183 protein-coding genes, 1 tRNA gene and 1 pseudogene (2 of these 185 cut by a window edge) are annotated in these 230,686 nt (G+C 46.9%); 100 read left to right on the forward strand and 85 right to left on the reverse strand.

What is annotated here, in order from left to right:
• The 6 genes from BC343_RS00315 to BC343_RS00340 form a co-directional block, all read left to right on the forward strand.
• Positions 1 to 2 carry a 2-nt sliver of an ATP-binding protein gene (locus BC343_RS00315; RefSeq protein ID WP_078345724.1) on the forward strand. It extends 1,789 nt beyond the left edge of the window, so only 2 of the gene's 1,791 nt are visible here; its start codon lies beyond the left edge, outside the window; its stop codon straddles the left edge of the window (only 2 of its three bases are visible, at positions 1 to 2).
• A gap of 57 nt (positions 3 to 59) precedes the next feature.
• On the forward strand, positions 60 to 491 hold the full coding sequence (locus BC343_RS00320) for an SRPBCC family protein (protein ID WP_078345725.1): 432 nt from the start codon (positions 60 to 62) through the stop codon (positions 489 to 491).
• 131 nt (positions 492 to 622) lie between these two features.
• Complete coding sequence (locus BC343_RS00325) at positions 623 to 964, forward strand: M48 family metalloprotease (RefSeq protein ID WP_078345726.1); 342 nt, start codon at positions 623 to 625, stop codon at positions 962 to 964.
• A gap of 267 nt (positions 965 to 1,231) precedes the next feature.
• Positions 1,232 to 7,954 carry a type I polyketide synthase gene (locus BC343_RS00330; RefSeq protein WP_078345727.1) on the forward strand — a complete coding sequence of 2,241 codons (6,723 nt, stop codon included), beginning with the start codon at positions 1,232 to 1,234 and terminating at the stop codon, positions 7,952 to 7,954.
• A gap of 30 nt (positions 7,955 to 7,984) precedes the next feature.
• Positions 7,985 to 12,031: a non-ribosomal peptide synthetase gene (locus BC343_RS00335; RefSeq protein ID WP_078345728.1), complete on the forward strand. Its 4,047-nt coding sequence runs from the start codon at positions 7,985 to 7,987 to the stop codon at positions 12,029 to 12,031.
• Between the two features lie 9 nt (positions 12,032 to 12,040).
• Positions 12,041 to 12,781 carry a 4'-phosphopantetheinyl transferase family protein gene (locus BC343_RS00340; protein ID WP_078345729.1) on the forward strand — a complete coding sequence of 247 codons (741 nt, stop codon included), beginning with the start codon at positions 12,041 to 12,043 and terminating at the stop codon, positions 12,779 to 12,781.
• Between the two features lies 1 nt (position 12,782).
• Here BC343_RS00340 and BC343_RS00345 read toward each other — a convergent pair whose 3' ends face one another.
• The 3 genes from BC343_RS00345 to BC343_RS00355 all read right to left on the reverse strand — a co-directional run bounded on the left by BC343_RS00345 (position 12,783) and on the right by BC343_RS00355 (position 16,260).
• On the reverse strand, positions 12,783 to 14,099 hold the full coding sequence (locus tag BC343_RS00345; RefSeq protein WP_162276796.1) for a zinc dependent phospholipase C family protein: 1,317 nt from the start codon (positions 14,097 to 14,099) through the stop codon (positions 12,783 to 12,785).
• A 217-nt stretch (positions 14,100 to 14,316) separates the two neighbouring features.
• Positions 14,317 to 15,702 carry an alpha-L-fucosidase gene (locus BC343_RS00350; protein ID WP_078345731.1) on the reverse strand — a complete coding sequence of 462 codons (1,386 nt, stop codon included), beginning with the start codon at positions 15,700 to 15,702 and terminating at the stop codon, positions 14,317 to 14,319.
• Positions 15,703 to 15,750: 48 nt separating this feature from the next.
• The gene (locus BC343_RS00355) at positions 15,751 to 16,260 is read right to left on the reverse strand and encodes a GNAT family N-acetyltransferase (protein WP_078345732.1); all 510 of its coding nucleotides are present in this window, start codon (positions 16,258 to 16,260) and stop codon (positions 15,751 to 15,753) included.
• A gap of 86 nt (positions 16,261 to 16,346) precedes the next feature.
• Here BC343_RS00355 and BC343_RS00360 point away from each other — a divergent pair, with 86 nt between their 5' ends.
• The 3 genes from BC343_RS00360 to BC343_RS00370 are packed head-to-tail and all read left to right on the forward strand — an operon-like array spanning position 16,347 to position 17,886.
• Entirely contained in the window at positions 16,347 to 16,766 is a 420-nt protein-coding gene (locus tag BC343_RS00360) for a MerC domain-containing protein (protein WP_078345733.1), read from the forward strand.
• Between the two features lies 1 nt (position 16,767).
• Entirely contained in the window at positions 16,768 to 17,205 is a 438-nt protein-coding gene (locus BC343_RS00365) for a Fur family transcriptional regulator (protein WP_202909704.1), read from the forward strand.
• 48 nt (positions 17,206 to 17,253) lie between these two features.
• Positions 17,254 to 17,886, forward strand: a complete 633-nt coding sequence (locus BC343_RS00370; protein ID WP_143822017.1) for an HAD family hydrolase — start codon at positions 17,254 to 17,256, stop codon at positions 17,884 to 17,886.
• Between the two features lie 205 nt (positions 17,887 to 18,091).
• Here the strand turns inward: BC343_RS00370 and BC343_RS00375 are convergent, their stop codons facing one another.
• On the reverse strand, positions 18,092 to 18,604 hold the full coding sequence (locus BC343_RS00375; protein WP_078345736.1) for a DinB family protein: 513 nt from the start codon (positions 18,602 to 18,604) through the stop codon (positions 18,092 to 18,094).
• Between the two features lie 4 nt (positions 18,605 to 18,608).
• Positions 18,609 to 19,625, reverse strand: coding sequence for a glycosyl hydrolase (locus BC343_RS00380; protein WP_078345737.1), 1,017 nt, complete (start codon positions 19,623 to 19,625; stop codon positions 18,609 to 18,611).
• A 105-nt stretch (positions 19,626 to 19,730) separates the two neighbouring features.
• Between BC343_RS00380 and BC343_RS00385 the strand changes: the two genes are divergently transcribed.
• Entirely contained in the window at positions 19,731 to 21,290 is a 1,560-nt protein-coding gene (locus BC343_RS00385; RefSeq protein ID WP_078345738.1) for a L,D-transpeptidase scaffold domain-containing protein, read from the forward strand.
• 166 nt (positions 21,291 to 21,456) lie between these two features.
• Here BC343_RS00385 and BC343_RS00390 read toward each other — a convergent pair whose 3' ends face one another.
• Together BC343_RS00390 and BC343_RS00395 are read right to left on the reverse strand one after the other, a co-directional pair.
• Positions 21,457 to 22,278: a murein L,D-transpeptidase catalytic domain family protein gene (locus tag BC343_RS00390; RefSeq protein WP_078345739.1), complete on the reverse strand. Its 822-nt coding sequence runs from the start codon at positions 22,276 to 22,278 to the stop codon at positions 21,457 to 21,459.
• Positions 22,279 to 22,543: 265 nt separating this feature from the next.
• Positions 22,544 to 23,122, reverse strand: a complete 579-nt coding sequence (locus tag BC343_RS00395; RefSeq protein ID WP_078345740.1) for a nitroreductase family protein — start codon at positions 23,120 to 23,122, stop codon at positions 22,544 to 22,546.
• A gap of 218 nt (positions 23,123 to 23,340) precedes the next feature.
• Between BC343_RS00395 and BC343_RS00400 the strand changes: the two genes are divergently transcribed.
• From BC343_RS00400 to BC343_RS00415, 4 genes are read left to right on the forward strand one after another with little or no spacing between them, the layout of a single operon-like run.
• A complete protein-coding gene (locus tag BC343_RS00400; protein WP_078345741.1) occupies positions 23,341 to 25,389 on the forward strand; it encodes a BatA domain-containing protein in 2,049 nt (682 codons plus the stop codon).
• Between the two features lie 28 nt (positions 25,390 to 25,417).
• The gene (locus BC343_RS00405; RefSeq protein WP_078345742.1) at positions 25,418 to 26,680 is read left to right on the forward strand and encodes a dihydroorotase; all 1,263 of its coding nucleotides are present in this window, start codon (positions 25,418 to 25,420) and stop codon (positions 26,678 to 26,680) included.
• A 1-nt stretch (position 26,681) separates the two neighbouring features.
• On the forward strand, positions 26,682 to 27,356 hold the full coding sequence (locus BC343_RS00410; protein ID WP_078345743.1) for a hypothetical protein: 675 nt from the start codon (positions 26,682 to 26,684) through the stop codon (positions 27,354 to 27,356).
• A 24-nt stretch (positions 27,357 to 27,380) separates the two neighbouring features.
• Positions 27,381 to 27,983, forward strand: coding sequence for a DUF4199 domain-containing protein (locus BC343_RS00415; RefSeq protein WP_078345744.1), 603 nt, complete (start codon positions 27,381 to 27,383; stop codon positions 27,981 to 27,983).
• 91 nt (positions 27,984 to 28,074) lie between these two features.
• Here BC343_RS00415 and BC343_RS00420 read toward each other — a convergent pair whose 3' ends face one another.
• From BC343_RS00420 to BC343_RS00450, 8 genes are all read right to left on the reverse strand, one after another.
• The gene (locus tag BC343_RS00420) at positions 28,075 to 28,413 is read right to left on the reverse strand and encodes a hypothetical protein (RefSeq protein ID WP_078345745.1); all 339 of its coding nucleotides are present in this window, start codon (positions 28,411 to 28,413) and stop codon (positions 28,075 to 28,077) included.
• A 196-nt stretch (positions 28,414 to 28,609) separates the two neighbouring features.
• Positions 28,610 to 30,817 (reverse strand): M56 family metallopeptidase, encoded by a 2,208-nt coding sequence (locus BC343_RS00425; RefSeq protein ID WP_078345746.1) that lies wholly within the window; start codon positions 30,815 to 30,817, stop codon positions 28,610 to 28,612.
• Positions 30,818 to 30,829: 12 nt separating this feature from the next.
• The gene (locus BC343_RS00430; protein WP_078345747.1) at positions 30,830 to 31,186 is read right to left on the reverse strand and encodes a BlaI/MecI/CopY family transcriptional regulator; all 357 of its coding nucleotides are present in this window, start codon (positions 31,184 to 31,186) and stop codon (positions 30,830 to 30,832) included.
• Positions 31,187 to 31,493: 307 nt separating this feature from the next.
• On the reverse strand, positions 31,494 to 32,321 hold the full coding sequence (locus BC343_RS00435) for a hypothetical protein (RefSeq protein ID WP_078345748.1): 828 nt from the start codon (positions 32,319 to 32,321) through the stop codon (positions 31,494 to 31,496).
• Between the two features lie 3 nt (positions 32,322 to 32,324).
• Positions 32,325 to 32,504: a hypothetical protein gene (locus tag BC343_RS30670; protein ID WP_143822019.1), complete on the reverse strand. Its 180-nt coding sequence runs from the start codon at positions 32,502 to 32,504 to the stop codon at positions 32,325 to 32,327.
• A 20-nt stretch (positions 32,505 to 32,524) separates the two neighbouring features.
• The gene (accC, locus tag BC343_RS00440; RefSeq protein ID WP_078345749.1) at positions 32,525 to 34,030 is read right to left on the reverse strand and encodes an acetyl-CoA carboxylase biotin carboxylase subunit; all 1,506 of its coding nucleotides are present in this window, start codon (positions 34,028 to 34,030) and stop codon (positions 32,525 to 32,527) included.
• Between the two features lie 267 nt (positions 34,031 to 34,297).
• On the reverse strand, positions 34,298 to 34,777 hold the full coding sequence (locus BC343_RS00445; protein ID WP_078345750.1) for an NADH-quinone oxidoreductase subunit B: 480 nt from the start codon (positions 34,775 to 34,777) through the stop codon (positions 34,298 to 34,300).
• Positions 34,767 to 35,375 carry an NADH-quinone oxidoreductase subunit A gene (locus tag BC343_RS00450; RefSeq protein WP_078345751.1) on the reverse strand — a complete coding sequence of 203 codons (609 nt, stop codon included), beginning with the start codon at positions 35,373 to 35,375 and terminating at the stop codon, positions 34,767 to 34,769. Before BC343_RS00450 ends, BC343_RS00445 begins: the two co-directional genes overlap by 11 nt.
• On the opposite strand from BC343_RS00450, the gene BC343_RS00455 reads away from it, so the two are divergent.
• Positions 35,374 to 36,588: a BaiN/RdsA family NAD(P)/FAD-dependent oxidoreductase gene (locus tag BC343_RS00455; protein WP_078345752.1), complete on the forward strand. Its 1,215-nt coding sequence runs from the start codon at positions 35,374 to 35,376 to the stop codon at positions 36,586 to 36,588. The two genes, BC343_RS00450 and BC343_RS00455, sit on opposite strands and share 2 nt — an antisense overlap.
• A 185-nt stretch (positions 36,589 to 36,773) precedes the next feature.
• Here BC343_RS00455 and BC343_RS00460 read toward each other — a convergent pair whose 3' ends face one another.
• From BC343_RS00460 to BC343_RS31505, 6 genes are all read right to left on the reverse strand, one after another.
• Positions 36,774 to 37,205 (reverse strand): DUF1801 domain-containing protein, encoded by a 432-nt coding sequence (locus BC343_RS00460; RefSeq protein ID WP_078345753.1) that lies wholly within the window; start codon positions 37,203 to 37,205, stop codon positions 36,774 to 36,776.
• A gap of 104 nt (positions 37,206 to 37,309) precedes the next feature.
• On the reverse strand, positions 37,310 to 37,927 hold the full coding sequence (gene prfH / locus BC343_RS00465; RefSeq protein WP_078345754.1) for a peptide chain release factor H: 618 nt from the start codon (positions 37,925 to 37,927) through the stop codon (positions 37,310 to 37,312).
• A gap of 3 nt (positions 37,928 to 37,930) precedes the next feature.
• Positions 37,931 to 39,334 carry an RtcB family protein gene (locus tag BC343_RS00470; RefSeq protein WP_078345755.1) on the reverse strand — a complete coding sequence of 468 codons (1,404 nt, stop codon included), beginning with the start codon at positions 39,332 to 39,334 and terminating at the stop codon, positions 37,931 to 37,933.
• Positions 39,335 to 39,340: 6 nt separating this feature from the next.
• Entirely contained in the window at positions 39,341 to 40,072 is a 732-nt protein-coding gene (locus tag BC343_RS00475; RefSeq protein ID WP_078345756.1) for a hypothetical protein, read from the reverse strand.
• Positions 40,073 to 40,396: 324 nt separating this feature from the next.
• Entirely contained in the window at positions 40,397 to 41,155 is a 759-nt protein-coding gene (locus BC343_RS00480) for a DUF6348 family protein (RefSeq protein WP_078345757.1), read from the reverse strand.
• Between the two features lie 13 nt (positions 41,156 to 41,168).
• A complete protein-coding gene (locus BC343_RS31505; RefSeq protein WP_078345758.1) occupies positions 41,169 to 42,761 on the reverse strand; it encodes an RNA 2'-phosphotransferase in 1,593 nt (530 codons plus the stop codon).
• Between the two features lie 163 nt (positions 42,762 to 42,924).
• On the opposite strand from BC343_RS31505, the gene BC343_RS00490 reads away from it, so the two are divergent.
• From BC343_RS00490 to BC343_RS00510, 6 genes are all read left to right on the forward strand, one after another.
• Entirely contained in the window at positions 42,925 to 44,340 is a 1,416-nt protein-coding gene (locus BC343_RS00490; RefSeq protein WP_078345759.1) for a 3' terminal RNA ribose 2'-O-methyltransferase Hen1, read from the forward strand.
• A gap of 2 nt (positions 44,341 to 44,342) precedes the next feature.
• Positions 44,343 to 44,741, forward strand: coding sequence for an AAA family ATPase (locus tag BC343_RS31285; RefSeq protein ID WP_202909705.1), 399 nt, complete (start codon positions 44,343 to 44,345; stop codon positions 44,739 to 44,741).
• Positions 44,738 to 46,903 carry a polynucleotide kinase-phosphatase gene (locus BC343_RS00495; RefSeq protein WP_202909706.1) on the forward strand — a complete coding sequence of 722 codons (2,166 nt, stop codon included), beginning with the start codon at positions 44,738 to 44,740 and terminating at the stop codon, positions 46,901 to 46,903. Before BC343_RS31285 ends, BC343_RS00495 begins: the two co-directional genes overlap by 4 nt.
• Positions 46,904 to 47,222: 319 nt before the next feature.
• Positions 47,223 to 47,606: a BlaI/MecI/CopY family transcriptional regulator gene (locus tag BC343_RS00500; RefSeq protein WP_317043631.1), complete on the forward strand. Its 384-nt coding sequence runs from the start codon at positions 47,223 to 47,225 to the stop codon at positions 47,604 to 47,606.
• Between the two features lie 24 nt (positions 47,607 to 47,630).
• Positions 47,631 to 49,523: a M56 family metallopeptidase gene (locus tag BC343_RS00505; protein ID WP_078345761.1), complete on the forward strand. Its 1,893-nt coding sequence runs from the start codon at positions 47,631 to 47,633 to the stop codon at positions 49,521 to 49,523.
• A 46-nt stretch (positions 49,524 to 49,569) separates the two neighbouring features.
• Positions 49,570 to 52,008, forward strand: a complete 2,439-nt coding sequence (locus BC343_RS00510; protein WP_078345762.1) for a TonB-dependent receptor — start codon at positions 49,570 to 49,572, stop codon at positions 52,006 to 52,008.
• A gap of 55 nt (positions 52,009 to 52,063) precedes the next feature.
• Here BC343_RS00510 and BC343_RS00515 read toward each other — a convergent pair whose 3' ends face one another.
• A complete protein-coding gene (locus BC343_RS00515) occupies positions 52,064 to 53,476 on the reverse strand; it encodes an aminotransferase-like domain-containing protein (protein ID WP_078345763.1) in 1,413 nt (470 codons plus the stop codon).
• Positions 53,477 to 53,571: 95 nt separating this feature from the next.
• Here BC343_RS00515 and BC343_RS00520 point away from each other — a divergent pair, with 95 nt between their 5' ends.
• The 4 genes from BC343_RS00520 to BC343_RS00535 all read left to right on the forward strand — a co-directional run bounded on the left by BC343_RS00520 (position 53,572) and on the right by BC343_RS00535 (position 61,485).
• Positions 53,572 to 54,468 (forward strand): DMT family transporter, encoded by an 897-nt coding sequence (locus BC343_RS00520; protein ID WP_078345764.1) that lies wholly within the window; start codon positions 53,572 to 53,574, stop codon positions 54,466 to 54,468.
• A 195-nt stretch (positions 54,469 to 54,663) separates the two neighbouring features.
• The gene (locus BC343_RS00525) at positions 54,664 to 58,008 is read left to right on the forward strand and encodes a transglutaminase family protein (protein WP_078345765.1); all 3,345 of its coding nucleotides are present in this window, start codon (positions 54,664 to 54,666) and stop codon (positions 58,006 to 58,008) included.
• A 23-nt stretch (positions 58,009 to 58,031) separates the two neighbouring features.
• Positions 58,032 to 60,569: a circularly permuted type 2 ATP-grasp protein gene (locus BC343_RS00530; protein WP_078345766.1), complete on the forward strand. Its 2,538-nt coding sequence runs from the start codon at positions 58,032 to 58,034 to the stop codon at positions 60,567 to 60,569.
• 43 nt (positions 60,570 to 60,612) lie between these two features.
• Positions 60,613 to 61,485 (forward strand): transglutaminase family protein, encoded by an 873-nt coding sequence (locus tag BC343_RS00535; RefSeq protein WP_078345767.1) that lies wholly within the window; start codon positions 60,613 to 60,615, stop codon positions 61,483 to 61,485.
• A 96-nt stretch (positions 61,486 to 61,581) separates the two neighbouring features.
• Here the strand turns inward: BC343_RS00535 and BC343_RS00540 are convergent, their stop codons facing one another.
• Positions 61,582 to 62,685, reverse strand: coding sequence for a zinc-binding metallopeptidase family protein (locus BC343_RS00540; protein ID WP_078345768.1), 1,104 nt, complete (start codon positions 62,683 to 62,685; stop codon positions 61,582 to 61,584).
• 303 nt (positions 62,686 to 62,988) lie between these two features.
• On the opposite strand from BC343_RS00540, the gene BC343_RS00545 reads away from it, so the two are divergent.
• Both BC343_RS00545 and BC343_RS00550 read left to right on the forward strand, forming a co-directional pair.
• The gene (locus BC343_RS00545; protein WP_078345769.1) at positions 62,989 to 63,330 is read left to right on the forward strand and encodes a HopJ type III effector protein; all 342 of its coding nucleotides are present in this window, start codon (positions 62,989 to 62,991) and stop codon (positions 63,328 to 63,330) included.
• 8 nt (positions 63,331 to 63,338) lie between these two features.
• Positions 63,339 to 64,142, forward strand: a complete 804-nt coding sequence (locus tag BC343_RS00550) for an SDR family oxidoreductase (RefSeq protein WP_078345770.1) — start codon at positions 63,339 to 63,341, stop codon at positions 64,140 to 64,142.
• A gap of 204 nt (positions 64,143 to 64,346) precedes the next feature.
• On the opposite strand, the gene BC343_RS00555 is transcribed toward BC343_RS00550, so the two are convergent.
• Together BC343_RS00555 and BC343_RS00560 are read right to left on the reverse strand one after the other, a co-directional pair.
• Positions 64,347 to 65,564, reverse strand: a complete 1,218-nt coding sequence (locus tag BC343_RS00555) for an alkaline phosphatase family protein (protein ID WP_078345771.1) — start codon at positions 65,562 to 65,564, stop codon at positions 64,347 to 64,349.
• Positions 65,565 to 65,663: 99 nt separating this feature from the next.
• Positions 65,664 to 67,151 (reverse strand): PAS domain-containing sensor histidine kinase, encoded by a 1,488-nt coding sequence (locus tag BC343_RS00560; protein WP_078345772.1) that lies wholly within the window; start codon positions 67,149 to 67,151, stop codon positions 65,664 to 65,666.
• A 181-nt stretch (positions 67,152 to 67,332) separates the two neighbouring features.
• On the opposite strand from BC343_RS00560, the gene BC343_RS00565 reads away from it, so the two are divergent.
• The 5 genes from BC343_RS00565 (at position 67,333) to BC343_RS00585 (ending at position 75,521) form a co-directional block, all read left to right on the forward strand.
• A complete protein-coding gene (locus tag BC343_RS00565) occupies positions 67,333 to 70,185 on the forward strand; it encodes a TonB-dependent receptor domain-containing protein (protein ID WP_078346462.1) in 2,853 nt (950 codons plus the stop codon).
• Positions 70,186 to 70,187: 2 nt separating this feature from the next.
• Entirely contained in the window at positions 70,188 to 70,970 is a 783-nt protein-coding gene (locus BC343_RS00570; protein WP_078345773.1) for a DUF4249 family protein, read from the forward strand.
• 167 nt (positions 70,971 to 71,137) lie between these two features.
• Entirely contained in the window at positions 71,138 to 71,764 is a 627-nt protein-coding gene (locus BC343_RS00575; protein ID WP_078345774.1) for a hypothetical protein, read from the forward strand.
• Positions 71,765 to 71,996: 232 nt separating this feature from the next.
• Positions 71,997 to 74,387, forward strand: a complete 2,391-nt coding sequence (locus BC343_RS00580) for a TonB-dependent receptor (RefSeq protein WP_078345775.1) — start codon at positions 71,997 to 71,999, stop codon at positions 74,385 to 74,387.
• Positions 74,388 to 74,396: 9 nt separating this feature from the next.
• Positions 74,397 to 75,521: a PepSY-associated TM helix domain-containing protein gene (locus BC343_RS00585; protein ID WP_078345776.1), complete on the forward strand. Its 1,125-nt coding sequence runs from the start codon at positions 74,397 to 74,399 to the stop codon at positions 75,519 to 75,521.
• Between the two features lie 54 nt (positions 75,522 to 75,575).
• On the opposite strand, the gene BC343_RS00590 is transcribed toward BC343_RS00585, so the two are convergent.
• The 4 genes and pseudogenes from BC343_RS00590 to BC343_RS00605 all read right to left on the reverse strand — a co-directional run bounded on the left by BC343_RS00590 (position 75,576) and on the right by BC343_RS00605 (position 80,118).
• Complete coding sequence (locus tag BC343_RS00590; protein ID WP_078345777.1) at positions 75,576 to 76,301, reverse strand: hypothetical protein; 726 nt, start codon at positions 76,299 to 76,301, stop codon at positions 75,576 to 75,578.
• A gap of 276 nt (positions 76,302 to 76,577) precedes the next feature.
• Positions 76,578 to 77,489: a helix-turn-helix domain-containing protein gene (locus BC343_RS00595; protein ID WP_078345778.1), complete on the reverse strand. Its 912-nt coding sequence runs from the start codon at positions 77,487 to 77,489 to the stop codon at positions 76,578 to 76,580.
• 159 nt (positions 77,490 to 77,648) lie between these two features.
• Positions 77,649 to 78,461 (reverse strand): SDR family oxidoreductase, encoded by an 813-nt coding sequence (locus BC343_RS00600; RefSeq protein WP_078345779.1) that lies wholly within the window; start codon positions 78,459 to 78,461, stop codon positions 77,649 to 77,651.
• Between the two features lie 114 nt (positions 78,462 to 78,575).
• A pseudogene (locus BC343_RS00605) lies at positions 78,576 to 80,118 on the reverse strand (SulP family inorganic anion transporter).
• A gap of 278 nt (positions 80,119 to 80,396) precedes the next feature.
• Here BC343_RS00605 and BC343_RS00610 point away from each other — a divergent pair.
• The 3 genes from BC343_RS00610 (at position 80,397) to BC343_RS00620 (ending at position 86,553) form a co-directional block, all read left to right on the forward strand.
• Positions 80,397 to 81,242: an SDR family NAD(P)-dependent oxidoreductase gene (locus BC343_RS00610; protein WP_078345780.1), complete on the forward strand. Its 846-nt coding sequence runs from the start codon at positions 80,397 to 80,399 to the stop codon at positions 81,240 to 81,242.
• Positions 81,243 to 81,313: 71 nt separating this feature from the next.
• Positions 81,314 to 82,231, forward strand: coding sequence for a helix-turn-helix domain-containing protein (locus BC343_RS00615; protein ID WP_078345781.1), 918 nt, complete (start codon positions 81,314 to 81,316; stop codon positions 82,229 to 82,231).
• Between the two features lie 89 nt (positions 82,232 to 82,320).
• Positions 82,321 to 86,553 (forward strand): hybrid sensor histidine kinase/response regulator, encoded by a 4,233-nt coding sequence (locus BC343_RS00620; RefSeq protein ID WP_078345782.1) that lies wholly within the window; start codon positions 82,321 to 82,323, stop codon positions 86,551 to 86,553.
• 68 nt (positions 86,554 to 86,621) lie between these two features.
• On the opposite strand, the gene BC343_RS00625 is transcribed toward BC343_RS00620, so the two are convergent.
• From BC343_RS00625 to BC343_RS00645, 5 genes are all read right to left on the reverse strand, one after another.
• Positions 86,622 to 87,413: an SDR family oxidoreductase gene (locus BC343_RS00625; protein ID WP_078345783.1), complete on the reverse strand. Its 792-nt coding sequence runs from the start codon at positions 87,411 to 87,413 to the stop codon at positions 86,622 to 86,624.
• Between the two features lie 89 nt (positions 87,414 to 87,502).
• Complete coding sequence (locus BC343_RS00630; protein WP_078345784.1) at positions 87,503 to 88,078, reverse strand: TetR/AcrR family transcriptional regulator; 576 nt, start codon at positions 88,076 to 88,078, stop codon at positions 87,503 to 87,505.
• 141 nt (positions 88,079 to 88,219) lie between these two features.
• Complete coding sequence (locus tag BC343_RS00635; protein ID WP_078345785.1) at positions 88,220 to 96,964, reverse strand: putative Ig domain-containing protein; 8,745 nt, start codon at positions 96,962 to 96,964, stop codon at positions 88,220 to 88,222.
• A gap of 488 nt (positions 96,965 to 97,452) precedes the next feature.
• Positions 97,453 to 97,794 carry a TfoX/Sxy family protein gene (locus BC343_RS00640; protein WP_078345786.1) on the reverse strand — a complete coding sequence of 114 codons (342 nt, stop codon included), beginning with the start codon at positions 97,792 to 97,794 and terminating at the stop codon, positions 97,453 to 97,455.
• Positions 97,795 to 97,930: 136 nt separating this feature from the next.
• Entirely contained in the window at positions 97,931 to 100,993 is a 3,063-nt protein-coding gene (locus tag BC343_RS00645) for a GH92 family glycosyl hydrolase (RefSeq protein WP_078345787.1), read from the reverse strand.
• Positions 100,994 to 101,153: 160 nt separating this feature from the next.
• Here BC343_RS00645 and BC343_RS00650 point away from each other — a divergent pair, with 160 nt between their 5' ends.
• The gene (locus tag BC343_RS00650; protein WP_078345788.1) at positions 101,154 to 101,747 is read left to right on the forward strand and encodes a TetR/AcrR family transcriptional regulator; all 594 of its coding nucleotides are present in this window, start codon (positions 101,154 to 101,156) and stop codon (positions 101,745 to 101,747) included.
• An 86-nt stretch (positions 101,748 to 101,833) separates the two neighbouring features.
• Positions 101,834 to 102,274: a nuclear transport factor 2 family protein gene (locus BC343_RS00655; protein WP_078345789.1), complete on the forward strand. Its 441-nt coding sequence runs from the start codon at positions 101,834 to 101,836 to the stop codon at positions 102,272 to 102,274.
• A gap of 188 nt (positions 102,275 to 102,462) precedes the next feature.
• Here BC343_RS00655 and BC343_RS00660 read toward each other — a convergent pair whose 3' ends face one another.
• The 3 genes from BC343_RS00660 to BC343_RS00670 form a co-directional block, all read right to left on the reverse strand.
• Positions 102,463 to 103,242 (reverse strand): amidohydrolase, encoded by a 780-nt coding sequence (locus tag BC343_RS00660; RefSeq protein ID WP_078345790.1) that lies wholly within the window; start codon positions 103,240 to 103,242, stop codon positions 102,463 to 102,465.
• 56 nt (positions 103,243 to 103,298) lie between these two features.
• Positions 103,299 to 104,444 carry a methionine aminotransferase gene (locus tag BC343_RS00665; protein ID WP_078345791.1) on the reverse strand — a complete coding sequence of 382 codons (1,146 nt, stop codon included), beginning with the start codon at positions 104,442 to 104,444 and terminating at the stop codon, positions 103,299 to 103,301.
• 71 nt (positions 104,445 to 104,515) lie between these two features.
• A complete protein-coding gene (locus BC343_RS00670; protein WP_078345792.1) occupies positions 104,516 to 104,860 on the reverse strand; it encodes a hypothetical protein in 345 nt (114 codons plus the stop codon).
• A gap of 127 nt (positions 104,861 to 104,987) precedes the next feature.
• Here BC343_RS00670 and BC343_RS00675 point away from each other — a divergent pair, with 127 nt between their 5' ends.
• The 5 genes from BC343_RS00675 (at position 104,988) to BC343_RS00695 (ending at position 108,895) form a co-directional block, all read left to right on the forward strand.
• Positions 104,988 to 105,956, forward strand: coding sequence for an ABC transporter substrate-binding protein (locus BC343_RS00675; protein WP_078345793.1), 969 nt, complete (start codon positions 104,988 to 104,990; stop codon positions 105,954 to 105,956).
• A complete protein-coding gene (locus BC343_RS00680) occupies positions 105,956 to 106,822 on the forward strand; it encodes an ABC transporter permease (RefSeq protein ID WP_078345794.1) in 867 nt (288 codons plus the stop codon). The genes BC343_RS00675 and BC343_RS00680 overlap by 1 nt, the downstream gene beginning before the upstream one ends.
• Positions 106,819 to 107,568, forward strand: a complete 750-nt coding sequence (locus BC343_RS00685) for an ABC transporter ATP-binding protein (RefSeq protein WP_078345795.1) — start codon at positions 106,819 to 106,821, stop codon at positions 107,566 to 107,568. The genes BC343_RS00680 and BC343_RS00685 overlap by 4 nt, the downstream gene beginning before the upstream one ends.
• A 36-nt stretch (positions 107,569 to 107,604) precedes the next feature.
• Entirely contained in the window at positions 107,605 to 107,850 is a 246-nt protein-coding gene (locus BC343_RS00690; RefSeq protein ID WP_078345796.1) for a hypothetical protein, read from the forward strand.
• A gap of 523 nt (positions 107,851 to 108,373) precedes the next feature.
• Positions 108,374 to 108,895 (forward strand): hypothetical protein, encoded by a 522-nt coding sequence (locus tag BC343_RS00695; RefSeq protein WP_078345797.1) that lies wholly within the window; start codon positions 108,374 to 108,376, stop codon positions 108,893 to 108,895.
• Between the two features lie 53 nt (positions 108,896 to 108,948).
• On the opposite strand, the gene BC343_RS00700 is transcribed toward BC343_RS00695, so the two are convergent.
• Positions 108,949 to 110,247, reverse strand: a complete 1,299-nt coding sequence (locus BC343_RS00700) for a PQQ-dependent sugar dehydrogenase (RefSeq protein ID WP_238381683.1) — start codon at positions 110,245 to 110,247, stop codon at positions 108,949 to 108,951.
• Positions 110,248 to 110,538: 291 nt separating this feature from the next.
• On the opposite strand from BC343_RS00700, the gene BC343_RS30910 reads away from it, so the two are divergent.
• The 3 genes from BC343_RS30910 (at position 110,539) to BC343_RS00720 (ending at position 113,022) form a co-directional block, all read left to right on the forward strand.
• Positions 110,539 to 111,447: a hypothetical protein gene (locus tag BC343_RS30910; RefSeq protein ID WP_156088730.1), complete on the forward strand. Its 909-nt coding sequence runs from the start codon at positions 110,539 to 110,541 to the stop codon at positions 111,445 to 111,447.
• A 116-nt stretch (positions 111,448 to 111,563) separates the two neighbouring features.
• Entirely contained in the window at positions 111,564 to 112,151 is a 588-nt protein-coding gene (locus BC343_RS00715) for a Crp/Fnr family transcriptional regulator (protein ID WP_078345800.1), read from the forward strand.
• Between the two features lie 100 nt (positions 112,152 to 112,251).
• Positions 112,252 to 113,022 (forward strand): SDR family NAD(P)-dependent oxidoreductase, encoded by a 771-nt coding sequence (locus BC343_RS00720; protein WP_078345801.1) that lies wholly within the window; start codon positions 112,252 to 112,254, stop codon positions 113,020 to 113,022.
• 92 nt (positions 113,023 to 113,114) lie between these two features.
• Here BC343_RS00720 and BC343_RS00725 read toward each other — a convergent pair whose 3' ends face one another.
• From BC343_RS00725 to BC343_RS00755, 7 genes are all read right to left on the reverse strand, one after another.
• Positions 113,115 to 114,065, reverse strand: a complete 951-nt coding sequence (locus BC343_RS00725) for an aldo/keto reductase (protein ID WP_078345802.1) — start codon at positions 114,063 to 114,065, stop codon at positions 113,115 to 113,117.
• Position 114,066: 1 nt separating this feature from the next.
• Complete coding sequence (locus BC343_RS00730; RefSeq protein WP_078345803.1) at positions 114,067 to 114,297, reverse strand: hypothetical protein; 231 nt, start codon at positions 114,295 to 114,297, stop codon at positions 114,067 to 114,069.
• A gap of 113 nt (positions 114,298 to 114,410) precedes the next feature.
• A complete protein-coding gene (locus BC343_RS00735; RefSeq protein ID WP_078345804.1) occupies positions 114,411 to 114,626 on the reverse strand; it encodes a hypothetical protein in 216 nt (71 codons plus the stop codon).
• Between the two features lie 235 nt (positions 114,627 to 114,861).
• Entirely contained in the window at positions 114,862 to 115,284 is a 423-nt protein-coding gene (locus BC343_RS00740) for a c-type cytochrome (RefSeq protein WP_078345805.1), read from the reverse strand.
• On the reverse strand, positions 115,281 to 115,928 hold the full coding sequence (locus BC343_RS00745) for an SCO family protein (protein ID WP_078345806.1): 648 nt from the start codon (positions 115,926 to 115,928) through the stop codon (positions 115,281 to 115,283). The genes BC343_RS00740 and BC343_RS00745 overlap by 4 nt, the downstream gene beginning before the upstream one ends.
• Positions 115,925 to 116,335: a hypothetical protein gene (locus tag BC343_RS00750; protein ID WP_078345807.1), complete on the reverse strand. Its 411-nt coding sequence runs from the start codon at positions 116,333 to 116,335 to the stop codon at positions 115,925 to 115,927. Before BC343_RS00750 ends, BC343_RS00745 begins: the two co-directional genes overlap by 4 nt.
• A complete protein-coding gene (locus BC343_RS00755) occupies positions 116,332 to 116,802 on the reverse strand; it encodes a DinB family protein (RefSeq protein WP_078345808.1) in 471 nt (156 codons plus the stop codon). Before BC343_RS00755 ends, BC343_RS00750 begins: the two co-directional genes overlap by 4 nt.
• Positions 116,803 to 117,339: 537 nt before the next feature.
• Here BC343_RS00755 and BC343_RS00760 point away from each other — a divergent pair.
• Positions 117,340 to 118,692 (forward strand): GH1 family beta-glucosidase, encoded by a 1,353-nt coding sequence (locus BC343_RS00760; RefSeq protein WP_078345809.1) that lies wholly within the window; start codon positions 117,340 to 117,342, stop codon positions 118,690 to 118,692.
• On the opposite strand, the gene BC343_RS00765 is transcribed toward BC343_RS00760, so the two are convergent.
• Together BC343_RS00765 and BC343_RS00770 are read right to left on the reverse strand one after the other, a co-directional pair.
• A complete protein-coding gene (locus tag BC343_RS00765) occupies positions 118,660 to 120,804 on the reverse strand; it encodes an ATP-binding protein (RefSeq protein ID WP_078345810.1) in 2,145 nt (714 codons plus the stop codon). The genes BC343_RS00760 and BC343_RS00765 overlap by 33 nt on opposite strands.
• 80 nt (positions 120,805 to 120,884) lie before the next feature.
• Positions 120,885 to 122,066, reverse strand: coding sequence for an acyl-CoA dehydrogenase family protein (locus BC343_RS00770; RefSeq protein WP_078345811.1), 1,182 nt, complete (start codon positions 122,064 to 122,066; stop codon positions 120,885 to 120,887).
• A 712-nt stretch (positions 122,067 to 122,778) separates the two neighbouring features.
• Here BC343_RS00770 and folB point away from each other — a divergent pair.
• Positions 122,779 to 123,141, forward strand: a complete 363-nt coding sequence (folB, locus tag BC343_RS00775) for a dihydroneopterin aldolase (protein WP_078345812.1) — start codon at positions 122,779 to 122,781, stop codon at positions 123,139 to 123,141.
• 3 nt (positions 123,142 to 123,144) lie between these two features.
• Entirely contained in the window at positions 123,145 to 124,542 is a 1,398-nt protein-coding gene (locus tag BC343_RS00780) for an FAD-binding oxidoreductase (RefSeq protein ID WP_078345813.1), read from the forward strand.
• Between the two features lie 231 nt (positions 124,543 to 124,773).
• Here BC343_RS00780 and BC343_RS00785 read toward each other — a convergent pair whose 3' ends face one another.
• A complete protein-coding gene (locus BC343_RS00785) occupies positions 124,774 to 125,220 on the reverse strand; it encodes an acyl-CoA thioesterase (protein WP_078345814.1) in 447 nt (148 codons plus the stop codon).
• A 134-nt stretch (positions 125,221 to 125,354) separates the two neighbouring features.
• On the opposite strand from BC343_RS00785, the gene BC343_RS00790 reads away from it, so the two are divergent.
• A complete protein-coding gene (locus tag BC343_RS00790) occupies positions 125,355 to 125,792 on the forward strand; it encodes an Hsp20/alpha crystallin family protein (RefSeq protein WP_078346463.1) in 438 nt (145 codons plus the stop codon).
• Between the two features lie 171 nt (positions 125,793 to 125,963).
• Here the strand turns inward: BC343_RS00790 and BC343_RS00795 are convergent, their stop codons facing one another.
• A complete protein-coding gene (locus BC343_RS00795; RefSeq protein ID WP_078345815.1) occupies positions 125,964 to 126,455 on the reverse strand; it encodes a YajQ family cyclic di-GMP-binding protein in 492 nt (163 codons plus the stop codon).
• Between the two features lie 142 nt (positions 126,456 to 126,597).
• Here BC343_RS00795 and ppk1 point away from each other — a divergent pair, with 142 nt between their 5' ends.
• The 9 genes from ppk1 to BC343_RS00840 all read left to right on the forward strand — a co-directional run bounded on the left by ppk1 (position 126,598) and on the right by BC343_RS00840 (position 135,476).
• Positions 126,598 to 128,646: a polyphosphate kinase 1 gene (gene ppk1 / locus BC343_RS00800; RefSeq protein ID WP_078345816.1), complete on the forward strand. Its 2,049-nt coding sequence runs from the start codon at positions 126,598 to 126,600 to the stop codon at positions 128,644 to 128,646.
• Entirely contained in the window at positions 128,643 to 129,530 is an 888-nt protein-coding gene (locus tag BC343_RS00805; protein ID WP_078345817.1) for a Ppx/GppA phosphatase family protein, read from the forward strand. Before ppk1 ends, BC343_RS00805 begins: the two co-directional genes overlap by 4 nt.
• Positions 129,531 to 129,685: 155 nt before the next feature.
• Positions 129,686 to 130,252, forward strand: coding sequence for a UbiX family flavin prenyltransferase (locus BC343_RS00810; protein ID WP_078345818.1), 567 nt, complete (start codon positions 129,686 to 129,688; stop codon positions 130,250 to 130,252).
• Between the two features lie 52 nt (positions 130,253 to 130,304).
• Positions 130,305 to 130,790 carry a DUF6265 family protein gene (locus tag BC343_RS00815; protein WP_078345819.1) on the forward strand — a complete coding sequence of 162 codons (486 nt, stop codon included), beginning with the start codon at positions 130,305 to 130,307 and terminating at the stop codon, positions 130,788 to 130,790.
• Positions 130,791 to 130,820: 30 nt separating this feature from the next.
• Complete coding sequence (locus BC343_RS00820; protein WP_078345820.1) at positions 130,821 to 131,588, forward strand: SGNH/GDSL hydrolase family protein; 768 nt, start codon at positions 130,821 to 130,823, stop codon at positions 131,586 to 131,588.
• 127 nt (positions 131,589 to 131,715) lie between these two features.
• Positions 131,716 to 133,035 (forward strand): tRNA (N(6)-L-threonylcarbamoyladenosine(37)-C(2))-methylthiotransferase MtaB, encoded by a 1,320-nt coding sequence (mtaB, locus tag BC343_RS00825; protein ID WP_078345821.1) that lies wholly within the window; start codon positions 131,716 to 131,718, stop codon positions 133,033 to 133,035.
• Positions 133,036 to 133,065: 30 nt separating this feature from the next.
• Complete coding sequence (locus tag BC343_RS00830) at positions 133,066 to 134,238, forward strand: prolipoprotein diacylglyceryl transferase (protein WP_078345822.1); 1,173 nt, start codon at positions 133,066 to 133,068, stop codon at positions 134,236 to 134,238.
• Positions 134,231 to 134,722, forward strand: a complete 492-nt coding sequence (locus tag BC343_RS00835) for a GtrA family protein (protein WP_078345823.1) — start codon at positions 134,231 to 134,233, stop codon at positions 134,720 to 134,722. The genes BC343_RS00830 and BC343_RS00835 overlap by 8 nt, the downstream gene beginning before the upstream one ends.
• Complete coding sequence (locus BC343_RS00840) at positions 134,688 to 135,476, forward strand: inositol monophosphatase family protein (RefSeq protein WP_078345824.1); 789 nt, start codon at positions 134,688 to 134,690, stop codon at positions 135,474 to 135,476. The genes BC343_RS00835 and BC343_RS00840 overlap by 35 nt, the downstream gene beginning before the upstream one ends.
• Positions 135,477 to 135,738: 262 nt before the next feature.
• Here BC343_RS00840 and BC343_RS00845 read toward each other — a convergent pair whose 3' ends face one another.
• Both BC343_RS00845 and purB read right to left on the reverse strand, forming a co-directional pair.
• Positions 135,739 to 136,290 carry a NifU family protein gene (locus BC343_RS00845; RefSeq protein ID WP_078345825.1) on the reverse strand — a complete coding sequence of 184 codons (552 nt, stop codon included), beginning with the start codon at positions 136,288 to 136,290 and terminating at the stop codon, positions 135,739 to 135,741.
• A 121-nt stretch (positions 136,291 to 136,411) separates the two neighbouring features.
• Positions 136,412 to 137,755 (reverse strand): adenylosuccinate lyase, encoded by a 1,344-nt coding sequence (purB, locus tag BC343_RS00850; RefSeq protein WP_078345826.1) that lies wholly within the window; start codon positions 137,753 to 137,755, stop codon positions 136,412 to 136,414.
• A gap of 133 nt (positions 137,756 to 137,888) precedes the next feature.
• Between purB and BC343_RS00855 the strand changes: the two genes are divergently transcribed.
• The 5 genes from BC343_RS00855 (at position 137,889) to BC343_RS00875 (ending at position 145,461) form a co-directional block, all read left to right on the forward strand.
• Positions 137,889 to 138,503, forward strand: a complete 615-nt coding sequence (locus BC343_RS00855) for a TetR/AcrR family transcriptional regulator (RefSeq protein ID WP_078345827.1) — start codon at positions 137,889 to 137,891, stop codon at positions 138,501 to 138,503.
• Between the two features lie 97 nt (positions 138,504 to 138,600).
• Positions 138,601 to 140,016, forward strand: coding sequence for a TolC family protein (locus BC343_RS00860; RefSeq protein ID WP_078345828.1), 1,416 nt, complete (start codon positions 138,601 to 138,603; stop codon positions 140,014 to 140,016).
• 37 nt (positions 140,017 to 140,053) lie between these two features.
• A complete protein-coding gene (locus tag BC343_RS00865) occupies positions 140,054 to 141,160 on the forward strand; it encodes an efflux RND transporter periplasmic adaptor subunit (RefSeq protein ID WP_078345829.1) in 1,107 nt (368 codons plus the stop codon).
• Positions 141,161 to 141,185: 25 nt separating this feature from the next.
• A complete protein-coding gene (locus BC343_RS00870; RefSeq protein WP_078345830.1) occupies positions 141,186 to 144,617 on the forward strand; it encodes an efflux RND transporter permease subunit in 3,432 nt (1,143 codons plus the stop codon).
• A gap of 232 nt (positions 144,618 to 144,849) precedes the next feature.
• Entirely contained in the window at positions 144,850 to 145,461 is a 612-nt protein-coding gene (locus BC343_RS00875) for a TetR/AcrR family transcriptional regulator (protein ID WP_078345831.1), read from the forward strand.
• A gap of 105 nt (positions 145,462 to 145,566) precedes the next feature.
• Here BC343_RS00875 and BC343_RS00880 read toward each other — a convergent pair whose 3' ends face one another.
• From BC343_RS00880 to BC343_RS00900, 5 genes are all read right to left on the reverse strand, one after another.
• Entirely contained in the window at positions 145,567 to 145,974 is a 408-nt protein-coding gene (locus tag BC343_RS00880) for an OsmC family protein (RefSeq protein ID WP_078345832.1), read from the reverse strand.
• 11 nt (positions 145,975 to 145,985) lie between these two features.
• A complete protein-coding gene (locus BC343_RS00885; protein WP_078345833.1) occupies positions 145,986 to 146,447 on the reverse strand; it encodes a hypothetical protein in 462 nt (153 codons plus the stop codon).
• Between the two features lie 39 nt (positions 146,448 to 146,486).
• Positions 146,487 to 147,533 (reverse strand): PorP/SprF family type IX secretion system membrane protein, encoded by a 1,047-nt coding sequence (locus BC343_RS00890; protein WP_078345834.1) that lies wholly within the window; start codon positions 147,531 to 147,533, stop codon positions 146,487 to 146,489.
• A gap of 2 nt (positions 147,534 to 147,535) precedes the next feature.
• Positions 147,536 to 152,707, reverse strand: coding sequence for a PKD domain-containing protein (locus BC343_RS00895; RefSeq protein WP_162276797.1), 5,172 nt, complete (start codon positions 152,705 to 152,707; stop codon positions 147,536 to 147,538).
• 236 nt (positions 152,708 to 152,943) lie between these two features.
• A complete protein-coding gene (locus BC343_RS00900) occupies positions 152,944 to 154,182 on the reverse strand; it encodes a nucleoside recognition domain-containing protein (protein ID WP_078345836.1) in 1,239 nt (412 codons plus the stop codon).
• 93 nt (positions 154,183 to 154,275) lie between these two features.
• Between BC343_RS00900 and BC343_RS00905 the strand changes: the two genes are divergently transcribed.
• Both BC343_RS00905 and BC343_RS00910 read left to right on the forward strand, forming a co-directional pair.
• Positions 154,276 to 154,710 carry a DinB family protein gene (locus BC343_RS00905; protein ID WP_078345837.1) on the forward strand — a complete coding sequence of 145 codons (435 nt, stop codon included), beginning with the start codon at positions 154,276 to 154,278 and terminating at the stop codon, positions 154,708 to 154,710.
• Position 154,711: 1 nt separating this feature from the next.
• A complete protein-coding gene (locus tag BC343_RS00910; protein ID WP_078345838.1) occupies positions 154,712 to 155,131 on the forward strand; it encodes a DUF3052 family protein in 420 nt (139 codons plus the stop codon).
• Positions 155,132 to 155,159: 28 nt separating this feature from the next.
• Here BC343_RS00910 and BC343_RS00915 read toward each other — a convergent pair whose 3' ends face one another.
• A complete protein-coding gene (locus tag BC343_RS00915) occupies positions 155,160 to 155,867 on the reverse strand; it encodes a 3'-5' exonuclease (protein ID WP_078345839.1) in 708 nt (235 codons plus the stop codon).
• A 277-nt stretch (positions 155,868 to 156,144) separates the two neighbouring features.
• Positions 156,145 to 158,538 (reverse strand): penicillin-binding protein 1C, encoded by a 2,394-nt coding sequence (pbpC, locus tag BC343_RS00920; RefSeq protein ID WP_078345840.1) that lies wholly within the window; start codon positions 158,536 to 158,538, stop codon positions 156,145 to 156,147.
• A gap of 78 nt (positions 158,539 to 158,616) precedes the next feature.
• On the opposite strand from pbpC, the gene BC343_RS00925 reads away from it, so the two are divergent.
• Positions 158,617 to 159,330 carry a tRNA1(Val) (adenine(37)-N6)-methyltransferase gene (locus BC343_RS00925; protein ID WP_162276798.1) on the forward strand — a complete coding sequence of 238 codons (714 nt, stop codon included), beginning with the start codon at positions 158,617 to 158,619 and terminating at the stop codon, positions 159,328 to 159,330.
• 28 nt (positions 159,331 to 159,358) lie between these two features.
• Positions 159,359 to 159,850, forward strand: a complete 492-nt coding sequence (locus tag BC343_RS00930; RefSeq protein WP_078345842.1) for a metallophosphoesterase family protein — start codon at positions 159,359 to 159,361, stop codon at positions 159,848 to 159,850.
• 103 nt (positions 159,851 to 159,953) lie between these two features.
• Here BC343_RS00930 and rnhA read toward each other — a convergent pair whose 3' ends face one another.
• Together rnhA and BC343_RS00940 are read right to left on the reverse strand one after the other, a co-directional pair.
• Positions 159,954 to 160,415: a ribonuclease HI gene (gene rnhA / locus BC343_RS00935; RefSeq protein WP_078345843.1), complete on the reverse strand. Its 462-nt coding sequence runs from the start codon at positions 160,413 to 160,415 to the stop codon at positions 159,954 to 159,956.
• 110 nt (positions 160,416 to 160,525) lie between these two features.
• Positions 160,526 to 162,613 carry a heavy metal translocating P-type ATPase gene (locus BC343_RS00940; protein WP_238381684.1) on the reverse strand — a complete coding sequence of 696 codons (2,088 nt, stop codon included), beginning with the start codon at positions 162,611 to 162,613 and terminating at the stop codon, positions 160,526 to 160,528.
• Positions 162,614 to 162,729: 116 nt separating this feature from the next.
• Here BC343_RS00940 and BC343_RS00945 point away from each other — a divergent pair.
• Positions 162,730 to 162,803: transfer RNA gene (locus tag BC343_RS00945), tRNA-His, on the forward strand.
• Between the two features lie 47 nt (positions 162,804 to 162,850).
• Here BC343_RS00945 and BC343_RS00950 read toward each other — a convergent pair.
• Positions 162,851 to 164,008 carry a M28 family metallopeptidase gene (locus BC343_RS00950; protein ID WP_078345845.1) on the reverse strand — a complete coding sequence of 386 codons (1,158 nt, stop codon included), beginning with the start codon at positions 164,006 to 164,008 and terminating at the stop codon, positions 162,851 to 162,853.
• 273 nt (positions 164,009 to 164,281) lie between these two features.
• Between BC343_RS00950 and BC343_RS00955 the strand changes: the two genes are divergently transcribed.
• Entirely contained in the window at positions 164,282 to 165,193 is a 912-nt protein-coding gene (locus BC343_RS00955) for a ChbG/HpnK family deacetylase (protein WP_078345846.1), read from the forward strand.
• A 39-nt stretch (positions 165,194 to 165,232) separates the two neighbouring features.
• On the opposite strand, the gene BC343_RS00960 is transcribed toward BC343_RS00955, so the two are convergent.
• The 3 genes from BC343_RS00960 to BC343_RS00970 all read right to left on the reverse strand — a co-directional run bounded on the left by BC343_RS00960 (position 165,233) and on the right by BC343_RS00970 (position 170,065).
• Positions 165,233 to 165,571: a hypothetical protein gene (locus tag BC343_RS00960; protein WP_143822021.1), complete on the reverse strand. Its 339-nt coding sequence runs from the start codon at positions 165,569 to 165,571 to the stop codon at positions 165,233 to 165,235.
• Positions 165,572 to 165,669: 98 nt separating this feature from the next.
• Entirely contained in the window at positions 165,670 to 166,971 is a 1,302-nt protein-coding gene (locus BC343_RS00965; RefSeq protein ID WP_078346464.1) for an amidohydrolase family protein, read from the reverse strand.
• 19 nt (positions 166,972 to 166,990) lie between these two features.
• Positions 166,991 to 170,065: an amidohydrolase family protein gene (locus BC343_RS00970; RefSeq protein ID WP_078345848.1), complete on the reverse strand. Its 3,075-nt coding sequence runs from the start codon at positions 170,063 to 170,065 to the stop codon at positions 166,991 to 166,993.
• 305 nt (positions 170,066 to 170,370) lie between these two features.
• Here BC343_RS00970 and BC343_RS00975 point away from each other — a divergent pair, with 305 nt between their 5' ends.
• Both BC343_RS00975 and BC343_RS00980 read left to right on the forward strand, forming a co-directional pair.
• Positions 170,371 to 171,018, forward strand: a complete 648-nt coding sequence (locus BC343_RS00975; RefSeq protein ID WP_078345849.1) for an NAD(P)-dependent oxidoreductase — start codon at positions 170,371 to 170,373, stop codon at positions 171,016 to 171,018.
• A gap of 372 nt (positions 171,019 to 171,390) precedes the next feature.
• Complete coding sequence (locus tag BC343_RS00980) at positions 171,391 to 175,737, forward strand: T9SS type B sorting domain-containing protein (protein WP_078345850.1); 4,347 nt, start codon at positions 171,391 to 171,393, stop codon at positions 175,735 to 175,737.
• A gap of 73 nt (positions 175,738 to 175,810) precedes the next feature.
• Here the strand turns inward: BC343_RS00980 and BC343_RS00985 are convergent, their stop codons facing one another.
• From BC343_RS00985 to BC343_RS01000, 4 genes are all read right to left on the reverse strand, one after another.
• A complete protein-coding gene (locus BC343_RS00985) occupies positions 175,811 to 175,999 on the reverse strand; it encodes a hypothetical protein (RefSeq protein WP_078345851.1) in 189 nt (62 codons plus the stop codon).
• Positions 176,000 to 176,105: 106 nt separating this feature from the next.
• A complete protein-coding gene (locus BC343_RS00990) occupies positions 176,106 to 176,585 on the reverse strand; it encodes a GyrI-like domain-containing protein (RefSeq protein ID WP_078345852.1) in 480 nt (159 codons plus the stop codon).
• The gene (locus BC343_RS00995) at positions 176,585 to 178,408 is read right to left on the reverse strand and encodes a M61 family metallopeptidase (RefSeq protein ID WP_078345853.1); all 1,824 of its coding nucleotides are present in this window, start codon (positions 178,406 to 178,408) and stop codon (positions 176,585 to 176,587) included. Before BC343_RS00995 ends, BC343_RS00990 begins: the two co-directional genes overlap by 1 nt.
• 120 nt (positions 178,409 to 178,528) lie before the next feature.
• The gene (locus BC343_RS01000) at positions 178,529 to 180,043 is read right to left on the reverse strand and encodes a choice-of-anchor I family protein (RefSeq protein ID WP_078345854.1); all 1,515 of its coding nucleotides are present in this window, start codon (positions 180,041 to 180,043) and stop codon (positions 178,529 to 178,531) included.
• 193 nt (positions 180,044 to 180,236) lie between these two features.
• Between BC343_RS01000 and BC343_RS01005 the strand changes: the two genes are divergently transcribed.
• The 5 genes from BC343_RS01005 (at position 180,237) to BC343_RS01025 (ending at position 185,090) form a co-directional block, all read left to right on the forward strand.
• Positions 180,237 to 180,743 (forward strand): DinB family protein, encoded by a 507-nt coding sequence (locus BC343_RS01005; protein WP_078345855.1) that lies wholly within the window; start codon positions 180,237 to 180,239, stop codon positions 180,741 to 180,743.
• Positions 180,744 to 181,073: 330 nt separating this feature from the next.
• The gene (locus BC343_RS01010) at positions 181,074 to 183,335 is read left to right on the forward strand and encodes a xanthine dehydrogenase family protein molybdopterin-binding subunit (RefSeq protein ID WP_078345856.1); all 2,262 of its coding nucleotides are present in this window, start codon (positions 181,074 to 181,076) and stop codon (positions 183,333 to 183,335) included.
• A 29-nt stretch (positions 183,336 to 183,364) separates the two neighbouring features.
• The gene (locus tag BC343_RS01015) at positions 183,365 to 183,838 is read left to right on the forward strand and encodes a (2Fe-2S)-binding protein (RefSeq protein WP_078345857.1); all 474 of its coding nucleotides are present in this window, start codon (positions 183,365 to 183,367) and stop codon (positions 183,836 to 183,838) included.
• Positions 183,835 to 184,434 carry a cytochrome c family protein gene (locus BC343_RS01020; protein ID WP_078345858.1) on the forward strand — a complete coding sequence of 200 codons (600 nt, stop codon included), beginning with the start codon at positions 183,835 to 183,837 and terminating at the stop codon, positions 184,432 to 184,434. Before BC343_RS01015 ends, BC343_RS01020 begins: the two co-directional genes overlap by 4 nt.
• Positions 184,435 to 184,469: 35 nt before the next feature.
• Positions 184,470 to 185,090 (forward strand): hypothetical protein, encoded by a 621-nt coding sequence (locus BC343_RS01025; protein WP_143822022.1) that lies wholly within the window; start codon positions 184,470 to 184,472, stop codon positions 185,088 to 185,090.
• An 82-nt stretch (positions 185,091 to 185,172) separates the two neighbouring features.
• Here the strand turns inward: BC343_RS01025 and BC343_RS01030 are convergent, their stop codons facing one another.
• From BC343_RS01030 to BC343_RS01045, 4 genes are all read right to left on the reverse strand, one after another.
• Complete coding sequence (locus BC343_RS01030; protein ID WP_078345860.1) at positions 185,173 to 187,095, reverse strand: beta-N-acetylhexosaminidase family protein; 1,923 nt, start codon at positions 187,093 to 187,095, stop codon at positions 185,173 to 185,175.
• A 476-nt stretch (positions 187,096 to 187,571) separates the two neighbouring features.
• On the reverse strand, positions 187,572 to 188,417 hold the full coding sequence (locus BC343_RS01035; RefSeq protein ID WP_078345861.1) for an SDR family NAD(P)-dependent oxidoreductase: 846 nt from the start codon (positions 188,415 to 188,417) through the stop codon (positions 187,572 to 187,574).
• Between the two features lie 87 nt (positions 188,418 to 188,504).
• Positions 188,505 to 189,449: a helix-turn-helix domain-containing protein gene (locus tag BC343_RS01040; protein WP_078345862.1), complete on the reverse strand. Its 945-nt coding sequence runs from the start codon at positions 189,447 to 189,449 to the stop codon at positions 188,505 to 188,507.
• A 55-nt stretch (positions 189,450 to 189,504) separates the two neighbouring features.
• The gene (locus BC343_RS01045) at positions 189,505 to 189,867 is read right to left on the reverse strand and encodes a MerR family transcriptional regulator (RefSeq protein ID WP_078345863.1); all 363 of its coding nucleotides are present in this window, start codon (positions 189,865 to 189,867) and stop codon (positions 189,505 to 189,507) included.
• A gap of 89 nt (positions 189,868 to 189,956) precedes the next feature.
• On the opposite strand from BC343_RS01045, the gene BC343_RS01050 reads away from it, so the two are divergent.
• Complete coding sequence (locus tag BC343_RS01050; protein WP_078345864.1) at positions 189,957 to 190,841, forward strand: alpha/beta fold hydrolase; 885 nt, start codon at positions 189,957 to 189,959, stop codon at positions 190,839 to 190,841.
• A gap of 1 nt (position 190,842) precedes the next feature.
• On the opposite strand, the gene BC343_RS01055 is transcribed toward BC343_RS01050, so the two are convergent.
• Positions 190,843 to 191,826: an amidohydrolase family protein gene (locus BC343_RS01055; RefSeq protein ID WP_078345865.1), complete on the reverse strand. Its 984-nt coding sequence runs from the start codon at positions 191,824 to 191,826 to the stop codon at positions 190,843 to 190,845.
• Between the two features lie 377 nt (positions 191,827 to 192,203).
• On the opposite strand from BC343_RS01055, the gene BC343_RS01060 reads away from it, so the two are divergent.
• Entirely contained in the window at positions 192,204 to 193,406 is a 1,203-nt protein-coding gene (locus tag BC343_RS01060) for a PQQ-dependent sugar dehydrogenase (protein WP_078346465.1), read from the forward strand.
• Between the two features lie 57 nt (positions 193,407 to 193,463).
• On the opposite strand, the gene BC343_RS01065 is transcribed toward BC343_RS01060, so the two are convergent.
• From BC343_RS01065 to BC343_RS01080, 4 genes are all read right to left on the reverse strand, one after another.
• A complete protein-coding gene (locus BC343_RS01065) occupies positions 193,464 to 194,045 on the reverse strand; it encodes a Crp/Fnr family transcriptional regulator (protein WP_078345866.1) in 582 nt (193 codons plus the stop codon).
• Positions 194,046 to 194,048: 3 nt separating this feature from the next.
• Entirely contained in the window at positions 194,049 to 195,074 is a 1,026-nt protein-coding gene (locus tag BC343_RS01070; RefSeq protein WP_078345867.1) for an SDR family oxidoreductase, read from the reverse strand.
• A gap of 267 nt (positions 195,075 to 195,341) precedes the next feature.
• Positions 195,342 to 195,728: a hypothetical protein gene (locus tag BC343_RS01075; RefSeq protein ID WP_078345868.1), complete on the reverse strand. Its 387-nt coding sequence runs from the start codon at positions 195,726 to 195,728 to the stop codon at positions 195,342 to 195,344.
• Between the two features lie 40 nt (positions 195,729 to 195,768).
• Positions 195,769 to 197,661 (reverse strand): AAA domain-containing protein, encoded by a 1,893-nt coding sequence (locus BC343_RS01080; protein WP_078345869.1) that lies wholly within the window; start codon positions 197,659 to 197,661, stop codon positions 195,769 to 195,771.
• A gap of 136 nt (positions 197,662 to 197,797) precedes the next feature.
• Between BC343_RS01080 and BC343_RS01085 the strand changes: the two genes are divergently transcribed.
• The 3 genes from BC343_RS01085 (at position 197,798) to BC343_RS01095 (ending at position 201,416) form a co-directional block, all read left to right on the forward strand.
• Positions 197,798 to 199,624, forward strand: a complete 1,827-nt coding sequence (locus BC343_RS01085) for a tetratricopeptide repeat-containing sensor histidine kinase (RefSeq protein ID WP_078345870.1) — start codon at positions 197,798 to 197,800, stop codon at positions 199,622 to 199,624.
• Positions 199,625 to 199,884: 260 nt separating this feature from the next.
• Positions 199,885 to 200,235 carry a hypothetical protein gene (locus tag BC343_RS01090; protein ID WP_143822023.1) on the forward strand — a complete coding sequence of 117 codons (351 nt, stop codon included), beginning with the start codon at positions 199,885 to 199,887 and terminating at the stop codon, positions 200,233 to 200,235.
• Entirely contained in the window at positions 200,232 to 201,416 is a 1,185-nt protein-coding gene (locus BC343_RS01095; protein ID WP_078345872.1) for a hypothetical protein, read from the forward strand. Before BC343_RS01090 ends, BC343_RS01095 begins: the two co-directional genes overlap by 4 nt.
• 43 nt (positions 201,417 to 201,459) lie before the next feature.
• Here the strand turns inward: BC343_RS01095 and BC343_RS01100 are convergent, their stop codons facing one another.
• Positions 201,460 to 202,086 carry a hypothetical protein gene (locus BC343_RS01100; RefSeq protein ID WP_078345873.1) on the reverse strand — a complete coding sequence of 209 codons (627 nt, stop codon included), beginning with the start codon at positions 202,084 to 202,086 and terminating at the stop codon, positions 201,460 to 201,462.
• A gap of 60 nt (positions 202,087 to 202,146) precedes the next feature.
• On the opposite strand from BC343_RS01100, the gene BC343_RS01105 reads away from it, so the two are divergent.
• Together BC343_RS01105 and BC343_RS01110 are read left to right on the forward strand one after the other, a co-directional pair.
• A complete protein-coding gene (locus BC343_RS01105) occupies positions 202,147 to 204,159 on the forward strand; it encodes an AAA family ATPase (RefSeq protein WP_078345874.1) in 2,013 nt (670 codons plus the stop codon).
• Between the two features lie 500 nt (positions 204,160 to 204,659).
• A complete protein-coding gene (locus BC343_RS01110; RefSeq protein ID WP_078345875.1) occupies positions 204,660 to 206,153 on the forward strand; it encodes a nicotinate-nucleotide adenylyltransferase in 1,494 nt (497 codons plus the stop codon).
• A gap of 2 nt (positions 206,154 to 206,155) precedes the next feature.
• On the opposite strand, the gene BC343_RS01115 is transcribed toward BC343_RS01110, so the two are convergent.
• The 3 genes from BC343_RS01115 to BC343_RS01125 are packed head-to-tail and all read right to left on the reverse strand — an operon-like array spanning position 206,156 to position 208,738.
• On the reverse strand, positions 206,156 to 206,770 hold the full coding sequence (locus BC343_RS01115; protein ID WP_078345876.1) for a response regulator: 615 nt from the start codon (positions 206,768 to 206,770) through the stop codon (positions 206,156 to 206,158).
• Positions 206,767 to 208,446 carry a tetratricopeptide repeat-containing sensor histidine kinase gene (locus tag BC343_RS01120; RefSeq protein ID WP_078345877.1) on the reverse strand — a complete coding sequence of 560 codons (1,680 nt, stop codon included), beginning with the start codon at positions 208,444 to 208,446 and terminating at the stop codon, positions 206,767 to 206,769. Before BC343_RS01120 ends, BC343_RS01115 begins: the two co-directional genes overlap by 4 nt.
• Positions 208,397 to 208,738 carry a hypothetical protein gene (locus BC343_RS01125; protein ID WP_078345878.1) on the reverse strand — a complete coding sequence of 114 codons (342 nt, stop codon included), beginning with the start codon at positions 208,736 to 208,738 and terminating at the stop codon, positions 208,397 to 208,399. The genes BC343_RS01120 and BC343_RS01125 overlap by 50 nt, the downstream gene beginning before the upstream one ends.
• Positions 208,739 to 208,871: 133 nt before the next feature.
• Between BC343_RS01125 and BC343_RS01130 the strand changes: the two genes are divergently transcribed.
• The 5 genes from BC343_RS01130 to BC343_RS01150 all read left to right on the forward strand — a co-directional run bounded on the left by BC343_RS01130 (position 208,872) and on the right by BC343_RS01150 (position 212,303).
• Positions 208,872 to 209,912 (forward strand): OmpA family protein, encoded by a 1,041-nt coding sequence (locus BC343_RS01130; RefSeq protein ID WP_078345879.1) that lies wholly within the window; start codon positions 208,872 to 208,874, stop codon positions 209,910 to 209,912.
• Between the two features lie 40 nt (positions 209,913 to 209,952).
• Entirely contained in the window at positions 209,953 to 210,432 is a 480-nt protein-coding gene (locus BC343_RS01135) for a hypothetical protein (protein ID WP_078345880.1), read from the forward strand.
• A 98-nt stretch (positions 210,433 to 210,530) separates the two neighbouring features.
• Positions 210,531 to 211,499, forward strand: coding sequence for an RICIN domain-containing protein (locus BC343_RS01140; protein ID WP_078345881.1), 969 nt, complete (start codon positions 210,531 to 210,533; stop codon positions 211,497 to 211,499).
• Positions 211,500 to 211,513: 14 nt separating this feature from the next.
• Positions 211,514 to 211,918, forward strand: a complete 405-nt coding sequence (locus BC343_RS01145) for a hypothetical protein (RefSeq protein ID WP_143822024.1) — start codon at positions 211,514 to 211,516, stop codon at positions 211,916 to 211,918.
• A gap of 58 nt (positions 211,919 to 211,976) precedes the next feature.
• Complete coding sequence (locus BC343_RS01150) at positions 211,977 to 212,303, forward strand: hypothetical protein (RefSeq protein ID WP_143822025.1); 327 nt, start codon at positions 211,977 to 211,979, stop codon at positions 212,301 to 212,303.
• 176 nt (positions 212,304 to 212,479) lie between these two features.
• Here BC343_RS01150 and BC343_RS01155 read toward each other — a convergent pair whose 3' ends face one another.
• Positions 212,480 to 214,372: a glycoside hydrolase family 127 protein gene (locus BC343_RS01155; protein ID WP_078345884.1), complete on the reverse strand. Its 1,893-nt coding sequence runs from the start codon at positions 214,370 to 214,372 to the stop codon at positions 212,480 to 212,482.
• Positions 214,373 to 214,545: 173 nt separating this feature from the next.
• Between BC343_RS01155 and BC343_RS01160 the strand changes: the two genes are divergently transcribed.
• The 5 genes from BC343_RS01160 (at position 214,546) to BC343_RS01180 (ending at position 220,332) form a co-directional block, all read left to right on the forward strand.
• On the forward strand, positions 214,546 to 215,001 hold the full coding sequence (locus tag BC343_RS01160; RefSeq protein ID WP_143822026.1) for a hypothetical protein: 456 nt from the start codon (positions 214,546 to 214,548) through the stop codon (positions 214,999 to 215,001).
• Positions 215,002 to 215,043: 42 nt separating this feature from the next.
• Positions 215,044 to 215,529 (forward strand): hypothetical protein, encoded by a 486-nt coding sequence (locus tag BC343_RS01165; RefSeq protein ID WP_078345886.1) that lies wholly within the window; start codon positions 215,044 to 215,046, stop codon positions 215,527 to 215,529.
• A 67-nt stretch (positions 215,530 to 215,596) separates the two neighbouring features.
• Positions 215,597 to 216,025: a DUF1801 domain-containing protein gene (locus BC343_RS01170; protein WP_078345887.1), complete on the forward strand. Its 429-nt coding sequence runs from the start codon at positions 215,597 to 215,599 to the stop codon at positions 216,023 to 216,025.
• Between the two features lie 173 nt (positions 216,026 to 216,198).
• Positions 216,199 to 219,057, forward strand: coding sequence for a M16 family metallopeptidase (locus tag BC343_RS01175; protein ID WP_078345888.1), 2,859 nt, complete (start codon positions 216,199 to 216,201; stop codon positions 219,055 to 219,057).
• Positions 219,058 to 219,339: 282 nt separating this feature from the next.
• On the forward strand, positions 219,340 to 220,332 hold the full coding sequence (locus tag BC343_RS01180) for an SH3 domain-containing protein (RefSeq protein ID WP_078345889.1): 993 nt from the start codon (positions 219,340 to 219,342) through the stop codon (positions 220,330 to 220,332).
• A gap of 60 nt (positions 220,333 to 220,392) precedes the next feature.
• Here BC343_RS01180 and BC343_RS01185 read toward each other — a convergent pair whose 3' ends face one another.
• Together BC343_RS01185 and BC343_RS01190 are read right to left on the reverse strand one after the other, a co-directional pair.
• Positions 220,393 to 221,268 (reverse strand): DUF808 domain-containing protein, encoded by an 876-nt coding sequence (locus tag BC343_RS01185; protein WP_078345890.1) that lies wholly within the window; start codon positions 221,266 to 221,268, stop codon positions 220,393 to 220,395.
• 53 nt (positions 221,269 to 221,321) lie between these two features.
• The gene (locus BC343_RS01190) at positions 221,322 to 221,594 is read right to left on the reverse strand and encodes a UBP-type zinc finger domain-containing protein (RefSeq protein ID WP_078345891.1); all 273 of its coding nucleotides are present in this window, start codon (positions 221,592 to 221,594) and stop codon (positions 221,322 to 221,324) included.
• 349 nt (positions 221,595 to 221,943) lie between these two features.
• On the opposite strand from BC343_RS01190, the gene BC343_RS01195 reads away from it, so the two are divergent.
• The 5 genes from BC343_RS01195 (at position 221,944) to BC343_RS01215 (ending at position 227,425) form a co-directional block, all read left to right on the forward strand.
• Positions 221,944 to 223,200: a putative DNA modification/repair radical SAM protein gene (locus BC343_RS01195; protein ID WP_078345892.1), complete on the forward strand. Its 1,257-nt coding sequence runs from the start codon at positions 221,944 to 221,946 to the stop codon at positions 223,198 to 223,200.
• A 3-nt stretch (positions 223,201 to 223,203) separates the two neighbouring features.
• On the forward strand, positions 223,204 to 223,968 hold the full coding sequence (locus BC343_RS01200; RefSeq protein ID WP_078345893.1) for a TIGR03915 family putative DNA repair protein: 765 nt from the start codon (positions 223,204 to 223,206) through the stop codon (positions 223,966 to 223,968).
• Between the two features lie 887 nt (positions 223,969 to 224,855).
• Positions 224,856 to 225,299 (forward strand): DUF7674 family protein, encoded by a 444-nt coding sequence (locus tag BC343_RS01205; RefSeq protein WP_143822027.1) that lies wholly within the window; start codon positions 224,856 to 224,858, stop codon positions 225,297 to 225,299.
• A 160-nt stretch (positions 225,300 to 225,459) separates the two neighbouring features.
• On the forward strand, positions 225,460 to 226,809 hold the full coding sequence (locus tag BC343_RS01210; protein WP_078345895.1) for a PhoH family protein: 1,350 nt from the start codon (positions 225,460 to 225,462) through the stop codon (positions 226,807 to 226,809).
• Positions 226,810 to 226,816: 7 nt separating this feature from the next.
• The gene (locus BC343_RS01215) at positions 226,817 to 227,425 is read left to right on the forward strand and encodes an alpha-ketoglutarate-dependent dioxygenase AlkB family protein (RefSeq protein ID WP_078345896.1); all 609 of its coding nucleotides are present in this window, start codon (positions 226,817 to 226,819) and stop codon (positions 227,423 to 227,425) included.
• Here the strand turns inward: BC343_RS01215 and BC343_RS01220 are convergent.
• A complete protein-coding gene (locus BC343_RS01220) occupies positions 227,422 to 228,264 on the reverse strand; it encodes an MOSC domain-containing protein (RefSeq protein WP_078345897.1) in 843 nt (280 codons plus the stop codon). The two genes, BC343_RS01215 and BC343_RS01220, sit on opposite strands and share 4 nt — an antisense overlap.
• A 205-nt stretch (positions 228,265 to 228,469) precedes the next feature.
• Between BC343_RS01220 and BC343_RS01225 the strand changes: the two genes are divergently transcribed.
• Both BC343_RS01225 and BC343_RS01230 read left to right on the forward strand, forming a co-directional pair.
• Positions 228,470 to 230,179 carry a GMC oxidoreductase gene (locus tag BC343_RS01225; RefSeq protein ID WP_078346466.1) on the forward strand — a complete coding sequence of 570 codons (1,710 nt, stop codon included), beginning with the start codon at positions 228,470 to 228,472 and terminating at the stop codon, positions 230,177 to 230,179.
• 141 nt (positions 230,180 to 230,320) lie between these two features.
• On the forward strand, positions 230,321 to 230,686 hold the 5' portion of the coding sequence (locus BC343_RS01230) for a hypothetical protein (RefSeq protein WP_078345898.1). The gene runs 285 nt beyond the window's last position; 366 of the gene's 651 nt are visible here — the first part of the coding sequence; the start codon lies at positions 230,321 to 230,323; its stop codon lies off the right edge, out of view.

Raw genomic sequence — 230,686 nt, forward strand, 5'->3', positions numbered from 1 at the left:
AAGTTTTTGCCGGGTAAGCACTATATTGCACCCAAAACAAAAACCAATAACAAAACACCATGGCCGATTCATTAAAACCCATAACCATTGAGGCAGTTATTAACGCACCCGTAGAAATAGTTTGGGACCTTTGGGTACAGCCCGAGCATATTGTAAAATGGAACGCCGCCAGCGACGATTGGCATACCACCAAAGCCACCAACGACCCAAAAACAGGCGGTAAATTCAGTTCTACCATGGCCGCAAAAGATGGCAGCATGAGTTTCGATTTCGAGGGCGTTTACAGCCTGGTAAAAGAGTATAAACACATAGCTTATGCAATGCCCGATGGCCGCAAGGTAGAAGTAACTTTTACCAGCGGCGAAGAAGACGATGAAACAACCAAAGTGGTAGAAACTTTCGACCCGGAGGGCACTCATCCACCTGAATTTCAAAAACAAGGCTGGCAGGCTATTTTGAATAACTTTAAGAAGTACGTGGAGGAGAATTAGAAATAACTCTGCAAGCTTAGCGTTGCGGTAGATGACTAACAGGCACGGGGTTCCAATCCATTTGCGAAAACCTATCTGTTAAACATTTACCGCCATTCGTTTGTAATTACTATTGCTAATTTTTACATGCCATGAAGAAGCTTCTCCTACTATTCACCCTCTCTGCCGGCTTCGCTTTCAAAGCATCGGCGCAAACCTACAATGCCGACGATTTTAAAGCTAAGCTGGGTAAAAGCGAAACACTTTGCGATACGGTGTCTTCCATCAAAATCTTTAGTGATACCCTTACGCTAATTAACATGGGGCGCGATTACCCCAACCAAAAATATACCATCGCGGTAAAAGGAAACAAAATAGTTCTTGACTGGGCAAACCTAAAGGGCAAACGCCTTTGTGCTACCGGCGTTTTTGTAATGCACAAGAACCGCCCCGAAGTTATTGTAGGCGAGCCAAACCAAATTACCTTCCCCTGATCACATTTTCTTAAAACTATTTGCTCTATAAACCTCAACTGTTGGTTGAATAGCTAAATGTTGTAAATCAAATAGGTGTGGCGACACCTTTTGGTTGAATTATTGCTTCAATGAATCGTACGAGGGTTTTTTGTGAAAATTAAATGAAAAAATTGGGTTGTAGATTTACATGTGTACAGGAAAAATTTTTAACTTGAACCCGAATTAGAAACTGATTCATAACCAAAATTTCAGGCTTCGTAGAAGTTTAGCCGCCTTATTTACTTGATGAATATACTTACGGATAATATTTATACCGGCGAATTTGAGGGTGAAGTGTTTATGCACCGCTTGTTTGAAGAGCAGGTGGAAAAAACGCCCGACGTTATTGCTGTTCAATTAGGTAACCGAACGATCAGTTATGCTGAATTAAATAGAAAAGCAGATTCATTGGCTGCGGCAATTATCAATAATTCGCCTGCATCGTTGGTGATAGGGGTTAGCACCTTGCGGTCGATAGAAACCATCGCAAGCCTTATAGCCGTATTAAAAGCCGGAAAAGCCTATTTACCTATAGATCCTTCTTACCCTGCCGACCGCCTTGAGCAAATCATTGAGGATGCAGGGTTGAACACCATTCTGGCCGTTGAAGAGCAAAAACCTTTATTCAGGCACTTGCCTGTAAACGTTATAGCTTCGGATAAAGAATATCAGGCTTCAGTCTTATCAAAAGAAAGCCTTCGTACCCGCATTGCATATATCATATACACATCAGGTTCTACCGGTAAACCAAAAGGTGTTTGCGTTGGGCATATTGGGGTAGTAAACCTTATCAATTACCATAAACGTATTTCGCCCTACTTGGGGGTAGCTTCTAAAACCTTGCAGTTTGCACCGCTGGTGTTTGATGCATCGGTTGTAGAAGTGTTTTGCACGCTTTGCATTGGTGGTACTCTGGTTTTAATTGACGAGGCCATACGTATAGATCCCGTAAAGCTGCTGCACTATGTGGATGATATGAAGGTGAATCGTATTAATGTGCCGTTTGTGGCGCTGCAATACTTCACCGAAATAGCCGATGCCGAGCAACTTTACCCCCAATCGTTACAGGAAGTAATAACTGCCGGCGAGCAATTGAAGATAACGCCGCAGATCACGCGTTTCTTTCAGGCCATGCCCGATTGTGTGTTCTACAACATGTATGGCCCTACCGAAACCAGCGTGGCAAGTACAGCATTAAAACTGGAAGGACCGCCCGAAAGCTGGCCCTTGCTGCCCACCATTGGTAAGGCTATTGATAATACAACAAACTACATATTGGACGAGCAGCTAAACCTGCTGCCCGACGGCGAAGTAGGCGAGCTTTGCATAAGCGGTATAAACGTTACCTACGGTTACCTTAACCGCCCCGAGCTTACAGCAGAGAAATTTGTAGACTGGCAGCACGATGGCAAAACTATCCGCATTTACCGCAGTGGCGACCTTTGCCGCTTTTTGCCCGACGGAAATACCGAATATCTTGGCCGTAAAGATACCCAGGTAAAGATCAGGGGTAACCGTGTTGAGATAGGCGAGATAGAGGTTTTAATAAACCAACTGGACGGTATACAGCAGGCCGTGGTAATTGCCCGCGAAGACACGCCGGGCGATAAACGACTAGTAGCTTATTTGGTGGCTTCAAACACAAAGGTGAGTACTATCCAGGTGCGCGATAGCATTGAAGAGAAGCTGCCTGATTATATGATGCCATCAGCCTTTGTGTGGATGGCCGAATTGCCGAAGACAACCAGCGGAAAGGTAGACCGTAACAATCTGCCTAAGCCCGACCTGAAGCGCCCCGAACTGGCAACGCTTTATAAGCCCGCATCAACCACTACGCAGAAGCATGTGGTTGGCATTTGGATGGATCTGCTGCAACTGGAGAAGATCGGTATCAACGATAATTTCTTCGAACTGGGCGGTAACTCGCTGCTGGCTTTAAAAACGGTTGCGGCTTTAAAGAAGATCCATAACCTCGATCTGCCCATTACCAAGCTATACCAGTTTCCCACAGTGGCGGGTGTAGCAGCATTTTTGGATGGCTCTAACAGTAAGGCCTTAGAAAGTGTATTGCCAAAACTTCGAGTAAAAAGCGGTAATGGCGATATTGCAGTAATTGGTATGGTGGGCCGTTTTCCCGGTGCCAATAATGTAGACGAACTTTGGAAGATACTGGTAGAAGGGCGCGAAACCACACGCTTTTTTACCGACGAAGAAATAGACCCATCTATACCGCCTGCGGTGCGTTATGAGCCAAATTATGTGAAGGCACGCGGCATAGTTGATGGTTCAGACGAGTTCGACCCCATGTTCTTCGGGCTAAGCCCGCGCGTGGCAGAACTGATGGACCCGCAGCAGCGCATATTTTTAGAACTTGCGTGGGAGGCCTTAGAAAGCGCCGGGCACCTGCCATCGCACTACCACGGCAGCGTGGGCGTGTTTGCAGGTTGCGGCAACAATACCTACTACATTAACAACGTAATACCCAACAGGCACCTTATTGATAAAATAGGCAGCTTTTTAACCACCACGCTTAACGAGAAGGATTATGTTGCTACCCGTGTAGCTTACGAGCTTGACCTAAAAGGCCCCGCTGTAAGCGTACATTCGGCATGTTCAACCTCATTACTTGCCATTGCGCAGGCGGTGGATAGCATCCGCAACGGGCAGTGTAATGTGGCATTGGCGGGCGGTGTATCTATCAGTTCGCCTATCAACAGCGGGCACCTGTACCAGGAGGGTACCATGCTAAGTGCCGATGGGCATTGCCGCTCGTTTGATGCGCAGGCCGATGGTACCGTATTCAGTGATGGGGCAGGGGTAGTGCTACTGAAAAGTTTAGAGGAAGCCGAAGCCGACGGCGATACCATTTATGGTGTGATAAAAGGCGTAGGCGTAAATAACGATGGTAACGAGAAAGGCAGCTTTACCGCGCCAAACTCAACCGGGCAGGCGGGTGCTATTGCCATGGCCATACAAAATGCAGGTGTTTCTCCATCAGACATTACCTACGTAGAGGCCCACGGCACCGCCACCGTATTAGGCGACCCGATAGAAATTGAGGGCTTAACCATGGCCTTTGGTCCGCAGGATAAGAAACAATACTGCGCCATTGGTTCGGTAAAAAGTAATATGGGCCATTTGGTTGCCGCGGCGGGTGTGGCAGGCTTTATAAAAGCTACATTGGCGCTTTACAACAAGCAGATACCGGCATCGCTACATCATACCAAAGCTAACCCTAATATCGATTTTGAGAACAGTCCGTTTTACGTAAATACCAAATTATCCGACTGGCACAGCGATAAAAAGCGCCTTGCAGGTGTAAGCTCTTTTGGCGTAGGCGGTACCAACGTGCACGTGGTATTGGAAGAATATCCGCGGGTAGAGAAAATAAGCGATGCAGGTAAGCCATTGCAATTGATACAATGGTCGGCCAAAACCGAAGAAAGCGCCATACTTTATAAAGAAAAACTAGCCGGTTGGATAAAGGATAACGCCAACGCTTCGCTGGCAGATATTGCCTACACCCTACAAACAACCCGTACCGATTTTGCCTGGCGCAATATCTTGGTTGCTGCAGACAAAGAAGAATTGCTGGAAAAGCTTGCAGCAGACGTACCAACGACCAATACCAAAAAACTGAGTTCGAAAGCCACCGAAGTAGCCTTTATGTTTCCCGGCCAGGGTTCGCAATTTGTGAACATGGGCCGTAATATTTACGAGCAGGAGCCGGTTTTTAAAGAAGCGGTAGACGAATGCGTTGCCCTGTTGAAAGGCACTGCACAGGAAGATATCCTTACGGTAATGTATGCCGATAGCGATGAGGCTGCCGCAGCCGAAACGTTGAAAAATACACTCTACACACAACCGGCTTTATTCATCACCAGTTATGCCATGGCCAAACTTTGGATGAGCTGGGGCATTACGCCAAACATACTTACCGGTCACAGTATAGGCGAGTTTGTTGCCGCGCATTTAGCGGGCATATTCACGTTGGCCGATGCCGTGAAACTGATAGCCACTCGCGCCAAACTGGTTAGCGAGGCAGAGGGCGGTGATATGCTATCGGTACGTATGCCGGAGGCGGAAGTGAAGGAATTATTGCCCGATACACTTTCCATATCTGTACTCAATACTAAAACCGCTACCGTAGTAGCTGGCCCCACAGAGGAGGTTGCCAAATTCTCAGCCTCGCTGGCAGAGAAAAATATTGCCGTGCGCGTGCTGCAAACCAGCCATGCCTTCCATTCGGCCATGATGGATGATGTGGTGGCGCCATTTGAGGAAGTGGTAAAAACCGTAAAGCTTAACGTACCAACAAAACCCATTATATCAACCATTACCGGTAAATGGCTAAGTGAGGCCGAAGCTTTAGACCCGCACTATTGGGCCGCCCACGTACGCCGCACCGTGCGTTTTGCCGATGTAGCTAACCTTTTGGCAGAGGATGATACCCGCGTAATGCTGGAAGTAGGCCCGGGCAACGTATTATCAACCCTGGTACGCCAGCAAGCAGCGCCAAAACAAATCATTGCTATTGCGGGTATCGATAGTGCCGAAGATAACCAGCCTTTGCGCTCGGCCCTACAATCGCTGGGGCAATTGTGGCTCAATGGTATAGACCCCGATTGGAGCGTATTTTACATGGGCCAAAGCCGTCAACGGTTAAACCTGCTTACTTATGCCTTCAACCGCAAACGTTTATGGGCGCCGCCTGTTGTAGCCCTAAGCCCGCTAACACCACCATTTGAAGCACCAACTGAAACATTAATAGAAAACAGCACCGAAACACCCCTTAATATGCCAGTTAGAAAAGACCTTTTAATTGCGAAACTGAAGGATATATTTGAAGATACATCCGGTATAGAAGTAGACAGCAGCGATGCCAGCTTTATCGAGATAGGTTTCGATTCGCTTTTGCTTACGCAGATAGCTACCAGTTTAAAGAAGGAGTTTAACGTACCTATCACATTCCGCAAGTTATTTGAAGAGTTTAACTCGCTCGAGCTATTGGCTGCGCACCTCGACGGTGTTTTGCCTGCCGATAAATACCAGCCTGCGCCAAGCGCGGCGGCCGCCCCTGCAGCAAGGCCGGCCGCACAGCCGGTTTACCAGCAGCCTACCTACCAGCAACCGGTGTTGTTTCAACCTATGGTACCTGCCGAGGGTAGCACACAGGCGCTGAATATGATAGCGCAGCAATTGCAATTGTTGGCCAGCCAGGTAGCTACTATGCAAGGTGGCGCGCCGGGGTATTCGCCAATGCCGGTGCCGCAGCATCAGCCACAACATTCGCCGCAGGTTGCTGCTTATGCCAACCCCGCGCATCCACCCGTTGCCCCGCCGGCAATGGAACTGGAGCCGCAGCCCGAGATCACCGCAGAAGAAATGGCCGAACTGAAAAAGCCTTTCGGTGCAACCGCGCGTATAGAGCGGCAGGTGCAGGGCTTAACCCCTAAACAACAAGCGCTTATACAAAAACTTACTAAGGATTATAATGAGAAAACCAAAACCAGCAAGGCTCAAACCCAGGAGCATCGCCCATACATGGCCGACCCAAGGGTAGTGAGCGGTTTCCGCCCGCTGACCAAGGAGATGGTTTATCCTATCATCATCAACAAATCAAAAGGCAGCCGCCTGTGGGATGTAGATGGCAATGAATATATCGATGCGCTAAACGGTTTTGGCTCAAACATGCTGGGGTATCAGCCCGATGTGCTTACCAAAGCCATTCATGAGCAGGTAGATAAAGGCTACGAAATTGGCCCCCAGCACGAGCTTGCCGGCGATGTTTGTAAACTGATGTGCGAGTTTACCCAATTTGACCGTGCCGGCTTGTGTAATACAGGTTCCGAAGCGGTGTTGGGTGCTATGCGTATAGCCCGTACCGTAAGCGGCCGTTCGCTTATTGTGGCTTTTGCGGGTTCGTACCACGGTATTATGGACGAGGTTATTGTGCGCAGTACCAAAAAGCTGAAAACAGTGCCTGCTGCATCGGGTATCTTATCAGAGAACGTACAACAGATGCTGATACTGGATTACGGTACCGACGAATCATTAAAAATAATAAGAGAACGTGCCGACGAAATAGCAGCTGTATTGGTTGAGCCTGTACAAAGCCGCCGCCCAGAGTTTAAGCCGGTGGAGTTTTTGAAGGAACTCCGCGTAGTAACGGCCGAGAAAGAAATTGCGCTGGTATTTGATGAAGTGATCAGCGGCTTCAGGATGCACCCCGGTGGTGCGCAGGCCATATTTGGTGTAAAGGCCGATATTGGTACTTACGGTAAAGTTATTGGCGGTGGTATGCCGGTTGGTGCCATTTGCGGTATCAAAAAATACATGGATGCGCTTGATGGCGGCCAATGGCAATTCGGCGACTTGTCAGTACCTGAAGTAGGGGTAACTTATTTTGCCGGTACATTTGTACGTCACCCGTTGGCTTTGGCAGCTGCAAAAGCATCGCTGGAGTATATGAAAGAGCGTGGCCCTGCCTTGCAGGAAAAACTGACGAAGTTAACCACCCGTTTTGCAGATGGTATGCGTGCTAAATGCGAGAAAGAAGGCGTGCCAATTACTATTGTAGGCTTTGGCTCGTTATGGCGAATGAAGTTTTTAGAGGATATTCCTTATAGCGAATTGCTATTTACCTTGATGCGCTTAAAAGGAGTTCATATCTTAGACGGCTTTCCGTGCTTTATCACAGATGCGCATACCGAGCAGGATATTGATACTATGCTTGCCGCATTTACCGAGAGCCTTGATGAGATGATAGAAGCCGGTTTCTTCTCGCATCAACAGGAAGCATCAACCGAGCCAGTTACTGCTGCCGCAGCCCCACCGGCAGAACAAGTGCCCGTAAATGCAAATACACCGCCCGTACCCGGTGCCAAACTTGGCCGTGGTAAGGATGGCAAACCCGGATGGTTCATACCCGACCCGGATAAGCCCGGCAAATATTTGCAGGTTCAATAAGTATATTTAATTGAAGAACGGCGAACTATTATGAATTATGAAGCAAATCCGGTAGAGTTTGACCCGTTTGCTGGCCCGCAGATAGCACTAATGGGCCCGGCAACCGAGCCGCAGATAGAAATTTGGACATCGTGCCTTATTGGCGGCGGTGATGCCAGCTGCGCGTATAACGATGCCGGTTCAATACTGCTTACAGGCCCTTTTAACAAGGATGCCATGTTTAAAGCGTTGCAAGCGCTTAGCGACAGGCACGAATCGCTGCGGACGGTATTTACCGACGATGGGCAGCACTTTTTGGTGCTCGACAACCCGAAGCTGGTTATCGAATACCATGACATTTCCTATCAGACCGAAGCGCAGAACAAGCTTTTTATAGAGAATTACACGCGCCAAAACGCAATTACGCCGCTCGATTTGGTGAACGGACCCTTGTTTAAGCCCAGCATTATAAAACTGGCAGATCAGGTGCATTACCTCACTTTTATTGCGCACCATATAATTTGCGATGGATGGTCGATAGGGGTGATGATGCAGGAAATGAGTAAGTTGTACACTGCTTTTGCCAAAGGCGAATGGCCATCGTTACCTTCTGCTGCGCGCTACAGCGATTATGCTGCCGAGCAAACCGCCTTTGCCGAAACCGCCGAAAGCCGCGAGATAGAACAGTACTGGCTGAACCAGTTCAAGGGCAGTTCGCACTTGCTGAATGTGCCTACTGATAACCCGCGCCCTGCCATGCGTACCTACAAAAGCAAAAGGCTCGATTTTACGCTGGACGAGTTGCTGGTGAAAGAAGTGAAGCAAACTGCCCGCAAAGCCGGAGCCAGCTTTGTTACCATGCTGATGGCTGCATTTGAAGTTTACCTACAGCAAATAACGGGTCACGAGGAAATTATTCTGGGACTTCCCGCAGCCGGCCAATCGGCTACAGGTAATTACGGGCTGGTAGGCCATTGCGTAAACCTGTTGGCACTGCGTAGCTACCCTAAAGGCGAACAAAGCTTTATAGCGTACCTGAAAGAGCGTAACCCGCAAGTGATGGACGCCTACGACCATCAGTTGTATACCTTTGGGAGTTTGCTGAAGAAGCTTAACATCCCGCGCGATGCGTCGCGCCTGCCGCTGGTGCCCGTAGTTTTCAATATCGATATCGGTATGGACGAAGGCATCAGTTTCCACGGGCTGAAACACGAGTACATTACTACCGGGCGTGAGTACGAGAACTTCGAGATATTCCTGAACATTACCGATCATAAGAATGCCCTGGTGCTGGAGTGGTCGTACAATACGCAGATATTTGAGGCGGCTACCATTAAGCGCATGATGGACGAGTACACGCATTTGCTCAGGCAAATAGTGCGCTCGCCCGAAAAACCTATAGGCAAACTGCCGCAAATGCGCGCAGAAGAACTGATGACGCTGCTGAACGAGTGGAACGATACCAGCGTGCCGTACCCTAAAGAGAAGCCGCTGCACCAGATCATCAGCGAGATAGCTTCGCGGTCGCCAAATGCTGTTGCCCTTAAATTCCAGAACGAAATATATTCTTACCGCCAACTGAACGAGCGCGCCAACCAACTGGCCGCTGTGCTGGTAGAAGGTGGCGTGCAGGTAGGGGATAAGATAGCCGTATCATTAGACCGCGCTGCCGAACTGGTTGTGAGCCTGCTGGCCGTAATGAAGGCAGGGGGCGTTTACGTGCCACTCGATCCTATATTCCCTATCAATCGTATCAACTACATGCTGGCCGATTCAGAAGCGGTGAAATTGATCACCAGCCGCAAATACAGCGGTATGTATGAGTCGGACGCGGAGGAGTTGCTGTTGCACGAGATATGGACGACGCTTGATAGCAAGCCCAAAACCGACCCAAAAGTTGCCGTATCGGGGCAGGACCTGTTGTATATCCTTTATACGTCGGGATCTACCGGGCAGCCCAAAGGCGTACAGATAGCGCACCACAACTGCGTTAACTTTTTATACAGCATGCAAAAACAGCCGGGGATGACACCCGCTGATAAGCTGCTTGCTGTAACCACCATCAGCTTTGATATTGCCGGGCTGGAGTTGTTTTTGCCGCTCATAACCGGTTCGCAAATTATACTGGTTGATGCTGCTACCGCAAAAGATGGTGTGGCACTGCTGGATATCATCCGCAGAGAAAAAATTACCGTAATGCAGGCAACGCCATACACCTGGCGTATACTGCTTGAGGCTGGCTGGGACCTGGAGAAGATAAAGGTAATATGCGGAGGTGAGGCCTTACCGCTTGATCTGGCTACGCGCATACTGGAACGTGCTTCATCACTTTGGAACGTTTACGGCCCTACCGAAACCACCATTTGGAGCACTATAAAACAAATAACCCCGAACGACGAATTTATTAGCATAGGCAAGCCTATTGATAACACCTATATCTACATTCTCGATAAATTTCAGAACCCTTTAGCGCCCGGCGCGGCAGGGGAGATATACATCGGCGGCGAGGGCGTGGCAAAAGGTTACCACGATCAGCCTATACTCACGTACGAAAAGTTTGTAGAGGACCCTTTTGTGAATGAACCCGGTGCCATGATGTACCGCACAGGCGACTTGGGTAAATACCTGCCCGATGGCAACCTGATGTATATTTCGCGTATTGACGCGCAGGTGAAAATACGCGGTTACCGTATTGAAACTGGCGAGATAGAGTTCCATATGGGTAAAGACCCCGACCTGAAACAGGTGGTGGTAATTGCCCGCCCCGATAGTAATGGCGTTGATAAACTGGTTGCCTACGTGGTGTTTAAAGAGGAATACAAAGGCAACGATTTTAACCAGTGCATGAACTACTGGCGCAGCGAACTGCGCGGCGCGGTGCCCGATTATATGATACCCGATAACTTTATCAGGGTGGATGAGATGCCGCTTACGCCAAATGGTAAAGTAGATAAAAAAGCGCTGGCCGCCATTGGCGTGATACCTGCCGAGATACACGACTTGTACATTGAGCCGCGCACCGACGTAGAGAAACTGGTTGCCGATATTTGGAAAGAATACCTCAACGTAGAGAAAGTTGGCGTTTACGATAACTTTTTCGAACTGGGGGGGCACTCGCTTATTGCCGTTAAAGTAATGGCACGTATCGAGAAAGAAACCGGCAAAAGGCTCCCGCTTGCCATACTGTTCGAAAACTCTACAGTTGAAAAACTATCGTTGGTATTGGGTATGGATGGCCGCTCCATCACCTGGGATTCCTTGGTACCGGTGAAGCCAAAGGGTAACAAAATGCCTATTTACATTGTGCACGGTGCCGGCTTGAATGTGTTATTGTTCAATACGCTGGCCAATCACATGGATCCCGATCAGCCCGTGTACGGTATGCAGGCCAAAGGCCTTAACGGCATAGATGAACCGCTGAACCGAATGGAAGACATTGCCGCGCATTACGTGGCCTCCATCAGGGCGCAAAACCCCAACGGGCCGTATGCGTTGGCGGGTTTCTCATTTGGTGGTATCATCGCCTGGGAAATGGCCAAGCAAATGGAAGCGCTAAACCTGGAGGTGCGTATGCTCGCCATGTTCGATACCTATGCTTACCGTACACCATATTACGACCCATGGTTGATCAATAAAGTGAAACGTGGTATGTATCTGGGCAGGCGTTTATGGTATTCTATGACCTTCCAGGAGGGTTTTGCTAAAACGGTGGAGCACCGCGCTAAGGCCGTAAGCCGTATAGCGCAACGCCTGATATGGAAACTGAAATTTGGCAACCAGGAAGAACAGCCGACCGGCTTTTTTGGCTACAGCCATAAGATAGACCAAATGAACGATGTGGCTCAGCGCCATTACAAAATTGAACCATATCCTATTTGTGTGGAACTTTTCCGCGCGGAAGTGCGCTCTTTCTATCTCGATGATTACGAATACCTCGGTTGGAAGCCTTTTGCACTTAAAGGGGTAACTATTCACAAAATTCCCGGCGAGCACAATACGATCTTTAAATCGCCAAACGATAAGGAGTTCGCCCGTATATTACAGGCCTGCCTCGATAAAGCGAGCGCGAAGAAGAGCGATAAGGAAGAAGCTAAATAACGACATACTTTGGGTGAAGTAAATATCCGTTTTATAGAACGGCCCGAATGGCAACAGGCCCATTCGGGCCTTTTTGTACTCGCTGAAGGTGAGGTGCACGTATACCGTATCGGCATTAGCGCCAATGTTAAGCATATACCCGCGTTCGCTGCTACTCTTACACAGGAAGAGGCCGAGCGCGGACAAAAATACCACCAACTGAAAGACAGGCAGCGCTTTGTAGTAAGCCGCGGTGCACAACGGTACATTTTGGCACAATATCTTGGCAAGCAACCGGCCGAACTAACCTTTACGATAGGGCCGAACAAAAAGCCCTATCTGCACACCCCCGGCGGCATCGATATTCGATACAACATCACCCATGCCGGCGACTGCATATTGTTAGCCATTAGCCACACAACGGTAGGTGCCGATGTGGAATATATCGATGCTGATTTCCCTTTCGATGATATTATCACGGGGCATTTTAGCGCGGCTGAAGCAGTATTTATCAACAAAAACAATAAAGCCCACAGCTTTTACCTGTTATGGACCCGTAAAGAAGCCTTGCTAAAAGCAACCGCCCAGGGCTTAGGTGAACATTTACAAGAAACGCCATCGCTGGATGGCGAGCACACAATGCCTGCTTCCCTCTCTGGTTCCGACAGGGATTGGGAGGTTGTTAGCTTCGAACTGCCGGATGAGCATATCGGAAGTGTGGTGTCAACCAACGGTACTATCGATCTTAAGTTTTTTGAAGTAACATTCTAATTTACTCCGTCGAGCCCATTGGGTTCTCTATCGGCTTTAGCGGTTCCTGCTGGCCGGGCTTTAGCACCTTTATTTGTTGCAGCGATGTACTTGCCTTTTTCCACTCTTTGCGCTGCTTTAATGCGGTTGCTGAAGTATCAGCATTACGGTAATAGCGCAGGATATTTTGCTGCAATTCGGGTGTGATGTTTTTGAATTGATTATCCTGTAGTTTTATCAGCAGCTTGTCGTAAGTGTCATCGGCGATGGGATACTCGCCCAGTGCGCTTGGTTTGCCGGTGTCAAAGTCCATGTCGGGCAGGTTAAGGGTGCCATTGCCTGCGCGTTTTAGGGCGGCGGCATAGCGGGTGGTAATAGTATCAAAACTCATGGCGAACAACCTTTCGCCCGCTTTGCCAGGCGACACATATTTCAATGTTTTCAGCGGGCCAATTTTAGGTAGTATGCTGATGAAGAAAACCGCCACCCGCGCAAAGAATTTTGGCTTTTCGCGCTGTTTGCCATATTCGAGCTGGAACGATTTTTTGCTCATTTTATACTGGAAGTTCCGCGCCGTCATGCCGGGTGTCATCTTCAGTATGGTATCCTTATTAGCCTTAAAAGCCGATTTGGTAAGAACCGGGAACAAATTGCGAATACCCCAACGCAACTGGTTTATACTGCCGTTGATATTGCCGAATATACTGTTGAGCGGCTGCCCGTAAGTTTCGTAAAAGGCTCGCTCTAATACAGGAACAGATATATTAAAGCCAATAAAATCGTGATAACCTTCGGATGTATAGCTGCCGCGGCCTGTTTGCAATACATCGTACGAAAACTCCATCCGGCTATGCGATTTATGGTCGTCTGCATAGGTCACCACATCGCCGAATTTTTGTTGAAGCTTTGGGTAAATGAGCGGAATGTTGCGGTTGGTGGCCATCGAGTGTCCGTACTCATCGGCCAGGTAATGCGATAGCGCGCCTAGGGCAAAAGCATATTCATCAGCATTTTGGGCATCGCGTATCAGGGCCTCTACAAAACCGCCGCTGCGTACGTAATGCAGCAGATCGGTAAAAAAGCCATTGCCGAAAGGCATGTAGCCCATATCGGCCACCATAGCGCCGCCATAGGCGTAAGAGTGTGCCTTCTTTATATCGGGGCCGGTTAGGTTGGGGTAACGTTTCTGAATAAGCGGCAACAAAGCATCGTGCCAGGAGGCATCGATAATGGCCTCATGCGCCAAAATTGAATAGGCCTTAGCTTGTAGCGAAGCAAAAAACAACAGGCCTGCAACGGCCAGTGTTTTAACGATGGGGGAGCGGCTTGCAAAGTTCAATTCTGTAGAAATTTTGGATCTTACACCTCAACAGGGGAATGCAGAGAATGTTTTGGCGATGGAAGGTTGATGTGTAACAAATGTATGGTATCAACAATTATCCACCACGTCATTGCGAGCGATAGCGCAGCAACCCCCGGCTAAGCATTACCGCCTTGCATTGTGGATTTGCATACCGGGGTTTGCTTCGTGCCTCGCAATGACGTACTGGCTAAAATTACCTTCCGCGCTCATTATACACCCCAAACTCCGCAATAGATATCTGGTGGTCGGCTTTCTCCAGCCAAACCCTTACTTTATTGCCATAAACCGTATTGAAGCGGTTTACCTTAACACGATTAGTGTTTTCAGTAGCCAGTATGGGTTTCCAAACACCGTTTTGCATATACTCCAGTCGGTATTTGCTAATGTTGGGCTTTTGCTCGGTAATGGTAACGGCATTAAAAGGTATCTCATGCCCGAAATCAACTTCGTACCATGGTTTTTCTACGCGCGCGTTCGAAGTCCAGTTGGTTTCAACATCATCATCGTTGGCAAAGTCCATAATATCCATATCCTCACTCCAGCTCGAGTTGGCGGGTTTGTGTTTTGCTAAATTGGTACCGATGATAGGTTCGCCGGTTGGTGCAAGTTTAGGGGCGGGGCCGTCGTTCTTCCATAGTTCGCCAATTTGTTTAAGGGCGGCAAGGGCGTTATCGTCAATTAAGCCATCGCGGTTTGGAGCAACGTTCAGGATGAAATTACAATCAACCTTGTTAAGCGGAATGATATCTTCGTTCACCAATTTGGCGGGATCCTTCACTGGCGTGGTAGGGAAATTGGTTTTCCAGAACCAGGCGCTATTGATGGGCAGGCAGGCAAGGGCAGGCATGCGGTTAGTTTCTTTTGAAACGCGTTGGCCTGCGCCCATTTCGTAAGTTTTAATATCGGTATAAAACAATCCTTCCGCGGGGTATTTGGCACCGTTAAGGTCCATTATCACACAGTCGGGTTGCAACGATTTTACTAAATGATAAACATCTTCAAAGTTAATGTCATCGTAAGATATCCTGCTCCATGGGGCATCCCAGCCATCAATAATAAGGGCTTCTATTTTGCCGTAGTTGGTAAGCAATTCGGTTATCTGCGCCTTCACCATTTCAAAATGTTTGGGTGTAATAGTGTTGGGGCGCAGTTTGTGGTGGGTATCTAATATACTATAATAAAGCATCACCTTTAAGCCGTTGGCGCGGAAGGCATCCACATACTCGCGTACCACATCGCGCTTTAACGGGCTGTTCATTACATTGTAGTCGGTAGTTTTGGTATCCCAAATACAAAAGCCGCTGTGGTGTTTGGTGGTGAGGCAACCGTAAGTCATGTTGGCCGATTTAGCTGCCTTGGCCCACTGCGCAGGGTTCAGCTTTTTAGGGTTGAACAGGGCAGGAGAAGCGTCCGGGTCGGGCCAGTCGGCATCGTTATAGGTAGGCATGTTGTAGTGGATAAACATGCCGAACTTCAGGTCGACAAAGTTTTGCTGCAATTCGCTCAGCGTTTTGGTTTGTGCCGATGCTGCAGTTATCGAAAAAATAGTGCTTAAAAGTGCGAGAGAGAGTTTTTTCATACCAATGGGGAGCAGATATATTAATGCCTAAACATACGGCTTATGCGGCTATTTGCCTAAAATTAGCTCGAGGAAAATAAGATCCAGCCAGCGGCCGAACTTAAAGCCCACTTCTTTAAAGTGTGCCACCTGTTCAAAGCCGCTCTTACGGTGCAGGGCCAGGCTGGCGGGGTTATCGCTATCCACCCCGGCTATCATGGCATGTAGCCCTGCTTTTGTGGCGTGTTGGACGAGGTAGTTGAGGATAACTTTGCTGATGCCCTTGCCGCGGTGGTTTTGTTCTACGTATAACGAATGCTCTACCGTGTACCTGTAGCACGGCCATGCGCGGAAATGCCCGTAGGTACCAAAGCCGGTGATAATGCCATTTTCTTCTGTAACAATTACGGGGAAGCCGGCCGCTTTACGTTCGTTATACCAGGCGGTGCGCATTTCTAAGGTATGTGGTGCTTCGCTGTAAACGGCGGTGGTGTTCAGTATCACTTCGTTATAAATTTCCAGAACGGCGGGGAGGTCGGCGGGCGTCATATCCCTGATGATGGGGGCTTGTAAACTCATGCGCCAAAGATACAAAGCGTGCCCTAACCCGTCAATTATGACATTTTGTAAATGCAATACTGTTGCATTTGTATTATCTTTGCGGCATGAAAATGTTAAAAGCGGCTACTAAACTGGATAATATAGGCATGACGGCATCCACGCTGTGCGCTATCCATTGCGCCGCTGTACCGGTATTTTTTACAAGCTTGCCACTGTTCGGGCTTGGTTTTTTGGCCAACCCATGGGTAGAGTGGGGGATGATACTTTTTGCGTTAGTGATAGGCATATCATCTATCGGTGGTTCATACTTAAATTCGCACCATAAGGCGCTGCCTTTAGTTTTATTGATAATTGGCTTTGCTACTATCCTGCTGGCGCATATATTTACACAGGGCTGGCTGGAAGCGGTTATTGTACCCATTGGTGGCATTACCATTGCTGTGGCGCATTTTATCAACTATAAATATGCGGGTACCTGCACCAGTGGCGACAGCTTTTTACACGTAAAGCATACGCATGAATAATATGGCACAGGCAAAAAGCACATACCAGTTTGAAGACCTGCTGGAGAAACACCAGTTGAAAAAGACCGGTGCGCGCCTGCGTGTACTGAGTATGATGTATGCGAAAAACACCGCCACATCGCAACCCGACCTGGAGAGCGTGCTGAACGATATTGACCGCGTTACCCTCTACCGCATCTTGAACGTGTTCGAAGAAAAGGGTATTATTCACAAGGTGTTCGACCTGAATGGTACGGCCAATTACGCCGTTTGCTCATCGGGTTGCCAGGAACACCATCACCACGACGAGCACCTGCACTTTAACTGTACCAACTGCAAAGGCGTTTTTTGCCTCAACGAAATTAAGTTCCCTACCATTAACCTGCCCGCCGGTTTCCATGCAGATGGTTTTACGGTTTACGCCTCGGGGCTGTGCGCTAAATGCAGTAAAATGCAATAAGGTTGCTTTGGGCTTTGTTTGCCATGCGGCATTGCTATATTTACCGGCATGAAACGCGTTTTAATACTCGACCTCGATAACACCATTTACCCCGTAAGCTCTATCTCTAACAACCTTTTTGATGAATTATTCCGGATGGTTGACGAGCACTTTGGCGAAACCGGTGCACATACGGCACATCAGGCTAAAGACGCACTCACCCGCCGCCCATACCAGCACGTGGCCGAGGAGTTTGGTTTTGGCCCCGAACTAAAAGCCAAAGGATTGGAAATGTTAAGTAACGTAGAGTTTAGCCAACCCATGCATGCCTATCCTGAGTATGCCGACCTGCGCAACATAGCTTTAGATAAATACCTGGTAACAACCGGTTTTACCAAACTACAGTTGAGCAAAGTGAAAATGCTGGGCATCGAGGCAGATTTTAAAGGCGTTTACGTGGTGGATCCTGCAAAGTCTACTCAAACCAAAAAGGATATCTTCGCCATGATAATGGAGGAGAATGGGTACAGGACCGAGGACGTACTGGTAATAGGTGACGACCCCAAATCAGAAATACAAGCTGCCATAGCACTTGGTATTGATACTTTCTTGTTCGACCCGGGCGATATCCATACCGATGCATCAGTTACATATAGGGGGAAGGATTATAAAGAGGTGGTTGAGATAGTGAGGGGGAAATAAAAAATTATGTCATATCGAGGGAAGCGAAGCGACGAGATATCTTGTTGGATATTGTATGAACGTTACGCATTACCGCTTTGCATAGCCGGAATTGCATGGTGTCGAAGATTTCTCTTCGCCCTCCCGCGCTTTTCCTCCCCGCTGCTCATCGAAATGACATCGGGATATTTTCAATTGCCCTTTCTTTCCAATTTCTGTTCCCCCTTCAGGGGGTTAGGGGGCCAATCCTCACCGTCACCAATAACTGCCCAAAATGCCGCATGGTATGCTCCGCCGAATGTGTGTAAAGCCCTATAACAGTCGAGGGTAATTTACCCCTGCCAACGGGGCGGAAGTCGGTAAGTGTGGCTACATCGGTTCTGCTTAACTGTGCCAGCGCTTTATCAACCTGCGTATTAAATGCCTCAACCAATTCCCCGCTTGTATATGTTTTATTACCCGGTTTGCCTTCGGCAGCTAAGTATAGCAGCTGTGCTTCGGTTAGCGGCTGGTTTTGTGCATAAGTAAATAGCCTATCTAAAACGCCGGTTAAATGCTGCAGGTGAAAGCCCGGCGATGCCATGCCGGCCACATTATCCCACAGCTTGTCATCGGGGAATCCGGTCATTAATTCGTTCAGTTCTTCGCGGGCTTGTAGCAGGGCATGGGCTACGGGCTGCAGCAATGCGGGCATACCGGGCAGCGGACCGCGCAGCCAAACTTCGGGTAGGTTACTCATAGCATTAAGGTTTGGTAGCCAAGCGTTCTTTTACGTCGTCGTGGTTAAGGGTTTGTGGTAGCTCGTAAATTTCTTTGGCGCGGCCTTTTGGGTTATCGGTCCAAAGCCAGCTGGTCCAGGTCATGAACCAAAGCCATTTGGGCTGTGCTGCCAGTACTTCTTTGTTGGGCATTTCGCCGTTTTCGGTAAGGGCAATGGGTTTTCCTTTGGCAAGCGCCAGCAGTTCTTCATAATCGTTTTGCTCGTAGTCGAAGTGGTAAACGTCCGTTCCCAAAATATCTACATAATCGGCACCGGGGTAGTAGTCTTTATAATGGTAAGCCTCGTCAGCAGGGATATCGCGAATACTGTTGGCTCCCCAAACCCATATTAAGTTATTGAGGTGGTGGTAGTTAGTATAGCGGTCGTACATCATTTTGTACAGTTTGGCTATGCCATCGGGGCCTTTTTTATTCCCCCACCAAAACCAAACGCCGTTCATTTCGTGGTAGGGGCGCCAAAGCACGGGCACTTTTGCATCTTGCAATTGCTTCAGGTAGCCGGCAATTACATCTATCTGCGCTGTCCATTTTTTGTTAAGGGCGGTGCCGGTTGTGGTGAGTTCTTTCCATTGTTCGGAGTTTAGTTTGCCTTGTACACTTTCCTTCCAACCATAAGGCGGCTCGTCAATCGGGCGGCCCTGGTGCCACATCAGTGTAACCAAATAACCCTCGCGCGATTTTTTGATGGACTCGTTCACAATGTTTTGCCCCAAATCCTTATCGCCCCACAAAATAAAGTCGGTACCCCATAGTGCCGGGTATTTGCCGGTTATATTTTTTGCAGAGTCGGAGAAAACATTCAGGTCGCTGTTATAATTGTGTTGCCCGCTCAGGATGTGTTTGCCGTTTATTTCGTACAGGTAGGCCAGCAGGTCGGTGGCTTCGCGGCTGGCATTTTTATTAACAGGCTTAAAGGTTTGTGCCATTGGGCGGCAGGCAAACAGCATTAAAATGGGTAGTACAAATATTATTTTCTTCATAAAGTAGTGTCGCTTATACTTTCATAAGCATTTTTATAAATATGTATGCGGTATGGTATAGCTATTGCTATAGTCAAACCAAAACTAATATTATAAATTCATCCTATGATAAACTTACACTTAAAAAAAATACCTCTTACACCATGCCTTTTACTGTTCGCAGCATTGATGCTGGTGTTTTCGAGCTGTAAAAAGAAAACAAGATCGGATTTAGGCAGGGTGCTCTACGAAAAGACTAAAAACAAGGTTTTTAGGGATGCTACGCCCGAAGCCCTTGCCGAAGTGTTTAAAACCGTATTGGCAGAAGAAAAGGTAAACGTTAACAATCCCAAACTTATTAACGCTTTTTACGAGCAGAACGATTATGACCCTGTGTTTGTGATGGACCACATCTTCAATGGCGATGTTGACCTTACTGCCACTTATTTTGACAAAGCGGGCCAGCACGGCTTAGACCCCAAAATGTTCAATGCTGACAAAATAACAGCGCTGGTGGCTAAGTTTAAGAACAAAAAAGCCATTAAGAACATTAACGAGGCCTACCATGATATTGCTCTGCTGGAAATAACCATGGCCAACTCGCTCATCAACTATTCTAACGCGCTGCAATATGGTATCTTAAATCCCCGCAAAATTTACCAGCGTTATTATACAGAAACCAAACGCCCCGATAGCGTGGGTATGTCGAAGATATTGGCAGTTACGGATCTACGCACCTATCTGGATAGCATACAACCTAAAGACTCCCAGTACCTTGCCTTGCAAAAAGCGTTAATGAATGGCAGCACCGCGCCGGGTATGAGTAAAGAAGAAACCACCCGTTATCTTGTAGCAAATATGGAGCGCCTTCGTTGGAAAAACAAACCAACACAAAATAGATATGTGATCGTAAATATTCCCGATTACAGGTTGGATGTGATGCAGGATGGTGCATCAATACTAAATATGAAGGTTTGTGTGGGTGAAGGCCGAAATAAAGACAAAACTATTAGCCTTGTAGATTATGATGAGAGTGACAAGGTAGACCGCCCTTTTAGCCGCGAAACGCCGCAGCTGAACAGTATGATACACAGTGTGCAAGTAAACCCGGTTTGGAATATTCCACAGAGTATAGCCAACAAAGAAATTATGGTTGAAGCCGCACAAGATCCTTATTACCTGAGTAATAAAAATATTGACGTGTACGAGAACGGCAAAAAGGTGGAAGATTCTGAAACTATTGATTGGGCTTCGGCACCAAAAGACAAGTACGAATTTAAACAACGCCCAGGAGATGATAATTCTTTGGGAAAGATCAAGTTTTTGTTCAATAACAAAAGCAGCGTTTACCTTCACGACACCCCTGCTAAAGAACCATTTAATTGGACGATGCGTGCTGTAAGCCATGGCTGTGTACGCGTTGGCGACCCGCAAGGCTTGGCGCGGGTTCTATTTGGTGAGGGGCCAACTTACGAGAAGATAGCTACGGCCATGGGTGAGGATAACCCGGAACCTACTACCATCGGCCTACCCAAAAAAATGCCAGTATATATTACTTATATTACTTGCTGGGCAGATGGCAACGGCGTTATACAGTTTCGTCCGGACGTGTATGGTTTAGATGTAGTGCTTTACGGACACCTACAACGGTTTTTAGCAAGTAACGATGTGTTGGCTAAATTGTAATTTTCACCGATCGCACCGATTTTTATGATTTGATTTCACCGATGGAAAGGAGAGGAATTGGTGATAATAAAAAAGTCCATACCTATTCGGTTATGGACTTTTTTTATCGGTGGAATCACATCAAAATCGGTGAAATCCCCGGGGTATAATTGGTTAGTTTAGTTTATTATTTAACCACCGCATTGGTGTCGATATTTGAGTTATCCGCCAAATGAGTAGTATCAACTTTAGCAACGGGCATCAGGTAGTTCATAGGAGCAGTTTCATCCAATAGTTTTGATGTATAGGTGCTGCTGTTACCGTGGATAAACATCATGCTGTGCCCTTTAATGGTATTGATAACCATGTTTGATACCTCCGGCGATACAGCGGGGCAGCCAAAGCTGCGGCCCAGGCGGCCCATAGCGTTTATTGCCCCCTGGCCAACGTAATCGGCAGCGTGTACTACTATACCACGAGCAAGTGCAGCGCTGTTTATACCTTCATCTAACCCGTTAAGGCGTAACGAGCGGCCGTGTTTGCCCATGTAAACATCCTCTGTTAAATAAAAGCCAAGGCTGCTCTGGTGCGATTCGTTGGTGTTAGAGAACATGGTGGCCATATCATCGCCACTGCCTTGCCCGTGCGCTACCCAGGTGTTTAACAAAAGGGTTTTATTGAGCACGTCAATTATCCACATACGTTTCTCGCGGCTCGATTTGCTGAAATCTACCACGGTAATAATATTGCTGTTTTCGGGAAGTTTGTTCTCCAGTTTCAGGTTTAAGTAACCTGTTAGTGCTTTTTGCAGCACCGCCACATTCATGCCGGTTTGCTGTAATTGCGCTACCTGGTAAATGCTGTTCACGTACTGCTCAAAATACTCTTTTGCGCCGGCCGGAACCGTTTTTACCTCAATGTTTTTGGTTGCGTTAGTTGGTTTCCAACTGATAACGGTTATGGAAATTAACAACATCACACAAATAGCCCACCACAAGTGTTTTCTCATACTTTATTCAGTTTAATCAATAAGTTAATCAATACAGGGGAACGCAGGTACGGTAATTCTTGGTTTACAAATTGCGATTTGCTGTTACAAATATACGCTGATTAGTTAAAAATATTGTCACAGAAACGCAAATATGTATTTTAATGAAAATTACTTACTGTAAAGTTAAAAATAAAAATTCATTAAAACAAGAAAAGCCTCATCAAACCCACAAAAACGAGCCTGATGAGGCTTTTATACGCAGCTTACTACGTTTAGGTTAAACTTATTTATTCCAGGTTATTTTCTCCTCGATAGGCGTTTTGCGCACACCATTTGGCTGTGTTTCGGTGTAGCCCAGGTAAATTACGCCCAGAACGGTATCCTCTGCACCAAGGCCAAAATGCTCGGCAAAGGCTGGTTTAAGGGCCATACCGCCGGTGCTCCAAAATGCACCAATATTTAAGGCTGTAGCGCCAAGCAACATGTTTTGTACTGCGCATGATGCCGCAACAATTTCTTCGAACTGCGGAATTTTAGGCAGGTCGCCACGTTTTTGGTAAGCAATTACTACGTGCGATGTATTGTTGCCCTGGCTGCTCAGGTTGGCAAAAGTAGTTGGGTTAAATGTTTCCTCGGTAGTGCTTGCTTTGTAAATTTCGGCGTGTTGTGCGCAGTATTTCAAAGGCTCTTCAAACACAATAAAGCGCCATGGCTCGGTAAGGCCGTGGTTAGGCGCCCAGTCGGCAAGCTCTAAAATAGAGGCAACGTGGCTATTTGGTATTTTGTTGCCATTCATGGTAGATGGCTTAATAGTGCGGCGCGCCTTTATAATGTTGGCAATAGTTGCGAAAGTAGTTTCCATAGTATAATGTTATATGCTTTTTTAACTCGAAGCGCAAAAGTAACAAAAGGCTCATAGATAGCCTTGCATATTTATCAACTTTCTGGGTTTGCGCAATGATATCGGCTGACCTGCGTTTAGAATACTTATGGCCTTTAATAAAACCGCATTGCCGGGGTAAAGCCATAGCCTGCGTTCAATTTATTTTTGCAAATTTGTAGCACACCTGTTTAGCACCAATGCATTTTTTATATCCTGCTTTCCTGTTTGCATTGTTTACCCTGGCCATTCCCATTTTGGTGCACCTGTTCAATTTCAGGCGGTATAAAAAGGTTTATTTCAGCAATGTACAGTTTTTGAAGGAGGTGCAAGAGCAGCAGGCCTCGCGCCGTAACCTTAAAGAGCGGTTGATATTGACGGCCCGTATGTTGGCGCTTGCGTTTTTGGTGTTCGCCTTTGCGCGGCCTTATATCCCCGGTAAAGATGACGCCGATGCCGGTAAGCAGCAATTGGTGAGCATTTTTGTAGATAACTCGTACAGTATGCAAACCCTCAACCGCGAGGGCAGCCTGCTGGATGAGGCCAAGCAAAAAGCCAAACAAATAGCCTCGGCATATTCTATAAACGACAGGTTCCAGCTCCTTACTCAGGATTTTGAGGGCAAACACCAGCGCCTGCTAAACCGCGATGAGTTTAACGATGCTGTTGATGCCGTAAAAATAAGCCCGCAAAGCCGCAGTATAGCGCAGATAACCGCCCGCCAGCAAAGCCTGCTGGGTATGACGGGCGGCGCGGTGAAACACAGCTACATTATTTCCGATTTTCAGCGGAACATAGCTACGGAAACCGATACAGCTAAAACCGATATTCCCGTGAATTTGGTTCAGCTCACAGCTAACCGATTGCCAAATGTAGCAGTAGATTCGGTTTGGCTGTTGAATGCCACCCATCGCCCGGGCGAAACGGAAAAACTGCTGGTGCGCCTGCGTAACTATGCCGGCAAAACGGCTGAGAAAGTGCCGTTGAAGCTGTTGATAAATGGCGTACAAAAATCATTGGGGAGTTTTACGGTAGAGGCCAATTCAGCACAGGTAGATACGCTGAACTTCTCGGGCCTGCAGGCAGGCTGGCAACGTGGCGAGATACAATTGCAGGATAACCCCGTTACCTTCGATAACAGCTTTTACTTCAGCTTTAATGTGAACGATAAATTGCCCGTGCTGCTGGTAGATGGCGGCATAGCTAATAAATACCTCGGGGCTGTTTTTAATGCTGATAAGTTTTTTGATGTAAAACGCGTGCAGGATGGTAATGTAGATTATGCTGCGCTGAATACTTACCCTTTAATTGTATTGAGCGATATTACCGAAATATCTGCCGGCCTGGCTCAGCAGCTTAAAACCTACGTAAGCAAAGGCGGAACGTTGATGGTTTTTCCTGCAGCCGAGGCGATGCAACCAAGCTACCAGGCATTTTTACAACCCATGGGCGCTGCCTATCCCGGCAAAGTGGTTACCGAAGCCGTTAAAGTATCATCATTAAACCTGCAGAGCACAGTGTTTAAAAATATCTTCGAATCGATGCCGCAAAACCCCGACCTGCCCGTAGTGAAGAAATATTACACTCTTGCCGGTGCGGCGAAACCGGCCGATGGCTTAATGAAACTGCAAAACGGCCAGCCACTTTGGGAAGGCTACAATTTTGGCAAAGGCAAGCTGTACGTAGCCGCCGTTGCCCTTAGCGAAGATTTTAGCAACCTGCCCGTACATGCCCTTTTTGTTCCGGTAATGTTTAGGGTAGCATTGCTGAGCGGTCACGATCAGCCTTTGTTTTACACCCTGGGTAGTAACCAAGCCATAGAAACCGTTCCGTTACAGTCGACCGAGAAGCAGGTGGTGAAATTGCTGAAGGGAACCGAGTCTGTTATCCCCGATGTGAAACAGCAGGAGGGGAGCACCATGCTGTATCTGCCCGGGCAATTGAACGAAACCGGGCTTTACGACTTGAAGAAACAGGATAGCACCGCCGCTGTTTTAGCGTTTAATGATAACCGCAGCGAATCGGCTCTGAGTTATTTAAGTGCCGCTGAACTGGCCAAATTGTTCCCGCAGAAGAGCAATTATATAGCTGGTGATAAATTTAATGTGAACAATATCAACAGCGCCGAAAATTCGGGGCTTCAATTATGGAAACTTTGTATAATTTTGGCCTTAATATTTTTAGCCGCCGAAACACTGCTGGTAAGGTTCTACAAAACCAATAAAAGCATTGCCACGCCGGCCGGCTGAAAACTTTTACCCACCTTAAACAGCGATAATGAATTTGCTTATCAAATCTGCCACTGTTGTACATCCCGCTTCTCCCTTTCACCTTAAGGTTGCCGATATTTTAATTGAAAATGGCATTATCAGCCAAATAGCCGAATCGCTTAGTGCCGATGGAGCCGAAGTGATAGACGGTACCGGCAAATACCTGGCACCAGGCTTTTTCGACTTGAATTGCAATATTGGCGAACTGGGTTTAGAAACCAAAGAAGACCTGCAAACCGGTACCGCTGCCGCTGCTGCGGGTGGTTTTACCGGCATTGCTTTAATGCCCAATACGCATCCACCGGTACACTCCAAAGCCGAAGTTGAATACCTGCTAAACCGCGCTAAAGGTAATTTGGTGGATATTTACCCGTTGGGCACTATATCGCACAAACGCGAGGGCAAGGACTTATCTGAAATGTACGATATGTTTAAAAGCGGTGCCAAGGCCTTTACCGATGGTAACCGCCCCGTGCAGGATGCCGGCCTGATGGAACGCGCACTGCTCTACGTACAAGGCTTCGGAGCAAGGGTAATATCATACGCCGAAGATGCTTTTATTGCCGGCAAAGCCAAAATGAACGAAGGCGTTGTGAGCACCATGCTGGGCATGAAGGGCATACCATCGCTGGCCGAAGAATTGATGATAGCCCGGGATATTTACCTGGCCGAAGATTCGGGAACGGATATACACTTCACTACTATATCTACCGCACGCTCGGTAGAGCTTATCCGCGAAGCAAAAAAACGCGGGCTAAAAGTTACCTGCGATACTGCTATCCATAACATAGTATTGACCGATGAGGCCCTAATGGGCTTCGATAGCCTTTACAAAGTAAAACCACCGCTGCGCACACAAGCCGATGTGGACGCACTGATAGCCGGCTTGAAAGATGGTACTATTGATGCATTGGTAACCCAGCACACCCCGCACGAAATTGAATTTAAAGACGTAGAATTTGAGGTTGCCGAATACGGCATCATCGGCCTGCAAACCGCGTTCGCCATGGCTGTAAAAGCAGGCCTTTCTGTTGAGCTGATCGTAGAAAAACTATCTATCAGCCCGAGGAAAATATTAAATGTGGAAGTACCCGAGTTTACAGCAGGTGCCGAGGCTAACCTTGTACTGCTGGATACCGATGCGGAATGGGAGTATAGCCGTGCGGTAAACCTGTCTAAAAGCGCTAATTCGCCCTTGCTGGGCCAAAAACTAAAAGCAAAAGTTTTGTTAACCTGTAATAATCACCAACACTTTAACTCTAATAACTAAAATGACCGATCCAAAAATAAGCGCGTCGCTAACTGCTGCCCTGGCAGCGTACGCAAAATACGAAGGCGAAAAGTTTGATATCGTATCAATAAACGCCAAATTCGAAGCTGTTTTTTCTTCGGATGCCATATTTCTTGATAAGGTAGATGCCCTTGACAAGGTTTTTAACGATAACCCGAACCTTGAGGAACTTCGCCAGCTATTCTTCGACCTGCTGCTTGTAAACTTCTTTAGCGAGGATGTTAAAAAGCTGGAAGACGATTACCTGGAAACCCCGGAATGGGAAAAAATAGAAGAGCAAACGCTCGACCGTGGTACCGAACTGCTTAACCTGCTGCTGTACCTAAACGAGTGCGAGGACGAAGATATTGAGCCCGAACTGGAAGATTACCTGAAAGAGTTTTTGCTTGTTGATGAAGACGAGTTTCAGGACGAACATCGTATTTACGAGCCGGTAATTGCCAACCAGATATTGATAGAAAGCCCTGCCGCAGAAATTGCCAAAGTGGCTAACAGCCTTCCCGAAGATTCGGAGATAAAGGAAATGTTTTACCCAATGATGTGCTTTTTCCAAAACATAGAGCCTACCGAAACCGAAAAGAGCGAATACGCTGCTAATGCTATAAGCCCCGGTTTTGATATGGCTGTGCTGGATATATTAGTTAGCTTTAAATAAATTAAACTATAAAACCCTATCATCATGAGCGAAGAACTGAATGCCAAAATTAAAAAGCAGGGCCTTAATAAGGGGCTAATACTTGGTATTATAATGGGCGTGCTTAAAATTTTGCTTTTTTATTTTATGACCACTATGGCTACCTCTTTGCTTGGTATCATTGGTGGCCCCATCTTGTTTACCATGATAATTCCAATTGTTATTGCTGTACTGTTGTGCAGTGATCTGCGTAAAAATGTAGGTGGTTTTTGGGATTTTAGACAAGCTGTAAGTGGAATTTTTGTGATGTTTATTGTAGCGTATGTGGTGAGCTATTTGCTTAGCGACGTATTGTTCCCTATGGTGATAGAACCGGATATGGTTAATAAAATGGAGCAAGCTATGATTGCTACCATGACCAATGTTATGGAAAAAGCAAATGCCGATCAGGCGACAATTGATAAAGCGCTTGATGACGTTCATAAACAATTAGACGCGCAGAAAAACGTAAGCATTGGAGGAAGGATACAATCTTTCGCAATAGGCTTAATATTCGCATTTATACTGGCTTTGATATTTGCTGCCATCTTTAAAAAAGAGCGCCCGCTATACCTTACCGAAGACGGGCTTAAAGAACCAACGGTTTAACTCCAGATTAGCATAAAACGCAAAAAGGCTCCGAAATTCGGGGCCTTTTTTATTGTTGAGTTTTGGGTGGAGTCCTCTTTATTGCGTCGGCTTATTCCAAAGTGGCTATTGCCGAAGTAAGGGCCTTAAATAGTTTTCCATCTAAAGGCTCGCCCATTATTACGGTCCACTCATCATCATGGCGTTGCAGCCAGTGTACACATACACCGTTGTTCAGGCTGCAGGGCATTACCACTTTATACATGGCATCGTTACGGGCATAAAGCACCTTCATCACTTTAGTGCGGTAGGCCTTTTTTTCGTAACTGAATGATATGGTAAATATTTTTGACGATGCCACACCCTTGCCGGTGTTTATGGCCTGGTCGGTATTTAAGTTAACAACCTTCAGTTGCATATCTGCCTGTTGTTGAATTGCTGGGATAGACATAGATGTTAATAGTTGAGTTTGAATTTTCGTTCTGTACTATTAACCAAAAGCCCTGCCAAAGTGTTTTACGCACACGGCGTAATTTTAATTATAATTTATATGTTTAATTTTTACTACAAATGGCCCATTATAAAAAACAGCGGCCAGGCAAAATTAATTACCCGGCCGCGTGCTAACTATTAACTGATACTAATTACTATTTGGCTTTTTTAGTGTAGATGTAAACCACACCGTATTTAGCTTTTTCGCCATACTTTTTAACGGTATCGGCATCCGAGGCGGTGCTCATACGGTCTATGTCAAAGGCCGATAATTTTTTCAAATCTTTCTCGCTGGCCTCTTTGCCATCAATAATGATCAACTTGTCTGATATCCGGCTAACGCTTTTATCGGCATAAAATACGTTGCCCTTCATGGTACGCACTTCGGTAACATCGGCGCTTTTGAATTCAGGGCGGCGGATAAAGCTTACCCGTGCCATATCTTTCGTAACAATATCTTCCGGCGTGCGGTAAACAAAGGTAGTGTGTGCCTGCATATTCTTAACGCCGGTAATATCGTCGCCCGCTCTGGTAAGCCTTTTGGGATCGCCGCCACGCAGAACTATTATCGAGTCTAACTGGCGGGCGCTAAGCCCATCTACGTTTTTACCGTTAATTCTCAATTGGTCTACAGTGCCTTTTAGTTTACCATAGCCCCTCACGGTAATAGCCTGGGCACCTACACGTTGGAAGGTATCTGTCAATCTCAATACATTGTCGTTAATGCGTACAGTTGTTATACGGTTGCTTAATTTATCTGATAGTTCTTTTCCTTTTTCCGAATCGCTGGTAGCAATAAACAGTATTTTGCTATCGGCTTTAAAGCCCATGCTATCATAATCGTTCAGCATAGTTTTGGCCACCGCTGATGATACAATGTTTACCGACACTATCTTGTTAGGGTCTATCTTTTTAAACTCATCGGCGCTTATCTTTTTGCCGTTGAGTACATAGTTCAACGAGTCGAGGTTGGCGTTGTTGGTTGTGATAACTACTTTGCTTTTGTAATTGGTATCAACGGTAACCTGTAATTTAACGGATTTTGCTGTATCGCTTTTCTCGTCTACCTCGCTTTGCAGCAGGGTTAAGCGATAGTTCAGTTTATCTACAACGCCCGGGTTAAGCTGGTTTGCAACTATCTTTTTATCAGCTATCAATTGCAATAGCTTGTTTTTTAGTGCCATGCCTTCGGCAGAGTTGCGGGTGGTTGCCAAGGCTACAGTATGCTTGCCATCGCCCAGGCGGAAGTATTTTTTGGCATCAGCAGGAGTAAGCATGTAAAGGCTTTCGGTATCGGTACCAAAATGTGCACCTTCGGGGCTTACTTTAATACCATTAATGTAGAAAATATAAGGCCCGGCTGTATCCTCAGCTTTAGCAGCGCTGGCCGGTTTTTCATCGGCAGATGTGGGTATACTAAGCGATTCGGGCAATACGGTGTTCAGGTTTTCGGCAACAGTATTGGTGAGTTCTTTAATGGCTTTTGCCCCCGTCTTTTTAACCACAGCAGCTTTAGAAATGCTGAATACCAGCAGCAGCGCAACGGCAGGCAGTACAAAGGCATACCTGGTGAGGTTTAACCTCGAAGATCTTTTTGCGTTCATCATAATTATGCGTTTTTTAATGGTTGAAATGTTAAAGTGGTTAACAATGCCGGGCGTAGTGGCGTTAAAGCTTACGTTCACCAGGCTGTATTGGTAGGCTTTGGTATCGATGCCTTTGTTGAGGATCTTGCGGTCGGTAATAAACTCAATGTTCTCGCGCACCGCCTTCTTCATCAACCATACCCCGGGGTTAAACCAGTAGAAGATACTGCTAAGTTCGGCCAGCAATATATCCACCGTATGCCAGCCGTTTACGTGCACTTGTTCGTGTAGTAGAATAGCCTTCAAATCGGAAGCAGTATGGTTGGCGGGGTTAACGTATATGCTTCGCCAAAACGAGAAGGGCGCGACCTCTCCGCTGATCAGCCTTACATCATGGTTAAGTACACTGGCCGATGTGGAGTTTCTGTGCAGTTTCAACAACGAGAAAAGCTGAACAAGTAAGCGTGCGCCTAAGAGTGCTGCACCCGCCCAAAACAATACCGTTACCCATTGCCAGTAGTCGGGCCGGTCCAGCTTTGCCACCGGTGCCTGCCAGTTGAGTATTACGGTTTGTACGGGTACGTTTATGGCCTCGTGCCGTTCGGCAAAGGCCGTCAGGTCTATTTTAGGATAAATGGTTGCAAAAACGATCGCCGTTACCAGGTAAACCCTGTTAAGCGTGTAAAAGGTAAGGTGGCGCAGCACCAGGTAATAGCCCGCACAAAATACCAGCAGGGCCATGTTCACTTTAAACAAAAACACAAATAAGGTTGGCATCGCGTTAAGTTTTTAGGGTTTTTCGATGAGTTTGATGATCTCTTGCAGGTCGCTGGCGCTTATTTTTTTGTCTTTGGCAAAAAAGGTTACCAGGTCTTTGTACGAGTTTTTAAAGTAGTCGCTCACAAAGCCGCTCATAAAGCGTTTTTTGTATTCCTCTTCCTGTATGACGGGGCTGTAGCGATAAGAGTTACCGAACTTCTCACTTTTCAGGAAACCCTTGTTCTCCAGGTTTTTTATGGTTGATGCCAGGGTAGTGTAAGGGGGCTTCGGCTCGGGCATTGCTTCCAGAAATTCCCTTATAAAACCGTTGCCTTTTTGCCAGGCAGCCTGCATTGCGTCTTCTTCTTGTTGTGATAATTTTTCCATCTTTCTACGAATGTTTCGTAAATCTACGACTATTTCGTAATGATGCAAATATTTTAACAAAATTTAACAAGATGGTTATTTAACCGCAGAGGGCGCGGAGGTTCGCAGAGGTTCGCAGAGCCTTGCACGCGTATTAGAGAGAGGTGAGATTGTTTTGATGGATATTTAATGTAGAGACGCAATACTTTACGTGTCCCGTATTCAATCCCTTCGCTGTCGTCACTGGGCTCCCGATAGCGGTACATGCACGTACAAGGAATCCCCCCAATCTATACAACTTGCCTGAAAGTCAATCAACTATTAAATTCTAACTGGGAATAGAGTCAAATTCTATCTTCTTATCCAAAAGTCGACCTGAATAAAATCCTCGACCTAATATCGTATCAAAAAAAATAGAGTTTTTTTTATCTGAATTAGAAGCGTCATAGTAAAATATCGCGCCTTTGCCATTTTTTGTATCTACAACTATTGATTCAATCGTAAGCTCATGTTTGTCAGATATGTAAATCTTTCCGTTTTTAATTGACCAAACCTCTGACCTTTGCTCAAACAATCCCGTGACTTTCCACTTGCCGTCCATCGAATGGGCATCATTTGCTTTGGATATTTTATCAAGCGTGTCAGTTAATTCTTTTTTTCCAACTTCCAATTTATCAATGTCGGTCCTGTATCGAGCTATATCTTCTCCCCGAAAATGAGATTCTTGAGATTTGTTTTGCAGTTGATTTTTAATTGAGTCATATTCAAGCATCTCCTCCCGATGTTTTCTATTGAGCTCCTCAATCTTAGTTAGATAGGTTTTCGAGTTGTAAGTAAGTTCATATATTTTATTTTGACTACCGATATAAACCCATGCTTGATATACCTTAATCCAATTTCTTATAATCGGGAAAATAAATGTGTAAAACAGCGCGGTAGCAAAAGGATAGTAAAAATTGCTTGATAAATTTGTGTTTTGATAAATTACATCTTGAAAGGATTGGTACCCATCCAAACATACCTCGTCTTGCTTATAGAAAAGCAAAACAATTGGAATACGCCAATTGATAATAAACCACGATAAGATAAAACTACCAATTAAAGGGCTATTAAGTCTTGATTTTATATCGGAAAAGAAATTCTTTAACTCTTCCATTTTTTAATTGTCGATTTCTGATTTTTCAACTGAACCCAAATGATATACGGCAAAAACTCTGTCTCCACGTATTTCAACTCTCGTAGTTTCCCAAAAAGAACCGTCTTTGTGTTCTACGTAAATTGTACCTCTATTGGAGGCTACAAAACCGGATATATCGGCAAGTGCGCAAATATCTTTCATCTTGTTTTGTCTTTTTTTAGTTAATTGCCTGAATTATAGTGGAAGTACATCACCTGCCTGTTCTTCACCCAGTTAGATGTGCCAATGTTAGTCGCCTCTGTTTGCTTTACTTGCGGGGTAGTGAGCAGTCGTTCCATAATAAGTGCGGCAATCAGTGCCTCATCTTCAGTGCCGGTGTTCAAGCTATCGGGAATGAAATACTTCTGTACAAAATGCGTATCGAACTGTCCCGATTTAAATGCCTCGTGCTGCATTACAAATTTGCCGAACGGTAGGGTGGTTTCTATCCCGGTGATCTGGTACTCATCTATGGCGCGCGCCATGCGTTCAATGGCTTCCGCGCGGGTGTTGCCGTAGGTGATTAGTTTGGCTATCATCGGGTCGTAATAAATGGGGATTTCCATGCCTTGCTCAAAGCCGTCATCCACTCGCACGCCCGGTCCTTTGGGAGTGATATAAGTTTCCAGGGTGCCTATGTCGGGCAAAAAGCCTTTAGCGGGGTCTTCGGCATATACACGGAGTTCAACAGCATGGCCTTTTATCTTTAAATCCTCTTGTTTAAAACTGATCGCCTCGCCGCGGGCTATGTTGATCTGTTCTTTCACCAGGTCTATCCCTGTAATAAGCTCGGTTACGGGGTGCTCCACCTGCAGGCGGGTGTTCATCTCCAAAAAGTAGAAGTTGAGCTGCTCATCCATAATAAACTCCACCGTACCCGCGCCGGTGTAGTTTACCGACCGCGCCACATCAACGGCGCATTTACCCATGGCTTCGCGAATTTCAGGCGTTAGTATGGCCGATGGCGCTTCTTCCACCACCTTTTGGTGCCTGCGCTGTACCGAACAATCGCGCTCGAACAGGTGCACTATGTTTCCATGGCTATCGCCCAAAACCTGTATCTCGATATGCTTGGGCGACGAAACATAGCGCTCTATAAATACCGAACCATCGCCAAAGGCCGAAGTAGCTTCGGAAACGGCAAGGTTCATTTGTTCTTCAAAATCGGCGGCCTGCTCTACTATGCGCATGCCCTTGCCGCCACCACCGGCTGCGGCTTTTATCAGTATAGGGTAGCCCACTTCGGTGGCACGGGCGGCTGCCTCGGCAACATTGGTAATCGCTTCTTTGGTGCCGGGCACCATGGGGATGTTATATTTTAATGCAGCGGCTTTTGCGGAGAGTTTATTGCCCATCACTTCCATGGCTTCGGGCGAGGGGCCAATAAGGGTAAGGCCTGCTTCGCGCACTTGCCTCGCGAATGCAGCGTTCTCGCTCAGGAAACCATAACCGGGGTGTATAGCTTCGGCGCCAGTTGTTTTGCAGGCGGCAATTATTTTTTCGCCAACAAGGTAGCTTTGGCTGGATGGTGCTTCGCCGATGAAAACGGCCTCGTCGGCATAGCGAACGTGCAGGGCATCACGGTCGGCAGCGGAGTAAACGGCCACGGTTTTAATACCCATTTCGCGGGCAGAACGCATTACGCGCAAGGCAATTTCGCCACGGTTGGCTACCAGTATTTTTTGCATAGGTAACAAATGTAGCGGATTATTTGAAAGCTGGAAATGAGTGTGGAAGGAATATAAAAAACTATGTCATCCCGAACGAGCGTGGTGGGTTGAGGCAAGGGGCGAGGAGGGAACTTATACGGCTATGCTTTGTGGCAGTGCATAGCGTTCAGGCAAAGCGGTAATACATTACGTTCGTACATTGCGTCGAAGATCTCTCACCCGCTCTGCCGCAAAACCCACGCTTCAGGGATTCGAGATGACACGGCGGGTAAAAAAGGGCGCAGCTTACCCCACCAAACTCTCTGTCTCTATCTTCTTTTGAAGTTCCAGTATAGCGCCTATAAGTGCTTCGGGGCGGGGAGGGCAGCCTTGTACGTAAACATCAACAGGTATTACCCTGTCAACACCTTTTACTACGTGGTAGCCATGCTGCCAGTAAGGGCCGCCGCAATTACTGCACGATCCCATGCTGATGACGTATTTAGGATCGGGCATTTGCTCGTAGAGGCGTTTAATGCGCTCTGCCATTTTAAAGGTAACCGTGCCGGCTATAATAATAACATCTGCCTGGCGGCTTGAGGGGCGAGGGAAAACGCCAAAGCGGTCGAGGTCGTACGTGGAGGCCATGGCGCCCATCATTTCAATAGCGCAGCAGGCTATACCAAAGCTCAGCGGCCACAGCGACGATAGCCGCGCCCAGTTGAGCAGGTCGTTCATTTTGGTGACTACTATGCCGCCATTTTCGTTAGTTAGGTCAGGCGTCATTGGCTGGTTTTTTAAAGCTTGGCTTGAACATAGGTTTTGGCGGAGCGGTAGTAGCTGGGGCGGTTACATTTGCGGTTTCAGTAGCCGGAGCTGGTCCTGTTGTGAAGGCTTTTACCTTAAACGCGCTTTGCTGTTGGTTAATATTATCGTAAAGCGATTTGGGGATGTAAGTGCCCGATGTTGGCGCTGTTGGGTTGGGTTTTATCCATTCCAGGTCGCCTTTTAGCCATACATAGGCAAGGCCTAAAATGAGTATGCCCAGGAATATGAACATCTCGCTAAGCGATAGCCATCCCCAGCGCGGGTCGGCAGCTATGAGGCTTTTGTTGCCAAAAACGGTTGCCCAGGGGAACACGAAAACCATCTCCACATCGAACAATAAGAACACAAGCGCTATCACGTAAAAACGCGAATTGAAGGGTAGCCAGGCATTGCCGGTTGGTTCTTCTCCGCATTCGTAGGTGCTAAGTTTCTCAGGATTAGGGTTTCGCGGGGCCAGTAAACGGTTCACGCCGAAAAGCATCAGCACCATTACTACGCCCACAATTAAAAAGATAAGTATCTTTCCAAATTCTGATATTTGCGAAACATCATCCATGGCAGCAAATCTAACAAAACAAACCCATTTCGACGCTATAATTATCGGCGGAGGTGCCTGCGGGCTCATGTGCGCGGTGCAGGCAGGCTTTTTGGGCAAGCGCACGCTTATTTTAGAAAAGAACGATAACGTAGGTGCCAAAATACTCATCAGCGGCGGCGGGCGTTGCAACTATACCAATCTGTACGCCACACATAAGCAGTTCCTATCCCAAAATGATAACTTCAGCCGCTCTGCCTTAGCGCAGTGGACGGTTGATGATACCATCACTTTCTTTGAAACTTATGGGATAGAGGGCAAAGAGAAAACCCTCGGCCAGCTTTTCCCCGAAAGCGATAAGGCAAAGGATATTGTAAATGTATTTACCACGCTATGCGCCGATATGGAGCAGGAGATATGGTGCGATGCAGAGGTAACGGTCGTAGAACAAACCAGCGATGGTTTCACCGTTAGCTTTGAACGCGAGGGTAAACAACAAACGTTGCGCACCTCTAAAGTAGTAATGGCAGCAGGCGGCCTGCCCATACCTAAAATGGGCGCTACCGATTTTGGCTTGCGCACCGCGCGGAAGTTAGGGCTGCAAGTAACCGAAACCACGCCCGCGCTGGTGCCTTTAACCATCACAGGTAAAGACCAACCCTGGTACGAACAACTAAGCGGCAACAGCGTATTTTGCCGCGTTTGGAACGATAGGGCAAGCTTTGAGGAGAACATACTGTTTACCCATTGGGGCTTAAGTGGCCCCGCTATATTGCAAATATCATCGTACTGGAAACCTGGAGAGTATATCTACATCGACCTGCTGCCCGGTCAGGATATTATTGAAATGATATTGACCGAGCGTGCGCAGAATGGCAAAAAGATGCTGTTGGCTTACCTATCGGGATTGTTTACCCGGAAGTTTGCCGATGCCCTGAGTGATTACGTACCCGCAGATAAAAACCTCGCATCGTTAACCAAAACCGAATTGGAGGATATTGCCCTTCTCATGCACGAGTTCAGGGTGAAACCTGCCGGCACCAAAGGGTACGAAAAGGCAGAGGTAATGCTTGGCGGGGTTGAAACCAACGAGCTATCATCAAAAACGCTGGAAAGCAAAAAGGTGCCCGGCCTATTCTTCGGTGGCGAGTGTGTAGATGTTACCGGCTGGCTGGGCGGCTACAACTTCCAATGGGCCTGGGCTTGCGGGTTTGTAATAGCGCAGAATTTATAAAACCTTTTACCACTGTGTCATTCCGAGCGAGCCTGGGCAGGCAAAGTGCGAAGGAGCGACGAGGAATCTTCGACACAATGCAATGCGGTCATGCATGGCGTTCATGTCAAGCGTCTAAGATTTCTCCTCACGCAGCGCACTTTGCCTGCCCACGTTCGTTCGAAATGACATCGAGGGGCATGGCGTTAGCTCGTAGCCGTCGCCTTAACCCCATACCGTATAGCATCTGCCAGCACATCAAGGTTTATATCGCTTAGCTTTTTAAACTTAATGCAATAGCCTGTTACACTGGCTTTGCCTAAGGTTTTGCCGTAAGTATCGGGCAGGTATTTTCGGTCTTCTATCCCCATTATGTATACAGAAATGCCGGTGGTGTTTCCGCTTAATCCGATCTGGTAGAAATCCCTGGTGGTGCCGTTGGTATATTTCATGGTGTAGAAACCATAGCCAATATTGGGGTTGGTAATTACTTTGCCTTCTTCGTTCTTACCATCTAAAAACCAAAGCAGGCAACCCGGCAATATCCCGAGGATGAAGTTGTGCAACTCTCCCAGTTCGGCGCGTTTGGCTTGGGGCTGGCTGTTGATGTATGCCTGTATCTGTTCTTCGGTGCTCATAAGATGATGGGTTAGCGGTTAACCGAATTTCCATCATTTTTTTGATATACCAAATAAAAAACGCCGCCGGTTCATTAACCCGACGGCGTGCGATATAAAACTGCTTAAATGAGCGGCGCTTTAATGGTTTTAACAGGGTTGCCGCGTTCTAATTGGTGATGTTCCAGCCATTGGCTTTGTTGCTGCTTCATCAGTTGAGTGGTTTGCCAGCTTAATACCTTGGCCTCTAACCGGGCGAGGCAAAGCTTTTTGTTCTCCAGTTGCGAGCGGCTATCCATGGCCATTACCTGTAGGCCCGAGGGCACGTGAGTACCCCGAACTGCCGTTTCTACCTTGTTCACATTCTGCCCGCCCGGTCCCGATGCACGTGTGGTTTCCAGCTTCACATCGTTCGGGTTCCATTGCATCAATTGCTGCACATCAAAGGCCGCCACGCCCACAAACCAGTTCTTCCGTTTATGGAATTTGCGGTAAGGGCTTTGCGCTATCCATTGAATGGTGCCTTGCCATTCGCTGACGAAGGCATCCAGCTTTTCGCCGCTGGCCATCATGGTGGCGGATAGGAGGGTACCGTTCAGATCAGCGGGGATATTCTCCAATGTTTCTAAAGAGATGCCCTGTTGTTTGGCCTGTTTCATCATCAGGCTTTGCACGCAGGCAACAACCCGGCAGCATTCTGCCGGGCCTTTGCCCGATGTTATTTGAATGATCATCTTCTTCATGTCTTACTCCTTATTCATGCGCACAATGCGCGGGTAAAACTTGCCTTGCACATCCACCAAGTCGCGCTGGGCTGCAATAACGCTTTCAATATCCTTATAGGCCAGCGGGTTTTCCTCAACAGTGCCGCCTATCAGCGAAACGCCTGCATTGCTCAGCATTTTCTTCATGCCCGAAACGGTCATGCTCTCCTTTGCTTTCTGCCTGCTCATGGCCCTGCCCGCGCCATGCGAGGCGGAATATAAAGCATCACTCACGCCCTTGCCCGCCACCAAATAAGCCGGCGTTGTCATGCTGCCGGGGATAATGCCCAGCTCGCCTGCATGTGCCGGTGTGGCACCCTTGCGGTGAACAATCACTTCGCGGCCATCTGCGAGGGTATCCTTCCAGGCAAAGTTGTGGTGGTTCTCTACCACATGCAAAGCTTTCAAGCCTAAATCTTTCAGCAGGTTGGCGTGGATGCGTTGGTGGCAGGCTTGTGCATAATCGCCGGCCAGGGTCATTCCCAGCCAGTATTTCTGACCGGCTTCGGTATCCATATCCAGCCAGGCCAGTTGTTGCGCCTGCCGCGGCAATTTGCAGGTGTTCATGGCTACTTGCGTATAATGCTGCGCAATGGCCGATCCCAACCCGCGACTACCCGATTGGCTCAGCAAGGCTGTATACTTTTTAGCAGGCAGGCCGAGCGTGTTACCCTCCAGCAGTTCTATCTCGCCGAACTCCACAAAGTGATTACCATTGCCCGATGTACCTAATTGCCGCACTGCCTTGCTCCGCAGCGGACGTAAAAAAGACAGCTCGTTGAATACCGGGCTATCAAGCACCTCGTGCTCTTGCCGTGTTTCCAATCCACCCTCCATACCAAAGTGGGTATGGTTTTTAAGCGCCTGTTTTATCTGGTACTCATAGCGTTTCAGAAAGCCATCGGTTTCATCGATGATCGACAAAGCCATGCGGCAGCCAATATCCATACCCACCGCGTAGGGGATAACCGCGTTATGGGTTGCCAGCACGCCGCCGATGGGAAGGCCAAAGCCCATGTGCGCATCGGGCATTAAAGCTCCCTGCACGCTTACAGGAAGCAGGTTGGCCAGCTCCATTTGCCGCTTGGCCGAGCCCTCAATGCCCTTGCCGCCATAGGTTTTGCAGGGTACGGGTTCATCCCGCAGTTCATACACTTTAAAGGCCGGGCCTTCGGTTTTGCCAATTACCTTTTCGGCTATTTTTGCCGTTAGTTCGTTATCCAGGAATGCCTCCGGATCGTTCTTAATTTCTTTCAGCAGATCCAGCAGTTGCTGTTTGCTGTGGTGTTTAAAGTTCTTTGAGGCTACGCCGATAACGAGGCTTCGCAGCTGGTCGTTATGGTAGCCTATTTTACTTAAATCTTTTGTTCTTAATAAATTGCCCATGCGGGGTTATGTGTTTATTTCCAGGTAAGCTTCTTTTAATGTGTACCCGGGTAAGTTTTTAAAATTGTTAATGTAGTTGGCATGGTAATCATACCAATCTATACGGCGGTAATAGTCGCCGTCTTTCAGTTTACACAATCGGGGCTCGAGGTTCCGGTTTTCCAAATACAGGTGTATGTAAGCTAACTCCCGTTCAATATCCAGATCAAGGGGCTTGACATGGGTTATCATGTTCGGGGCAATTTTCAATACATATCGCCACGCTTCTTTAAACCTGTAAACAACTTCGGTTCGCCTGGTTTTGGGGAAATAGGTTTCTATTCTGGTAAAGCAGGCCTTTTCCTCTTCGGTTAAGCCCATGCGGTTTATTTCCCATGCATAGGGGCTAAACTCTTTCAGAAATTGCTGCTTCACATAGTAACCATACCTGCCCTTACGCCGTTTTTTCCGTTTGAACGACTTATCATGATGATACTCTGTGGTATTTATCTTTTCCAGCAAAGTTTCGTAGAACGCCGCCTTTGGGCTGCGTTTTACATCCTCTCGCAGTATAAAATAACGTTTCCAACCACGCTGGTAAGGGTGCTCCAGGGGAACCCATGGCAAATGCCTGCGTTGTTCCCAAAGTTCGTTACGCCGTTTATCCAGCCGTATCAGTTGCTTGTCGCGATCAGTTTTTACGAGCCGCCGTTTTTGCCTTGCCGATTTGATGCGGCATGGCCATTCATGTGTATCCATCGGATCACTTGTTTAATTGTTCATCTGATGTGGTTTTTGATCTGGTTCGTCCCCCGGATGAAGGATATAGCCCGTAAAGGAGCGCTCAGGAAAAACCCATTAATTGCGGCAGGCAAAATGATGTACAGCGTAGCCTAAGCAAGCGCCTTAACTATTTAATAAAATATAGGGTACAGTGTTTGCCTACCTAATGGGCAATGAGCGAAAGGGGCGATATGTAGCGTTGCTCTGTCATGATTCCTTGATATTTAAAAGGTTAACAAATCAGGAATTGGATGCAAATATAGTATTTAACTTTAATGTGCAATAAAAATTAGAAATTGTTTAGTCCACAAGCTCGTCGTATTTATCGCAGCGCCTGAACAGTATAAACTGTTTCAGCGCCTTAAACTCACCGGGCATCGACCAGCTTTCAGCATAGTTGTAAATTATGTCAGTGGCTTCGTCCCACGGGTCGTTGTTAAATGTGCATTCGCCTATGATGGTTCCGTCTGCCCGTTTAGAGATGTATATTTTAAGCCAGTTTATTTTATTGCGGGTTAAGTTTGTTTTGACTATATCTTTCAATAGGTCAAATAAAGGTTCGCCCTGAGGAGTTTCTTCCCATTTGCCTTGCATTATCAAATTGCCCAATTTAGGATGCTGTAATACCTCATGATTATTTATGGAAGCAAGAAAGTCAAATTCGGGTTGATGGCTATCGGCAAATCCATCCATCACTGTTAAAAAAGTGGAATTTATATAGCTATTCACTCCCGATAGGATTTGCGCCTCCAATGTTTGCCCAATACCCATGAGCTCTTCAATGATTCCTTTAGGGTAATATTTGGCATGGGAAGCAGCCACCATCAATTGCATTAAACTTGGATGAGTGCCCGGCGTGTCAACTACCATAAAACCTAATTCCACGTCGCCGTTAACTATGAGGGCAAGATATTTGGGGTGTCTTTCAACCTCATAGCCCATCTCTTTTAGTTTGGCTTCGAAAGCTAATAGCAGTAAGAAATTCTTGTTAATAGGCGGTTGTTCCGGCTGCCTGATAGGCTCCGGTTGTTTCGTTTTAAAAAGATCAAATAATCCCATATCAGTAATTTAATTATTCCTCCAAACTCAAAAACTCCGCCGGCACACCATCCGTTAGCCAAACCTTGTTTTCCGACAGGTAGAATACATGCCCGGCTTTATGCATTTCAGCGGTCCGTATTAAAAATATGGCGGGTTTACCGTGGCGGCTGCCTACGTTTATGGCGGTTTCGCGGTCGAGGCTTAAATGCACATGCTGGCGGCTTCGCTTTTGAATGCCGGTAGCCAAAATGCCTTCCACCGACTTTTCGCCCGTGCCATGATACAATACATCGGGTGGTGTTTGCGGTGCGTAACCCAGGTCAACCTCAACCGAATGCCCCTGGCTGGCGCGTATCTTTTTGCCGCTCTCGTCGAAAGCGAAACGTTTTTTGGCATTGGTGTCTACTACTACTTGTAATAGTTCGGCATTTATCTCGGTGCCGTTCTCGGTTGCTTTTTCTAAAAGCTCGTCAACATTTACCCAGCCTTGTTCATCCAAAGTAATTCCTATCAGTTGGGGTTGATGCCTTAGTACCAGGCTCAGGAATTTGCTGGTACGGTCTATAGTGTGTTTATCCATTTCTACGTGGTTTAGGTTTTTAGGAGGTTTTATTTCTTTATCGTAATGCGTTAAGGTGCGGGCCAATTGGTCTTTTATAACTTTTACCAGTATGCGCGGGCCAAGTACGCGTATTTTAGAGCCAAAGCCCAGTAGTTCGCGCTCCAGCTCAAAGTTAGGAATTACGCGGATACTGAAGGTTTTACCGCTCTCGTCATCTTTCAATATTTTTTGGGTATGGTGTATGGGCTTGGTAACCACGTAGGGCGCATGCGCGGCCTCTATCCAAAAAACAACTTCCACGGCCCGCTGCCCCGGAGATTTGGTAACGCCAATACAATCGCTGTAATAAGTGGCCAGGTCTATAGTGGTGTTTTCGCGGTAAGCTTCATCGTGCTCCTCAATGGTTTGTATACGGTCTAAGGCCAAATTAAGCAGTGTGCCTTTTTTGTGGGTAATGCCCAGCACAAACCAGCGGTTGCGGTATTCTTTCAGCAAATAGGCGCTGAAGCAAAAGGTATTGGCCTCGCGCGCTTTAAAGGAGCGGTAAGTAACGCACAGCGTCTTTTTAGCTACGATGGCCTTGCGGATGCCTTCGATGTATTCCAGCCCCTTCAGGTTATCGTTTCGCTCAAAATCCACAACCGGCGCGTTATGTGTTTTTTGTGAGTAAATTTTGTCTTCCAGTTTGCTCACCATTTCGCTCAGGTCGGCAAAGTGGTTAAAGCCTTTGAACTGCTTCAGCAGACCCGATACCTCACTCAAAACCTGCATATCTTGCTGACTAATGGGGCTGTTGGTTATGCTATAACCTTTCTCGGCGTAGGTGTAATACTTTTTATCGACTACGATAATAGGCGCTTCGTAACCCAGCTTGTTGCTGCGCATCATCTCAATATCAGCCTGTACCGAGCGGCGGCTTACGCCTTTATCAATACCCTCAAACTCGTACAAAGCATCCGAGCAGGCGTCGATCAAATCGTCCAGCGTCCACTTGCGGTAGCGGTTCTGCAGGCAGTTATCAATGGTGCGGTAGCGGATAAGGGCGTTGCGGTTTACAGGCATAGGTTAAATATTTCTGTTAAATATGGCAATTATTTTTTGCTGCGCAAAAAGGTTGCGCAGTGGGTGTTAACCTTTGTACTGTTGCCGGTGTGCATGGCGGGGATAAAAAGAGGGCCATGCACACCACTTGAAATAGATATATTGTCGATCAATTTTAAACAAGATGCTACTTACCATAACCACCTCGCGTTTCCCGGCCGACAACCTTGGCTACCTGCTGCACAAGCATCCCGCTAAAATACAGTCGGCAGATATTTCTGCCGGAAAAGCGCATATATTTTACCCTGAAGTAAGCGCTGAGAAGTGCACCGCGGCTTTGCTGTTAGATATCGATCCTGTGGGGTTGGTACGCAGCTCCGGGCCAAAGGGAAACGACTTCGCGCTGGAGCAATACGTAAACGACAGACCCTATGTGGCCAGCTCGTTCATGAGCGCTGCGATAGCCAAGGCCTATTCATCGGCCATGAACGGCCGTTGTAAGGATAAGCCCGAATTGGTGGATGTTGCCATGCCATTTACTGTTAAGCTTTCGGTGTTGTCCGTAAGGGGCGGCGAGGCGGTTTTGCGCGCCTTGTTCGAACCGTTGGGTTATACCATAAATGCGCAGCAGCACCAATTGGATCCGTTGTACCCCGACTGGGGCCAAAGCCGCTATTTTACAGTGGAGCTGAGCCATACCATTACGCTGCAACGTCTGCTTTCGCATTTGTATGTGCTGATACCCGTTTGCGATAACGATAAACACTATTGGATCAACGCCGAGGAGGTGGAAAAACTTTTGGCCAAGGGCAGCGGCTGGCTGGAGGCGCATCCCGCAAAAGAAATGATAGTGCGGCGCTACCTGAAAGACCAGCGCTCGCTTGCAGGTCAGGCTTTGAGTGTGTTATTGAGCAAGGATGAAGCTGAGGTGGAGGAAGCGGCGGTTGAAGCGCCCGAAGAAGTTACCGAACCCAAAGTGCGCATTCACGATCTGCGCCTGCAAGCTGCCAAGGATGAACTCCTATTGGCAGGTGCCAAACGCGTGGCCGACTTAGGCTGCGGCGAATGCAGGTTGTTGAAACTACTGCTGGCCGAGCGGCAATTTGAGTTTATACTGGGTATGGATGTAAGCATCCGCGTGTTGCAGATCGCCAATAACCGCTTGAAGATAGAGCGTATGCCCGATAAGCAGCGCGAACGGATACAGTTGATACAGGGTTCGTTAACCTATCGCGATAAACGGCTGGAGGGGTTTGACGGCGCCGCATTGGTGGAGGTAATAGAACACCTGGACCCGCCAAGGCTGGCGGCACTGGAGCGTGCCGTGTTCGAATATGCCAAACCCGGCACCGTGGTGGTAACTACCCCGAATGCCGAATACAACGTGCTTTTTGAAAACCATCCTGAGGGCAAAATGCGCCATAACGACCATAGGTTCGAATGGACGCGGAAAGAGTTCGAGGCCTGGGCCACCGACCTCGCGGTGAAGTATAACTACAATGTGTTGTTCAAGGCTGTTGGCGAAGAAGATGCTGAAGTAGGGGCTTTGAGCCAGATGGCGGTGTTTAGCTTACAGAAAGATAACCTTAAAAACGATTAAAGATGCGTACTACAAAAAATATACAAATACCCGAATTGGCGCTGGTGGTGCTTATTGGCGCCACCGGCTCGGGCAAATCGTCGTTCGCTCGTAAGCATTTTAAGGCTACCGAGATCGTATCGTCAGATACCTGCCGCAGGTTGGTGAGCGACGATGAAAATAACCAGGCCGCCACTACTGATGCCTTTGCATTGGCACGTTACGTAACCGGCTTACGCCTGAAAAACGGTTTGGTTACCGTAATAGACGCTACCAATGTGCAGTACGAAGCCCGATTAGATTGGATAAAACTGGCACGCGAATACCATTGTGTACCCGTAGCCATAGTGCTGAACATGCCTGAAAAGGTATGCGCGCAGCGCAACGCTTTGCGTGCCGACCGCAATTATGGGGACACGTGATACCGCACCATGTTTCGCAACTGAAGCGTGGCTTGCGCAAACTGCGCGAGGAAGGCTTCAGGCATATTTTTGAATTGCGCACACCCGAAGAGGTTGATGCCATAACCGAAATACACCGCGACCCGCTTTACAACAACAAAAAGCAGGAAACCGGGCCGCTTGATATCATTGGCGATATACATGGCTGCTACGACGAGTTGGTTGAGTTATTGACGGAGATGGGCTACACTTACGATGGCGAAACGTGGGCACATCCGCAGGGCAGGAAAGCCGTTTTTGCGGGTGACCTGGTAGACCGCGGCCCCAATACGCCCGAGGTGTTGAAACTGGTAATGGGTATGGTAGCAGCAGGTAATGCCTATTGCGTGCCGGGCAACCACGATATTAAGCTAAAGCGCTGGCTCGATGGTAAAAACGTGCAGCCAACGCATGGCCTACAGGAATCGATTGACCAGTTGAACCTGAAAACGCCGGAGTTTAGGGAACAGGTGCGGAAGTTTTTAGAAGGCTTGATAAGCCATTACGTTTTTGACGAAGGTAAACTGGTAGTTGCCCACGCGGGCTTGAAAGAAAATATGCAGGGCCGTGGCTCGGGTGCCGTGCGCGAGTTTTGCCTGTACGGCGAAACCACGGGCGAGATAGACGAGTTTGGTTTGCCCGTGCGCCATAATTGGGCGGAAGAATACAAGGGCAAGGCAATGGTAGTATATGGCCATACACCCGTACCGCGAGCACAGTGGTTAAATAATACCATCGATATTGATACGGGTTGCGTGTTCGGCGGTTCGTTAACGGCCTTGCGCTACCCCGAGCGGGGGATAGTTTCGGTTAAAGCGGCCCGGGTTTATTGCGAACCGGCAAGGCCTTTGGGCTATGTGAAGGACGCAGCCGAAAACCTGAGCCTGCAACAACAGAATGATGATGTGCTGGACATTGCCGATGTAACCGGCAAGCAAATAGTAGAGACAGCGCTGGCCAATAACGTAACCATCCGCGAGGAGAATGCAGTTGCGGCTTTGGAGGTGATGAGCCGCTTTGCCATCAACCCGAAGTGGTTGATATACTTGCCACCCACCATGAGCCCCTCAAAAACCAGCGTGATGGAGGATTACCTCGAGTTCCCGGCCGAGGCTTTTGAGTACTACAAAACTGCCGGTGTAAACCGTGTGGTTTGCCAGGAAAAGCACATGGGCTCGAGGGCAGTGGTTATTGTGGGGCGCAATGAGGAAGCCATCGGCAAAGCCTTCGGCATAAAAGGCGAGGGGATAGGTACTATTTACACGCGTACGGGTCGTGCCTTTTTTAACGATAAAGCTACAGAGCAAGCCTTGCTTGCGCGGGTGAATGACGCGCTGATAGCCTGGGGCTTTTACGAGCGCTTTAATACCGATTGGGTTTGCCTGGATACTGAATTAATGCCCTGGAGCGCAAAGGCGCAAGCCTTGCTTCAAACGCAGTATGCTGCCGTAGGTGCCGCCGCAACACATGCTTTGGCAGATGTAACGGCCGCGTTAGCGCAATTAGCGCAGCGCGATGCAAATGGCGAAGCCTTACTGGCCGAATATAGGGAAAGGGAAAATGAAGCAAAGCAATTTGTTTCTGCCTATCAGCAGTATTGCTGGCCGGTAAATGGTTTGGATGGCATTAAGCTGGCGCCTTTCCACATCATGGCATCCGAAAGTAAACTCTGGACGAGCGAGAACCACGAGTGGCACATGGAGGAGATAAAAAAAATATGCGCTGCTGATCCGCAAATACTGATGGCCACGCCATACCGGATAGTGGATCTGGACAATGCCGAAGATGTACAGCAAGCTACCGCGTGGTGGATGAACCTGACCGGCAAAGGTGGTGAGGGTATGGTAGTAAAACCATACAACTTTATAGAACGCGACGGCAAAGGCACCATTCAGCCGGCTATTAAAATAAGGGGCAGGGAGTACTTGCGTATTATATACGGCCCGGAATATACGGCGCCCGAGAACCTTATCCGCCTCAAATCGCGCGGATTGAATGCTAAGCGAGGTATGGCCATGCGCGAGTTTGCACTGGGGATAGAAGGTTTGCAGCGCTTCACCAATAAAGAACCCTTAAGGCGGGTACACCAATGCGTTTTCGGCATACTGGCCATGGAAAGCGAAGCGGTGGACCCAAGGTTATAACAATGTCCTTAAGAAAAATATTGTTATTTATCTTACTACAGACGCCACAGAGTTTTATACAGAGAAACAATGAGGCTTTGCATTCGGCAAACAACGGCGTAGAGATATTTCTCTGCGCCGTAGCTGTTTTATGTGATTTTTATTTCAGTAAAATAAAGTGCCAATAACCTCCTTCTCAAAGCAGCCGGCTCTGCGAACCTCTGCGTAAACTCAGCGTCCTCTGTGGTTAAATTTCGCCACAAACCCAACCCTACGAAAAATTTCCTAACTAAAATTTGTTTCGTACGAAAAGTTTTCTACCTTTGTTTTGAAGATGGATATGAAAGATCAAAACAAACCTATCGAGCCTACAAAATCGGAACTGGAAATACTGCAGGTGCTTTGGAAACAGGGCCCCTCAACGGTGCGTGCCGTTAACGACGAACTGCTGAAGCAAAAGGATGTGAACTACACCACCACGCTGAAACTGATGCAGATAATGGCGGATAAAGGCATCCTGAAACGTAACGAAAGCCAGATGAAGCACGTCTACAGTGTAGTAGAGGAGGAGCAGGCCACCAAAGCGCATTTGGTAGACAAGTTTGTGGATTCGATGTACAATGGTTCGGCCGGCAAGCTGGTGATGCAGTTGCTGGGCGGCAACAAAACCTCGCAGCAGGAATTGCAGGAGATAAAAGACCTGCTCAAAAAACTGGAAGAATAAGCTAAACAATAAACCCAAAGCAAAATGGATAAGCTGGCCGCCGCTATACCCGATAATGTTGTAATAGCTTTATGTAACACCTTGCTGCACTCGTTGTGGCTGGGGTTGCTGCTTGCGGTGGCTGCCGGGCTCATTGTGGTAAGTACGCGCCGTTCGCGTGCACAGTTCAGGTACAACTTATTGTTGATTGCTTTGGCGGTTTTTACTTCGGCGGTGTTATTTGTATTTGTAAGCGAGTTTAGCGCAGCGGCAGAAGAACCGGCGTCAATAGCTGCTGCGAAAATGGGAGCTTACAAGGCCGTGCCGGAGGTGTATGTAGTAGTAGCCGATACAAATTACTATACCGAAGCTACTGCGTTCCTGAATGCGCATGCAGGACTTGTTGTAATGGTGTGGTTCCTGATCGTAATGGCGCGCACGCTGCAAATGCTTACCGGCTTGCAAAGCCTGTATTTTCTGCGCCGGCGGCATGTAGTTTCGGTTGGGGAACAGTTGGAAACAAGAGTAGCTGAACTTGCAAAGCAATTGGGTATAAAAAGGTTGGTGCGCATTGCCGAATCGGGCATTGCAAAAGTGCCAATGGTGGTGGGGCATTTAAAACCGCTTATCCTTATTCCGGCAGGCCTCATAAGTGCATTGCCTCCGGCGAGTATCGAAGCCATTTTGGTGCACGAACTGGCCCACATCCGCAGGCGCGATTACCTGGTGAACCTGGTTATCGGTATTCTCGAAATTGTGCTGTTCTTTAACCCTGCTGTGCTGTGGGTGGCAACCCTCATCCGCGAGGAGCGCGAGAACTGCTGCGATGATATTGCCATAGCCGTTACCGGTAACAAGATCAGTTACATTAAAGCGTTGGTGAGCTGCCGCGAGTACCAACCCGGTGCGCCCGCCTATGCCATGGCCTTTGGCGGTAAGAAAGACCACCTGCTGGGCCGCGTAAAACGAATGCTGCACAACAGCAACCCGTCTTTAAATACTATAGAGCGTGCCATCTTAGGGGCAGGGCTTTTGTTGGCAGTGGTGTGTACTACAGCTTTTTCTACCACGGGGAAGTTTGGTAAACCAAAAGGTAAGGCCGTTAAACCCAAAACAACAACCGTAACCGTTTCGCAACATACCGAGTCTACCAAGACAGAGGTTACGGTAAAAACTACTAAAAACATTAACCAACGGAAAGCTGTGCAGGTGGTAAAAAGCGATAGCATAGAACTGGAGCAGCAACGCAATATCCGCATATATAAACCTGCTGAAGTTGGCGAGCACACCAATATCACTTTAAGTGCCGGCGGTATAAAAACCCGCTTAGTTAAGGCTGATGGTGTTTTGTACCAACTGAATAGCCGCCAAAACCGTATTGTTTCTCTGCAGATGAACGGTATTACGGTTGCCCCGAGCCAATATAAGCCCTACCTTTTCCTGATGGATCATGCCACCCAACCACAGGCAAATGCATTATCGCCAATAAACGCTAAGCTCGATTCGCTATCGCATCTGAAAGCTAAAGCACAACCTATTGCGCCTATCGAAAAGAAAACCGCAGCGATAGCCGCCAAACCGGAAAGTTTTTACCCCGAATCATCGTACCCGCAAACTTACAAGCCATATACCAAAATGTATGATGCATATCACGAAGATTCGGCCCGCGACCGCTTAGCTGCAGACCTGGTCGCGAGCGGAATTATAGGTGCGCCGGGAGAACTTAAATCGTTTAAACTAAGCACCACCGAGTTTATTGTTAACGGCAAAAAGGTGCCCGACGATATCTATCAGAAATTTAAGAAGGCCTATATACCCGCGCCGGAAAAGGGTAAGCAAGGCGAGTGGTCGTGGATGTATAATTACGATGTCAGCAAAGTAGAAAATCACCTGAACGAGCTACTGGCAGATAGCACTGAGAAAACGCCTGTTGCTTAAACGGTAAAAAGTATCACAACATTTAACCTCTAAAACCTTTATTGTAATGAAATTAAAATTTGCGGCCATTTTGGCTGCCTGGCTTTCTATTGCCCCAATATTTCTGTTGGCCCAAACGGGCTTTAGCCTTAGCGGTAAAATTACCGGCACAAATCAACAGCCTTTGGATGGTGCCACCGTGTACCTGCTTAACGGTGCCGATTCGGTGTTATTGAAAACCGCGCTGGCCGATGCAAAGGGCGAATACAAGTTTGTAAATCTCAAAACAGGAAGCTACAAATTATCGGTAAGTACCGTTGGTTACAAAAGTTATCGCTCGGCAGTGTTTCAGTTAGTAGGAGATAAAGTGATGCAAGCCATTGTGTTAGAAGCATTGGGCACCGCTCTGAAGGAAGTAAGCATAACCGCGCAGCGCCCTTTTGTGCAGCAGTTGATAGACAGAACTGTCATCAGCCCCGAGGCGCTTATCAGCAACGCGGGCGGTACGGCTTTGGATGTGCTGGAAAAATCGCCCGGTGTATTGGTAGATCAAAACGGTGCCGTAACCCTTAAAGGTAAAGGCGTAACCATTTTTATTGATGATAAGCCCACTTACCTAAGCGGTGCCGAACTGGAAAGCTACCTGCGTTCGCTAAATGCCTCGGCTATCGACCAGGTGGAGCTGATGCCCAACCCACCCGCTAAGTACGATGCTGCTGGCAATGGAGGCGTGATCAATATCCGCACCAAAAAAAGCAAATTAAGGGGTTTTAATGGCAGCCTAAACCTGGCCTATGCAAGGGGGCGCTACGGCAGAACCAACAATAGCCTCAATTTTAATTACCGCAACAATCAACTGAACGTTTTTGGTAACCTCAACTACGGTCATAATTCGGGTTTCAGCGATCTGGATATTTACCGCCATTTTCAGGATGCTAACGGCGTGGTAACTTCCAACTTCGCCCAAAATTCCTACATCAAACGCGCAAGCGATACTTACCTGGCTAAAGTAGGTGCCGACTACTACCTTAACGAAAAGAGCACTTTGGGTGTCAATTTCACCGGCATTACCAACCCATCCAGTAATACCACCCCGGTAACCAGCCTATTTACCAACGCGGCAAACCAGCTCGATTCTACCATATTGGCCGATAACCGCCAGCACAATACCTTCCGCAACGGCGGCGCTAACTTAAACTACCGTTACCAAATAGATAAAAGCGGCCATGAACTGGCTGTTGATGCCGACTACCTCGACTATAAGACCAATGCTAATCAAAGCTTTAATAACAGCAGCTTTTTGCCCGATGGTACGCTGGTGAAGAACGAGATATTAACGGGTATGCTGCCGGCGCATATCAAAATTTGGTCGGGCAAGGTAGATTATAGCCGACCGCTGAAGAATGGCCTAAAGCTTGCCGCAGGTGCTAAAACCAGTTACACCAATACCGATAATATTGCCGATTACTTTTACAAAACCAACGGCACAATGGTGCCCGACTACGGTAAAACCAACCACTTTATTTACAAGGAGAACATTAACGCGGCTTACCTGAATGCCAATAAGGACTTCAAGCGGTTATCGATACAAGCAGGTTTACGTTTGGAGAATACCGTATCCGACGGGCATCAGTTGGGCAACGTGCAAAAGCCCGATTCATCCTTCAAACGCCATTATACCAACCTGTTCCCAACGGTGTATCTGCTATATAAACTGGATACCGCCGACCGCAACCAGTTCAGCATAAACTACGGCCGCAGGATAGACCGCCCGTACTACCAGGACCTGAACCCTTTCCTGTCGCCGCTGGATAAGTTTACCTACTACACCGGTAATCCCTTTTTGCGCCCTACATTCACCGATAATATAGAGCTATCGCATATCTTCAAAAATAGGTTCACCACCACTGTGAGCTACAGCCGCTCGCGCGATGATGTGAACGAAACCATTGAGATAGTAGATGGTATCTACTACAGCCGCCCCGGCAACATTGGCAGATACACAGTGAAACAGATCTCTTTCAATGCCAGCTTCGATCCGACAAAATGGTTCAATCTCAATTTCGACGGGCGGGTTACCAATGTGCATTCGGTAAGCGATTTTTATACGGGTTTGCTGGATACCAAAGGCACTTACTACTTTGTTCGGCAGGTATCTACCTTTAAAACGGGTAAAGATTGGTCGCTGCAGCTCGAGAGCGGCTACCAAAGCAAAATAACCAATGCTCAATTTATCCTGGGTTCCAGGGGGAGGGTAAATGTTTCAGCATCTAAAAAGTTCGGTGCGAACCTCACGCTGAAAATGGTGGCTAACGATATCTTCTACACCTTTAAAAACACCGGTATCATTAACAACCTCGCCAACACCAAAGCTAACTGGACCAACCTTGGCGATACCCGCACGGGTGTAATATCGCTCAGCTACCGTTTCGGCAAAGCCATCTCAGGCCAGCGCAACCACGATGCCAATGGGGCAGAGGATGAGAAGAACAGGGTAAAGAATTAACGAGCATGTAAGAAAGAACATCTGATTTTATTTTCAGGTGTTCTTCTCATTTCTGTCAAAGCATTTTTGCGAGTGTGCCCAATTGCTTTAGTTTGAATTTTATCTCGTCGGTCCAGGGCAGGCCTATGCAAAGGCGCATGCAATTATGAAACTGGTCTTGCAGGGTAAACATACGGCCCGGGCCAATGCTGATATTTTGTTTCATGGCAAGGTCGTAAAGCTTTACCGTATCAACGCGTTTGTCAAATTCTACCCAAAGCGCTAACCCTCCTTGCGGCCTGCTGGTTTTTGTGCCTTCGGGGAAGTATTCGGCTATGGCCTGCACATAGTTTTGGTAGTTGCTTTGCAAGGTGCGGCGTAGGTGGTGCAGGTGGGTATCGTAACGGCCGGTCTTTAAAAAATTACCTACCGCCTCTGATATAATTGCGGCTGATGATATGGAGTGCACCAGTTTTAATTTCAGTAGTTTATCCTTGTATTTACCGGGCGCTATCCAACCAAGGCGGTAACCCGGTGCCAGCGTTTTGGAGATTGAGCTGCACCACAGTACATTACCCGTTTTGTCGAACGATTTGCAGCACTTCGGGCGCTGCGTGCCAAAATACAGGTCGCCATAAATATCGTCTTCTATCAATGGTATATTGTGTTTTTCCAATAAACGCACTACTTCTTCCTTATTTTCATCGGGCATGCAGCTGCCTAATGGCGTATTAAAATTGGGCACCAGCAGGCACAGGTCAATTTTTGGGGTAAGTTTTTTGAAGGCATCTATCTCTATCCCGGTTACGGGGTGCGTAGGTAATTCCAGCACTTTAAGCCCGAGGCTAATGGCCAATTGCAAAATACCGGGGTAGCAGGGGCTTTCCATAGCAACGGTATCGCCGGGTTTACCCAGCGCCATCAGGCAGAACGATAGTGCATTCATGCCGCCGCCGGTAGTGATCAGGTCATTCTCATTCAAATTGCCGCCCCAAGCCAGCGAACGTACAGCTACCATTCGCCTAAGTTGAAGGTTGCCCTGTAGTGGCTCGTATTCGGTACCGCCGCCGCTTAGCGCCCGTGTGGCATGCAATATCTCCTTTTTTAGTTTGGCTGCGGGCAGTAGTTTACCCGATGGCACGCCGATAGAGAATAAAGTAAGATCGGCACGGCCCATGCCCGAGTATACCTTGGTGATCAGTTCCTCGGGTTCGTTATTGTGTGCGGTTACCGATGGACGGCTGGTTTCGGGCAAGGGCAACCTGAGATACGGCAACTTGCTCACAAAAAAGCCCGACTGTGGCCTTGCTTCAATTAAGGAACGCGCCTCCAGTTCCAGAAAAACACGCTTGGCGGTATTCATGCCAATGGCATGTTCCTGGCACAATAAACGCACCGAGGGTAAGCGGTCGCCGGGTTTTAAAACGCCGTTGGTTATTTGCGCAGCTATGGCATTTGCCAGTTCGAGGTATATAAAACTTTTGCCCATTGTTGAAATTCAACTGTGTCCATTCAAAATTACAAAATTGATACTGTGTTTGCTCTTTTAGGCTGCCTTTCTTTGCTAAAGAAAATTGAAGAAATATGAAAGCAGTACTTAAAGCGCCGAACGCAATGTTGAATTACAACAGCGGCCTGGTTAATGGTTTTATTGGTATAATCATGTTCAGCGGCTCTATGCCGGCAACACGCGCGGCTATTTCGTCGTTCGATCCGGTATTTCTCACCGTGGCGCGTGCATCCATCGCAGGTATTTTAGCTTTAACTGTGCTGCTGTTTTTTAAAGAAAGACTTCCTTCTAAAGCAGATCTGGTGCGCTTACTCATCGTTGCTTTCGGCGTAGCGGTGGGCTTCCCGTTATTAAGCGCTTTGGCCTTGCAGTATATTACATCGGCGCACTCCATTGTTTTTCTCGGCTTGCTGCCATTGGCTACGGCATCATTCGCTGTGCTGCGTGGAGGCGAACGCCCTAAACCGGTGTTTTGGATATTCTCAGTATTAGGTAGCCTGCTGGTTATAGGCTATGCTGTTTACCAGGGGCTCAGGGCAACATCGCCAATTGGCGATGTGTTAATGTTAGGCGCGATAATTTTATGCGGACTTGGCTATGCCGAAGGCGCAAGGCTTTCACGTACGCTGGGTGGCTGGCAGGTTATCTCCTGGGCGCTGGTATTATCGCTCCCGCTGATGTTGCCTTTGGCTTTTATACTGGCACCACCAACATTTACGGATGTTAGCCCGGCTGCGTGGTCGGGGTTGGCCTATGTATCGCTTATCAGTATGTTCATTGGGTTTATCTTTTGGTACCGGGGCCTTGCGCAGGGCGGCATTGCTGCGGTAGGGCAGTTGCAGTTGCTTCAACCATTCTTCGGGCTGGCTGTGGCCGCGACACTACTGCACGAAACCGTAAGCATAGGTATGCTCGCGGTTACGGTTGGGGTAATTTTGTGCGTTGCCGGATCAAGGAAGTTTGCTAAATAGTGGACTTTTGGCCGATATAGGTTCTCGTTTTCGGTAGTTACTTAGAGAAATCTTATTAAGCAGGGCATTATTCATTGTTTTTTAATGGAAAATTTATAATAAAGTCACTTTTGTTAGTAAAAACATAAAAATTAGACATATTTATTGCGAGTCCTATCTTGTTTGAGTTATATTAGGGCATTATAAGCAGTTCCTATGTCTATAAAAGTTGCCATCCGCCATTTTACCAGTTACAAGTATGATAAACATATTACGCTGTCACCGCAGGTTATCCGCCTAAGGCCCGCCGCGCATTCGCGTACCATGATCAAGGGCTATTCGTTGAAGATACTTCCCGAGAAACACTTCATCAACTGGCAGCAGGATCCCTTCGGTAATTACCTTGCGCGAATCGTTTTCCCCGAAAAGGTGAACGAATTTGTGATAGATGTAGAGGTGATAGCCGATATGGTGGTGATAAACCCCTTCGACTTTTTTGTGGAGGAATACGCCGTACATTACCCTTTTGAGTATGATGAGGCGCTTCAAAAGAACTTGGTTCCGTATCTCGAGGTGACCGAAAAAGGGCCCTTATTGATGGAACTGACCGAAAAGGCCAGCGACCTGCTAAGGAAAGACTCCATTACACAGGACTTTTTGGTGAAGCTTAATCAAATGCTTTACCGCGAAATATCCTATAACATCCGAATGGAGCCGGGTATACAAAGCTGCGAGGAAACCCTGACACTGAAGTCGGGTTCCTGCCGCGATACGGCATGGCTTTTTGTACAGTTGCTGCGCCATTTTGGCCTGGCAGCCCGTTTTGCTTCGGGTTATTTGGTGCAGCTTAGGCCGGATATAAAATCGTTAGATGGCCCATCGGGCCCCGAGCAGGATTTTACCGACCTGCACGCCTGGACAGAAGTTTACCTGCCCGGCGCAGGCTGGGTGGGGTTGGACCCCACATCGGGCCTGTTCGCAGGGGAGGGGCACATTCCGCTGGCCTGTACGCCCGATGCGCAGAGCGCCGCACCTATAAGCGGGATGGCTGAACCTGCCGAAACGGAATTTCATTTTGAGAACACCATTACCCGTATAGAAGAAAAACCGAGGGTGACCAAGCCCTTCTCTGACGAGCAATGGGATGATATTATGGCACTTGGCGATAGGGTAGACGAGGAGTTTGCTGCCAACGGTGTGCGCCTAACCATGGGCGGCGAGCCTACCTTTGTATCGGTTGATAATAACGAAGCACCCGAATGGAACTCCGCAGCCGATGGCGAACATAAACGCCGCCTCTCTAACATCCTCTTCCATAAACTGAAGGATGAATATGGCTCCGGCGCTTTGATGCAATACGGGCAGGGTAAATGGTACCCCGGCGAGCCGCTTCCCCGCTGGAAACTGGCCTGCTACTGGCGTAAGGATGGCATTGCCCTTTGGAACAACGATGCGCTGATGGCCGACCTATCGAAAGATTATGGCCTTACTGCAAAGAATGCGAAAAAGTTTATGCGCACGCTGGCCACTGAATTACATGTAGATAGCAAAAATATCAACCCAACCCACGAGGACCCTTTCTACTTTTTGTGGGAAGAAACCAAAACGCCGGTCAATGTAGATCCGCTAAAAGTCGACTTGAAATCGTCTTTAGAAAGGCAGAAACTTGCTGAACTACTAAATACCGGGCTGAATGAGCCGGTAGGTTTCGTGGTGCCTATTCGCTGGGATTGGGATAAAAATAACTGGCAAAGCTGTAAGTGGAGTTTCCGCCGCGAGCATTTGTTTTTGGTGCCGGGTAACTCGCCGGTAGGCTTGCGTTTGCCCTTAGATTCGGTGCAGCATACCGACCCCAATGAATTGGAAGAACTGCCGGAACGCGATCTGTTCGCCGATGTAGATGCATTGCCCGAAGGGGAGGAGCTTATCCCCAAAACAGGTGCCCGCTTCAATAACAGTAAAGTAATATTCAAAACCGCGCTGGTGGTAGAGGTGAGGCAGGGCAAGCTGTTCGTATTCTTCCCGCCCACGAGCTACTTCGAGCATTATTTATTCCTTGTTAACGCCGTAGAACGCACGGCCGAGAAATTGAAAATGCCGGTACTGATTGAGGGCTACGACCCGCCATCAGACAAGCGCGTTACCAAAATGATGATCACGCCCGATCCGGGGGTGATCGAAGTGAACATTCATCCCGCGGCAAGCTGGCGAGAGTTGGCGCATAATTACGATATCCTCTACAAAAAAGCAGCGGAGTCGAAATTGGCGACAGAGAAATTCAATATTGATGGGCGGCATACGGGTACCGGCGGCGGTAACCACGTTACGTTGGGTGGTCAGGTTCCGGCTGATAGTCCGCTACTCCGCCGGCCGGATATCCTGCGCAGTTTTATTACGTTTTGGCAGCACCACCCGTGCCTCTCGTATCTTTTCTCTACCCAATTTATTGGCCCAACCAGCCAGGCGCCAAGGGTTGATGAAGGCCGCGTGGAAACGCTTTACGAACTGGAAATCGCCTTTCAGCAAATACCCGAATACAACGAGAACGAGATGCCGTTCTGGCTGGTCGACCGTATCTTCCGCCACTTCTTAACGGACATTACGGGCAATACCCATCGTTCTGAGTTTTGTATCGATAAACTTTATTCGCCCGATTCATCAAGCGGCAGGTTGGGCATCCTCGAGTTCCGCGGTTTTGATATGCCGCCGCATTACCGCATGAGCATGGTGCAATTCCTGCTTATCCGCACGTTGCTGGCCTGGTTCTGGAAAACGCCGTACAACCATAAACTGGTGCGATGGGGTACCGAACTGCACGACCGTTTCCTGCTGCCACACTATTGTTACAAGGATATGGTGGAGGTGGTAGATAGCCTGCGCAACGCGGGTTATGGCTTCGATATTTCCTGGTTCGAGCCGTTCTTTAGCTTCCGTTTCCCCTTCCTGGGCGAGCTGCAGGTGGATGATATCAACATCGAAATAAAAATGGCCATTGAGCCATGGCACGTACTGGGCGAGGAAATGTCGAGCACAGGCACCGCCCGCTTTGTAGATTCATCGTTGGAAAGGATACAGGTTAAAATTACAGGGTTGACCGATTCGCGTTACACCTTCCTGTGCAATGGACTGAAGATACCGCTGAAAAGCACCGGCGTACAGGGCGAATACATTGCCGGGGTGCGTTACCGCGCATGGCAACCACCATCGGCACTGCACCCAACTATCGGGATAGACACGCCGCTGGTGTTCGATCTGTTCGATACCTGGACACAGAAATCGGTAGCTGCCTGCCAGTACCACGTGTCGCACCCGGGCGGCCGCAGTTACGATACTTTCCCGGTGAATAGTTATGAGGCTGAGGCACGCATTATATCACGTTTCTTCGATTTTGGGCATTCAGTAAATTTGGTGGAGCCGGCCGTAGCGCAGCAAACCGCGGGCGGCAGGTTTGTTACCAAAATGAACATTTTGCCGCAATACGTAATAACCAACGAGGTGGTAAGCCCCGATTACCCTTACACCATGGACTTGAGGCGATATAAAAATGCCAAAAATTTATAGCAGAAATTTGAGACATTTGGGCGATGATAGAGGAATACCTGCTGCAGGGGCGTAATACTGCCAAACCATCTTTTGATGAGCTTGCCGCTCCGGGTGGCCTTGTGCGCGACCATTGGAAGAAACTGGCCCATGCTTACGATGAGCTGGGTCTGGATAAAATGGAGCAGCGCAGCAGGGAGATAAGCCAGGAACTGCGCGATAACGGTGTTACCTACAACGTATACAGCGACCCCGACGGCATCAACCGACCCTGGAAGCTGGACCCCGTGCCCATGGTTTTTAGCCAGCAGGAATGGGAGCACATAGAGAAAGGGTTAAAACAACGCGCCGAATTGTTGAACCTGATATTGGCTGATATTTATGGCGAGCGCAAACTCATAAGCGAAGGTTTTATCCCTTTCGACCTAGTGTTTTCGCATAAGGGTTTTTTGCGGCAGGCCGATAAGGTAAAGGTACCCGGAAAGTTTCAATTGCTGCAATACTCCGCCGACTTAGTGCGTGGCCCCTTGGGCAAAATGTGGGTACTGCACGACCGTACCGACGCACCATCGGGCGCGGGCTACACGCTGGAGAACCGCGCCGCCATGACACGCGTATTCCCCGACCTGATACGCGAGAACCAGGTGCGTAAGATATCCTCTTACTATCAAACTTTAAAAAATACCCTAACGCGTTTATCCCTTCAAAATAAAGAGAATCCGCGTGTGGTATTGCTATCCCCGGGTACGGCTAACGAAACTTATTTTGAGCACGCCTACCTTGCTTCCTCGCTTGGTTTTACGCTTGCCTTTGGGCAGGACCTTACCGTGAGTGATGGTTACGTTTGGCTGAAAACCCTGCGTGGGCTTGAAAAAGTGGACGTGATAGTACGCCGTGTAGACGACGTGTTTTGCGACCCGTTGGAATTTATGGGCGATTCGCACCTTGGCGTAGTTGGGTTGATGGAAGCTGTTCGTCAAAAGAAGGTGACCATCATCAATCCGCTGGGCTGCCGTATACTGGAGAACCCCGGGCTGATGGCCTTTTTACCCCGCCTTTGCCGTCGCCTGTTGAACGAAGAATTGATATTACCATCGGTAGCTACCTGGTGGTGCGGACAGGAAAAAGAGAAGCGCTATGTGCTTGACAATTTGCCGTTCCTCATCGTCCGATCGATATACCGCAGTAACGAGAACCGGCCCTACATTGGCAGCGAACTCAGCAAAAAACAAATCGAAGACCTTAAAAAAGAAATTAATACCCGCCCGTACCTGTATGTGGCGCAGGAAGTGGTGAGTTTTAGCACTACGCCATCGCTTATTGGTAATAATTTGGAGGCCTGCAATGCTATTTTCCGCAGCTACATTGTGGCGGATATGGAGAAGCAGGAGTACCACGTGATGCCGGGCGGGCTGTCGCGTAGCTTCCCTACAAAAGGCGAGTTTATTATATCTAACCAATCGGGCGGTATTAGTAAAGATACCTGGGTGCTGGGCCCATCGCCACGAAACGAGAGCGTAGCACCCGTAAACCAACCTGTGCTAAGGCAGCTAAAAAATGTATTGCCGAGCCGCACCGGCGAGAGCTTGTTTTGGCTGGGCCGCTACCTCGACCGCGCCATTAGTAACGTGCGTATGATGCGCATAGTTTTGAAGATATACAACGAACGCGACGACGAGGTACACCCCGAAACCAACCAAACCCTGGTGATACTGCTGAAAAGCCTGAGTGCCCTGACGGGGACATTGCCGGGCTTTACCGCCATCGACCAGCTTAAGCTAAGGCAGCCTGAGCAGGAATTGCTATCGCTTGCTGTAGAAACCGCAAGGGCGGGTACATTGGCGCAGTCGTTGCAGTCCTTTCTCAGCAATGGTTACGCCGTGCGCGACAGGCTGAGTTTAGATACCTGGCGAATTTTGGACAGCATATCCGAAGAGTTTGAGCTGATGAAGGAGAATGGTAAGGATTTGGGTAAGATATACCACAACCTCGACCAATTCATTATTAAGTTGATGGCCTTTATAGGGCTGAATAATGACAACATGACGCGGGCATCCAGCTGGCGCTTGCTGAATATCGGGCGGTTTTTAGAGTCGTCGGTTAACACCTGTACCTTGTTGCAGGCAGCTTTGGCCAATAATGTTGCACCGGATGTAGAAAAGCAACTGATGGAACTGGTGCTGATGTGTAACGAAAGTTTGGTTACCTACCGCTACCTGTACCGCTCTACTTTGCAAATGCAGGGTGTAATTAACCTGTTGCTGGTGAACGAAGATAACCCCAAGTCAGTAGCCTTTTTAATATCTAAAGTTGATGAGCATTTGGCCCACCTGCACAACGGGCAACCTGATGGCGGCCTTAGCCCTGCGCAAAAGAAATTATTGGAAGCATTAACCATGATCCGCCTTTGCGATTTGAGCCAACTGATGGCATCGGGCAATAAAAAAGAATTGAGCGATCTGTTGGGGCGCTTAATAGTGTTATTGGGCGAGGCTTCTACCTTTATCTTCGAGAATTTCTTTAGCCCTACACAAAGCCAGTACAGTTTTGTAAAAAGCAACAACAGCCTGCCCGAGTTATGAGGACTATTGGTTTGAAATTGAATGCCCTAAGCAATAGCTTGTTATGAAATTCAGGATAACGCACATCACCCGCTACGAGTACCAATTACCCGTATCATTATGCCATAATTTGGTATACCAGGTGCCTGTTAACCATAGTTTTCAGCAGGTAGATAAGGTGAATTATAACATTCAGCCCGCGCCGCATTTTTTGGCTACGCGCGAAGATTTTTTCAGCAACAAATTCATCTACTTTTCGATAGAGGAGTTCCATAAAAACCTGAGTGTGGAGATAAAAAGCGAAGTAGAAGTTACCGAGCCGGTTTGGATAAACACCGTACCCAAAAATACCATGCCCTGGGAGGATGTGGCCATTTGGTTACGCAGCAGCGGCGCAGGCAGTGATATCAAGCAATTCTATCTCGAGTCGCCCCATATCAGCTTTATTCCGGGTGTTAAAGAATATGCTTTGGAATCGTTCACGCCGGGCAGGCCTATAATGGAAGCCATGCTGCACCTCAATTCGCGCATTTATAACGATTTTGATTTTACCCCAGGTTTCACCGACATCAGCACCAAACTGGAAGATGTTTTTTTATACCGAAAAGGTGTTTGCCAGGATTTTGCGCATTTTTCCTTAGCCTGCCTGCGTTCGATTGGCTTATCTGCGAGGTATGTAAGTGGCTACATAGAAACCCTGCCGCCGCCGGGCAAGCCCAAATTATTCGGCTCGGATGCATCGCATGCCTGGATAGCGTTGTACATCCCCGGGGTAGGGTGGGTAGAGTTTGATGCCACCAACAATATGCTGGTGAATACGCTCCATATCCGCACCGCTGTGGGCCGCGATTTTGCGGACGTAGCCCCGCTGAAAGGAATCGTTTACAGCGGGGCCGGCCAGCGAATGTATGTTAATGTGGATGTAAGCAGGGTTTGATTTGAATATCGAACGCCGAACATCGAATGATGAAGTGAAAAAACATGTACTTCATTATTCGATATTCGAAATTCATCATTCGATATTAATTTTTAGCTAATTCACCTTAGATGCAAAGCACACCTTGTGTATAAAGGCCAGCTTCTCTACCACTTTTGGCTGAATAACAAAAGGGTACAGATCGTGGTTGCCCATGCTGCGGTTAATGCTATTAATGGCAAAGGTTAGCGGCAGCCACATATCCAGCAGCTTTTCAAAGTTTTGCTGCTCATACGGTTTGGCTTTTATTACGGCGTTGGCATGATCGCTTTTTTCGGCTATGCGCGGGGCAACACTTACGCCAAAGGTATCTGCTGTTTCCAGTGTATCCATAATGTGCAGGTAATGTGCCCAGGTTTCGGCCCAGTCTTCCCAGGAGTGGGTAGTGGCGTATTCGCTGATGTAGTTCAGTCCCCAATCGGTCGGTGCGCCTTGTGCATAATGGCGTTGCAAGGCTTGTCCGTAATCCTCGCGTTCGTCGCCGAAGAGTTGGCGGTACTCGTCAATAAAGGGGCTGTTATCGATCAGCCTGTCCCAGTAATAATGCCCAACCTCGTGGCGGAAATGGCCCAGCAGCGTGCGGTAAGGTTCGTTCATTTCCTTGCGGAAAAGCTCGCGTTTGTCATCATCGGCTTCGTTGATATTGAGGGTGATCAGCCCGTTCTCGTGGCCGGTAAGTACGCGTTGAGCGGCATTAAAATCGGTTAGGAAATCGAAGCTAAGCCCTGTTTCCGGGTTCTCGAATTTGCTTACCAGCGGCAACTTCATTTCCAGCAGGCTATAAATAAGGCGGTGCTTGGCAGCTTCTATTAATCCCCATTGGCGCACGTATTCGGTGTTGGTAAGGTCGGGTACTATGTGGTTCAGTTCGCAGGCACGGCAATAGGTTTTGGGGCTTTCGGCAGGTATCAGCCAATTGCAAACGCCATATTGGTAATTGGCGCAGTACTTAAAGGCAGGTTTTGGGTTATTGCCGAAGAGTTTGCCCAGCAAAGGTTTCTTATCCGCAGCTTGTAGCGTATAGGTCATGTTCTCGCCCGGCTCCAGGGTTGCAAGGTTCAGGGTTTCTGGTATAAAACCAAGCGGGCTTTTGCAGCACTCGCAAAGGCTATTCTCAAAATATAATAGCTGGCCGCATTTGGTGCATTTAAATAATTTCATGGCAGATGTAGGGGCTTTGTTTTAGATAGCCAGCGTTTTAACAGTATTAATAGCTTAGGGTTTTAAAGAATGTGAAATGGGGGCTTTGGGTGTTGATGTGCGGTGGGCGGGCGCAATTCCTTCCCTGAGGAAGGAGGAGGAAAGGGTTAGCGGCAAAGCGGAGCCGTACAGCATCTCGGCTAACCCCTCCCAGCCTTTGCGCTCAGGCAGCCGCACCCCTCCCCAAGGAGGGAATTGTAAAATAAAACTGCACGACGTTTAGCCCCAATTTTTTTACTACTTTCAGCCCCATAATCTATCATCATGAATCCGGACTTAAACGCTTTACTTACAGCCTTAAAAGAAAATAACGTTGCCTTTAGCGAGGTGCTCAAATTCATCGACGAGCGCTATACGCATCAGCCAACAGCTTTCAAAAACGGCGAAACCTATAACGAAGCTACCCAAAACCAGGGCAGCGCACGTGTATTTGCTTTTGCAAAACTGAACAACCTCGATCAGGAAGATACCCTGCAACTATTCGCCGAACATTACCGCGATGTATTGGCTGACCCGGAAGGAACAGGGCACCAAAACATCCGCCAGTTCATGGCACATGGCTGGGCCGGGATAGTATTTGAAGGCGAGGCGCTTACCGCTAAATAAAGCAAGCCATGAAGGAAGGATTTAAAGATAAGGTAGTTTGGATAACCGGTGCATCCTCTGGTATTGGCGAGGCTTTGGCTTACGCTTTTTCGGCGCAGGGGGCAAAGGTGATCATTTCCAGCAGGAGAGAGGCCGAACTGCAACGCGTGAAGAACGCCTGCGCAAATCCTAATCAAGTACAGATCCTTCCTTTAGACCTTACCGATACCGCCGGGCTGGAAGCCAAAGTGCCGGCAGCTATATCCCTGTTCGGGCATATCGATATCATGGTCCACAACGGCGGCGTAACCACCCGCGGGCTGGCAGTTGATACCGCAATCGACGTGCATCGCCACGTTATGGAATTGGATTACTTCAGTTACATCATCCTTACCAAGGCGTTGCTGCCGCATTTTATCGAACGCAAAACCGGGCATTTTGTGGTGACCAGCAGCGTGATGGGTAAAATTGGAACACCGTTACGTTCGGCCTACGCGGCGGCCAAGCATGCTTTGCACGGGTATTTCGATTGCCTGCGCGCCGAGGTGACTAAACACGGCATCAAGGTAACGTTACTTACGCCCGGCTACATTCGTACCAATATTTACCTATCTGCAGTAACAGGGGATGGTAAAGTATTTGGTGACAAATCCGAACAAATAGATAATGGGCTACCTGCCGATAAAGCCGCTATGCAAATATTAAAAGCCGTTAAACGCGGCGCTTACGAATCCTACATTGGCAAATGGGGCGAGGAGAAGCTGGCTTTGCTGGTGAACAGGTTGCTGCCATCGTTGCTTATAAAAATCATCCCCGGGAAAGAGCCGAAGTAGGAGAGGTATTCTTTTGGCGCTATCCTTATATGAAGAACGCGGGACGGAAGTGCGATTCCTTCCCTGGTCCGAAGGACTCCTATGGAGGGAAGGAGGAGGTAGGGGTTATTGTATATGCAAAGACACACAGCGTATCGGCTAACCCCTCCCTGCATTTGCGCACCACCGCCGCACCCCTCCCCAAGGAGGGAATTTTGAAGAATCCTACCAATATTTCTTATCCAACAACCAAACGGCCAGATCCTTATTGTAATTAAAATATGATTCCCCGGGCAATTTACCCGCAGGGTTGATAATAATTACCGGCACTTTTATTTCATAAACCGAACCATGGCTACGGTAGGTGGCAGGGAGTTCCTCTTCGGCATGGCCTTCCAAATCGCCAAATACAGTTGTTGAATCGCCAAAGGCTACCAAATCGCCTATGCGGTTGGCCGGTAAGGGGTATTGTTTGGCGGCTTCTGCTTTGGTGTATACGCTTTCGACGCCCTTTATTTTTGATAAAGCCTCCTTGACATTTGTTGCATCGGCTGTATTGTTAAGGTAGATATACGATGCGCCACCGAAACCGCGGTGATGCTTCAGGTATTTATCCTTCTCGGCGCTTAGCGCGGCTTTCACTTTTACATTTTGCAGGAGCAAGGCTTTCTCTATATCAACGCAACGGCTTTTGTGGTTTACGTCGTGGTCGGCCGTGATGAGGATGGTGGCATCGGGCGCAACTTCGTGTATCTTTTTAAGGTAGCTATCGATAGTGCGGAGGTGTTTTATAGAGCTGCTATCGCTGGGTGCCCAGGTATGCATGGGGTAATCGGTAGTGTGCAGGTAGAGGCAGGCAATATCGGGGTGGTTCTCCAGCAGATAAATACCGGCTTGCATGGTCCAGTAGTTTACTTCGGCGCTGTAAATGGGGGCGGGTTTGCCTATGCGGGCTATCCAGGTGCTGTCGGCGGTTTCGGGAGATAATACAATATCGGCACCGGCAGGCAATAAAGTAGTGCTCTTTTTCTTGCTCGATATTAATGCCGATTTGATGCCGTAGCCCTTTAATTTTTGGAAGATGGTAGGGGCAAGCACCAGTTTTTTATCCTCCAGATATTCGCCTTCACCCTTTTCGTTCAAATAGTAATTGCCGCTGATACCGTTCACCTCGGGGAAGGTACCGGTGGCAATGGAGGTGTTATTAGCATTAGTAACCGTAGGCATCATGGCATTAACCTGTTTAAAAAAGCCGCCGTTGGTTATCATGCTTTTGAGGTAAGGCATGGGGGCGGTGTTAAAATAACTCATGCCGAAGCCATCCATCATAATAATTACCACCCGCTTGCCGTGGTTAAATATGATGGGCTTGCGTTGGGCAAGCGTGAGCTGGCAACAGAACAGGCAGGCAATTAGCAGGCCAAAGCAGTAAACACGTTTCATGAGCTATTTTTTCGCGAAGTTATCCGCAGAAAGTATAGATGCGATAGGTAGTAAAAAGATTTAACGGGATGGTAATGCCGGCTTAATATAAGAGTGATTTTATTCTGCTTTGTGCACCGGCAAAGCAAAATAAAAGGTGCTCCCTTTACCAGGTTCACTCTCGGCCCAAATTTTGCCGCCATGCAGTTTCACAATTTCCGAACAGAGGTAAAGCCCGATGCCAAAGCCTGCGATATGGTTGGCCTCTGCCTCTTTTACGCGGTAATAGCGTTCGAATAAACGCGGTAGGTCATCTTTACTGATGCCCGCTCCCTCGTCATGCATAGCTATTTCCACCCAATTGCCGCTCAGTTTAGCATCTACGCGTATGGGCGAACCCGAAGGAGAATACTTTACAGCGTTGCTAAGCAGGTTGTTGAATACCTGGCTTATTTTTTCGCGGTCGGCATTTACCGTTAGGCCAGTTTGCGATTCAAACTCAATAGAGTGGGTCAGGATGCTTGCTTTCGCTTCATCTTCCACCTCCTTCATCAGAGCCGCAATATCAAATACCTCGTGGTCTATCTGTATCCGCCCCGATTCTAATCGCGATACATTCAGGAAGCCGTTGATCATGCGTGTCATTTTACCCAGTTGTACCCCGGCCCGGTCAAGCATGTCGGCAGCAACCGTGTCATTATTTTTAGCTGCCCGTTTTTGGGTGATCTGCACATAGCTTATCACCGAGGTAAGCGGCGTTTTCAGCTCGTGGCTCACCATGCTTATAAAATCGTTCTTGCGTTGCTCGTTCTCCTTTATATCACTGATATCCCGTGTAGTACCTGCAATGGCTTCCACCTCTCCATCGGCATTAAAAACCGGCGAAAAAATATAATCGTACACGCGCCTGCCCAGGGTGGCATGCGGGAAAGCGACTTCGCCGCGTATGGCTTGTTTGGTAGCAATTACGTGGTCTATCTCTCGTTCGTGCATTTCGGCATGCCAGGGTTCGTAACCGTTATCGAGCAAACGTTTGCCCACGGCCTCGTCCCAGGTTTTCCCCCACATGGTAAGCAAGGCAGGGTTAGCAAAGGTAAAAACGTAATTGGGGTCGAATACATACACAAGGTCGGGGGTGTTAGATGTTACTATCGCGTTCAGGCGCCTTTGCTGCTCGGCTTCGTCGCGCGCACGTTTCAGGTCCTCTTCCATACGTTTGCGCGGCGTAATATCGCTCGCTGCGCCAAACCATTCCACAATTTCGCCATTATCGCCCAGTATTGGTACCGCTTTAGACGATGTCCAGCCTATGGTACCGTCGGCCTGCAAAACACGATGCTCTAACTGGAAAATATGCCTGCCGCGTATGGCGTCGTCAATGGCATCTTTCACAAATTGCTGATCGATAGGGTGGATGTATTTAGGCATCCAATCGGTAAGCGGTTCGCCCACGCCTGATAAAAAATCTCCGCCTTCCAATTGCCGCAGTACGGTCCAATCGGGGCTCATGCGATACACCACATCAGAGGTGGCCATTACCAGCGCACGAAACCTTTCCTCACTTTCGCTAAGCTTTTTGAGGTTATCTGCTGGTAAATGATGTGCCATGCGGTTTTATAATGGTGGGGCTAAAGTATTCACAACGCTTTATTGGGGTAATAGTTCTGTTGTTTGGAAGATATATTCTGTTGCGGCGGCCTTTCGCCGATACAACCCGCCTGTTAATCGGCACTTGATCGCACAGGATGCGGTTTTAGAACATCTTAGAGCACCCAAACGCGTTTACTCTATGATCAGAAAGGTACTTTACACAATCCTTATTGCATTTTCCGCAACTTACGCCCACGCCCAAAACCAAAACACCACTGCCCGAAAATTAAAAACCATCCGCGTCGACCATTTTTTTACCTGCACGCTCGACCAAATGATGGACACCCTCGCCGAGAAATACGATATCCCCATTGTTTACGAGCGCGACTCGCTGATGCAAATGGATATTACCGAACACTTTTTTGATGAGTCTTTACGAGACGTACTCAAATTTGTTTGCCGGGAAAACCATCTGCAATATTGGATAGAGAACGACGGCACGCTGTACATACTACAGCAGCCAGACGATCTTTCGCGCCTGAAGTTGAAAAACTCGCTCAACCAAATGGCCCAAAGTTTTAAGCCGGTGATTGTGCCCCCCGCCATTAATATACCGCAGCATTTCAACTTTGCCATTACGGGGCGCGTTACCGACCAAAAAACGGGCGAGGCCTTACCCGGCGCAAGTGTGCGCATCAGGGGGACGGGGCTTAGTACACTCACCAATACCAGCGGATCCTTTAGTATATTAAACGTGCCGAATGATACCGCCTTGGTAGATGTAAGTTTTATGGGCTACCAACCCGACGTTTTCAGGTTAGATAGCACCAGCCGCAACACTGCATTGAGTTACGGGCTTTTCCCTTCGCTTAATACCCTAACACAGGTAACTATTACCGAAAGAAAGAAAGGCGTATTAAATACTGACAGCAAGAAAGTGAGCGTGGTGCAATTGACCCCCGCCTTGTTAGATAAACTGCCCAACGTGGGTGAGAAGGATATCATGCGCTCGTTGCAACTGATGCCGGGCGTGGCCGCTACCAACGAATCATCGTCGGGTATCTACGTCCGCGGCGGTACGCCCGACCAGAACCTGGTGAGCTTTGATGGCTTTACTATTTACCAGGTAGATCACCTCTACGGTTTTTTCAGTGCGTTTAACAGTAACGCCGTGCGCGATGTGGAATTATATAAAGGCGGCTATTCGGCCAAGTATGGCGGCAGGCTATCAAGCGTTACTGATATACGCGGTAAAGATGGTAACCGCAAAGAAGCCAACATAGGGGGCGACTTAAGTTTACTGAGTACCAATATTTACGCCGAAACGCCGGTGGGCGATAAGTCGTCGGCATTGGTGGCTTTCAGACGTTCGTACCAGGGGCCTTTGTATAACAAATTGTTTGGCCAGTTTAACACCAGCACGGCTAATACAGGCGGCGGCGCTATGCGCGGCGGCCCGGGTGGTGGTGGTTTTGGCGGCGGGGGAGGCTTCGGCGGCGGCGGTGGTTTCAATAACCAGGTAACGCCATCGAGCTACTTTTACGATCTGAATGCTAAGTACACTTACGCAGCATCTACAAAAAATACTTTCAGCTGGAGTTTTTATAAGGGTAACGATGTGCTGGATAACAGCCGTGAGATGACCTTGCCTTCCTTCAGTACCTCATCGGGTGGTACGCTGAACATTACGGATAATACGCGCTATGGCAACACCGGTACCAGTGTTAAATGGAATACCTCGCCATCGCAAAAGCTGTTCGGCAGTACCGTACTCAGTTATTCGAGCTTTTACAGTGATCGCGACCGTGGTACCACCGGCAGCATAACGGATAGCGCCTCTACAGTAACCATTAATAACGGCATACTGGAAAATAACCGCCTGAAGGACGCAGGCATTAAAAGCGACTGGGAGTGGAACGCCGCCGGGAAACTTAAAGTGCTGTTCGGTGGTTCGGCATCGCACCTTGGGATAGATTATACTTATTTGCAGAACGATACCAGCCTGCTGATAAACCAGCACACCAAAGGTACTACCACCATGGGCTATACCGAACTGGAGTGGGAGCCAAGCGATAAATGGCATATTCAGCCCGGCATCAGAGCCACTTATTATTCGCCTACGGGTAAGGCTTACGCCGAGCCAAGGCTATCGGCCATATACCACCTTACCGACCGCATTAACATCAAAGGCGCAACGGGCAGGTTCTACCAGTTCAGTAACCGCGTTATCCGCGAGGATATTGCCGGGGGCGACCGTAATTTTTGGGTAATGGCCAATGGCAGCACCATCCCAGTAGGCCGTGCCGACCACTTTATATTAGGCGCCAATTACGAAACCAACAACTGGCTGTTTGATGTGGAAGGTTATTATAAAAACCTTACCGGCCTTACCGAATATACGCTACGCCAAACGGGCGGCGTTGGCCCGGGCAGTGGCTTTGGTGGCCCGCCGGGAGGAGGCGGTTTCGGTGGCGGCGGTACAACAACCACCAGCATTACCGAGAATTTTTATAACGGTACCGGTTTTGCAAAAGGGGTAGAGTTTTTGCTGCAAAAGAAAACAGGCAACCATACCGGCTGGCTCAGCTATACCCTCGCCGAAGCTAAGAATAAGTTCGATGTATATGGTGTAGATTATTTCTCGGCAGCGCAGGATATACGCCACGAGTTTAAGGCCGTAAATATGTACCACTTGCAGCGCTGGAGTTTCGCGGCAACCTTTATCTTCAGTACGGGGCACCCTTACACCGCACCCGCAGGTGTGTACACCATCAACACTGCCGACGGCCGTACAATGAGCTATTTATCGGTAAGTGAAAAGAATGGCGAACGCCTGCCTGCTTACCATAGGTTGGATCTATCGGCAACGTACGATCTGCTGCGTACTGATGCCTCTAAACTGGGTAGCATAAGCTTCTCGTTGTTCAATGCTTATAACCACCGCAATACCTGGTACAACGAGTATTATATACGCAACAGCCAGGTGGTAACCACAACCGTAAAATACCTGGGCTTTACGCCGAACATCACCCTTAGCCTAAAACTGAAATAAACATGACTCGAAATATATTCTACTTCATCATAGCCCTTATAACCGTCGTTAGTGCCTGCAAAAAGGATGATAACGCCGCCATTGCCGAAAGACCCGTGGTAGAAGCTTACCTGCTGGCCGGCCGCCCTATCAGCGTTAGAGTTTACCAGCAAAAAGCATTCAGCGATACTGCTACCTATGGCCCGTTACTGAGCGGCCTGCAATTACAGGTGAGTGATGGAAGCCAAACTGTGAACCTTACCGAAAGCGCTACCGGTACATATACCTATGCCGATGGTGCATTTTTACAAGCGGGCAAAACTTACACACTACAATTCACTTACAACAGCATCGCTATTAGTGCCAGCACAGTTATGCCGCAGCCAACAACGGGTTACGCAACATCCTTAACCAACCTGAGTGTGCCCAATGAGCGCCGCGACATTGCCGACAGTGTGGCCGTAACCTATACCTGGAACAATCCTGATTCGCTCTACCACATCATGGCCTTCAAAAACGATGAAGTGACCCCTTACTTCATCGGTGGCGGTTTCAACACGCCGGCAAACTTTACCGTAAATACCGAGAAGGCAGCCGTTTACCAGGCCAAGTACCGCTCGTTCAATTATGTGGGTACTTATAAGGTGATACTGTTCACCGTGAACGAGGAGTATATTAAAATGCTAACCAGTAACACCAACACATCCTCGCAAAAGTTGGATAACCCGCCGGGGAATATCGTTAACGCCTACGGGATATTTACCGGCATGCAGGCAGATACGCTGGGGCTGGCGATAAACCAGTAGGCAAGATAAATATCTTATGGAAGCCGTTTTTGTTGAGGAAAACGGCTTTTTTGTTCTGAAAATCAGGTTGCTGCGTTGTATCTGCAGTTGAGGTGTCAACATTTTCTCCCAGACGATGTTAAACTTTCGGAAAATAATCCGACCGAAATAATAATTAAGCAGATACTATGAAGAAAGTTTTTCTATGCCTTACACTGGCCGCGGCAATTTCCGCCTGTAAAAATAAAACCACCCCGGCTACCGAAACAGCCGACACAGTGGCTATCAAAACTACTGAAACGCCGGTTGCCGATACCACCTTTAACATTGATGCCATTGCAGTGAGTGATAAAGATTTGGGCACCTTCCCATTCCTGGCACCGCCGCCAACTTACTCGTATAATTATCACCAGGAGGCCGATCCAAAAGATATTAAAGCGGTAGATAAAGAGTACATGGCCGTAAATGGTAAACTGATAGCTCAGGAAGGAAAAACCTTCAAAATAAATATTGAAAGGCCGCGCGAAGGCGATAAAAAGTTTGATGCTGCCGAAGTTCAAAAGTACTATGAAGACAAAATACTGTCGTTAGGCGGCGTACAGGTAAACAATGTGGAAATAACAAAAGCCGAATACGAGCGTGTTGGTGAAAAAGAACTGATAACCAACAATTACGGCAGTACCCTCGACCCAAACCTGCTCGACCGCATTAAAACCTATGTTATTAAAACAAAGGACAAAGTAGTATGGATACAACTATGCCTGCTGAATGAGGAGAGCGGACATATAGCGGTGCTGGAGCAAAAAGTAGGGTAGAGAAAATAGCCCTTTTTTTGAAAGTCGGTCTCTGAAAAGGGAGCGGCTTTTTTTGTGATGAAAGATGAACAGCGCAACTTCGGGGTGAGTATGCCTCGCTATTATTTTTACAGTGGCATACTCTTACAATTATGTAAAAGCCGCTGGGGTATGAATGTTATTATTTTTAATCAATCTAATTAAGATTAATTCATACCTTTGCCGGTGTATTACGTACACTAATTAATTTCTTATGATCAAACGATTATTCTCCCTTATCGTGCTGTTCATTTCCCTGAGTTTTTCAGTTACCGCATTTGCCCAAACCTCGGGTAAAATTGCGGGTACCGTAACCATGGTAGATGGTAGCCCCCTTACTTCAACCCCCGTTTCTATTGTAGGTACCTCACGGTCGACCCTTACCGACGAAAATGGTAACTACGCTTTTAATAACGTTGCACCGGGCAATTATACCCTTAAAATACAGGTATTCGGCGCGCCAGAAAAAGACCTGCAGGTACAGGTTGTGGCCGACCAAACGGCAACTGCTAATTATCAACTGCCTGCCGAGAACGTTCGCGCTTTGCAGGAGGTAACCGTATCGGGCAGTACCAACAAATTCGCCAAAAAAGAAAGTATCTACATTGCGCGTATGCCGCTTAAGTTTGTGGAGAACCCGCAGGTATACAACTCGGTGCCTAAAGAGCTGATACAGGAGCAAATGGCTACCGATCTGGCAAGCATCGCTAAAAACGTACCCGGCGCTGGTATCCCTACCATCGCTAACCAGGGTAGAGTAACCTTCCTGTCGCGCGGTTTCGAGACTGAGCCAAATGCACGTAACGGTGTTGCCGGTGCGGCCTTTTCGTCTATCGATCCGGCCAACCTGGAGAGGGTAGAGGCCATTAAAGGCCCGTCGTCTACATTGTTCGGTACCAGCATTTCCAGCAGCTATGGTGGTTTGTATAACCGTGTTACCAAAAAGCCTTACAACGGCGTTGGCGGCGAGGTTGGTTACACTGGTGGCAGCTGGAACTACAACCGCTTAATGGCCGATGTAAATGCACCTATCAACGCAGAAAAAACGGCACTGTTCCGTTTAAATACTGCTACCACTTTCCAAAAAAGTTTTCAGGATCTTGGCTTTACCAACAACATCAGCTTTATGCCAAGCTTCTCGTACCAGGTAACCGACCGCCTATCTTTATTGCTTGATGTTGAGTTCGGGCAGGAGAAAGGTACTTCGGTAGTAAGGTTCAACCCGTTCACCGGCGGTACCAAAGTGCGTACCTTGAATATCGAAACCATGGGTTTCCCATACAAAAAGACTTTCCTGAGCAACGACTTGCCGTACTCTACCCAAATGCTGAACATCTTCGGGCAGATCAATTACAAAATATCATCGCAATGGACCTCGCAAACCGTGTTCTCGCGTGCACGTTCAACCATAAACGGATACATCACCGCGCTTAACGGCCGTACCGATACCAGCTTGCGTGCACAGGTTATTGCGGGTAACACTTCGTTCATCGCTACCGATCTGCAGCAAAACTTTATGGGCGATTTTAAAATTGCCAACCACCGCAACCGTGTGGTATTAGGTTTAGATTACTACAACAACTCTAACAGCTTTGATAGGGTAACGGTTAACAACCTGCCAACCGTAAGCTTCCTGAACACGCCATCTACCTACCGCATCAGCCGCTTTAAAATAGATTCGCTTACCAGCACCGGTACGCTGCGTAAAGAGAACAATGGCGATAACACTTATGCCGCTTACGTTTCGGATGTATTCAACATCACCGACAGGTTATTGGTTATGGCCAGCTTAAGGTTAGATCGTTTCCAATACCAGGGCGTTTACAACATTGCTACCGGTGTTACCGCAGGTGGCCTGGGTGCTAATGGTACACAAGTTGGTCCGTACGGACAAACCGCTCTCTCGCAAAAAATGGGTGCCGTTTACGAAGTGTTTAAAGACAACCTATCGGTATTTGGTAACTACATGAACGGTTTCTTCAACAAAAGCGGCGTATTTGCTGATGGCAGCCAGTTCAAGCCCGAGCATGCCAACCAGTTAGAGTTCGGTTTAAAAGGCGACTTATTCAACCACAAATTGGTAGGTACCGTTAGCTACTACGACATCCGCGTGAAAGATATCATCCGCCCTGATCCGAACGATATCAACTACTCTATACAGGATGGTACGCGCCTGAGCAAAGGCTTTGAGATAGACCTGACCGCTAACCCTTTCACCGGCTTTAACATGGTAGTTGGTTATGCTTATAACGATAGCAAGCTTACCCAATCTGATGCTTCTACCAACGGTTTGCGCCCTGCTTATTCGGGCCCGGCGCATATGCTCAACTTCTGGGCAAGCTACCGTTTGCCAAAAGGCAACCTGCAAGGCTTAGGCCTGGGCTTCGGTGGTAACTCTGGTAGTTCATCTTACAACATCAATACTACTACGCTTAAGGTTATTGTACCTGCGTATACTGTGTTGGATGCTACCGTGTTTTACGATCAGCCTAAATACCGTATTGGCTTTAAGGTTGACAACCTTACCAGCGATAAAACCTGGAGCTTACGTTTAACGCCGCAGGCACCTGCACGTTTTACCGGCAACCTGATATTAAAATTCTAACTTTGCCGAATGTTTAAAAAAGTTATCAATTGGTTACACCTTTGGCTTGGCATCGCTTCCGGGCTAATACTTATAGTTGTGGCACTTACCGGTGCTCTGCTCACCTTTGAGGATGAGTTGGAGCCCGTTTTGTTCCGCAGCAGCCAGGTAGTTACACCGGCGGGCCAAAGGTTAACTGTTGATAGTTTGGTACAGGTGGCCAACACGGTTTTTAAAGATAAAAAGGTAAGCCGCCTGATCATCCCCGCCGAGGCCGATCGTAGTATTGAGGCCCGCATAGGCGAGAAGAAAGGCCTAAAAGTAGCCTACCTAGACCCCTACACAGGCAATGTGCTTTACAAAGGCAAGTACGACGGGCAATTTTTTCAGCAGGTGCGTAGCCTGCACCGTTACCTGCTTTTGGGACCAACGGGAAAAGTGATCACCGGCATCTCTTGTTCTATTTGCTTATTTTTAACTATCAGCGGGCTCATCTTATGGTGGCCCGCTAATAAAAACGCCGTTAAGCAGCGCTTTAAAATAAAGTGGAACGCCAAAGGCAAGCGCCTTAACTGGGACTTGCACGCCGTAAGCGGTTTTTACATCTCGATATTTTTGCTGCTGATAACTTTAACAGGTTTTGTTTGGAGCTACGATTGGGCCGAAAACCTGATATACAAACTGGCCGACGGCAAATTAGAGAAGGAAGCCAAGGTAAAAAACAAAGCTAAGTTGAAAGTAGCCGAAGCCGGTATTTACCAGCTAATGTTCAATCAAATGAACAAGGCCTACCCGTACACTGGCCGGGTGGCTTTTAACCTGCCTGCAAAACCTGCCTTGGCGGTAACTGTACAAAAAGAACCCGAGGAAACAGCAGTTAGGCACGTAGATGCCGCCTTTTTCGATGGGCATACCGCTGCGCTGATAAAACAATTGCCTTACGAAAAACTGAGTGATGGCGCTAAAATACGCCGTATGATATTGCCTATACATACCGGCAGCCTGCTGGGTTGGCCAACCAAACTATTGTACTTAATAGTGAGCCTGTTTACGGCGAGCCTTCCCATAACCGGCTTTTTAATTTGGCTGGGGAAGAAAAAGAAGAAAGCAAAACCCGCGCGCAGGCGCAAAGTTGCCGAGCCTGCATTGGCTTAATGTTAAAAACAAAACGGCCCGCTATTTATTTGGTGGGCCGTTTTTGTTTATCAGTTACGGTTTTACAATGAGGCTATAATTACAACGGTGCCTTACGCTTTTATAAGCAACGCCCTTATACTCTCCGGGTGTTGTATCTTCCCAATCCTGGCGAATAATGTAAAGCCCCGGTATGGTGGTTTTAAAAACTGCTTCGCCATCGTCCAATGTTAATTCCTTTTCCCAGTTCTCGGGGTTAAATACCCTTAGCGTAGTTTTTGCCTTAGCAGGTGCTTGGTTGTTATAGGCCTTTACTGTGATGATGCCTTTGTTGCTGAAGGCAACAATATCCAACAATTGTGCAGGTGAAGCTTCTGCATTGTTACTACCAGCTAAATATGCCGCACAGAGGTAATCAATAGGCCGCACGTTTTTGCCGCCTGTTGCCGAGCGGTCTACCACCGGGTGGGTATCGTTAATGCCTAATATGCGGTAAATGCCTTGTTTGGTTGGGGTGTAAGTGCCTTCCCAACAATCACTTTTTTTGACGAGGTTGATGTTTGTTTGCAGCCCGCTTGCGTCCAAAACTTTAACTTTAAACTCGCCTGCCAATTCCAGTTCCTTACCAGTATCGCGGTGGCGGATGCCAAAGTCATCAATGCGGCCGTAAATTACCCGTATGGTGAATGCCCGGTTCAGTTTGCCGGTGCCTTCAATTTCCATCCAATAAGCGGCAGCTTTGCTGAGGGTGGAGGATAATATCAGCAACAGAAATAACAGATTAGCGAGTAGCTTTTTCATGCGGGTAAAAATAAGGGTTTGATAGACAAGTACAGCCGAAATCGCATGCTTAATAGGTGGCACCTACGGAGCCGTGAAAATGATCTTGGATTTTGCTATAAACACGATACCCCGCTGGGGTGTTAGAGCATCGGCTGACAAAATAAACTTATATGTATTAGCAAAACGTACAACGCTCCGGTAGGAGCACCGCGTTTGTAGAAAATTTGCAATATAGAACAGGCTCCGTAGGTGCCGCCTACTTGCGCAAATGAATGCCGGGTGAGGGATGGGGACTTACCCAGCCACCCTAAACTCCACGGGCGTTTTGCCGGTTTTTTGTTTGAATAGCTTGTTGAAGTATTGCGGGTACTCAAAACCCAAACCATAGGCTATTTCGCCAACCGATTTGTTGGTGCTCAGCAATATACTCTTAGCTTCTTCAATTAGGTAGTAATGGATATGGTCCTGTGTATTTTTGCCCGTTTCTTTTTTCAGCAGGTCGCTTAGGTAACTCGCGGAGAGGTTTACTTTATCGGCAAGGTATTTCACAGTAGGCAAGCCCTGTTCGGTAATGTTGTTGTGCTTAAAGTATTCAGATAGGATCTTTTCTATCTGCGTTACAACAGCGTTATTACTGCTTTTGCGGGTGATGAATTGCCTGCCGTAAAAACGTTTGCAGTAGTTAAGCAGCAGCTCGATGTTGGATACGATGATGTCTTCGCTGTGTACGTCGATATTTTCCTGTAGTTCGGTTTCGATGTTTTGTACACAATCGGCCAAAACTGTTTTCTCTTTTTCCGACAGGTGTAATGCCTCCGATACTTCGTAGGAGAAGAAGGTATAGTTCTTTATCTTATCGTTCAGCGATGTAGCTCTTATCAGGTCGGGGTGAAAATAAACGCCCCAACCCTCTACTGTTGCAGGAGCCTCGTTGTCTGCCTCCATTACCAGCACCTGTTGGGGAGCCAAACATATCAGGCTGCCGTTATGAAAGTCCACCGGTTTGCGGCCGTAAGAAAGAATTTCCCTGTCGTAATTTTTGAACATGATGGAGTAAACATCGGTAGAGATGCCCGTTGGTTCTGTTACCTCGTGTCGCGCCTGCTTAAAATCGACCACGGCAATAAGCGGGTGTTTCACGGTATGTTCTAACTTGAAAAACCTGAACAGGTCGGTAACAGTATTTACGTGGATGAACTTAGACATAGATGATGTATTGGGTAGCGCAATTTAACCGCAAAGTACACAAAGAATTAGCACGATGGGTAGCGCAAAGAAACGCAAAGGCTTAGATCGCGATCAAGGCTTTGCGTTTCTTTATGTTTTTTCTCTGCGCCCTTTGTGGTTAAATATAAATCTATTTAGTTACAGCCCGAATTGCTTTTTCATCCCACCAATAAACGTTTCATCATCAGCTTGTTTACGTTGGGCAATAATTGCTGCTGCATCATCACCGGCGGTATAGCGTAACTGGTTAGTGCCATCGGTAGCGGCGGTGTAAATAACATTGGCTACAACATCCGGCGAAGATGCGTTTTCAAAGAATGGTGCGAAGGCGGTCGCGGTTTTGTCAACAATGTAGCTATATTCGGTTTGGCTATCATCGCTGCTAAACTCAAGCGAGTGCCCAAACTCGGTGGCAATAGCGCCGGGTTGTACGATCTTCACTTTGCCGCCAAATTGTTCTACCTCGTAGCTCAACGCTTCGGATAGGCCCTCTACGGCAAATTTTGTCCCGTGGTATAAGGTTCCCAGCGGGAAGGTCATTTTACCACCGATAGATGATATATTGATGATGATACCGCTTTTATTGCCACGGAAGTGGGGGAGAACAGCCTTTGTAACATCCAGCAAGCCGATCACATTGGTGTCGAATTGTTTGATGATGCTTTCGCGCGAGAACGATTCCAATGTGCCATATGCACCGTAGCCCGCATTGTTCACCAGCACATCTATCTTACCGAATTTTTTGATGCCCTCGGCTACCGCGTTTGCTATCGAGGCGAGGTCTACCACATCCAGTTTGGTAACCAGTACGTTATCCAACGCACGTAGTTCGGTATCCTTTTCGGGTGTGCGCATGGTGGCTATTACGTTCCAGCCTTTTGCCTGAAAAAGTTTTGCTGTTGCTTTACCTATACCGCTGCTTGCGCCTGTTATTAAAATAGTGTTTTTCATGATCTTTATATGTTTTGTTTGATGATGTAAAGGTCTCATGAAAACACAGGGGACTGATAACACTAATTCGGGGAGCTTGTATACTTTTTACGGATTTGTATGAACGAAGAGTCTTTATCTTCTTTTTTCGGTGGCAACACGGTAGGCAGGGTCTTCCATTATGTTTACGTCGATCACCTCTTCTGCATTCTTTAGCAGGAGCCTGCAATCCTCACTTAAATGTTTTGAGATGTAATTTCTTTCCCGCTTGTTTATAGCGTTCGGTGAGTTTATTCAGGGCTTCAATGCCCGACATATCCGCCACGCGGCTATCCCTGAAATCGATAATAACTTCTTCCGGGTCGTTGGCAACATCAAATTTTTCGGTAAAAGCTGTTACCGAACCAAAGAACAAAGACCCATATATCTCGTAATGCTTTGTGCCGCTGCCATCGATATATTTCTTAGCGCGGATGCGTTTAGCACTTTCCCAGGCAAAAACAAGGGCTGATATGATAACGCCGATCAATACCGCGAGGGCAAGATTATGTAATACGATAGTGATTATGGCTACCAATATGCCAACAAATACATCCTGCTTGGGCATCTTATTAAATATCTTAAAACTCACCCATTCAAAAGTGCCGAATGCTACCATGATCATTACGCCCGTTAAAGCCGCCATAGGTAATTTGCCTATTACCGGTGCACCAAAAAGTACGATGAGGAGAATGGTAAGCGAAGCAACGATACCCGAAAGCCGCGCACGTGCACCGGCCGATAAATTTACCAGCGTTTGCGCTATCATGGGGCAGCCACCCATGCCAAAGAAAAAGCCGTTGAGTATGTTGGCGATGCCCTGTGCAATGCTTTCGCGGTTGCCGTTGCCGCGGGTGGCCGTCATCTCGTCGACAAGGTTCAGCGTGAGCAGTCCCTCGGTTAAGCCTACGCCCGCCATAATTAGCGCATAAGGGAATACTACCTGCAATGTTTGTAGCGTAAAAGGTATCGCCGGTATATGAAAAGGAGGGAAGCCGCCGCTTACTGATGCTATATCGCTTACGGTTTTGGTAGGTATGCCGAAGCCGAGTACCACCGCGAACACCACTATAATGGCCACAAGGGATGGAGGTATGGCTTTGGTAAGTTTGGGTAACAATATCACAATAGCTATGGTTAAGGCCACAAGCCCGCCCATAATTAACAAAGGTGTGCCGCTTAGCCATTCTTCGTGACCGTTTATGGTAGTTTTAAATTGCTCCAGTTGCGCCATGAAGATGATCACCGCCAAGCCGTTCACAAAGCCATACATTACAGGCTGCGGTACCAGCCGTATAAGTTTCCCCAGCTTAAAAACACCGACCAGTATTTGCAGTATTCCTGCTAATGCCACGGCTGCAAAAACGTATTCGATACCGTGCGACTTCATCAGCGCAATAAGTACAACTACGGTTGCGCCCGCCCCGCCTGATATAAGTCCCGGCCTGCCACCCAGCACTGCTGTAATCAGCCCCATAATGAAAGCGGCATACAGCCCTGCAAGGGGCGGAAAACCCGCCAGTATAGCGAAGGATAATGATTCGGGCATCATGGTCATGGCTACGGTTAGGCCGGCCAGTATTTCGGTTCTATAGTTTATCTTTTTAGAAAAGTCGAATAAATTAAAAGAAGCCTTCATGTAATGAGGGTTTTATATAGCAAAGAAGTTGGTGAAATAAATAGAAATGCCCCGCGGTGTTGCAGAGTTATTGAAATGATGACGTTGGCCCTAACTCAGGGTGGTGTAAGGGGCGACGATGAAACCTTATTTTTCATTATTGCAAAGGTATAAAAATAGCCGATAGCCAATCGGGCCAAGCTTTCCTCATTTTGGCTACATCCTCCCTCATTTAGGTTATTATTAGCAGGCCGGTTGGCGCGACCTTTGCCTTATCATTAATTGAAAAACAAAACATCATGAGTACACAAAATTCAGAACCTAAAGTTTGGTTCATAACAGGCGCCTCGCGTGGTTTTGGCCGCGTATGGGCCGAGGCCGCGTTGGAGCGTGGCGATAAAGTAGCAGTAACCGCTCGCAGATTGGATAGCATTGCAGCCCTGCAAGAACAATACCCCGACACTGCCTTAACCTTAGAGTTGGATGTAACCAATACCGAACAGGTAAAGGCAGCAGTAGCGCAGGCACATGCCCACTTCGGTAAGCTGGATATAGTATTAAATAACGCCGGCTATTCGCTTGTGGGTACCATTGAAGAAGCAAGTGCCGACGATGTGAAGGCTATGTACGATACCAATATCTTCGGTCCGTTGGCAGTGATACAGGCGGCTTTGCCTTTACTGCGCGAGCAGGGTTATGGGCATATTATGGGTACATCCAGCAATTTGGGGCATGTTACTCTGCCGGTTATTGGTTATTATGCATCATCGAAATGGGCGTTCGAGGCCATACACGAGAGCCTGGCCGAAGAAGTGAAACAATTCGGTATAAAGGTTACCATTATTGAGCCGGGTGCTTATGCTACAGAGTTCGGTAGCCAGAATTCCTTAAAATTTGCGCCCGGGATGGATATTTATACCGATTACAAGAACCAATTCTTCGATAACCTGAAGAACCTGGAAAGGGGCGACCCTAAAGCCACGCCGCCCGCATTGTTCAATGTGGTAGATGCCGAAAACCCGCCGTTGCGCTTTAACCTTGGCGCGCATAACCTCGACTGGACACGCGGCGCTTACCAGGCACGCATGGCCGAGTGGGAGGCCTGGCAGGAGAATGCCATATCTGCCCAGGGCAACGCAAAGTAATTTATTGGTAAAGAAGTGTATGATAGCCGCCGGAGCAAGACTCCGACGGCTATCTTTGAGTTTTAAGCGTTATGAAGAAAGAAGATATTCCGTATAAATTCGGCTCTTTATCCGATGCGTACCGCATTATGGGCATGGGTAAACCGAAGCATCCACTTATCGGGCTAATAAACGGGGCGCACGCACATCCCGAGATGAACGGCTTTCCGCAGAACCATGTGCTTAGCTTTTACAAGATATCTTACAAACCCAAGCAGGTGGCAAAGCTGCGCTACGGACAAAGCTATTACGATTTTGAAGAAGGAGGGTTACTGTTCGCCGCCCCAGGCCAGATCATCGGCAACTATGGGAACGAAACCATGATATGTTCAGAACATACCATGCTCATTCACCCCGACTTCTTTTTAGGTTATCCGCTTGCAAAAGCTATCAAGCAATACGGCTTCTTTTCATACTCTGCCAACGAGGCGTTGCACCTATCGGAAGAAGAAAAGGATATCATTCTTTCGATATTTAAAATGATAGGCGCCGAACTGGATAGCCGTATAGACGATTTTAGCCAGGATGTGGTCGTAGCGCAAATAGAACTGCTGCTCAATTACGCCAACCGTTTTTATAACCGCCAGTTTATCACCCGTAAACCGGCCAGCCATCAATTGTTGCAACAGCTTGATGAGGTGCTGGAAGCTTATTTTGGCAACCGCGAAACATTAAACCATGGTATACCCACCGTGCATTATCTTGCCGAAAAACTGAACTTATCGCCAAGCTATTTAAGCGATATGTTGCGCTCGCTAACGGGGCAAAATGCGCAACAGCATATCCACAACAAACTGATTGAAAAAGCGAAGGAGCAACTATCTACCACCGCGCTCTCGGTAAGCGAAGTTGCCTATGCACTGGGCTTTGAACATCCCCAATCATTCAGCAAGTTGTTCAAAGCCAAAACAGAATTATCGCCGCTGGAGTTCAGGAAGAGTTTTAATTGAGGAAGAGAGTCTTTGAGTAAGCAGGCACTGTTCAGCCGGCAAACTTTTATGCGTGTTTTGCGTATAACGTACATCACCCGCCCATTTAGATGTACTTTAAGCAATTTTGTGCCCTTATTACCATTTTAGTGCTCGGCTTACCCTTTAAAGCAGGCGCTCAAAGCATAGGTCAGCAAATTACCCCGGTTTACAGTTCTAACCGCATCTCGCAAAACAGTATACAATGTATTTACCAGGACAAATACGGCTTTATGTGGTTCGGTACACAGGATGGACTAAACAAGTACGATGGTTATAAATTCACGGCCTACAAACATAGCGCCAACGAAGGGCACAGTTTGCCTGCTAATAACACGCTATCGGTGTGTGGCGATAATGATGACAATATTTGGGTTGCCACTCGCATTGGAGGCCTTAGCAGATATGATCGTAAAAACGACTGGTTTAAAGTTTACAAACATAACCCTGCCGACGGATCATCTATTAGTAACAACGATGTTAATTACGTATATACCGATAGGCATGGTAACCTATGGGCAGGCACAGCCAATGGGCTTAATCTGTTCAATAAAAAAACAAACACCTTCAGGCACTATTTTCATGACGATAACAAGGCGAGCAGTTTAAGCAGTTCGTTCATTTATGTGGTTTTTGAAGATAGCCATAATAACCTATGGGTCGGTACTGATGATGGGCTGAACCTGTTTAATGCACAGACCGGTAACTTCAGAAGGTTTAAGAACAGCGCTATCGATAAAAACAGCATTAGCGATGATGTAGTAAGCACTATTGCCGAGGATCACAAGGGCAACCTTTGGTTTGGTACCAATAAAGGGCTTAATTTATTTAACCCGGGCGACTCTACCTTTACAGTTTACGCCAATGAGAGCGACCGGTATACCTTAACAGGCAATAATCCTATTTATACCCTGGCGCCCGGTGCAGATGGCAAAATGTGGGTGGGCACTAATACAACATTGCAGTTATTTGATGTTGTTAAACGCACGTTCATACACATTAATCAATTTGCAGGCGAAAATAATAACATGCCTAATGATGGTGTGTACTCGGTGTTTTTAGATAATAAAGCAACGCTTTGGATAGGTACCTCCAGCGAGGGCCTGCTGAAGTATGATAAAAGCCTGAATATTTTCCCATCGTACAAGTCGTCGGTTACCCGCAGCCCATCTGCAAAAAATATTATAAGGGGTATAGCGCCCGATAAGAAAAACAACCTTTATCTGGCCACTGATGCCGGGATGGACTATTTTAACCGGGCCACCGAGAGTTACACGCATTATGGCCATGTTGCAGGTGATAAAAACTCCATCTCTACAAATTACACATCAACCATACTTATAAACAGGGCAAATACCGAAGTTTGGATAGGTACTTACAGTGTTGGCTTAGATCGTTTCGATATTAAGACAAGAACGTTTAAGCATTATAACAAGGGGCCTAATCCATTCGATCTGAACAGCAATTCGGTTTATGCGTTGATGGAGGACAACACCGGCAAAATATGGATAGGCACCGACCTTGGCGGCGTTAACGTTTTCGACCCCAAAACAGGCGTTTTCCAAAAGATAGGTTTTGATGCCGGGCAAAAAAACTCAATAGGCGACCAGTCGGTACAAGCTCTTTGGCAAGATAAAAAAGGGGAGGTTTGGATAGGAGGGTACTCTAACGGCGTATCTGTTTACAACCCGGTAACCCGAAAGTTTTGGCATATCAATACCAAAAACAGTAAGTTGAATAGCGATGTTATAAGCTGTTTTTATGAAGATGGTAAGGGCCACATGTGGATAGGCACTATGGAGGGTGGCCTTAACTGTTACAATTACAAAACTGGCACGGTAAGTAATTATACCGAAACCAATGGGTCCGACGATAATACTGTAAATTTTATAACCGGCGATACCCGCGGTTATTTGTGGTTAACCACTTTAAAAGGGGTCACAAGGTTTGATGCAGCAAATAAACGCTACCTGCACTTTAACGAATATAATGGCTTGAATAGCCTCGAGTTTAACTTAGGTAGCGGCGCACGCCTGCCAACCGGCGAAATTGCAGCCGGAAGTATAAACGGCTTTAATGTGATACGCCCCCACGCGTTGGGGTTCAATGCGCATAAGCCCAGGGTGGTGATAAGCGGTTTCGAGTTGTTTAACAAGCCGCCTGATATACGCGATGCAGGCTCGCCACTGAGACAGAATATTTTAACCGCAAAAGAAATTACCCTCAGGCATGCACAATCGGTTTTTACCATCGGGTTTTCGGCGCTTGATTTTACCGTACCGCAACAAAATTCATATGCCTACAAATTAGAGGGTTTTGATCCCGAATGGCGTTTTGTGAACAGCCAGCGCACGGCCACCTACACTAACCTGGATCCCGGAACTTACACCTTTTTTGTAAAGGCCGCCAATAATGATGGCGTTTGGAACGACAAGCCAAGCGCGCTAACCATAACAATATTGCCGCCTTTTTACATGACGTGGTGGTTCAGAACTGCAACTGTAATTACGCTTTTAGCAATTATTTATATTTTATACCTGTTACGCTTCAATTTCTTCAGAAAGCAAAAGTTGCAGTTGGAGGCACAGGTGACAGAGCGTACCGGGCAAATAAGCAGGCAAGCGCAAAGCCTTAAAGACCTTAACCTCGAACTACAGATACAGGCCGGAGAACTGCAAGCACAGTCGGAAGAAATGCAGGCGCAATCTGAAGAATTGTATAAGCAGAAAGAACAGGAACAACAGGCCAGGATGGAGGCCGACAAGGCCAATATGGCAAAGAGCACCTTTTTGGCCACCATGAGCCACGAGATACGCACCCCTATGAACGGCGTATTAGGGATGGCATCGCTTATGGCCGATACACCATTAAATGCCGAACAACGGGAGTACAATGATGCCATATTAACCAGCGGCGAAGCCTTACTTACCGTAATAAACGATATACTTGATTTCTCTAAAATAGAATCAGGCAATTTCGGCCTCGATATACATGATTTTGAACTACGTAAATGCGTTGAACAGGTATTTGAGTTGTTTACCGGCAAAACAGCAAAAGCCGGCGTTGAACTGGTTTGTGATATTGCCGAAGACATCCCCGCCCATATTTTTAGTGATAGCCATAGGTTAAGGCAGGTGCTAATAAACCTTGTGGGGAATGCTGTTAAGTTTACGCACAAGGGCGAAGTTTTTGTTGGTGTAAGGGTGATAGACCACCAGGGTGCCGACTATCGCCTTAAGTTCACTGTTAAGGATACCGGCATTGGCATAGCCGAAGATCATATCCCGCATTTGTTTAAGCCTTTTCACCAGATCGATTCTTCGGTTACGCGTAAATATGGCGGTAGCGGACTGGGTTTGGTAATTAGCGACAGGCTTATCAAGTTAATGGGCGGTAATATTACTGTGGAAAGCCTGCCGGGGCGGGGTAGTACCTTTAGTTTTGATATATACTGCAGAGAGGCCGCAGATGCCGTGCTCTCGGATAGGGGCGACTCGAATGCATGTATCGGGAAGCGTGTATTGGTAGTTGACGACAATGGCACCAATTTGCGCATACTAAAGGCCCAGTTAGAAAAACTGAAAATGGTTGTTATTCCAATGCCTTCGGCCAGCGAAGCATTAGCGGTTTTAAAAGGTGATACCAATATCGACCTGGTAATTACCGACAGGCAAATGCCCGATATGGATGGAATTGCCTTCAGCACACAGGTGCGTGCATTACAGGTAAAAGTACCCATCATACTGTTAAGCTCGGTAGGTAACGAACATGGGAAGCAACACCCCGGTTTGTTCAACGCGGTACTTACTAAACCCGTTAAACGACAATTGCTTTATGATACGGTTGTTGCCGAAGTTGGGAAGCAGCGCCCCGCAGTTGCAGGGGCTAAAACATCGGTTCTAACAGAACAGTTCGGTCGCGATCTTCCGTTCAGGATGCTGATAGCAGAAGATAACTTGATGAACCAGAAGCTGATCATCAGGATACTGAACAAACTCGGCTATCAGCCTGATCTGGCCAACGACGGCCTGGAAGTGCTGGATATGATGAGCAAGAAGTATTATGATATTGTTTTAATGGATATACAGATGCCTAACATGGATGGCCTGGAGGCTACCCGCATGCTGCGCAAACGTTTCGGACAGAGAACCAAGATCGTAGCTGTAACGGCCAATGCCCTCAGCGAAGACAAAGATAATTGCTTTGAAGCCGGTATGGATGCTTATCTATCTAAGCCCGTAAACCTGGACTTGCTAATGCAAACTCTCCGGGAAATGTACCATAAATTGCATGGCGTAAGCTGAGGAAAGCCATAAGTTATGCAAAACAAAAAAGGCAGCATGATCGCTACCTTTTTTGTTAACATTATGTTTTATACCACAGGTAACGAACCACCATCAATAGCATAGATACTTCCTGTTAAGTACGCCGCGGCCGGCGATACCAGGAAATGTACCAACGAGGCTACTTCCTCCGGCTCGGCCATGCGGCCCATAGGTATACCGCCCACCTGTGCCATTAGTTGGCCAAAGGCTTCTTCAACGGATATGTTTACTGAAGAAGCATAATCAGTTATGAACTTTTCCATGGGCGGGGTTTTAGTGGCTCCCGGCGCTACCGTTAATACGCGCACACCTTTTGGTGCCAGTTCGGTCGCTAAGGCTTTACTATAGCTGTTTAGCGCAGCTTTTGATACCGCGTAGGCCATATTCAAATTCCAAAGAGCTTGTTTACCCGCTACCGATGAAATGTGGATGATAACACCGCTTTGCTGAGCCAGCATGCCGGGTAGGAATAACCTGTCTAACCTGATGCCTGATATCAGGTTAAGTTGTAATTCGCTTTCCCAATGCTCATCCGTTAAAGTACTATGGCCGCCGGGAGGGGTGGTGAGGCCGCCTACATTGTTAATAAGGATATCGATAACGCCGAATTTTTCATTTACTTCTTCTACGAGTTTGGCTGCTTGTGTGGCATCGGTAAGGTCGGCAGCTATAAAGTGGTGCCTCAGTTCCGGATCGTTCGGGTTGTTGCGGGCGCTAACAATTACTTCTGCTCCCTCCGAAGCCAGCTTATCTGCAATGGCGCGGCCTATGCCTTTGGTGCCGCCTGTTACTAATGCGCGTTTGCCTTTCAGTCCAATTTGTTCTGTTTTGTTTTCCATTTGGTTTTAATTTATTTTGAATTGTTTGTTTCAGAATTGTGCGTGTTTTTATTTCTGAAACGTTTGTTTTAAAAAAGCTTAAAAAAAATTTACTTAGATAATTGCTTGATAAAGTACTGCGCCATCTTGCGGATCTTGCCCGCATCGTGATGCAGAATGTACGATTCGTACCAGCCCGTCCAGGTGCTGTTAAAGTAATCGGCCAATAGTTCAGGGTCTTCTTTAGTGGCTATCTCGCCGCGGTCCATGGCGTTTTTTATCAGATCATGCAGGAATTGATAGGCATAGTCGCTATCAGCTTTCAGTATATCTTTTACACGTTGGTCAGCATTGGCCACTTCAAAGGCCATCTTCACGGCCATACAGCCGTTGCCCTTGATGATCACATCTACGGCATCGTGTATATAATCCACCAATATGGTAAAAGGGGAGTCGCTGCTTTTCAGGCGTTTTTGAATGTCTTGTTTCCGCAGATCAGTATAATGCTGCACGCATCGTACAAAAAGCTCCTGCTTATCGCCAATGGTGTTATAAAGGCTGCTGCTGTTTATTTTCATGGCATCGGTAAGGTCGCGTAACGAAGCGCTGTTATAGCCCTTCTCCCAAAAAACCTCCATGGCTTTTTGAATAGCTTGTTCCTCGTTAAATTCTACGCTGCGTGCCATAATTATTTGATGATGCAATGATAAGTTAATTTTGAAACGGTTGTTTCAGATATTTGTCATTTTGCATTATTGCCAATCATCGGCAACAAAAAGGCCGCAACTTTTACGCTGCGGCCTTCATCAGATATTGATCTTGTTGGTTTAATATTTCACAATCAGATAGCCTGTTTTGCGCTGCGCCTTCCCATCCTTCGTATAATCGAGCGAATAGAAATAGGTGCCCGGTTTTTGCAGCTTGCCGTTATTGGCGCGCCCGTCAAACGCTTTGCTATAGTTATCGTAGCCCTTAGCGCTGTAAATAACATCGCCGTTGGCATTAATAATACGAACGGTATTGTCGGGGTAGGCGTTTATACCATCAATCGTAAATACGTCGTTCAAGCCATCTCCGTTTGGCGATACTGCCTGGTGAACGCTTAGTTCGCCTTGAACAAGCGGTGCATCAATTTCCTTTTTATCAACCACCGGCGTTATGCGCTTTGTGTTGATAGAGGCAAGGGTAGCAGGGCCTGCCGCCATATTTACATAAGCCGTATTATAACGGGTTAGGTTATATGACGATGTTTCGTCGGCACCATTATATTCGATAACAATAGCACGATAGGCTGTATTGGCAGCCAGGCCCGAAATGTCTACCGAATTGCCTGTGCCATTGTACACACAATACCAGCCATTTGTGCCAGCCTGTGTGCCCTGCCCAAATTTGGCGTTAGGGTAATAAATGTTACCCTGAACAATATTTGGAGAGCCGCTCGAATTCAACTTCATAAATACCGCACGGGATGCTCCGTTGCTGCTAACCCAGCTAAGCGTTGTGGTGCTCGATGTTGTATTACTAAATACAAGTGATGTAGCATATCCCGTTGGCGGGTCAATTGGCGTTGTAAGGTTTTCAGGCGCAATATTATCTTGCAGGTATAGTGGCGCCGCAATGCTGCCATTGTATTCTACAACAGCCGCACGGTAAGTTGTGCCGACGGTTAGGCCAATTACATTTACGCTTGAACCTACACCGTTGTAAACACAATACCAGCCGGTTGTATCTATCTGGTTGCCCGATTTAAACCTGTTGTTTGCAGAATAGTATGCATCTGCCGGCATCGGCGCACCATCGTTACCGCGTTTAATAAACACCGACCTTGCAGTACCGTTACCGTTGGTCCAGCTTATGGTTGTAGTTGTACCGGTAGTGCCGTTAAAGAATAAATTGCCCGCCTGTCGGGATGGTTTGGCTATTAGTGTTGTAAAATTACCAGCGATAACACCATCAGTAATGTACGACCTGATTGGCGGGTTGCTGCCGGTAACCGGGCTGTATTCAACCACCGCAACAGAATAGGCCTGCGCCGAAGAAAGTTGGCTGACAGTTGCATCTGAACCGGTACCATCATAAATACAATACCAGCCGGAGGTGCCTATTTGTGTACCCTCTCCGTAGGCGCTATTTGCAACATAATTAACCCCGGCTACAGGCAATGGTACGCTGTTATAGCTACCGGCTTTTGATATAAACACCAATCGGCCGGCGCCGCTGCCGTTCGTCCAGGTAATGCTGGCTGTTGAGCTGGTAATATCGGTAAAGTAAGGCCTTGTAGCAGGTTCGGTAGGCGGTGCTACAATTTGTATTTTAACTTTAGTGCTTCCGCTGGCGAAGCTATTGTGTGCTACTACTGTGTAGTAAGCCTCGCTGTTGCGACCTGTTGGTGTACCACTGATGGTACCGTATTGCCTGTCTATCACCAAGCCTGCAGGTAGGGTTGGGTATATCGAGTATCCACCAATGGCTTTAACTGCCATTACTTTGTTAACATCCGGGTCGGCAATGTAAATGTGGCCGGCACCGTCAATAGCCAAACCGAATGGTGCTGCAAATTGCTCCGAGAGTTTTTCAATACCGCCGAAAGGGTTTAGGCGCATTAATGCATGCTCGGTATATTCAGCAATGTATACTGTGCCGCCGGCGTCTACTGCAACCCCGGTAGGGAAGGACAATTCGCTGTTTAGTGTTATTACATTGCCATCTGTATTTCTTATCAATTTAACAGAACTGTTACCGGCATCTGCTACATACACGTTGCCGGCGGCATCAACTGCTACCGAGGTTGGCATCATAAAGCCCTCGGCCAGTGTGATAGTTTTTGCATCTGCAAAATTTATCCGTTTAACTGTGCCACTGCCATAATCAGCCACATAAACGTTGCCTGTTACATCTATCGCAACACCCGATGGCTGATTGAAGCCCTTTCCAATGTTGTATTTTACTCCGGACGGCAGCACTTTCACAATCGCATTATTTCCCTGGTCGGCCACGTAAACGTTGCCCGCAAGGTCAACCGCTACACCTATTGGCTGGTTAAAACCGTCGGCTACAAGTACAGGCGTTCCGCCGCCTGCCGGTATTTTTTTAATACTATTGGTACCCATTTCTGCCACGTAAACGTTTCCGGCGGTATCGGCAGCTGTGGCGTAAGGGTTGTTAAAGCCGCTACCAATGGCTTTAATATTATCGGTGTCGTATTTAAAGGCATCAACAAAGCGTGCGGTTGGGCTAAGCGGATCTATTTGTTTACGGCGCAAATATGGCTGCGGCGTAACATAACTGATTATAGGCGGGCTTGGGTTTACAGTAATATTTACTTTGGCCGTAGCACTACCGCTGGTGGTGTAGCCTGTTATATAGTAATCGGTAGCCGGTTTTGTTTTTGTTGGTGTACCGGTAATAATGCCGTTGCTTCCGTTAAAGGTTAGCCCATCCGGCAAGGCGGGTGTTATGCCGTAAGCCGAACCCGTGCCTGCGGCAGATATCCTGAAAATTTGGTCGCTTTGTTCGGATGTGGTATAAAGGTAAAGGCCTGCAGGGTCTAATGCTACAGACATGATTTTGGTTGCCGATCCCGACGTAGAAGCATCCGTATACAATGTGCCGACAGTTCCTCCGGTTGTTATCTTCTTTATGCCGTATGGGTCTGCCAAATACACATTACCTGCTTTATCTGCCGCAATGCTATAAACCGATTGATAACCTCCCGGAGTAAGCAGGTCGGCTGGTAATGTAGTTACTGTTCCGTTTTTATCGATCTTCCTTAGCGTTGTGCGGTTCGCCCCATTAACATAGCCGTTTGCATCCGCTACGTACAAGTCGCCGGTTGGGCTTATTGCCAATGCGTCTATACGGCTAAAGCTGGCACCGTTGCCCGTGCCGTCCCGTTGTTCCCGTTCTGTGTTGTTATTATTACCTGCCAATAAGGTGTTGCCATCCGGCCCGGCCTTGCGTATTGTGTTTCCGCTGGCGTAAATAAAGTTTCCCTTATTATCGGTTACTGCTACAACATTGCCGTTTAGGCTATTCAACGTTGGGAGATACATGTCGGGGACAGTAACGTAATCGCTAACGTCTCCTTCTGCGGTTACTTTACGCACATGCATCTCGGTAAAATCAAATATATAGCTTGTACCGGCAGAATCAGTGCTAAGGTTGTATAAATACCTGAAACTGGCTGCCGATCCATTTCCGCTGGTAGTACCTGCAAAGTTGTTTCCTGCAAGTGTGCTTACCAGGCCGTCGGGCGTTACTTTGCGTACACGGAAGTTGCCCATATCTGCCACATAAAGGTTACCGCGGCTATCGAAAGATAAGCTTGCCGGTGCGTAAAATGTTGCCGTAATACCCTGCCCATCGTTGTAGCCTCTTTTACCGCTTCCTGCAAAAGCAATGCGTTTGCCCACGGTTTGCGATGCAAAATTGCCACTACCTGTAACGGTAGGTTTTACAGGGCTAATAGCTTTTTCGATGGTGTAAGTCAATTTATCAGGATAGCTGAGCGACGGCACCTGGGCCAACACTGCTATGCTGATGGTAAACTTGCTTGAGCCGCCACTATTGGTTGCCGTGATAGCATAGTTTTTAGGTGCCATTTGGGCAGTAGGCGTACCGCTTATAGCACCGGTATTAACATCAAAAACTAAACCGGCCGGTAAGGCAGGGCTTATTTTGTAGCCGGCGGCGGGTATTGTTCCGCCCGTATTGGTGGGCGATAATGTTGATATGGCTGCGCCATTTGTAAACACCGAGGTTGCCGTATAGGTTATTGCCGGTGGCGGTACCACAGAGGTAACCGCAATGGTTAGTTTGGCAGTTGCCGCTGCCGATATGTTGGTAGCCGTGATGGTGTACTCGGTGGCCGGAGATGCTTGTTTAGGCGTGCCGCTAATTGTACCCGTTTTTGCATTTAAGCCTAATCCGGTTGGCAGGGCAGGGCTAATGGTGTAGCCCGGTGTAAATATTTCGTTAATGCCTCCTTTATCGTCGAAACTGAAGATGTTACCTGCGGCATCGGCCATTATTTGACGAGCGTATTGTTGGTTATTTGTTGCGGTAGTAATTGTTGTTACAATACCGCCCGGGGCTATTTTGCGCAGTGCCTGCCAGTCCGAAACATATAAATTGCCTGCCTGGTCGGCCGTGATAGCACCGGGTGCCCCAAAAGACGCAGCACTGCCGGTGCCATCTTTTATCGTACCTGTTGTAGAGCCACCTGCAACAGTGGTAGTAACCCCCGTTGTGGTTATCATTCTTATTGCCGCATAGTTTTGGCCCGCTTCTGTTACAAAAATATTCCCGGCCACATCAGTGGTAATGCCATTAATACCGCTAAACCCTGCCGCGCTGCCTGTTCCGTCAGCAGTATTTTGTATATCGCTACCGGCAAGTAAACTTACAGCACCGCCCGCACTCACCTGGTATATTTTAGATGTAGTTGCCAGGTATATCACGCCATTAGTCCCCGTAGCCATGTAAAAATAGGCATGTCCGCTTTGCAGGTTGGTTGCTGCAAATGTTGTTATTTGGCCTGTTGGGCTAACTTTGCGTATAGCCGTTGGCGAACCGGTTTGCAAGTAGGTATTGCCATCGGCATCTACTGCAATGCTGCCGCCCACAAAGTTGGAATAGGCGCCGAATTGGTTGGGGCCTGCAACCGTAGTTATTTCGCCCGACGGGCTTATTTTTTTTAATTCGGGCCCCAATTCATCAAACGTATAAATATTACCGGCCTTATCCATTCCTGCCCAATAGGCGGTGGTAGGTAATACGCCTTTATTGATGATGGTATTAGTTTGCCCGTAAAACGCAGAAGGCATGGCTCCACCGCTGTAAGTAGGTTTAAAGGCAGTTATAGCAGTGCCTGTAGGGAAAGTTTTGGGGCCTGCGTAACTCATTACAGGTGCGGCCAGTGGTGAAACGGCCAGGCTTAAATTGGTTGTGCTTGAGCCTCCGATAATATTATTTGCAGCTATGCTGTAGTTTGATGCACCGGCAGGTTGTAATGGCGTGCCACTGATAGTACCGGTGGCACCATCGAACGAAAGGCCCAGTGGCAGCGGTTTATCGATAAAATAACCGTCAACAACCAGCTTGCGCACTTTGTTGGTACCTGCATCGCCTACATACAAAACGCCCGCATTATTTGCCGATAGCCCGAATGGGGTAGAAAAAGTTGCGCTCGTGCCTGCTCCGTCGGCAGAACCTGCCAGGCCTGTGCCGGCAACGGTGCTAACTACGCCTGCGGGGCTTATCATACGTACAAGGTTGTTGTTTTTATCGGCTGCATAAACATTACCGGCTCCATCAACTGCCAGCCCTGTAACCTTGTTAAAACTTGCTGCCGCACCTGTGCCGTTAGCAGAGCCTGGTATAGTGCCGCCGGCCAATACTTCACCGTTTTTTAGAATGGATGTTTCAGTACCTGCGTAAATATTCAGGTTCTTATCCACCGCTAAACTTAATATCGTAGTGTTATAATTGCCGTAGGCCTTGCTTACATTTTTGGTGCTCATGTTTACTATATAAACCATCGGCTGGCTATAGGTATAGCCGGCTACGTATAATTTGCCGTAAACATCAGTAGCAATGGCCGTGATGTTGAAACTATCACCCCATCGTTCACCTGTATAGCTGCTCAAGTTAATTGCCGATACCTGTCCGTTAGAGCTAATTTTTTTAAGGGTATTAAGCAGCCCTTGTGCCACGTAAACGTTCCCGGCTGCATCAGTGGCAACGCCAAACGGGTTGTCAATATTGGCAAAATTGCTTACAATGCCCGTTGGCGATATTCTTTTTATAGCGTTGTTGCGGCCGTCGCCTACATATACATTACCCGATGCATCTACTGCGGTGGTATAATAATAATCGCTGTTTACAGATTGGTAGTTAACAGTACCACCGGTAGAGTAACTGGTGTACACAAACGCCTGGCCATAGTCGGCGGGGCTTACGGTAGTGCCACTTGCCGAAGGTTTTAACGGCGTAATGGCGGTAGCCACCGTAAAGTTTTGGGTGGAAGGGTAACTAACAACCGGTGCCGGGGGAGCAGTAGTAATGGTAAGCGAACGGCTTACCGGTGTGGCAGCAAGGTAATTAGCATTACCGGCTTGAGTAGCGGTGATGTTAGCTGTACCGGTGGCAACTATGTGTATTTTGCCATTAACTATGGTAGCCACATTTGTATTATCGCTGCTGTAAGTTACCTGTAGCCCGCTTGATGATTCAGCTGCAGGTTCCAAATCGGGCGAATTGGTGTAGGTGCCCGGCAGGGTATTGAATGTGATGGTTTGCGGCGCTTTGTTAACCGTTAAGGTTTGATTGGCCGATATTGCAGTTGCATATATAGAATTACCTGCCTGGCTGGCCGTAATAAAAGTTGTGCCTGCACCTGTAATATGTATTTTACCATTTACAATAGTCGCAACTGCCGTGTTGCTGCTTTGTAAGGTTAGATTTAGATTGGAGTTGGCGTAGAGTTGGTAGCCATAAGTATTATTGGGGCCAAAAGTACCCGGCAGGTCTGCTGCGCCAAAGGTTTGAGCAGGTATTGCCGTAAAAATAATACTTTGCGGCGTTTTAACATAAGTAAAGCTATTGTAGGTGCCCGGAGTGCCCAGGGTAGTTACTGCAACCGGGCCGCTTGCGCCCGCAGCTACTACTGCCTTAATGCTTGTAGCCGATTTTACGCTGAAATCAAGTGCTGGTATGCCACCGAAAGTAACGTTTACCGTATTTTGGAAATTGCTGCCCGTAATGGTTACAGTATCGCCGTATTTAGCGCTGGAAGGATTTATACTTGTTATTACAGGTTTAGGAACAAATACGAAACCCGTTTTACCGGCATTGCCCCCCGGCGATGTAACCGAAACGGCACCCGACGCACCGTTACCCACGGTAGCGGTTATTTGGGTAGGGGAGTCAACCGTAAAGGCTGTTGCGGCAATGTTGCCGAATGTTACCGCTGTTACACCTGTAAAGTTGGTGCCGGTAATAACCACCTGGCCACCGCTGCCTTGCATGGTAGGGTCAAGGGAGATTATTGTTGGCTGTTGGTAGTAGGAAAAACCATCGGCTGTTGCGCTGCCAAAAGGCGTGGTTACCGTAATAGCACCAGAAGTACCTTTAGCCACAGTAGCCGTTATCTGCGTAGCAGAATTTACCGTGAATGATGCAGCCGGAGTACCACCAAAGCTTACAGCAGTAGCACCTGTGAAATTGGTACCTGTTATGATTATGGCTGCATTTTGCAGGCCGCCTTTGGGGTTAAACGAGGTGATGGTGGGTTCGTTGTATTTATTGCGGAAAACTATTGCAGAATTTGATAAAACCGTAACATCTGTTTTGCCATCGCCATCAAAATCGGCAGCATCTAAATAACCGTTTGCAACAGCACTTGTACCTGCCATGTTTGTTGCCGCCGACAGTTTAAAAGTTGTGCCACTTGTATTATTGTGGTAAACATTAAGTTGGCTGCTCGCGAACTGGTCGCTGGCCATGGCTACATCAACTTTGCCATCTTTATCAAAATCTGCCAATACCACATTGCTTACACCGCTACGAGAGCTACCGGTTTCATAGGAGCTATTGCTAAAGGCAAATGTAGTTGTTGAGTTATTAAGGTATATGTTGAGGATAGAACCCAGCCCGAATAAAAGGTCGGGTTTGCCATTGCCGTCAACATCGCCAACGGTTACTTTTATATTTGATGCTGCAGCTATCGTTAGGTCCAGCATATCGGCGAATGATAAGGCGCTGGCCGTACTGTTATTGCGGAAAAGCCTTAGTTTGCCGGTATCATCTGTAACTATCAAATCGGGCAATCCATCTGCATCAAGGTCGCCGGCAGTTACAGAAACAGGCATACTGTTAGCAACATAACCATTCAGTCCATAGGTCCAGCCGAAGCCTTTTTCGAAACTTATTTTTCCGGCGGTGCTTTTATTTTTATTTACCTGTAAATTCGATTGATTGCTGGGTTCAAATTGCGTGGGGTAGTTGTAGGCGGTGGTTATAATTTCCGGCTTGCCATCCTTATCGAGGTCGGCAACGGCCAAATCTGTATTTATACCGGGCGCCGACCAGTAAACCCCGGTAGCCACATTAGTCACTTCGCTGCTGAAACTGATGCTACCTATCGTGCTTATGTTTCGTAAAACTGAAACGCCCGGGCCGGCGGTGGATCCTTGTACAACCAAGTCTTTTTTGCCATTGCCGTCTATATCAGCTACTATGACTTTTTTAAGGTTTACGGCAGCGTAATAGGGGAGTGTAATGGATACCGGGCTATCGAAAGAGATAGTGCCCGCTTTGCCGATGTTGCGAAGTATATTAATAGTATTGCCACCGGAAGGGATTACAGCTATGTCTATTTTTCCGTCGCCATCAATATCGCCGGTGGCAACACTAATTGCACCGGACCCTACGGCATATTCTACAGCATTTGCAAAAAGGTCGGTACCGAAGGCGGGGCCACTTTGTGTTTGGGCAAACAAGCTGCTGTCGGGTAGTAGTGCCAGCAAAAAAATGGCACAAGAAATTACACCTGATGTAAAAACTTTCATCATATAGTTTATTAATTATTACAAAAAAATAAACCGGTAAACGTGGGGGCTGCTTACAGGTGGGGAACACAATAAAATGAGCTCGTTAGCAATTTGACGTGATATGGCGCAGGCCTGCGTAACCACCTATCCCTGGGGGAGGATGCTGTAAATTACAATAGCACGCAAAAAACTAATGAATTGAATTTCAGGAACTGAAAAACGTTTCAAATATATTATTTAGCAATGCCAGTTGCAATAATTATGATATTAAATTAATAATATTATAAATTTAACTACTTGTATTCTAAAAGGTTGTAAATTTTATTGATGGGTTTATTATTTAAACCAAATGTTAAAATATTGAAGTTATTCCTTGGTTTTGTAACCAAAAGCTAAATCGGTTTTATGCGATGACCTTAAGTATGGTTTTGATTTTGCGGGCGGGTGGGGAAAGTAGCGCGGGGTTTCTTCTGCCGGGGTAGTTGATGGCGCTATTTTGCAGACATGTTTTAAGCTTTTTTCTTCTTGCTGGCCTTTGCCACTTTGTTATATTCCAGCGCTTTATTTATCCAGTTATCAAATTCTCGTTTGTCGTTTAGTGCGTCTTCGTGTACAAAAACGTAGCCTTTGGCAATTCGTTTTTGTTGCTGCATAGGGCGTACGCCATCCATCTCCAGAGCCTCTTCAAAATCATCAGGGTTAATGCGGAACAGGGCCTCCTCTTTGTTTACGCAAATGCAAAGCTTATCATCAACCATAAAGCATATACCGCCAAACATTCGCTTTTCATAAATCGGCGATACATCCATCAACGCTTCGCGGATACGGTTCAAAAGGGCTTCGTTAACCATATGGGAATGAAATTCTAAATACTAAAACCTAAATTCTAAAAAGAGGTTGCCCTCTAAGCTCTAAGCTCTAAGCTCTAAGCTCTAAGCTCTAAGCTCTAAGCTCTAAGCTCTAAGCTCTAAGCTCTAACCTCTAACCTCATTCAACCGTTATTTCATCAGCAAAAATATACGATGGGCTGCCCTTGCTTTCGTGCCAGTCGGGCAGGGGGCCATATTGTTTGGCTATTACTTTTATGTAGCGGGCTTTTAAGTTTAGGGTTGCTGTAAATTCCTGGGTTTGGGGTTCAAGGTTCTTTATATCCACTTTGGTATTTACCGTGGCGGCTAATTTGTAGTTTTTGCCATCGTCGGATGTATAGTATTGCACCACCTTCGGGAATACTATCCACGAGCGGGTATCCTGCAAAGTGCCGAGGCTTAGCTTTTTCACCGGTTTTACTGCTCCCATGTCTATTACCGCTTCAAGGTCTTTCCCCTGGTAGCCCTGCCAATTGCCCAGGCGCCAGTTGGCTGTGCCGTGTATGCCGTTTATCAGGCTCTCATCGCCCTGTGCCGAATAGCTTGGTAAGTATTTGTTGGCAAGCGTTAGCTTAAGGTCGGCGCGTATTTTGGTGAAGGTGGCTTCGTCAACAAAGCTGCTTTTGCCATCCCTTGCGGCTATAGCTTTCACGGTTGTGTTCACCAATATGGGTATAGGTTTATCGTATTGAGCCGATTCGGTTGTAGGCGTGGTGCCATCCAGTGTATAATATATTTTAGCAAGGCTATCTATACATTGTATTTTAATATCAATAGTGCTTTTAAACGTTTTGGTACCCGCTACAATGTATGGGTTGGGCACTATAAGCTCATCTTTAATGGCCGATGTGGGTTTCTCCAGCTCTTGCACAAAAAGTTTGTTGGCTATACGGCCGGTAAATACTTCAAAGGTGCCGCCTTTCTCGATGGTTTCGTAATTGATGTAAAGCTTGTTGTAAATCTTGCCGTCGAGGTTTAGCCCTTGTAAAAAATTATTGTCGCGGCTTACGGCTGCGCCTGTGTTGCTGATGTTGAAACGCTTGCCATTCTCGAGGCTGATGATGATAGATTCGAATTGCGGTACACCCACCTGGAACTGCTGCTGCCCCGGTGCAATGTTGTATATACCCAGTGCACTCATCACATACCAGGCCGACATTTGCCCGCAATCTTCGTTGCCCGATAGCCCGTCGGGTTTGTCGCTGTATTGCTCGCGCAGTATTTTATTTACGTAGTACTGCGTTTTATCTGGTGCGTTGGTAAAGTTGTACAAGTAGGCAATGTGGTGGCTTGGCTCGTTACCGTGGGCATACTGGCCTATTAAGCCCGTAACATCCGCCTGTTCGCGGCCGCTTAGTTTGGCATCGGTGGTAAACAGCTCATCAAGCTTTATTTCCAACTCTTTTCTGCCGCCCAATACTTTCATCAGACCTTCCACATCCTGCGGTACCAAAAAGGTATACTGCCATGCATTACCTTCGGTGTAATTGTTGTTTATTTCGGTAGGTTCGAATGGGCTATACCAACCACCGTTATCGCGCGCCTGCATAAAGCCGTTCTCGTTGTTATAAACGTTTTTCCAGTACTGGGCGCGCTTGATGTATTCGGCGTAGTCGGTTGGCTTGTTCAGCATTTTCGCCATTTGGGCAATACACCAATCATCGTACGCATAATCCAATGTCTTGGCTACCGATTCGTGTTCTTTATCCGCATTTACAGCACCTGTTGCCCTGTAATTATCCAAACCGAACTGGTTACGGTTTACGGCTGCTTTCATGGCTGTAAAAGCAAGTTCGGCATCGAAGCCGCGTATGCCTTTGGCGTAAGCATCAACAATTACGGGAATGGCGTGGTTACCCACCATGCAGTATGTTTCGCTGGATGCCAGCGGCCAAATAGGCAGCAAGCCGCCCTGCTCATACATGGCTAAAAATGATTTGATGAAATCCAGCGTACGTTGCTTGTCAATTAACGACAGCAAAGGATTTTCTGCGCGGAAGGTATCCCATAGCGAGAACACCGAATAGTAAGTGAAGCCATTGGCTTGATGTATCTTTTGATCGAGCCCGCGGTACTGGCCATCAACATCGGTAAAAACGTTGGGTGCCAGCATACAATGGTATAGCGCCGTGTAAAATATCACTTGTTTGCGATGAGCGTAATCAGGAAACGGGTTTTTCTTGCTCGAAGAATTGCTGTATGGCCCCATTTCCTGCATTTGTGGCCTTGGTGGCGCACCGCCCTCTACTTGTATCTTGTTTAGTTCGCTATTCCAGGCGGTTTTGGTGGCTTTGTAAATATCTTTAAAATCGAAATCGGGCACCTCTTCGTCCAGGTTTTTTAAAGCGCCCTCGGCACTTACTGCCGATATCCCCACTTTGCTTATCACATTGCCGGGGTTATCAAACTGCACGTACATCTTCACATTTTTGCCCTGCACTTTGCTTTGTCCATCCTGCAGTTTATCATCCAACGCAATGCCATAAGTTTTAAAAGGCTTGCTGAATTTGGCGTAGAAGTATACCGATTGGTCGTTAGCCCATGATTTGGAACGGCGGAATCCGCGTATCTCATGGTCGTTCACCACTTCTATCCACGAATCTAATACTTCATCGCGGTGCTGCAGGTCGATGATGATATTGGCCTTATCTGTTGTTGGGTAATCGTATTTGTGCACGCCGGCGCGGGTGGTGGCGGTAAGTTCAACCTCGATGTTGTATTTGTTGAGCTTGGTTTTGTAGTATCCTGCCGTTGCCTCCTCATTTTTTTTACTGAAGCCCGAGCGGTATTCGGTGTTCTTCAGTTTAGGCTCGCCCGTGGTAGGCATAAACAATATGTCGCAATAATCGGGGATGCCAGTACCGCTTAAATGCGTATGCGAAAAACCATAAACGGTAGTATCACTATAATGATAGCCGGATGAACCATCCCAACCCTCCAACCGGGTATCCGGACTAAGCTGTACCATACCAAAAGGTGCCACAGCGCCGGGATAGGTATGCCCGTGCCCGCCGGTTCCAATAAATGGGTCTACGTATTGGGTAAGCTCTTTTTTCTTAAGCGGCTTTTCTTTTTTCTCCTTTTTTGGCTTCTCCTTAGGTTTTTCGGTTTCCTGCGCACGGGCAGCAACAGCAAAGTTTAAGGCAGCCAATAATAAAACACCGCGTAAAATCAATCTCATCTAACAGATCCGTTATAGTTTGTGTGATAACGCAAAATAGTAAGAATTATTGGTTGGGGAAGACTAAGGGGGAGTAAGGTTGAAAAATGTCATGCTTTTGTAAGATATTGAATAAAGGTACTTTGAATTAAATATTGTTTGACAAATTTGTCAAACAATAATGGCGATAAAAGATAGCAATACAGAACAATTGATAAAAGATACCGCAAAGCGAATATTTTTTGCAGAAGGGAAGCTACATGCTACTACCCAGGATATTGCCGATGCCGCCGGAGTTAGTCGCACATCTCTTCATTATTATTTTCGGTCGAGGGATCTGTTATTGAAACAAGTTTTTAACGACGCGCTCACCGGCTTAACAAAGCAATTGTATGCATTGATGGAAGCCGAAATGGATTTTAAAGAAAAGATACGACAGTTGATCGATCTGTTTTTAACAGAGACCATTGCATTCCCGTACCGAGAGATATTTTTGATAACGGAAATGCTTGACGGTGATGCTGATATATATGTACAAAAAGAAAAAGGCGCAAGTAAAATGGCCGCGTTTTTAAAACAAATAGAAGCAGAGATGGAAATGGGTACCATTAGCAAAATGGATCCTACTCAATTTATGATGAATATAATGGCCCTCAATTCTCATCCGCTAGTAATGAGGCCGCTACATAAACAAATGTTCAACCTAACCGATGCCGAATACATGAAAAAGATGGACGAACGAAAAAAAATTATTTGTGACCTGATACTAAAATAAATTTTTTTGTCCCGATATTGACAAATTTGTCAAACTTAATTGTAAAATATAATTATCAATAATACAAACAACTAAAATTTAACAACATGAAAACAATTTTAACGATCGCTGCGATTCTATTTGCTTTCGCAGCTCATGCGCAAACTGCCGCCGAAAAAGAGATCCTCGACCTATCTAAGGCTAAATTTCGTTGGCAGATAGAGCGTAAGGTTGATTCGCTCGCGGATATGTTTGATGATAACCTGGTTTTTGTGCATTCTAACGGAATGACAAGTGATAAACAGAAAACGCTTGACGGACTTAGGAACGGATTCCCTATCTACAATACTACGGATGTGAAAGAAGCCTCTGTTCGATTTTTTGGAAAAACAGCCGTATTGATCGGTCAGGCATATTTTGAACTCACCATGAACAATGCAAGGTCATCTTACAACTTGGTGTATACTGAAGTCTATCAAAAAACAGGAAAGAAATGGAAACTGATCGTGAGGCAGGCGGCATCATTACCACCGTCGCCAACTAAATAGGGGCTTAAGCGAGGGCAGATTTGACAACTTTTTAAAAGTTGTCAAATCTATGTAGGGGCACAAGCGCAGTAGTGAGCTTGCAAAGCGGCTAAACGCTGTGGCTACTTGTATGATGGGGTCCTGAACCAAGTTCAGGATGACGGTAAAGCTTCATCTGCACATTTTAAATTTGCACATCTGCACATCGATCAGTCGTCCAGCGTAAACCTGTCCGCATCTTTCAAAAACGGAAGCGCACGGCGTATTTTCTTAACCTCGTCATAAATGATGGAGAAGGTATACAGGTCCTCTTCGTCGCGTTTGTAGTATACCACGTCGCCGTTAGGGCTAATGCAGGTAGAATCGCCGGAGTGGTATACCTCATTGCCATCGTGGCCTACGCGGTTAACGGCTATTACGTAGCTTTGGTTCTCTACTGCACGGGCAGGTATAAGGGTGCGCCAGTGCAGGGCGCGGCGTTCGGGCCAGTTGGCTACTATCAGCAATACATCATAGGCTTCATCAACATTGCGCAACCAAACGGGGAAACGTAGGTCGTAGCATATCATGGGGCATATTTTCCAGCCGTTTAGTTCAACAATAAGCTTGTCGGTGCCGGCGGTGTAGGTGTTATGTTCTTTACCGAGGGCGAAGAGGTGGCGTTTGTCGTAATATTCGTGTGTACCATCGGGGCGCATCCATACCAGGCGGTTGTAGTATTTGCCGTCCTCTTTAATTATCAGGCTGCCGGTTACTACGCATTCGTACTTCTGTGCCGTATCGTGCATCCATTGCATGGTTTTGCCGCCCATTTCTTCGGCAAGGGTTTCGGCGTTCATGCTAAACCCGGTATTGAACATTTCGGGCAGGATAATAAGGTTAGTTTTTTCGCGTATGTTGGATAATTTAAGCGAGATATTCTGTAGGTTTTTATCAATGTTCTCCCAAAATAAATATCCCTGAAATACAGTAACTTTAAGATTATCCATAGTAGAATTTAGTGTTTTAAAGGCTGATAAATGTATACGTAAATGTTTACTAAAAGTTAAACTTTCAACAATCTATCAACGGCTTTATCAATGGTTTCTTGCCTTTTGGCAAAACAAAAACGCAATACATGCTTATCGTTCCCTTTGCGGTAGAAGGCCGAAACAGGTATAGATGCCACCCCGATCTCTTTGGTTAAACGTATGGCATAGTCGGCATCTTTCTCGTCGGTTATAGCATCGTAAGTAACTGATTGGAAGTATGATCCGGCGCAGGGTAACAGCTTAAAACGGCTGCCTGCAAGCCCCTCCCTAAAGTAATCGCGTTTCTGTTGGAAAAACCCGGGCAGGCTCAGGTAGGTATTCTCGTCTTTAAGGTATTCGGCAATGGCAACCTGCATGGGCGTGTTTACGCTGAACACCAAAAACTGGTGTATCTTCCTAAACTCGGCCATCAAATAAGCAGGGGCAAGGCAGTAGCCCATTTTCCAGCCCGTAGCATGAAAAGTTTTGCCGAAGGAAGATACAATGAAGCTGCGTTGTTGCAGTTCGGGGTAGCGTGCCATGCTTTGGTGCTCTTCGCCATCGTATATCAAATGCTCGTATACCTCGTCGCTCAGTATCAGTATATCCTGATGTTTTATCAGAGCGCTTAATTCATCAATATCCTCCTTGCTTAAAATGGTTGCGGTAGGGTTATGCGGCGAATTAAGAATGATCATTTTGGTTTTACCGTTAATAAGGCGTTTCACCATATCCCAGGCAATGCGGTAATCGGGCGGGTCCAGCTCCAATGATTTTACAACGCCGCCCATCAATTTTATGGCAGGGGCATAGCAATCGTAGGCCGGCTCGAAGATGATCACTTCGTCGTTAGGGTGTATCACAGCGCTTATAGCAGTGAAGATGGCTTGCGTAGCGCCGGCAGTAACGGTTATCTCGGTATCGGGGTTATAAACGGCACCGTATAGTTTTTCGGTTTTTATGGCTATCTGCTCGCGTAGGGCCATCAGCCCCGGCATAGGGGCGTATTGGTTATAGCCCTTTTGCATGGCCTTGCTAACCAAGGTAATTAACTCCGGCGAACTATCGTAATCAGGAAAGCCCTGCGACAGGTTAATAGCGCCAACTTCGGCTGCCAATGCCGACATTACCGTAAATATTGTGGTGCCGGTTTGAGGTAATTTTGATATAACAGGTATCATCACTGGCTAAAATAGCCAAAAAACCTTCGGCATAACCAAAAATTTGTAAAAGCTTATTCGTTTGGGTTGTTTCAGGCCATCTGCATCTCGGGTATTTCACCCGTCACTATCTTACGCAATTCATCAAAAAATAGCTTATAGGGGGCATCTATCACGTTCACCATATCAAGCGACGACAGGCTTACGTATACAGTATTGTTTTTAATGTAAACCGTGTAAAGGCCCTTTACGCGGTTGTTGTTGCGGTAAACAAATTCGGCAATACCCAGTTGATAATAACTACCCGGCGGATGGAAGATGATACTGGTATTGTTGATGTGATAAATTTTGCCCGATAGCTTTGAAAGGGCCGCGTTCGTCCTATCCGTAAGCCTGGGGTTGGCTTCGTTGACAAGCATTTTGTATAAAGTTGCCATAATGAGAAGGGGTTAAGGGATACTGTCAAATATACAACTTTTGGGAATATTAAAACTCTTTTTTAACATTTTTTTTGTTTTACTTAATTATGCCAAAAAAACCACACAGTATATTTATTTTTGATACATGAGGACACCCAAATTACTCCGCATTTTATTATTTCTACCGTTAATTATTTCCTGCACATCAAATAAAAACAAAGTACCTGTTGTTGGTTTTGTTGATGCTTTTGAGGATGCCACTATTGCCCAGGCTAAGGATGGTTTTGTTGCCGCGCTGAAAGCTAATGGCTTTAGCGAAGAACAAAAGAATATCGAAATAAAATACAGTAACGCGCAGGGGAGTATACCCACACTGGCTACCATTGTAAACCAGTTCGTGTCGCAAAATGTAGACCTGCTGGCTACATCAACCACGCTATCCACCGTGGCGGCCATTCAAAAAACTAAAACCATCCCGATCTTCCAAATGGTATCGCCAACGCCGGAGCGTATGAAGGTTGCAGATGCGCAGGGTAAAGGCCCGGCCAACTTGTTTGGAACAATGGAGGAGTTAAATTATATAGATACTTCTTTCGCTATCATTCCAAAACTGTTAAAGCCCAAAGGTGCACAGTTAACCATAGGGATGATATACAACCAAAGTGAACCGCAATCTGCCGATGCACTGGCGCGTATACAAGGGCTTGCCGCAAAGTTGAATGTTAAAATAGTAGCACTTCCGTTAAATTCATCTGCCGATGCACAACTGGTAACGCAAGCGTTGTTGAGCAAGGGTATAGATGCTTTTTTTGCCAATCCGGATAATACTGTTTTCGCCGCCTTTGAAACCATCCTGAAAAGCTGTAACGAACATAACGTGCCCATTTTTACCAGCGAGGCGGGTTTGGTGCAGCGTGGTGCGGTAGCGGCCTTTGGTGCTGATATTTACCAGTGGGGTTACCAAAGCGGGTTGCAGGCCGCGCAGTTCCTGAAAACACACAAAACCGACGGACTGAAGCTGGAGATGGTGAAAGTGCGCAAGCGCGTTTATAACCAAGTCGCTGCCAAAAAATACAACATTGCCATACCGGCCGATTATACCGCTGTAAAATAATGGGGCTTTACTTAACCGCTTTATTGCAGGGGCTTTGTTTTGCGGGGATAGCCTTTGGCATATACATCTCCATGAAGATATTCAACATCCCCGATATAACTACCGATGGCAGCTACACCCTCGGCGGCGTGGTAACGGGCGTTATGCTCACAAGCCACCAGCCGGGCTGGTTTATCATGCTTGCTGTGATAGGGGCAGGGGCGGCTGCGGGAGCGCTCACGGGCATCATCCACACTAAACTGAAAATTAATGCCCTGCTGGCGGGGATACTGGTGATGACGGCGCTGTACTCGGTTAACCTCACCATTTTGGGGCGATCGAATATGCCTTTATTGAACCTGCCTACCTTGTTCTCTGCCTTAAATATCTTAACCGATCCTAACCAAAACTCGCTAATTATCCTTGCGGTATTTGTAGCTGCACTTACGCTTATTATTGGTTACTTATTGAAGACCGATTTCGGCATAGCCATGCGCGCCACAGGCAGCAGCGAGCAAATGATACGCGCATTGGGTGTAAATACGGATAGAATGAAGATAATCGGCCTGGCTATTGCCAACGCTTTAACGGCGCTTAGCGGATACCTAATAGCCCAGTTTCAGGGCTTTGCCGATATCAGTATGGGGATAGGCGTGGTGATCATCGGCCTTGGCTCGGTTATTATTGCCGAAACTATTATCAACTGGTTGCGCATTACTTCGGTATGGCTCAGTTTGGTGCTGGTGCTGGCGGGGGCGGCAATATTCCAGTGGGTATTGGCATTTACGTTGGATATTGGCGTTAACCCTAATATGCTTAAAGTGGCCACATCGGTTTTTGTATTGATTATTGTGGGCCTGCCACGTTTAACCTCCCGCAACGCATGATAGAGCTAATGAACATCAGCAAAACGTTTAACGCGGGGAAAGCTAACGAAGTGAAGGCATTGCAGAAGCTAAGCCTGAATATAGAAGAAGGAGAGTTTGTGGTGATAGTTGGTGCTAATGGCTCGGGCAAAACAACTTTGCTTAACCTTATGGCTGGTACAGTAATACCCGATACTGGCAGCATTACCATAGCCGGAAACGATGCTACTAAACTGGCCGAATATGGCCGCAGCAAATGGATTGCCCGCATTTTTCAGAACCCGCTGCTGGGTACCGCTGCCGACCTGAGTATTGTAGATAACTTTCGACTGGCAGCCCTGCGCACCAAAAGTAAAGGACTAACCATTGGCAAAAATGAAGCCTTTAAAAAACAGGTGCAGGAAAAAATAGCCACCCTGGGCATGGGGCTCGAAAATAAAATAGAACAACCTATTGGCACACTATCAGGCGGGCAACGGCAGGCGCTTACCCTGCTGATGAGCGTGATGGACGAATGCAAGATATTACTACTTGACGAACCTACGGCAGCCCTCGACCCACGCTCTGCAGAAACGGTTATGCGCACTGCCGAAGCCTTGATAAAGGAATATAAGCTAACCGCTATACTGGTGACACATAATTTAAAAGATGCCGCACAGTACGGCAGCCGCATTATTCAAATGGGTGAGGGAGAAGTGCTAAAGAATATTTCGGCTAAAGAAAAAGCTAAACTGAAACAGGCCGAATTGTACGAGTGGTTCGGTTAAAATTTTTGGCAAAGTAATTGTATAGCTTTAATTACTATGAAAAACATTACTTTCCAAAACATATCCGACTCTTACCAACTGGTAAGCGGCGCAAAAATAAAAAGCAAAAAATATGACGAAGTGTATGAGCTGGGTGCTTATGATGGCAACAAACGCGGCTATACCATGTACGCCTTCGAGAACGGCTTGCGCTTTGACGACTTCGCCGTAATTATCTCCGAATACGAACTGATGGACAATTACCAGATAGAGGTAGTAAAAGCCAACAAACTGGCAGCGTAAATTTCTGAATCAGAATTTACAGAATTTTAGAATTTACAGGATGTATTGTGTTGAGTGTGGCGTGCTCATATAACAAAAGTCATGCTGAAATCTTTTCAGCACCCCATCATACAAGTAGCCACTATAATTAGACGGCTCGTTGCTCTGCGTCTTGGAAAGGCGAATATCCTGCGTTTCTAAAACATATCGGTTCAGTCAATCCAACATCAGTATAATTCAAAAAAAATCCTGTAAAATCTCTCAATCCTGAAATCCTGTCAAAAAATCACGCCCCTCACTGCAAATCGTGTTGCATAATTCCCTCATCCTGTTTATCTTCGCGCCATAAATAATTACTCCGATGCTATTTAATAACTCATACCGCACCACCATTATGCTGCCCATGGGCACGCAGCGGGAGAGTTTTGCATCAAGGATCCACTTCTCTTCATAGTACTCCGGCTTAAATCGGAATAATCAAATTTTAATTTCTTACTGAAACAATGCCTTTTGGTATTTGCCTTAGGCACACCATTTTATTTTTATGGACACTTATTATACTATTGAAGAAAAGTATTTGCAGGCTGTTGATGAGCTTTCGTATGGCGAAACGCCCAAAGCACTCAATTTGCTTAACGCGATAATTGCCGACGATGCTACTTACGCCCGCGCGCACCATCAGCTGGGTAAAATATATTACTACGATCTACAAGATTACCAAACTGCAGGCTTCCATTTTAAAACCTGTATGCAACTGGAGCCCTCGTTTCCTGATAATTACTACCATTATTTAAGCCTGGTGGTATTCCTTAAAATGGAACGGCAGGTTGCTGCGATCGCGGCAAAAGCGCTGGAGGTTCCCGGGGTGGGTATTGATGAGGTTTATGGCCTGCTGGGCCTTTTTGCCGAAAAAAATATGGAATGGCAGAAAGCCTTACAAGCTTATCGAAATGCTTATATGGCATCTACTGATAAATCTATGCACGATGAATACAAAGAGTCCATCGTGCGTGTAAAAGATAAAATGCAGCAGCGTGATGCCTACGTATACACCTTGGCCGAATAAAAAAAGAGCGGTTGGCTTTTATGGCCAACCGCTCTTTTTGCAAATTTCAAATGTTACTTCTTATAACTTATCTTATAAATGGTCCCTTTAACATCATCGGTTACATATAGTGAACCATCGGGGCCTTGTGCTAAACCGCAGGGGCGGTGTGTAGCAGCACCTTTTGCGGTATTTTCTGCCGAACCCGAAAAGCCATCAGCAAATACTTCCATCGGGCCATCGGCTTTACCATCTTTTAACGGTTGGAATACTACAAAGTAGCCTGCCTGTGGTTCAGGAGCGCGGTTCCACGAACCGTGGAAGGCGATGAAAGCACCATTCTTATATTTCTCCGGGAACTGGCTGCCGGTATAAAACAGCAAACCGTTAGGTGCAAGGTGGCCCGGGAAGGCTGCGGCAGGGTCAATAAATTTACTGTCGCCTTCTTTTTTACCATCGCCGCCATATTCGGGCATTACAATTTTCTTTTTCTGCTCTTGGTCGTAGTATACATAAGGCCAGCCTGCATTATCGCCTTTGTTCATCGCAAACATACACTCGGCCGGTAATATCGACGATTGCTTTTCGGTGTAAAGCGCAGGCCAGTTATCGTGCAGTTGGTCGCGGCCATGTTGCATTACAAAAAGCTGGTTGCGGGTTTTGTTCCAGTCCATACCCACTACATTGCGTAAGCCAGTTGCGTAGCGTACGCCGTCTTTATAGGTTTGGTTAAGCTTATCGGCTTTAAATTGCCATATACCGGCAGCCGAATCGAGAATAGGGCAGCCCTGCTGGCCCGGCGATTCTTTCGTACGGTCTTTCACCTGGCAGGAGTTAGAGTAGGCACCTATGTTTACATACAGGTTACCTGCATCGTCCAATAATATCGCTTTGGCTTCGTGCTGGTGGCGTGCCAATAAGCCGGTTACTATCTTTTCGGGTGCATCGGGGTTTTCTACCTCGTTGTTTGCGTTCAGTTTAAAACGGTATACTTCTTCGTCAGACGAGGCATATAAATAGCCATTCTTCAAATAAATGCCCGTACCATCAAACGTACCAAAGGATTTTTTTACCTCGGCGGCACCGTTGGCTTCAGTTAAATATAATATACCTGCATTACCACCCGCGCTTTTGTGCTTTACGTAAATGCCGCCTTGCGGACTAATGGCAATATGCCTTACGCTGCCCAGATCGTGTGCAATAACTGCAGCAGTGAAGCCCGCCGGAAGGGTAAGGTTTGCAGCGGTATCTGCTGCGGTGGTGTCGGCTTTTTCGGCGGTTTTGGTTTTATCGCCGTTGCAAGCCGTAAACAGCAGCCCGAACGATGCCATTGCCACCAGGGGCAAAAGCCTTAGAGGTTTGAGAGTTTTCATATAGTGGTTGTGAGTTTTACCCAAATTAACTTATAATACAGCGTATACCGAAATGTGTTTGAGACCTCGGAGCAACAATTTTGTTATCGTAAAGGGTATATTTTTTATGGCACAGGGCGATATAACAAATTGCTAAATCGTTTCTTGTTTTTAGTTATTGAAATATTATATCGATTTTAATTCAGTTAATAAAATTATATTTTGCGTGTGTTTTGGTATGTGATATTATCGTTTATTGGGATTAAACCTTGGTTTAGATAGCACGTCATAGATGTATAAAATTTAAACGCGATGAAAAAGATATATTTATTATCGGCAATGGTTTTAGCCGGTTTGTTTGCCAACAAAGCTGAGGCCCAAATATCCATACATATAGGCTTAAATATTCCCCCAAGGCCGGTGTACGTACCCGCACCGCAACCCGTTGTTTATGACGACGTTTTTGATGACAGCGATGACTACTACTACCTGCCCGAGGTTGAAGCTTACTACAGCATACCACTGCATTGCTACTTTTATAACGACGGCAGCCGCTGGATACGCGCACAATACTTACCAGGCGCATACCGCAATTACGATTGGCGTACCGCTCGCAGGTTCGAGGTTCGTGGCCGCAGGCCATACATGAACCACGACGTATACCGTGGCCGCTGGGGTGGTAACCCCTACCGTGGCGACTGGAACCGCCGCAACAACGATTACGCCAACCGCGGCGATTATGGTAGAAACAACGGCGGAAACTGGGGCCGCAACGACGACCGCGGCCGTTACGGCCGTAACGACAACCGTGGCTGGGGCGACCGAAACGATAATCGTGGTAGCTGGGGCCGCGGCAAGGACCGTGACGATGACCGCAACAAAGGCGGCTACAACCAACCCGACAGAAACCAGGGCGGTGGCCGTGGTGGCTGGGGTGGCCAAAACGGTCAGCAACAATACCCTCAGCAGCCATCAAACGGTGGTAACCAGGGCGGCCAACACGGCGGCTGGGGTGGCCAGCAAGGCGGCGGGCAGCAACAACAACCTTCACAGCCAAGTAATAATGGCGGCCAACATGGCGGCTGGGGCGGCCAGCAAGGCGGCGGTAACCAAAACGGCGGAGGCGGGCAGGATAGGGGCAACCGTGGCGGTGGCCAAATAGCCCAAAACGACAGACCAAGCCCAAGGCAAGGTGGCTTTATGCGCCCCGGGCGGTTCTAAAAAGCAATATCCCTAACATATATAAATGAAGAGGCTGTATCATACATCATGATCAGCCTCTTTTTTTTACAAATGAACGGCAATACCGTACATCGCAAAATCAGTAATTTTATATTATGAATGATTTTGATTCGATATTAAATAACATCAGCCGTTTTATACAACTCGGACAATCAGAAACAGATGAGTTTATTTCGCATCTGAAAATTGTTCGCATTAAAAGGAAACAACAAATTGTACAGCCTGATTTTGTTTGTAAATACCGAACGTATGTTGTTTCAGGTGCTTTGAAAGCTTACATCATCGACCCTGAAGATGGCCAGGAACATGTTATAGGCTTGGCTATTGATGACTGGTGGATCTCTGATTTTTCGAGTTACATTAACCAGAAGCCTGCCACTTTTTTTGTGGAAGCGGTAGAAGACTCCATAATCATACAGCTGAGCTTTGAAAATGAACAAAAGCTATATGATCAGATTCCCAAGTTTGAACGTTTCTTCAGGCTGCACGCGCAACGCACAGCAGCTGGTATGCAAAAAAGAATGTTATCGAGCATCAGTAAAACTGCGGAAGAACGGTTTGAGGAATTGTCGGGCCGATACCCAAAATTTCTGTTGAAATTCCCGCAATATGTAATTGCGTCTTATTTAGGTATTACCACCCAATTCCTTTCCAGGATCAGAAATAATCGCTCGAAAAGTTAATGTAGTTTCATTATTTTTTGTAAAGTAGTAGATTTTCTGTAGTTGCCATTTGCCACAGTTTTGTACTGTCAATATTGACAAAGAAAATTGATAAAAAACAATGAAAAAATTAGAAAATAAAGTAGCCGTAATTACTGGTGGCAATAGCGGTATAGGCTTTGGCATTGCAGAATCATTTAAAAATGAAGGTGCAGTGGGTTCCATTGTAGGCAGGACGCAAGCCACCATAGATAGCGCAGTTGCCCGCTTAGATGGGAAATTCATCGGTATCCGCGCCGATGTTACCAAATTGGACGATCTCGAAAGTGTATTTAAGGAAACTGCCGATAAGTTTGGTAAGATAGATACGCTTGTTGTTAACGCGGGTGGCGCAGTAGAAGGCAATAAAATGGGCTCCGTTGCCGATATAGGCGAGGCCGATTTTGATGCTTACATCAACCTTAATATAAAGAGCGTTTATTTTACTGTGCATAAAGCACTGCCTTACATGAATGATGGCGGTTCTATCATATTAATAGGGTCGATAGCCGGACATCGCGCATTTCCCGGAATGTCGGTTTATGGCGCATCGAAAGCAGCGGTGATCTCTTTTGCGAGAGGATTTTCTTTGGACCTTTTGGACAGAAAAATCCGTGTTAATACTTTATCGCCGGGTACTATCGAAACACCTGTATTTGATAAGTTTATTCCCGAAGGACAAGTTGATGCCGTTAAAAAGATCTGGACGGATCTGATACCGGCAGGGCGCATTGGCGAGCCATCCGATATAGGCAATGCTGCCGTATTCCTGGCATCTGATGAATCGAGTTTTGTAGTAGGCACCGAACTCATATCAGACGGTGGGGTTACTAATATCACAATGTTTAAGTAACAACTGAGTGCAAATTCAGGATACAATTAATTACCGAATATATAATAAAAGCGGCCTCCCGAAATTCAGGAGGCCGCTTTTGTTTTGGACTATTAGTAGCTGCTTGCTGTAGTTAACAACTCGATTGCCTCCGGACTGAGGTTTAAATCGGCGGCTTTGCCAATATCGTTGAGTTGCTGCACGCTGGTTGCGCTGGCAATTGGCCCCGTTATACCCGGCCGTGCCATAACCCACGCCAGTGCTACGGCTGCTTGCGTGGTATTGTATTCGCCGGCTACCTTATCCAAAGTGGCCAATATTTTATAGCCACGCGGGTCGAGGTATTTTTTGATGCCGCCACCACGCGGGCTTTTATTTAGGTCGGCTTCCGAGCGGTATTTACCGGTGAGGAAACCACTGGCCAGCGAAAAGTAGGAGATAACCCCCACATTGTTTTCGCGGCAAAGCGATTCGTATTGCTTTTCGTAATCTTCGCGGTTGTATAGGTTGTATTCGGGCTGCAGGCTTTCGTAACGGGCAAAGCCGTTGGCCTTGCTTACCTCCAAAGCTTCGCGCAGGCGTGGGCCGCTGTAGTTAGATGCACCAATGGCGCGTACTTTACCCTGTTTTATCAAATCGCTAAAGGTTTCCAGTGTTTCTTCCAGCGGAGTATTAGCATCATCCTCGTGCGATTGATACAGGTCGATATAGTCGGTCTGCAGGCGTTTTAACGAGTCTTCTACAGCACGGGTAATGTAGGCTTTTGATAAGCCTGTTTTACCTTCGCCCATAGGTTTCCCCACTTTAGTCGCAATAACAACTTTATCGCGCTTGCCGCCTTGCTTAAACCAGTTGCCAATAATGGTTTCCGATTCGCCGCCCGTATGCCCCGGCACCCAGGTAGAATACATATCAGCCGTATCTACAAAATTAAAGCCGCCATCAATAAAGGCGTCCAAGAGTTCGAACGAAGTTTTCTCGTCGGCCGTCCAGCCAAAAACGTTGCCGCCAAACACAAAGGGGTGTACAATTAACCCCGACTTTCCTAATTCTCTTTTTTCCATATCAGCTATTTACAGTTACGGGTATTTGCGCTACCAATTCTTCTATCCAGCCGCCAAAGTAAGGCTCGGTGCCGGCAACGCGTTCCCATTTGCCTTCGGCATTTTTTGCAATAATAAGCTGCAAACTACCGTCGAGCGAATTAAATTCATAAGCGCCGCTGTTAAGGCGGGTTGCAATACCGTTCACCTCGCTATCCGAGCCGGTAAGCACCGCATCAAATTGTTGTTCCATAATACGTGTTTTATGTTTTAACAATGAGGGAGGGGTTGTGTTTGGATGGTGAACATTACCGACCGGTTATTTGGCATCTAAAAGCCTTTTTCTAAAATAAATTCATCCGCCGCTCATTTGCCGCTGGGCTGTTGTTTTTCGCGAGTTTCTATTTTTTTAGGGGCACTCAAGAGGGCTTCGCCGTTTTGTGGCACCAAAAGAACCAAAAGTGCTTTCAGCAGAAATGCTTCTTTGCCGCACTGGCCTTCGCCCTGCAAACCGGGCAGAACCACGAGCTGGGAAAATTTGCCCTTTGCTTCGCCGCTTCGGTCCCGCGCTTCAGCAAACATTCCCTATGCCCTTCCCGCCCGCAAGCCCACCACGTTCTGCCCGCTTTCGCCCGAAGCTCTTCTGCTGACGTTCTGAGGAAATTCGTTGCAATAAAAATATCGGGAAATCCTAAAATCAAGAAGATCAGGGTTCAGAAAATGCGGTAGGGATAGGAGCGAATACCGGCCACTGAGCGTAATGCCTGCAGGCGTATGAGCGCATAGCCCGGTCCGCTGAATAGCGGGACCGCCCTAATTACTTACAATCTTCTAAATCTTTTGCCACATCATCAGATGTAACCACGCCGGTTTTATTGCCGAAAGAATTGTTCACGTAAGTAAGTATCCCGGCAATATCTACAGGGGGCAAATTATTAGCCGGCATTTTTGATACGTAGGTTTTACCGCTAACCCTAAGTAGCTCGTCGGTTAAACCTAAGTTGACGATGCAAGCCAACCGGTGCTTGTTTTTTTGGAGGAAAGCAGCATCGGTAAGCGGGGGCACCAATGTGCCGAGGCCTTCACCTTTTGCGCCGTGGCAGTTTTGGCAATGGCTTTTGTAGAGGCGTTCGCCGGCAAGGTAATAGCGCTTAAATTCCAGCTCGGCATCGCTGGTGCAGGATGCGATAATACCACAGCAGATCAACACAAGCAAAGTTAAGGCGGCGCTTAGTTTCATTGAGCTATTTCGGTATTTGTTTCGGCGCGCAGGGTCTTAATATCGGCAATCAGGCGGGCAACTTCTTTTTCGTCGGTACCATCATAACTGCCGCGTATGCGTTTTTGCTTATCAATCAAAATAAATAAACCATCATGAATAAAAAGCTCTTTAGCGCTTTCTTCGGGGCGGCGCACCAGGTAACTGGCCGATAAGTTGTAGATATCATCCTTTTTGCCCTGCAGCAACCACCAGCTGTTACCGCTGATGCCCAAGCCGTCGGCATATTTTTTCAACACAGCAACGCTATCGTGCTTAGGGTCGATGCTGTGCGAAATGATCTTGAAGTTGGGCACGTTTTTGTACTCGTTATACACTTTAAGCATATTGCGGTGCATAATTGGGCAAATAGAAGGGCAGGTGGTGAAAAAGAAATCGGCCACATAGATATCGCCATTCAGGCTTTTTTGTGTGATGCTGTCGCCGTATTGGTTTACAAATTTAAAATCAGGGATGGTTTGGTAAATGGTATCAACCACCTCTTTGCCATCTTTAGTAACGGTTTTGGTATCGCGGTTGCCGTAAATAGGCAGGGTAGCCTGTTCGCTATTGCGGCAAGCGGCAAATAATATGATCAGGCCCGCGAGGGTAGTTAGCTTCCTCATTTCTTCAATGATTTTTTGTAGTTATTAGTTGTGGCTATGGCGGCGTCAAAATCTTTATCGATAGCCTTTATCTTTTTTTTCTGGTCTTCGAGGTAAGCCATTATCTCATCGTGGCTTTTGCCTTTGTTCTCAGCATCAAATTTATGCATCCAGTCTTCCATGCGGGCATCGGTGCTATCGAGAGTTACTATCAATTTTGCGGCAGCTGCTGTATCGGCAGGAGGGAGCGTATTGTTTTTCAGGAGGGTATCCAGCTGGATTTTTGCTTTTACCAGCTGCTCTTCTTTGGCCATTACGCTATCGTGTATGGCAATTACTTCATCAAGCAGGGTTTGCTCTTGTTTTTTAGTATCGGTACAGCTAAAAAGAAGCATGGCCGAAAACGCGGCCGCAAGTATCTTTTTCATATGGTGGTTTTATGTAAGTCGCGTATGTATAAAACGTAATCGAGCGGTGGCAATTTGGCACCCAGTTGTTTAACCTGTTGCCCTATTTGTGCGCGGTGGTGCGTGCCATGGTTTATTACATGGGCCAGTATATCGGCAAGGGTGTTCTCAAAACCGTCGCCTTTGAGGGTTTTGTAGGTAATAACTTTATCGAAATCCTCCGGTTGCAAGGTTTCTATATAGACCAGCCAGTCGGTTTCGTTTTGAGTGATGATGCCCGCCATTTCGGTGCTTTCCTTATCCGGCCAAAGCGGGCCGGGAGGAGCGGGGAGGCCCTGGCAGCGTTTAAGCCATATTTGCTGTGCTGCCAAGAGGTGCGCCATCCAGCCACGGGCTTGCTGCGGTTCGCCGTATTGTGCTATCAACCCGTTCATCTGCCGGTTAGCCCAGGCATCGTAAGTAAACAAACGGGTAAAATAGTTTTTCATGGTGGCAAAAGTAAAGATATGGAGACGAATGCCACGAATTGAATAACACGAATTTTACGAATTGAGGCGAATTTCACGAATTGATCTCGATAAGGGGTGGTGTTGTTTTTTGAGTGAACACTAATTTTTTCTAATTATGCGAATTACACGAATAGAAAACCTGGTGAATTTTAAACTCGAAACGTCGATCTGTGAAATTCGGCTCAATTCGAAATTGTTCGTGTTCACTCAAAAGAATAATGGAGAGATAAGCTCTTATCTGTGAAATCAAATAAAATCGGTGGAATCTCAATAATCTTAACCTAATCATAACATAAACAACACGATAAGCACACACAAGGCCGGTATACTTGTATAAACCAAAATATAAAAGGCCATGAAACTATTCAGCAAGATTACCGCCATAGTGAATGAGATTCGCGAGTATTTCTTTTTAAGAAGCATGCGCTCATCTTTTAAACACTAATAATTTTTTGCGAAAGCGTTTCGCAGATACAATTATAATGTACATTTTGGGTCCTCCATCAGCTCAAATTAATGGCATCTGAACTAACCGGACAAGAACTGGATAAGAAACTTTTTGGCGACGATTTTGCCTGGGGGGTATCTACCGCCGCCCTCCAAACCGAAGGCTCTTGCGATATTGACGGCAAGGGTGCTTCTATATGGGATACCTTCTCGGCTAAAAAAGGCAAAATACTCAACGGCGATAAACCCACCATCGCTTGCAACTTCTACGAGAATTATAAAGAGGATATCGACCTCGTAAAGAAGCTCAATATACCAAACTTTCGTTTCTCTATTGCCTGGCCGCGCATTTTACCAAAAGGCGAGGGCGAAGTAAACCAGGCAGGGATAGATCACTACCACAAGGTGATAGACTATTGCCTTGCGCAAGGCGTAGAGCCATGGATAACCCTATACCATTGGGACCTTCCCCAGGCACTGGAAGACAAGGGCGGCTGGACCAACCGCGACATTATTGGCTGGTTTACCAACTACGTACAAATATGTGCCGATGCATTTGGCGGTAAGGTAAAAAACTGGATGGTGATGAACGAGCCGGCCGTATTTACCGGCGCGGGTTACTTTTTAGGCATACATGCCCCGGGTCGAATGGGGCTGAAGAACTTTTTGCCTGCTGTGCATCACGTGGTGCTTAGCCTTGTGGCAGGAGCTAAATTATTGCGTAAAGCTCTGCCGGATATTAATTTAGGTACTACTTTCTCTTGCTCGTACATTGAGCCTTATTCCGACAAGCCGCGCGATGTTGCGGCCGCCAAACGTGCCGACGCTTTGATCAATCGTTTATACCTCGAACCCATTTTGGGCCTGGGCTACCCAACCGAAGTGGCCGCTATTAAAGGCGTACAAAAGTATTTTAAGCCCGGGGATGAGCAGAACATGAGTTTCGATTTCGACTTTATTGGCTTGCAGAATTATACCCGCGAAATTGTAAAGTACTCGTTCTTTACGCCCTATATTGGTGCCAAACTGGTTAAGGCCGAAGACCGTAATGTGGAGCTAACCGATATGAAGTGGGAGGTATACCCGCCCTGCATTTATCATATGCTGATGAAGTATAACAGCTATGCTAATATGCCCAAGATAATAGTAACAGAAAACGGTGCGGCTTTCCCTGATAAGGTTGAGGACGGCGAGGTTAACGACACTAAACGCGTTAACTACCTGCAAACCCACATTGCACAGGTGTTGAAGGCCAAGCAAGAAGGCTGCAAAGTACACGGCTATTTTGTGTGGACGCTTACCGATAACTTTGAATGGGCCGAAGGGTACCACCCGCGGTTCGGGCTGATACATATCGATTTTGAGACGCAGAAACGTACGGTTAAAGCATCAGGCCACTGGTACGCTAACCTGCTCGGGTAATTGGTTAGATAATTCGATACCGGGGGCGGGAAGGCTTACTAAGAAAGTAGCGCCGCCACCGGGACTGTTTTCAAACCATATTTTACCGTTGTGCTTCTCCACAATTTGGCGGCAGATAGAAAGGCCCAACCCGAACGATTTTTCGCCATCTGTACCGGGGCGTTGTGCGCTGGTGAACATATTAAACACCTGGTCTTTCAGCTTGTCGGGTATACCAATGCCATTATCCTGAACAGAAATGATCAGCGCATCTTTAGCTGTTGCCACTTTTACCTTAATAGTTTCGCCGGTGGGGCTGAATTTAATGGCGTTACTGATGAGGTTGCTGATAACGCGCCACATTTTTTCGCGGCTTACCAGCAATTCCTGTTGCTTGCTTAGCGGCTCCATTAATATGGTTTGGCCCTTCTCTGCCGCCTTAAAGCGCAGTAACTCTACACTGTTGTTTACCAACGAGTTTATCTCTACCATCTCCACATTCAATGGCACGGTGGCATTATTGGTAGCCTCTAATATTTCGTTAATAAGCTCCAGCGAGTTTACCGATGTTTCTTTTACCAGGTTAATAAGTTCCTTTTGGTCGTCGGTATAATCATCGTCGGCCATCATACTGGTGAGCGATGCAATGCCACCTATCGGGTTGCGCAGATCGTGCGCTACGGTACGTAAAATACGGTCTTTTTCCTGGCTGCTGGCGCTCAATTCGTTTAGCGCGTTTTCTAATACGTGGTTTTGTTCGTTTATCTGTTGGTTTAGTATGTTAACCGTGAGCACATCTTTTTTAGAGCGTTTCCAGTTGCGGTACACCAGGAAGATGATGATGGCCGCCAGTACTGCAATCAGTGTAACTGCATAAATGTAGATCACCTGCAGCTTATTATCGTTGCTTAGCAAATCAATCTCGTGCTGCTTTTCGTAATTGGCCAATTGCTGGTTCACATCGCTTTCCATCAGCAGGGCGGCTCGGCTCATTAACGAATCCTTAAGTACATTATAGCGTTGAATATGCGTTAGCGCGCTCTTCAGGTCGTTCTCTTTAAAATAAAGGTTACCCAGCAGGCGGTGGTAATCAGCCTCAGCATCGGGGTTGGGGATAGTGTCCAGTTGGCCGCGAAGATCGCCCAGCAGGGTTTTAAGTAGCCCGGTTTTGTCTTGTTTAAGGTAAAGGTTGCCCAGCTTTACTTCGGTAAGTTGCGCATCGCGGTTGTCGTACCTCGGCTTCAGGTTTATGGCTATGCTTTGGCGCAGCATATCTATTGCCCTGGTGGTATCTCCTTTTTGGATGTAAACTTCGGCCTTATTACCGTAAATAACGCCACGAGCCATCTCTATATGCAGCACCCTATCGGGGAAGGCGGGTGCGCTGCTGTTTACCAAAGCCAGTGCCTTATCAAAGTAAACGATGGCGCTATCGTTATCATTATTATGGCGATAGCTTAACCCAATGTTGTCCAAAAGTTCCTGCCTGCGGTAAAAAGATACAAAGTCTTTTGTGACGGAATAGTTTTCTACTTTATTTTGTAAGTAGCTATCCTTAAAGTAATTGGCGGCCAATTTATAGTGCCCTTTTTTATACATGATCATACCCATGCGGTATGTATAATCGCCAAGGGCCGCCAAATTCAAATAGTTTTTGCCCGTGAGGTAGCCTTCGTAGTAATTTTGATAGGCATCGGTATATTGTTTCAGTTCGAAGTATGAGTCGCCGCGGGCAAAGGCAGCTTCTGCATAAGTCATCGAATATTGTTTGGGGTTCACGCTGTTTTTGGCCACCATTACCATGCTGTCGGCATATACCAGTGCCTTTTGGTAATCGTGCTTTAGCTTTTGTTGAATAACGTAGTGGAACGCGTAGAACCTGAATTTATCATTTATAGTTGGGTGGGCCAGTTTCCTGAAGGCGGAATCGAGGAAATGCGCGGCAGCATCAGGGTTATTCAAGCCCCAAATTTTATCGGCACGCGCCTGCACTGCCAAATATTCTTCGGAATAGTTACCGTTATCAACGGCCTTTTTTTTATCGCTACACGCTGTTATCGTTAGCGTTAATAAAATAAGCCACCAATGCCGCAATAATACTTTATAGGCAGAATACCTGGGGTTGCGTATCAATGTTTTTAGGGTAAGTTAAACACTTATCAACAAATATAATATTCGGGAGAATATTTTACCTATAAAACAACCCTAAATAATCAACTAAAGGCGTTTTCTCCGGTTATATCCATCCCTGTTATCAACAAATGAATGTCGTGTGTGCCTTCATACGTAATTACCGACTCAAGGTTCGCCATATGTCGCATTATTGGGTATTCTCCTGTAATTCCCATGCCGCCGAGTATCTGGCGGGCCTCGCGGGCTATGTTTATAGCTGTTTCAACACTGTTACGTTTGGCCATTGATATCTGCGCAGGAGTGGCGCGGTTTTCGTTTTTAAGCAAGCCCAAACGCCAAACCAATAGTTGCCCTTTGGTTATTTCGGTTATCATTTCGGCTAATTTTTTTTGTTGCAGTTGAAAGCCTGCTATCGGCCTGCCAAATTGCACACGCTCTTTGGCGTAACACAGGGCGGTGTCGTAACAATCCATAGCTGCGCCTAATGCACCCCAGGCAATACCATAGCGTGCCTGGTTGAGGCAGCCCAGCGGCCCTTTTATCCCCGATACATTTGGTAGCAGGTTCTCTTTAGGTACTTTAACATTATCAAAAACCAACTCGCCGGTGGCTGATGCACGGAGGCTCCATTTATTATGTGTTTCGGGGGTGCTGAAGCCTTCCATGCCGCGCTCCAATATCAGCCCGCGTATTTTGCCTTCCTCGTCTTTTGCCCACACAATGGCAATATCGGCAAAGGGGGCGTTTGATATCCACATTTTGGCACCGTTGAGCAGGTAGTGGTCGCCTTTATCTTTTATATTGGTTACCATGCCGCCGGGGTTGCTGCCATGGTCGGGCTCAGTAAGGCCGAAGCAACCCATCAGTTCTCCTGATGCAAGCTTCGGCAGGTATTTTTGTTTTTGCTCTTCAGAACCATACGCATAAATAGGGTACATCACCAATGAGCCCTGTACCGACGCGGTGGACCGGATGCCCGAGTCGCCGCGTTCTATTTCCTGCATAATAATGCCATAGGCAGTGTAATCTAATCCTGCGCCGCCGTATTGCTCGGGTATGGTAGGTCCAAAGGCACCAATTTCGGCAAGTCCTTTTAAAAGATGTTTAGGAAACTCGGCTTTTTGGGCGTATTCTTCTATAACGGGGCTTACTTCTTTCTTCACCCAATCGCGCACGCTTCGGCGGATAAGTTTATGCTCTTCCGATAAAAATTCATCTATCTGGTAGTAGTCGGGGGCTTCATATAGATCAGTTTTAGCCATGGTTTTATATATTGGTTTCGCCCAAATATATACAGGATTTGGATATTAAAAACCTTGTTTTTGATAGGGTGGGGGCGGTTTTTGGTAAAAAGTAGGTTTAAACGATTTAAACATAGATTTTGATGAGATTTTATTGTTGAAGTTTTTTAACAGGATTAAGGGATTGATGGATTTTATAGGATTGTTTTGGGGCTATAGGGTTATTTTACCGCAAAGAGCGCAGGGAAAAAACGCAAAGAGGCGCAAAGCTTTGCAATAGGATTGATAGTAAGCTATTGTTAATTGTTGCTTTTTGGTGATAACCACAAAAACTTATTTACCAATTTACAAGGCTTTGCGTCCTTTGCGCTAACCATATTGCAAATCTCTGCGGTCTTTGCGGTTAAATGTTGAAGTTTTTTAACAGGATTTCAGGATAGAGGGATTTACAGGATTTTTTTGATGGGATTACACCGATAGGGTTTGATTTCACCGATTGAGGAGGTTTCAAACCTTAAATAACCACGGAGGTAATGGAGGTTACGCGGAGGTTCGCAGAGAGATTAATAATGGATGACGTTTATAAGCTGCTTTAATTTTCTTCGCGGCTTTGCGCCTTTGTGTGCTAAACTTACGCCGTTGCAAAGCTCTGTGTACCTCTGCGTTTTTCTCTCTGTGTTCTCTGTGGTTAAATAAAGAGCCATACTTTCGAATAAACCACTACTTTTGAATCATGGTTAAAGTTGCTTTACAAGGTGCCGAATTTTTTGCATACCACGGGTTTTATCCTGAGGAGCAATTGCTGGGTACTCGTTTTGTTGTAGATATTGAGGTGGTGTTTGATAGTGTTGCTGATTTTAATGACGATAAAATTGCCAATACTGTTAACTACGAGGAGCTTTACCAAATTGCTAAAACCGAAATGCAGCACACCCGCAAGTTAATAGAAACGGTTGCGCAAGGTATTATTGACGGTATTGCCGCTAAATATGCTTATGTGCAGGTGGCATCTGTTACCATTAAGAAAGCTCATCCACCGTTGGGGGGCACCGTGCAAAACTCGGTGGTGAGCATTAGTTTTAATAAGAAGAAATAAACCATGGCCTTTACTAAAATAACCGCGGAATTGCTTGCCGCTATAACCGATATTGTTGGCGCTGATGCTGTTTTAACAGGCAAGGAAGCCGTCTCCGAATATTCTCACGACGAAACCGAAGACCTGGTTTACTACCCCGAAGTAGTGGCCAAGCCGAAAGATACTGCGGAAATTGCCGCGCTGATGAAGTTTTGCAACGATAAGCTTATCCCGGTTACGCCACGTGGAGCCGGCACAGGTTTGGCGGGCGGCGCTTTGGCCATTAATGGCGGCTTGATGATATCTATGGAGCGGTTTAACCAAATACTGGATATTGATGAGCAGAACCTGCAGGCAACTGTGGAGCCGGGCGTTATTACCGAAATGTTTATGGATGCCGTTGCCGAAAAAGGCTTGCTGTACCCCGTAGACCCGGCCAGTAAAGGCAGCTGCTTTATTGGTGGCAACGTGGCCAATTGCAGCGGCGGACCAAGGGTAGTAAAATACGGCACCATACGCGAGTATGTACTGAACATGGAAGCTGTTTTGCCTAACGGCGAAATTATTTGGACGGGTGCCAATACGCTTAAATATGCATCCGGCTATAATCTTACGCAGTTGCTTATTGGTAGCGAGGGTACGTTGGCTATAGTCACCAAAATAGTAGTAAAGCTGATACCTAAGCCTACGCAGGATGCACTGATGTTGGCTTCGTTCAACTCCAATGAAGATGCTTGTGCGGCCGTGTCGGCTATCTTTAGGGCTGGGGTAGTGCCCTCGGCCCTGGAGTTTATGGAGCGTAAGGGTATCGAATGGGTAATAGAGCACGATGGCTTGACTTTCGATCTGCAGGATGGGGCAGAAGCTTTCCTGCTGATAGAATGCGACGGCACCAACCAGGATGTAATATTTGCCGATTGCGAAAAGATAAACGAGGTATTGGAAGCGCATAACTGCCGCGACGTACTCTTTGCCGACTCATCGGCACAAAAGGAGGAAATATGGCGCATACGCCGTACCATGGCGGTTTCGGTAAAATCTAATTCGGTTTATAAAGAGGAGGATACTGTTGTGCCCCGGGCTGCATTGCCAAAACTCATTAATGGTATAAAAGAAATAGGTGGCCGTTATGGCTTTGCCTCGGTTTGCTACGGTCACGCCGGCGATGGCAACCTGCACGTAAACATCATAAAAGCAGGTATGAGTGATGAAGATTGGAACAATAAACTGAAAGATGGCATCACCGAAATATTCGAACTAACCGTAAGCCTCGGCGGCACCATCTCAGGTGAGCATGGCATAGGCGTAGTGCAGCGCGATTTTATGCCGCTGAAGTATACTGATATACACTTTGCTTTGTGGAAGGGGATAAAGGCGGTGTTTGACCCTAACGGGATCCTTAATCCCGGGAAGATATTTTAAACACCATGTCATCCCGAACGAGCGGCGGTGGGATAGCGCGCAGGGGCAAGGAGGGAACTTATACGGTATGCAAAGGCACTACGCAAATCTGCTCATGCAAAGCGTTCGTGCATTAGCGTCGAAGGTTTCTCACCCTCTTTCGCTCTTTACCCTCGCTTCAGGGTTCGAAATGACATAGGTTAATAGCTTCATCTGCACATCTGTATATTTGCACATTTGAAATCTGCACATCTAATTCGTATTCAATATCAATCTCGGTTCGTCGTAATCTATCATCTTTTGGCGGCCTTCCTTAGGGATGGGGATAGATTTACCTTCTTTATAATCGTAGCTGATGCACACCGTTTTGCAGGTGGTGCATATTTCTTCGCCTTTTTCGGTTTGTTTAGTTAATACGTGCATTACGTCAAAGCTGCTGTTGCCAATGCGTATTACGCGAACGTAGCACATTAGCTTATCTTCTATCATTACCGGTTTCAGGTAGTTCACTTCCGATCTGCCTACCAGTATCCAGGCTTCCTTCAAATTCCAGTGCGCAACATCGCGCCAGTAGTTAAAACGTGCTACTTCAAAATAGGTAAGGTACACAGCATTATTAACGTGGCCCACGCCATCGATATCCGAAAACCGGATGGCTATATCAGTTTTATACTTGTAATCTGTTAGTTTTTCAGCCATAATAGGACACTTTGTCTGTTTGGTTTAAAATTTACAGACAAATTGTCGTGTAAATGCTTGGTTTTTACTGTTGGTATAACAGTTGAACAATGTGCTACGAAGTTAATAAAACAAAAACTCAGGAGGATATAAAAATGACATTAGTGAAATTTAACAACGGCGTAAGGAATAACGTTAACCCTTTCTTTAACGATGTATTCGATTCAATAGTAAACGATTCGTTTTTGAGCGACAAATTAGTTAGCCGGGTGCCTGCGGTAAACATATCAGAAAACGATAGCGAATTCAATATCGAATTGGCCGTACCCGGTGTGAAAAAAGAAGACCTAAAAATTAACCTGGATAAAAACGTATTGAGCGTTTCTGCCGAAAAGAAAAGCGACGAAGGCCAGGAAGTAAAAAAATACAGCAAACGCGAATACAGCTACAACTCGTTTGTACGCTCGTTCACCTTGCCGGATAGCGCCGACTATGCTAAAATTGATGCTGACTACACCGATGGTATATTGAAACTGACCATCGCCAAGAGGGAAGAAGCTAAATTTCAGTCGCGCGAAATCGCTGTGAAATAATTCAAGAGTGTTTTCATAAGTTTGGTTTAGTTGAAAAGGCCGGCCCGCGAGGGACCGGTCTTTTTTGCTTTTAAGTCCGATGTCCGGAAGTCAGAAAGTCCGCAAGAAATAGAGCCGTGCATTTGCAAAACTTCTTCTTACGGACTTTCCGACTTCGGACTTTTGACTATTTTAACTCCTCATATTAATATACTGAAGCGGCTGGCCAAAATCCTCAGCGCGGCAAAGGCTGATAACGGCTTGCAGGTCGTCTATCTTTTTGGCGGTTACACGCACCTGGTCGTTCTGGATGCTGGCTTCAACCTTTAGCTTGCTGTCTTTTATCTTTTTAACGATCTTTTTGGCGGCCTCTTTATCAATACCTTCTTTTATCTTTATTTCCTTCCGTATCATGTTGCCTGAGGCGTAAACTTCTTTGCCAAAGTCTAAGGCTTTGGGATCGAGCCCTTGTTTGCTCATGCGGCTGATAATGCTATCCTCAATAGCTTTTACGCGCATATCGTTCTCGGTAACAATAGTTATCTCGTTGGTTTTCTTATCCAGGTCAATGGTGCTTTTACTGGTGTTAAAATCGTAACGGTTCAGTATTTCTTTTTTGGCGGTGTTGATAGCGTTATCAAGCGTTTGTCCGTCTATTTTGCTTACAATGTCAAATGAAGGCATGAGTTTATGGTTTTGTAACGCAAAGCTAATGTAAGATTTGCATAAGCTGTAAACTATAATACAGATATTTGGTTTACCTGCTTAGCCGACTATACGATTATTTAATATTATCTTAACAAATAAAAAGGCAGATTTGTGCTTTATGGATACTAAAAACATTCCGTTACTCAACCGAGAGATAAGCTGGCTATATTTTAACGACAGGGTACTGCAGGAAGCTGCCGACCCAACGGTGCCGCTTATAGAACGCGTAAAGTTTTTAGCCATCTTCAGCAGCAATCTGGATGAGTTTTACCGTGTGCGTGTAGCAACGCTAAGCCGCCTGGCCAACCTGAACGAAAAGGCCAAAGAGATATTGGGCTATAACCCCAAAAAACTGCTGAACCAGATCAAGAATATAGTAGTAAAGCAGGAGAAGAAATTTCAGAACCTGTACGAGAATATTATTGTAAAGGAGCTTGCTGAAGAAAAGATATTCCTGCTGAACGATAAGCAGTTGAATGTTACGCGCGGCGAGTTTGTGAAGGAGTTCTTCCGCGAGCGTTTGCTATCAACGCTGGTACCCATTATGCTTGATGAGGACCTGCCACTGCCCGAACTGCGCGACCGTGCCATTTACTTCTTCGTAAAGCTTACCAAGGGTAAAAAGTACCGTTACGCGCTCATTGAGATACCCGATAACCTTTCACGATTTTTGGTACTGCCCGATACTAATAAGCTGAAATTCATCATTCTGCTTGATGATATTATCCGCTATAGCCTGGAGGATATCTTCTTTATTTTCGAGCACGATAGCATCGAAGCCTATTCTATTCAGCTTACACGCGATGCCGAGCTGGACCTGGATAAAGTAGTAAGCGAGAAATTTATTGACGCACTGGCTAAAAGCCTTGATAAACGCAAACGTGGTAAACCCATGCGTTTAGTTTTTGATACCGAAATGCCGCCCGATATGCTGGGCTATTTGGTTAAAAAGATGCGTTTACAGGGCGAGAACCTCATCCCCGGTAATCGTTACCAAAATTTTAAAAACTTCATCAGCTTCCCTAACGTAGGCCGTCCCGAACTGGAATATAGCAAAACAAGGGCCTTGCCAATAGAGGGCCTATCGTTCGGTAAAAGTTTGATGAGTATGATAGCCAAGCGCGATTACCTCATCAGTACGCCTTACGAGTCGTTCGATTATGTTATACACTTTTTACGTGAGGCGGCTATCGACCCTAAAGTGAAAGAGATCAGCATAACCGTTTACCGTTTGGCCGAAAACTCAAAGATCATTTATGCACTCATCAACGCTGCCAAGAACGGTAAAAAGGTGAACTGTCTTGTTGAACTTCGTGCCCGCTTTGACGAGGAAAACAATATTTACTGGAGCAACAGGCTTGAAGAGGAGGGGGTGAACGTGCTCTACGGTATCGATGGTTACAAGGTGCATTCCAAAATATGCCTCGTTACCCGTATCGAAAAAAGCAAGCCTGCCTATTACGCCTGTTTATCTACCGGTAACTTTAACGAGAAAACCGCCAAAATTTACGCAGATCATACGCTGCTAACGGCTGATAAACGCTTGACGCTGGATTTGGTAGACATATTTAAAGCGCTGCTTAAAAATCAGTTGCCGAAAGGCTTGAAGCACCTTATTGTATCGCCAATAGATTCGCGCCCGGCTATTTATAAGCTCATAGACAACGAAATAAAACTGGCTAAAGCCGGCAAAAAGGCATACATCATTATGAAGATGAACAGCCTTGCCGATGAACAGATGATAGCCAAACTTTACCAGGCCAGCAATGCCGGTGTGAAGATACAAATGATCATCCGCGGGATGTGCTGCCTCGTTCCTGGCCAAAAAGGATTTAGCGAGAATATAGAGGTGATCAGCATTGTAGATAAGTATTTGGAGCATGCCCGCGTACATATTTACGGCAACGGCGGCAACGAATTGATGTACCTAACCTCGGCCGACCTGATGACGCGGAATATTGATAACCGCGTGGAAGTAGGCTTCCCCATTTACGATGACTTTTTGCGCAAAGAAATACGGAATATCATCAATATACAATTGAGCGATAATACCAAGGCCCGCGAAATTACGGGCACCAGCGCTAATAAATACCACAAAACTAAAGCCGATACCCTTACCCGGGCACAGATAGATATTTACAATTACCTTAAAACCCCATTAACTTGAGATACGCTGCCATAGATGTTGGCTCGAACGCCGTGAGGCTTTTGATAGCCAATATTATAGAGAATAACGGTTCGGTTTCTTTTAAAAAGAATACGCTGGTGCGCGTGCCGGTGCGCCTTGGCGACGATGCCTTCCTGAACAAACATATATCTGATAAAAAAGCCGACGACCTGGTAAAGTCTATGCAGGCCTTTAAAAACCTGATGGAGGTGTTTAAAGTGACCGACTACATGGCCTGTGCAACATCGGCCATGCGCGAAGCCGATAACGGCCAGCAGGTTGCCGAACGCATTAAGGAAGAAGCAGGTATAGATCTGCAGATCGTTCATGGCGAAATAGAGGCACAAATTATTTATGCCAGCCACGCTGAAGTGAATATAGATAAGGATAAGAACTATCTGTATATCGACGTGGGTGGCGGTAGTACCGAGCTTTCGCTGTTTTCGCGTGGCGAATTGCAGGCCTCTAAGTCGTTCAATTTGGGTACCATCCGCATATTGGATAACCAGGATAAGGAAGAGACCTGGAACGAGATGAAGGATTTTATCCGCGAGCATACCCGCCATCATAAAAATATTTTCGGCATAGGTACCGGTGGTAACATCAATAAGTTATACAAGTTATCTAACGAGAAGGATGGTTCGCCGCTAACCTACGTTAAGCTTAAATCGCTGTATAATTACCTCGATTCGTTCTCGATGAAAGAGCGGATAAACGTGCTCGGTTTGAACCAGGACAGGGCCGACGTAATTATCCCTGCCTGCGAGATATACCTGACTGTTTTGAAATGTGCCAACATAAAAAGCATGTATGTACCAACCGTTGGTATGGTGGATGGTATCATTCAAACACTTATAGAAAAGAACATAAACAACGCGGGTTAAAATAATTTAAAATAATTGTTTAAAAATTAAAACACGCTTATTATATTTGTAGTGCCCGCTCAAAGGGCATGTTTTTCATAGGTAGATGTAGGGTCGAGACAATGTTTCGGCCCTTTTTTGTGCCCTAACATTTCTTCAGTAAGTTTGTTGGCAGGATGATGAACAGGAAAATTGTAGTGGCCGTTACCGGTGCAAGCGGCGCTATTTACGCTAAGCTTTTATTAGATAAGTTGTTACAACTGCAGGCGCAGGTGGCCGAAGTAGGGGTTGTTATGTCTGATAATGCCAAAAAGGTATGGGAGTTTGAGCTCGATAATACCGCCTACAACAATTATCCGTTTAAATTTTACGCTAAAAACGATTTTATGGCACCCTTTGCGTCGGGCTCGGCAAAATTCGATACTATGGTGGTAGTGCCCTGCTCTATGGGGGCACTGGGTAGGATAGCAGCCGGAACTTCTGACGACCTGATAAGCCGCGCCGCCGATGTTATCCTGAAAGAGCGCCGTAAATTGATATTAGTAGCACGGGATACGCCATTAAACCTCATCCACATCCGCAATATGCAAACCGTAACCGAGGCGGGAGGTATTATTTGCCCGGCCATACCATCGTACTACAGCAAGCCCAAAACTATAGAAGAACTGGCCATGACGGTGGTGAACCGTGTTATAGACCTCATTGGGCTGGAGAACGAAAGCTACCGCTGGGAGGGAATATAATTAGGTTTGAACAGAACAGCCAAACCGTTATATTTAGGCAATACAACATCTCATGAAAAAAATAGTATTGCTGTTTGCCGTAACGCTTCTAAGCCATCAAACCTTTGCTCAATTAAAAGCCGCTGTAAAAGACCTATCCTTCATGGCCGGCAAATGGACGCTGAAACACGAGTGGGGCGATATGGAGGAATTTTGGGGCGCACCGATGGGCGATAATATGGCCAGTATATTCAGATGCGTAAAGGATGGCAAGGTAGTTTTCTACGAGTTTATGGTAATAGAAGAAACGGACGGAGTACCTGTGATGAAGTTGCGCCATTTTAATAAAGGAAGTATTGGTTGGGAAGATAAAGATAGGCCTTACCTTATGCCTGCTATAAAACTTACTAAGAATGAGGTGTTGTTCGAATCGGTAGATAAAACCGTACGGATAACTTACCGCCGTGTAAGCCCTGTTAAGTTGGATTGCATTCTTGATGAGAAAGATAAAAAGGGCGTTTGGAAAAAAGATGTGTTCAATTATTCGCTTAGTAAATAGTACGGTTAAGCATATATTTGCTGCATATTGATGAAGAAACTTTTAAGCTTCCTGTTGGCGGCCTCGATTTTTGGGTGTAAGTACCAACGGCCACCTACGCCGGTGCAAGTGCCGCAAGAATCGCCCGAGGAGAAAGCCGCAAAAGCTTTACTGGCTACTACACCGGTGCCCATTCGGATAGCAGGGAAAGCTTATTTTTTCGGTGATAGTATTACCGAGGGGTATAACGGCAACATTGTTACGGCGGATAACTGGGTAGCATTGCTGGCAGCCTCGGTTGGCTGGGAGGCAGTAAACCTGGGCATAGGCGGCTCTACACTGGAGTGGAAGATCAATGGCTCGCCTTCGTTGAATAGTATGTATGTACGTGCTGTAAACGAGATACCTGCTAAAACTGATAATGATAAGTATTTGTTTTTTGCCTACGGTATAAATGATGTAGGCTTCAATACACCCGACCTTACAGCCGAACAATTTACAGCCGATTACCAGTTTGTGCTTGATAAGGCCTATGCGCAAGGCTGGCTGGCCAAGGATATAGTACTGGTAAACATATATTATTGCAACGAGCAATTGGTATTTGGTAAAGGTGTGGTTACACCTGGCCGATTGGCAGCCTTTAATACGGCATTAAACACCGTAGCTGTTAAGAATGGCACCCGCTTTATAGATATCAACACTTTTATGAAAACCAATGGCGCCGGCTACCTGCTATCCGCAGATGGTGTGCACCCTACCAATACCGGGTACGCGGTGATAGCCCGAGGGGTACAAGCAGCTTTGAGTACGTTCCAATAAGCTCCCAGTTTTGGTACACTTGGTTGGAAATGAGGGGGCATGTCAATGTTTTTACATTTCCGTTAAACAACTAATCTCTACCCTCCAATCAACTAATCTCTAAATTCGCTATCTTTGCCGGCTGAAAATGAATAAGAAAGTTGCATTTTATACGCTTGGCTGTAAGCTCAATTACTCGGAGACCTCTTCGATAGGGCGCTTATTTAACCAGGCCGGCTTCGAAACGGTTGAATTTAGTGAAACGCCGGATGTGTTTGTGATAAACACATGTTCGGTTACCGAGAACGCCGATAAAAAATGCAAAAAGATAGTTAAGGAAGCGCTGAAAATATCGCCGAACGCCTACGTTACCATTGTAGGTTGCTACGCTCAGTTAAAGCCAAAAGAAATTGCCGAAATACCCGGCGTTGACCTGGTTTTGGGCGCTGCTGAGAAGTTTCAGATCGTAGATTACCTTACCGATTTAACCAAGAATCCCAAAACATTAGTATACAACCAGCCGGTATCAGAAGCTAATGAGTTCGTACCTTCATTCTCGTATGGCGACCGCACGCGTACTTTCTTGAAAGTTCAGGATGGCTGCGATTACTCTTGTTCCTTTTGCACCATACCATTGGCCCGTGGCGCAAGCCGCAGCGATACCATTGAGAATGCAGTAGCGCAAGCGAGAGAAATAGCTGCATCGGGTGTGAAAGAAATTGTTTTAACAGGGGTGAACCTTGGCGATTTCGGCATCCGCAATGGCCAGCGCGAGGATAAGTTCTTCGATTTGGTAAAGGCTTTGGATGAGGTGGAAGGCATTGAGCGTATCCGCATATCATCGATAGAGCCAAACCTGTTGAGCGATGAGATCATAGAGTTTGTGAGCACTTCTAAAAGGTTCGTTCCGCATTTCCATATTCCGCTGCAATCGGGTTCCGATAAAATTTTAGGCTTAATGCGCCGCCGTTACAAGCGCGACCTTTACGCCAGTCGCGTGGCTAAAATAAAAGAGGTAATGCCGCATTGCTGCATAGGTGTAGATGTGATCGTAGGTTTCCCCGGCGAAACGCGTGAAGATTTTGTAGATACCTACAACTTCCTAAACGGGCTGGATATATCATACTTGCACGTATTCACCTATTCGGAACGCGAAAATACTTTGGCCGCCGAAATGAAAGGTGCCGTACCGGGCAGTACCCGTGCCGACAGGAGCAAAATGCTGCACATTTTGTCCGACAAAAAACGCCGTGCCTTTTACGAAACCCAGTTAGGTAAAACCGACGAGGTGTTGTTTGAGGGCGACATAAAGGACGGCTACATGCACGGCTTTACCCGCAACTATGTAAAGGTGCGTGCCAAGTACGATCCTGTGCTGGTAAACGAAATTAAGGCAGTCCACTTAACCGAAATTTCACCCGACGGTGATGTTGAAATAACAGAGAGCGCAGAAATATTAGTGCATTAAGCCTATATTCGCCCTCACAAAACACAGGCAATGTTTCCAACCCTTTCCTCGCTCATTCAATATTTCACAGGGGTAAATATCCCGCTTCCTATACAAACTTTCGGCTTTTTTGTGGCGCTGGCCTTTATGGCGGCCTATTGGGCTTTTACCAAAGAGTTTCAGCGTAAAGAAGCTGCCGGTTATATCAAATCTTTCCAAAAAGATGTAATGGTGGGCGAGCCGGCTTCAACCGGCGAACTGGTTGGTAACGGTTTATTCGGATTTGTATTCGGGTATAAGGTATTCGATGCGATATTTAATTATTCGGCATTGATAGATAGCCCGCAGGACTTTTTGCTTTCCACCCGCGGTAACTGGTTCGGCGGTATACTTTGTGCTGCCGGTTTTGCTTACTGGGCTTATTACGAAGCTAACAAACAAAAATTGGCTCAGCCTAAAAAGGAACGCGTTACAGTGCATCCCCACGAGCTAATGGGCAGCATATTGCTTTGGGCAGCTATATTCGGTTTTGCAGGTGCGAAGCTGTTTAACGCATTAGAAAATTGGGACGAGTTTATGCGCGACCCTGTGGGTATGCTTATAGGCTTTAGCGGTTTAACATTCTACGGTGGGTTAATTTGTGGTGGTGCTGCGGTATTGTACGTTGCCCATAAACACGATGTAAAGCCACTGGATATGCTGGATATTGGCGCGGCAGGTATGATGCTTTCTTACGCACTGGGCAGGGTAGGCTGCCAAATGTCGGGCGATGGCGATTGGGGTATCCCCAACCTTGCCGCTAAACCAGGCTGGCTAAGCTGGGCACCCGATTGGATGTGGAGCTTTAAATTCCCACACAACGTAAACGAGGTTGACCCGGGAAACCGCATTGCAGATTGCGTTGGCAAGTTTTGTAACGAACTAAGGCTACCCGTATATCCAACATCTTTCTACGAATCGGTAATTTGCCTTTTGCTATTCTTCTTCATCTGGAAAATTCGCCACCGCGTAAAAGCGCCTGGTGCCTTGTTCGGTGTATATATGATACTGGCAGGCGTAGAGCGTTTCCTGATAGAGCTGATACGCGTAAACACTAAGTATGTAGTAGCGGGTGTATCATTCACCCAAGCGGAAATGATATCGGTTATTATGGTTTTAGGCGGCTCGGCGCTGATATACTTCGGTAATGCCCGTTATAAGAAAACTACAGTAGCTAATGGCTAATAGTGTTCTGCAAAAGCTGGCTAAAAATTCTGTATTGCGTTTTCTGCTATCGGCAGGTACAGGCTTTTTGGCAGATATGGTTGCTTTTTACCTGCTGTTTCATTTCGTGTTTACTGATACCACCTACAGCTTTGGCTTTACGGAAGTACGTAATTCTTCTATATCCCTCGCCATATCGTATACACTCGGCGTTTGTATCAATTTTTTGATGACCAAATTCCTGGTATTCAAACAGTCTAAATCCTCGCCGGTTAAGCAGTTCATCCGCTTTGCATCGGTAGCTTTTTTAGGCTTTTTTGCCAATCTTGGCGTGCTTAAATTGTTGATACAAGAAGTAGGCATATACCCGCCTTATGCACGTGCCGGGGCGGCATTGAGTTTGTTTGTGGCAAGCTATTTTGTACACAAAGCCTTCTCATTCAGTTTATCATTACGCCAACATCAACCGCATGACACTCAACCCCATCATCAGCCAGGTAACTGAAGTTGCCCGAGAAGCAGGCCAGTTCATCCGTACCGAAAGGGCAACTTTTGATGCCGACAGAATAGAGTACAAAGGCCTCAACGACCTGGTATCGTACGTGGACAAAACCGCCGAGCAAAAAATAGTAGCCGGGCTGGAAAAGATACTCCCCGAAGCAGGCTTTATCACCGAAGAAAAAACTACTACCAAATTTGGCGATACCTATAACTGGATAATCGACCCGCTGGATGGCACTACTAATTTTATCCACGGCCTGCCCGTATTCTCGGTAAGCATAGGCCTGCAAAAGAATGATGAATTGGTGTTAGGCGTGGTATACGAAGTATGCCAGGACGAATGCTTTTATGCCCACGTTGATTCGCCAGCTTACCTCAACGGTAAAGAAATAAAAGTAAGCAACAAGCCCACCGTTGCCGATAGCCTGATAGCCACAGGTTTCCCTTATTACGATTTTAGCAAACAAGCCCAATACATCCAACTATTCACCGAACTGATGCGCAATTGCCACGGCCTACGCCGCTTGGGTTCTGCTGCGGTAGACCTGGCTTATACAGCATGCGGTAGGTTCGAAAGTTTCTTTGAATATAACCTTAACCCGTGGGACGTAGCAGGCGGCATAGTCATCGTTAAACAAGCCGGTGGCCAGGTAGTAAACTTTAAAGGCGGCGCTGAGGTATTAAACACCCGCGAACTGTTAGCTACTAATGGTAGGATAACTGGGGAGATGCTGGAGTATATTAAAAAATTCTTCTGATTTTTTGGGATCTCACCGATTATTGATGATTCCACCGATGCTTATTTTGGTGAGTGAGTGAACACTAATTTGCTCTGATTTTTCAAATTTCACGAATGGCATTTCCCGCTTTAATTTGAGAAAATTTGAATAATTTGTGCAATTCGTGTTCACTCGAATAAAAACGCCGATTTGAATCATCTTCAAATCGGCATTCTTTTTATCTGTGAAATCTCTTTTTTATCGGTGGAATCATCAAAATAAAATCGGTGGAATCACACAATTACAGGGCTTCAGAAACCACCTCAGTAACCTCAGGCACCATGCGTTTCAACAGGTTTTCGATACCGGCTTTAAGTGTTACGGTTGATGATGGGCAACCACTGCACGATCCGCGCAACTCTACGGTAACCACACCTTCGTCGAACGAGCGGTAGCTGATAGCGCCGCCATCCTGCTCAACAGCCGGGCGAACGTAATCGTTCAATATCTGCTGAATTTTTATTTCGGTTTCAGTACCCTCAAATTCAACATCGGCGGCCTGCTCAATTTCCTGTACTTTCAGTTCAGCTTCTACTGCACCTTTAACAAACTCTTTCAGTATCGGCTCAATATCATTCCATTCGCTGCCTTCGGTTTTGGTAACAGTAACAAAGTTGCTGGCAAAGAACACACCGTTAACAAACGAGAATTTATAAAGCTCTTTAGCAAAAGGCGACTTTTCAGCAGCTTCTTTGGTGGCATAATCAACACTGCCGTTTATGAGCAACTTGTTCACAATGAACTTCATAGTTGCCGGGTTTGGCGTGCCTTCGGTATATACGTTGATATTCATGGATGTTCAATTTTAATAAGTTAACAAATGTAATCAGCTTTTTGATTGCTGATGCAGGTCAGGTTTAGTTTTACGCGACACTGACACTCTCTTACTCCCCCTTCAGGGGGCTGGGGGGGCTCTATATCCCCGTATAATTCGATGGCGTAATAGCCTTCAACTCCTCTTTAACGCTGTCGCTCACATCCAAAGTATCCACAAACTCGGCAATGGTTTGGGCATTTACCTGCGTATTGGTACGGGTAAGTTCCTTTAAAGCTTCGTAAGGATTTGGATAAGCTTCGCGACGTAGGATGGTTTGTATAGCTTCGGCAACTACAGCCCAGTTGGCTTCCAAATGTGCGTTAATAGCGCTCTCGTTCAGCAGCAGTTTATTCAAGCCTTTTATGGTCGATTTAAAGGCGATGATGGTATGCGCTACCGGTACGCCAATGTTGCGCAATACGGTAGAGTCGGTAAGATCGCGCTGCAGGCGGGAGATAGGTAATTTGGCGGCAAGGTGCTCAAACATCGCGTTAGCCATACCCAGGTTGCCCTCGCTGTTCTCAAAATCTATCGGGTTTACTTTATGCGGCATGGCCGATGAACCTACTTCGCCGGCTTTAATTTTTTGCTTAAAGTAGTTCATGGATATGTAGGTCCACACGTCCCGGTCAAGATCGATAATGATGTTGTTGATGCGTTTAAGGGCATCGCATTGTGCAGCAAAATTATCGTAATGCTCTATCTGGGTAGTAAACTGCGAACGGTGCAGGCCCAAAATATCGTTCACAAAATGGTTGCCGAAGGCTTTCCAGTCGGTAGTAGGGTAAGCTACTTTGTGTGCATTAAAATTACCGGTAGCCCCGCCAAACTTGGCAGAATAAGGTACCGCACGCAGCAGTTGGAGTTGAGCCACCAGGCGTTCTACAAATACTTCTATCTCTTTACCCAAACGCGTTGGCGACGCGGGTTGCCCGTGGGTATGTGCCAGCATAGGCACGTGTGCCCATTCAGCAGCAAAATGCCTCAATGTATCTATCAGGCTGTGCAGCAGCGGGATGTAAACATCATCAATAGCTACCTTAAATGAATAGGGGATAGCCGTGTTGTTAATATCCTGAGAGGTTAAGCCGAAGTGGATAAATTCTTTAAAATCCTGGAGATGCAGTTCGTCGAATTTCTTTTTGATGAAATACTCCACCGCCTTCACATCGTGGTTGGTCACTTTCTCAATGCCTTTTATTTCGGCTGCATCCGCTTCCGAAAAATTGCGGTATATGTCGCGTAACTTTTCGCTTTGGGTGCCGTCAAAAAGTTCCAGTTGCGGCACGGGCAGCTGATGCAGGGCTATAAAGTATTCTATTTCAACAAATACCCTGTATTTTATTAAGGCGAACTCTGAAAAATAAGGCGCTAATTCTGCTGTAGCATTACGGTAGCGGCCATCGATGGGAGATATAGCGGTTAGGGAATTCAATTCCATTGAGAATAAGTTTTTTGCAAAGATAACATTTTGAATTTTAGGAGGGGTTTTTGTGGCTTTGTCAGTACAAAGTAAATTGCGATGGAAACTTTGTAATCTAAAAATGTTTCCATAGTTTTGACTCGTAAAGTCAATGAGTCAGGAAGAAAGAATAATCAAAGGCGCGCTCGACCTGTTTTTGCAGGCCGGCATCAAAAGCGTTACTATGGACGATATTGCCCGCCACCTCGGCATGTCTAAAAAAACCATCTATCAATATTTCGGAGACAAGAATGAATTGGTTGTTGCGCTTGTGAAAGACAGGTTAAAGGAGGACGAGGCGCAAATAAATGCCATGATAGAGAGTGCCTCAAACGTGGTAGAGGAGATGCTTAATATGATGAAGTGCTCTGAGGATATCCTATCGCGCGTAAACCCCATCGTTTTTCATGATATGCAGAAATACCATCCCGAGGCCTGGGAAGAGTTTCAAAAGTTTAAATCGCATGTTTTGATAGAGAAACTGGAGCAGCTATTAGCCAAAGGCATGGCGGAGGGCGTAATAAGGAAAGATCTTGATGTAAAGATACTGGCTACCATGCGCGTAAACCAGGTAGAGATGGGTTTTAATACCGCCATATTCCCTATTTCGCATTTCAACTCGTGGAAGGTACAGTTGCAGCTTTTAGAGCATTTTAACTACGGTATATGTACTATAAAGGGGCACGAACTGCTCGATCAGTATAAAAAAGACAATGTATTACAATAAATAATTCTGCTGCTGACATAGGGCTGTCAACACTAAATGGTTCTTTGCTGGCATAAAACAATAAAATAACAAACCTATCATATATAACCCACAACAAATGAAACGAATATTAGTGATAATGGCCTGTGCGGCAGCAAGTATTAAAAGCTTTGCTCAAACGCAACCGGCCGAGCAAGCCTATAGCTTCACGGTGCAGGATGCTGTAAATTATGCTTATGAGCACCAGGATTCAGTGAAGAATGCTAAGCTGGATGTTCAAAGCGCGGAATACCGTATTAAAGAGATCACCAGTTCGGGCTTGCCTCAAATTAGTGGCAGCGCAACCTTCCAGGACTACCTTAAAACACCAACTATTCTATTCCCTAACTTTATCACCCCGGCAGTTTACGGCGTGTTGATAGACCAAAAAGTTAAAGACGGTACCGGCAATACCATTACCCAGGTGCCGGATGGTGCAGGTGGTTATCAGGCAGTAAACTTTACACAGAAGTATAACGCGAACCTTGGCCTTACGCTAAGCCAGATCTTATTTGATGGGGCCTATTTTGTAGGGCTGCAAACACGCAAAACCTACCGCGAACTTTTTAACCGTAGTTTTGCCCGCACCCGCATTCAAACTAATGTTAATGTTACCAAAGCCTACTACCAGGTGCTGGTAAGTAACGAGCAAATAAAATTGCTCGATGCTAACATTGCCCAATTAAAACAGCAATTAGACCAAACTACAGCCCAAAACAAACAGGGTTTTGTAGAAAAAATAGATGTAGACCGTATTGCCGTTCAGTACAATAATTTAGTTACTACAAGGGAAAATACACAGCGTTTACTGGAATTGAATTACCAGTTGTTAAAGTTTCAGATGGGTATGCCTATTGGCCAAAACCTTGTATTGAAAGACAGGCTGGAAGATGTTGATATGCAAAGCACTTTAGCCGAAGCATCTACCGATACTACGTTTTATAAAAAAAGGATAGAGTACGAATTGCTGGAGTCGAACCTGAAGTTGAGCCAGTATGATGTTAAGCGCCAAAAATCGCAGTTTTACCCTAAGCTAATGGCAAATGCAAGCACTGCTTACGCTTACCAGGCCAATAGTTTTGGCGATTTGTTCAGCACCAAATTCCCAACCACTTATGTGGGCTTAACGCTTAGCATACCTATATATAGCGGCGGGCAAAGGCTTAATCAGCTGAGGCAAACACAAATTACCGAACAGAAAAACCAAAACAATTTAAACGGGCTTAAAAATGCCTTAAGCTTGCAGGCAAGCCAGGCAAGGGTAATTTATTTCAACGGCCTGCAAAGCCTAAACAACCAAAAGCGTAACCAGGAACTCGCCCGCGAGGTGCTCCGCGTTTCTAAAATAAAATACCAGCAGGGTGTTGGCAGCAGCATTGAGGTTACCCAGGCACAAACCGGGTTAGAAAGCGCCGATAACCAATATATACAGGCCCTTTATGATGCCTTAGTGAGCAAGGTTGACCTTGAAAGGGCTTACGGACGAATCCAATAACAAAACTTAAACAAACTCATAAACACTCCATATAACAATGAAAAAACTATTATACATACCGGCCATACTGTTATTAGCAGCATGCTCCAAGCCAAAAGATAAAAAGGCCGAACTGGCCGAGTTGCAAAAGCAACAGCAGGAACTCAACGGTAAGATAACCAAGCTGCAAAGCGAAATAGGCACTGTAGATTCGTCTAAAGCGGTTGAGGTGGGTGCTGTAGAAGTTAAAAGCGGTACCTTTACCAACTATGTACAAATACAGGGTAAAATTGATGCGCAGGATAATACAACAGCTTATTCGCAATCGCCGGGTACCATTACCGCCTTATACGTAAAGCCGGGCCAGCATGTGAGTAAGGGCCAAGTGTTGGCGCAGTTGGATGCCAGCGTAATGCAGCAGCAAATTGCACAGGCTGAGGCTAACCTTGACCTGCTTAAAACCGTTTACGAACGCCAAAAAAACCTTTGGGATCAAAAAATTGGCACCGAAGTACAGTTTTTGCAAGCACAAACCAATTACACTGCGGGTAAAAAACAAGTGGCTGCGCTTCGTTCGCAGGCCAACCTGTACCGCATTGTATCGCCAATAAGCGGTACTGTTGATCAGATGGATTTGAAACTGGGGCAGGCCGTTCAGCCGGGCCAACCGGGCAACGGTATTCGCATAGTAAATGCAGATGTATTGAAAATAAAAGCCGATGTGCCCGAATCTTACTCGGGTAGTGTGAACACCGGCAACAAAGTATTGATACTGGTGCCCGATGCGAAAGATTCGCTGACCACTACCGTTACTTTTGCTTCGAAGGCTATCGACCCAACTTCGCGCAGCTTTGGCGTGGAGATAAAATTGCCACAACGTGCTTCGCTTCGCCCTAACATGACAGCTATTATTAAAATAGCTAACTACATTAACAGCAGCGCATTGGTATTGCCGGTAAAAGCTATTCAACGTTCGGAAGAAGGCGACTTTGTTTTTCTAAACCAAAACGGCAAAGCAAAACGCAACCCGGTTAAGGTTGGTATTACTTACGGTGGCCAGTCAGAAATACTCTCGGGTGTTAAAGCCGGCGACCAGGTAGTAACCGAAGGTGCTGCTGATGTAGAAGATGGCAACAAATTAAAAGTTACGCAGGTAGCTAATTAATGGTTAACCCTGAACTGTTACAATCATGAAAGACGTAAAAAAAGAATTTGCGCCCTCCAGTTGGGCCATTGATAATAAAACGGCCATATACGTGCTGATATTCTTCATCACGGCGATGGGGCTTATCAGCTACAATAACCTGCCGAAAGAAAACTTCCCGGATATTGCACAGAAGAAGGTGTTCATTAGCACAGCCTTTTTAGGCCAATCTCCGCAAAACGTGGAGAACCTGGTGACCAGGCAGATAGAGAAACAACTAAAGTCGCTGAAGGGCTTAAAGAAGGTTACCTCTAACTCGCAGCAAAACATCTCGGTAATTACTACCGAGTTTCAGGCTAATGTTGACCTGGATGACGCCAAAGTGCGCGTGAAAGAAGCGGTTGATAAAGCCAAACAGGATCTGCCGCAGAACGACCAGAACCTGAAAGAATCGACTATTTCGGACATTAACGTGTCTGACCTGCCCATCCTTTATATCAACATCTCGGGCGATTACGACCTGAAGCGTTTGAAAGAATACGCTGATATTTTAAAGGATGAGATAGAAAGCTATAAAGAGATATCGAAAGTGGATGAAGTAGGTGCTTTAACACCCGAGATACAGATCAACGTTGATATCAACAAAATGGCTGCAGCCCAGCTTACTTTTACAGATATCTCTAACGCAGTTGGATATGAGAACATTCTTTCGTCGGCCGGTACTATTAAAACCGATGGCGTACGCCGCAGCATCGACATAAAAAAGGACTTTAAAAATGCTGATGAAGTAGCCGCTATGGTTATCCGTAACCCTAAAGGACAGGCGGTTTATCTTCGCGATATTGCCGATGTAAAAGATTCCTTTTTGGAACAGGAGAGCTACGCAAGGTTAAAAACCAACGATAACCCTAACTTCAAAAATGTAATTACCCTTAACGTTAGTAAACGCGCAGGCGAGAACCTTATTGAGGCATCAGACAAAATAAACGAGCTGATCAAACAAAAGCAAAAAACGGTGTTCCCAAAAGGATTGGCTATTACAGTAACCGGCGACCAAAGCGATAAAACGCGTACTACGCTGAATGACCTGATCAATACCATCATTATTGGTTTTATATTGGTAACGGTTATCCTGATGTTCTTTATGGGTACTACCAATGCCATCTTTGTGGCGCTTTCGGTACCATTATCTTGCTTTATCGCATTCCTTATAATGCCGTGGATAGGCTTCACGCTCAACATGATCGTGTTGTTCTCTTTCCTGCTGGCACTGGGTATTGTGGTGGATGATGCCATTGTGGTTATTGAGAACACGCACCGTATTTTCCAAAACGGAAAAGTACCTATTGCCGAAGCTGCGAAAAATGCAGCGGGCGAGGTGTTCCTGCCGGTATTCTCGGGTACCATGACTACCCTGGCTCCATTTGTGCCATTGGCTTTCTGGAACAGTTTGATAGGCGACTTTATGTTCTTCCTGCCTATTACGCTCATCATAACCTTATTAGCCTCATTGGTTGTTGCTTATATCATGAACCCCGTTTTTGCGGTTGATTTTATGAAGCCTCACCACGATGGCGAGCACGATAACCCTAAATTTGATAAAGCCACTAAACGCGCCATGTTCTTCCTGGTGCCTGCAACCATTATTGGTTACCTGATTAACATAGGTGTGGGCAACTTTATGGTGGTGATAGTAATACTATACCTGCTAAACCACTTCGTATTCCTGCGGGTGATAGACAGGTTCCAGAAAAACGCCTGGCCGCGTTTCCAGGATTGGTATGCCAAGTGGTTGGAGCGTGCGGTGAAACGCCCCGTAACCGTGCTGCTGGGTACATTCGTGCTGTTCTTCCTTGCTATTGTACTAATGGTGGTGCGCGGTAAAACACCTGAGTTCTTCCCCTCGGGCGACCCTAACTTTGCCTATGTATATATTACCATGCCTATAGGTACCGACCAGGCTACCACCAACGAGGTTACCAGGAAGATTGAGAAACGCGTGGCTGCCATTGTAGAGCCCGATAAGGATATTGTAACTTCGGTAATATCAAACGTAACCAAAGGCGTAAGCGACCCTACCGATGAAGACCAGGGCGATTATCAAAACAAAGGTAAAGTAACCGTTGCTTTTGTGGAGTTTGGCAAGCGTAATGGTAAAGATACCAAAGCGATATTATACCGCATACGTAATGCTGTACAAGGCGTACCGGGGGCAAAAATTTCGGTAATGCAGGAGAATAGCGGCCCGCCGGTGCAAAAGGATATTGCTATTGAGATCATTGGCGATAACCTTGATTCGCTGGTGAAAACAGGTGATCGCTTGAAAACTTACCTTACCAAACAGAACATTGCAGGTATTGAGAACCTGATACCGGATGTGCAGAACGACAAGCCCGAGATCGTTTTCGATATTGACCGCGAGCGTGCTAACCGCGAAGGTATAAGCACCGGGCAAATCACGGGCGACCTTGCTACGGCGATATTTGGTAAACAGGCAGCAAATTTCCGCAATACCAAGGAGGATGATTACAAGATACAGGTGCGCGCACTGGAAAGCCAGCGCAGTAATATCGACGAGTTGCGTAACCTGAAGATCACCTATCGTGATATGGCTACGGGCGGTGCTATCCGCCAGGTACCGGTTTCGGCCTTTACCGATATTCGCTATACAGATACTTATAGCAACATTAAGCGTAAACAACAACGTAGAGTACTAACACTAAACTCTAACGTGATAAAGCCATATAACCCTAATGATGTGAATGCCAATATCCTGAAAGCACTTAATAACTTTAAGCACGATGATAACATTATCATCCGCCAGGGTGGTGGCCAGGAAGACCAGATGGAAGCTGTGAAATTCCTTGGTGGCGCTATGGCAACTTCGTTCGGGTTGATATTGCTTATCCTGATGATACAATTCAACTCGATAGGGAAAACGTTCATTATCATCAGCGAGATATTCTTCAGTATCATAGGGGTATTGCTGGGTGTTAGCATCTTCGGGATGACGATGGCCATTGTAATGACGGGCGTTGGTATTATTGCCCTTGCCGGGGTGGTGGTGCGTAACGGTATATTGCTGGTAGAGTTTACCGATATGCTGTTAGAACAAGGCACCAGCCTGCACGATGCCGTGGTAGAAGCCGGCCACACCCGTATGACACCGGTATTGCTTACCGCAACAGCAGCTATACTTGGTTTGATACCACTGGCCGTTGGTTTTAATATAGATTTTGTAGGCCTGTTCACCCACTTCGAACCACATATACACTTCGGTGGTGACAACGTTGCCTTCTGGGGCCCATTAGCCTGGACGATGATATTCGGCCTTGGTTTTGCTACCATCATCACCCTTATTTTGGTACCATGTATGTACATCATCCGCGTAAACATGAAGAACTATTTCTTTGGTAACCAGGACGAAAAGAAAGCTAAAGAAAAACGCAAGTTAGAATTAGCCGACGCAAGCCACTAACATCAACAATTAAATAAATGCCAAAGGGCCGCAACTAAAACTTGCGGCCCTTTTTTGGTAGAACGTGGCTATGCCGCGAATAACTATAGCGCTAAAACGGTATTTCTTATATTGAAATTTAACATTTGAATATCATCTTTTATTGTCGATTATACACTTACCCTTGATTATTTGATACTTTTGTTAAATAAGTCAGGAATTTAAAAAGAAAATACAGGGGTAATTAACAAAAATGAGCGCAGGTATCGACCAACAGGATATAAAACGTGAAAAGATATTAGAAGCATCGCACCAGCGCTTTTTGCATTATGGTTATTCAAAAACAACCATGAATGAGATTGCCGGCGACCTCTCGATGTCGAAAGCCCTGCTGTATTATTATTTCCCCGATAAAAGCGAACTGTATATGGCCGTTATGCGTAAACTGGCCAGCGATTACCTGCAAATGGTTGAAAACAAGATAGGTAGTTTTGATAATCTGCGTGATGCGTTCCTGTACCAGGTAAATACCCAGCACGATTTTATGGTGGCCAATTACAACTTTTTTGATTTTGTAAGGCTTAACGAGCAAAACCTGCCCGACACCATTTGGACCATAGTAGGCGAGGTGCACGCCACCGAAACCAAACTGCTTACCCGCGCCATTGAACTGGAAGCCGAAAAAGGCACCATACAGCCAATAACCAACCCCGCCGAAATTGTAGAGGTGTTTTTAGATGCCATGCATGGTATAAAGGTTGGCTTTATGCAGAAGAAAATAAACTTTCCCAAAAAAGAGCACCTGGACGAGATACACAATAAGCGCCTGCTGCTGATAGATATTTTTGTGAGGGGCTTGAAATAGTTTGCAGTTGGCGGTGCGCAGTTTGCAGTAAGAAAAGAACTGATACTCGAAACTGCTAATTGAGTACTGCCCACTGCAAACAGCGCACTGCTAACTGCAAACTGTCTACTGCAAACTGGTATTCACCTCTATATTCCCCACCAAAATTTTATGAATAGGGCAGGCATCGGCAATGGTAATGAGGCGTTGTTTTTGTTCGTCGGTTAGGTCGCCTTTAAAGTCGAGTTTACTTTCTATAAAGATGCCCGCATCGGTGCGGTACATTTCTACATCCACATTTATTTCTTCTACTACCCACATTTTGCGGTTGATGTACATGCGAAGGGTAATTGCAGTGCAGCTTGCCAGGCTGGCCATAAGCAGGTTATAGGGCGACATGCCGGTATCGGTACCACCATCATCAACAGGTTCATCTGCAATTATAGCATGGTTGCCACTGGTAATGGTAGTTTGGTATTGCGCTCGGCCAATTACGGCGCGGGCATCGGTAATAAAGTCTTTACGGCTATCCATAGGGCAGCGTTTTAGTTTTGCTCCAGGTCGAGCATTTTCCAGCTTTCTTCTTTGCTGCCGCTGCCACCCATGTATTGCAGGGATATGGTGAAGTGAGTGGTAGTACTTTCGCCGCTACTGCTGCGGGCGGTGTACGCAGATTTTATTACATAAACCGAATCGGATTTTTTTGCAAATTTATAGCTGTCGTCTTCGAAGTTTACGCTGGTAGACCGCACGGTAGGCCGTATATATACCTTGGCTATTGCGTAGGCTGCATCGCTGCTTGGCAGGCCATTAAATACCTCCATGGAGTTTGAGTTGGCAATTTTTACCAATATAAATACAAACACAATGCCGAACAGGGCCAATACCCACACACCCTTAAGTGCCGAACTTTTCTTTTTCTCTTTCGACCGCAGGTATTCTTTGCCTTGTTGCTCTTTCTTCTGCTTAGCTTTTAAATACTCCCGCTCTAACTCTTCCTTTGTCATAAAACGTAATGCCCGGTATAATTGGTTGTGTTGTCAAAATTAATAAAAATCATAGCATCTGCGGTTACCGTTAAATTTACGGTATTGGTTCATGCCATAGGGGAGGGTGGTTTCGTAACTCACGCTGCCCTCGGTGGTGCCGCTGGTGTTGCTGTAGTTTAACCCTCGACCCGCAGGTACATCGTGGCTTACGCCGAGGCGCATTTTTTCGGCACCCTCGTGGTTAATAAATACATCAAAAATAAACGATACCACCACCGATGCAGGGCCACTGCCCAAACCGCCGCTACGGTACCATAAGCCTGCATTTATACTGCGGCGCTTATACTGAAGCCCTAAAGCTACCGATTGCGCTTGCGATTGTTTATACAGTACCACCGAGGGGATGATGTACGATTTTTGGTCTTCGTCGATATTATCATCCTTAGTAAGGTTATAGCGATAGCTGGCATGCAGGGTGCCGCGCATAGGCAACTTGGCAGGTACGCCCGTGAACGATTCATTGGGGCGGTTGATGTGTTGCGCAGCACCGCCTATATTAAAATCGCCGGTGGTGAGGTTAATGCCCGCGCCCGAATCGAAATAAAATTTATTGTTAAACAGTGCTGCATCCGCCCCCGATACCGAACCGGGTATGTAACCCAAACGAGGGTCTATCTGGTCGCTGAAAACGAGTTTACTATAATCTACCGAGCGGTTGGTAATACCGGCCTGTAAACCGAATGATAATACAAACGACTCGGAGCCTACGCTGTAGGAATATATGCCCGAGATGTTGTTTTTATTAAGATAAGCCGTACCCTCACTCGCACGGGTAAACATCAACCCGAAACCACCGCCAAAACGCGGTACATTATAATCGATAGTAGCGGTAAGGTATGATAGCCCGCCATTGCCGATTGACGAATACTGGTTGCGGTAGATAAGGCTCATGCGCAGGTCGCCTTCAAATTGCCCGTTAAGCGCCGGGTTAAGGTAGTTGGGCGAATTGAAGAATTGCGAATACATATGATCTTGCGCCTGCGCATTAACGCAGCATAAAACGGTAAGCAGCAAAAGCCCATATAGATGTTTTTTTATGCCCATTGCTATCTTATTAAATGTATTACGCCCGTGCGTTTTGGTAAGGTATTACTGCCGTATTGCATGCCTTTCCAGTCGGTGCCGTTTATAAAATGTGCCGATGCCTGCCAAACGTATACGCCTTGCTGTGCGGGCGCGCCCTTAAAGGTGCCGTCCCAGGTTTCGGTTGGTTCGCCTGTACTGCTTAGTTTGGTGGTTTCCCAAACCAGTTGCCCCCAGTTATTAAATATTTGGAAACGCCAGCTCTCTATCCCTGAACCCTTCATTACAAAGGTACGCAGTTCGCTGGTGCTGCTGGCAGGCATAAATGCATTTGGTATATATAATTGCCCCGGTACACCGGTAATTTGTACGTTATGTGTTACAATGCTGTCGCAACCGTCGCGGTTGGTTACTCTCAGCGTTACCTTATAGGTACCCGTATCTGCATAAGTATGGCCAGGGTTCTGTTGGGTTGATGTTGCACCGTCGCCAAAATCCCACGCCCATGCTACGGGGTTAGGGTTGCCCGATGTTTTATCGTCAAACGCGAAATGGTAGTTGGGTATTTTGGTTACAAAGCCCGGGCTGGCCTCGAAATCAACATTTGGCGCAGGGGTTACTTGTATAAAGTTTGGTTTGGTAATAACATCATTACAACCGGTTGATAGGTTGGTAACGGTTAGTGTAACCGTATACGATGTGCTTTTAGCGGTATACACATGCGGCAGTGGTGTATAACCGAAGAAGTGAGCCGAGCCATCGCCGAAATCCCACTCGTAGGTTAACGATTGTGGCGGGGTGGCACCATTTGCCGGCGTAGTATTGGCAAAGGTTACTTTAATAGCCTTGCAGCCGCTGGTAACATCAGCTGTAAAGTTTGGTGCCGGTTTTGGGTAAGCCTCAAATTTAATACGTTCGGTAGATTCGAAGGTGGCGCAGGTATTTATAGCAACTATGCTTACGTAGTAGGTGCCCGGTGCGTTAAAAGTGTAGGGCTGCTCGGTTTTGCTGCCCTGTATCTCATCAACCTTGTTGCCACCCGTAGGTGCGTCATAAATACGGTATAAAAACGTATCGCCACCGGATGATATATTTTCGAATGCAGCTGTAAAGGGATAGCAAGCCGCTGTTTTATTATCCTTGGCAAAAAACAAAGGCACAAATGTGGCCGGGAAGATGTTGATAGGGATAGCTATGCTTTTATCGGTATTATCGCAAAAATCTGTAGCTACCACGTAAACACTGTAGAATTTATCTTTGGTGGGCGGACCTAACACAGGGAACGTAACGTCAGATTTATCGGTACGGGTTTCCTGGAAAACTTTAATATCGCCATCGTACACAAAAAAGTCGTATTTGGCATTGTTGCCGGGCGAGGTATTCTTAAGCTTTATAGCCAGCTGACCGCAACCTGCAAGCCTTTCAGGCAAAATAGATGCGATTGGGCTGGTTGGGCGCACCAAAATATCAATAGTGAACGCGGGGTGTGGTACGCAATTGCCCACAATGCTTAATGATACAGTATAGGTAGTATCGCGGCCGTCGGTGCGGGGCTCAAAGGTGTGTTGCGGGCTTACCGAGTTAGAGCTTGGCGTGCCGTCGCCAAAGTTCCACAAATAAGCGGTTGTGGTAAATACCGGCGTAGATGTATTGGTAAACTGCACCGTGCGCGGCCCGCAAACGGCAGTAGTATTATTTGCCGTAAAGCTCGGCGTAATATCGGGGTTGTTAATAACAGTTATTTCGTTTTGGCTATCAGGGCAGGGGGCAAGGCCCTTAATGGTCCAGGTAAATTTGTAGGTATTGCCACCCACCAAACCATTTACTTGCGTTTTTGGGTTGGTAGCATCAACAAAGGTTACGGCCGGGCCACCGGTTTGCGTCCATATACCGGCAAAAGGAGCTGGGTCGTTACCATCAAGCGTTACTGTTGAAGCATTACAAAGCGTAGTAGTAGGCTGCCCCCCAAGCGCCGGCGTTGTTGGCGGGTTAACCGTAATGGTTGCCACCGCAGAAGTTGCCGGGCCGCACACGCCGTTTATCACAATTGCGCGGTATTGTGTAGTTTGAGTAAGCCCGCTATAATCAAACGTTAGGCTTGCGGTATTAGGCAACACTATCCATGTGGTGCCATTATCAACCGATGATTCCCAATGCTGCACATCGCCCGTGTTGCCCGATAAGGTAAGTTGCCCGGCATTAGCGTCGGCACAAACCGGCATCGAACCGGCAATTGTACCGCCTACCGATGGCGCATCAACAGTAATGGTAACCGTTGATGTGGTTGGGGTACAGCCTGCGGCGGTATTTATAGTCCACGTAAATTGGTAAACAGTTGCCGGTTGTAAACCACTTACTACGGCGTTAGGGTTAGTGGCATCAGAAAATGTTATGCCAGTTTGGCCCGAGGCTACTGTCCATCGGCCGGTGCCGGGTGCGGGGCTGTTGCCTTTCAGGGTATAAGTTTGCCCGGCGCAAATTTCTTCGTTAGTGCCGGCATCGGCCGCTACAGGGGTAGGGGCTATAGTTACCGAAACAGTTACCGGTGCGCCCGGGCAGGCACCATGGTATGGAGTGATGATATAAGTGACAGTGCCATAAACGTTGCCTGAATTTGTTAAAACGTCGGTTATATTTAACGTACTAACAGGAGTTGCCTGCTGGGTAAAACCGCTTACAGCCGGCCCGTTAGTGGTGGTGCTTGTCCAGGTGTAAACAGTGCTTGGTTGCGATGATGCAAGGGTAATACCCGCTGCCGAGCCGGTACAAATAGGCGCTGTGGGCGCCGTAGCAGTAAGCACAGGTACGCGATTTACAGTCACAAAAAGCTCGGCCGGGTTTCCGGGGCAGCCGTTGGTTGTAGGAGTAATAACATAGCGTATCACAGCGTCGCCAATGCCGGTATCGTTTATTACATCGTTAATGGTATTGCCGCTGCCTGTTGCGCCAAAACCCGTTGCCGCACCCGAGGATACGCTCGCCGTCCAGTTATAAGTTGTTGCCGGGTTTTGCGAAGTAATGGTGTAGCTGAAATTGTTCCCGGTACAAACCTCGGCAGTAAGCGGGCTGGTAATATTATCTTTTTTAGTGATGGTAATTACCGCAGGGGTAGTTATCACATTACACGGTGCCGCCAAATTGGTAGTAACTTCAAGGCTGATAGTAGCCGTGCCAGCAGCAATTTCTGCGGCCGACGGCGTGTAAGTGGGTTTTTGCGCATTGCGGCTTGGCGCAAAGGTACCCGTACCACCAACCCATCTAAAGCTGGTGTAAGTGCCGCTTATGCCGGCATTCATGTAGGTAGAATTGCCCTCGCAAATGGTGCGGTCGCCGCCGGCATCAACTATTGGCGACTGCTGGAAGGTTAGCACCTGCGTATCGCTGGCTATATTACAATTATTGGTATGTGTTACCGAAATTGTATACACGCTGTAATCGGTAAACTTTATTTGCGGATAGCGGCTATTGGCGGTGGTTCCGTTTTGGTAACTGAAGGCGCCGCCCGTTACCGTCCACACGTAGGTTGTGGGCAATTGTTTTGAGGTGCCGGTTAAGATGGTGCGTGTTGTGCCGGCGCTTGGCCCAAATGTAAGTGTTTGGTCTTTCCCGCAAATAAGTGCATCGGGCGAGAGTTGAGCAACCGGGTTAAGGTTTATTACCACCTCCTGGGGTTCAGTAGATACCGGGTCGCAGCTTTCGGTGTTTATATCCAGTTGTACGGTGTATACGCCTGATACCGTGAAGTTAAACCTTGGTGTTTTGCTGTTGGCATTTGTGCCGCCCAAAAAGCCGGGTTGAGCAGGACCGGTTACTATCCAGTTGTAGTTGGTATTGGTATTACAGTTTTCGTCAACTATGGAAGTATTCACCGGCGTAACGGAACCCGAGGTACAAATGGTAGAGCCGGGCAGTGTAAAGCTTGGCTTGGCGGGGTCTTGTACGCAAACGGCTATGGTAGTGTCTTTTACATCGCAAAAGGCGGCGCCGTTTTGCAGGTGCAGCCCTACAAAGTGCTGGCCTGGGGTGCTGAAAGTATATTCCAGTTGTTTCTCCAGTTTGTAATTTACGGCAACTACGGTACCATCCACCACCCAGGTATAGAGCGCATTTTGATTAGTACAATCGAAAGACGTGCTCGATGGGTCTTGCCCCGGTATAGAGGCGTTGGTAAACAGGATGGGCACGTTGGTACAAGCTACTTTTTTGCCCGATATTTTGTTTGAGGGCGGCGATATAACGCGTGCGTAACCCGTTACCGGCGTACCCAATTTGCCGCAGGTGGGGCTGGTGGGCTGCAGGTCTATCTGGAAAACGTTGGCTTGCCCGTTGGCTACGTTACCGCACGATGATTTGGTGTAGGTATGGCTTATCATACCACCGGCCGCCACAATTTCGCAAAGGGTAAAGTTGGTGCTTTCGCCATCTCCCCAGGTAACGCTATAAATAAGCCCGGGGTAGTTTTTTTGTATACCGTTTGGCGAATTAATATCTACACTGTACGATAACTTGTTTTTCCCGTTTAAACATACCTGGTTACTGCCCGATGCACCGAAGCTGTTGTTTACCAGGTTATTCATCAGCGTATAGGCTTTTGTACCAATAATACCCGCAGCAACAGCTTTTACAAATACGGTATAATTTGCCGCCTTGGCAACAAATGCGGGGCCCGGCAACGGCAGGTTAGTTCCTTCGTTAGCCTGCGCCAATTCGTTATAAAAAGAAATAGTGGTTGTTGCGCCTGCAGATGAGGTGTTTACGAAGGGGTATGAAGCGCCTTCGCTGCCAATGCACGATCCATAAATTTCAGGGTAGTTAATATTAATTGCCTGCGATGTAGCCCCGGCTGTAACACCGTCTGATGCACTGATAGTGAACGGATCTGATGATACCGCGGGGAAGGTAGGGTCGGTACATTGTATGCGTACGCGGTAGTTAGAGCCGGGAGCGGTGCCTTTTGGTATTATCCCGTTTACAAATGTTCCATAAAAGCCGGTATAGCTTCCAATTAGGTTGGGAGGCCCACCAAAGTTTCCGTTAACGTCAGATAAATAAAGATTGAAAACACTGGCAGCATTTGCGCAGGCTGTGGTGGTAGTAAGATGAAAAGGTATACCAATAGTGGAACCTTGCCCATAAGGGCCCGGATCGATGGCACCAATAGTGACGGTTTGGGCAAAAGCACCCGTAGTCGCCATGCAGCAAAACGAAAATATTAGTAATACAATTCTCGTAAAATTTCTCTCCATCAAACCCCTTTCAAAGTATACAACTACCAGTCGATAAAAATAACAAAAATGTTACAAACAATTTTCGATTTTCAAAACCACTTCGAATGCAATTGTATACGCAAACGAACTAAAATGGTTGTGTAGTATATGTACTTTAATAAAAAGTTAACATTTTTAACCGCTTGGATTCCTTACGTAAGTGCTTATCCGAAAAATAGATAGCAAATAAATATGGCCGCAATAACGCCGGCCAGGTCGGCAATTAAACCCGCCGGAATAGCGTACCTCGATTTTTTGATACCTACCGAGCCGAAATATAGCGCAACGATGTAAAAAGTAGTATCGGCCGAGCCATTGAAGACAGAGCCCAGCCTCCCGGCGAAGCTATCGGCACCATAGGTTTGCATGGTGCTTATCATCATCGCTTTAGAACCCGAACCGCTTAACGGTTTCATATAAGCTACAGGCAGTGCGTCAACAAAGCGTGTATCTAAACCAGCGCTTGCTACAACCCAGCGCACGCCATTGTTCAGGTAATCGAGCGCGCCGCTGTTGCGGAAAACGCTGATGGCTACTAACATGGCCACCAAATAGGGGATGATCTTTACCGATACTTCAAATCCGCCTTTGGCACCATCAATAAAAGCTTCGAACACATTTACACGTTTGCGTAACGCGCCTAGTATAAATACAACAGGGATACAAAAAATAAGCGTATTGCTGATGGCTTTGGATACAAAAGTAATTTGGTCGTGGTTTAGCTGTGTGGTAAAATACCAAACCAAGAGGGTAACAAAGGCCGTCATGCCGCCCAGCCAGGCCAGTATTACGCGGTCCCAAAGGTTTATTTTTTGTTTAAGGGCTACAGCAAGCATACCAACTACCGTGGCTACATAAGTAGCTATAATGCAGGGCAAAAATACATCGGCAGGGTCTTTTGCATGCAGAATATAGCGCTGCGCAATAATGGTTACGGGTAGCAATTGCAGACCTGAGGTATGGAGCACCAAAAACATGATCTGCGCGTTTGAGGCGGTTTCTTTATCCGGGTTTAGCTCCTGCAGGCTGCCCATTGCTTTTAAACCCAGCGGCGTTGCTGCGTTATCTAAACCCAGCAGGTTGGCCGAAAAGTTCATCATCATTTGCCCGTTAGCAGGGTGCCCTTTAGGTACTTCGGGAAAGAGGCGGCTAAGGAAAGGGCCTACTATGCGCGCCAGAAAGTTCATGGCTCCGGCGCGTTCGCCTATGTTCATAATGCCCAGCCAAAGTACCATATTACCCGCAAGTGGCAATGCTATATCCATTACCGACGACTTCGACATATCGAACATGCCATCAACCAAAAGCTTAAAGGCATCTACATCGCCTAAAAAAATAAGCTTGCAAAGGGCAATAACAAAAGCGATGAGGAAGAAAGCTATCCAGATATAGTTGAGGGCCATAGCGTGTTTAAAGGCATGAAGTTAATTTTTTTTGAATAATTTATGCAGGATGAGCATATTTAAATTGAAATTTGTTGAAAGCCTGGTACCAATATGCCTCCAATTCATCAGCAATTACAAGCCGCCATCAGCGATTTTTTAGAGAACCGCGTAGCAGCTATTAACTGGCAAAACGTTGCCGCGCCCGGCAAGTGGAATAACAAACAGATAATAGGCCATCTGGTAGATAGTGCGCAAATAAACCTGCAACGATTTGTGCGCTGCACTTACGAGGATGGTTTTAAGCTGATTTACTTTCAGGAAGAATGGGTGGAGGCGCAGCGCTATGCCGAAGCGGATATAAACGAATTGCTCTCGCTTTGGAAGTTGATCAACCTGCAAGTAGTGCGCGTATTGGTCAATTACCCTGTCGACAGATGGCAGGCAACCTGCGACAATAACAGGGGAGAACCTGTTTATAATACCGTGGAGTTTATTGCTAAAGATTATGTTGCGCACATGCAGCATCACCTAAACCAACTCAAATAATATGGCAACGGGCGCTGGGTATTCGGGTACGCCATTGGCAAAGAAACTGGGTATAAAGCCGGGTTTTAAAGTGCTTTTGATAAATCAGCCTGAACATTATTTTGGCCTGTTTGCAGATATGCCTGCGGATGTTGTTTTGGTTGACGAAAGCGAACAGCAGGTTGATATTATCCATTACTTCACCAAAAGCTATGATAGTTTAGCAGCGGCACTCCCTGTGTTTCGCCAACAAATAAAACAGGATGGTATCATATGGATATCCTGGCCCAAGAAGGCATCGAAGATAGTTACTGATGTTACCGAAGATAAAATACGTAACCTTGCCTTGCAAACCGGTTTGGTAGACGTAAAAGTTTGCGCGGTAGATGAAGTATGGTCGGGGCTGAAACTTGTAATCTGGGTGAAAGACAGGCAAATCTAAACTGTTGCGATGCGGGGTTACTTCAAGTTCACCCCACTATCGTAATACATTCCTCTTCTATTAATTCTTCACCGCGGTACCTCCGTATCAACTGCGCCGTAGCTATCACATCCTTTTGGCAATACTCGCAAATGCGGGGGAGGTTGTTTTCGGTATAGTATACGTGTGCTACCTGGCTACCATCGATATCGTCTTTGGAGGTGGGGATATTGAAGATGGCGGTAAGCAGATTAAGCGAGGTATAGTTTTTATAGTCGCCGAATTTCCATAGCTCCATGGTATCGAGGTGGTTTATTTCCCATGGCTTTTTGCCGGCGATCTGCAGGTGAGGCGGAAAGGGGACACCATTGATAAGCAAGCGACGGCAGATGTAAGGGAAATCAAATTCTTTTCCGTTATGCGCACAAAGGATAACGCTTGGCGGCTGACTGCTCAGCATTTTGCTAAAGGCGGCCAATAGTTCTTTTTCATCGTGCCCGGCGAATGATTTTACACGTAACGCGGGCTTTTTACCATTCAGAAATATGCCTACGGAAATACAGACTATCTTACCGAACTCTGCCCAAATGCCCGCCCGTTCGTAAAATTCTTCGGGGGTGGCATCGTTGCGTTGCAGTCGGGTTTTATAGGCCCAAAGTTCCTGAAAATGTTCGGGTACCTCGGCATGCGTAGCATATTGCGGCACGGTTTCTATATCCAAAACCATCAGGTTACCCAAGTCGTATTGTTCCAGCATATATTAAAATTTCCCGAAGGGTGTAGTTTTATGAGTGAACACGAATTTCACGAATTAAGCTAATTAACACAAATGAAAAATATCTCACGCAAAGACGCTAAGCCGCAAGTGAGTGAACACGAATTTTACGAATTAGACTAATCAACACAAATCTAGATCATTGACTTTTAACTAACTTGTTATTATCACGCTTCAAAATCTTTGTGCCTCTTTGCGAAACCTTTGTGGCCTTTGCGGTTAAATAGCCACCATGTTTCGTCGGATAAAAAAAACATGTTTATTCCTTGTCTAACACCACAAAGCTGCTGCTTATCGTATTCCCTTCACTATCAACCAAAGTTATTTTATGCTTACCCGCCGTTGGGTTTAGCGCCAGCTGGTGGAAGGTGCTGGTTTCGCCCATATACTTATCATCAAGATGCCAGAATATTTTGATGCCGGGCTGGCGGTGTGCGGCGTTGAATATTACGCGGCCGCGCGTGCCGTCGGCTTCCAGCGGCACGTATATTTTGGCGTTCTCTTTGGGATATATCAGTTCCATAGGATTGCCGTAGTCGGCCTCGCCACAGTCCGGTTTAAAGGGTGGCAGTACGTGGTACTGGTAGTTTTTGGTTTTATAATAATACTCCATCGACGGCGGCAGCACGAACCAGCTTTTATTGTGCATATTCTCCGGTAGTTCGCAATTGCCGGTTACCTGGTATTGCTCGTCGGGCGAGAGGTGTACCAACCGGTGCCATGGGCAAGCTGCCGCTTTTAAGCCGCTTTTGGGTACATATTGCTCTACGGTGTTGTTGCAATATTGCCCGGCGCGATACCCGCTCTCGCGGCATACGGCTATCTTCGCCATTTCGCCCATAGGCATGGCGAACCAATTGCGCGTGGCAGGCAGCAGGCGGAATATCTCGAACAGGGCAGGAGCGGCAGTGTTGATGCCCGTAAGCCCGGGGCGGCCTTCGCCATCGGTATTGCCAACCCATACGCCAACTACATATTTGGGCGTAACACCAATGGCCCAACCATCGCGAAAGCCAAAGCTGGTGCCGGTTTTCCAGGCAATGCGCTGGGTAGAACTAAACTGCTGCCAAAGCATTTCTTCGCCGGGGCGCATTACTTCTTCCATGGCTTGCAGCGTGTAGTAAAGTGAGCCGGCATCTAATAAACCGTTTTTTTCCAACGTAGGTTCCTCTTTTGGCTGGAGGGTGTACACGGGGTGATGGTAGTCGGCGGCATCGTATTGCCCTTTGTATTTGGGGTAATGGTTCAGCACGCGGGCCATATTGGCGTATAGCCCGGTTAGTTCCCAAAGGGTGTTTTCGCCGCCGCCTAATATCAGCGAAAGGCCGTAGTGGTCCGCAGGTTGCTTTAGGGTGGTTACGCCTGCTTTCTTCAGCACATCGTAAAAACGTTCGTATTTATATTGCTGCAGCATTTTTACAGCCGGCACATTCAGCGAACGCGAGAGTGCGTTGGAAGCGGGAACCGCACCATCGTAACCCAGATCGAAATTCTCCGGGTGGTAGCCCGCAATTTGCGTAGGCACATCGGGTATCAGGCTATTGGGGAGTATTAGCCCATCGTGCAACATGGCGGCGTACAACAAAGGTTTCAGCGTGCTGCCGGGACTGCGAGGTGCGCCAATAACATCCACATCGCTCTCCATTTCCGGGTCTTCGGGGTGGCTAATGTTGCCGGCGTAGGCAAGCGTTGCGCCTGTTTCTACATCAAGCACTACGGCGGCGATGTTGTTTATGTCGTTAGCCTTTAATACCTGGTGGTGTTGCTCTAAAATGCCGGCTACTTGTTGCTGCAGCGTGGTTTTTATGGTGGTGGTTATGCGGGTATCGCCCTGTTTATTGGTTTTATAGTCGGCCTTAAAGCGTTGCAGCAGGTGCGGGGCAAATTGAGGCAGGGCAACCGGTTTTTCAGGCACGGGTTCAAATTCGGCGAGCTTGGCGGCGGTGCTATCAATTGTACCCTGCTTGTAAAGCCGGTTAAGCAGCAGATTGCGTTTGCGTTGCAATATCTGCCGGTTTTTGCCGGGGTGCACCAACGAGGGAGAGTTAGGTAGCACGGCCAAAGCAGCCATTTCGCCCCAGGAAAGTTTTTCGGGGCCGCGCCCAAAGTAGCGCCATGCAGCCGCATCAAGCCCTATAACATTACTGCCGAATGGCGCATTGCTGGCGTACATGGCCAGTATCTCGGGTTTGCTATAGCCCAACTCGAGCCGCAGTGCCATAAATATTTCGCCAATTTTATTCCAAACCGTGCGCTTATGTCGCGTGGCTAAACGCATCACCTGCATGGTAAGGGTACTGCCGCCGCTGGTTACCCGCCCTTGTTTAAAATTTTGGAAAATGGCACGCCCGAAGGCCAACGCATCAAAACCCGGGTGATGCTCAAAACGCTTATCCTCAAAGGCAATAATGCATTGTTTGAACTTTTCGGGTACGCTATCGTTATGCGGGAAACGCCATTGCCCGTCGGCCGCAATGGAGGCGCCGAGGAGTTGACCATTCTCATCATCTATCACAAAAGAAGTAGGGCTGCGGAACAGCGGGTTGGGCAGGCAAAAGGCAAACCAAAGCAACAAGCCTACCGAAATGGCTGTTATAATAATTACTTTTGGCTTTTTAAATTGCTGTTGGAGTTGGTAGAAGCGGTTTCGCATTAAATGCCCGGGCGTTTGATATCAGTGCATGAAAATAGGCAAATTATTACTACCAAGCCACGCAAACCCTTTTATAAATTGGCAGATATATTTAAGTTTAAACAGTTCGATGTAAACCAAAGCGGTTGCGCCATGAAGGTAAATACCGACGGCGTTCTGCTTGGCGCATTGGCCAATGCCGAGGGAGCAAGCACTGTTTTAGATATTGGCACTGGCACCGGCGTAATTGCGCTGATGCTGGCCCAACGCTTTCCCAATGCCAATATCGAAGCCGTAGAAATAGACGCCGCCGCAGCCGAAACGGCGGACGGAAACTTTAAAACATCGCAGTTTGCGGACAGGCTGCAATTGTACGCCACGGCGTTTGAGGAATACTTTGAAGCTTGTCCCGATAAGCAATTCGATTTTATTGTATCTAACCCGCCCTTCTTTTTAAACTCCCTGGCTTCGCCGGGAGAGAAAAAGAACTTGGCCCGGCATACCGATGGTGCATTTTTTGAAAAGCTGATAGGGAGCGTTGCCAGGCATTTGAAACCCGCCGGCACTTGCGCTATGATACTACCTTTAGAAACGGCTGATATGGTAAAAGGCCTGCTGGTAGAGGATGGAATGCACCTACTGGGGATCGTTGATATCAAATCATTCGAACACACGGCGCCTCATCGGGAAATTATCACTTTTGGAGGACAGCCAACCGCTTTACAGCGAACAGAGCTTATTATTTATGCCGAACCAAAAGTATATTCGCAGGCTTATCAGCACACATTAAAAGAGTTTTTAACTATCTTCTAAATCCGAAATCGAAACTCCCAGATCAGAAATGAAAATAGGCTTAATATCCGATACCCATAGTTACCTCGACGATGCTGTGTTTAAACACTTCGATGCCTGTGATGAGATATGGCATGCCGGTGATTTCGGGAATATTGAGGTTGCGGATAAACTGGCGGCCTTTAAGCCTTTTAAGGGCGTTTATGGTAATATTGATGATACTGATATACGTTCGGCCTATCCCGAACACCTGCGCTTTAATTGCGAGCAGGTTGATGTATGGATGACGCACATTGGCGGCTATCCTGATAAGTACAGCCCGGTGGTGCGTAAAGAAATTTATGCCAACCCGCCAAAGCTTTTCATTTGCGGGCATTCGCACATCCTGAAAGTTATCTACGACAAACAGATAAGCTGCCTGCACCTAAACCCCGGCGCAGCGGGCAAACACGGCTGGCAAAAAGTGCGTACGCTAATGCGCTTTGAAATAACAGGCGATAGGATACACGGGTTGGAAGTGATAGAGTTGGGGGCGAAGTAGTTGATAGTCCATGGTCGATAGTCCATAGACGATGGGAGCGGATATTATTGCCGGATTCTCGTAAACAACATCCTGCTATGGACCATCGTCTATCGACTATGGACTAACCGAGCCCCGCTTCCGCTTCAAAAACCGAATCGATAAGCAGGTCGCGCTGTTTGCCCGCTGCTACCGCCAATACGTCGCAGCGTTCATTTTCGGGGTGGCCGTTATGGCCGCGTACCCATACAAATTTTACCTGGTGTATTTTGCTGATGTTGAGGTACCTCAACCAAAGGTCCTTGTTTTTTTTGCCTGCAAAGCCTTTTGCTACCCAGCCCTGCAGCCAGCGTTTTTCTATCGAATCGATAACGTACTTACTATCGGAATAAATAGTAACCTGCTGATTTGGAGATTTTAGTGCTTCCAGCCCGGTGATAACGGCCAGTAGTTCCATACGGTTATTGGTAGTTTTGCGATATCCGGCAGATAGCTCTTTATAATGCGCACCGGCACGCAATATTACCCCATAACCACCCGGACCGGGGTTCCCGCTCGATGCACCGTCTGTATAAATTTCTATCATAAGCCCCTACCCCCCTGAAGGGGGAACAAAAGTAGTAAAAAGTATAAGATCAGGGTACGTTATCCTCAAAAAGGTATTTCAAAAGCTCCCCCTTCAGGGGGGCTGGGGGGCTAAACTTTCTTCACCTTCAACCTCAGCGAGTTCCCTATAACTATCACATCGCTGAAAGCCATCGTTAGCGCACCCACCATAGGGTTTAAGAAGCCTAAAGCAGCTACAGGTATAGCCACAATGTTATAAGCGAAGGCCCAAAACAAGTTTTGTTTAATGGTGAGCAGCGTGTGGCGGCTTATCTGCAAAAACGTAACAACCGACCGCATATCCGTATTCAGCAATATTACTTTTGCCGATTGTATGGCTATATGGCTGGCATCATTCATGGATACACCAACATCAGCCTGGGTTAGGGCAGGGGCATCGTTTATGCCATCGCCTATCATCAAAGTTTTACCTTTTTTGCGGTAAACATCAACCACGGCCAATTTTTCGTCGGGTAGTTTTTCGGCGTGTACTTCCGTAATGCCTAATGTTTTCGCGACGGATGCGCAACGCCCGGCTTTATCGCCGCTTAGGAGTACAGGTTTTATCCCCATTTTTTTCAAGCTCGTAATTAACGCGAGGGCGTCCGGTTTTAGGGTATCGTCTACAGCTATTTGTGCGGTAAGCTTTTGGTTTTTGTAAAGTGATAAGTTGTAGCCATCATCAGCGCCGGCTTTGGCCGTCCCTAAGAAGTAGCTATTACCCTCCACGTCTTCAGCGCGCATGCCCAGGCCTTTTTCTTCGGTAATTGTGCGCAATATTACCTTTTGCTTGGATAAACCTTTCAATCCGTCTATGAGCGACTTCGCAATAGGATGGTTGCTTCGTTCTTCAATGGCTACAATAACTCCGCGGATGGCTTCAATATCAAAGCCGCCTTCTGGTTTAATATCCTGTACGCTGAATTTGCCCGTGGTAAGCGTTCCCGTTTTATCGAATATCACATATTTGGTATCGGTAACGGCTTCTATAGTATCGCCGCCTTTTATCAGGATGCCGTTTTTTGCTGCCCTGCCAAGCCCAACCATCACCGCAGTAGGTGTTGCCAGTCCCATTGCACAAGGGCAAGATATCACCAGAACGGCAATAGCATGCAGCATACTGTTTTGCAGGCCTGTATTGGTAGCAAAATAGGTAATAACAAATGTAAGCAAGGCAATAAGCACCACCACAGGCACAAATACCGCGGCTACCTTGTCGCCCAGCTTTTGTACAGGCGGCTTGGCAGCCTGCGCGCGTTTCATCAAGTCGATTATTTGTGCGAGGGTACTATTGCTGCCCACCTTGGTGGCTATTATTTTAATGTTGCCCTGCTGAACGATAGTGCCGCCAATTACGCTATCGTATTTCTTTTTCTGCACCGGGATACTTTCGCCGGTTATTATTGCTTCGTTTATCGAGGCTTCGCCCGATAGTATATCGCCATCTACAGGTACTTGCCCGCCTTCGTTTACCAATAATATATCACCGGCAGCAATATCTTTTGCATTTACTACTTCAACGCCGTCTGTAACTAAGCGGTTAGCGCTTACTTCCTGAAACTTCATCAAAGCCTTCACTGCCGATGTGGTTTGGTTAACGCTGCGTTTCTCTAATACATTACCAAGCAACACCAGCGTAATAATAGTGGCGCAAGTTTCGTAGAACAGGTATTGCTCGCCCAGGTTTTGAATGGTCCCCGTCAAGCTGTAAACAAAAGCAGATGTGGAACCAATAAATATCAGCACATCCATATTGGGCACCCCGCCTTTAAGCGAGCCATAGGCACTTTTGCCGAAATGCAAGCAGCCCACTATAAATACAGGCAGGCATAATATAAGTTGTACAATGGGCGAATGAAGAAAGTGCCAGGGCAGCACCATATGCAATAAAAGTGGCGCAGTAAACAGTGCGCAGAAGAAAAATTTGTTCTCAACTTTATCGTAAAATGGTGTTTGATGGGTTGCAGCATCCTCTACTACATGAAAACCGAGGCTTTCGATATCATTGATAACGGAGGGCAGGATAGATTGGTCGGCGGTGGAGAATTTTACCTCTTCGGAGGCGAAGCTCACCAGTATGTTTTGCAGCCCTTTCTTTTCCAATAACTTATGCACGCTCATGGCGCAGTTATTACAATGCATCCCCGTAACATTCAATTCAACCAGTTGCTCTGCCATAGTTACAAATTTACCTATTAGGTAGAATTGTTCTAAATAATTAAGGTAATGTGAACGTAATTTTAAAAAAGGTTTGCAAATAAATACACAATTCCTATCTTTGCAATCCCAACACGGTAGGTATAGCTCAGTTGGTTAGAGCATCGGTTTGTGGTACCGAGGGTCGTCGGTTCGAGCCCGATTACTTACCCATAATAGCAAGAAGCCTTTAGTCGGAAGATTAAAGGCTTTTTTGTTTTACTTCGCTCTATTTCCCATCAGCCCATTGTTAAAATTAAGTAGCAGGTTAAACAGGTCCTCGTATTTGTTTAGCGGCAGGGTAGCACTGATATCGTAAATATCGTGGTAAGCTTTTATACCGCCCAGGGTATACATGAAAAACGCGGGCACGCCTTTCTCGCTGAAAAAGTAATGGTCGCTATTGGCTGCTTTACCGCGCGAGTTTACTTTTACAAGGTAATTGCCTTTTTCGTTCACCTGTTTCAACAGTGCAAACTCATTAGGGAATACCGAGGCGTTTACCACCGTGATGCCTTCTATGCCAGTGCCCTCCAGATCGAGGTTTGTAAGGAAGCGGATTTTCTTTAGATCGATAAGTGGATTTTCGGTAAAGTATTTCGAACCTAATAAGCCAGCCTCTTCGCCGGCAAAAAATATAAATGCCATGGTATAGGGCTGCGGATGTTCGCCGTAGTATTTAGCCAGGCTAAGCACTTGTGTTACGCCGCTTGCGTTATCATTAGCGCCGGGGAAATAGGTTTTATCGCCCATGCCGCCAAGGTGGTCGTAGTGCGCGGTGAAAACAATGATCGAGTCAGGTTTGGTAGTGCCCTTTACTACCGCGCAAATATTGGCAGTTTTAAAAGAGGGGACGAATTTATTTTCGATATCAACCTTAATGGTTTGCGGTAAGGTTTTCTGTAAGTTCTTATCCAGTTGGATAACGGTATAGCCTAAAACGGTTTGCTCTGCCGACCAAGTGAGTTTTTTCTCCAGTGTAACCATAATAAGGTTAGCCTGGTCTACAAAATGTGTGCTATCTTGTTGAACCAATTTGCCTTCGCCTTTTACGCCTTTGCTATCGGGTGTAACCAAATAATCCTGCCCCGGCACTAATGCCACACCGTTTATTGATACCTCAACTTTACCGGGAAAGGTGTTTACGGAGTAGCTGAACTCCTGTCGGTAGTTTTTGTCATCCATAGGTTTTAACCCATAGCTTTTTAGCTGCGCAGTAATAAAATCTGCTGCTTTGCCCATGCCATTGTTGGTGTAGCCGCGGCCCCAAAAGGTTTTGGAGGTAAGTGTATCAACCATTTGGCGGGCGAATTTAATATCCTGGGCTTGGGAGAAAACGGAGGTGAAAATGAATAGGAGTGATAGTTTAAGTTTCATAATTGCTAAACTACGATTGCATGGGCTATTTTACCGCAAAGTGCGCAAAGATTTTATTGTTCAATAGCGCAAAGAAACACAAAGCCTTGCAGACGAAATAAGAAGGTAGGGCTTGAAAGAATTCTTGACATATCTATTTTTTTCTTGGGGCTGTATTCTGAAACGTAACCGTAACATAGGCTTTGTGTACCTTTGCGCTTCTTCTTTGCGGCCTTTGCGGTTAATTTCCACCTACTATTTTGTACATTGCTAAACCAATTCCTCCAAACCAATATGAAATATCTTTACCGCATTTTAACCATCGTTCTGCTTACACAAACCGCAAATCTTTCTGCTCAAAATAAACTTCCTCAGTTGCTTATACGGTTGGATGATATCGGCATGAATCATTCGGTAAATATGGCCATGCAGCAGGTGGCCAACACAAAAATGCCTTTCTCTGCTTCGGTGCAATTCGCGTGCCCCTGGTACCAGGAAGCTGTGGCCATTTTGAAGAAGAACCCGCAGGTTAGTGTTGGCGTGCATCTTACGCTAACATCCGAATGGCGGTACTACCGTTGGGGGCCGGTATTGGGTAAAGAGGCGGTGCCCAGCCTGGTAGACGAGGTGGGGTATTTCCGCCAGTCGACAGGTGCTTTTGCGAAAGGTGGTTATAAAATGGAAGAGGTGGAACGCGAACTTTCGGCGCAGATAGAAAGGGCGCAGGCTTCTGGGCTAAAAATTACTTATATCGACCCGCACATGGGCGTTGCGCTGTCAACACCGGAGTTGCGTGCCCTTACCGAAAAATTGGCCCGCAAATATAAGTTGGCCATATCGCCGCTAAGCACCGTCAGTTATTTCGGCGAAACTTATTTAGAAATGTGGGGCGAACCTGTGGCTACCAAAAAGAAGGAATTTTTGGCCTATGTAAGCAAAAAGCTAAACGCCGATAGGCCAAACCTGGTGGTCATACATGTAGCGCAAATAGGCCCCGAGATGGATGCCTTGTTTGATATGAATGCAAGCATGATGAACACTCCAGCAGGTAAACCCCTCACCAGCCTGCACCGCCAAACCGAACTGAATATGCTGCTATCGCCTGAGTTTAAAGTTATGCAGGGTAAGAACTTTCAAGCGGTGAATTACCAACAAATGCTGAAAGGGAAAGATATAAGTGTTTTGAAAGCCGTGGATGGCCGATAGTTCATAGCAATACTTAAGATCATAAAGCAAAAAGACTTTCTATGCCGGCAGGGTAGGGTCGGCAGGGGCGGTTACTTTTTTGTAGATGGTGAAGCCCCCATAACTATAAACCACAGCAATAAACACGTATACCCAAACCGAAATATTGCGCCCGGCAATAATTACATAAAGGTAAGGGATACTGAAGCATACACATGCCGTAAGCAATTGCGACATAAATGGCTTGCGGTTCTTCATGTTTTTGATGGTCCAGCCCAGGAAGAAGAAAAATAAAGGCTTGCTGATGAGGTAAAGCATGGCCAGTAACCAGGGGTTCACTTCGTGTTCTTCTCCCAGGTCGAACAGCCAATCTTTAAATATCTCCAGGTATTCCATCATAGCTTGCAAGGTAGTATTAATTTGGATAAGTAGTACCAAAACTAAAAACGCCGGGCTTCCCTCAAAGCCCGGCGTTCTTTTATAAAATTTACGAATTTTTAATCGGCCTTAAACCCATACTTCTCGCTGAACTTCCTGTACAGTTGCTTGTGCAGGTTATCAAGGTTAATGGTACGCCCTTGTATAAAGGCGTTTTGTACATCAAGCGTGAGCATATCCAAAGCATCGCCTGCGGAAATAAACAGGTTGGCATCTTTACCTACTTCCAACGTTCCGGTTGTTTTATCTATGCCTAAAATTTTGGCGTTGTTGAGCGTTATCATACTCAAAGCCTGCTCTTTGGTTAAACCGTAACCAACGGCCTGCCCCGCTTCAAAAGGCAGGTTGCGTTGGCGCCAAAAGCCGGTACCTGTCAAGCCATACAACACGCCCGCATCCTGCAATATTTTGGGCATTTTGTAGGGTAGGTATACATCGTCTTCATCTTTATCGGGCAGAGTTTGGGTTTCGCGGAGGATGACGGGTACGTTGTTCTCTTTTAGCGTTTCGGTTACCAGATAACTTTCTCTACCACCAACAATTACTGCCTGCACGCCAAATTGTTTGGCAAAGGCTACGGCCTGCATAATTTGCTTAGCAGCATCGGCATTAACGAATAATTTCTTAGTGCCATTAAATAAGCCTTTCATAGCTTCTAAACGGAGGTTAGATGTTGCAGGCTTTGCGCCTTCGCTGTACGCTTTGGCTTCGGTGAACAAGCGGGTTAGGGCATCAATTGCTTTCTGTGCGCGTTCGGCAGGTGTTTCGGCTCCCGGAGCGGCAGGCCCCCTGCGGCGGCCTGCCGATGCTGATGGCCAGTTAAGGTGAATCGCCATGTCGGTTTTATAAGCGGCATCTTCCCAGTTCCAGGCATCCAGTTGCACTACGGACGATTCGCCCGAAATAATACCACCGCTTGGTACCGGCTGAGCCAGTAAAATGCCATTGCTACGCACGGTCGGTATCACTTTACTATCGGTATTGTAGGCGATGATGGAGCGTACATGCGGATTTAGTTCGCCGGTTTCTTCATCATCCACCGTACCGCGTGCGCCCGATTCTACTTCTATTAAACCCAGCGTGGTCATGGGGGCGATGAATCCCGGGTAAATATGTTTACCTGCAGCGTTGATAACTTCAGCGCCGTTAGTAGTACCCGTACCTTCGCCAATGTCCGTTATTTTACCTTTATCAAAAGCTATGTAGCCGTTATTTATTACCTGCCCGTTACCTACGTGGATGGTAGCGCCGGTGATGATAACCGCTTTGCTTTGTGCTTTAGCGGGTGATATGGTGGCTTGCCCAAAGGCGAGGGTAGTGCAAAGCAATAATCCCCCAAGGCTTAAAATTGTCTTTTTCATGTTTGTGTTCATTTTGGGGTTAGCGTATTTTACCTGCAGCCTGTTTTGCGGCGCGTTCTTTCTCCATTTCGGTGTACTCGTCGGCCACTACAAAGTTCTCTTCTTCTAAAGTTTCGCATTGGTAGCTGCGTGGCCTGCGCGGTCCGCCTGCGCGTTGGGTGTTTTGCCCTGCGTTTTTCAGGTCGAGCATTTTTTGGATGATGCGGCCGGCATCAGCTTTAACTGCTTTTTGCTTTTCAGCATCCTGCGCATAATCCCAGTATAAAATACCATCAACAAAGGTTTTCTCGGCAACGGCGTAAATACTCAGCGGGTTGGCGCTCCATACTACCACGTCGGCATCCTTACCGGCTTTTATACTACCTACGCGTTTATCTATGTGCAGCATTTTGGCGGGATTAAGCGTTACCAATTTCAGCGCGTCTTCCTGGCTCATGTGGCCGTAGGTTACGGCTTTGGCGGCTTCCTGGTTCAGGCGGCGCGCCATTTCCTCATCGTCCGAGTTAAAGCCGGTTACCAAACCAACTTCGTGCATCAGCTTGCCGTTGTAGGGGATGGCCTCCGCAACCTCGTTTTTGTAAGCCCACCAATCACTAAAGGTTGATGCAGCAATGTTGTGCGCCTTCATTTTATCGGCCACCTTATAACCTTCCAAAATATGGGTGAAGGTATTGATCTTAAAGCCCATCGAATCGGCCACGTGCATCAGCATGTTAATTTCCGATTGTACGTAGGAGTGGCAGGTGATAAAGCGCTTGTTATCCAATATTTCCACCAAGGCGTCCAACTCCAGGTCGCGGCGAACTGTGTTGCCTTTTATGGCGCGTGCCGCTTTGTATTCTTTAGCGCGGGTGAAGGCATCTATGTAAACTTCCTCAACGCCCATACGTGTTTGCGGGAAACGCAGTAACGAACCGGGCGTAATGTTATTATTGCTGCCTTTTACGTTCTCGCCCAGTGCAAATTTGATAAAGCCATCGGCTCCCTCAAATTTTATCTCTTCGGGCAATAGGCCCCAGCGGTGTTTTATCAATTGGTTTTGGCCGCCTATGGCATTTGCAGAGCCATGCAAAATGTGCGATGTAGTTACCCCACCGGCCAACTGGCGGTAAATATTTATGTCTTCGGCATCTATTACATCGGCCATGCGCACTTCTGCGGTGACCGATTGTGTGCCCTCGTTTATACCGCCCGTAGCTGCAATGTGCGAGTGCTCGTCGACAATACCGGCGGTGATGTTTTTACCTGTGGCATCAATAACTTTAGCATTACCTGCTGCCAGATTTTTGCCGATGGCTTTTATTTTGCCACCTTCCAGCAACACGTCGGTATTTTGCAGGATGCCGTCTTTCTCATTGGTCCAAACGGTGCCATTTTTTAGCAGGACTGTTTCAGCTTTGGGCAATTCGGTATAACCAAATGGCGCGAAAGGGTAAATAACCGGGCCAACGCTTAAGTTCGGTTTTGGGGTAGGGCGGGGCTTTTCTCCTGCAGGTGCCGCGCCGGTATATGCAGCGCTGAAGCCTGCCGAAGTACCATCAGGAAACAATGCATTACCGCGAATAGTTATTGGCGATAACGACGAGATGTGTCCCGATAAACGGATAACACCAGCCGGTTTGGCTTTGTAGTTGAAGTAAATGCTTACATCATCGCCCGTACGGGTAATGGTGCCGCTCACTTTAACACTATCGGTACCCGTGCGTTCTACGTTTACATTGTAACTGCCCGGCGTGCCGCCTATTTTTAGTACGGTATTGGCAAAGCCATCGCCGGTGAGGCTGTAAGTTCCGCGCAGGTCTGATACATCCATTTTCGATACTACGTACTGGCGGCCCTCTACCCAGTTTTCGTAGATCACGTTATCGGCTTTGAACAGGCTATCAGATGTGATAATAAAGCTGGCCAGTTTGCCTTTGGCTAACGTACCTACCTTATCACTTACGCCCAGCATTTCGGCGGGGATAGTGGTTAATGATGCCAGCGCTTGTTTTTCGCTAAGCCCATAGCTAATGGCGCTGCGGATATTGGTCCAGAAATCCTTCGCGTTAGCAATGCCATAGCTCGTAAGTGCGAATTTGATGCCTGCTTTTTCCAGCGCTGCCGGGTTGGTAGGTGCCAGTTCCCATGCCTTTAATTGCTCGTAGCTTACGTTACGGGCATCCAGCGGGTCCTCAATATCGTAAGGTGCGGGAAAGTTTACAGGGACGATCAACGCGCTGCCCGTTGCTTTCACAGCGGCAATACGTTGGTACTCCAAACCGTCGGTCTTCAAAATATATTGCTTGCCGAACTCTTTGGCAATTTTTACCGCGCGGAGGATGGCTTGCGGGTCGCTCACCTCAAATATCTGCGGAAGCGCCTGCGTGCGGTTAAACTCATCCAGCGAGATATTGTATTCTGTTTTTTGTGTTTTATACCATGCGGCATCCAAATAAGTTTGGCGCAACAGGGCTATGCTACCCATTAACGATGATGGGTAATTAGTAGCGGCTGTACCCTTGCTGAAAGAGTAATGCGCAGCGGCCTGGTCGTTCAGCATCACAAAGTTGTCGCGCTCATCGGCAAGGCTAACTACTACAGATGTACCGCGGGCAATACCATCGTGTATCAACGATTGTACCGTGCTGAAGCCGTTCTTTTTCAAAGTTTCGGCAGCATCAGCATTTACATGGAAAAGTGTTTTGGCATTTATTTCGGGGCGGATGGCCTCGTTCCAGCCATAAGCACCGGGTTTGGTGGAAGTATAAACACGCGGGCCGCCAAAGCCGCCACCTGCTGTGCGGGGTGCATCGGGTATGCCGTAGTTGGTATAAGCATCTACCAATCCGGGATAAATAAATTTACCTTTCAGGTCAACTGTAATATAGCCCTTGGGTACAGTTACCTGCGCGCCCACGGTCTCAATTACGCGGTCGTTCACCAGCATGGTGGCTTTGCTGATGGTTTGCCCGGCATCCACCACAATGGTAGCGTTGGTGAAGGCGTATTTGCCCGGGCGTATATCCCAACTGCCGTTCACCGGGAAAGTCTCCTGGGCCTGGCTTAGTTGAAATATGAGCAGGAAAAAACAAAAAAGTAATGATCTTTTCATGAAATGGAGTTGTTTACTGCTAAACTATCAAATTTTAATGGGTGAATTATCGGTTAAGGCAAAATCATATAATTGTTACATCCTGATATAACACTAATTGAGTGAACACTAATTTTTTCTGATTAAGTCGAATTTCACAAAACATGGTGACAATTTTACCGCAAAGGCCACAAAGGTTTCGCAAAGAGGCGCAAAGGTTTTAAAGCATGGTGATAGCGGCAGGGTTAAACGTTGATTAATTGAGGTTTGCGATAATTAGTATAATTCGTGAAATTCGTGTTCACTCAATTTAATAGCCATACCTTATGCGAATACTCATTTTAGGCGCTACCGGCCGTACCGGTAAATTGCTTTTGCAGGAAGCTTTGAAGCAGGGTTATGAAGTGAATATTTTGGTGAGGGACAAAGCGCATGTTCCGCAGCATCCTGCGCTAACTATTTTTGAAGGGCAACCCGCCGAAGCCCTGTTGAGCAAGGCAATGGCCGGCTGCGAGGCCATATTAAGTGCCCTGAATATTTCGCGCACATCCGACTTCCCCTGGGCTAAACTACGTACTCCGGCTAATTTCCTTTCTGCAACGGCAGGGCTTATTATTAGGTTAGCACCGCAGCATAATATTTCACGAATAATATTGACCTCGGCATCGGGCACAAGCGATACACGCGACCACATCCCATGGTGGTTTAAGTGGGTGATAGATAATAGCAACGTTGGCGTAGCCTACCGCGACCATGAAGTGCAAGAGCAGCTATTCGCAGCATCCAACCTTAATTATACCATTGTACGCCCGGTGGGTTTGGTAAATTCTGCTAAAAGCAAACCTGTTATGGTTAGCATAAATAATATGCCGAAACCGCACCTTACGATAAGCCGGTTGGGTGTTGCCAAGTTTATGTTGCAGGTTTTGAAGGATGGGGGATATAACAGGCAGATGCCCGTGGTATCTTATTGATGTAACTTATTTTACCGCTTGGTAAACGCTTTGAAAACCCGTAATGGTTAAGGTTAGCGGATATTTGATACTGAAATATTTTAAAAAGTTAAGGCCGCGGGGGGTATTTCTCCGTGGCCATATTTTTTTAACAGTTAAACATTGAAGTGTAACATATTTGGTACGGAATAATATTTATTAAAAATTAATATGGTTATTGATTTAAACGTATATCTTTGACGTATACAAAGCCGTAACCAACTGGTGTTTAAAAAATTAACCGCCAGTTATATAAAAAATACCTTATCACATCTTTCGATGCGCACCTAACCCCAGCGCATTTAACGGTGAGTGTCATTTTACCGTTTTAATACATAAACACCACGTAATAATATGATGAAAAACGCTACTTCATCGGCAATTTTATTGCCTAAACTTTACCGGGCCGTCCGGGGTTTTGCCCTGGCGCTCGTATTATCCGGTTCTGTTTCGGCTTTTGCCGCTGAACCTATATCCCGCATAAGCGGCAGCAGAGAAGCTGCATTTGCATCTACCATTACGTCGTTCGCGCCGGCTTCGGGTGCGGTGGGTACCTTTGTAACTGTAACCGGTACCGGTTTTACATCTGCATCTAAGCTTGCCATTGGCGGCAAACCCGCTATAATAACATCATACACTGCTACGCAAATAGTGGGTATGGTAATGCCGGGCGCAGTTACGGGCAAGGTAACCGTTAATACGGGCAGCAATGTAAACGCAGCAAAAAATTTTAAAGTGGTTGAAACACCACTGCCACTTTCGTTTTCACCGGGCAAATTGGTGGATAATACCTTGCAGCCCGGCGGTAAAAATCTAAAGAATCAAGGCTACTCCGTAGCCATAAGTGCCGATGGTAGTACCGCTGCCGTAACCGCCTATAGCCTTGACGTTGCTGAAAGCGGCGTTAAATTTTATAAAAAAGTAGATAGTGGCTGGGTTGCTGTATCAGCGTTTTTGAGGCCTAACGGGCTTGCCGCAACCGAGGGTTTTGGGTATTCGGTAGCGTTAAGTGGCGATGGCAGCATTGCTGTAGTTGGCAGTTTTGGGCGCTCAACGCAATTTAACGGTATTTCTGGCGGCGTTTATGTTTTTGTAAAAAAACAAGGCTTATGGAGCGGGGGATCGGTTACCAAGCTTGATGCGCCCGGCAGCTCGGTTGGCATAACCGCTGACGGGAATACAATAATTACCGGCAGGATCGGTTATGTGTTTTACCCGGGTAACCGCCGTCTTCCTTCCGTAACTAACCCTGACGATGGCGTCAATTTATATCATAGGAGCGGCTTGGACAACTGGAGCCAGATAGCTATCCCTACGCGGGGTGGCAAGGCAGCTCCCGGCGATGGGGTAGGTATAAGCCCCGACGGAACCGTTATCGTGATGAATTCGAGATACCAGCCGTTTATTACTCCTTACACTACTAACCCAGATTATGAATTCTTCGACGTTTATACTGACGCTTTTGTACGGTCAACAGCAACTTCAAATGACTGGCACCAGAGTGTATTGGACGATTATGCCTACTACACAGGCAATAAATTTAGTTTTAGTGCAGACGGTAGCTATTTAGCATACTCGAACGGGCAGGGGGCGGTATACATTAGAACGAAAACCGGTAATAGTTACCCCCCTGGTGATGAATCGCGTATAATTATTCAAGGCAGCTCGGCGGCGTTAAGTGCCGATGCCAATACTTTAGTAGTAGGGGCCGATGGGCTGCGAGTTTACGAGCGGGTAAATGGCAGCTTTGTATTAAAAGGCGCGGCAGGGAAAGGGTTTTATACAACAGGTGTAGCCATGAGTGCCAATGCAAGTGATGTATTCTATGGCAATGCTAACGACGCACCTTTAGGTGCCGTGTATACTGCATCGTTCACGCCGCCCCCACCTCCCGCTATTTCCGCCATGAGCCCAACCACTGGTCCCGTAGGTACACTCGTTAAGGTTACCGGCGTTAGTTTAGAAGGTGCCACTTTAAGTATTGGCGGTAAAGATGCCATTATAGTATCTAACACAGGTACCGTTATTACGGGCATGGTAATGCCGGGTGCTGTTACCGGCGCAGTAAGCATTACCAAAGATACTACGGTAACAGGTGGCAACTTCACCGTAACCGCTACACCTTTCCCCAATGTGCAAAATACCCCCAAAATGGCTGATACCATTAAATACGCCTCGGGAGGCAAGTCAACAAATTCGCTGCTACAGGGAACCGCACTGGCTATAAGCGCCGATGGCAATACCGCTATAGCTGCTTCGGGCAAGAGTACCTACGCTATCCCATATTACAGTGGCCAAAACGTAGTTTTTTATGCAAAGGTAAACGGCAGCTGGAAACAAAGCCGTTTTGTTAGCACCTCTTATACTAATTTATCGTACCCGCTTAAGGCAACCCTAAATGCCGACGGGACAACTGCCTTAGTGGTGTTTGCGGATGAGCCTAATTCAATTACCCCCGGTTTCGTTTATGGGTATCATAAAAATGAAAACGGGGAATGGGTTGCTGATGCCCAGGGCATACCGGGTGTGTTGGGGCTGGCAGTTGATGTATCCCTGAGTGCCGACGGTAACACCGCGGTTACCGGTTACAAAAAATGTACCGCACACGGATGCGAAACACATGCAAACGTGTTTTACCGTGTAAACGGGGTATGGGCAGGCCAGCAGGAGCCAACCCCTCCGGGCAGCCAACCCGATGCTAAGTATTACATAGCCAATGCCGGATCGGCTGTTGCCATAAGCGCCGATGGCAAAACCATTGCAACAAGTACCTATCAAAGCGGAAACACCCCCGGCACAAATATTTATACAAACAAGGGTGCCGGTTGGGTATTGCAGCGGGCCTTACCTACAGCTGTCGCGTTCCCGGGGTTAAGCGCAGATGGCAACGTATTGCTTAGCGGTAACCGCATTTATAACAGGGTAGGCAGCGTATGGACATATGCACAGTCGCTGAATGTAACCGGAACCGGTGCTATAAGTGCCGATGGCGGTACTGTAATATTTGGCAGCGCCACAGGGCCGGCTGTTTATACCCGCAATGGCAGCAGTTGGGGCAGGCAAAGCACAAGTTTTGCAACAGGCACGCCTGCACTTGCGGTAGCTTTAAGTGCCGATGGTGCATCGGGCTTCGCAGCTAACCCACAGGATACCAAGGTATTCCCAAGCCAAAAATATTATGGCCAGGATAATACCCTGGAGGGTACATTTCCTATCGGGGCCGTTTATGGCCTTGGCTCAGGCACGCCTGTTGTTTCCCCTACAGTGCTTGCAACCGCAATTGAATTTATTCCGCAAACGCCGGATAGTATTTATTTTAGGTTTGTAAATGGCAGCGGCTCGGCGCGTGCTGTATTTATTAAAGAGGGCAGCAGCGGTTTTCCAACTATAGTTAATGGCCGTACCTACACCGCCAACCCTAAATTTGGGCAAGGCACGCCTGCCGGAGCAGGCTGGTATTGCATTTACAATGGCCCCCATACGCGTACAGATGCTGCCCCGCTTATGGCCGGGCTAAAACCCAGCACGCCGTATATAATAGCTATAGTAGAATACAACGGTAAATACGGTGCCGAGAAGTATGCCAGCACGGGCACTACAGGCAAAACAACAACTTTCGATCTGAATATAAGATCGTCGAACCTGGTTTTCAGTAATACAACCGGCACATCAACCACCCTAAGCTGGACAAGCGGCAGCGGTGTAGGGCGTATGGTATTTGTGTCTGCAACCCCCTATGATAGTGGCGCAGGCCCCTCAGACGTTTATTACTCGCCTAACACTAAATATGGCTCGGGCAACCAGGTAAATGGTTACTATTGCGTTTACAACGGAACCGGCAATAGTGTAAACGTTACAGGCTTAACCAGCGGCCAAAGATACCGTGCGATAGTTTATGATTATAATGGCAGTATACAGGCACCAAAGATGATACGGGTATACGAAGTATCTGAATCTGCCGCAAATATGGTTACGCCAATAGCTGCCCCAACGGGATATGCAACAAGTTTAGCATTCAGCAATACAGCAGCCACCTCAACTACCTTAAGTTGGGTAAGCAGTAACGGTGCGGCGCGGGCGGTATTCTTAAAACTGGGTACCAGCGGTGCGCTGAATGTAGTGCAGGGCCAAACCTATAACGGCAATAGCAGCTTCGGTGCAGGTTCGCCGGTTGGCACCAATGGCTGGTATTGCGTTTACAACGGTACCGGCAGCAGTGTTAACATTAGTGGTTTAGCTGCATCGAGCACCTACCGTGCTATTGTAATTGAATACAACGGAAGTGCCGGCACCGAAGCTTACAACCTGAGCAGGTATAACGCAGCCAACGTAACCACAACTGCATCTCCAACTTTATTATTAACAACCAACCAAAAACGTATGCTGGTAGAGCAGGATGTATTGGAGGACAATAACATAGAGGTGAATGTACACCAGGCCCTATCGCCTAACGGTGACGGTATTAACGATGTATTTACCATTGACGGTATAGGCGCTTACCCCGAAAATACCGTAAAGGTTTTGAACAGCAACGGCGAAGCCATTTACAGCGTAAAGGGTTATAACAACTACAGCAAAGCCTTCGACGGGCATGCCAGCAATGGCACCCTGCAAAAAGCCGGTACTTATTTTTATATGCTGGAGTATAAAAAAGGAGCGGAGTTGATACGCAAAACCGGTTATTTGGTATTGAAGTTCTAATACCATATAGTTCTGAAAAGCAAAGGCCGCGGAAGATTTTCCTGCGGCCTTTGTTATTTTTATAGATATGATTTTATTCTTGCTCTTCGCCCTCGTGGGTTAATAATTCCAGTTTGCCGTACTCGTTAACTACATAGTTAGAGCGTTCGATGGTGCCGCGTTTTATTTTCTTGCCTTTGGGGTTGCGATTCAATACGGCCGCAAGGGGTAATAATACCATTAATGCAACAGCAATGCTTTCTAAAACAAATTCATTTATCATAGCTTTGGTTTAGCCTATGGCGAGTTTGAAACAATTGGTAATGTTGCTGCCCGGCCTGTTATTTGTTTTAACATGCTGTAGCGGCTTTTGTTGCAGAAAATATAAATTATTTAAGCCTGACCGGTATCCATATTTCTTCCTCCGAATCCGCCGAATTTGGCATGTACTTTTCGCCCATTATCGCAAAATGCGGGCGCTCGTCTACTTCGTAATTCGAGGCAGGGAACCATTCAGTAAATATGTACCGATAGGTTTCAGCACCATTAGCGGCGGGCCCGTAATGCACAAACACAGCGTAAAGCCCGCCGGGCGCATTCAGGATGTCTAAACTACACGGCAAATGCGCTGTATCCCTTACTTCAACCGCAGCCCATTTTTCGTAAAGGGCATTCGCGTCGAAACTGGTAAAGAACCCCGCCGGGTAAACTTCGATGGAATAAAGCTCGCTACCAATGGCGTTGGTAACCCGTTTTCGTATCGGCATAAAGCTGCGCCAGAGTTCGCCGGTTTTGTTATCGGCATAACTCATGCTGAGGTGTTTCCCGGCGAACATCTGAGGTGGCAATGCCTCTAACCTTGGTTCCATTATTTTCCTTCCAGGTTTTTCAGGGCCGCTTGTTGGGCCGGGGTAGGCGACGCCATTGGAGCCAAATAGTTTTTGGTTTTAAAGTGCCCATCGTAAATAGGGCCTTTCATCACTATTTCTTTGCCGCCGCGCAGTACGGTTATTTCAATTTCCGGGTGTTTGGTGTTTTCGGCAAAGTAGGCATCCCAAATATCATCAACATTATCCTGTGTTACCGCAATTCCATCCATTTTGGCAAAAACATCGCCTTCTTTTACTTTAAGCGGGTTGTCGCCTACGTTGGCAAATACAAACGCGCCGTTTTCCATCTTTAAACCCATTTTGCCGGGGTAAAAGGCCTGCACATTTTTCTGGGGGGCGTATTCGTAGCCAACTCTTGCAAAATATTCGGCGTAGGGTACGGTTTCGCTGCCTACAATGTATTTATCAATAAACTGCTTTACGTCCGGGTGCGATGCTGCAACAAAATCGCCGATAAACTCATCATCTTTAAAGGGCTTACTTGGGCCGTATTTATGAGTCAGGTCGATGATGACACTTTTGAGGTCCTTATTGCCATTTGTTTTTTCGCGGATCAGCATATCCAGTGCAAATCCTATTAGCGCCCCTTTGTTATAAACGCTACTGTATTTCTTTTGGAACGAATCTTCCATCACACGCTTGCTCATTTCGGTCATCGAGAATGAACCAAACTCTTCTGCCTGGTTCATCTTATCGCGCATTTCTTTAAAAAAGCCTTTTTCGTCAACCAGTCCGTTTTGCAATTGTATCAGGTGGGCAAAGTATTCAGTAATACCTTCGTACATCCACAGGTGTGCCGACATTTTTGGGTCTGTAAAATCAAAGTTCTCTATCTCGAAGCTGTGCAGGTTCAACGGTGTAAGAATATGCAGGAACTCGTGCGATGATACATCGTTCACCATCGATACCAGCCTTTTCTCCATCTCTACCTCGGGCAGGTAGTAAAGCGATGAGTAGTTGTGTTCTAACGCGCCATAGCCACCTTCGCCTTTATCGCGGTCGGCAAGGGCCTTTTTAGGATCTTCGAAATAGTATAGAAACTGGTACGATTTTACGGGAAGCCCGTTAAAGAAAACGCTTAACGATTTGGCTATTGGTTTAAGGTATTCTGCCACCTGCGCACTTTTTACTTTGCCGGTTGCTGAGTATACAAAAACGTTGATCTTACTTTGGCCAACCATAAACGAGGTAGTATCGGGCCTGGCATAAATAACCGGATTATCGGCCAGGTAAACAAAATCACGCGCTTTTATCAGGTCGAGGTTTTTGGCGGGGTGTTCTACATCCAGGTGGGTAGCGCCATAAAAGCCTTCAGGCTTGTTCACGCTTATTTCAATGGGTAGCTTTTTATAGTCTTCAAAATAGCCGTAAAAGGCATGGTTGTTCATTACCACGTTTTGGCCTGCCTCTATATTAGAGCCGCCGGGCTGAAAAATGAAATCATCGTGCTTGGTATCCCAGGTATCGTTCACTTTATACTTGATAGTAGCAAGGCTGGTAGCATTATTGATACGGTATTGGTCTTTATTCAGCTTTTCCACCTTTAACTTCTTGCCATCTTTATCGAAGGCTTGCAGGTCGACGATAAAGCGCCCAAAATCTTTACGTGCGTAAGAGCCGGGTATTGCTTTGGCAAATGAAAACACAGTGCTCTCCTGCGTAATAGCAGGGGTGGTTAGGTTAACAGCCACCTGATCATTAACTATGTTTACGAGATCTACCGAATAGGCATATTTCTGCTGAGCATAACCACTAACAGCAAGCGCCGAAAATAAAAGGCTGAGGGAAAGAAATTTCTTCATGATGAAACGCAATAAGGTTTATGGGTATGAAATTAGCAGATGTGTACGGCATTGCCAAAATAAAAAGCACAAAAAAGCCGCCCGTGTGCAACCGGGCGGCTCCTGTACATTTAACGTAAATTAAATAGTGTTCGGTGTATAAACTTTTATAACACCGTCGTTCTCGCTGCTTACAACCAACAGGCTCTTTTTGGTAGGGCTGTTTTTTGCAGGGATGATCAATACGCCCTCGGGTGCATCGCCGCATTTTAGCAATTGTAAAAACGATGGTTTGGTTGGGTCGGTAACATCATAAACGGCAACAGCATCAGCGCGTTCCATGCCTACAAAGGCTACGTTTTTGTTGCCTATTTTGCCTACTGTAATACCTTCGGGCTCAACCGACTTATCATCGCTACGCCCGTCATCATAATTGCCGGCCGCATAAACTTTGGCGTCCAGTTCGTTTTTGCTATCGAATACCTGTGTGCCGGTATTGCCGTTCCAAACGCTGAACGAACGTGCGCCAAGCGAGTACAGGGCCTCGAATTTACCGTCACCATTGGCATCGCCTAAGGTTGTCGTAATGTTTAAACGTCCGAGTTGTGCATCGCCTCTTAAAGTAGCAGCAGTAGGGAAAGCGGTTGCATCAAGGGTGATGTCTTTCACGCGTTTTACTTCGGTTAAAGCAGTGTATTCGCGCGAGTCGCCTTCATTGGCGGTGAACAGGTATGGCACGCCACCTTGCTCTAAAACAGCAATAGCATCGGGCATGTAAATACCTTTTACCGGCCATTTGGCTGGGGCGAATTTATCGTCTTTATCGCTTGGGTCAATTTCGTTGCCATCAACATTGTAATCTTTAAAGCCCAGCGGGAATATATTGGTGATGCTTTTGGCAGCGATATCAATTTTGGCTATACCGTTATTCTCCTGCAAAGTAACCCAGGCAGTTTTAGAGTCGGCCGATATGGTAATGTACTCCGGCTCAATGTCCTTAACAAAATCGTTACCCACACCAAATATGCGGAAGCCTTTGCTCATCAGGTCGGCTTTTTGGCCGGCAAAGGCAGAAAAATCTACCGTAGTAACGCTGTAATTATCAGCGACCGAAATGATGGATACCGAACCGGCAGGGTCGTTGGTGTATGTAGTGTTCGGCTCGCCTTCGTTTGCGGTTAAAATGTATTTGCCATCGGGCGAGTAGGTGATCATATCAGGCAGGGCGCCTACGCTTATTACTTTTACTTCGCTCAGGTCGTCGGTTTTAAATACAGCTACTTTGCCGTTGGCTTGTTTGTCGGTTGCTTCGATAGCAGCGGCAACCTTACCGTCAAATACCGAAAGGCTGTTTACCGCGCCGCCGTAAGGAGCCATGCTGATAGAGTTAACGACCGTCATTTTAGATGGATCTTTAAAATCAACCACATCAATTTTGTTAACGGTGCCGTTGTTAACCACGAACAGGCGGTTGGTAGCAGGGTCAAAAGCGGTGATCTCGGCAGCGCCCACATCGCCAATGTCAATGGTGCCTATCTCGGCAAAAGTTGCCGGATCTTCGTTTACAAAAAACTCGGGCTCGGGTGCCGGGCTTGAATCTTTTTTGCAGCTAAACATGCATACGCAAAATAGCATAGGTAGTAAGTAGTGCTTCATACGTGTTTTGGTTATTGTGAAGCGCAAAAATATTACCGATGTGTTAATAGTGCTTAAGCTAAGGGTTAAGGCTGTGTTATGAAATGATGTCCTTTTTCGCCCCTTAAATAGGCGTATTTACCCCCGCCGTCACCTGTTTAGGGCAATTACCTTTGCCAATAAACTTATTATCAACCTATTTGTAATTACTATCATGACACCACAAAGCATCAACGCCTACAAAACCGCCACCCATAATTTTTTGAAACAGTTAGAAGTGTTTAACGAGCAGCAGTTCAACACTGTGCCATTTGAAGGTAGTTGGACACCCGCCCAGGTGGCCGATCATATGTACAAGTCGCAGGTAGGGCTACCACAGGTGCTTACCGGCAATACCGAGGCCGCCCACCGCAAACCCGATGCGAATAACGAGGTGATAGGTAATATTTTCCTTGATTTTAATACAAAGCTAAAATCGCCCGATTTTATTTTACCGAGCCTGCAACCCTTAGATAAAGCCGAAATGCTGAGCAATTATTACAGCAAGGCAGATGAGATAGAAAACACTGCGCAGGAGCTTGACGGCGCTGAGGTATGCCTGGATTTTGCCCTGCCGGTGATGGGCACGCTTACCCGCACCGAATGGCTGCATTTTGTAACCTGCCATACCATAAGGCATACCCGGCAGTTAGAGAATATACATCAGCAGATGAGCTTGTAGATGTGCAGATTTCAGATATGAAAATAGGCGGGTTTGCTAATAGATTCTTCATCTGCACATCTGAAATTTGCACATCTGCACATCCTCCCCGCGTATACATTTTACGGTTTTGCTTACCAATTTTACTGATTGCACTTTCTGCTTTGTTTTATAGTTAAAACATTGGTTATATTTGATATAGAAGGCGCAAAGCCCCTTGCAAAATATCATAATGCCACAGCCTAATGGCTTGGTGTTGTGGTGTTTTTCGGCCTGTGTAACATTGCTGCTTTCCTTTTCGTCGAGGAGGGTATTAAACCTGTGTACATCCCTATAAAACCTGATATCTGTATGGAAGCTACCAAAACTAATTTCAACCGCAGGGCATTTTTAAAGGCTTCGGCATTGGCGGGCGGCGGGCTTATATTGCATTTTAGCGCGCTGGCCAAACTGGGGTTCGATGATAAAAGCCAACTGGCTGATGCTCCCGCGCAATGGAACGAAATTACCGGTTACATAAAAATAACCGACGATAACGTAGTAAAGATACTTTGCCCCAACCCCGAGTTTGGCCAAAACGTAATGACCTCGCTGCCCATGATGGTGGCCGAGGAACTGGATGTGGACTGGAAAAAAGTGGTGGTAGAAATGGGGCCACACGATAACGTAAAGCTTGGCCCGCAGTTTACGGGAGGTAGCATGTCCGTACGGATGTATTGGAAACCGCTACGTGAGGCTGGTGCTGCAGCGCGGAATATGCTGCTACAGGCAGCGGCTCAAACCTGGGCGGTTCCGGTAGAGGAACTCAGCACCAAAGCAGGTGTAATTTATCATGAGAAAACCGGCAGAAAGGGCGTTTACGGAGATTTTGCCTCTAAGGCTGCCGCCATCCCGGTGCCCAAAGGTGTTAAGCTAAAGGATGTAAAAAACTTTAACGTTGTGCGCCACTCGCAAAAGAATGTGGAGGGAGCCAAAATTGTAAGCGGCAAACCCTTATTCGGGTTAGATTATAAGCAGGAGGGGATGCTCATCGCCATGATACACCATCCGCCTGCATTCGGGTTAAAATTAAAGTCCTTCGATGCTTCGGCTGCGCTGAAGATGCCCGGCATTAAGGATATTTTCAGTATAAAAATGTTCGAGGATGGTTTTGAGCAGGCAGGTTTTGATACACGTTCGTTCAATACGCTGTTGGTGGTAGTAGGCAAAACCACGTGGGAGGTAATGAACGCCCGTAAAAAACTGGTGGCCGAATGGATGCCCGCCGGCGATACCAAAGATACCATGGGTGGTAGGGTAGGCAAACGCGAAGTTACCGTTCCCGGCGAATTGGAAACTACGGCCACCCAGCTTGAAAAAATGAAGCAGCACGCCGCCATGCCTGCCAACCAAATGCGTAAAGATGGCGACCCGGAAACTGCCTTTAAAAATGCTGCGCAGATAGTAGAGCGTACCTACGTAGCCCCGTTCCTGGCGCATAATTGCATGGAGCCCATGAACTTCTTCGCCCATGTTACCGATGAGAAGGCTTTGCTGGCCGGCCCTTTACAAGGCCCGGGCTGGAGCGAGCCGACATTATCTAAAATACTGGGACTACCAGCCGATAAGATAGAGATACAAATGACGCGCATGGGCGGCGGCTTCGGGCGCAGGGCCTATTCGCACTACCAGGTGGAGGCTGCCCTTATTTCTAAAAAAATGAAGGCACCCATCAAACTCATCTACAGCCGTGAGGATGATACCACCTACGGCATTTACCGCCCTATGTATACCGCAACCTATCGCGCTGCTTTAGATGCCAATAAAAACCTCATTGCCTTCCACGTAAAAGGCGGCGGTATCCCCGAAAATGCTATCCATGCCAACAGGTTCCCGGCAGGGGCCATTGATAATTATTTGGCAGAAGGCTGGGAGATACCATCTAACATTACCATTGGTGCCTTTCGCGCGCCGCGCTCTAATTTTAATGCGGCTGCCGAACAATCGTTTTTAGATGAACTGGCCGAAGCAATGGGGAAGGACCCTATCGATTTCCGTTTAGAGTTATTGGCACGAGCGAAGGAGAAACCCGTTGGAAAAAATAACGAGTACGATGCCGACCGCTACGCCGGTATTTTGAAACTGGTGAAAGAGAAGTCGGGCTGGGGCAAGCCGGAGCATAGCCAATACCATCGTGGTGTGGCGGCTTACTTCTGCCACAATTCGTACGCCGCACACGTGGTTGATATGGTGATAAAAGACGGGCAGCCCTATGTAGAGCGTGTATTCAGTGCTATTGATTGCGGTATTGTAGTTAATCCCGATGCGGCTACTAATATGGTACAGGGCGCGGTGGTTGATGGTATTGGTAACTCGCTGTATGGCGGCCTTACGCATAAGAATGGCGAGGTGGAACAAAAGAACTTTCACTCGTACCGGATCATCCGTATGCACGAGGCGCCAAAAAAGGTAGAGGTATACTTTGTGCAGAACGATATAGACCCCAGCGGATTGGGTGAGCCGCCGTTCCCGCCGGTGTTTGGTGCGGTGGCCAATGCGTTGTATAAGTCGACGGGGAAGCGGTATTACCAACAGCCCTTTACCTCGCCGCAATCGGAGGTACCAACTGTTTAACCCAACCATCAACCTAAAAAACGTTCGTTATGCTATCATTAAACATTAATAAAAAAACATACAAGGTAGATGCCGACCCTGATACCCCATTGTTGTGGGTACTGCGCGACCATGTTGGCCTGGTGGGTACCAAATTCGGCTGCGGTGTTGCCCAATGCGGCGCCTGCGTTGTGCATTTAAATGGCGAGGCGGTGCGCTCCTGCGTTACCAAAGCCAGTCGCGCCGAGGGAAAGCAGGTAGTAACTATAGAAGGCCTTGCCGAAAACGACGACCACCCGCTGCAAAAAGCCTGGCTTGAACTGGATGTATCGCAATGCGGATACTGCCAGGCGGGTCAGATCATGTCGGCAGCGGTATTGCTGAAGGAAAACAAAAAGCCTACCGACGAGGATATCAACGACGCTATGGCAGGTAATATTTGCCGTTGTGGTACCTATCTGCGCATTCGCGATGCCATCCATTTAGCAGCGGATATACAGGCAAAGGAAGGAGCCGGCAAATGAGGAATACATGGTTTGTGATGATAGTAGGCGTAGTTGTAGCTTTTGCTATAATGGCCTTCAGCCTGAATAATTCGAAAACAGCTGAGCCGCCCGTTGCTTTAAAAAAAGATAGTGTGGCATCGGTAGCGGCTTTCAAAAAAGTGTATACCGTGTTGATGAGTGCCCGCTGCATGAACTGCCACCCATCGGGCGATGTACCGCTACAGGGTGACGACAACCACCTGCACACCATGCTGCCCAAACGCGGCACCGATGGAAAGGGGTTATATGCTATGAAATGCGCCAATTGCCACCAGCCCACCAACACGGCGGGCCTGCATGCCCCGCCCGGAAACCCAAACTGGCATTTACCGCCTGCTGATATGAAGATGGTTTTTCAGGGTAAAACACCGCGCCAGCTGGCTCAACAACTCATCGACCCCAAACAAAACGGTCATAAGGACCTGAAAGCCTTAATAGCCCACGCCGATGACGGCCTGGTAAAAGGAGGCTGGAACCCCGGCGACGGCCGCACGCTGCCGCCCATGAGTTATGTAGCCTTTAAAAAAGCATGGCTTACCTGGTTAAATACCGGAGCGTATGCACCGGCGAAGTGATCGCATGATGCTCAACAACAGAAAGCCCTCTGGACATGAAATTCAGAGGGCTTTTTTCGGTAGTATTTTTTGCCTTAATTAGCGTGAGCGCTCTAAAGCCATTTATTATGGATCCTGCTGAAATTTTTAGTCATCATCGTACGTCCCGCGATTATATCGCTCAACTCGAGTTCGACTATATTGAAACCTATTCGTTTCAACGCGGGGGAAAGTACGATGAGTTTGCGATAGAGCTTCCCCGATTAATGATGTTGCCGAACCCCACGGCCGAAGAGCGTCAAAAGATAAATACGTTGCGTAAAGAGCAGAATATTTTTCAACGTGAAAATGGATTTCTATTTGCGAGCAACAGACAACTCAATAAATCGGCAGCCCCTATCGGGAGGTTTAGTAAAGACGCTCCGGAAGCAATAGCCTTATTAGAAGCGCTAAATATTGAAGCTATGAAAGTTTATCACTGGATGTGTTGGCCGGTTTACAGGGATGCTATTGTGTTTTATAAGGCATCGGGCGAAATAATTTCCGTATTGCACATTTGCTTTGGTTGCGACCATATGACACTTGGGTCAAATAAAGATATTATAGCCGATAACCGTTGCTACGAGGCCTTGAGGGGGATTTTTTTAGAAATAGGGCATCCTATCCAACCCCGATAAAAGTATAATCGAAAGAAATGACAAGTCCCTTTGAATTTTTTATTCAAAGGGACTTGTGTTAAAGTTTACTTATTCCGGGTGCTTAATACGCAATCAGCTTCGGTGCATCGGCAATAAAGGTATCCAATATGCCGTCGGCTATCTTAATAGGGCCATCAAAACGGGTGGCTCCTTTGATGCTTTGTATGGCGGCGGCTTCGGTGGCCAGTTGCTTGGCGTTGGCAAAATAACGCGATGCTGCATTACTGCCATGGTTTGCGGCATCCAAGCCTGTAGCGGTTAGCTGTAGCGAGCGCCCCCAAAGCTGCAGGGCATCCAGCCATGGTTTTGCTTCGGCGGAAAACGCTGCATCTGTTACGCCAGCGCGGATAATATCAGATGCTCCTGCCAATTCATTTGCGCACTTATTTAAAGTTTCAATAGCTTTTTGTTTCTCCGTATCGTTTCCGAAGGCGATCGCTTCACGCACCTTATCAAGCATGGCTTTCAAAGCTGGTGCCTGTGGCTGCCAGGGCTGGCTGCCGAACGTAGGAGCCATGTGTTGCGTATCGAAAAAGGTAAGCAGGGCAGCGGTTGTTTGCTCATCGCCGCCGGCCAGTTCGCGTGCTGAGTAGTGCCAGGTAAGGTTGGCATCGTAACCTTTATCATTCCAGGCAAAAGCAGCTACGCCTGTTACAGCCGGGCGACTGGCTGCTTCCTGGTTCATGGGGTTAGATAATATTCCGCTTAGTTCGGCATTCAAGCCTGCCTCTCGGCGGGTATAAGGTGCCATCAACAAGCGGCCGGTAGTTTGCCCGTAATCGTTCACGGGGTAATTATCCCAAAGCAATGTTTTGCGGCCGAACGCTTTTGTGGCAGCTTTTGCGTCACCTATCGAGATGGCAGGAGGTACTACGTCGGTACCTGTCCATTGTACTACAATTTTAGGGTCGAGGTTTTTGCGCAGGGCGGCTTTGTAGGGGCTTTCTTTAGCATCGTAATATTCGGTCGGCACCATAATCAACGGACGAGCCTGCGGGTCATGCGCATTAAGGCTTGCTTGCACAGCGTTCAGGAATTTTGCCTGTGCTGTTCCTGCCGCTTCGGCGCTTGGTGCACCAAAGGTTTCGCGGTCTTTATCGCAATTCCATTTAGTATATTCAATATCGTCAAGCGCTACATAAAAGTTGTGTACGCCAATGCCACGCAGAGCCTCAAATTTCTGCTCGATCAGTTTCAGGTCGGCCGGGTCCGAGAAACAAACCGTTGGGCCGGGAGATACAGCGTATACAAAGTTGATGTGGTTGCGCTTTGCTGTGGCTACCAGTTTGCTAAGTTCTGCTAAAGTTGCGGCAGGGTAGGCCTCGCGCCATTTATCGCGGGCGTAAGGGTCGTCTTTAGGACTGTAGATGTAGGTGTTAGCCTTAACCGTTCCTAAAAAGTTGAGGTGCTTGGTGCGGGCTTCCATGGTCCAGGGGGCACCATAAAAACCTTCTATAGTGCCACGGATAGGCATGGCTGGCTGGTCTTGTATCACCAGCGCCGGTATAGTCACATGCTGCGCCAACTGGCGGAAGCTTTGCGCTGCGTGAAAAAGCCCGTCGGCATCGTGCCCTGCGAGGGTTATTATCGCACCATTACCGGCAACGTTGGTGGTTATGGTATAGCCCTCAGCGTTATTGTTTAGTTGAGCGCCGTTGCGCGCAAGCGAGGTGCGAATTGTAGCTGCATCGCCCGTGCCTATCACAATATAAGGGCGGTCGATAATGGCGGGTAATTGTTTTGCTGTGCTAATGTTTTCTACTCCCGCATAGGTTAAGATGCTGCGGATGAGTTCAACAGTTTCCGCCTCTGTTCCCGGGGCAACTACCAAAACGGCCTGTTTACCAAGGCTGAATGAACCTTTACCAAGTTGTGCCGATGCCGGCGTTGGGAAAATAAGCGGGAGAGTAGCAGGTTGTGGCGTTTGAGCGAGCGCGTTGGTGCCAACCATTGCTGCGAATAAACAGGCTAATAAAACTTTCATCAATATTAAAAAATTAGAACGTTCGCGGGCTATGCATGTTTGTGCCGATGCCCGTGCTTAAAATCGCAATAATAAGGCTTTTTGCCCAGGCTAACGTTGCCATTTTCATAAAAATGCAATCGATTTCATATGTTTTGATGATGGTTTGTTAAACGGGGCATTTATTGATAATCAAGCGCATAAGCAAAAGCCTCAGGATGAATGTCCGGAGGCTTTCAATAGTGTCGATAAGGAGGCACCTACGGAGCCCGACATACTTTGCATTTTTATTCTAGAAACACGGTACCCCTCCGGGGTGTCGATCTGGATATGTTTGACCTTGCATTTTTATTCTACAAACCCGATACCCCCCCCTGGGCTGTCGGGTTGAGCCTATTAACACTCCGGTAGGAGTATCGTGTTTATAGAAATTCAAGAGGAAAACGTTTTAGGCTCCGTAGGTGCCGCCTTTTGCGTGCTTGCCATCGCGGCATTGCTTACGCACTAAAATCTGTCGATTTACTAATGCGCTGGAATTTACCAAGGTCGGCTTGCAGGGCTTCAATTTTGCTATGCGCCATACCGAACGAATCCGAGCCAAGGAACAGGTGCAACGGGCGTTCTTCCATTTCGGCAACTTCAATAAAGGCAGCTGCGGCTTTTTCAGGGTCGCCGGGTTGGTTGCCAATTATTTGCTCGTTGTGTATCACTTCTAAATTGCGTGCTTCGGTGTAATCGGCTATCGGACTGGCAGCAGTGCGCAGCGACCCTTGCAACAGGAAATTGGTTTTAAAATAACCCGGGTAAACAATAGTTGCCGATACGCCCATCGATTTGGCCTCTGCCGATAAAGCCTCGGTAAAACCGGCTACCGCAAATTTGGTAGCATTATAAATGCCCCAGCCGGGGAACGTACCCATAAAGCCGGCGATAGACGAAATATTGAAAAATGCGCCTGCCTTTTTAGCGCGGAATACCGGCATCACGTTGCGTATAACATTTAACGAGCCAAATACATTCACGTCGAAGTTTTTGCGGGCCTCGTCGTCGGTAAGTTCTTCAATAGTACCCAATTGGCCGTAACCGGCATTGTTTACTACTACGTCGATGGTACCTAATTTGGCAACTATTTGTTCAACTGCTTTATGCACATCTTCGTTGCTGATGAGGTTTACCTGCATGGGCAGGAAGTCGTCACCGCTGTGGCCAACTTCGTTGCGTAACGCTTCTGCATCGCGCGAGGTGGCGGCCACTTTATATCCTTCGGCTAATAAACGTTTTACAAGTGTTAAACCTAATCCTTTAGAGGCTCCTGTAACTAACCATACTTTTTGTGTTTTCATGATACTAATTGTCTTTTTTGTATAGCACAAAGTTGGCGACAATTGGTACCCCGGGCCTTATTCGGATAGCAGCGATATTTGCGAGTTTCAAATATGCGCAGGCGAAAGGGTGGTTTTGCGGAATGCCGAGGGCGAAACCGTAGTTTTCTTCCTGAAGAATGAGGTAAAAGCCGCCTGGCCCGAAAAGCCCAGCCCGTAGCTTATTTCGTTTATACCCCAGTCGGTTTGCACCAGCAGGGTTTTGGCCTCGTGCAGCAGGCGGTCTTGTATATGTTCGCGCAGGGTTTTGCCGGTTTGGTTTTTTACCAGCGTGTTCAGGTAGTTAGGGTGCACATGCAATTCGTCGGCAAATTCGGTAGCGGTTTTCAAGCGCGTATAGGTATCGCGTTCCTGCACACGGAAAGCAGATTCGAGCAGCGACAGGAATCGGTAGATATACCCATAACCTTCGGTAACGGTTGTCTGTACGCGGTTTTTACCCGCGCGGCGGCTTTCCAGCAAAAGCAATTGCAATTGTAAAAGTATCGCCTGCTTTTTATCGTCGTTATCGCCGCGGTCTTCCCGGTACATGGCCTCGAAGTAGCCGTTAATGGTTGCTGACTGCCCTTCGGTTAATTGCACCACCGCCGCGTTGGTAGCAAAGTTTGGGAACTGGCGCAACAGGTGAAGCACATGTTCGGCATCGTACCCGAAATAATCGGGGTGGATGAGGCAGAAGTGCCCGCGCGTTTCTTCGGAAGTAGTTTGCCACGACATAATTTCGTCGGGGTGGAGAAAAGCTATTTCGTTTGGCACCATTTCGTAACGGTGCAGGCCAATAGTGAGCACGCCGGTGCCGCCCGTCATATGGAATACCTTGTAAAACTGCCTGCGGTGCGGCGATATGTAATCTTTAACGGGGTAGGTTTCGCGGTTTTGAATGATGAAGTAATTGGAAGTAACAGGGTAATGCTCCACGTTAAGCAAAGGCACCTTATAACTGTCGGCCGCGAAGGTTTCAAGCTTTTTCCTGGGTATGGCAGATGTTTCCATTAAGGTAAAATTACGAATTGCGGCCAAAACAAAAGGGCTCAGGCGACTTAAACATTCAATCGCGCTCTATTATATTTTGCTTGCAAATGGCTATCTGCTGTTTCATGGCTTTCAGTTCGGCTATTTTTTCGTCTATCTGTACCAATTTTTTATCCAGTACATCCAATTGCGCCGCCTTGCTAATGGATCTCAAATACCAGGCATCTATAACCTCTTTTATCTCGGCTAAAGTAAAGCCAACAGCTTTTGCCATTTGGATAAAACGTATTTTATCTATCGATTCCTCATCGTAATAAATGTAGTTGTTGGTAGTTACGTCTGCTTTGCGGCTGCCGGTTATCAGTCCCGACTTTTCGTAAAAACGTATGGTTCCTATAGGAATCTGGCACTCCTTGGCCAGTTGGTTAATAAGCATCATAAAAAAAGTTAAACTATATAGTATACTGTATACTTTTATGTTGTAAAAGTATTATTTAGTTTTGGGCGGTACAAGTAATTTTATTCGATATGTATTCTGATGCTGAACTAATAGGACGCCTTGCCGGCTTTACCAATAATTACATTGACGTAAATGGTATTAAACTGCATTATGTGCGCGGAGGGAAAGGGCCTGCGCTGATATTGATACCTGGCTGGCCCGAAACCTGGTGGGCATATCATAAAGTACTGCCACAGTTATCGGCAAAATACGATGTAATAGCGGTTGACCTGCGGGGGATGGGTAGTTCGGATAAACCGGCTGATGGTTTCGATAAGAAAAATATGGCTAAGGATATTTTTGAGCTTACGCAGCAATTGGGCATTAGTAGCGTGAATATTTGCGGGCACGACATCGGCGCTCATGTGGCCTTCAGCTTTGCGGCAAATTATCCTGCCGCTACCAACAAATTAATAATGCTTGATACCCCACATCCCGACCAAAACATGTACAAGCTACCTATGCTGCCTATCCTCGGGCTAAACTATACTTATCCCTGGTGGCTTGCCTTTAACCAGGTTAAACAACTTCCGGAAGCACTACTGGCCGGCAAAATGGAAATTGTTTTGAACTGGCTGTTCGACCAAATGCTGCACGATAAAACATCTCTTGATGATTTTGACAGGGCGGTTTATGCGCAGGCGTACAACGAAACCGAAAGCCTTCGAGCATCCAACGGTTGGTACCAGGCGTTTACGCAGGATATACAGGATATTGCCACTTATACAAAAATTAAGGTACCCACTATGGGTTTGGCAAGCGCGCAAAGTATGGAGATGTTAGCAGGCTTTTTGAAAGGTTATGCGGAGAACGCCGAAACTTTTGAGATACCTAACAGCGGGCATTTCTTGTTATCAGAGAACCCGGAGGCGGTTTCTGAAAAAATGTTAGCGTTTTTGAAAGATTCAAATTAAGCTATCCCAACTTCAACAACCGCTCAGCATTCTTATATGCCAGTTTCTTCATGTCTTCTTGCGACAGGTTGATCTCCTTAAGAAAATCAGCACCCATTTGGTTGGTGCTAAAGGGATAGTCTATGGAGAACATGATATTATCAATGCCGATAGTATCAAGCGCTATTTGCAGCGGCGGTTGGGTAAAAAGCCCGCTCGTGGTGATGTGCAACTGATCGTGGAAGGTATCTATCAAACTGCGCTGGTTCTCGCCGCCGCGGCCGGGTTGGAAAACGCGGTTGCTGCGTACCCACATCATAGGCAGCATTTCGCCCATGTGGCCTATAATGATATTCAGCTTTGGGTATTTATCGAACGTACCCGCTGCCAATAGGCGCAGTACATGTATAGCGGTTTCCGAATGCCAGCCCCAGCCGTAACAGCCAACAGCTTCCGAAAAGCCGGGCTTACCGCCTATATTGCTGTAATAGGCATCAATAGCTGCTTGCGGGGGCATACCGGGATGGATGTATATGGGCACATCCAATTTCTCGGCACGCTCCAGTATCGGGGCGAATTTGGGCGCATCTAAAAACTCGCCGTGGGTAGTTCCGCGGATCATCGCGCCTTTAAAGCCGTATGTTTTTACAGTGCGTTCCAGCTCGTCGGCCGCAGCGGCCGGTGCCGTCATGGGTAAATGTGCAAAGGCGGCGAACCTATCGGGATGAGCCTTTATATTGTCAGCCAGTTTATCGTTATAGGCCGCGGCAAATTTGGGCGACAAATGATCATCCAATAAGTTCACATCGGTACTTTCTACCGATAGCACCTGCATAGTAATGCCGCATTCATCCATTGTTCGCAGGCGCTCACCTTCAATATCTGCCAGTTTGGGCGTCATTTGGGCAGCCGCTGCCGATGGCTTTTTACGAGCCAATGCTTCAGCAGGTAGGTGCTGCTCCATTTCGGGGAACGATACATGTTCTTCTATGGTGATGATCTTCATGGCTGGTATATTTAAATAGAGTAACAACGATGGGTGGATATTGATTGGTAAGATGTTGGCATAAAAAACAAAGCCCCCGAGCGCTCGCCGCCGGGGACTTTAAACCTAAACCTTATCACAATAACCGGCACGTGAAACCGGCGTTGAATATGGGTGCAAGGTAGCGCGTTTTTTAAGCAGGCGGTAGGCATTAGGCGCATTCTAATACAATTTTAATACGGCGCAGGCCTAAACTTGGCCATATCGTCTACTTTTTTCGTCATTTCGTCTATTCCTGTAGTTTGGAGGGCGTAAAGCAGGCTACTTTGGCTTATCTTAGGTGCGGTAAACTAAACCTGCTTACCGCTGTTGAATACATTATAACCGAACAAATAACTATGAAAAAAGTACTGATGGCCCTTGCCGCCGGCCTTTGCACCATGGCCGCGCCGCTTATTGCTGACGCACAGCAGGGCGCACCCGTAGAAACCAAAAAAGCTAACTCCGATTACAAACCCGCTTTTGCAGGGCAAACACGCATCGCTTCGGTAACAACCAAGGCCGCGTATGAGGGCAAGGTTTTAACCTCCGACCTGCACAGCCCATGGGGCATAGCGGTAATGCCCGATGGCCGCTTGCTCATCACCGAGAAGAGCGGTAAAATAAGAATAGTAACCACCGGCGGCCAAATTGGCGAAGCCATCAGCGGTGTGCCTGCCGTGAACCCTGCCGGGCAGGGTGGTTTGCTGGGTATTTGTGTTGATAATAACTTTAAAACCAACCGCATGGTGTACTGGGCATTCTCTAATAGGGTTGATAATGCCAATTGCACAGCAGTAGCCAAAGGAAAACTTTCTGCCGATGAAAAAAGCCTGGAGAACGTAAGCATCATTTACCGCGCGTTGCCGGCCTACGATGGTACGCTGCACTATGGCGGCCGCGTTATCATGGCCAAAGACGGGCTGTTGTTCCTGTCAACAGGTGAGCGTTCTGACCTGGTAACCCGTCCACAGGCACAGGATATTAATTCCGCGTTGGGTAAGGTTATTCGTATCACCACCGATGGTAAACCCGCTCCGGGCAACCCATTTGCAGGTAAGGCAAATGCTAAGGCCGAAATTTACTCATACGGCCACCGCAACGTGCAGGGCTTAGCAATACACCCCGTAACCGGCGAACTTTGGGAAACCGAGTTCGGCCCGCGTGGCGGCGATGAAGTTAACCGCGTTTTACCGGGCAAAAACTACGGCTGGCCAACTATCACTTACGGTATCGAATACAGCGGGAAGCAAGTAGGCGACGCTATTCAACAAAAAGCAGGATTGGAGCAACCGGTTTACTATTACGACCCGGTAATATCGCCAAGCGGCATTACCTTTTACCACGGCGGCGCTATGACCGAGTGGAATAACAACCTGTTCATCTCGTCGCTGAGCGGTATGCACGTTTGCCGCCTGGTTATCACCAACAACAAAGTGGTTGGCGAAGAAAGGCTGTTAGCAGGGGAGAACCAACGCTTCCGCGATATTAAGCAAGGAAAAGATGGCGCGCTGTACACCGTTACCGACCAGGGGCGCTTGTACCGCATAGCTAAGAAATAAGACGAAGTAATACAATATGAAAACACCCGCTGAACCAAAATTCAGCGGGTGTTTTGTTTATGGATGGTGGTTAACAGCCTCGCGCCTTATGCGGCTGAGCGATTGCGGGGTTATTTGCAGGTACGATGCAATGTATTGCTGCGGTACGCTCAGGGCCAGGTCGGGGTAGCGTTTCATAAACTCTAAGTACCGCTGCTTTGCCGTACCGAAGTGCAGGAAATCGTTATCCTTTATTTTGTTGATGAGCGCCATCTCTGTAAGCGTTTTGGTGAGGATGAAAAGCTTGGGTATGCGCTCGCTTGACCGCAGCCATTCGTCGCGCTGTGTGATGAGTAGACGTGCTTCGGTAACCGCCTGCACGCCCGATTCGGCAGGCCGGTGGTTATAAAAGCAATCAATATCCATCATGAACTGGTTTTTGCGCATAAAATACCTGGTAGCCTCTTCCTGCTCATCGTTGGTAACGTAAATGCGGAACACGCCCTCATCTACAAAAGCCAATTGGCCTGATACTTCGCCGGGTGTTATAAAATGCTGGCCGGGTTTTAAGTGGTGCACAGTAAAATCGGCAGTTATTTCTTCAATATCGCCTTCGCCCAATATCCCGCCGAAGCTTAATGCACGCTTTAAGTTTTCCATCTGTTATTTTAAAAGGCCGAGCGCTATCAAACTTTCGGCACAACTTATTACCGCCTCGCGGTTATCAATAGGTTGCCAGCCCAATAGCCTCCGTGCCTTGCTGCTGTTGGCTCTGCGTTGTTTGCCCAGATCGAGCAGTACGGGACCCAATGCCTTATCGAACCATGCCAATATACGTGTTAAAAAGTTGGGCAGTATGCTTTTGGGTATTTTCCTGCCGGGATATTTGCTGCGAAGTATGGCCGAAACTTCCGGGAAGGATAGGAATCCCGCCGAACTGATGAAGCGCTCACCCGCTGCTTCGGGTTTTTCCATGGCCAGGATAAGCGAATCGGCAACAGAGCGTACATCCACTACATCAAAACCTATGTTGGGTATAGCAGGCATACTACCATCCATCATTTTCAAAACAATATTAGCGGAGGTTCCGAAGTCATCTTCCAGCACAGGGCCAAGTATAGCGCCGGGCAATACGGTAACCAGTTCCATGCCGCTTTTGTTGGCTTTTATAAAATCCCAAGCAGCTTTTTCGGCAATGGTTTTACTGCGGAAATAGGGGGTAGTATCGGCTTTGTTCGTTGCATCGGTCCACACGGTCTCATCATGAGTGCCGCTTTCTTGCCCGGCGGGTTTGCCGTAAAGCACCGCGCTTGATGATGAGGTAAGTACCACCCGTTTCACACCCGCAGCCGATGCTGCCTTTAAAATAAATAGTACGCCGTTTTTGGCAGGGATGATCAGTTCGTCTTCGTGCTTCGGCGTTTCGCGTGGGAAGGGGGAGGCGATATGCTGCACATAGTCGATATCCTCGCAAAGCTTGGCCCAAACCTTTTCGTCGGATAATTCGGCTTGTGCAAAGCTTAAATTGGCTGTATGCTCGGTGTGTTTGGCGATGACGTTTTTTATGGCCTCAGCGCGCTTCTGATCGCGCAGGGTGCCTACAACTTCATAACCTTTATTTAGTAACTGTATAGCGGTATGCGAACCTAAAAAACCGGAAATGCCGGTTAGCAAAACTCTCTTTTTCATGGTGTTATTATTATAAACCAAAGGTAGAGAGGTGGTTTGGGATGAGCGCTTAACAATTGGTAAGAAATAAGATCTGATGGAATATCCGCCCGGCGAGTTAACTCACCCCGACGACCCGCCATTCGCGGGCGTCGACCCTCTCTGTCTGCGACAAAGAGGGTGGAAACAAAAAAGCAGCTCACCCTTTTTCCGCTTGCGGAGAGAGGGTCGAACAGCGCAGCGCATTCGGGGTGAGACAACTCACCGAGCAATCGCCACACATGCTTCTCAGTCTTCCTCTATTTCCTTCACCACTTTCTCCGCCTCGGCTTTTTCTAATTTGATTTTTTGCCTTAGCAAAGCAAAATAACTCATGTAGAAATTAGCTATCCATATCATGGAGAAACCGGCGAGTACATAGCCCCGCCAATCGGGAAGCAAAAGTTTGAAGCGGGTAATAAAGAGTACCAGCAGGGTAACGTAATGGCTAAAGCAATACTCGCAGGTGAAAAGGTAAAAGAATTTACGCTGCACCATGGTTTTGCAGGTTTTGCATTTGTTGCTGCAATACTCACGCACCTCGCGGAAGACCTCCTCATGCGTAACCGTCCAGGCAATGCAGGCTACGGGTAGGGGCAACAAAAAAAGCCAGGCGATCTGTTCGATGAGCGTCATATAAGCCATCAACACCAAGGCAGCCAATTAGTTTGGCCGTTTAATTCATATACTCCCAAGCACTTTTGTAGCCGCCGATATCTTCGGCATACTTCAGCATATCTGCATAAAAAGGCAGGCGGGTAATGGTAGCGCTATCACCAATGATGACGAGTTTCTTCCGTGCACGTGTCATGGCCACGTTCATGCGGCGGGTATCGCTCAGGAAGCCGATGGTGCCCTCGTTATTACTGCGCACCATGCTGATGTAAACCACATCGCGCTCCTGCCCCTGAAAACTGTCGATGGTATTGATGCTGATGTTGGCTTTGTGTTCCACTAATGGCGAGGCCTCGAATAACTCCTGCAATAGCCGTACCTGGCTTTTATAGGGCGAAATAATGGCGATAGATGGGAAAGGAATACTACTTGCCGCAATTTGCCCGGCGAGGTTATCCAAGTGCTTAAAAAGAAAAGCTGCCTCATCGGGGTTGATGCTGCTGGTACCTTCCGGCTTTTCGTCGAATCCGCAGCCAGCGGCATCTACAAAACTCATCGGGGTATCGCCTTCAAACAATAAACGCTTTGCTACCGAAGCGTTTGCTATTAAACGGTTGCCATAAAACTCTGCCGACGAGAAGCCCATAATAGCCTCGTTCATACGGTATTGCTCTTCCAGTAAAGTAACAGCAGTAGTGTGGGTAATGGCGCATTTCTCCAGCAGGGTAGTGCTTAAGCCGTTGCGCGCGGCTGTTTCCGATTTGATGGTGGGCGGTAGTTGGAAATGGTCGCCCGCCATAATTAGTTTCTCAGCTTTCAATATCGGTATCCAGCAGGCAGGTTCGAGCGCCTGGCCGGCTTCGTCTATCACCACGGTGTGGTACTTTTTATCGCGAACCGTATAGTGATTACATCCCACCAGGGTGGCGGTTATTACCTGTGCTTTCTCGGCAAGGTCGTCTATTACAAATTGCTCTATCTTTGCCACCTCCTTCATAATACGGTGCGCTTCGTCGAACAGTGCCTTGCGTTGGTCGCGCTCTCGCTTTCCAAAGCTGCGCTTGTATTGGTGCGCCATGTTTTTAAAACCTGCCGCCTGTTTCTTCAGCTGTTTGGCATCTTTCATGTATTGATGCGTTGCCATTTTACTGTCCAACGTCAGTCCGTTCAGCTTTTCGGATACACCGGCCGGGTTGCCAATACGCAGCACGTTCAGTCCTTCGGCGGCTAATTTTTCGCTCAAAAGGTCAACTGCGGTATTGCTGGGTGCAACCACTAAAACCTGTTTACCGTTTTGTTTTATCAGGCTTTTAATGGCTTGCACAATGGTGGTCGTTTTACCTGTACCCGGCGGACCGTGTACTATGGCCAACTCGTTGGCTGCTAATATCTGCTGCACTGCGGCTGATTGTGATGGGTTGAGTTTATTGTTGGGCAGCTTAATAACATCCGGCAAAAACGTTGCTTCTGCCTGTTCCGTTAAAACGCGCACAAGTTTGCCTTCGGTTTTTTCTATAATGGCATCGGCTTGTTTAAGCGCCTCCTGCATTTCGTCGTAACTATTGTTATCGAACAGCAGTTCCACACCCAGCTTGCCGTCGCGGCTCCAGTCGGGCAGTTCTTCTGTAAAAAGGGTTATCTTCAGCCTGTCGCCACCCTGGTAGGCGATGGTGCCCTCTACTCGGTCGGTGCCAGCGTTGTGGTTCGAGAAGAGTACCGCCGGTGCGCCGAATCTAAATTGGTGGGCAATATCTTTATGCGTGGTACGCTCCAACTCAACGGTCAAATAATCGCCGCGACTGGGTTCGCTGCTGCGGATAGCTATAGGGTACCAGGTAATGCCTGCCGCGCGCCTGTCGGTTACCGATGTACTTTGCGTGAGTTTTAAATAGGCTTCGCGGTCGTCATCTCGTTCGGTTTTCAGTAATTGCAGCAGGTTTTTAAAGTAGTCCATCGGGCGCAAAGGTAATAAAAGCTGTTTGGGTGCATAAAATAGCCCGCTATACAGTCTTTTTAGAGAACATAGGAATAAACTTGTTGTTATTCTCAAAAAATACCCATAATATGCTTCTGGTTTGATAGATGCCCTTATGAAGAAAGTTTTTTGCCTATTCCTGCTTTTCTTTACCGCGCTTGCAAGCCGCGCCCAATCGCCCGAATTGTTTAAACTTCAATCGGCTTTACCCGCTATTACCGATAGCACCCGCTATGTTGATGCCCTGAACAGGATAGCTATGTTGCTGTACGAAAAAAATGTAGACAGCACCTTTTACTACACCCGCCAAGCGCGGGTAATTGCTGATAGATTGAACTATGCAAAAGGCCAGGCGGATGCTCAAAATAACCTCGGCGTATTTTTCGATATAAAAGGCAACCCCCAAATGGCGCTTCGCTATTACAACGAAGGGCAAATAGGCTACAGGGCGCTGAAAGATTCGGCCAATATGGTGCAGTCGCTAATGAACATCGCCATGATATATAAAGTGCTGGGAAAAGATGCCCGAGCCATTGGTTATTTTGACGACGCGCTTAAATTAGGCGGTAAAATAAAACAAGATTCGATACAAGCATTGGCCATTTATAATTACCTACTGGCGTATCCCGCCCATTTTGACCATTCTACCACAGCAAAACGCATAGACGAGGCGCTTCGCATTGCTAACCGTTACAAGGATACCCGTACCATCATCGCTATCGACCAACTGCTTGCCGATGATATGATCACCCATGGCGAACGCGATAAAGGGTTGGCCATGCTCGAGAGAACCATCCAAACGGCGCTGGATAAGAAACTCTATTATGTGTCGATGGATATGATGGCCGACCTGGGCGGGCAGATAGCTAAAACAGATCCGGCTAAAGCTGCTGCAGTATACAGGCAAGGATTGGCCATAGCACAAAAGAACAGTTATCTTTTTTACGGTGAGTTATTGGCCCGGAGGTTATTTGAGTTGCATACCGCCCGGGGCGATAGCGCGCAGGCTGGTAATTATAGCCGTTTGCTGATATCCCTGCACGATCAGCAGGAGGAGCTAACACGAGCTTCGGGGATAGATTACCTTGACTATACTCTGCAGGAAGAACAACTGCGCAGGCTTACCCTGCGGTCGAAATACGAGAATACCTTGCTGGCACTCGCAATAGTTGCTTTCATATCAACCATTGCGGTTGCGGTGGCTATTTGGCGCAACTTAAGGCAAAGCAAAATACGTAACACCCAAATGCAGAAAACCCTGGTAGCATTAGAGCAAAGCCAGGCCGACAATACCCGCATGATGAAGGTTGTAGCGCACGATCTGCGTAACCCCATAGGCGCTATACAATCTATCACCACCATGATGCTGGACGAGCAGGGGCAAAGCGAAGATGACAGGGAGATGCTGGAGATGATCCGCACCTCGGCCGTTAATTCGCTGGAACTGGTGAGCGACCTGCTGCAAGTGCAATTCAGCGCCGAAGAATTAAAGAAAGAACCTGTTGATATTGCGCAGATGCTGCAGTACTGTGTATCGTTACTGGGTGATAAGGCAGAGGCAAAAAAACAACAACTGCAATTAGAAACTATAGCAGCCACACTTCCTGCCAGCCGCGAGAAACTTTGGCGTGTGGTGAGTAACCTTATTGCCAATGCCATCAAATTCAGCCCGACTGGGGCCGATATTTTTATTAAGATGGAGCACCTGCCCGGGCGAATCCTGATATCGGTAAAAGATAGTGGGATAGGCATACCACCCGAGATGAAGGATAAGATATTCGACTTGTTTACCGAAGCTAAAAGGCCGGGCACGGCAGGGGAGCAAGCCTTTGGCTTGGGGCTGGCCATTTCCAAACAGATCGTAGAGGCCCACGGCGGCAGGATATGGTTCGATAGCGAAATAAACCGCGGGACGGTTTTTTATGTGGAGCTGCCGGCTTAGAGAAGGCTTTTATTTTGTAATGGGTGACGGATGTATTGTAAGTCGTTTTTCGAAATATTCCTGTGCTTCCTTATAGTTACGTTTCTTGTGTCCTTTCCGGCCTAAAAAACCTATTTAATTCTGACCTAACCTAAGTTGAGTAATAAGCTTATTTACCGTGTTTTAATCAGTTAAAAAACGTATTTATACCTTTTTTTCGCGATTGATTAATATTTAACATTACGATATAATTAAATATACGTACACCTAAACTAAAAACAATGATTGAGTGGAAATTAACGGATACCAATTGCTCATGTTTATACATGACATTGGCAGATTGTGAACAACTAACGCCTGCAAATGATTCGTTTGACGATAGTGGCTTATACTTAATGTCGCAACTGCCTTTTTTTGATAATGGCGCAAGTGATGATATTCATCGGGCCGCAGCTATTATGTTGTCTATCAGAATAGATAGCGAATTTGTTAATGTGTACCTGGCAACCTATGCGGAAGGGAAATCTAAGGAAGATGCACTTGATGCAATTTCGGCAGTATTGCAAAAAGCTGAAAAAACTATCACTGATTTAGCAGACGAGGTTTCTAAAAATTACATTTTCCTACTATGACGAAATATATAGTTTTTATAATAGCTTTTTGCTGTAGCACGGTGGCGACGGCTCAAAATCAAGATCCAAATAGCGCATTGGTTAACAGGATATCTACAAACATAACAGATATAAATTTAAGTAAAGATGTTATTCAAAAAACCTTTGATGAGGTTTTTTCAAATCCCGATATCTTAAACGATGCAACGGCGAAATTACTTACAGCATTTAAAGGCAAGCCGGGGGTAATGAAGTTTATGAGAGACCTGAACTTTAAATTCAAAACATTTCAAACTGATAATCAACCCGCGTCTTTAGGTTTCGAGTATAAATACGAAAACAGTTGGTCCAAATTCCAAACCGTTGGGTCAAAAATAGTCAATCAAAGCATCAGCCTGAATTTTAACGGTAACGTAGCCTTTAAGAAAAGTTACAACCCGGCAAATTTTTTAGAATCAAAATTTCAATATAACGGCACTTTTAATTGGGGCGCGAAAAGCAAACAGCTTTCCCGTAACGACGCGCTAGCTGTTTACGCGCTCGACCGACAAATCCTGCCGTTAACCGGCACTAACAGCCAGGCTTTGGCAGATTTATTAGTGCAGCGGGCTAATTACATACATTTTAGCAACCAGTACTATATTGGGGCAAGCGGCAATATGTCTTATGAATCAAACCAGGATTTTTCTAAACATCAGCTCGCTCCCGGCGTACTCCTCAATGTTGGGGCAAAGGCATGGGATAAGAATGGAACGTTACAGTATTTCAACTTGCTTGATTATCCGTTTGCTTTAATAAGGTATGCAACCGGCGATCGCTTATATTTATCGGGTGCTTCATTTCCCTCCGCTTTAGTAGGGGTAGATTATGTAGTGCCTACTCAGGATAGCGTACGCAAAGCTTTAACTGGTAATCTCGATCCATTTTCGCGGTTTAGGTTTGAAATCTCTTTTAAAACAAAGGCAGTAAGTGTGGCAAAACAGGTAATATATTTCAGTGCCGACTATCGCTTATATAAAGAAATAAACGCAAGCGAAGCCATCAAAAATAACGGTACCGATAGGTTTAATTACTTCGTAATGTCGCTCGAATCAAATAACGGTTTTTTTGTTCATTTCACAACCGGCAAATTGCCTTTTGACAGAAAAAGTGATAACACCTATGGAATTGGCTTTCATTACGATTTAGGTAATTGGAAATAATTGGGCGTGTTTATTAAAAAGCACCAACTGTTTTATTGTTAATTTATTGATGATTGCCAGGCGTAGCTAATTGCTGTATATACCCGTTCCTGATAGCCTCCACCACCGAGCGCGGTGTTAGCACCGAAACGGACTTATTCTCCGGGAGCGGTTCGGCCTCGCCATACCCTTCGGGTGCCCATTTGTAGATACTCCTGTTCGCTACTAAATAAGCATCATTGCTTAGTTGGATAAAAGTACCATCGGGCAGGCTATCAACATTCGCTTCGAAGATCACCTTGCCGTTATCGGCGGTAATTCGTTCAGCGTATAGTATCTCATCTATTTTGCCTATTAACACCTTTTCATCAAAACCATATTGCGGGTTGCCTTTTAGCCAGGCGGTTTTAAAACGTTTGGCATCTTCGCGGCGGCATTCAAAGCAGGGGCGGTGCCCGGCGGCAAAGGCGGTGGCTTCATCCAGGAAGAAAAGTTCGGTCCATAGGTTGGGTGCCATTATTTGGCGATGGCGGTTTTTAAATTGCAGCAGGCATATTATCCATGCTTTGTTTTTAAAGGGGCGTAAAATGGTTTTGCCCTTGCCGTGCAACTGCCCGCGGTTGCCCAGCCATGCGCCGCGTGCCTTGGTTTTAATAATGTCGCCCTGCGGGTTTACGCGGTTTTGCAGCATGCTTAAAGTTTTAAACAGTGCTAATGTACTAAATAAATTAGTATTAACTTCGCGCTTAACATGAGTGCAACAAACCCGGCCATGCAACTGGCAACCCAATACCTCGAAAGCACCAACACCATCGTGTTTTTAACAGGCAAGGCCGGTACGGGCAAAACCACCTTTTTGCAGCAGTTGCGGCAAAGTTCCAAAAAGAAGTTAGCGGTGGTTGCACCAACGGGCGTGGCGGCTATCAACGCCGGGGGTATGACCATTCACTCCATGTTCCAGATGCCATTCGGCCCGTTGATACCCGGCGGTAACGAAAGCCCCGAACAAAGCTATAACGATGAGAAGAAGGAATTGCTTGCCAACCTCGAGCTGCTCATTATAGACGAGGTGAGTATGGTGCGCCCCGATGTGCTCGACCAGATCGACCTTATCCTGCGCAATATCAAAGGCTCGGCACATCCGTTCGGCGGTGTGCAGCTACTGCTCATTGGTGATCTTTCGCAGTTGAGCCCCATTATCCGGGAGGAGGAGTGGCGCATCCTGAACCGTTATTATGCCACGCAATACTTCTTCAGCAGCCTGGCCATGCAAAAGGCCAATTACGTGCGTATAGAACTGAACCACGTTTACCGCCAAAAAGAACAAACTTTTGTAGATATACTGAACGAGGTGCGTAACCAAAGCATCAGTGCTAATAGTTTAGCTTTATTGAACGAGCGGTATTTGCCTGAATTTAAACCCGGTATAGGTGATGAGTATATCGCACTAACCACTCACAACAGCATCACCCAAAAACTTAATACCGAGTTTTTAGATGCTTTGCCGGGAAACGAGTACGAGTTTGCGGCCACCATCCGCGGCGATTTCCCTAAGGATGCTTACCCTACAGAAACCACACTGAAGCTGAAGATCGGCGCGCAGGTGATGTTCGTGAAGAACGATGGGTCGGCAGAAAAGCTTTACTATAATGGCAAGATAGGGGCAGTTACCCGCATAGATGGCGGTATCATATACGTGCAAAGCGGGCATGCCGGCCGCGAGATAGCCGTAGAGGCCGTAGAGTGGACGAACGTGAAATACGAGGCCGCCGAAGAACAAATAAACGAAACCAATGCCGGAACGTTTGCACAGATACCGCTGAAACTGGCCTGGTCTATCACTATACATAAAAGCCAAGGCCTTACTTTTGATAAAGCCATTATTGATGTATCCGAAGCTTTTGCCCACGGGCAAGCCTACGTAGCCCTTAGTCGTTGCCGTACGCTATCAGGTATGGTGCTGCGTAACCCCATATCGGCACAAAACATTATTGGCGACCCGGCAGTGGCGCGCTTCAATAAAGATGCTGAGCAAATAACCCCCGACGAGGAAACCCTGCAGCGCGACAAGCTACGCTACGCACAATTCCTGCTGGCTGAGTTGTTTAATTTTCAGGGGCTAAAGAATGTGTTGAAGGGGTTTGAGCCATTAGCGCCCGGTTTGCAACAGGATATTTTTGAAATTGCCGCCAAATTTACCCGCCGCCCCGAGGCCATGGACAAGGAACGGGTGCAGAAAGCTGCGATCTATTTTACTGATAAACTGCGCCCTGCGATAGAAACGCTTTATGGCAACATTCCGTTGCTTATTGGTACGTCGAAAGAAAAAGCTGCAAAGGCCGACAGGTTAATGCAATGGATGATGGCGCGCTTAAGCTTGATAGAGTATTTTATTGATAATCAGTTTGATGTTGACGCCTATCTCGAGCAAAAGAAGAGCACCCGCACGGCAGCTGTAACCGATAGGTCGCGCTCGTATGTGAAAGCGTTGAACGCCAAACCTAACGAGGAGCTATTCCTGAAATTGATGGATTGGCGGGAGCAGAGGGCAACTACCGATAGGGTAATGCCTAACATGGTAATATCCGAACAAACCGCCGCCGCCGTTGCCGAAAAGCTGCCCGCAACCTTGAAGGCGCTTAGTGGCATAAAAGGTGTAGGCGCGCAGAAAGCAAGCCAATACGGTACCGAATTGATAACCATGATAAGGGTTTATCAGCAGGAGTTATCGGGTGTGGATACCGAGCAGGGGAGTTTGTTTTAAGGAGAAGTGAATGTCGAATGATGAATTTCGAATATCTAATATCGAAGGTACTTCCCGCTTATTAGCTGTTATTTTATGATGTAAGCTTCGTCGGCTTATATCATTAAGTTAGGCGTGCGCATATTGCACCAGCGGTGCAACAAGTCGGTAGAAAGCAAATAGAAAACATTGAAAGCATGCCGTTAGGTATGCAACATCGTTAGTTTCGCACCTAACGGCGCGAATTTATAGGCTGGCTTGTTTGCTAACCACCTTACACCCCTCTGGGGTGACTTAGTATCAGGTGTTTCTCGTGATGGCATGCAAAGCCGTTAACTACTTCAAACTTCACGTGAATTTCATATTCGCTTGATAAACAAGCTACTTTTGCCTATTCTTCATTAAGTTTTTACTTTTGTTTTGATTTTGCCAAGTGGACCGCCACATTCGCTTAAAAAATCGTATTTTTACATCACTTTTCGTTGCGTAATAGTAGCAGGCACCATAACTAATATTATCGTATGAGCAGCATCCACAATAAAGATATCGGCACCAAACAGAAAGCGCTTGCCATCAATCTCGACCCTAAAATTTACGGCTCTTTTGCAGAAATTGGGGCGGGGCAGGATGTAGCGGCGAACTTTTTTAAGGCCGGTGCATCTTCCGGTACCATTGCCAAAACCATGTCGGCCTACGATATGATCTTCTCCGACGCTATTTACGGCGCGCAGCAGGGCAAACGCTATGTTACCGAGAACCGCCTGATGTCGATGTTGGAGAAGGAGTACGACCTGCTAATAGAGCGTTTAGCCGCCCAGCGTGGCGATACTACTAACTTTTTTGCTTTTGCAGATACCGCTTCGGCGCTTAACTACCATAAAACCAATGATGGCCACGGCTGGATGGGCGTGCGCTTTCAGTTAGAGCCTAATGGCGCTTTTAACGATGTAGTGCTGCACGTAAAAATGCTGGATAACGATACCAATATGCAGCAGCAGGCGGTTGGTATTTTGGGTGTGAACCTGATATACGCCTGCTTTTACTATAACGATAACCCGGCGGTTTTCCTGCTATCGTTAATGGACGACCTGAGCAAAGATCGTATACAGATAGATATGATACGCTTTGAAGGGCCAAACTTTACCAAGGTGGATAACCGCCTGATGAGTTTGCACCTGGTAAAATACGGCTTTTCGGATGCAGCGCTATTTGGCCCCAACGGCAAAAACCTGCAACCATCTGAGGTGCTTTACAAAAAACATATCGTGGTGATACGCGGGCGTTTCCGTCCGTTAATTAATGTACACCTTGATATGTTGAACACCGGGGTTAGGCAGTTTATGCAGGAGCCGGATGTAGATAAAGACAATGTGGTGGTAGTTACCGAGCTCACGCTACAGGCCCTTAAAGAACGCAATGCCGACGACTCCGCCGATATTGACGAGAAAGACTTTTTAGATAGGGTAGATATCCTCTGCTCATTAGGGCAAACCGTATTGATATCAAACTTCCACGAGTATTATAAACTGGTAGCCTACCTATCGAAGATAACGAAACTGAAAATGGGCGTTGTACTGGGTTATCCCAACCTGGAGTATATCTTTTCGGAAGAGCATTACAAAGATCTGCCCGGTGGTATTTTGGAGTCCTTCGCTACGCTGTTCAGCCGTAATGTGAAGCTGTTTATTTACCCTACTCTGCGCGATGGGGTAATTTGGAACTGCCTGCGTTTTTATCCGCCACCACATCTTATTGATCTCTACCGCTACCTGATAGCCAATAACAAGATAGAGGACATACGCCATTACAAAGAAAGTAACCTGCACGTGGAAACAGATCGTGTGCTCGACCTGATCAAACAGGGAGCCGAAGGCTGGGAGGAATTTGTACCTAACGAGGTGGCCGCCATTATAAAAGAGCGCTGCCTGTTCGGTTACCATTGCGAAGCGCCGGTAATTCCGGCACCTGCTTCTGAGGCAGCACCCAGCAACGATACGGTTACCAGCGAAGCATAATTTCAGATCAGATTTTCTTTAATGGCCAGCTTGATAAGCGCGGCTGTGTTTTGTACGCCAAATTTAGCCAGCATGTTTTTGCGGTGCGAGTTTACGGTGCTTACGTCTACAAAAAGCTGTTCGGCTATTTGGGGGTTGGTTAGCCCGTCGGCGATTTTTTCTAATACCTGTTTTTCGCGGCGGGTGAGTGGGGGCAGTTTGCCGGTATCGGCCTTGCGCAAATACAGGCTTGCCGAACGGCTAAAGTATTGCTTACCTTTTACAACCGTGCGTATGGCCTCGGTTATTTCGTGTTGGGCAGCGTCTTTTAAAACATAGCCGCTCGCGCCGTTCTCCATCATTTTTTTGATGATACCCGCCTGGTTATTGATGCTGAGGGCTACAACACAAACTGCAGGATAGAGGGCTTTCACCTGTTTGCATAATTCTAAACCATTCATATCAGGCAGGTCTATATCCATCAGTATAACGTCGGGCTGGAAGCTTTTGAGGCGGTAGAGCAGATCGGTGCCGTTGTAGAAATGCCCGGCGCAATTGATGCCCTCCTCATCTGCCAGTATAGCCATAATGCCTTCTTTTACCAGCGGGTGGTCTTCCACCATTAAAACCTGTATCATGTTAAAGGTATTTCTATGTATACGGATGTACCCTGTCCCTCGCCCGATTCCACATCCAGCTTGCCCTTTAGCGCATCTATACGGCTGCGGATGTTTTTGTAGCCTATACCCATGGCAAAGTCGGCCTGTTGGGTATCAAAGCCCTTGCCGTCGTCTTCTACCGTAACCTGCAAGGTGCCGTCTTTGGCTATGAGCTGTACAATAATGCTCTGCGCATCAGCATGTTTTAACGTATTGGTGATCAATTCCTGCACCACGCGGTAAACCGATATTTTGATGGTATTATCCAGTTCTATATTCTCCATCCCCATGCTGTGATAGCTTACGGGTACTAAGCCGCTTTCATCTGCCTGGCGGCAATAATCTTGCAGGGCTTCGTTCAGGCTTAGCTTCATCAGGGTCTCAGGCATCATATTGTGGGCCACGCGCCGTAGTTCAGCTATCGATTCATCCAGCATGGCCATGCTTTTTTCAAAGGCGATGGCATTGTCTTCGGATATTACAAAGTTCTGTTTCATGCGTTTAAAAGAATATTTTGCGCCCGAGAGTATACCGCCCAGTCCGTCGTGCAGGTCTTTGGCCAGCCTGCTGCGTTCTTCTTCCTGCCCCTTAATTACCGATAGCGTGGCCTCTATCTGTTTCTCATTCTCCAGCTGCGTTATCTTCTGCTGCTGAATAAGCTTTTGCTGCTCGTTCACCCGTTGCCGGTTGCGTATCCATAAAAAGAAGAGTACCAGCGCTGTGCAGGTAAGTATTAAAGATATACCCAAAATATAGGCCGTACGGCGTTTCTGCGCTATCTCTGCCGATTGCAACTGTATCAATGCTTCCTTTTTGTTGGTTTCGTAACGCGCTTCGATATCGTGTGTTATTTTCAGCAGGTCGGTATTAAACATCAACTGTTCCAGCGAATCGGCTTTGGCGGTGAACACTTCCGACTGCTCCACCGCGCCGCCCGCCAGCAGTATTTTGCCGTAAAGTTGGTAGCAATCCATTAAGCGCTTGCGGTTATTATCGGCCGATACTAAGGTTATAGACCGTAGTATGTATTGCGCGGCCTTATCCAATTGCTTATGGTAATAGCTATCAGCCGCCAGCCAATAATTAGCTATGGCAAGCCTGTCGTTACTTTGCAGCCGGCCGGCCACCGTGGCCAGTTTAGCGGCAAAGTTGCTTAAACGGGGATAATTGCGGCGCTGTACGCAATGGGCGCAGTAGCTTTGCAGGGCATCGGCAAGGGCCGCATCATCATTCAGTTTTATAGCAAGGTTTATTATTTGGTTGTTTATCCCGTCCGATTCGTCGTATCGTTTCAGCTTCCACAGTATATCTACCTTGTTTACCAAATGGCTCATATAAAAGCCATCCTTGTTGTATTGCGATATGGCGAGCGCTTTATCGGCATAAAGCAGAGCCTTCTCCTGCCTGTCGGTTTGGGTGAATATCGAGGCAAGGTTGGTATAAAAGTTAGCCATTTTGGTGCTGTCGGCAAATTTTTCGAAAACCACCATAGCTCCCAAATAGCATTGCATGGCCGAATCCAATTGCTGCATCAGCCCGAAGGTGTTGCCCATATTTTCGAGCATAATGCCCCGGCGCATTTCATCTTTACGCTGCGTGGCCAGTTTAACGCCCTGCCTCAGCAGCAGCATGGTGGCGTCGTATTTTCCCTCCATATTCAGCAGTTCGCCCTCGCTGGAGTAATAACGGATAATGCCTCGCGTAAAATCCAGTTTTTTTGCTTAGCTCAAGAGCTTGCACATAGTAAATGCGGGCTTTTTTCATGTCGTTATAGGCGAACTCGTCGCCTATATGGTTCAGCAGTTTTACTTTGTTGGTATCATCTTTCGCGGTCCGTGCCTGCAGTATGAGGCTGTCGCTTTTTTGCAGGGGCGATGATTGCGCAAAGCCATGCAGCGAGGCCATCAGCAGGCTGAAAAAGGCAAATATGGATAAGGTGCGTTGCATTGATGTTGAAAGATAAGCTATCGTTTTATCTGTTCAAAATTACTTATCGGCCCGACCAAAAAATTCCCCCTTTTGGTGGAAATATATTGTGTATCAACGCCTCTACTTTTGGCATATCACAAACCACCACATCATGAAGAAGTTTACCATACTGTGCTGCTCAGCACTGCTTATCCTAAACCTTGGCAGCAAAAATGCCTCTGCGCAGGATGCTCCATTCAAAGCCTACAACAATTACGATTTTGTACCCGGTCCAACTATAGTTTTTGAAGATGATTTCCGCAGCGACCAGGATGGCGAGTTCCCCGCACACTGGAATTTAGATGAGGGGCAGGGCGTGGTAAACAAAATGGGCGACGATATGGTGTTCGCTATTACCAAGTACTCCAGCGTTTACACCCCGCTTATAAAAAAGCCTGTTTATTTGCCTTTGCAATACACTATTGAGTTTGATACCTGGCTGGATGCTGCCTACGATAGCAACGAAGGCGCTTTTATAGAGTTCCGTAAAGGGAAAGAAAAGATAGGAGGGCTGTATACCAGCCATAGCCAATACCGTATGGATATGCCCGGCAAAAGCCTTGCCGGCGACCTGCCCGCAGCCCTTGGCGGCGATGGCTACCACAATAAATGGCACCACATAGCCATTGCCGTGAACGGGAACCAAATGAAAGTGTATTGCGACCAGTACCGCGTGCTGGTAGTACCCAATAATAACTTTAAGGCCACAAATATAGCCCTGGGCGGCAATGCCAGCGATAATATGCCCATGCTGGTAAAAAACTTCAGGATAGCCGAGGGCGGCGGCATGAATATGCTGGGCAAGAAGTTTACCGATACCAAAATAGTTACCCACGGCATCAATTTCGACTACAACAAAGCCACCATAAAACCCGAAGGTATGGGCACGCTGAACATGATAGCCAAACTGATGACGGAAAACCCCGAAGTGAAATTTGAGGTAGGCGGCCATACCGACGGCGATGGCGACGCCACCTATAATCTTAGCCTTTCGCAGCAACGCGCCGAGGCCGTGCGCAAACAGTTGATCGCGCTGGGTATTGCCGATAGCAGGCTTACCGCTAAAGGGTACGGCAAAACAAAGCCCATTAGCGATAACGCAACGCTTGCCGGCAAGGCCAATAACCGCCGTGTGGAATTTGTGAAGATATAACCAGCATACTATCAATGAAATATAATAAATATTTACAGTTATGAAAAACATCTATTTAATGCTTTCAGCCCTCGTTGTGCTGTTTGCATCGTGCCAGAAAGAAACCGTAAAGCCAAAAGAAGAAACACCAAGCAACCAATTTGTGCTTAACGGCACTACGTATACATCGGTAAGCGCCAGGTTCCGGATCATGAACCCCATGTTTGTGGAATTGCGGGATTCGGCCATGTCGGCAGATAAGCAGAAGGCTGCTATTGTAGAGACCGTGTTTTACGGCGGCGCTACCCGCCCTGCCGATGGTAACTATATTTTGGCCAGCGATTCGGTAGGTTTTGCCAGTCCGAAGTCCACTCAAATTATATTGAGCATTTTGGAGGTAGATCTTACCGCCAAACGCGTAAATTATTACCACGTAAGCAACCCGGGCGGCACAACGGCTACGCTAAGCGGTGCATCATCAAAAATGGTGGTGAAGCACGAAAAACAGAACCTTTTTTACAACAGTTACACCACCACCTGAGAAGAAATAAACGGTGGCGCCTTTAGCAAAGCAACCATAAGCGCCGCTACCTATACCGAGGAATAACTCCTAACAAAAATATCAGCCTCTTATCACACATGAAAAAGCTATTGCTGTTCGCCGCGCTGTTTTGCGCCAAAGCCGCCTTTGCACAATCGCCCTTTTATCCCGTAACCGAATCTGAGCCTGTGACCGTAAACGGTTTGCGGGCGGGTTATACCATCACCGAAGAATCTGTTAAGGAGGTAGGTAGTAAAGGCGACTTTAGCCGTTATAAGATCAAATTCTACGTTACCAATACTACGCCCGAGGCGCGTATACTTTACCGCAGAGCGGGTTTGTTCAACAGTGCGGGTTCGGCAAATTCGGTGGCGGCTTTGTTTAAATGCGCCAATGCAACCGGGGCGCGGTTCACTAATAAACAGCAAACGCTTTATATGCAGCCCTGCCAAATATTAGCAGGCGTGGAAGATAAGGATTGCGCAACGGGCAAAACAGTAAAGAACACCCGCTTTGTTGACCTGGGCTACTGGATAAAGCCCGGCGAAACCATATCGGGCGGTGGTATAATGATCGTGCCCCTGAATCAGAAGCCGGTAATGTCGGTGACCTTTTACCCCGAAATAGGCAGCGACCAGGGAACCTTTGTAACCCCACCCGCTGAGGAACGCCAGCCCGAGCAAACCGGCATGGGGCTGGCAAGGGTAAAAAACTATTCGAACAGTAACTACCTGCACATACAGTATGGCCCGGTTGCCTGCACCAATATTGATTTTAATTGGTGGAGCGCACAATGGGACATATTGTACGTGCCCGGCACCAACTACGTGCGCATACGCAACCGCTGGAAGAACAGCTTCATCAGTACCGATAATATGGACCTGATATCGGAAGACGGGCGTTCGCAACGATCTATGTGGGTGCTGGAAGAGACGGGAAGCAACGGCACTTATTTTATAAAAAATGCCGAGGATAATGCCAAACTACTGATCCGCAATGGTAAGCTTGCTATTGAAACCGGCAATAATACCAATTACAATGCCCAATGGCTGATAGAGAAACTATAAACCATAACCTTGATATGAAAAGAATTTATTTTACCCTGGTGATCCTGTTGGCTGCTGCCACACTACATGCCCAGCAAAATGGCGAGCGTCCTTACACTGCGGCCGAGAAAGAGCGCTGGCAAAAACTGTCGGACGGGCTTGGCGCTGCCTTCCCTAAAACGTATAAAGACTGGGCCTTTGACCCATGCAATTGCCGCGATTTTATGTTATGGGCCGAATTTAATAAAGCAAAGCAGCCGTTAACGGTAGTGGACAATAAGAACCAGCCGGTGGGTAATCACCCGTATTACGAGATAAAATTTATAGACGACACCGAGGAAACCGAAAATGCACTGAATGCATTGGAAGTTGAAGCCGTGCAAAATATATCCGACAAGACTAAATACCAAAGCTTGCTGGCGCATACACGCTTTTGCTAATTACACTATAAGTTCGACAGCCGGGTATCGGGCAAATACTAAAAAGATAAAACTCGATTTGCCCATAACAGGCTATGCGTACCTGTACCTTGTACCCGTGGGTCCTGAGCTAATGGGTGATGAAGGTGATAGCGTTGGCCAATATGATATGCATATGGACGAAGCACTGGTGATTTTAACCCCCGCGCCCGTTAAAGTGATATCGACACCGTTGGTTGGTAAACGCAATTATATTTCCGACGAAGTGATACCCGCTAAAGTCCCCGAAGCTACCATGGGGGCGGTAAAAAATATCGTGATATGGATAAAAGGAGATGAACAAGGCGTAAGAGAAGTGATAGCTAAAACAGATTGGAAAGCCTTGCAGGCGATGATGGGGAAGTAGTTGTCCCTCCGGAGTTGTTTAAAAGCAAGGGCTGGTGCGATTCCTTCCTTTGGGAAGGTGGAGGAAGGGGTTAATAGATATGCAAATTAGATAAGCATATCCACTAACCCCTCCCTGCATTTGCGCTCATTTCCCGCACACCCCTCCCCGAGGAGGGAATTCTGTTGTTATCATCATCATTCTCCGGACGGCGAAATATCCTGTGCATTCCAAACCTTGAAGAAAGATTTGTTACTGCCATTACCGGCCGAGGCGTAATCGCAAAGGGTTACGCTTACCGGTTTGGTGCCGGTTTCGGTGTACGATTCGGGCATGAAGTCGGCCTTGTAAAGCAACCATATATCGTCACCGATAGAGTTGGTGGCTTCCGTTAGCTTGATATAGCCATCGGAATCTGCAACCGGAGTTAACACTGCTTCTATTGCAGGGGCACCCAAACGCGCGTCACGCGTTAATACTATCGGGCCGCGCATAATGGCAATACTTCTATATGGGCTTGCTGCTTTTATGATGCGGCCGCGCATATCCAGTTCCAGCGTTATTTGGTCACCCTGTTTCCACAGGCGTTTTATTTTGGCGTACGTGCCGGGTGTTACGCCATCAATAGCGCTGCCGTTTATTTTTACGATGGTTTCTTTGCTCCATTCGGGTATGCGGATAGCTATCTCCATTTCTTCGGGCTTGTTTAATTTAAAGGTGAAGTTTATAGCGCCATCTTTAGGGTAGGTGGTGCGCTGTGTTAATTCCAATGGGCGCATTTTGGGTGTGCTTACCACGTACTCTCCATCCGCAAAATAGTTTACCTGTATACCTGCTTTGGTGCTTTCTACAAATCGTAGGGGCAGGTTAAACAACCCTCGCGGGCCGCTGGCTTCACAACAGTTCAGGCCCATGCCGCACTGCTCGCTTCCGGGTAAACGCTGCCCGTTCAAAGGTGTATACTTGGCCCAGGTGGTGCCGTGTGCGCTATTGGCAGCAAGTAAGGCGTTGTAATAAGTGCGTTCGGCTTCGTCCGCATATTTTGCCTCGCAGGTTAGGCGTAGCAATTGGCCTGTTAGTTTCAGCCAGGTTACGGTTACGCAGGTTTCCTGGTAGTGGTTTATAGGCTGGCTTTGTAGGGCCCTACCGCCGAACCATGTTTCGGTAGCAGCGCCTGAACCTGCAATGTTTATCTCGGTATCGCGGATGTTCTGCCAAACATCTTCTACCGCCTTTTTGTACGTTTCATTCCCGGTAATGCGGTATAGTTCCAGCAGCCCCTCGTAGCACGACATCATTTCGTAAGCCTTTTGTCCCTGCTCGGGCCCGTACCAGTTTTTAGGGCGCGGGAAGCGTTCTGCCACGTTCACTTTAGCTTTACTGATGAGTTGAGGGCCTTGTGGGGTTTCCCATTGGCGCACTATCTCTAAGGCGAATTCGAGGTATTTTTTATTGTGCGTGCGGTTATACAACAAACATATTGGCTCTAAAACAGAGGATGCCGCCATGCCTTTGTGGTTGCCTTTGTTTATAATCAGCCCGTCGCGTTTTTTTATTTCGCTGATGAGGTTATCGGCTATTTTCGCTGCACAGGTTAGGCTTTTTTTATCATAAGTGATATCGTAATAGGCCAAAAGCCCAAGCATGCAGTATTTGCTGCCCCAAATATCCCATTCTTCTAAGCGATGCTCGGGGGCGTAATTGCCAATATAGCCGTCGGGAGTTTGCGTGGCCAGCAGGCTTGTAACTGCGTTATCCAATATTCTTCGCAATTTTTCGGTCGGGCTGTAGCGGTAGGCTAAAACGGCAGAGGTGAACCATTTGCCCCAAAATTCGCTTTGCCATTGGCGAGTTTCGGTACGGTTCTCGGGTTTAAAAGGTGTTATAAGCCGTTGCACATCCTGCGCCATTACGCGGTTATCGATCGCTTCTTGCAGGCGAGTACCCAAGTAGCCGTTCAAGTGTACGGTAACGGCGGGTGTGAGGGCATCAGCTACAGGTTGTGGCTTAATATGTTGCGCTAATATATTGGTACAAAAAATAAACAATAAGCATAGTGATGCACAAACCTTTGCAGTAGTTTTTCTCATTATCGTAAGGGTTATAATAGGTTGACGAAGAGGTGACTAAGTTACCCGGTTTAAATTTAGGGTATTTTAACTCAACCCGGAATAGCTGGTTGGTATGTTAAATAATAATTAAATCGAAAATGGGTGTAGCGAATACGAATAAATGCCCGTACTATAGGAAACTAACAACCGATATGAGAAACTTTAACATGATTTGCGGCCTGTTTATGGCCTTTTTAACTGTAAGCCTTGGATCTTGCAAAAAAAACGACGGTCCCAACGAATCGATAGTGGGCATCTGGAAAGAACCTGCATCGCCAACAGGCTACGTACGGAGCGTTGTTTTTAAAAGCGATGGCACATTCCTGGCATCGTTCAATTACTATGCACCCGATCCCTCCAATAATACTACTATTGAGTTTGATGGCAGGTATTCGGTAAAAGGAGATAGCCTTATCACCGGTGTCACAAAAATAGCCGATAAGAATAAAGATGGCACCACTTATCCGGCTGTACAACCTGCCAACCATCCGCTTTACGAATTTGCTACCTTTAGGGTGAATACCAATGTACTAACCATTAATTACACAACTTATCCTGCAGATGCGCCGGTAGCCACCGAAGTGAAATTCAACAGGTTCACCAATTGATAGTAATTAAATAATACCTAAACCATTAAAATAGATAATATCATGAATGTAAAAACAGCAACGTCGGTTAAGCAATTAGTACTGGTGATTCTTTCCTTTACGGTTTTGCTTAGTGCATGCAAAAAAGATAAAAAAGTAAAAACGGATGAACCGCGCGAGAAAGGGTTGTTCACCAGTTGGATAATTGATCCGCAGGTGCCGGGGTCTGAACAAACACTTTATTTTGACCGCGATAGTACTTTTTATATGCGGACGTTTACTTACAGCACCGACCTGGTAATATCAAGCCATGAAGTATTAAGCGGAAAATTCAGGACAAAAGGCGATAGCCTGAAATTTATGGTGACGCAACGAAAGTCGAAAATTGGCAACGCAGAGGAGGTAACTACGCCCGCAAACGACAAAATTTATGACCATGCTGTTTTCCAAATAAAAGATAACAAATTGATATTGAAATATGATAGTTATCCGGCAGATGCGCCCGTAGCAACTACAGCTACTTACAGAGAGTATTTGATTGCTTTATAATTATTTAGATATTTGAATATGTATCGTCGCGCCCCAAGCGATAATCGGTGTAATCATTCCTAAATCTGTGGAATCCCAAAAAAATAAGAAAGAAATATTGGGCGATACTCCCGGCGTTGATGCCTTTATGGCTAAGCTGGATCACCCCATGAAGCCGGTGCTGCAAGCCTTGCGCGAGGTTATTTTAGCCACGGACGAATCGGTAGGAGAGCACATCAAATGGAACGCGCCAAGCTTTTTGTACATCGGTGATATGGCGCCGTCTGATCCGAAAGCGTATAAGCGCTATATTATTGTATCTAACTTTTTTAAAAAAGACTGCATCAGGCTGGTATTCCCAAGTGGTGGAAAGGTAAGCGGCACTGAGGGCTTGCTTGAAGGCGATTATGCCGACGGCCGCAGGTTAGCTCACTTTTACAGCCTTGAAGATGTGGAAGCTAAAAAGCCGGCGTTGCAGCAGTTTATTAAAAGCTGGCTAACGATGGTAGAGAAGTAGCTACAATTGCCGGGGATGCCTTATCAAGTTCGCCTCCCGTCACAAATGCGTTACAGAGTTAATTCAAGCCTCTAAATTTTTAATCAGCACGCAAATATTTGGTAATATTAGCCGTGGGTAAACCGTTTTGCTATAAGCGATTTATCATTATCGCTTAATTAACACCAACACAAATGATTAGATCTTTAAAGAGCGCTTTGCTAACGCCTTCGTTTGCCTTTATGGCGCTTGCTGCCGCAGCACAAACGGCACCAGGCCCCAAACTGGTGGAGAAGGTAACCAAAAAGGGGACCGAACTGGTTATCCCTTACGAAAAATATGTATTGCCTAACGGCTTAACCGTTATACTGGCAGAAGACCATTCGGACCCTTTAGTACACGTAGATGTTACCTACCACGTAGGTTCGGCCCGCGAAGAGATAGGTAAATCGGGTTTCGCGCATTTCTTCGAACACATGATGTTCCAGGGGAGCGAGCACGTGGGCAACGGCGACCATTTTAAGATCATCACCGAAGCAGGTGGTACCCTTAACGGCTCTACCAATACCGACCGTACCAACTACTACGAAACAGTGCCGGCTAACCAACTGGAAAAAATGCTGTGGCTGGAAAGTGACCGCATGGGCTTCCTGCTTGATTCGGTTACGCAACGCAAGTTTGAAGTACAACGCGCTACGGTAAAGAACGAACGTGGCCAAAATTATGATAACCGCCCTTACGGTTTGGCCGGCGAATACACCGAGAAGAACCTGTACCCTTATGGCCACCCATATTCGTGGCTAACCATAGGCTATATTGAAGAACTGAACAAAGTTGGCGTAAACGACCTGAAGAACTTCTTCTTAAGGTGGTATGGCCCCAACAACGCAACCATCACCATTGGCGGCGATCTTGACCCTAAGCAAACTTTGGCCTGGGTGCAAAAATACTTTGGCGGCATTCCGCGCGGCCCGGTGGTTAAAAATGCATCGTTCCCCTTGCCGGTACTTAGTGCCGACAGGTATGTATCTTACGTAGATAACTATGCTAAACTTCCTATGCTGGCCATTACCTATCCCGGCGTGAAGGTATACGATAAAGATATGTCGCCATTGGATGCTTTATCAGAAATTATAGGGCAGGGGCGTAACTCTATTCTTTATAAGAATTTTGTAAAAACGCGTAAGGCAGCACAGGCAAGTATGACTTCGCGTAATTTGGAACTGGGCGGCGAGGTTACCGTGCGTGTGATACCGTTCCCCGGTCAAACTTTAGCTGATGCACAAAAAGGTATAGCCGAAGCCTTTGCAGAGTTTGAAAAAACAGGCGTGAGCGATGACGCGCTTGAACGTTTTAAAGCCAGCTCCGAAGCAAACTACATCAACGGCCTTGCCAGCGTAAATGGCAAGGTATCTGAACTTGCCCAGGCGCAGTACTTAACAGGTAACCCTAACCAGATTGCCCGCGAACTGGCCGACATCCGCGCGGTTACAAAAGCAGATGTAATGCGCGTGTACAACAAGTACATTAAAGGCAAACCTGCTGTAATATTAAGCGTATTGCCAAAAGGCGGTACTATTGTGGCCGCAGCCCCCGACAATTATACCATCAATACCTCGGGTTATAAAGCGCCCGATTACGGTTACAAAGGCCTGGTATACACCAAAGCTAAAGACAACTTTAACCGCGCTACTAAACCCGGTGTGGGTGCTAACCCTGCCATTAAAATTCCGGCCATGTGGAGTGCAACTACGGCTAATGGCATTAAGATGATCGGTACCCAAAACAGCGAGATACCATCGGTATCGATGCAGATTGGTATTAAAGGGAGTGGTTTGTATGCTGTTAACGGTTCGGTTAAACCCGGCGTTGCAGGTTTGGTTGCCCGTATGATGAATGAGGATACCAAAAACTACACCTCAGAGCAATTTAACTCCGAATTGGATAAACTGGGCAGCGAAATTTCTTTTAGTGCCGGTGCCGACGAGATATTCATCGAAGTATCGTCGCTTACTAAAAATCTGCCTAAAACTATGGCTTTGCTTCAAGAGCGCTTGCTGAGCCCTAAGTTTACACAGGATGCGCTTGATCGTTTAAAGAAACAAGCCCTTGAAGGATTTAAACAAGCCAAAACTCAACCCGCAGGTGTAGCGTCAACCGTTTTCAATAAAATACTTTATGGTACCGAGAACGTACGCACTTACGCTACCAACGGTAATGAGGAAACCGTAGCGGGTATAACCTTGCAGGATATTCAGGATTATTATGATAAATACTTCACGCCATCGCAAACTAAAATTATTGTAGTTGGCGACGTAAGCGAAGCCACTGCTAAAAGTAACCTGGGCTTTTTAGATAAATGGGCGGATAAAAAAGTAAGCCTGCCAACGCCTGAAGAAGGTAAAAGCTTTGATAAAACCACGCTGTATGTGGTTGATATCCCTAACGCGGCACAATCTGAAATTCGCATTGGCTATTTAGATAAGCTGAATTATGATGCTACCGGCGATTACTACAAACTGGGTATTGCCAATTATATTTTAGGCGGAGCTTTCAATAGCCATATTAACCTAAACCTGCGCGAAAAACGCGGCTGGACCTACGGCGCCCGTTCAAGCTTTTACTCAACCCGTTACGGAGGTAATTTTACCGCCTATGCCGGTGTATTGGCTACCGCTACGGATAGCTCGGTGGTAGAATTTATGAAAGAGATACGCAACTACCACGATAAAGGTATTACACCCGAGGAGTTGAAATTTACCCAAACCTCGTTAGGCCAAAGCGATGCCCGCCGTTACGAAACCAACTACCAAAAAGCGGCCTTCCTGTCGTACATATTAGAGTATAACTTGAAGCCAACTTATGTTGATGAGCAGAATAAGATATTGGCCAACATTACCCCGGCAGAAGTAAACCAGCTGGCCGCCAAATACCTCGATACTGATAAGATGGTGATTCTGGTAGTTGGCGATAAAGCCAAAATATTACCAGGCCTGCAAAAATTAGGTTACCCAATTGTTGAATTGGATGCCGATGGAAAGCCGAAGCAATAAAAAGTAGATAGTCCATAGTCAATGGTCCATAGACGATAGTGCAAAGGTTAAGTCCTCAATTTCTATGGACTATTGACCATCGACTATGGACTTAAAAAAGCCGCCTCTGAATATATTCAGAGGCGGCTTTTTTGTTACCGTATTTTCACCTTGCTCATAAGGTGTTTTAGCGCTTGTTGTATTCCTTAAAGTTGTATAGCTTTAATTTAGATTCCGTTCAAATTATTTAACCACCTGTGTGCCTGTTTACTCTGTAAGTGGGTATGCATAAACCTTACCCTTATGAAACAGAAATTTGGCTTTACTTTAATGGACTTTAACGAATTTGACACTTGGCTAAAAGCCTTGCAGGTATCCCGTACCGTGCTATTTGTGCAGGAGCACCATACCTATAGCCCGGCTTATGCGCAGTTTAATGGCAATAACCATTTCGACCTGCAGCAGGGAATGAAAAACTATCATGTAGCCCACAACGGCTGGAGCGATATTGCCCAGCAATTCACCACCTTCCCGGATGGTACCATCATGACCGGGCGGCCCATGGAAGTATCGCCGGCATGTATCTTCGGTAGAAATGCCAACTCGGTATGTATCGAAAACCTTGGCAATTTTGATATAGGGGGAGATGCCATGACATCCGCGCAGCGCGATACTATTGTGAAAATGACCGCCCTGCTTTGCAAGCGTTTTAATATTAAGGTTGATGATAAAGGCATTGTGTATCACCATTGGTTCGACCTTGCTACCGGCGAACGTAATAATGGCACCAAGAATAATAAAACCTGCCCGGGCACAAATTTCTTCGGCGGTAATAAAGTAGCCAATGCGCAGGCTAACTTTTTTCCGTTAGTAGCGGCTGCTTTAAACGGCACTACGCCGCCCATTCCAACTCCACCTTCGGCAACACTGCTAAAGTATGTAAGCGTAACGGCGTCAACTCTAAACGTACGTGTTGCGCCAAACCCATCGAGCGCAAAAGCGGGTGCACCTGTAGTTTTAGGCGCAGTGCTGAGGGTTTACCAGGAAAGTAACGGCTGGTATAAGATATCGGCAAGCCAAAACCAGTGGGTAGCTGCCCAATACACTAAAGTGGTGCAGAGGGCCACTGTAACAGCCGATACTTTAAATGCGAGGAGCGGCCCGGGTACTACATTTGCCAAAGTTGGCGCTTACCCCAAGGGGCAGGAACTGTTTATTGAAAAAGAAGAAAATAAATGGTGCAAAATATTGATGGATAGTAAATGGGTGAGTAAAGATTATCTATCATTTGCATAATAGCAATGATCTATTAAAGCAACAAAGCCGGAACGTGTTTTACGCGCTCCGGCTTTGTTATTAATGAGCAGGCTCTTTTTTACCCGGCAATATCTTTTTGGCAAGCGTTACCACACCTACGGTTACCAGGCCCGCTGCCAGCCCAATACCAAACTCTTTTACCACTGCCCAAAGGTTTGGCAGCAGATGATGGAAGTATTCTATATTGTGTACGAAAATACCGCCGGAAACCAGTATGAGTGCAATGGTACCCACCACGCCAAGCAGTTTTATCACCAGCGGCAAAGCCTTTACCAGGGCGGTACCAATACCTGCCCAAAAACCTTTATTGCCCGAATGCCTGATAAGTCCGTAACCGGCATCGTCCATACGCACAATAAGTGCCACAATGCCATACACGCCAATTGTCGCAATAATGGCCACTGCCGATACGGTTAGCGCTTGTGTAAGTGTATCCTTACCTTCTACCGAACCAAGGGCAATAATTACAATCTCTACCGAAAGGATAAAATCCGTAGTTATGGCTGAGCGTACTTTGGCCTTCTCAGCGGCTTTTTCGTCGCCCGTATCTTCTTCAACAACTTCGTGCCCTTTTTTAGGGTGATGAAAAAAGTATTCGATCACCTTTTCTACGCCTTCGTAAGCCAGGTAGAAACCACCGGCTATCAGTGCCCATTTTATGGCAATAGGGAAGAAGGCGTTCAGCAATAAAGCTATTGGTACTATGATCAGTTTATTTACCAGCGAGCCTTTAGTAATTGCCCAAAGCACGGGAAGTTCGCGCGAGGATAAAAAGCCCGTCGCTTTTTCGGCATTCACGGCCAGGTCGTCGCCTAAAATGCCTGCGGTTTTGCGTGCTGCAACCTTGGTGGTTACCGCTACGTCGTCCATTAATGCGCCAATATCGTCTAAAATAGCAAATATGCCTGAAGCCATAGTATATGAGGGGTGGGGCTGCCGTAACAACCCGGTTATATAGTTTTAGTTTGTTAATATTCTACAAACTCTTCGTCGGGGTAGCACCAAAGCCATCGCTCGCCGGGTTGGGCCGATGCAATTACAGGGTGCTGAGTAGCTTTATTATGTTTGGTCATGTGCTTATGTTCCGATTGATCGCAGCACAGCGTAACGCCGCAGCTTTGGCAGGTACGCAAGTGGAACCAGGTGGCGCCTATCTTCATACATTCCTCGCAAACATGGTCGTCGCTAAGTTTTACTTCGGTAATGGCCTGCAGGTGTTGGCAGAGGTTTGGGTCGTTCATGGGGTAGTTGATGTTGTTGGGCTAAGGTAGCGAATAATTTTTAACTCACGTTCTGGTTTATTTTACCGCAAAGTGCGCAAAGAAAAAACGCAAAGAAGCGCAAAGCCTGTGTTGCTTTTTATTTTAAGAGACATAAAAATAGCTGAAATACGAAAGTTAAATATCATAATAGTGCACCTTTCTAACTTTTAACCGCTTTGCCAAGCCCTTTGCGTTCTTTGCGCTAACCAACACGCTAATTCTCTGCGTTCTTTGCGGTAAAATAGCCACATAACTATTCCATAATGTTTTAATATTTCCCATAAAAAAGAAGTTTTAATACTAAAAATATTAGTAATTTTGAATTGCTATGAATTGGGAAAGGATAACGGAGAAGTTGAATATTCTGGCAGATGCTGCCAAATATGATGTATCGTGCGCCAGCAGCGGCAGCAAACGGAAGAACGAAAATAAAGGACTTGGCAACGCCAGTAACGGCATTTGCCACTCGTATACCGAGGACGGGCGATGTGTATCCTTATTAAAGATATTGCTCACCAATCATTGTATTTTCGATTGTGCCTATTGCGTATCGCGAAAGAATAATGATATCAAGCGTGCGGCCTTCACCGTGCAGGAAGTAGTTGATCTTACCATCAACTTTTACCGCCGCAATTACATCGAAGGGCTATTCCTGAGCTCGGGTATTTTTAAGGATGCCGACTACACCATGGAGCGCCTGGTGCGCGTAGCTAAAAAGCTACGTACCGAACATAATTTTAATGGTTACATCCACCTTAAATCTATCCCCGGCGCCAGCGATGAACTCATGGACGAGGCAGGCCGCTGGGCCGATCGCCTCAGTGTAAACCTGGAAATGCCTACCGAGGCGGGCCTTAAACTGTTGGCTCCGGATAAAAACCAACAGGATATGATCAAACCGATGGGCTATCTCAAAAACGCCATTATTAAACATACCGAAGAAAAAAAGCTTTTTAAAAAAGCACCGCAATTTGCGCCGGCAGGGCAGAGTACGCAAATGATCATAGGCGCCACGCCCGAAAATGATAATGAGGTGCTGCATTCGGCCAATTACTTTTATAAAGCTTTTAAATTGAAGCGGGTTTATTATTCCGGCTATGTGCCCGTGCTGGTCGATAACCGCTTGCCCGCGCTAAATACCGCCGTACCCATGGTGCGCGAGAATCGCCTTTACCAGGCCGACTGGCTCATGCGTTTTTATGGCTTTAAGGTGAACGAGATCGTAAACCATGCTCAGCCACATCTCGATCTGGATATCGACCCGAAACTGGGTTGGGCCATACGTAATCTGCAGTCCTTCCCGGTTGATATTAACAGGGCCGATTTGCAAATGATATTACGGGTACCGGGGATAGGGGTGCAGTCGGCGCAAAAAATTGTGAAGGCACGCATGTTTGGCAAACTCAATTGGGATAACCTGAAACAGATGGGGGTGAGCCTTAACCGCGCCAAATACTTTATTACCTGCAATAGCAACACTTTTGAGCGGCGCGACTTGACGGGCGAGAATATCAAGCAATACATATTGGCCTCGTCGCAAAGTAAATACCTCAAAAATTCGCAAACCCAGCTAAACCTGTTTTAAGTTATGGCGCTAACCACATTAATATACGACGGCACCTTTGAAGGATTGCTTACGGCTGTATTCGAGGTGTATGCGCATCGCCTGCAACAGGTCAAGTTGCATGTGGGCGAATTGCAAAACGCGGCGATGTTCGAGCAGGTGATGCATGTAGTTACCGATGAAACCCGCGGCGGCAGGGTGCTGAAGGGTTTAAAAGAGCGCCTGTCGCCAATGGGCGTACAGCGGCTTTATGTAGCGCATTTGGCAGGCATAGCAGGGGAGGATGCTAATTTGCTGGGTTATATGCGTTACGCCTTCGATTCGGAAATGAATATTGAGGAAGATTATGGTAACCGCTATGTGCTGCGCGTATCAGAGTTGGTGCGCATGATGCGGCGCGAGAAACACCGGATGGAAGCTTTTGTGCGCTTTCAGCAACTGAGCGATGGAACATTTTATGCCGCCATAGAACCCGACTTTAATGTGCTGCCATTGCTTAACCGCCATTTTAAAAGCCGCTACGCCGACCAAAAGTGGATGATATATGATATCAAAAGAAAGTATGGGCTTTATTACGACCTGCACGATACCCAATTTATAGAAATGGACTTTGCCGAAACAGGCAAGCCAGGTGTTGCGGTAGCGGCTTACAGCGAAGATGAAGCTGTTTATCAGCACCTTTGGAAGAACTATTTTAACAGCGTAAACATCGCTTCGCGCAAAAATACACGGCTGCATGTGCGGCATATCCCCAAAAGGTACTGGAAGCATTTAACCGAGAAAATTTGAGTTTTCGATAATTTACGCGTTTTCTCTCCAAATAAATTTTCTTCTTTTTTGTTGATTTTGCTGTTTTAATGTGGATAAGCTTTTATGACCTGAATGTGAGCTAACTACGTAAATGATTGTGGGATAATAATTATTTAATGTTGATAAAGTGTGAATTGCTGTTAATAACGTGTTAAGAAGAAGTGCGAAAATATTTTAAAAAATCCTTGACAGATATAGGGTAAAGTCCCGATATTGTAGATATCAAGAACGACGTACTTTGACAGCCTTACAGGAAACGAGAAACTGAATCGGGCGAACTTTCGGGGGAGCTAAAGATCAGGGGACGTTCCTGAATCAGATGAAGAGGAAAGATGCGACAGCAACACTACTTCGAAATTTGGTTAACGGGGTGCTACAGGATCTGCAAAACTTTACGAAGAACGGCAGGCAAAGTAGTGGCCACGCAGCAATTAGCGTTAGCAAACAATGGTTCGGTTTTGGTTCTTTGAGGAGACGAACAGTATCGGTGTTGCACAGATAACGGCAGGTGCCGACTTCCCCTCGGGAGGATGGCAAATTCAAAGGTTCGCAAGTATGCCCTAACCGGATCCTCGCAAGAGGAGCATGGATAGACCAGCGCTACAGGCGGCATTGAAAGAGAGGCCTCCGCAAGGAGACAGGCAAAGCCCTATCAGCGAGCAGTACACGATGGTTCGGTATCAGCAGGAACAATGAACAGTATCTGCGTTAGCAATTAACAACAAGGAAAGCGGGCCGGTTAAAATTTACACAAAACTTGATGCTCACGGGAGGCTATGGCCAAACGAGGGTTAGGAAACGGAAGTCAATTCGCAAGAGGAGGCTTCCGTTTTCCTGTTTTAGGGGGATTTTGTTAATATTTAAACATGCCGACGCCAAAGGAAAACAGATTTAAATCCACCCGATCGCAAGAGATGTTAAATACCAATCAATTTCTTATTCTGTACGGGGAAGCATTCCCCGAACTTGAGGGTGAGATATTTGACAACGATTACCGCGGCTTGCTCCCTTTACAAGTAGGTTTATTGGGTAGCCACATAAATTACTACATTAAAAGTGGAATGCTGAAAGAGGTAAAGCGAGTGTTCATCTTTTTCGAGCAAATGATGCCGCAGGTTAATTCGGAAGTTGAAAATGCCTTAGTTGTTTCTTTTTTGGAGCATGTAAAAATGGATGGAGACAACGAGAATGAAATTGCTGCGCGCAAACTCCTGGCCCCTCAATACCTGCAACTATGGAAGAGTTTAAGGCAGGTGATGTTACCACCTAAAACACCGCCCGGTAAAACCAAAACAAAACGACGCAGGTGAGACCGTTCATATCATTGAGGTTAAACTTATCCGGTTATTGGTTGGCTAAAAAAAAACTCTCATTTTTCGTGTGAATCTTTAGGCCGGCTCTCTTATCTAAAATTTTTAACTCTCGTTTCGTCTTACCTTTTCCCAACCAAATTCCTTATTTTAGCTTTTGATGAACAAGGATAATACAGACAGGGGCGACCGTAAAAAGAAGATATTTGTGCTGGATACATCAGTTATCCTATACGATCACAACGCTTTCCAAAACTTCCAGGAGCATGATGTGGCCATCCCCATACAGGTGCTGGAAGAGCTCGATAACAAAAAGAACGGGAACGATACCCGCAATTTTGAGGCGCGCAGTTTTATCCGCCTGATGGACGAATTATCAAAAAGCCAGCTGATAAATCAATGGATGCCGTTGAACGGCAAAAGCAAAGGCAGCTTTAAGGTGGTGATGGACGCCAAAAACACCAGTGCCGATGCCGAGGAGGTTTTTGGCTCGGATAAGATAGACAACAGGATACTCAATGCCGCACTGGGCGTGCAGTACGAAAACCCCGATAAAAAGGTGATCCTGGTATCAAAAGATATTTGCCTGCGCCTTAAAGCAAAGGCACTTAACATACATGCCGAGGATTACGAAACAGGTAAAGTAAAAAACATTGAAGAGCTGTACAGCGGTAAAACGGTATTGGATAAGGTTACCGAAAAGCTGTTGGGCAAGCTGAATAAGAATGATAACCTCGCTGCCGAAGAGCTTAAGATTCAACCGCAAAGCAACCAGTTTTTTGTGCTCAACGGTAAAAATGGCACCTCATCGGCATTTTATAATAAGCAGAGCGGGCAATTTGAAAAGGTAACCGAGCAGCCGGTATTGAACATCCATCCGCGCAACCCCGAGCAGGCCTTTGCTATACATGCGTTGCTGCACCCGGATATTAAGCTGGTTACCATACAGGGCAACGCAGGCACAGGTAAAACATTACTGGCGCTGGCAAGTGCGCTGGAGCAGCGCAAGCACTACCGCCAAATATTTGTTACCCGCCCTATAGTACCTCTTAGTAATAAAGATATTGGCTATTTGCCCGGCGATGTAAAATCGAAGATCGATCCCTACATGGCGCCTATTTGGGATAACCTGAAGTTTATAAAAGACCAGTTCGCCGAAGACGAGAAGATGCAGGCCAAAATAGATGAGCTGGTATCTAACGATAAAATATCCATCACGCCGCTGGCCTTCATCCGCGGGCGCACGCTGGCTAAAATATTTTTTATTGTAGACGAAGCGCAAAACCTTACCCCGCATGAGGTAAAAACCATCATATCCCGCGCAGGCGAAAACAGTAAATTTGTTTTCACGGGTGATATTTACCAGATAGATACGCCATACCTCGATGCCGAGAGTAACGGCCTATCGTACCTTATTGATAAGGCAAAGGGGCACCCGCTTTACGCGCACATCACCTTGCAAAAAGGCGAACGCAGCGAGCTGGCAAATTTGGCTACCGAATTACTGTAGTATTGTAATGCAGCAGTTAAGCTTTTTTGATGGCGGCTTGCAAAGCCCAAAGCTTCCTGTGGAACTGATGGATTACCGCCCTGCGTTTTTTAGTGCGGAAGAAAGCGGCAGGTTGATATCGGCCTTAAAACAAAACATTCAATGGAACCAGGAAACCATTTTGATGTATGGTAAGCTGCTGAATACACCGCGCCTTACTGCCTGGTATGGCGATAACAGTAAAACCTACGCCTTCTCGGGCAAAAGTTACGACCCATACCCCTGGACGAAAGAACTGCTGGAAATTAAACACCGTGTTGATGCCGCTGCCGGTATCACCTTCAATAGCGTATTGCTTAACCTGTACCGTAACGGGAACGACTCGGTAGCGTGGCATGCCGATGATGAGCCCGAACTGGGCCGCAACCCGATCATCGCTTCGGTAAGTTTTGGGCAGGTGCGCAGGTTCGAGGTGCGGCACAAGGCTGATAAAAAGCAAAAATATTCGGTGGATTTAGAGAACGGCTCTTTGCTTATTATGAAAGGCGACTTGCAGCACCACTGGGAGCATCAAGTCCCAAAATCGACAAAAGCATTGGGCGAACGTATCAATTTAACCTTCAGGGTTATAAGTTAAACGGCTTGTGCGGGCTTTATAAAAAAGCGTTCTTCGTTGTGCACTTCCAACACCTTCAGTTCGTCGCCAACGCAAATGATGCCGTTGCCGGTATGCACCAAATTCTGCCCGAAATATATCTTGTTGTTTTTTAATCGATACCGGGCCAGCGTTTTTAACGGTTCCTTACCCTTAACGGCGGTTTGCTGGTCAACGGTGGTCATCACACAGCGGGCGCAGAGTTTTACGCCATATATATCGACCCCGTTTATGGTAATATGCTTCATGGTATCTTCGCTGTAAGGCTCACCTCCGCTGAAGACGATATTGGGGCGAAAACGGTCCATTGGCAGCTTTTCCTGCAATCGGTTGTTTAGATCGTTGAGCGATTCTTGCCCGATGAGCAGCATCGGATACCCGTCGGAAAAAGAGGTGACCATGCCATCCAAAGTATAACGTGGGTCGGTAGGGCGCAGGCTATCGTCGGGCATGTACACCAGGCGTGCGGGTATGCCCAATTTTTCGGTAAACCATTTATCAACTTCAGCACTTACCAATTGCCCGGGGCAGGTATCGTCCCAAATGGTCACATCAACCATCTCATTGCTCTGCGGAAAGAAGGGGATAGTAACAGATGTACCGTCCGCGCGATAGGTAACCATTAAGCCATCGTCCGTTATTTCGGTGGCTAATAGCGCCATTTGAATGTTTTCACGCTGCGATAGGAAGCGGTTGTTGTCATCTATCAACATCCACCGGCGATCGTGCTGCAAGCCGCGGTCGGTAAGGTTGGCGGTATTTAACGAAATGCCGCCTAACGATTTGATAGGATAGATATATAGGGCGCTTACCTGTAACATACTGTAAAGTTAAGGGTTTGGTAACACCTAACTATTGCCATAAGGTAATAAATACAAGTTTTACAAAGCATCTTCCCCAAAACTATTCACCATTCTCTACTCACCAATCTCTAACCTCTTTTACGCAATCGTTTGCATTTGCAATTATTAATCAATAAACTTGTTCATCAATTATCACCGCCGGTACCGGCATAACGCTAAATTTATGTTTACAGATACTCCAAACCTTAATGGGAAGGCTACGGCCCAAAACACGTACGATGCAATTGTTGTTGGCTCGGGTATCAGCGGTGGCTGGGCCGCCAAAGAGCTTACCGAAAAAGGGCTAAAAACAATTATGCTCGAACGCGGGCGTAATTTTGAACATATAAAAGATTATAAAACGGCCAATAATAACCCATGGGATTTTGAGCATCGCGGCAATGTAACACAGGCACAGCGCAAGCACAGGCCGGTAATATCGCGCAACTGGGGAGCACAGGAGGCCATAATGGATTATTGGGTAGATGAGCAGGAAGCACCTTACACCGAAGTAAAGCCCTTTAACTGGTGGAGAAGCTACCAATTGGGCGGCCGCTCTATTTTATGGGGACGGCAAAGCTACCGCTGGAGCGACTTTGATTTTGAGGCGAATGCCAAAGACGGCTGGGCCATAGACTGGCCCATACGCTATGCCGAATTAGCTCCATGGTACGATCATGTGGAAACCTTTGCCGGTGTGTGCGGTTCAAAAGAAGGCTTGCCGCAACTGCCCGACGGTAATTTTCTGCCACCTATGGATATGAACTGGGTGGAGCGCGATGTGGCAGCTTCTATCAAAAAGAAATTTGGCAGGCACATGATCATAGGCCGTGCGGCCAACCTTACCGCGGCCATACCGGGGCGTACCAAATGCCAGTTCCGTAACCGCTGTTGGGAGGGTTGCCCTTTTGGCGGGTATTTCAGCACGCAGTCGTCTACCTTGCCGGCTGCTTTGGCCACCGGGAATTTAACCGTAAGGCCAATGTCTATAGTCACTAAAATACTGTATGATAAGGATACCAAAAAAGCAAAAGGGGTAGAGGTACTGGATGCCGAAACCAACAAAACCTATGAGTTTTACGCTAAAATAGTATTTGTGAACGCCTCGGCACTCAACAGCGCCTGGGTACTGATGAACTCGGCGACCGATATTTGGCCCGACGGCTTAGGCAGTAGCAGCGGCGAATTGGGCCATAACATTATGGACCACCACTACAACCTGGGTGCCAGCGGTATTATGGAAGGCTATGAGGATAAATATTACTATGGCCGCCGCGCCAATGGGGTTTACCTTGCCCGTTTTGCCAACCTGTTTGGCGATAAACGCGATTACTTGCGCGGCTTTGGCTACCAGGGCGGGGCTGGCAGGCAAGGCTGGAGCCGCGATATTGCTGAGCTAAGCCTTGGCGCTAAATACAAAGAGGCCCTTACCGAACCCGGCGCATGGCAAATGGGTATTGGTGGCTTCGGCGAGTTATTGCCTTATCACGAGAACAAGATAACCCTTGATAAAACGCATAAAGACAAATGGGGACTGCCTGTTTTATCTATGGATGCCGAGATAAAGGAAAACGAAAAGAAAATGCGCGTTGATATTGTGGCCGAAGCTAAAGCCATGCTGGAAGCCGCCGGTGTGAAGAATGTAGAAACGCACGATTATGGCCATAACGTAGGCGACGGCATACACGAAATGGGTACCGCACGTATGGGCCACGACCCTAAAACTTCGGTATTGAACAAGCACAATCAGGTTTGGGATGCCACCAATGTGTTTGTTACCGATGGTGCTTGCATGACCTCTGCCGCCTGCCAAAACCCATCGCTTACCTATATGGCGCTAACTGCACGTGCAGCAAACTTTGCTGTAGAGGAATTGAAGAAGGGGAATATATAGGCCAGTGATCGGAGTTTAGAGATTAGAGATTAGAGGTTTGTTGGGATACGCTAAGCTAAGCCCAATGCTCGTCCATATTGCATATTTGTTTTTTGGCTTTAATTGTTAGCTTTAGGCTATAAATTAAAGCCTTTATCATTAATGGATCCCGCTAAACCTAAATCGTCGGTTTATTTTGTTATTAGTATTGTGGCAGTATTATACCTGCTTGCGCTTGCAGGTATACAATTTTTTATACAGCAATACTTTATAGCCGGTTTCATGTTTTTTTTCGCGGTAGTTGGCATTTACCGTTTTAGTAAAGAGATCAAGGGCAAAACTACCCGTCTTCCCGGCCAACTGATTTTTATTACATTGGGAAGTGTTTGGACTTACAGGGATTACAATAAATATACCCTGAAAAAGGAATTAGCTGCCTGGCAGCAGAAGTTTGGAACTTCGTATAATCATGTGCGGGTAAAAATAGGTGCGCCCACTATCCCCGCAGACTGGAAGCCCGATTACGCC

This window comes from Mucilaginibacter pedocola, assembly GCF_002013915.1.
Lineage (GTDB): Bacteria > Bacteroidota > Bacteroidia > Sphingobacteriales > Sphingobacteriaceae > Mucilaginibacter > Mucilaginibacter pedocola.

Excerpts from the sequence above, each read along its gene's own strand:
- BC343_RS00720 (WP_078345801.1), top strand. The coding sequence starts at position 112,252 with ATGAAAAAATTAGAAAATAAAGTAGCCGTAATTACTGGTGGCAATAGC.
- BC343_RS00690 (WP_078345796.1), top strand. The coding sequence starts at position 107,605 with ATGAAAAACATTACTTTCCAAAACATATCCGACTCTTACCAACTGGTA.
- BC343_RS01165 (WP_078345886.1), top strand. The coding sequence starts at position 215,044 with ATGAATGTAAAAACAGCAACGTCGGTTAAGCAATTAGTACTGGTGATT.
- BC343_RS00770 (WP_078345811.1), bottom strand. The coding sequence starts at position 122,066 with ATGGCTAAAACTGATCTATATGAAGCCCCCGACTACTACCAGATAGAT.
- BC343_RS00330 (WP_078345727.1), top strand. The coding sequence starts at position 1,232 with ATGAATATACTTACGGATAATATTTATACCGGCGAATTTGAGGGTGAA.
- BC343_RS00525 (WP_078345765.1), top strand. The coding sequence starts at position 54,664 with ATGTCTATAAAAGTTGCCATCCGCCATTTTACCAGTTACAAGTATGAT.
- BC343_RS00750 (WP_078345807.1), bottom strand. The coding sequence starts at position 116,335 with ATGAAAAAGATACTTGCGGCCGCGTTTTCGGCCATGCTTCTTTTTAGC.
- BC343_RS01210 (WP_078345895.1), top strand. The coding sequence starts at position 225,460 with ATGAACAAGGATAATACAGACAGGGGCGACCGTAAAAAGAAGATATTT.
- BC343_RS01195 (WP_078345892.1), top strand. The coding sequence starts at position 221,944 with ATGAATTGGGAAAGGATAACGGAGAAGTTGAATATTCTGGCAGATGCT.
- BC343_RS00620 (WP_078345782.1), top strand. The coding sequence starts at position 82,321 with ATGTACTTTAAGCAATTTTGTGCCCTTATTACCATTTTAGTGCTCGGC.
- BC343_RS00385 (WP_078345738.1), top strand. The coding sequence starts at position 19,731 with ATGATAAACTTACACTTAAAAAAAATACCTCTTACACCATGCCTTTTA.
- BC343_RS00320 (WP_078345725.1), top strand. The coding sequence starts at position 60 with ATGGCCGATTCATTAAAACCCATAACCATTGAGGCAGTTATTAACGCA.
- BC343_RS01095 (WP_078345872.1), top strand. The coding sequence starts at position 200,232 with ATGACGAAATATATAGTTTTTATAATAGCTTTTTGCTGTAGCACGGTG.
- BC343_RS00325 (WP_078345726.1), top strand. The coding sequence starts at position 623 with ATGAAGAAGCTTCTCCTACTATTCACCCTCTCTGCCGGCTTCGCTTTC.
- BC343_RS00910 (WP_078345838.1), top strand. The coding sequence starts at position 154,712 with ATGGCAACGGGCGCTGGGTATTCGGGTACGCCATTGGCAAAGAAACTG.
- BC343_RS00780 (WP_078345813.1), top strand. The coding sequence starts at position 123,145 with ATGGCCTTTACTAAAATAACCGCGGAATTGCTTGCCGCTATAACCGAT.
- BC343_RS01055 (WP_078345865.1), bottom strand. The coding sequence starts at position 191,826 with ATGAAGATCATCACCATAGAAGAACATGTATCGTTCCCCGAAATGGAG.
- BC343_RS01035 (WP_078345861.1), bottom strand. The coding sequence starts at position 188,417 with ATGAAAACACAAAAAGTATGGTTAGTTACAGGAGCCTCTAAAGGATTA.
- BC343_RS00630 (WP_078345784.1), bottom strand. The coding sequence starts at position 88,078 with ATGGCACGCAGCGTAGAATTTAACGAGGAACAAGCTATTCAAAAAGCC.
- BC343_RS00415 (WP_078345744.1), top strand. The coding sequence starts at position 27,381 with ATGAGCGAAGAACTGAATGCCAAAATTAAAAAGCAGGGCCTTAATAAG.
- BC343_RS00950 (WP_078345845.1), bottom strand. The coding sequence starts at position 164,008 with ATGAAACTTAAACTATCACTCCTATTCATTTTCACCTCCGTTTTCTCC.
- BC343_RS31285 (WP_202909705.1), top strand. The coding sequence starts at position 44,343 with ATGCGTACTACAAAAAATATACAAATACCCGAATTGGCGCTGGTGGTG.
- BC343_RS00930 (WP_078345842.1), top strand. The coding sequence starts at position 159,359 with ATGAAAATAGGCTTAATATCCGATACCCATAGTTACCTCGACGATGCT.
- BC343_RS00545 (WP_078345769.1), top strand. The coding sequence starts at position 62,989 with ATGAATCCGGACTTAAACGCTTTACTTACAGCCTTAAAAGAAAATAAC.
- BC343_RS00460 (WP_078345753.1), bottom strand. The coding sequence starts at position 37,205 with ATGAGCACCGAAGAACAGATACAGGCATACATCAACAGCCAGCCCCAA.
- BC343_RS00565 (WP_078346462.1), top strand. The coding sequence starts at position 67,333 with ATGATCAGAAAGGTACTTTACACAATCCTTATTGCATTTTCCGCAACT.
- BC343_RS01160 (WP_143822026.1), top strand. The coding sequence starts at position 214,546 with ATGAGAAACTTTAACATGATTTGCGGCCTGTTTATGGCCTTTTTAACT.
- BC343_RS01130 (WP_078345879.1), top strand. The coding sequence starts at position 208,872 with ATGAAGAAGTTTACCATACTGTGCTGCTCAGCACTGCTTATCCTAAAC.
- BC343_RS00880 (WP_078345832.1), bottom strand. The coding sequence starts at position 145,974 with ATGGATAGCCGTAAAGACTTTATTACCGATGCCCGCGCCGTAATTGGC.
- BC343_RS00405 (WP_078345742.1), top strand. The coding sequence starts at position 25,418 with ATGAATTTGCTTATCAAATCTGCCACTGTTGTACATCCCGCTTCTCCC.
- BC343_RS00510 (WP_078345762.1), top strand. The coding sequence starts at position 49,570 with ATGAAATTAAAATTTGCGGCCATTTTGGCTGCCTGGCTTTCTATTGCC.
- BC343_RS00335 (WP_078345728.1), top strand. The coding sequence starts at position 7,985 with ATGAATTATGAAGCAAATCCGGTAGAGTTTGACCCGTTTGCTGGCCCG.
- BC343_RS00530 (WP_078345766.1), top strand. The coding sequence starts at position 58,032 with ATGATAGAGGAATACCTGCTGCAGGGGCGTAATACTGCCAAACCATCT.
- BC343_RS01010 (WP_078345856.1), top strand. The coding sequence starts at position 181,074 with ATGGAAGCTACCAAAACTAATTTCAACCGCAGGGCATTTTTAAAGGCT.
- BC343_RS00570 (WP_078345773.1), top strand. The coding sequence starts at position 70,188 with ATGACTCGAAATATATTCTACTTCATCATAGCCCTTATAACCGTCGTT.
- BC343_RS01185 (WP_078345890.1), bottom strand. The coding sequence starts at position 221,268 with ATGGCTTCAGGCATATTTGCTATTTTAGACGATATTGGCGCATTAATG.
- BC343_RS00810 (WP_078345818.1), top strand. The coding sequence starts at position 129,686 with ATGATGAACAGGAAAATTGTAGTGGCCGTTACCGGTGCAAGCGGCGCT.
- BC343_RS00735 (WP_078345804.1), bottom strand. The coding sequence starts at position 114,626 with ATGTTTGCTGAAGCGCGGGACCGAAGCGGCGAAGCAAAGGGCAAATTT.
- BC343_RS00865 (WP_078345829.1), top strand. The coding sequence starts at position 140,054 with ATGAAAAAACTATTATACATACCGGCCATACTGTTATTAGCAGCATGC.
- BC343_RS00785 (WP_078345814.1), bottom strand. The coding sequence starts at position 125,220 with ATGGCTGAAAAACTAACAGATTACAAGTATAAAACTGATATAGCCATC.
- BC343_RS00960 (WP_143822021.1), bottom strand. The coding sequence starts at position 165,571 with ATGATGGAATACCTGGAGATATTTAAAGATTGGCTGTTCGACCTGGGA.
- BC343_RS01000 (WP_078345854.1), bottom strand. The coding sequence starts at position 180,043 with ATGAAGCACTACTTACTACCTATGCTATTTTGCGTATGCATGTTTAGC.
- BC343_RS00645 (WP_078345787.1), bottom strand. The coding sequence starts at position 100,993 with ATGAGATTGATTTTACGCGGTGTTTTATTATTGGCTGCCTTAAACTTT.
- BC343_RS00555 (WP_078345771.1), bottom strand. The coding sequence starts at position 65,564 with ATGAAACGTGTTTACTGCTTTGGCCTGCTAATTGCCTGCCTGTTCTGT.
- BC343_RS01090 (WP_143822023.1), top strand. The coding sequence starts at position 199,885 with ATGATTGAGTGGAAATTAACGGATACCAATTGCTCATGTTTATACATG.
- BC343_RS00740 (WP_078345805.1), bottom strand. The coding sequence starts at position 115,284 with ATGAAACTAAGCGCCGCCTTAACTTTGCTTGTGTTGATCTGCTGTGGT.
- BC343_RS00840 (WP_078345824.1), top strand. The coding sequence starts at position 134,688 with ATGACACTCAACCCCATCATCAGCCAGGTAACTGAAGTTGCCCGAGAA.
- BC343_RS00965 (WP_078346464.1), bottom strand. The coding sequence starts at position 166,971 with ATGAAAAAGACAATTTTAAGCCTTGGGGGATTATTGCTTTGCACTACC.
- BC343_RS00395 (WP_078345740.1), bottom strand. The coding sequence starts at position 23,122 with ATGGAAACTACTTTCGCAACTATTGCCAACATTATAAAGGCGCGCCGC.
- BC343_RS00470 (WP_078345755.1), bottom strand. The coding sequence starts at position 39,334 with ATGGGCAATTTATTAAGAACAAAAGATTTAAGTAAAATAGGCTACCAT.
- BC343_RS00760 (WP_078345809.1), top strand. The coding sequence starts at position 117,340 with ATGGCATCTGAACTAACCGGACAAGAACTGGATAAGAAACTTTTTGGC.
- BC343_RS00635 (WP_078345785.1), bottom strand. The coding sequence starts at position 96,964 with ATGATGAAAGTTTTTACATCAGGTGTAATTTCTTGTGCCATTTTTTTG.
- BC343_RS00500 (WP_317043631.1), top strand. The coding sequence starts at position 47,223 with ATGAAAGATCAAAACAAACCTATCGAGCCTACAAAATCGGAACTGGAA.
- BC343_RS00970 (WP_078345848.1), bottom strand. The coding sequence starts at position 170,065 with ATGAAAAGATCATTACTTTTTTGTTTTTTCCTGCTCATATTTCAACTA.
- BC343_RS00450 (WP_078345751.1), bottom strand. The coding sequence starts at position 35,375 with ATGGATGATGTTTCGCAAATATCAGAATTTGGAAAGATACTTATCTTT.
- BC343_RS00615 (WP_078345781.1), top strand. The coding sequence starts at position 81,314 with ATGAAGAAAGAAGATATTCCGTATAAATTCGGCTCTTTATCCGATGCG.
- BC343_RS00675 (WP_078345793.1), top strand. The coding sequence starts at position 104,988 with ATGAGGACACCCAAATTACTCCGCATTTTATTATTTCTACCGTTAATT.
- BC343_RS00625 (WP_078345783.1), bottom strand. The coding sequence starts at position 87,413 with ATGGAAAACAAAACAGAACAAATTGGACTGAAAGGCAAACGCGCATTA.
- BC343_RS00665 (WP_078345791.1), bottom strand. The coding sequence starts at position 104,444 with ATGATACCTGTTATATCAAAATTACCTCAAACCGGCACCACAATATTT.
- BC343_RS01100 (WP_078345873.1), bottom strand. The coding sequence starts at position 202,086 with ATGCTGCAAAACCGCGTAAACCCGCAGGGCGACATTATTAAAACCAAG.
- BC343_RS00670 (WP_078345792.1), bottom strand. The coding sequence starts at position 104,860 with ATGGCAACTTTATACAAAATGCTTGTCAACGAAGCCAACCCCAGGCTT.
- BC343_RS01190 (WP_078345891.1), bottom strand. The coding sequence starts at position 221,594 with ATGAACGACCCAAACCTCTGCCAACACCTGCAGGCCATTACCGAAGTA.
- BC343_RS00895 (WP_162276797.1), bottom strand. The coding sequence starts at position 152,707 with ATGGCGACTACGGGTGCTTTTGCCCAAACCGTCACTATTGGTGCCATC.
- BC343_RS00905 (WP_078345837.1), top strand. The coding sequence starts at position 154,276 with ATGCCTCCAATTCATCAGCAATTACAAGCCGCCATCAGCGATTTTTTA.
- BC343_RS01060 (WP_078346465.1), top strand. The coding sequence starts at position 192,204 with ATGAAAAAAGTACTGATGGCCCTTGCCGCCGGCCTTTGCACCATGGCC.
- BC343_RS00580 (WP_078345775.1), top strand. The coding sequence starts at position 71,997 with ATGATCAAACGATTATTCTCCCTTATCGTGCTGTTCATTTCCCTGAGT.
- BC343_RS01175 (WP_078345888.1), top strand. The coding sequence starts at position 216,199 with ATGATTAGATCTTTAAAGAGCGCTTTGCTAACGCCTTCGTTTGCCTTT.
- BC343_RS01200 (WP_078345893.1), top strand. The coding sequence starts at position 223,204 with ATGGCGCTAACCACATTAATATACGACGGCACCTTTGAAGGATTGCTT.
- BC343_RS01220 (WP_078345897.1), bottom strand. The coding sequence starts at position 228,264 with ATGTTACAGGTAAGCGCCCTATATATCTATCCTATCAAATCGTTAGGC.
- BC343_RS00585 (WP_078345776.1), top strand. The coding sequence starts at position 74,397 with ATGTTTAAAAAAGTTATCAATTGGTTACACCTTTGGCTTGGCATCGCT.
- BC343_RS00600 (WP_078345779.1), bottom strand. The coding sequence starts at position 78,461 with ATGAAAAACACTATTTTAATAACAGGCGCAAGCAGCGGTATAGGTAAA.
- BC343_RS00550 (WP_078345770.1), top strand. The coding sequence starts at position 63,339 with ATGAAGGAAGGATTTAAAGATAAGGTAGTTTGGATAACCGGTGCATCC.
- BC343_RS00350 (WP_078345731.1), bottom strand. The coding sequence starts at position 15,702 with ATGAAAAAACTCTCTCTCGCACTTTTAAGCACTATTTTTTCGATAACT.
- BC343_RS00725 (WP_078345802.1), bottom strand. The coding sequence starts at position 114,065 with ATGGAAAAAAGAGAATTAGGAAAGTCGGGGTTAATTGTACACCCCTTT.
- mtaB (WP_078345821.1), top strand. The coding sequence starts at position 131,716 with ATGAATAAGAAAGTTGCATTTTATACGCTTGGCTGTAAGCTCAATTAC.
- BC343_RS00515 (WP_078345763.1), bottom strand. The coding sequence starts at position 53,476 with ATGGGCAAAAGTTTTATATACCTCGAACTGGCAAATGCCATAGCTGCG.
- BC343_RS01040 (WP_078345862.1), bottom strand. The coding sequence starts at position 189,449 with ATGGAAACATCTGCCATACCCAGGAAAAAGCTTGAAACCTTCGCGGCC.
- BC343_RS00755 (WP_078345808.1), bottom strand. The coding sequence starts at position 116,802 with ATGAAAAACTATTTTACCCGTTTGTTTACTTACGATGCCTGGGCTAAC.
- BC343_RS00890 (WP_078345834.1), bottom strand. The coding sequence starts at position 147,533 with ATGGGCATAAAAAAACATCTATATGGGCTTTTGCTGCTTACCGTTTTA.
- BC343_RS01215 (WP_078345896.1), top strand. The coding sequence starts at position 226,817 with ATGCAGCAGTTAAGCTTTTTTGATGGCGGCTTGCAAAGCCCAAAGCTT.
- BC343_RS00435 (WP_078345748.1), bottom strand. The coding sequence starts at position 32,321 with ATGGAAGAGTTAAAGAATTTCTTTTCCGATATAAAATCAAGACTTAAT.
- BC343_RS00855 (WP_078345827.1), top strand. The coding sequence starts at position 137,889 with ATGAGTCAGGAAGAAAGAATAATCAAAGGCGCGCTCGACCTGTTTTTG.
- BC343_RS01120 (WP_078345877.1), bottom strand. The coding sequence starts at position 208,446 with ATGGAGGGAAAATACGACGCCACCATGCTGCTGCTGAGGCAGGGCGTT.
- BC343_RS00990 (WP_078345852.1), bottom strand. The coding sequence starts at position 176,585 with ATGGAACCAAGGTTAGAGGCATTGCCACCTCAGATGTTCGCCGGGAAA.
- BC343_RS01075 (WP_078345868.1), bottom strand. The coding sequence starts at position 195,728 with ATGACGCTCATCGAACAGATCGCCTGGCTTTTTTTGTTGCCCCTACCC.
- BC343_RS00355 (WP_078345732.1), bottom strand. The coding sequence starts at position 16,260 with ATGAGTTTACAAGCCCCCATCATCAGGGATATGACGCCCGCCGACCTC.
- BC343_RS00420 (WP_078345745.1), bottom strand. The coding sequence starts at position 28,413 with ATGTCTATCCCAGCAATTCAACAACAGGCAGATATGCAACTGAAGGTT.
- BC343_RS01025 (WP_143822022.1), top strand. The coding sequence starts at position 184,470 with ATGAAATTCAGAGGGCTTTTTTCGGTAGTATTTTTTGCCTTAATTAGC.
- BC343_RS01115 (WP_078345876.1), bottom strand. The coding sequence starts at position 206,770 with ATGATACAGGTTTTAATGGTGGAAGACCACCCGCTGGTAAAAGAAGGC.
- BC343_RS01155 (WP_078345884.1), bottom strand. The coding sequence starts at position 214,372 with ATGAGAAAAACTACTGCAAAGGTTTGTGCATCACTATGCTTATTGTTT.
- BC343_RS00745 (WP_078345806.1), bottom strand. The coding sequence starts at position 115,928 with ATGAGGAAGCTAACTACCCTCGCGGGCCTGATCATATTATTTGCCGCT.
- prfH (WP_078345754.1), bottom strand. The coding sequence starts at position 37,927 with ATGAAGAAGATGATCATTCAAATAACATCGGGCAAAGGCCCGGCAGAA.
- BC343_RS00700 (WP_238381683.1), bottom strand. The coding sequence starts at position 110,247 with ATGAAAACTCTCAAACCTCTAAGGCTTTTGCCCCTGGTGGCAATGGCA.
- BC343_RS00540 (WP_078345768.1), bottom strand. The coding sequence starts at position 62,685 with ATGAAATTATTTAAATGCACCAAATGCGGCCAGCTATTATATTTTGAG.
- BC343_RS00980 (WP_078345850.1), top strand. The coding sequence starts at position 171,391 with ATGATGAAAAACGCTACTTCATCGGCAATTTTATTGCCTAAACTTTAC.
- BC343_RS01065 (WP_078345866.1), bottom strand. The coding sequence starts at position 194,045 with ATGGAAAACTTAAAGCGTGCATTAAGCTTCGGCGGGATATTGGGCGAA.
- BC343_RS00490 (WP_078345759.1), top strand. The coding sequence starts at position 42,925 with ATGCTACTTACCATAACCACCTCGCGTTTCCCGGCCGACAACCTTGGC.
- BC343_RS00660 (WP_078345790.1), bottom strand. The coding sequence starts at position 103,242 with ATGGATAATCTTAAAGTTACTGTATTTCAGGGATATTTATTTTGGGAG.
- folB (WP_078345812.1), top strand. The coding sequence starts at position 122,779 with ATGGTTAAAGTTGCTTTACAAGGTGCCGAATTTTTTGCATACCACGGG.
- BC343_RS00730 (WP_078345803.1), bottom strand. The coding sequence starts at position 114,297 with ATGGAACAACAATTTGATGCGGTGCTTACCGGCTCGGATAGCGAGGTG.
- pbpC (WP_078345840.1), bottom strand. The coding sequence starts at position 158,538 with ATGCGAAACCGCTTCTACCAACTCCAACAGCAATTTAAAAAGCCAAAA.
- BC343_RS01005 (WP_078345855.1), top strand. The coding sequence starts at position 180,237 with ATGACACCACAAAGCATCAACGCCTACAAAACCGCCACCCATAATTTT.
- BC343_RS01070 (WP_078345867.1), bottom strand. The coding sequence starts at position 195,074 with ATGAAAAAGAGAGTTTTGCTAACCGGCATTTCCGGTTTTTTAGGTTCG.
- BC343_RS00375 (WP_078345736.1), bottom strand. The coding sequence starts at position 18,604 with ATGAGTAACCTACCCGAAGTTTGGCTGCGCGGTCCGCTGCCCGGTATG.
- BC343_RS00795 (WP_078345815.1), bottom strand. The coding sequence starts at position 126,455 with ATGCCTTCATTTGACATTGTAAGCAAAATAGACGGACAAACGCTTGAT.
- BC343_RS00575 (WP_078345774.1), top strand. The coding sequence starts at position 71,138 with ATGAAGAAAGTTTTTCTATGCCTTACACTGGCCGCGGCAATTTCCGCC.
- BC343_RS00655 (WP_078345789.1), top strand. The coding sequence starts at position 101,834 with ATGAAAACAATTTTAACGATCGCTGCGATTCTATTTGCTTTCGCAGCT.
- BC343_RS00390 (WP_078345739.1), bottom strand. The coding sequence starts at position 22,278 with ATGAGAAAACACTTGTGGTGGGCTATTTGTGTGATGTTGTTAATTTCC.
- BC343_RS00975 (WP_078345849.1), top strand. The coding sequence starts at position 170,371 with ATGCGAATACTCATTTTAGGCGCTACCGGCCGTACCGGTAAATTGCTT.
- BC343_RS00425 (WP_078345746.1), bottom strand. The coding sequence starts at position 30,817 with ATGCCAACCTTATTTGTGTTTTTGTTTAAAGTGAACATGGCCCTGCTG.
- BC343_RS01110 (WP_078345875.1), top strand. The coding sequence starts at position 204,660 with ATGAGCAGCATCCACAATAAAGATATCGGCACCAAACAGAAAGCGCTT.
- BC343_RS00715 (WP_078345800.1), top strand. The coding sequence starts at position 111,564 with ATGAATGATTTTGATTCGATATTAAATAACATCAGCCGTTTTATACAA.
- BC343_RS00860 (WP_078345828.1), top strand. The coding sequence starts at position 138,601 with ATGAAACGAATATTAGTGATAATGGCCTGTGCGGCAGCAAGTATTAAA.
- BC343_RS00790 (WP_078346463.1), top strand. The coding sequence starts at position 125,355 with ATGACATTAGTGAAATTTAACAACGGCGTAAGGAATAACGTTAACCCT.
- BC343_RS00520 (WP_078345764.1), top strand. The coding sequence starts at position 53,572 with ATGAAAGCAGTACTTAAAGCGCCGAACGCAATGTTGAATTACAACAGC.
- BC343_RS01125 (WP_078345878.1), bottom strand. The coding sequence starts at position 208,738 with ATGCAACGCACCTTATCCATATTTGCCTTTTTCAGCCTGCTGATGGCC.
- BC343_RS01050 (WP_078345864.1), top strand. The coding sequence starts at position 189,957 with ATGTATTCTGATGCTGAACTAATAGGACGCCTTGCCGGCTTTACCAAT.
- BC343_RS00445 (WP_078345750.1), bottom strand. The coding sequence starts at position 34,777 with ATGACGCCTGACCTAACTAACGAAAATGGCGGCATAGTAGTCACCAAA.
- BC343_RS00685 (WP_078345795.1), top strand. The coding sequence starts at position 106,819 with ATGATAGAGCTAATGAACATCAGCAAAACGTTTAACGCGGGGAAAGCT.
- BC343_RS01205 (WP_143822027.1), top strand. The coding sequence starts at position 224,856 with ATGCCGACGCCAAAGGAAAACAGATTTAAATCCACCCGATCGCAAGAG.
- BC343_RS00885 (WP_078345833.1), bottom strand. The coding sequence starts at position 146,447 with ATGACAAAGGAAGAGTTAGAGCGGGAGTATTTAAAAGCTAAGCAGAAG.
- BC343_RS01140 (WP_078345881.1), top strand. The coding sequence starts at position 210,531 with ATGAAAAAGCTATTGCTGTTCGCCGCGCTGTTTTGCGCCAAAGCCGCC.
- BC343_RS00475 (WP_078345756.1), bottom strand. The coding sequence starts at position 40,072 with ATGGATACACATGAATGGCCATGCCGCATCAAATCGGCAAGGCAAAAA.
- BC343_RS00830 (WP_078345822.1), top strand. The coding sequence starts at position 133,066 with ATGTTTCCAACCCTTTCCTCGCTCATTCAATATTTCACAGGGGTAAAT.
- BC343_RS01045 (WP_078345863.1), bottom strand. The coding sequence starts at position 189,867 with ATGATGCTTATTAACCAACTGGCCAAGGAGTGCCAGATTCCTATAGGA.
- BC343_RS00410 (WP_078345743.1), top strand. The coding sequence starts at position 26,682 with ATGACCGATCCAAAAATAAGCGCGTCGCTAACTGCTGCCCTGGCAGCG.
- BC343_RS00835 (WP_078345823.1), top strand. The coding sequence starts at position 134,231 with ATGGCTAATAGTGTTCTGCAAAAGCTGGCTAAAAATTCTGTATTGCGT.
- BC343_RS01085 (WP_078345870.1), top strand. The coding sequence starts at position 197,798 with ATGAAGAAAGTTTTTTGCCTATTCCTGCTTTTCTTTACCGCGCTTGCA.
- BC343_RS00400 (WP_078345741.1), top strand. The coding sequence starts at position 23,341 with ATGCATTTTTTATATCCTGCTTTCCTGTTTGCATTGTTTACCCTGGCC.
- BC343_RS00360 (WP_078345733.1), top strand. The coding sequence starts at position 16,347 with ATGAAAATGTTAAAAGCGGCTACTAAACTGGATAATATAGGCATGACG.
- ppk1 (WP_078345816.1), top strand. The coding sequence starts at position 126,598 with ATGGATACTAAAAACATTCCGTTACTCAACCGAGAGATAAGCTGGCTA.
- BC343_RS00590 (WP_078345777.1), bottom strand. The coding sequence starts at position 76,301 with ATGAAAAAGCTACTCGCTAATCTGTTATTTCTGTTGCTGATATTATCC.
- BC343_RS01225 (WP_078346466.1), top strand. The coding sequence starts at position 228,470 with ATGTTTACAGATACTCCAAACCTTAATGGGAAGGCTACGGCCCAAAAC.
- BC343_RS01105 (WP_078345874.1), top strand. The coding sequence starts at position 202,147 with ATGAGTGCAACAAACCCGGCCATGCAACTGGCAACCCAATACCTCGAA.
- BC343_RS00610 (WP_078345780.1), top strand. The coding sequence starts at position 80,397 with ATGAGTACACAAAATTCAGAACCTAAAGTTTGGTTCATAACAGGCGCC.
- BC343_RS00915 (WP_078345839.1), bottom strand. The coding sequence starts at position 155,867 with ATGCTGGAACAATACGACTTGGGTAACCTGATGGTTTTGGATATAGAA.
- BC343_RS00870 (WP_078345830.1), top strand. The coding sequence starts at position 141,186 with ATGAAAGACGTAAAAAAAGAATTTGCGCCCTCCAGTTGGGCCATTGAT.
- BC343_RS00695 (WP_078345797.1), top strand. The coding sequence starts at position 108,374 with ATGGACACTTATTATACTATTGAAGAAAAGTATTTGCAGGCTGTTGAT.
- BC343_RS00505 (WP_078345761.1), top strand. The coding sequence starts at position 47,631 with ATGGATAAGCTGGCCGCCGCTATACCCGATAATGTTGTAATAGCTTTA.
- BC343_RS00455 (WP_078345752.1), top strand. The coding sequence starts at position 35,374 with ATGGCAGCAAATCTAACAAAACAAACCCATTTCGACGCTATAATTATC.
- BC343_RS00595 (WP_078345778.1), bottom strand. The coding sequence starts at position 77,489 with ATGTCTAAGTTCATCCACGTAAATACTGTTACCGACCTGTTCAGGTTT.
- BC343_RS00480 (WP_078345757.1), bottom strand. The coding sequence starts at position 41,155 with ATGGGATTATTTGATCTTTTTAAAACGAAACAACCGGAGCCTATCAGG.
- BC343_RS00640 (WP_078345786.1), bottom strand. The coding sequence starts at position 97,794 with ATGGTTAACGAAGCCCTTTTGAACCGTATCCGCGAAGCGTTGATGGAT.
- BC343_RS00560 (WP_078345772.1), bottom strand. The coding sequence starts at position 67,151 with ATGGCACATCATTTACCAGCAGATAACCTCAAAAAGCTTAGCGAAAGT.
- purB (WP_078345826.1), bottom strand. The coding sequence starts at position 137,755 with ATGGAATTGAATTCCCTAACCGCTATATCTCCCATCGATGGCCGCTAC.
- BC343_RS00940 (WP_238381684.1), bottom strand. The coding sequence starts at position 162,613 with ATGGCAGAGCAACTGGTTGAATTGAATGTTACGGGGATGCATTGTAAT.
- BC343_RS00650 (WP_078345788.1), top strand. The coding sequence starts at position 101,154 with ATGGCGATAAAAGATAGCAATACAGAACAATTGATAAAAGATACCGCA.
- BC343_RS00820 (WP_078345820.1), top strand. The coding sequence starts at position 130,821 with ATGAAGAAACTTTTAAGCTTCCTGTTGGCGGCCTCGATTTTTGGGTGT.
- BC343_RS00430 (WP_078345747.1), bottom strand. The coding sequence starts at position 31,186 with ATGGAAAAATTATCACAACAAGAAGAAGACGCAATGCAGGCTGCCTGG.
- BC343_RS00995 (WP_078345853.1), bottom strand. The coding sequence starts at position 178,408 with ATGAAGAAATTTCTTTCCCTCAGCCTTTTATTTTCGGCGCTTGCTGTT.
- BC343_RS30670 (WP_143822019.1), bottom strand. The coding sequence starts at position 32,504 with ATGAAAGATATTTGCGCACTTGCCGATATATCCGGTTTTGTAGCCTCC.
- BC343_RS30910 (WP_156088730.1), top strand. The coding sequence starts at position 110,539 with ATGAAAAAGATATATTTATTATCGGCAATGGTTTTAGCCGGTTTGTTT.
- BC343_RS01080 (WP_078345869.1), bottom strand. The coding sequence starts at position 197,661 with ATGGACTACTTTAAAAACCTGCTGCAATTACTGAAAACCGAACGAGAT.
- BC343_RS00900 (WP_078345836.1), bottom strand. The coding sequence starts at position 154,182 with ATGGCCCTCAACTATATCTGGATAGCTTTCTTCCTCATCGCTTTTGTT.
- BC343_RS31505 (WP_078345758.1), bottom strand. The coding sequence starts at position 42,761 with ATGCCTGTAAACCGCAACGCCCTTATCCGCTACCGCACCATTGATAAC.
- BC343_RS00365 (WP_202909704.1), top strand. The coding sequence starts at position 16,768 with ATGGCACAGGCAAAAAGCACATACCAGTTTGAAGACCTGCTGGAGAAA.
- BC343_RS01020 (WP_078345858.1), top strand. The coding sequence starts at position 183,835 with ATGAGGAATACATGGTTTGTGATGATAGTAGGCGTAGTTGTAGCTTTT.
- BC343_RS00680 (WP_078345794.1), top strand. The coding sequence starts at position 105,956 with ATGGGGCTTTACTTAACCGCTTTATTGCAGGGGCTTTGTTTTGCGGGG.
- BC343_RS00985 (WP_078345851.1), bottom strand. The coding sequence starts at position 175,999 with ATGATAAATGAATTTGTTTTAGAAAGCATTGCTGTTGCATTAATGGTA.
- BC343_RS00815 (WP_078345819.1), top strand. The coding sequence starts at position 130,305 with ATGAAAAAAATAGTATTGCTGTTTGCCGTAACGCTTCTAAGCCATCAA.
- BC343_RS01030 (WP_078345860.1), bottom strand. The coding sequence starts at position 187,095 with ATGAAAGTTTTATTAGCCTGTTTATTCGCAGCAATGGTTGGCACCAAC.
- BC343_RS00535 (WP_078345767.1), top strand. The coding sequence starts at position 60,613 with ATGAAATTCAGGATAACGCACATCACCCGCTACGAGTACCAATTACCC.
- BC343_RS01145 (WP_143822024.1), top strand. The coding sequence starts at position 211,514 with ATGAAAAGAATTTATTTTACCCTGGTGATCCTGTTGGCTGCTGCCACA.
- BC343_RS01180 (WP_078345889.1), top strand. The coding sequence starts at position 219,340 with ATGAAACAGAAATTTGGCTTTACTTTAATGGACTTTAACGAATTTGAC.
- BC343_RS00370 (WP_143822017.1), top strand. The coding sequence starts at position 17,254 with ATGAAACGCGTTTTAATACTCGACCTCGATAACACCATTTACCCCGTA.
- BC343_RS00845 (WP_078345825.1), bottom strand. The coding sequence starts at position 136,290 with ATGAATATCAACGTATATACCGAAGGCACGCCAAACCCGGCAACTATG.
- BC343_RS00955 (WP_078345846.1), top strand. The coding sequence starts at position 164,282 with ATGAAATATCTTTACCGCATTTTAACCATCGTTCTGCTTACACAAACC.
- rnhA (WP_078345843.1), bottom strand. The coding sequence starts at position 160,415 with ATGATAGAAATTTATACAGACGGTGCATCGAGCGGGAACCCCGGTCCG.
- BC343_RS00875 (WP_078345831.1), top strand. The coding sequence starts at position 144,850 with ATGAGCGCAGGTATCGACCAACAGGATATAAAACGTGAAAAGATATTA.
- BC343_RS01135 (WP_078345880.1), top strand. The coding sequence starts at position 209,953 with ATGAAAAACATCTATTTAATGCTTTCAGCCCTCGTTGTGCTGTTTGCA.
- BC343_RS00380 (WP_078345737.1), bottom strand. The coding sequence starts at position 19,625 with ATGAAGAAAATAATATTTGTACTACCCATTTTAATGCTGTTTGCCTGC.
- accC (WP_078345749.1), bottom strand. The coding sequence starts at position 34,030 with ATGCAAAAAATACTGGTAGCCAACCGTGGCGAAATTGCCTTGCGCGTA.
- BC343_RS01015 (WP_078345857.1), top strand. The coding sequence starts at position 183,365 with ATGCTATCATTAAACATTAATAAAAAAACATACAAGGTAGATGCCGAC.